Origin of the sequence: Bdellovibrio bacteriovorus, assembly GCF_041888015.1 — a bacterium.
Lineage (GTDB): Bacteria > Bdellovibrionota > Bdellovibrionia > Bdellovibrionales > Bdellovibrionaceae > Bdellovibrio.
Window position 1 is genome coordinate 2,575,152 of record NZ_CP168968.1, and the last position, 228,809, is coordinate 2,803,960.

At 48.6% G+C, this 228,809-nt stretch carries 226 protein-coding genes, 2 tRNA genes and 1 riboswitch (2 of these 229 cut by a window edge); of the genes, 104 read left to right on the plus strand and 124 right to left on the minus strand.

Translation table 11 applies throughout. From position 1 onward, the window contains the following. Positions 1 to 3, minus strand: partial view of a delta-60 repeat domain-containing protein gene (locus ACES2G_RS12295; RefSeq protein ID WP_374000332.1) — the start only. Its footprint begins 5,649 nt before the window's first position; the window shows 3 of its 5,652 coding nt (coding positions 1-3); its start codon is at positions 1 to 3; its stop codon lies beyond the left edge, outside the window. 191 nt (positions 4 to 194) lie between these two features. Further along, positions 195 to 1,394: a hypothetical protein gene (locus ACES2G_RS12300; protein ID WP_374000333.1), complete on the minus strand. Its 1,200-nt coding sequence runs from the start codon at positions 1,392 to 1,394 to the stop codon at positions 195 to 197. Positions 1,395 to 1,871: 477 nt separating this feature from the next. Between ACES2G_RS12300 and ACES2G_RS12305 the strand changes: the two genes are divergently transcribed. The 4 genes from ACES2G_RS12305 (at position 1,872) to rdgB (ending at position 4,792) form a co-directional block, all read left to right on the plus strand. Continuing rightward, on the plus strand, positions 1,872 to 2,396 hold the full coding sequence (locus tag ACES2G_RS12305; protein ID WP_374000334.1) for a hypothetical protein: 525 nt from the start codon (positions 1,872 to 1,874) through the stop codon (positions 2,394 to 2,396). A 148-nt stretch (positions 2,397 to 2,544) separates the two neighbouring features. Next, positions 2,545 to 3,297, plus strand: a complete 753-nt coding sequence (locus tag ACES2G_RS12310; protein WP_374000335.1) for an N-acetylmuramoyl-L-alanine amidase — start codon at positions 2,545 to 2,547, stop codon at positions 3,295 to 3,297. Positions 3,298 to 3,458: 161 nt separating this feature from the next. Then, entirely contained in the window at positions 3,459 to 4,190 is a 732-nt protein-coding gene (gene rph, locus ACES2G_RS12315; RefSeq protein WP_374000336.1) for a ribonuclease PH, read from the plus strand. A gap of 2 nt (positions 4,191 to 4,192) precedes the next feature. Continuing rightward, a complete protein-coding gene (gene rdgB, locus ACES2G_RS12320) occupies positions 4,193 to 4,792 on the plus strand; it encodes an RdgB/HAM1 family non-canonical purine NTP pyrophosphatase (RefSeq protein ID WP_374000337.1) in 600 nt (199 codons plus the stop codon). 70 nt (positions 4,793 to 4,862) lie between these two features. On the opposite strand, the gene ACES2G_RS12325 is transcribed toward rdgB, so the two are convergent. Then, complete coding sequence (locus tag ACES2G_RS12325; RefSeq protein ID WP_374000338.1) at positions 4,863 to 5,273, minus strand: hypothetical protein; 411 nt, start codon at positions 5,271 to 5,273, stop codon at positions 4,863 to 4,865. Positions 5,274 to 5,643: 370 nt separating this feature from the next. Between ACES2G_RS12325 and ACES2G_RS12330 the strand changes: the two genes are divergently transcribed. The 8 genes from ACES2G_RS12330 (at position 5,644) to ACES2G_RS12365 (ending at position 19,850) form a co-directional block, all read left to right on the plus strand. Further along, a complete protein-coding gene (locus tag ACES2G_RS12330; RefSeq protein WP_374000339.1) occupies positions 5,644 to 12,402 on the plus strand; it encodes a beta strand repeat-containing protein in 6,759 nt (2,252 codons plus the stop codon). A 193-nt stretch (positions 12,403 to 12,595) separates the two neighbouring features. Next, positions 12,596 to 13,705 (plus strand): ribosome small subunit-dependent GTPase A, encoded by a 1,110-nt coding sequence (rsgA, locus tag ACES2G_RS12335; protein WP_374000340.1) that lies wholly within the window; start codon positions 12,596 to 12,598, stop codon positions 13,703 to 13,705. Positions 13,706 to 13,803: 98 nt separating this feature from the next. Next, complete coding sequence (locus ACES2G_RS12340; protein ID WP_374000341.1) at positions 13,804 to 14,748, plus strand: ribose-phosphate diphosphokinase; 945 nt, start codon at positions 13,804 to 13,806, stop codon at positions 14,746 to 14,748. 118 nt (positions 14,749 to 14,866) lie between these two features. Next, positions 14,867 to 15,508 (plus strand): 50S ribosomal protein L25, encoded by a 642-nt coding sequence (locus ACES2G_RS12345; RefSeq protein ID WP_374000342.1) that lies wholly within the window; start codon positions 14,867 to 14,869, stop codon positions 15,506 to 15,508. A gap of 73 nt (positions 15,509 to 15,581) precedes the next feature. Next, entirely contained in the window at positions 15,582 to 16,145 is a 564-nt protein-coding gene (pth, locus tag ACES2G_RS12350) for an aminoacyl-tRNA hydrolase (protein ID WP_347359283.1), read from the plus strand. Positions 16,146 to 16,192: 47 nt separating this feature from the next. Beyond that, positions 16,193 to 17,293, plus strand: a complete 1,101-nt coding sequence (gene ychF / locus ACES2G_RS12355) for a redox-regulated ATPase YchF (protein WP_347359282.1) — start codon at positions 16,193 to 16,195, stop codon at positions 17,291 to 17,293. Positions 17,294 to 17,334: 41 nt separating this feature from the next. Next, positions 17,335 to 18,804: an amidase gene (locus tag ACES2G_RS12360; RefSeq protein WP_374001901.1), complete on the plus strand. Its 1,470-nt coding sequence runs from the start codon at positions 17,335 to 17,337 to the stop codon at positions 18,802 to 18,804. A 194-nt stretch (positions 18,805 to 18,998) separates the two neighbouring features. Beyond that, a complete protein-coding gene (locus ACES2G_RS12365) occupies positions 18,999 to 19,850 on the plus strand; it encodes a hypothetical protein (RefSeq protein ID WP_374000344.1) in 852 nt (283 codons plus the stop codon). Here ACES2G_RS12365 and ACES2G_RS12370 read toward each other — a convergent pair. From ACES2G_RS12370 to ACES2G_RS12380, 3 genes are all read right to left on the minus strand, one after another. After that, entirely contained in the window at positions 19,840 to 20,664 is an 825-nt protein-coding gene (locus ACES2G_RS12370; protein ID WP_347359280.1) for an ABC transporter permease, read from the minus strand. The genes ACES2G_RS12365 and ACES2G_RS12370 overlap by 11 nt on opposite strands. After that, positions 20,661 to 21,506, minus strand: coding sequence for an ABC transporter permease (locus ACES2G_RS12375; protein ID WP_374000345.1), 846 nt, complete (start codon positions 21,504 to 21,506; stop codon positions 20,661 to 20,663). The genes ACES2G_RS12370 and ACES2G_RS12375 overlap by 4 nt, the downstream gene beginning before the upstream one ends. An 82-nt stretch (positions 21,507 to 21,588) precedes the next feature. Continuing rightward, positions 21,589 to 23,970 (minus strand): transglycosylase SLT domain-containing protein, encoded by a 2,382-nt coding sequence (locus ACES2G_RS12380; protein ID WP_347359278.1) that lies wholly within the window; start codon positions 23,968 to 23,970, stop codon positions 21,589 to 21,591. A gap of 105 nt (positions 23,971 to 24,075) precedes the next feature. Between ACES2G_RS12380 and radA the strand changes: the two genes are divergently transcribed. The 3 genes from radA to ACES2G_RS12395 all read left to right on the plus strand — a co-directional run bounded on the left by radA (position 24,076) and on the right by ACES2G_RS12395 (position 27,048). Continuing rightward, positions 24,076 to 25,470, plus strand: a complete 1,395-nt coding sequence (gene radA / locus ACES2G_RS12385) for a DNA repair protein RadA (RefSeq protein ID WP_347359277.1) — start codon at positions 24,076 to 24,078, stop codon at positions 25,468 to 25,470. 18 nt (positions 25,471 to 25,488) lie between these two features. Further along, complete coding sequence (locus tag ACES2G_RS12390) at positions 25,489 to 25,881, plus strand: cyclic nucleotide-binding domain-containing protein (protein WP_347359276.1); 393 nt, start codon at positions 25,489 to 25,491, stop codon at positions 25,879 to 25,881. A 111-nt stretch (positions 25,882 to 25,992) separates the two neighbouring features. Continuing rightward, on the plus strand, positions 25,993 to 27,048 hold the full coding sequence (locus ACES2G_RS12395; protein ID WP_347359275.1) for a substrate-binding domain-containing protein: 1,056 nt from the start codon (positions 25,993 to 25,995) through the stop codon (positions 27,046 to 27,048). 24 nt (positions 27,049 to 27,072) lie between these two features. Here the strand turns inward: ACES2G_RS12395 and ACES2G_RS12400 are convergent, their stop codons facing one another. The 3 genes from ACES2G_RS12400 to glpK all read right to left on the minus strand — a co-directional run bounded on the left by ACES2G_RS12400 (position 27,073) and on the right by glpK (position 30,051). After that, entirely contained in the window at positions 27,073 to 27,765 is a 693-nt protein-coding gene (locus ACES2G_RS12400; protein ID WP_374000346.1) for a beta-sandwich domain-containing protein, read from the minus strand. Positions 27,766 to 27,846: 81 nt separating this feature from the next. Beyond that, positions 27,847 to 28,560: a PilZ domain-containing protein gene (locus ACES2G_RS12405; RefSeq protein ID WP_347358975.1), complete on the minus strand. Its 714-nt coding sequence runs from the start codon at positions 28,558 to 28,560 to the stop codon at positions 27,847 to 27,849. Between the two features lie 3 nt (positions 28,561 to 28,563). Next, positions 28,564 to 30,051: a glycerol kinase GlpK gene (gene glpK / locus ACES2G_RS12410; RefSeq protein ID WP_347358974.1), complete on the minus strand. Its 1,488-nt coding sequence runs from the start codon at positions 30,049 to 30,051 to the stop codon at positions 28,564 to 28,566. Between the two features lie 21 nt (positions 30,052 to 30,072). On the opposite strand from glpK, the gene ACES2G_RS12415 reads away from it, so the two are divergent. After that, on the plus strand, positions 30,073 to 30,843 hold the full coding sequence (locus tag ACES2G_RS12415; protein WP_347358973.1) for a lysophospholipid acyltransferase family protein: 771 nt from the start codon (positions 30,073 to 30,075) through the stop codon (positions 30,841 to 30,843). Positions 30,844 to 31,036: 193 nt separating this feature from the next. Here ACES2G_RS12415 and ACES2G_RS12420 read toward each other — a convergent pair whose 3' ends face one another. From ACES2G_RS12420 to gpmA, 8 genes are all read right to left on the minus strand, one after another. Then, on the minus strand, positions 31,037 to 31,468 hold the full coding sequence (locus tag ACES2G_RS12420) for a hypothetical protein (protein WP_347358972.1): 432 nt from the start codon (positions 31,466 to 31,468) through the stop codon (positions 31,037 to 31,039). Between the two features lie 100 nt (positions 31,469 to 31,568). Further along, positions 31,569 to 32,813 carry an imidazolonepropionase gene (gene hutI, locus ACES2G_RS12425; protein WP_374000347.1) on the minus strand — a complete coding sequence of 415 codons (1,245 nt, stop codon included), beginning with the start codon at positions 32,811 to 32,813 and terminating at the stop codon, positions 31,569 to 31,571. Positions 32,814 to 32,862: 49 nt separating this feature from the next. Continuing rightward, positions 32,863 to 33,309 carry an Hsp20/alpha crystallin family protein gene (locus ACES2G_RS12430; RefSeq protein WP_347358970.1) on the minus strand — a complete coding sequence of 149 codons (447 nt, stop codon included), beginning with the start codon at positions 33,307 to 33,309 and terminating at the stop codon, positions 32,863 to 32,865. Between the two features lie 142 nt (positions 33,310 to 33,451). Continuing rightward, complete coding sequence (locus tag ACES2G_RS12435; protein ID WP_374000348.1) at positions 33,452 to 34,597, minus strand: EF-hand domain-containing protein; 1,146 nt, start codon at positions 34,595 to 34,597, stop codon at positions 33,452 to 33,454. Positions 34,598 to 34,631: 34 nt separating this feature from the next. Further along, complete coding sequence (locus tag ACES2G_RS12440; RefSeq protein WP_374000349.1) at positions 34,632 to 35,594, minus strand: Tfp pilus assembly protein FimT/FimU; 963 nt, start codon at positions 35,592 to 35,594, stop codon at positions 34,632 to 34,634. After that, positions 35,591 to 36,088, minus strand: coding sequence for a hypothetical protein (locus ACES2G_RS12445; RefSeq protein ID WP_347358967.1), 498 nt, complete (start codon positions 36,086 to 36,088; stop codon positions 35,591 to 35,593). Before ACES2G_RS12445 ends, ACES2G_RS12440 begins: the two co-directional genes overlap by 4 nt. Next, the gene (locus tag ACES2G_RS12450; RefSeq protein ID WP_374000350.1) at positions 36,085 to 38,880 is read right to left on the minus strand and encodes a hypothetical protein; all 2,796 of its coding nucleotides are present in this window, start codon (positions 38,878 to 38,880) and stop codon (positions 36,085 to 36,087) included. The genes ACES2G_RS12445 and ACES2G_RS12450 overlap by 4 nt, the downstream gene beginning before the upstream one ends. A 165-nt stretch (positions 38,881 to 39,045) precedes the next feature. Beyond that, positions 39,046 to 39,792, minus strand: coding sequence for a 2,3-diphosphoglycerate-dependent phosphoglycerate mutase (gene gpmA, locus ACES2G_RS12455; protein ID WP_374000351.1), 747 nt, complete (start codon positions 39,790 to 39,792; stop codon positions 39,046 to 39,048). A gap of 260 nt (positions 39,793 to 40,052) precedes the next feature. Between gpmA and ACES2G_RS12460 the strand changes: the two genes are divergently transcribed. The 3 genes from ACES2G_RS12460 (at position 40,053) to lpdA (ending at position 45,524) form a co-directional block, all read left to right on the plus strand. Continuing rightward, positions 40,053 to 42,758, plus strand: coding sequence for a 2-oxoglutarate dehydrogenase E1 component (locus tag ACES2G_RS12460; RefSeq protein WP_374000352.1), 2,706 nt, complete (start codon positions 40,053 to 40,055; stop codon positions 42,756 to 42,758). Between the two features lie 94 nt (positions 42,759 to 42,852). Further along, positions 42,853 to 44,112, plus strand: coding sequence for a 2-oxoglutarate dehydrogenase complex dihydrolipoyllysine-residue succinyltransferase (gene odhB, locus ACES2G_RS12465; protein WP_374000353.1), 1,260 nt, complete (start codon positions 42,853 to 42,855; stop codon positions 44,110 to 44,112). 2 nt (positions 44,113 to 44,114) lie between these two features. Continuing rightward, entirely contained in the window at positions 44,115 to 45,524 is a 1,410-nt protein-coding gene (lpdA, locus tag ACES2G_RS12470; protein ID WP_347358962.1) for a dihydrolipoyl dehydrogenase, read from the plus strand. Between the two features lie 136 nt (positions 45,525 to 45,660). Here lpdA and ACES2G_RS12475 read toward each other — a convergent pair whose 3' ends face one another. The 6 genes from ACES2G_RS12475 to ACES2G_RS12500 form a co-directional block, all read right to left on the minus strand. Beyond that, complete coding sequence (locus ACES2G_RS12475; RefSeq protein WP_347358961.1) at positions 45,661 to 46,107, minus strand: hypothetical protein; 447 nt, start codon at positions 46,105 to 46,107, stop codon at positions 45,661 to 45,663. Positions 46,108 to 46,426: 319 nt separating this feature from the next. After that, entirely contained in the window at positions 46,427 to 46,894 is a 468-nt protein-coding gene (locus ACES2G_RS12480) for a hypothetical protein (RefSeq protein WP_347358960.1), read from the minus strand. Further along, positions 46,864 to 48,495, minus strand: coding sequence for a hypothetical protein (locus tag ACES2G_RS12485; RefSeq protein WP_374000354.1), 1,632 nt, complete (start codon positions 48,493 to 48,495; stop codon positions 46,864 to 46,866). Before ACES2G_RS12485 ends, ACES2G_RS12480 begins: the two co-directional genes overlap by 31 nt. Positions 48,496 to 48,577: 82 nt before the next feature. Further along, positions 48,578 to 49,117 carry a hypothetical protein gene (locus tag ACES2G_RS12490; protein ID WP_374000355.1) on the minus strand — a complete coding sequence of 180 codons (540 nt, stop codon included), beginning with the start codon at positions 49,115 to 49,117 and terminating at the stop codon, positions 48,578 to 48,580. A gap of 14 nt (positions 49,118 to 49,131) precedes the next feature. Further along, positions 49,132 to 50,151, minus strand: coding sequence for a hypothetical protein (locus ACES2G_RS12495; RefSeq protein ID WP_374000356.1), 1,020 nt, complete (start codon positions 50,149 to 50,151; stop codon positions 49,132 to 49,134). Then, positions 50,142 to 50,801, minus strand: a complete 660-nt coding sequence (locus ACES2G_RS12500) for a hypothetical protein (protein ID WP_347359716.1) — start codon at positions 50,799 to 50,801, stop codon at positions 50,142 to 50,144. Before ACES2G_RS12500 ends, ACES2G_RS12495 begins: the two co-directional genes overlap by 10 nt. Positions 50,802 to 51,006: 205 nt before the next feature. Between ACES2G_RS12500 and ACES2G_RS12505 the strand changes: the two genes are divergently transcribed. The 3 genes from ACES2G_RS12505 (at position 51,007) to ACES2G_RS12515 (ending at position 53,547) form a co-directional block, all read left to right on the plus strand. Then, positions 51,007 to 52,311 (plus strand): hypothetical protein, encoded by a 1,305-nt coding sequence (locus ACES2G_RS12505; RefSeq protein WP_347359715.1) that lies wholly within the window; start codon positions 51,007 to 51,009, stop codon positions 52,309 to 52,311. Between the two features lie 9 nt (positions 52,312 to 52,320). After that, complete coding sequence (locus ACES2G_RS12510; protein WP_347359714.1) at positions 52,321 to 53,019, plus strand: hypothetical protein; 699 nt, start codon at positions 52,321 to 52,323, stop codon at positions 53,017 to 53,019. Positions 53,020 to 53,112: 93 nt separating this feature from the next. Then, positions 53,113 to 53,547 (plus strand): hypothetical protein, encoded by a 435-nt coding sequence (locus tag ACES2G_RS12515; protein ID WP_347359713.1) that lies wholly within the window; start codon positions 53,113 to 53,115, stop codon positions 53,545 to 53,547. A 76-nt stretch (positions 53,548 to 53,623) separates the two neighbouring features. Here ACES2G_RS12515 and ACES2G_RS12520 read toward each other — a convergent pair whose 3' ends face one another. The 6 genes from ACES2G_RS12520 to ACES2G_RS12545 form a co-directional block, all read right to left on the minus strand. Next, positions 53,624 to 54,421, minus strand: coding sequence for an ABC transporter ATP-binding protein (locus tag ACES2G_RS12520; RefSeq protein ID WP_374000357.1), 798 nt, complete (start codon positions 54,419 to 54,421; stop codon positions 53,624 to 53,626). Then, entirely contained in the window at positions 54,421 to 55,242 is an 822-nt protein-coding gene (locus ACES2G_RS12525; RefSeq protein ID WP_374000358.1) for an ABC transporter permease, read from the minus strand. Before ACES2G_RS12525 ends, ACES2G_RS12520 begins: the two co-directional genes overlap by 1 nt. Further along, a complete protein-coding gene (locus ACES2G_RS12530) occupies positions 55,243 to 56,220 on the minus strand; it encodes an ABC transporter substrate-binding protein (RefSeq protein ID WP_374000359.1) in 978 nt (325 codons plus the stop codon). Positions 56,221 to 56,394: 174 nt separating this feature from the next. Continuing rightward, positions 56,395 to 58,041, minus strand: a complete 1,647-nt coding sequence (hutU, locus tag ACES2G_RS12535; protein ID WP_374000360.1) for a urocanate hydratase — start codon at positions 58,039 to 58,041, stop codon at positions 56,395 to 56,397. Positions 58,042 to 58,100: 59 nt separating this feature from the next. Then, positions 58,101 to 59,636, minus strand: coding sequence for a histidine ammonia-lyase (gene hutH, locus ACES2G_RS12540; protein ID WP_374000362.1), 1,536 nt, complete (start codon positions 59,634 to 59,636; stop codon positions 58,101 to 58,103). Between the two features lie 209 nt (positions 59,637 to 59,845). After that, positions 59,846 to 60,373, minus strand: a complete 528-nt coding sequence (locus tag ACES2G_RS12545) for a hypothetical protein (protein ID WP_374000363.1) — start codon at positions 60,371 to 60,373, stop codon at positions 59,846 to 59,848. A gap of 142 nt (positions 60,374 to 60,515) precedes the next feature. Here ACES2G_RS12545 and ACES2G_RS12550 point away from each other — a divergent pair, with 142 nt between their 5' ends. Beyond that, complete coding sequence (locus ACES2G_RS12550; RefSeq protein ID WP_374000364.1) at positions 60,516 to 61,007, plus strand: NUDIX domain-containing protein; 492 nt, start codon at positions 60,516 to 60,518, stop codon at positions 61,005 to 61,007. Positions 61,008 to 61,115: 108 nt separating this feature from the next. Here ACES2G_RS12550 and rpe read toward each other — a convergent pair whose 3' ends face one another. Genes rpe through lptG form a run of 4 tightly spaced genes read right to left on the minus strand, consistent with a single transcriptional unit; the run spans position 61,116 to position 64,406 of the window. Then, entirely contained in the window at positions 61,116 to 61,748 is a 633-nt protein-coding gene (gene rpe / locus ACES2G_RS12555; RefSeq protein WP_374001902.1) for a ribulose-phosphate 3-epimerase, read from the minus strand. A 1-nt stretch (position 61,749) separates the two neighbouring features. After that, positions 61,750 to 62,697: a methionyl-tRNA formyltransferase gene (gene fmt, locus ACES2G_RS12560; protein WP_347359658.1), complete on the minus strand. Its 948-nt coding sequence runs from the start codon at positions 62,695 to 62,697 to the stop codon at positions 61,750 to 61,752. Beyond that, positions 62,694 to 63,299 (minus strand): peptide deformylase, encoded by a 606-nt coding sequence (gene def, locus ACES2G_RS12565; protein ID WP_347359657.1) that lies wholly within the window; start codon positions 63,297 to 63,299, stop codon positions 62,694 to 62,696. Before def ends, fmt begins: the two co-directional genes overlap by 4 nt. A 27-nt stretch (positions 63,300 to 63,326) precedes the next feature. Further along, complete coding sequence (lptG, locus tag ACES2G_RS12570; protein ID WP_374000365.1) at positions 63,327 to 64,406, minus strand: LPS export ABC transporter permease LptG; 1,080 nt, start codon at positions 64,404 to 64,406, stop codon at positions 63,327 to 63,329. Positions 64,407 to 64,518: 112 nt separating this feature from the next. Between lptG and ACES2G_RS12575 the strand changes: the two genes are divergently transcribed. Genes ACES2G_RS12575 through ACES2G_RS12600 form a run of 6 tightly spaced genes read left to right on the plus strand, consistent with a single transcriptional unit; the run spans position 64,519 to position 69,082 of the window. Then, on the plus strand, positions 64,519 to 65,622 hold the full coding sequence (locus ACES2G_RS12575; RefSeq protein WP_374000366.1) for a PleD family two-component system response regulator: 1,104 nt from the start codon (positions 64,519 to 64,521) through the stop codon (positions 65,620 to 65,622). Positions 65,623 to 65,673: 51 nt separating this feature from the next. Further along, positions 65,674 to 66,498 carry a carboxylating nicotinate-nucleotide diphosphorylase gene (gene nadC / locus ACES2G_RS12580; protein ID WP_374000367.1) on the plus strand — a complete coding sequence of 275 codons (825 nt, stop codon included), beginning with the start codon at positions 65,674 to 65,676 and terminating at the stop codon, positions 66,496 to 66,498. Beyond that, on the plus strand, positions 66,498 to 67,250 hold the full coding sequence (locus ACES2G_RS12585) for a biotin--[acetyl-CoA-carboxylase] ligase (protein ID WP_374000368.1): 753 nt from the start codon (positions 66,498 to 66,500) through the stop codon (positions 67,248 to 67,250). The genes nadC and ACES2G_RS12585 overlap by 1 nt, the downstream gene beginning before the upstream one ends. Before the next feature lie 8 nt (positions 67,251 to 67,258). Continuing rightward, the gene (locus ACES2G_RS12590) at positions 67,259 to 67,807 is read left to right on the plus strand and encodes a thioredoxin family protein (protein ID WP_374000369.1); all 549 of its coding nucleotides are present in this window, start codon (positions 67,259 to 67,261) and stop codon (positions 67,805 to 67,807) included. A gap of 4 nt (positions 67,808 to 67,811) precedes the next feature. Continuing rightward, positions 67,812 to 68,348 carry a GyrI-like domain-containing protein gene (locus ACES2G_RS12595; protein WP_347357872.1) on the plus strand — a complete coding sequence of 179 codons (537 nt, stop codon included), beginning with the start codon at positions 67,812 to 67,814 and terminating at the stop codon, positions 68,346 to 68,348. A gap of 2 nt (positions 68,349 to 68,350) precedes the next feature. Beyond that, positions 68,351 to 69,082 (plus strand): hypothetical protein, encoded by a 732-nt coding sequence (locus ACES2G_RS12600; RefSeq protein ID WP_347357873.1) that lies wholly within the window; start codon positions 68,351 to 68,353, stop codon positions 69,080 to 69,082. Positions 69,083 to 69,103: 21 nt separating this feature from the next. Here the strand turns inward: ACES2G_RS12600 and ACES2G_RS12605 are convergent, their stop codons facing one another. Further along, positions 69,104 to 69,823 carry an SIMPL domain-containing protein gene (locus tag ACES2G_RS12605; protein ID WP_374000370.1) on the minus strand — a complete coding sequence of 240 codons (720 nt, stop codon included), beginning with the start codon at positions 69,821 to 69,823 and terminating at the stop codon, positions 69,104 to 69,106. A gap of 168 nt (positions 69,824 to 69,991) precedes the next feature. Between ACES2G_RS12605 and ACES2G_RS12610 the strand changes: the two genes are divergently transcribed. Further along, complete coding sequence (locus tag ACES2G_RS12610; protein ID WP_347357875.1) at positions 69,992 to 70,636, plus strand: OmpA family protein; 645 nt, start codon at positions 69,992 to 69,994, stop codon at positions 70,634 to 70,636. A gap of 82 nt (positions 70,637 to 70,718) precedes the next feature. On the opposite strand, the gene ACES2G_RS12615 is transcribed toward ACES2G_RS12610, so the two are convergent. Beyond that, complete coding sequence (locus tag ACES2G_RS12615; protein ID WP_374000371.1) at positions 70,719 to 71,123, minus strand: hypothetical protein; 405 nt, start codon at positions 71,121 to 71,123, stop codon at positions 70,719 to 70,721. A 255-nt stretch (positions 71,124 to 71,378) separates the two neighbouring features. Here ACES2G_RS12615 and ACES2G_RS12620 point away from each other — a divergent pair, with 255 nt between their 5' ends. The 3 genes from ACES2G_RS12620 (at position 71,379) to ACES2G_RS12630 (ending at position 73,355) form a co-directional block, all read left to right on the plus strand. Next, positions 71,379 to 72,131: a DUF4423 domain-containing protein gene (locus ACES2G_RS12620; RefSeq protein WP_374000372.1), complete on the plus strand. Its 753-nt coding sequence runs from the start codon at positions 71,379 to 71,381 to the stop codon at positions 72,129 to 72,131. Further along, on the plus strand, positions 72,128 to 72,886 hold the full coding sequence (locus ACES2G_RS12625; protein WP_374000373.1) for a hypothetical protein: 759 nt from the start codon (positions 72,128 to 72,130) through the stop codon (positions 72,884 to 72,886). The genes ACES2G_RS12620 and ACES2G_RS12625 overlap by 4 nt, the downstream gene beginning before the upstream one ends. Before the next feature lie 151 nt (positions 72,887 to 73,037). Further along, positions 73,038 to 73,355, plus strand: coding sequence for a hypothetical protein (locus ACES2G_RS12630; RefSeq protein ID WP_347357879.1), 318 nt, complete (start codon positions 73,038 to 73,040; stop codon positions 73,353 to 73,355). Positions 73,356 to 73,361: 6 nt separating this feature from the next. On the opposite strand, the gene ACES2G_RS12635 is transcribed toward ACES2G_RS12630, so the two are convergent. Continuing rightward, entirely contained in the window at positions 73,362 to 73,940 is a 579-nt protein-coding gene (locus ACES2G_RS12635; protein WP_347357880.1) for an HD family phosphohydrolase, read from the minus strand. Positions 73,941 to 74,147: 207 nt separating this feature from the next. Here ACES2G_RS12635 and ACES2G_RS12640 point away from each other — a divergent pair, with 207 nt between their 5' ends. The 5 genes from ACES2G_RS12640 (at position 74,148) to ACES2G_RS12660 (ending at position 80,312) form a co-directional block, all read left to right on the plus strand. Beyond that, positions 74,148 to 74,627, plus strand: coding sequence for a hypothetical protein (locus tag ACES2G_RS12640; protein ID WP_347357881.1), 480 nt, complete (start codon positions 74,148 to 74,150; stop codon positions 74,625 to 74,627). Between the two features lie 82 nt (positions 74,628 to 74,709). Next, the gene (locus ACES2G_RS12645) at positions 74,710 to 76,332 is read left to right on the plus strand and encodes an FAD-dependent oxidoreductase (protein WP_374000375.1); all 1,623 of its coding nucleotides are present in this window, start codon (positions 74,710 to 74,712) and stop codon (positions 76,330 to 76,332) included. A 78-nt stretch (positions 76,333 to 76,410) separates the two neighbouring features. After that, positions 76,411 to 76,902: a hypothetical protein gene (locus ACES2G_RS12650; RefSeq protein ID WP_347357883.1), complete on the plus strand. Its 492-nt coding sequence runs from the start codon at positions 76,411 to 76,413 to the stop codon at positions 76,900 to 76,902. A 75-nt stretch (positions 76,903 to 76,977) separates the two neighbouring features. Then, positions 76,978 to 77,745 (plus strand): substrate-binding periplasmic protein, encoded by a 768-nt coding sequence (locus tag ACES2G_RS12655; protein WP_374000376.1) that lies wholly within the window; start codon positions 76,978 to 76,980, stop codon positions 77,743 to 77,745. A 320-nt stretch (positions 77,746 to 78,065) separates the two neighbouring features. After that, a complete protein-coding gene (locus ACES2G_RS12660; protein ID WP_347357885.1) occupies positions 78,066 to 80,312 on the plus strand; it encodes a hypothetical protein in 2,247 nt (748 codons plus the stop codon). A gap of 76 nt (positions 80,313 to 80,388) precedes the next feature. Here the strand turns inward: ACES2G_RS12660 and ACES2G_RS12665 are convergent, their stop codons facing one another. Then, a complete protein-coding gene (locus ACES2G_RS12665; RefSeq protein WP_374000377.1) occupies positions 80,389 to 82,647 on the minus strand; it encodes an aconitate hydratase in 2,259 nt (752 codons plus the stop codon). A gap of 86 nt (positions 82,648 to 82,733) precedes the next feature. On the opposite strand from ACES2G_RS12665, the gene ACES2G_RS12670 reads away from it, so the two are divergent. Further along, positions 82,734 to 83,453, plus strand: a complete 720-nt coding sequence (locus ACES2G_RS12670; RefSeq protein ID WP_347357887.1) for an NAD-dependent deacylase — start codon at positions 82,734 to 82,736, stop codon at positions 83,451 to 83,453. Between the two features lie 35 nt (positions 83,454 to 83,488). On the opposite strand, the gene ACES2G_RS12675 is transcribed toward ACES2G_RS12670, so the two are convergent. Then, positions 83,489 to 83,752, minus strand: a complete 264-nt coding sequence (locus ACES2G_RS12675; protein ID WP_374000378.1) for a peptide methionine sulfoxide reductase — start codon at positions 83,750 to 83,752, stop codon at positions 83,489 to 83,491. 121 nt (positions 83,753 to 83,873) lie between these two features. Here ACES2G_RS12675 and ACES2G_RS12680 point away from each other — a divergent pair, with 121 nt between their 5' ends. Beyond that, complete coding sequence (locus ACES2G_RS12680) at positions 83,874 to 84,410, plus strand: hypothetical protein (protein WP_347357889.1); 537 nt, start codon at positions 83,874 to 83,876, stop codon at positions 84,408 to 84,410. A 59-nt stretch (positions 84,411 to 84,469) separates the two neighbouring features. Here the strand turns inward: ACES2G_RS12680 and ACES2G_RS12685 are convergent, their stop codons facing one another. From ACES2G_RS12685 to ACES2G_RS12725, 9 genes are all read right to left on the minus strand, one after another. Further along, complete coding sequence (locus tag ACES2G_RS12685; protein WP_347357890.1) at positions 84,470 to 84,913, minus strand: pseudoazurin; 444 nt, start codon at positions 84,911 to 84,913, stop codon at positions 84,470 to 84,472. A 143-nt stretch (positions 84,914 to 85,056) separates the two neighbouring features. Beyond that, the gene (locus tag ACES2G_RS12690) at positions 85,057 to 85,542 is read right to left on the minus strand and encodes a hypothetical protein (RefSeq protein WP_347357891.1); all 486 of its coding nucleotides are present in this window, start codon (positions 85,540 to 85,542) and stop codon (positions 85,057 to 85,059) included. 2 nt (positions 85,543 to 85,544) lie between these two features. Beyond that, on the minus strand, positions 85,545 to 87,524 hold the full coding sequence (locus ACES2G_RS12695; RefSeq protein ID WP_347357892.1) for a BatD family protein: 1,980 nt from the start codon (positions 87,522 to 87,524) through the stop codon (positions 85,545 to 85,547). Then, positions 87,508 to 88,257: a tetratricopeptide repeat protein gene (locus ACES2G_RS12700; RefSeq protein ID WP_347357893.1), complete on the minus strand. Its 750-nt coding sequence runs from the start codon at positions 88,255 to 88,257 to the stop codon at positions 87,508 to 87,510. The genes ACES2G_RS12695 and ACES2G_RS12700 overlap by 17 nt, the downstream gene beginning before the upstream one ends. Then, positions 88,254 to 89,318 carry a VWA domain-containing protein gene (locus tag ACES2G_RS12705; protein WP_347357894.1) on the minus strand — a complete coding sequence of 355 codons (1,065 nt, stop codon included), beginning with the start codon at positions 89,316 to 89,318 and terminating at the stop codon, positions 88,254 to 88,256. Before ACES2G_RS12705 ends, ACES2G_RS12700 begins: the two co-directional genes overlap by 4 nt. Further along, positions 89,318 to 90,328, minus strand: coding sequence for a VWA domain-containing protein (locus ACES2G_RS12710; protein ID WP_347357895.1), 1,011 nt, complete (start codon positions 90,326 to 90,328; stop codon positions 89,318 to 89,320). Before ACES2G_RS12710 ends, ACES2G_RS12705 begins: the two co-directional genes overlap by 1 nt. Continuing rightward, positions 90,325 to 91,218, minus strand: coding sequence for a hypothetical protein (locus ACES2G_RS12715; protein ID WP_374000379.1), 894 nt, complete (start codon positions 91,216 to 91,218; stop codon positions 90,325 to 90,327). The genes ACES2G_RS12710 and ACES2G_RS12715 overlap by 4 nt, the downstream gene beginning before the upstream one ends. Next, on the minus strand, positions 91,218 to 92,087 hold the full coding sequence (locus tag ACES2G_RS12720) for a DUF58 domain-containing protein (protein WP_347357897.1): 870 nt from the start codon (positions 92,085 to 92,087) through the stop codon (positions 91,218 to 91,220). The genes ACES2G_RS12715 and ACES2G_RS12720 overlap by 1 nt, the downstream gene beginning before the upstream one ends. Beyond that, complete coding sequence (locus ACES2G_RS12725; protein WP_374001903.1) at positions 92,087 to 93,061, minus strand: AAA family ATPase; 975 nt, start codon at positions 93,059 to 93,061, stop codon at positions 92,087 to 92,089. Before ACES2G_RS12725 ends, ACES2G_RS12720 begins: the two co-directional genes overlap by 1 nt. Before the next feature lie 204 nt (positions 93,062 to 93,265). Here ACES2G_RS12725 and ACES2G_RS12730 point away from each other — a divergent pair, with 204 nt between their 5' ends. From ACES2G_RS12730 to ACES2G_RS12750, 5 genes are all read left to right on the plus strand, one after another. Continuing rightward, the gene (locus ACES2G_RS12730; RefSeq protein ID WP_374000380.1) at positions 93,266 to 94,078 is read left to right on the plus strand and encodes a M48 family metalloprotease; all 813 of its coding nucleotides are present in this window, start codon (positions 93,266 to 93,268) and stop codon (positions 94,076 to 94,078) included. Positions 94,079 to 94,125: 47 nt separating this feature from the next. Beyond that, positions 94,126 to 94,374 (plus strand): DUF1844 domain-containing protein, encoded by a 249-nt coding sequence (locus ACES2G_RS12735; protein ID WP_262555633.1) that lies wholly within the window; start codon positions 94,126 to 94,128, stop codon positions 94,372 to 94,374. 13 nt (positions 94,375 to 94,387) lie between these two features. Further along, entirely contained in the window at positions 94,388 to 95,812 is a 1,425-nt protein-coding gene (locus ACES2G_RS12740; RefSeq protein ID WP_347357900.1) for a trypsin-like peptidase domain-containing protein, read from the plus strand. Positions 95,813 to 96,104: 292 nt separating this feature from the next. Next, positions 96,105 to 96,431 carry a septation regulator SpoVG gene (gene spoVG / locus ACES2G_RS12745; protein WP_011165187.1) on the plus strand — a complete coding sequence of 109 codons (327 nt, stop codon included), beginning with the start codon at positions 96,105 to 96,107 and terminating at the stop codon, positions 96,429 to 96,431. Between the two features lie 211 nt (positions 96,432 to 96,642). Further along, positions 96,643 to 96,718, plus strand: a tRNA-Gln gene (locus ACES2G_RS12750). Here the strand turns inward: ACES2G_RS12750 and ACES2G_RS12755 are convergent. Next, complete coding sequence (locus ACES2G_RS12755; protein ID WP_374000381.1) at positions 96,685 to 97,326, minus strand: hypothetical protein; 642 nt, start codon at positions 97,324 to 97,326, stop codon at positions 96,685 to 96,687. The two genes, ACES2G_RS12750 and ACES2G_RS12755, sit on opposite strands and share 34 nt — an antisense overlap. Between ACES2G_RS12755 and ACES2G_RS12760 the strand changes: the two genes are divergently transcribed. Continuing rightward, complete coding sequence (locus ACES2G_RS12760) at positions 97,318 to 97,860, plus strand: hypothetical protein (RefSeq protein ID WP_374000382.1); 543 nt, start codon at positions 97,318 to 97,320, stop codon at positions 97,858 to 97,860. The genes ACES2G_RS12755 and ACES2G_RS12760 overlap by 9 nt on opposite strands. A 158-nt stretch (positions 97,861 to 98,018) precedes the next feature. Continuing rightward, positions 98,019 to 98,552 (plus strand): hypothetical protein, encoded by a 534-nt coding sequence (locus ACES2G_RS12765; protein ID WP_374000383.1) that lies wholly within the window; start codon positions 98,019 to 98,021, stop codon positions 98,550 to 98,552. 110 nt (positions 98,553 to 98,662) lie between these two features. Here ACES2G_RS12765 and ACES2G_RS12770 read toward each other — a convergent pair whose 3' ends face one another. The 8 genes from ACES2G_RS12770 to ACES2G_RS12805 all read right to left on the minus strand — a co-directional run bounded on the left by ACES2G_RS12770 (position 98,663) and on the right by ACES2G_RS12805 (position 108,225). Continuing rightward, the gene (locus tag ACES2G_RS12770) at positions 98,663 to 99,148 is read right to left on the minus strand and encodes a hypothetical protein (RefSeq protein ID WP_374000384.1); all 486 of its coding nucleotides are present in this window, start codon (positions 99,146 to 99,148) and stop codon (positions 98,663 to 98,665) included. Further along, a riboswitch (purine riboswitch) is annotated at positions 99,141 to 99,238 on the minus strand. It overlaps the preceding gene by 8 nt. A gap of 151 nt (positions 99,239 to 99,389) precedes the next feature. Then, entirely contained in the window at positions 99,390 to 99,770 is a 381-nt protein-coding gene (locus ACES2G_RS12775; RefSeq protein WP_374000385.1) for a hypothetical protein, read from the minus strand. A gap of 104 nt (positions 99,771 to 99,874) precedes the next feature. Continuing rightward, positions 99,875 to 100,735 carry an alkaline phosphatase family protein gene (locus ACES2G_RS12780; RefSeq protein WP_374000386.1) on the minus strand — a complete coding sequence of 287 codons (861 nt, stop codon included), beginning with the start codon at positions 100,733 to 100,735 and terminating at the stop codon, positions 99,875 to 99,877. Between the two features lie 79 nt (positions 100,736 to 100,814). Then, a complete protein-coding gene (locus ACES2G_RS12785; protein ID WP_374000388.1) occupies positions 100,815 to 101,090 on the minus strand; it encodes a hypothetical protein in 276 nt (91 codons plus the stop codon). Positions 101,091 to 101,126: 36 nt separating this feature from the next. Beyond that, entirely contained in the window at positions 101,127 to 103,319 is a 2,193-nt protein-coding gene (locus tag ACES2G_RS12790; protein ID WP_374000389.1) for a heavy metal translocating P-type ATPase, read from the minus strand. Positions 103,320 to 103,328: 9 nt separating this feature from the next. Next, a complete protein-coding gene (locus ACES2G_RS12795; RefSeq protein ID WP_374000390.1) occupies positions 103,329 to 106,469 on the minus strand; it encodes an efflux RND transporter permease subunit in 3,141 nt (1,046 codons plus the stop codon). 11 nt (positions 106,470 to 106,480) lie between these two features. Then, a complete protein-coding gene (locus ACES2G_RS12800; RefSeq protein ID WP_374000391.1) occupies positions 106,481 to 107,071 on the minus strand; it encodes a hypothetical protein in 591 nt (196 codons plus the stop codon). After that, complete coding sequence (locus ACES2G_RS12805; RefSeq protein WP_374000392.1) at positions 107,068 to 108,225, minus strand: TolC family protein; 1,158 nt, start codon at positions 108,223 to 108,225, stop codon at positions 107,068 to 107,070. Before ACES2G_RS12805 ends, ACES2G_RS12800 begins: the two co-directional genes overlap by 4 nt. Positions 108,226 to 109,079: 854 nt before the next feature. On the opposite strand from ACES2G_RS12805, the gene ACES2G_RS12810 reads away from it, so the two are divergent. Continuing rightward, entirely contained in the window at positions 109,080 to 110,624 is a 1,545-nt protein-coding gene (locus tag ACES2G_RS12810) for a L,D-transpeptidase family protein (RefSeq protein WP_374000393.1), read from the plus strand. Positions 110,625 to 110,703: 79 nt separating this feature from the next. Here the strand turns inward: ACES2G_RS12810 and ACES2G_RS12815 are convergent, their stop codons facing one another. Together ACES2G_RS12815 and ACES2G_RS12820 are read right to left on the minus strand one after the other, a co-directional pair. After that, positions 110,704 to 111,051: a P-II family nitrogen regulator gene (locus tag ACES2G_RS12815; RefSeq protein WP_374000394.1), complete on the minus strand. Its 348-nt coding sequence runs from the start codon at positions 111,049 to 111,051 to the stop codon at positions 110,704 to 110,706. Between the two features lie 190 nt (positions 111,052 to 111,241). Next, entirely contained in the window at positions 111,242 to 111,418 is a 177-nt protein-coding gene (locus ACES2G_RS12820) for a hypothetical protein (RefSeq protein WP_374000395.1), read from the minus strand. An 848-nt stretch (positions 111,419 to 112,266) separates the two neighbouring features. On the opposite strand from ACES2G_RS12820, the gene ACES2G_RS12825 reads away from it, so the two are divergent. Together ACES2G_RS12825 and ACES2G_RS12830 are read left to right on the plus strand one after the other, a co-directional pair. After that, a complete protein-coding gene (locus tag ACES2G_RS12825) occupies positions 112,267 to 112,533 on the plus strand; it encodes a hypothetical protein (RefSeq protein ID WP_347357917.1) in 267 nt (88 codons plus the stop codon). Positions 112,534 to 112,552: 19 nt separating this feature from the next. Then, positions 112,553 to 112,699: a hypothetical protein gene (locus ACES2G_RS12830; protein WP_347357918.1), complete on the plus strand. Its 147-nt coding sequence runs from the start codon at positions 112,553 to 112,555 to the stop codon at positions 112,697 to 112,699. A gap of 125 nt (positions 112,700 to 112,824) precedes the next feature. Here the strand turns inward: ACES2G_RS12830 and ACES2G_RS12835 are convergent, their stop codons facing one another. After that, positions 112,825 to 114,135, minus strand: a complete 1,311-nt coding sequence (locus tag ACES2G_RS12835) for a hypothetical protein (protein WP_347357919.1) — start codon at positions 114,133 to 114,135, stop codon at positions 112,825 to 112,827. Beyond that, positions 114,135 to 115,016 (minus strand): ATP-binding cassette domain-containing protein, encoded by an 882-nt coding sequence (locus ACES2G_RS12840; protein WP_347357920.1) that lies wholly within the window; start codon positions 115,014 to 115,016, stop codon positions 114,135 to 114,137. The genes ACES2G_RS12835 and ACES2G_RS12840 overlap by 1 nt, the downstream gene beginning before the upstream one ends. 158 nt (positions 115,017 to 115,174) lie before the next feature. Between ACES2G_RS12840 and ACES2G_RS12845 the strand changes: the two genes are divergently transcribed. Beyond that, positions 115,175 to 115,747 (plus strand): pyridoxamine 5'-phosphate oxidase family protein, encoded by a 573-nt coding sequence (locus ACES2G_RS12845; protein ID WP_374000397.1) that lies wholly within the window; start codon positions 115,175 to 115,177, stop codon positions 115,745 to 115,747. Between the two features lies 1 nt (position 115,748). On the opposite strand, the gene ACES2G_RS12850 is transcribed toward ACES2G_RS12845, so the two are convergent. Beyond that, positions 115,749 to 116,555, minus strand: a complete 807-nt coding sequence (locus tag ACES2G_RS12850; protein WP_374000399.1) for a hypothetical protein — start codon at positions 116,553 to 116,555, stop codon at positions 115,749 to 115,751. 145 nt (positions 116,556 to 116,700) lie between these two features. Between ACES2G_RS12850 and ACES2G_RS12855 the strand changes: the two genes are divergently transcribed. After that, positions 116,701 to 121,494 (plus strand): hypothetical protein, encoded by a 4,794-nt coding sequence (locus tag ACES2G_RS12855; RefSeq protein ID WP_374000400.1) that lies wholly within the window; start codon positions 116,701 to 116,703, stop codon positions 121,492 to 121,494. A gap of 70 nt (positions 121,495 to 121,564) precedes the next feature. On the opposite strand, the gene ACES2G_RS12860 is transcribed toward ACES2G_RS12855, so the two are convergent. Beyond that, a complete protein-coding gene (locus ACES2G_RS12860) occupies positions 121,565 to 122,731 on the minus strand; it encodes an alanine--glyoxylate aminotransferase family protein (RefSeq protein ID WP_374000401.1) in 1,167 nt (388 codons plus the stop codon). 273 nt (positions 122,732 to 123,004) lie between these two features. Here ACES2G_RS12860 and ACES2G_RS12865 point away from each other — a divergent pair, with 273 nt between their 5' ends. Further along, positions 123,005 to 123,376 (plus strand): hypothetical protein, encoded by a 372-nt coding sequence (locus ACES2G_RS12865; protein WP_374000402.1) that lies wholly within the window; start codon positions 123,005 to 123,007, stop codon positions 123,374 to 123,376. A gap of 68 nt (positions 123,377 to 123,444) precedes the next feature. On the opposite strand, the gene ACES2G_RS12870 is transcribed toward ACES2G_RS12865, so the two are convergent. Further along, the gene (locus tag ACES2G_RS12870) at positions 123,445 to 123,789 is read right to left on the minus strand and encodes a hypothetical protein (protein ID WP_374000403.1); all 345 of its coding nucleotides are present in this window, start codon (positions 123,787 to 123,789) and stop codon (positions 123,445 to 123,447) included. A 111-nt stretch (positions 123,790 to 123,900) separates the two neighbouring features. On the opposite strand from ACES2G_RS12870, the gene ACES2G_RS12875 reads away from it, so the two are divergent. Continuing rightward, on the plus strand, positions 123,901 to 124,677 hold the full coding sequence (locus ACES2G_RS12875; protein ID WP_347358625.1) for a helix-turn-helix transcriptional regulator: 777 nt from the start codon (positions 123,901 to 123,903) through the stop codon (positions 124,675 to 124,677). Between the two features lie 5 nt (positions 124,678 to 124,682). Here the strand turns inward: ACES2G_RS12875 and ACES2G_RS12880 are convergent, their stop codons facing one another. Genes ACES2G_RS12880 through ACES2G_RS12910 form a run of 7 tightly spaced genes read right to left on the minus strand, consistent with a single transcriptional unit; the run spans position 124,683 to position 130,191 of the window. Further along, positions 124,683 to 125,186, minus strand: a complete 504-nt coding sequence (locus ACES2G_RS12880) for a hypothetical protein (protein ID WP_347358624.1) — start codon at positions 125,184 to 125,186, stop codon at positions 124,683 to 124,685. 15 nt (positions 125,187 to 125,201) lie between these two features. Continuing rightward, a complete protein-coding gene (locus tag ACES2G_RS12885; RefSeq protein ID WP_374000404.1) occupies positions 125,202 to 126,242 on the minus strand; it encodes a PIG-L family deacetylase in 1,041 nt (346 codons plus the stop codon). After that, positions 126,239 to 127,420 (minus strand): MFS transporter, encoded by a 1,182-nt coding sequence (locus ACES2G_RS12890; RefSeq protein ID WP_374000405.1) that lies wholly within the window; start codon positions 127,418 to 127,420, stop codon positions 126,239 to 126,241. The genes ACES2G_RS12885 and ACES2G_RS12890 overlap by 4 nt, the downstream gene beginning before the upstream one ends. Next, a complete protein-coding gene (locus ACES2G_RS12895) occupies positions 127,410 to 128,516 on the minus strand; it encodes an alpha/beta fold hydrolase (RefSeq protein ID WP_374000406.1) in 1,107 nt (368 codons plus the stop codon). Before ACES2G_RS12895 ends, ACES2G_RS12890 begins: the two co-directional genes overlap by 11 nt. After that, positions 128,503 to 129,141 carry a CPBP family intramembrane glutamic endopeptidase gene (locus ACES2G_RS12900; RefSeq protein WP_374000407.1) on the minus strand — a complete coding sequence of 213 codons (639 nt, stop codon included), beginning with the start codon at positions 129,139 to 129,141 and terminating at the stop codon, positions 128,503 to 128,505. Before ACES2G_RS12900 ends, ACES2G_RS12895 begins: the two co-directional genes overlap by 14 nt. A gap of 2 nt (positions 129,142 to 129,143) precedes the next feature. Next, complete coding sequence (locus ACES2G_RS12905; RefSeq protein WP_347358619.1) at positions 129,144 to 129,398, minus strand: PqqD family protein; 255 nt, start codon at positions 129,396 to 129,398, stop codon at positions 129,144 to 129,146. Positions 129,399 to 129,411: 13 nt separating this feature from the next. Then, positions 129,412 to 130,191: a hypothetical protein gene (locus tag ACES2G_RS12910; protein ID WP_347358618.1), complete on the minus strand. Its 780-nt coding sequence runs from the start codon at positions 130,189 to 130,191 to the stop codon at positions 129,412 to 129,414. A 346-nt stretch (positions 130,192 to 130,537) separates the two neighbouring features. On the opposite strand from ACES2G_RS12910, the gene ACES2G_RS12915 reads away from it, so the two are divergent. The 6 genes from ACES2G_RS12915 (at position 130,538) to ACES2G_RS12940 (ending at position 136,595) form a co-directional block, all read left to right on the plus strand. Beyond that, positions 130,538 to 131,680 (plus strand): glycosyltransferase family 4 protein, encoded by a 1,143-nt coding sequence (locus ACES2G_RS12915; RefSeq protein ID WP_374000408.1) that lies wholly within the window; start codon positions 130,538 to 130,540, stop codon positions 131,678 to 131,680. After that, on the plus strand, positions 131,673 to 132,467 hold the full coding sequence (locus ACES2G_RS12920; RefSeq protein ID WP_374000409.1) for an AAA family ATPase: 795 nt from the start codon (positions 131,673 to 131,675) through the stop codon (positions 132,465 to 132,467). Before ACES2G_RS12915 ends, ACES2G_RS12920 begins: the two co-directional genes overlap by 8 nt. Before the next feature lie 77 nt (positions 132,468 to 132,544). Continuing rightward, entirely contained in the window at positions 132,545 to 133,276 is a 732-nt protein-coding gene (locus tag ACES2G_RS12925) for a 5'-methylthioadenosine nucleosidase (RefSeq protein WP_374000410.1), read from the plus strand. Then, positions 133,277 to 134,065 carry an alpha/beta fold hydrolase gene (locus ACES2G_RS12930; protein ID WP_374000411.1) on the plus strand — a complete coding sequence of 263 codons (789 nt, stop codon included), beginning with the start codon at positions 133,277 to 133,279 and terminating at the stop codon, positions 134,063 to 134,065. A gap of 79 nt (positions 134,066 to 134,144) precedes the next feature. After that, a complete protein-coding gene (locus ACES2G_RS12935; protein WP_374000412.1) occupies positions 134,145 to 135,851 on the plus strand; it encodes an amidohydrolase in 1,707 nt (568 codons plus the stop codon). A 30-nt stretch (positions 135,852 to 135,881) separates the two neighbouring features. Beyond that, on the plus strand, positions 135,882 to 136,595 hold the full coding sequence (locus tag ACES2G_RS12940; protein WP_347358612.1) for an alpha/beta hydrolase: 714 nt from the start codon (positions 135,882 to 135,884) through the stop codon (positions 136,593 to 136,595). Here ACES2G_RS12940 and ACES2G_RS12945 read toward each other — a convergent pair. Together ACES2G_RS12945 and ACES2G_RS12950 are read right to left on the minus strand one after the other, a co-directional pair. Beyond that, positions 136,574 to 137,296: a YggS family pyridoxal phosphate-dependent enzyme gene (locus ACES2G_RS12945; RefSeq protein ID WP_374000413.1), complete on the minus strand. Its 723-nt coding sequence runs from the start codon at positions 137,294 to 137,296 to the stop codon at positions 136,574 to 136,576. The genes ACES2G_RS12940 and ACES2G_RS12945 overlap by 22 nt on opposite strands. Before the next feature lie 10 nt (positions 137,297 to 137,306). Beyond that, positions 137,307 to 137,540 (minus strand): thioredoxin family protein, encoded by a 234-nt coding sequence (locus ACES2G_RS12950; RefSeq protein WP_347358610.1) that lies wholly within the window; start codon positions 137,538 to 137,540, stop codon positions 137,307 to 137,309. Positions 137,541 to 137,684: 144 nt separating this feature from the next. Here ACES2G_RS12950 and ACES2G_RS12955 point away from each other — a divergent pair, with 144 nt between their 5' ends. From ACES2G_RS12955 to ACES2G_RS12965, 3 genes are all read left to right on the plus strand, one after another. After that, positions 137,685 to 138,281 (plus strand): MarR family winged helix-turn-helix transcriptional regulator, encoded by a 597-nt coding sequence (locus ACES2G_RS12955; RefSeq protein WP_347358609.1) that lies wholly within the window; start codon positions 137,685 to 137,687, stop codon positions 138,279 to 138,281. A 100-nt stretch (positions 138,282 to 138,381) separates the two neighbouring features. Next, positions 138,382 to 139,647 carry a histidine kinase N-terminal 7TM domain-containing protein gene (locus ACES2G_RS12960; RefSeq protein ID WP_374000414.1) on the plus strand — a complete coding sequence of 422 codons (1,266 nt, stop codon included), beginning with the start codon at positions 138,382 to 138,384 and terminating at the stop codon, positions 139,645 to 139,647. A gap of 57 nt (positions 139,648 to 139,704) precedes the next feature. Beyond that, positions 139,705 to 140,283 (plus strand): LuxR C-terminal-related transcriptional regulator, encoded by a 579-nt coding sequence (locus tag ACES2G_RS12965; protein WP_374000415.1) that lies wholly within the window; start codon positions 139,705 to 139,707, stop codon positions 140,281 to 140,283. Positions 140,284 to 140,291: 8 nt separating this feature from the next. On the opposite strand, the gene ACES2G_RS12970 is transcribed toward ACES2G_RS12965, so the two are convergent. Then, a complete protein-coding gene (locus ACES2G_RS12970) occupies positions 140,292 to 140,804 on the minus strand; it encodes a hypothetical protein (protein WP_374000416.1) in 513 nt (170 codons plus the stop codon). Between the two features lie 230 nt (positions 140,805 to 141,034). Between ACES2G_RS12970 and ACES2G_RS12975 the strand changes: the two genes are divergently transcribed. Continuing rightward, entirely contained in the window at positions 141,035 to 141,886 is an 852-nt protein-coding gene (locus ACES2G_RS12975; protein WP_374000417.1) for a radical SAM/SPASM domain-containing protein, read from the plus strand. A gap of 9 nt (positions 141,887 to 141,895) precedes the next feature. Here ACES2G_RS12975 and ACES2G_RS12980 read toward each other — a convergent pair whose 3' ends face one another. After that, positions 141,896 to 142,345: a hypothetical protein gene (locus tag ACES2G_RS12980; RefSeq protein ID WP_374000418.1), complete on the minus strand. Its 450-nt coding sequence runs from the start codon at positions 142,343 to 142,345 to the stop codon at positions 141,896 to 141,898. A gap of 161 nt (positions 142,346 to 142,506) precedes the next feature. Here ACES2G_RS12980 and nrfH point away from each other — a divergent pair, with 161 nt between their 5' ends. From nrfH to ACES2G_RS13020, 8 genes are all read left to right on the plus strand, one after another. Beyond that, a complete protein-coding gene (gene nrfH, locus ACES2G_RS12985; RefSeq protein ID WP_374000419.1) occupies positions 142,507 to 142,962 on the plus strand; it encodes a cytochrome c nitrite reductase small subunit in 456 nt (151 codons plus the stop codon). Positions 142,963 to 142,973: 11 nt separating this feature from the next. Continuing rightward, positions 142,974 to 144,362: an ammonia-forming cytochrome c nitrite reductase subunit c552 gene (locus ACES2G_RS12990; RefSeq protein WP_374000420.1), complete on the plus strand. Its 1,389-nt coding sequence runs from the start codon at positions 142,974 to 142,976 to the stop codon at positions 144,360 to 144,362. A gap of 6 nt (positions 144,363 to 144,368) precedes the next feature. After that, positions 144,369 to 145,724, plus strand: coding sequence for a cytochrome c biogenesis protein ResB (locus ACES2G_RS12995; protein WP_374000421.1), 1,356 nt, complete (start codon positions 144,369 to 144,371; stop codon positions 145,722 to 145,724). A gap of 72 nt (positions 145,725 to 145,796) precedes the next feature. After that, complete coding sequence (locus ACES2G_RS13000; RefSeq protein ID WP_374000422.1) at positions 145,797 to 147,023, plus strand: MFS transporter; 1,227 nt, start codon at positions 145,797 to 145,799, stop codon at positions 147,021 to 147,023. Next, complete coding sequence (locus ACES2G_RS13005) at positions 147,020 to 147,589, plus strand: DUF2239 family protein (RefSeq protein WP_347358600.1); 570 nt, start codon at positions 147,020 to 147,022, stop codon at positions 147,587 to 147,589. The genes ACES2G_RS13000 and ACES2G_RS13005 overlap by 4 nt, the downstream gene beginning before the upstream one ends. Positions 147,590 to 147,816: 227 nt before the next feature. After that, positions 147,817 to 148,530 carry a hypothetical protein gene (locus ACES2G_RS13010; RefSeq protein ID WP_374000423.1) on the plus strand — a complete coding sequence of 238 codons (714 nt, stop codon included), beginning with the start codon at positions 147,817 to 147,819 and terminating at the stop codon, positions 148,528 to 148,530. Beyond that, a complete protein-coding gene (locus ACES2G_RS13015) occupies positions 148,527 to 149,342 on the plus strand; it encodes a metallophosphoesterase (RefSeq protein WP_374000424.1) in 816 nt (271 codons plus the stop codon). The genes ACES2G_RS13010 and ACES2G_RS13015 overlap by 4 nt, the downstream gene beginning before the upstream one ends. Continuing rightward, positions 149,321 to 149,857: a hypothetical protein gene (locus ACES2G_RS13020; RefSeq protein WP_374000425.1), complete on the plus strand. Its 537-nt coding sequence runs from the start codon at positions 149,321 to 149,323 to the stop codon at positions 149,855 to 149,857. Before ACES2G_RS13015 ends, ACES2G_RS13020 begins: the two co-directional genes overlap by 22 nt. 8 nt (positions 149,858 to 149,865) lie before the next feature. On the opposite strand, the gene infA is transcribed toward ACES2G_RS13020, so the two are convergent. From infA to ACES2G_RS13045, 5 genes are all read right to left on the minus strand, one after another. Beyond that, positions 149,866 to 150,087 (minus strand): translation initiation factor IF-1, encoded by a 222-nt coding sequence (gene infA / locus ACES2G_RS13025; protein WP_347358596.1) that lies wholly within the window; start codon positions 150,085 to 150,087, stop codon positions 149,866 to 149,868. 69 nt (positions 150,088 to 150,156) lie between these two features. Continuing rightward, positions 150,157 to 150,465, minus strand: a complete 309-nt coding sequence (locus ACES2G_RS13030; protein ID WP_374000426.1) for an RNA recognition motif domain-containing protein — start codon at positions 150,463 to 150,465, stop codon at positions 150,157 to 150,159. A 212-nt stretch (positions 150,466 to 150,677) separates the two neighbouring features. Then, entirely contained in the window at positions 150,678 to 151,832 is a 1,155-nt protein-coding gene (locus tag ACES2G_RS13035) for a CapA family protein (protein WP_374000427.1), read from the minus strand. A gap of 143 nt (positions 151,833 to 151,975) precedes the next feature. Beyond that, positions 151,976 to 152,776 carry a serine protease gene (locus ACES2G_RS13040; RefSeq protein ID WP_374000428.1) on the minus strand — a complete coding sequence of 267 codons (801 nt, stop codon included), beginning with the start codon at positions 152,774 to 152,776 and terminating at the stop codon, positions 151,976 to 151,978. A gap of 120 nt (positions 152,777 to 152,896) precedes the next feature. Continuing rightward, positions 152,897 to 153,502 carry an HdeD family acid-resistance protein gene (locus ACES2G_RS13045; RefSeq protein ID WP_374000429.1) on the minus strand — a complete coding sequence of 202 codons (606 nt, stop codon included), beginning with the start codon at positions 153,500 to 153,502 and terminating at the stop codon, positions 152,897 to 152,899. A gap of 229 nt (positions 153,503 to 153,731) precedes the next feature. Between ACES2G_RS13045 and ACES2G_RS13050 the strand changes: the two genes are divergently transcribed. Both ACES2G_RS13050 and ACES2G_RS13055 read left to right on the plus strand, forming a co-directional pair. Continuing rightward, complete coding sequence (locus ACES2G_RS13050; RefSeq protein ID WP_374000430.1) at positions 153,732 to 155,204, plus strand: Ada metal-binding domain-containing protein; 1,473 nt, start codon at positions 153,732 to 153,734, stop codon at positions 155,202 to 155,204. Continuing rightward, positions 155,185 to 155,661: a methylated-DNA--[protein]-cysteine S-methyltransferase gene (locus tag ACES2G_RS13055; protein WP_374000431.1), complete on the plus strand. Its 477-nt coding sequence runs from the start codon at positions 155,185 to 155,187 to the stop codon at positions 155,659 to 155,661. The genes ACES2G_RS13050 and ACES2G_RS13055 overlap by 20 nt, the downstream gene beginning before the upstream one ends. Here ACES2G_RS13055 and ACES2G_RS13060 read toward each other — a convergent pair. The 8 genes from ACES2G_RS13060 to ACES2G_RS13095 form a co-directional block, all read right to left on the minus strand. Continuing rightward, a complete protein-coding gene (locus ACES2G_RS13060; RefSeq protein WP_374000432.1) occupies positions 155,658 to 156,566 on the minus strand; it encodes a hypothetical protein in 909 nt (302 codons plus the stop codon). The genes ACES2G_RS13055 and ACES2G_RS13060 overlap by 4 nt on opposite strands. Positions 156,567 to 156,631: 65 nt before the next feature. Continuing rightward, positions 156,632 to 158,119, minus strand: coding sequence for a chemotaxis protein CheW (locus ACES2G_RS13065; protein WP_374000433.1), 1,488 nt, complete (start codon positions 158,117 to 158,119; stop codon positions 156,632 to 156,634). A gap of 18 nt (positions 158,120 to 158,137) precedes the next feature. Beyond that, positions 158,138 to 158,611: a chemotaxis protein CheD gene (locus tag ACES2G_RS13070; RefSeq protein WP_374000434.1), complete on the minus strand. Its 474-nt coding sequence runs from the start codon at positions 158,609 to 158,611 to the stop codon at positions 158,138 to 158,140. Position 158,612: 1 nt separating this feature from the next. Beyond that, positions 158,613 to 159,434 carry a protein-glutamate O-methyltransferase CheR gene (locus ACES2G_RS13075; RefSeq protein ID WP_374000435.1) on the minus strand — a complete coding sequence of 274 codons (822 nt, stop codon included), beginning with the start codon at positions 159,432 to 159,434 and terminating at the stop codon, positions 158,613 to 158,615. Between the two features lie 4 nt (positions 159,435 to 159,438). Continuing rightward, positions 159,439 to 161,145 carry a methyl-accepting chemotaxis protein gene (locus ACES2G_RS13080; RefSeq protein ID WP_374000436.1) on the minus strand — a complete coding sequence of 569 codons (1,707 nt, stop codon included), beginning with the start codon at positions 161,143 to 161,145 and terminating at the stop codon, positions 159,439 to 159,441. A gap of 157 nt (positions 161,146 to 161,302) precedes the next feature. Beyond that, positions 161,303 to 162,085: an SDR family oxidoreductase gene (locus ACES2G_RS13085; protein ID WP_374000437.1), complete on the minus strand. Its 783-nt coding sequence runs from the start codon at positions 162,083 to 162,085 to the stop codon at positions 161,303 to 161,305. 3 nt (positions 162,086 to 162,088) lie between these two features. Beyond that, positions 162,089 to 163,981 (minus strand): 7TM diverse intracellular signaling domain-containing protein, encoded by a 1,893-nt coding sequence (locus ACES2G_RS13090; protein ID WP_374000438.1) that lies wholly within the window; start codon positions 163,979 to 163,981, stop codon positions 162,089 to 162,091. Between the two features lie 75 nt (positions 163,982 to 164,056). Beyond that, positions 164,057 to 165,754 carry an NAD-dependent malic enzyme gene (locus ACES2G_RS13095; protein ID WP_374000439.1) on the minus strand — a complete coding sequence of 566 codons (1,698 nt, stop codon included), beginning with the start codon at positions 165,752 to 165,754 and terminating at the stop codon, positions 164,057 to 164,059. A gap of 118 nt (positions 165,755 to 165,872) precedes the next feature. On the opposite strand from ACES2G_RS13095, the gene ACES2G_RS13100 reads away from it, so the two are divergent. Next, complete coding sequence (locus ACES2G_RS13100; RefSeq protein ID WP_347359610.1) at positions 165,873 to 166,364, plus strand: hypothetical protein; 492 nt, start codon at positions 165,873 to 165,875, stop codon at positions 166,362 to 166,364. Between the two features lie 4 nt (positions 166,365 to 166,368). Here the strand turns inward: ACES2G_RS13100 and ACES2G_RS13105 are convergent, their stop codons facing one another. Together ACES2G_RS13105 and ACES2G_RS13110 are read right to left on the minus strand one after the other, a co-directional pair. Beyond that, on the minus strand, positions 166,369 to 167,469 hold the full coding sequence (locus tag ACES2G_RS13105; RefSeq protein WP_347359609.1) for a PrpF domain-containing protein: 1,101 nt from the start codon (positions 167,467 to 167,469) through the stop codon (positions 166,369 to 166,371). Continuing rightward, positions 167,459 to 167,764, minus strand: coding sequence for a GNAT family N-acetyltransferase (locus ACES2G_RS13110; protein ID WP_374000440.1), 306 nt, complete (start codon positions 167,762 to 167,764; stop codon positions 167,459 to 167,461). Before ACES2G_RS13110 ends, ACES2G_RS13105 begins: the two co-directional genes overlap by 11 nt. A gap of 149 nt (positions 167,765 to 167,913) precedes the next feature. On the opposite strand from ACES2G_RS13110, the gene ACES2G_RS13115 reads away from it, so the two are divergent. Further along, a complete protein-coding gene (locus ACES2G_RS13115) occupies positions 167,914 to 168,447 on the plus strand; it encodes a YceI family protein (protein WP_374000441.1) in 534 nt (177 codons plus the stop codon). Positions 168,448 to 168,509: 62 nt separating this feature from the next. On the opposite strand, the gene ACES2G_RS13120 is transcribed toward ACES2G_RS13115, so the two are convergent. Further along, positions 168,510 to 169,136 carry a response regulator transcription factor gene (locus ACES2G_RS13120; RefSeq protein WP_347359606.1) on the minus strand — a complete coding sequence of 209 codons (627 nt, stop codon included), beginning with the start codon at positions 169,134 to 169,136 and terminating at the stop codon, positions 168,510 to 168,512. A gap of 46 nt (positions 169,137 to 169,182) precedes the next feature. Beyond that, positions 169,183 to 170,898, minus strand: a complete 1,716-nt coding sequence (locus ACES2G_RS13125; RefSeq protein ID WP_374000442.1) for an ATP-binding protein — start codon at positions 170,896 to 170,898, stop codon at positions 169,183 to 169,185. 147 nt (positions 170,899 to 171,045) lie between these two features. On the opposite strand from ACES2G_RS13125, the gene ACES2G_RS13130 reads away from it, so the two are divergent. Then, on the plus strand, positions 171,046 to 171,819 hold the full coding sequence (locus ACES2G_RS13130; protein ID WP_374000443.1) for a protein-glutamine glutaminase family protein: 774 nt from the start codon (positions 171,046 to 171,048) through the stop codon (positions 171,817 to 171,819). 15 nt (positions 171,820 to 171,834) lie between these two features. On the opposite strand, the gene mdtD is transcribed toward ACES2G_RS13130, so the two are convergent. The 4 genes from mdtD to ACES2G_RS13150 all read right to left on the minus strand — a co-directional run bounded on the left by mdtD (position 171,835) and on the right by ACES2G_RS13150 (position 175,723). Further along, positions 171,835 to 173,274 carry a multidrug transporter subunit MdtD gene (mdtD, locus tag ACES2G_RS13135; protein WP_374000445.1) on the minus strand — a complete coding sequence of 480 codons (1,440 nt, stop codon included), beginning with the start codon at positions 173,272 to 173,274 and terminating at the stop codon, positions 171,835 to 171,837. A gap of 33 nt (positions 173,275 to 173,307) precedes the next feature. Then, positions 173,308 to 173,955, minus strand: a complete 648-nt coding sequence (locus ACES2G_RS13140) for a zinc-binding dehydrogenase (RefSeq protein ID WP_347358957.1) — start codon at positions 173,953 to 173,955, stop codon at positions 173,308 to 173,310. 93 nt (positions 173,956 to 174,048) lie between these two features. Then, the gene (gene ybaK / locus ACES2G_RS13145; protein ID WP_347358956.1) at positions 174,049 to 174,543 is read right to left on the minus strand and encodes a Cys-tRNA(Pro) deacylase; all 495 of its coding nucleotides are present in this window, start codon (positions 174,541 to 174,543) and stop codon (positions 174,049 to 174,051) included. Between the two features lie 34 nt (positions 174,544 to 174,577). Beyond that, on the minus strand, positions 174,578 to 175,723 hold the full coding sequence (locus ACES2G_RS13150; protein WP_374000446.1) for a CapA family protein: 1,146 nt from the start codon (positions 175,721 to 175,723) through the stop codon (positions 174,578 to 174,580). A 132-nt stretch (positions 175,724 to 175,855) separates the two neighbouring features. Between ACES2G_RS13150 and ACES2G_RS13155 the strand changes: the two genes are divergently transcribed. Further along, a complete protein-coding gene (locus ACES2G_RS13155; protein WP_347358954.1) occupies positions 175,856 to 176,620 on the plus strand; it encodes a hypothetical protein in 765 nt (254 codons plus the stop codon). On the opposite strand, the gene ACES2G_RS13160 is transcribed toward ACES2G_RS13155, so the two are convergent. From ACES2G_RS13160 to gloA, 3 genes are read right to left on the minus strand one after another with little or no spacing between them, the layout of a single operon-like run. Next, the gene (locus tag ACES2G_RS13160; RefSeq protein WP_374000447.1) at positions 176,617 to 177,273 is read right to left on the minus strand and encodes a hypothetical protein; all 657 of its coding nucleotides are present in this window, start codon (positions 177,271 to 177,273) and stop codon (positions 176,617 to 176,619) included. The genes ACES2G_RS13155 and ACES2G_RS13160 overlap by 4 nt on opposite strands. Further along, entirely contained in the window at positions 177,270 to 178,019 is a 750-nt protein-coding gene (gene mtgA / locus ACES2G_RS13165) for a monofunctional biosynthetic peptidoglycan transglycosylase (RefSeq protein ID WP_347358952.1), read from the minus strand. Before mtgA ends, ACES2G_RS13160 begins: the two co-directional genes overlap by 4 nt. Beyond that, on the minus strand, positions 178,019 to 178,528 hold the full coding sequence (gloA, locus tag ACES2G_RS13170) for a lactoylglutathione lyase (protein ID WP_347358951.1): 510 nt from the start codon (positions 178,526 to 178,528) through the stop codon (positions 178,019 to 178,021). The genes mtgA and gloA overlap by 1 nt, the downstream gene beginning before the upstream one ends. Positions 178,529 to 178,645: 117 nt before the next feature. On the opposite strand from gloA, the gene ACES2G_RS13175 reads away from it, so the two are divergent. From ACES2G_RS13175 to ACES2G_RS13195, 5 genes are all read left to right on the plus strand, one after another. After that, positions 178,646 to 181,279: an ATP-binding protein gene (locus ACES2G_RS13175; protein WP_374000448.1), complete on the plus strand. Its 2,634-nt coding sequence runs from the start codon at positions 178,646 to 178,648 to the stop codon at positions 181,277 to 181,279. Between the two features lie 128 nt (positions 181,280 to 181,407). Beyond that, entirely contained in the window at positions 181,408 to 182,097 is a 690-nt protein-coding gene (locus ACES2G_RS13180; protein ID WP_347358949.1) for a DUF4360 domain-containing protein, read from the plus strand. A gap of 61 nt (positions 182,098 to 182,158) precedes the next feature. Next, entirely contained in the window at positions 182,159 to 182,755 is a 597-nt protein-coding gene (locus ACES2G_RS13185) for a DUF4360 domain-containing protein (RefSeq protein ID WP_347358948.1), read from the plus strand. A 99-nt stretch (positions 182,756 to 182,854) separates the two neighbouring features. After that, positions 182,855 to 183,340, plus strand: a complete 486-nt coding sequence (locus tag ACES2G_RS13190; RefSeq protein WP_347358947.1) for a hypothetical protein — start codon at positions 182,855 to 182,857, stop codon at positions 183,338 to 183,340. Between the two features lie 119 nt (positions 183,341 to 183,459). Beyond that, on the plus strand, positions 183,460 to 184,329 hold the full coding sequence (locus ACES2G_RS13195) for a substrate-binding periplasmic protein (protein ID WP_374000449.1): 870 nt from the start codon (positions 183,460 to 183,462) through the stop codon (positions 184,327 to 184,329). Here ACES2G_RS13195 and ACES2G_RS13200 read toward each other — a convergent pair. Further along, a complete protein-coding gene (locus ACES2G_RS13200) occupies positions 184,253 to 184,885 on the minus strand; it encodes a DsbA family oxidoreductase (protein ID WP_374000450.1) in 633 nt (210 codons plus the stop codon). The two genes, ACES2G_RS13195 and ACES2G_RS13200, sit on opposite strands and share 77 nt — an antisense overlap. A 98-nt stretch (positions 184,886 to 184,983) precedes the next feature. Here ACES2G_RS13200 and ACES2G_RS13205 point away from each other — a divergent pair, with 98 nt between their 5' ends. Continuing rightward, positions 184,984 to 185,955, plus strand: coding sequence for an FUSC family protein (locus tag ACES2G_RS13205; RefSeq protein ID WP_374000451.1), 972 nt, complete (start codon positions 184,984 to 184,986; stop codon positions 185,953 to 185,955). Here ACES2G_RS13205 and ACES2G_RS13210 read toward each other — a convergent pair. From ACES2G_RS13210 to ACES2G_RS13230, 5 genes are all read right to left on the minus strand, one after another. Next, complete coding sequence (locus ACES2G_RS13210; RefSeq protein WP_347358943.1) at positions 185,952 to 186,872, minus strand: LysR family transcriptional regulator; 921 nt, start codon at positions 186,870 to 186,872, stop codon at positions 185,952 to 185,954. The two genes, ACES2G_RS13205 and ACES2G_RS13210, sit on opposite strands and share 4 nt — an antisense overlap. A 38-nt stretch (positions 186,873 to 186,910) precedes the next feature. Then, a complete protein-coding gene (locus ACES2G_RS13215) occupies positions 186,911 to 187,468 on the minus strand; it encodes a hypothetical protein (protein ID WP_347358942.1) in 558 nt (185 codons plus the stop codon). Then, a complete protein-coding gene (locus ACES2G_RS13220; protein ID WP_347358941.1) occupies positions 187,422 to 188,225 on the minus strand; it encodes a metallophosphoesterase in 804 nt (267 codons plus the stop codon). Before ACES2G_RS13220 ends, ACES2G_RS13215 begins: the two co-directional genes overlap by 47 nt. A 102-nt stretch (positions 188,226 to 188,327) precedes the next feature. After that, positions 188,328 to 189,749 (minus strand): aspartate ammonia-lyase, encoded by a 1,422-nt coding sequence (gene aspA, locus ACES2G_RS13225; RefSeq protein WP_374000452.1) that lies wholly within the window; start codon positions 189,747 to 189,749, stop codon positions 188,328 to 188,330. Positions 189,750 to 189,767: 18 nt separating this feature from the next. Continuing rightward, on the minus strand, positions 189,768 to 190,805 hold the full coding sequence (locus ACES2G_RS13230; RefSeq protein ID WP_374000453.1) for an MBL fold metallo-hydrolase: 1,038 nt from the start codon (positions 190,803 to 190,805) through the stop codon (positions 189,768 to 189,770). Positions 190,806 to 190,915: 110 nt separating this feature from the next. Here ACES2G_RS13230 and ACES2G_RS13235 point away from each other — a divergent pair, with 110 nt between their 5' ends. Beyond that, a complete protein-coding gene (locus tag ACES2G_RS13235; RefSeq protein ID WP_374000454.1) occupies positions 190,916 to 192,502 on the plus strand; it encodes an ArnT family glycosyltransferase in 1,587 nt (528 codons plus the stop codon). An 81-nt stretch (positions 192,503 to 192,583) separates the two neighbouring features. Here ACES2G_RS13235 and ACES2G_RS13240 read toward each other — a convergent pair whose 3' ends face one another. Continuing rightward, the gene (locus ACES2G_RS13240) at positions 192,584 to 193,246 is read right to left on the minus strand and encodes an energy transducer TonB (RefSeq protein WP_374000455.1); all 663 of its coding nucleotides are present in this window, start codon (positions 193,244 to 193,246) and stop codon (positions 192,584 to 192,586) included. Between the two features lie 162 nt (positions 193,247 to 193,408). On the opposite strand from ACES2G_RS13240, the gene ACES2G_RS13245 reads away from it, so the two are divergent. Then, positions 193,409 to 194,050, plus strand: coding sequence for a methyltransferase (locus tag ACES2G_RS13245; protein WP_374000456.1), 642 nt, complete (start codon positions 193,409 to 193,411; stop codon positions 194,048 to 194,050). Here the strand turns inward: ACES2G_RS13245 and ACES2G_RS13250 are convergent. From ACES2G_RS13250 to ACES2G_RS13275, 6 genes are all read right to left on the minus strand, one after another. Beyond that, positions 194,047 to 194,439: a hypothetical protein gene (locus tag ACES2G_RS13250; RefSeq protein WP_374000457.1), complete on the minus strand. Its 393-nt coding sequence runs from the start codon at positions 194,437 to 194,439 to the stop codon at positions 194,047 to 194,049. The two genes, ACES2G_RS13245 and ACES2G_RS13250, sit on opposite strands and share 4 nt — an antisense overlap. A gap of 107 nt (positions 194,440 to 194,546) precedes the next feature. Continuing rightward, on the minus strand, positions 194,547 to 195,587 hold the full coding sequence (locus ACES2G_RS13255; protein ID WP_374000458.1) for a hypothetical protein: 1,041 nt from the start codon (positions 195,585 to 195,587) through the stop codon (positions 194,547 to 194,549). A gap of 240 nt (positions 195,588 to 195,827) precedes the next feature. Next, positions 195,828 to 196,991, minus strand: a complete 1,164-nt coding sequence (locus ACES2G_RS13260) for a DNA topoisomerase VI (protein WP_374000459.1) — start codon at positions 196,989 to 196,991, stop codon at positions 195,828 to 195,830. Then, positions 196,991 to 197,647 carry a hypothetical protein gene (locus tag ACES2G_RS13265; protein ID WP_374000460.1) on the minus strand — a complete coding sequence of 219 codons (657 nt, stop codon included), beginning with the start codon at positions 197,645 to 197,647 and terminating at the stop codon, positions 196,991 to 196,993. The genes ACES2G_RS13260 and ACES2G_RS13265 overlap by 1 nt, the downstream gene beginning before the upstream one ends. Further along, the gene (locus ACES2G_RS13270) at positions 197,644 to 198,756 is read right to left on the minus strand and encodes a DNA topoisomerase VI subunit B (RefSeq protein WP_374000461.1); all 1,113 of its coding nucleotides are present in this window, start codon (positions 198,754 to 198,756) and stop codon (positions 197,644 to 197,646) included. Before ACES2G_RS13270 ends, ACES2G_RS13265 begins: the two co-directional genes overlap by 4 nt. A gap of 183 nt (positions 198,757 to 198,939) precedes the next feature. Next, positions 198,940 to 200,424: a hypothetical protein gene (locus tag ACES2G_RS13275; RefSeq protein ID WP_374000462.1), complete on the minus strand. Its 1,485-nt coding sequence runs from the start codon at positions 200,422 to 200,424 to the stop codon at positions 198,940 to 198,942. A gap of 15 nt (positions 200,425 to 200,439) precedes the next feature. Here ACES2G_RS13275 and ACES2G_RS13280 point away from each other — a divergent pair, with 15 nt between their 5' ends. Beyond that, complete coding sequence (locus ACES2G_RS13280) at positions 200,440 to 200,898, plus strand: hypothetical protein (protein WP_374000463.1); 459 nt, start codon at positions 200,440 to 200,442, stop codon at positions 200,896 to 200,898. A gap of 119 nt (positions 200,899 to 201,017) precedes the next feature. Continuing rightward, positions 201,018 to 201,671, plus strand: coding sequence for a hypothetical protein (locus ACES2G_RS13285; protein WP_347359686.1), 654 nt, complete (start codon positions 201,018 to 201,020; stop codon positions 201,669 to 201,671). A 10-nt stretch (positions 201,672 to 201,681) separates the two neighbouring features. On the opposite strand, the gene ACES2G_RS13290 is transcribed toward ACES2G_RS13285, so the two are convergent. Then, positions 201,682 to 202,005 carry an HNH endonuclease gene (locus ACES2G_RS13290; RefSeq protein WP_347359685.1) on the minus strand — a complete coding sequence of 108 codons (324 nt, stop codon included), beginning with the start codon at positions 202,003 to 202,005 and terminating at the stop codon, positions 201,682 to 201,684. A gap of 133 nt (positions 202,006 to 202,138) precedes the next feature. Between ACES2G_RS13290 and ACES2G_RS13295 the strand changes: the two genes are divergently transcribed. Next, positions 202,139 to 203,281, plus strand: a complete 1,143-nt coding sequence (locus ACES2G_RS13295; RefSeq protein WP_374000464.1) for a cyclic nucleotide-binding domain-containing protein — start codon at positions 202,139 to 202,141, stop codon at positions 203,279 to 203,281. Positions 203,282 to 203,283: 2 nt separating this feature from the next. Further along, positions 203,284 to 203,970 (plus strand): PilZ domain-containing protein, encoded by a 687-nt coding sequence (locus ACES2G_RS13300; protein WP_374000465.1) that lies wholly within the window; start codon positions 203,284 to 203,286, stop codon positions 203,968 to 203,970. Here ACES2G_RS13300 and ACES2G_RS13305 read toward each other — a convergent pair. Continuing rightward, positions 203,967 to 204,602, minus strand: coding sequence for a DUF4337 domain-containing protein (locus tag ACES2G_RS13305; RefSeq protein WP_374000466.1), 636 nt, complete (start codon positions 204,600 to 204,602; stop codon positions 203,967 to 203,969). The two genes, ACES2G_RS13300 and ACES2G_RS13305, sit on opposite strands and share 4 nt — an antisense overlap. A 98-nt stretch (positions 204,603 to 204,700) precedes the next feature. On the opposite strand from ACES2G_RS13305, the gene ACES2G_RS13310 reads away from it, so the two are divergent. Further along, a complete protein-coding gene (locus ACES2G_RS13310; RefSeq protein ID WP_374000467.1) occupies positions 204,701 to 205,114 on the plus strand; it encodes a CBS domain-containing protein in 414 nt (137 codons plus the stop codon). A 34-nt stretch (positions 205,115 to 205,148) separates the two neighbouring features. Here the strand turns inward: ACES2G_RS13310 and ACES2G_RS13315 are convergent, their stop codons facing one another. Beyond that, on the minus strand, positions 205,149 to 207,083 hold the full coding sequence (locus ACES2G_RS13315) for an LTA synthase family protein (RefSeq protein WP_374000468.1): 1,935 nt from the start codon (positions 207,081 to 207,083) through the stop codon (positions 205,149 to 205,151). A 105-nt stretch (positions 207,084 to 207,188) separates the two neighbouring features. Here ACES2G_RS13315 and ACES2G_RS13320 point away from each other — a divergent pair, with 105 nt between their 5' ends. From ACES2G_RS13320 to ACES2G_RS13340, 5 genes are read left to right on the plus strand one after another with little or no spacing between them, the layout of a single operon-like run. Next, the gene (locus ACES2G_RS13320) at positions 207,189 to 207,401 is read left to right on the plus strand and encodes a BolA/IbaG family iron-sulfur metabolism protein (protein ID WP_374000469.1); all 213 of its coding nucleotides are present in this window, start codon (positions 207,189 to 207,191) and stop codon (positions 207,399 to 207,401) included. A gap of 18 nt (positions 207,402 to 207,419) precedes the next feature. Then, a complete protein-coding gene (gene grxD / locus ACES2G_RS13325) occupies positions 207,420 to 207,725 on the plus strand; it encodes a Grx4 family monothiol glutaredoxin (RefSeq protein WP_374000470.1) in 306 nt (101 codons plus the stop codon). A 1-nt stretch (position 207,726) separates the two neighbouring features. Next, complete coding sequence (locus ACES2G_RS13330) at positions 207,727 to 207,933, plus strand: DUF2892 domain-containing protein (RefSeq protein ID WP_011165270.1); 207 nt, start codon at positions 207,727 to 207,729, stop codon at positions 207,931 to 207,933. Between the two features lie 12 nt (positions 207,934 to 207,945). Beyond that, the gene (locus ACES2G_RS13335; protein WP_347357677.1) at positions 207,946 to 209,331 is read left to right on the plus strand and encodes an FAD-binding oxidoreductase; all 1,386 of its coding nucleotides are present in this window, start codon (positions 207,946 to 207,948) and stop codon (positions 209,329 to 209,331) included. A gap of 60 nt (positions 209,332 to 209,391) precedes the next feature. Further along, positions 209,392 to 212,187 (plus strand): fibronectin type III domain-containing protein, encoded by a 2,796-nt coding sequence (locus ACES2G_RS13340; protein ID WP_374000471.1) that lies wholly within the window; start codon positions 209,392 to 209,394, stop codon positions 212,185 to 212,187. 12 nt (positions 212,188 to 212,199) lie between these two features. Here ACES2G_RS13340 and serA read toward each other — a convergent pair whose 3' ends face one another. Beyond that, complete coding sequence (gene serA, locus ACES2G_RS13345) at positions 212,200 to 213,405, minus strand: phosphoglycerate dehydrogenase (RefSeq protein ID WP_347357679.1); 1,206 nt, start codon at positions 213,403 to 213,405, stop codon at positions 212,200 to 212,202. A gap of 110 nt (positions 213,406 to 213,515) precedes the next feature. On the opposite strand from serA, the gene ACES2G_RS13350 reads away from it, so the two are divergent. Genes ACES2G_RS13350 through ACES2G_RS13370 form a run of 5 tightly spaced genes read left to right on the plus strand, consistent with a single transcriptional unit; the run spans position 213,516 to position 218,261 of the window. Next, positions 213,516 to 214,874 carry a sigma-54 dependent transcriptional regulator gene (locus ACES2G_RS13350; RefSeq protein ID WP_347357680.1) on the plus strand — a complete coding sequence of 453 codons (1,359 nt, stop codon included), beginning with the start codon at positions 213,516 to 213,518 and terminating at the stop codon, positions 214,872 to 214,874. Then, entirely contained in the window at positions 214,874 to 215,818 is a 945-nt protein-coding gene (locus tag ACES2G_RS13355; protein WP_347357681.1) for a phosphatidate cytidylyltransferase, read from the plus strand. The genes ACES2G_RS13350 and ACES2G_RS13355 overlap by 1 nt, the downstream gene beginning before the upstream one ends. Then, on the plus strand, positions 215,815 to 216,567 hold the full coding sequence (locus ACES2G_RS13360) for a lysophospholipid acyltransferase family protein (RefSeq protein WP_347357682.1): 753 nt from the start codon (positions 215,815 to 215,817) through the stop codon (positions 216,565 to 216,567). Before ACES2G_RS13355 ends, ACES2G_RS13360 begins: the two co-directional genes overlap by 4 nt. Further along, the gene (locus tag ACES2G_RS13365) at positions 216,560 to 217,462 is read left to right on the plus strand and encodes an MBL fold metallo-hydrolase (RefSeq protein ID WP_347357683.1); all 903 of its coding nucleotides are present in this window, start codon (positions 216,560 to 216,562) and stop codon (positions 217,460 to 217,462) included. Before ACES2G_RS13360 ends, ACES2G_RS13365 begins: the two co-directional genes overlap by 8 nt. Positions 217,463 to 217,469: 7 nt before the next feature. Then, positions 217,470 to 218,261, plus strand: coding sequence for a YihY/virulence factor BrkB family protein (locus tag ACES2G_RS13370; RefSeq protein ID WP_347357684.1), 792 nt, complete (start codon positions 217,470 to 217,472; stop codon positions 218,259 to 218,261). 51 nt (positions 218,262 to 218,312) lie between these two features. Here ACES2G_RS13370 and ACES2G_RS13375 read toward each other — a convergent pair. After that, positions 218,313 to 218,389: transfer RNA gene (locus ACES2G_RS13375), tRNA-Arg, on the minus strand. 259 nt (positions 218,390 to 218,648) lie between these two features. On the opposite strand from ACES2G_RS13375, the gene ACES2G_RS13380 reads away from it, so the two are divergent. Genes ACES2G_RS13380 through ACES2G_RS13390 form a run of 3 tightly spaced genes read left to right on the plus strand, consistent with a single transcriptional unit; the run spans position 218,649 to position 221,258 of the window. Further along, the gene (locus ACES2G_RS13380; RefSeq protein ID WP_347357685.1) at positions 218,649 to 219,731 is read left to right on the plus strand and encodes a hypothetical protein; all 1,083 of its coding nucleotides are present in this window, start codon (positions 218,649 to 218,651) and stop codon (positions 219,729 to 219,731) included. A gap of 47 nt (positions 219,732 to 219,778) precedes the next feature. Beyond that, the gene (locus ACES2G_RS13385) at positions 219,779 to 220,564 is read left to right on the plus strand and encodes a hypothetical protein (RefSeq protein WP_374000472.1); all 786 of its coding nucleotides are present in this window, start codon (positions 219,779 to 219,781) and stop codon (positions 220,562 to 220,564) included. 19 nt (positions 220,565 to 220,583) lie between these two features. Next, positions 220,584 to 221,258 (plus strand): ankyrin repeat domain-containing protein, encoded by a 675-nt coding sequence (locus ACES2G_RS13390; RefSeq protein ID WP_347357687.1) that lies wholly within the window; start codon positions 220,584 to 220,586, stop codon positions 221,256 to 221,258. A 2-nt stretch (positions 221,259 to 221,260) separates the two neighbouring features. Here the strand turns inward: ACES2G_RS13390 and ACES2G_RS13395 are convergent, their stop codons facing one another. From ACES2G_RS13395 to ACES2G_RS13430, 8 genes are all read right to left on the minus strand, one after another. Beyond that, positions 221,261 to 222,253 carry a pectin acetylesterase-family hydrolase gene (locus ACES2G_RS13395; RefSeq protein WP_347357688.1) on the minus strand — a complete coding sequence of 331 codons (993 nt, stop codon included), beginning with the start codon at positions 222,251 to 222,253 and terminating at the stop codon, positions 221,261 to 221,263. Between the two features lie 111 nt (positions 222,254 to 222,364). Beyond that, positions 222,365 to 222,652 (minus strand): hypothetical protein, encoded by a 288-nt coding sequence (locus tag ACES2G_RS13400; protein ID WP_347357689.1) that lies wholly within the window; start codon positions 222,650 to 222,652, stop codon positions 222,365 to 222,367. Between the two features lie 253 nt (positions 222,653 to 222,905). Then, positions 222,906 to 225,398: a hypothetical protein gene (locus ACES2G_RS13405; protein WP_347357690.1), complete on the minus strand. Its 2,493-nt coding sequence runs from the start codon at positions 225,396 to 225,398 to the stop codon at positions 222,906 to 222,908. Between the two features lie 97 nt (positions 225,399 to 225,495). Continuing rightward, positions 225,496 to 226,245 carry a transporter substrate-binding domain-containing protein gene (locus tag ACES2G_RS13410; RefSeq protein ID WP_347357691.1) on the minus strand — a complete coding sequence of 250 codons (750 nt, stop codon included), beginning with the start codon at positions 226,243 to 226,245 and terminating at the stop codon, positions 225,496 to 225,498. 76 nt (positions 226,246 to 226,321) lie between these two features. After that, on the minus strand, positions 226,322 to 226,957 hold the full coding sequence (locus ACES2G_RS13415) for a dienelactone hydrolase family protein (RefSeq protein ID WP_347357692.1): 636 nt from the start codon (positions 226,955 to 226,957) through the stop codon (positions 226,322 to 226,324). A 3-nt stretch (positions 226,958 to 226,960) separates the two neighbouring features. Next, positions 226,961 to 227,740, minus strand: coding sequence for a 4,5-DOPA dioxygenase extradiol (gene ygiD, locus ACES2G_RS13420; protein ID WP_347357725.1), 780 nt, complete (start codon positions 227,738 to 227,740; stop codon positions 226,961 to 226,963). Between the two features lie 210 nt (positions 227,741 to 227,950). Further along, positions 227,951 to 228,472 carry a DUF2231 domain-containing protein gene (locus ACES2G_RS13425; protein WP_374000474.1) on the minus strand — a complete coding sequence of 174 codons (522 nt, stop codon included), beginning with the start codon at positions 228,470 to 228,472 and terminating at the stop codon, positions 227,951 to 227,953. Positions 228,473 to 228,588: 116 nt separating this feature from the next. Further along, positions 228,589 to 228,809: the 3' portion of a hypothetical protein gene (locus ACES2G_RS13430; protein ID WP_347357694.1), read on the minus strand. The gene runs 145 nt beyond the window's last position; only the last 221 of its 366 coding nucleotides appear in the window; its start codon lies off the right edge, out of view; the stop codon is at positions 228,589 to 228,591.

The following is a 228,809-nucleotide window of genomic DNA, read 5'->3' on the forward strand; positions in this document are numbered from 1 at the left end:
CATCCCGACCGCTCCCAACATGCGATACCATAACGTCCAAGTCATACATACATATCGGGATCTTAAACAAAATTTGTGATACTAGACCGTATCAAGATGAGCCCAAATCTGAACCAACAAAGAAATTTATCAATGTAAAATCACGGGCTTGTGCCCGTGATTACAACTTCGTAAGAGATGGCTCTGTTATGGTATTACTTCTTTTTCTTGGTTTTCAATCCCGCATCTAGGCGGATCTTAACAGCTTCCAAGCGGGACTCTTCAGCTTCGAAGTTCGCCTTGGCGGTCGCAACTTTGATGCGAGCTTCTTCGACTTCATTTTTTGCAGAGTCCAAACGACTCTCTAGCTTCTCTCGTTCTTTTTTTGCTTTTTCGGTTTCGTCAGTCAAGCGTTTCAGCTCACCTTCAGAACGTGCGATTTCAGCTTCGTACTCGGCAATGGCCTTCTTTGAACGGGCAATTTCCAGATTCGCTGTCGCCTGCTCTTTACGAAGATTGTTGCGGTTGCCTTCCAGCTCCTGACGGGCTTTCGCCGCCGTTTGCTTCAACTTCTCTTCCTGAGATTTTGTTTCAGCAACTTTCTTGCGCTCAACTTCCGCATCGTCTTTGGCTTTCTTGGAAGCCTCCAGGGCCGCCTTTAGTTCCGCGTCCACCTTTTCAGTCATCGCCTTGGACTGCTCGTCTTGAGCCTTCAAGCGAGCCATCTCGGCTTCTGCACGGGCGCGATCCGCCTCAGCTCGAGCAATCTCCTGCTTGGCTTTGGCTTCGCGAGCCTTGGCTTCAGCCACCGCTTTTTGAGTTAACAGCTTGGCCTTGGAAAGATTTTGCTCCGCCTTCATTGTCTCGGCTTTCGCGACTTCCGCTTCCTGAGAAGCCTTCATGCCCTCTTCAGTGGCTTTAGCAGCCTGCTTTTCCTGATCCTTGGCTTCATCGCCCAGTTCTTTGGCTTTGGCTTCAGCTTGCTTACGTTTGCCGTTGGCCTCATCGCGAGCTTGTTGGGACTTTTGAGTTTTTTCCTGAGCTGCTTTGATGCGAGCTTGCGCTGAAGCTTGCTCTTTCTCTGCCGCTTTCTGAGAGCGTTCGTGCTCGGCCGATTCAGCTTTTAGTTTGGCTGATTCACGCTCGGACTCGGCCTGTTCTTTTTTGGCGTCATTTTCCAATGAACGAGCTTTATTAATCGCCGACTGAGATTCCGCACGCACCTTATCGCGGCGCTTGCGATCCTCTTCGGCCCGTTTCTTTGCTTCGTTTGCTTCGGCCTTTGCCGCCTCGGCATCCGCAGTCGCTTCTTCAGCTTCAATCTGCGAGCTGTCCACCTGTGCTTTTGCTGTCAGTGGCATAGTAGAGGTCATCAGAGCTGCCAAGAGAAGAATCCCAAGGGGTTTTACCTGCATTGAATGTCTCCTTCGATGTTTCATCGATGTTCAATAGCACTTAGGATAAAGGGATTTTGGGCAAAAAAAAAGCGACCAGGATTTGGGGGGGAGGGGTCCTGGCCGCCATGGGGGGTTGACTTGTACTAAAGCAACGGCGGTGCCACGCCTACTAGTTCGTCAAATCCGATTAAACTCGCAGCGGACCCAAATCCAATGTCGAGGTTTTTGACAGAAAACGACAATTGTCGGACGGAAGTTTCGCATAAACGTGTCTTTGTGGGAGGTTGAAGCTCGACGTTGGGCCTCTCCGCATCACCCATTTTTTTTAGTCCATATGTCTCAAAGTGAGCGCACTCCTTCCGACGGAGGTCCGGAACTGAGACAAAACCCCACTGGATCGCTTATCTGAGCGATCCCCAAGCTCAGCACTTTGCCCCACAGTAAGGCAACAACCCCAGTTTTGAAAGGATATCAAAACAAGTGAAGAACTTAAGAATGAGTTTAAACATCGTGCTTGCCGCATCTCTTATGACCGCGATTTCATGCTCTGACAGCAAGAAATCAACTCCAGGATCCGCCGAACCAGATCTGGCTGGATACTGGAAAACAGAATGCCAGGCAGCACCTACACTAGCACCTATCGGCAGCAGCTATGACTATTTCCAAATCACAGCGGATGGCTCTCAGAACCTTCATCGTGCCAACTACATCAGCACCGATTGCAGCGGCAGTGCATCTAGTATCGACAGTTTTGGAACAAACACCGTCGCAGTTGGAAATATCGTCTCGCAATCTCCATGGACCGTGGAATTCGACTCTACAAGATGCAATACAACAACGTACTTAACAGCGAAGTTTGATTCAGAAAAGCTCTACATCGCAGAAGGTGAATGTGGGAGCAGCACTGCAGACAGATGCACAGACTTCACGTCCTCTCCGGCGTACTCTCGCATGGCGGCTGAAGATGTCCCGACTCTGCCAGAACCTGTTAGCGCTTCCCCGTCCTTCTGCATCCAGTAAAACCTCTCGGAGCCTGCATCTTCGCAGGCTCCTTCCTTGACCCACGGCTAGGTTCCGGCCATTGCGGGGTCTGGACTCGACACACCCTCGACTTCTTTCTTATTCTGACTTTATGAATTGTCCGTTTCTAAAACAAAGCCTCGGGGCTTTGCTTATTCTTGCTGCCTCACCTGCTGCCAGTGCTTTGCATATCATGCTTGATCCCGGGCATGGTGGTGTGGATACAGGAGCCGTCTATAGCGGCGCCAAAGAAGCGGATCTGGTTTTGAAGGTCGCACAGAAGCTGCAAGGTCTTTTAGAAAAAGACAGCCAGTTCACCGTCACTATGACCCGTACCAGTGATCGCAATCTGGGCCTTCCCGAACGTGTCAAAATGGCTGAAAGCTCTAAAGTGGATCTATTCGTCAGCCTGCACGCCAATGCCGCTGCAGATCAGCGTGCCAAGGGGGTTGAGTTCTTCTTCCAAAATAATCTGCCACCGGATGAAGACGCTCTGTTTCTGGCCAGTCAGGAAAATCAGATGGTTCTGAACCGCCGCGAACTGCAAGAGATCTCTGGCGGTGATGAGCTTTCCAAAAAAGGCGACGTGGCTGCCATCGTGGAAGACTTGCAACGTCAAAGTCGTATGAATAGCAGCTTGCGTCTGACGCAAACGCTGAGCCAAGTGTGGGAGCGTGACTCCAATGCGGCACAGGCCACAATCAAGCAAGCACCTTTTTATGTAATCTCAAAAACATCCATGCCCTCGGTTCTGATTGAGATAGGATTCCTCACAAATCCCAAAGAGGTTAAAAAACTCGTCAGCACAAATTACCAGAGCGATCTTGCTCAAAAAATCTACAACGCCCTTTTGTCCTACAAAGAAAAGATGGACAATCACACAGCAAAAACACTAAATTAACCAAGTATTAATCATCCCAAAACTAAGACTGTTCAAAATAGTTCAGCCGCAAGGCGGAGTAGGTCCTCGCAGCGCAGGCGTGCTCCATGCACGTCGGAGCGAGAAGACCGCCCGACAACGTAGTCGGATGGGCTATTTTCAACAGTCGCCAGGAGAACTCTATGCGTGCAGATGGTCGCCTTTTTGATCAACTTAGAAATGTAAAAATCACACCGAATGTTTCTGAATACGCGGAAGGTTCTGCCTTGGTTGAATTCGGTCGCACCAAAGTTCTTTGCACGGCCACCTACGAAGCCAAGGCTCCATCTTGGTTGTTGGGCACAGGGGCTGGCTGGGTGACTGCGGAATACGGTATGCTTCCCCGTTCCACGCACACACGTATCAAACGTGAAAAATCCATGACTGGCGGACGCACTCAGGAAATCTCTCGCCTGATTGGTCGCTCTTTGCGTGCGGCTGTTGATTTGAAGCAACTGGGTGAAAAGCAAATCATCGTGGACTGTGACGTTTTGAATGCCGATGGTGGCACTCGCACAGCGTCTGTCACTGGTGGCTTTGTCGCTTTGGCATTAGCACTAAAAAAACTGCACGCTGTAAGCGAGATCAAAGCGATGCCGCTGATCAACTATGTCTCGGCCATCAGTGTGGGCCTGCATGAAGGCAATATTCTTCTGGATCTGAACTATGATGAGGACTCTGCGATCGGCACGGACATGAACTTCGTTATGACGGACAAAGGTCAATTCGTCGAAGTGCAAGGCACGGCCGAACATCTGCCCTTCACACGTGATCAGTTGTTTAAGATGATGGACGTGGCTGAAAAAGGCTGCCGTGAGCTTTTCATTCATCAAGCCTCTGTTATGGGCGAAATCTATAAAATTGCAGGGGTCTAAAAATGGAATTGTGGATTGCTACCGGAAACAAAGGGAAACTGGCCGAATACAAACAACTGCTGCGTGAACTTCCAGACTTAAAAGTCTTTTCACAAGGCGACATTCCATCCTTCACTCCCCGTCCAGAAGACGGAAAAACTTTCGAAGACAACGCCCGCATCAAAGCCAAAACTTTGCGTGCGGTGAAAAACAATGTTTGGGTGCTGGGGGAAGATGCCGGACTTGTGGTTGAGGGGCTCAATGGTCTGCCCGGAATTCATTCCGCTCGCTATGCCGGACCGAAGGCTTCTGACAGCGAGAACGTGGCCAAACTTTTGAAGATGATCACTTTAAAACCGATGCCCAACAAAAACGCGAAGTTCGTCTGCACTACAGTGGTTTACACACCAACCGGGGAAGAATGGGTCTTCACCGGCGAAATGAAGGGCACGATAGCCTCTAAACCAGCCGGCCTGCACGGTTTTGGTTATGATCCGGTGTTTATCCCGGAAGGCCAGACACAGACGCTGGCAGAGCTGGGTACAGGCTACAAGAGCCTGCTTTCCCACCGGGCGATGGCACTCAAAGCTTTCCTTGAAAAACTACAGACTGTGAATCCGTAAATGAAAAACCCCCATAATCTGACTGACTATGGGGGCTTTTTTTTGCGAACTTCTATTTAATTTTTAAAAACTACTCGCCACCCATCGAAAGAGTGCATGAAAGTGGGCTATTAGCCAAAATAACTCGTCCACCTTTGATGATGGTGATGGTGCCTTTTTTCAGATCCAACTGAAAGGTGCGTTCTGCGATGTCACTGTACGCTTCAACGTAAATCCAATTTTGCATGCGCTTGTCACTCCCGGAAACGCTGAATTGAATCTCGTCGGTTCCAAATTTCAAATCAGAATCTCCTGATCTGTCTTCAAAGTGACGCATAAAAGGATGAAGCTTGCCGTCGCGACCTATTCTGTTATCGATTTTAAGACGCTGGCCAACGTTTTTATACTCGTAACTGCAGCTGAGCTCTGTCACAGCCTGGGCTACTGTGGAAAAAGTGGAAATAGCAAGAATTGCCGTCGCAATAGCTGACTTGATTTTCATAAGATTCTCCTTTGTTCATTTGGCTTAAGCCTATTTTTTTAATGGTCTTGTGACAAAGTGAGTTCTTGCAGCATTCGCGCCCCCATGCCACCGCCCGGCCCAGCTGCACTTAAAATGCAGAACAAGGACATTTGTGTATGCAATGACTCATTCTGAGCTGTGGCTTAAGTGTATGCCACAGCTCAACTTTTCTTCACGTGTGACATTCTAGGGCAGCCACTGAGCTGGGTACGGGGTGTGACAGACTTTCAAGACCATTGTCTTTGTCATGGAATAATACAGAACACATCCGCGAGTCTTTCTTTGGAGATATCTTCATTTTAACGCAAAAAATCTTCAGCTGTCCTCGTTGGCGGCCGATAGATTCTTCATGGGAATCTTGGAGCGTTCTTTACTCATCATTTGTCTCATTTTGAGTCAAACCGCGTGTAATATTCAGGCGACGCTCACTGATATTTCCCCTACTATAATCTCAGGAAAAATCATTCTTCCCGAAAGTCAGTTTTCCACGGGCATCCTAAAGACCCTAGGTTCATACATTGGTCTTGGATGCCCCGCAAACGTCACGCTCTATCGCGGCGACAATCCCGCAGCTCTACAGACAGTTTCTGTTTCAAGCGATGGAACTTATGCATTCACCATCAGCGAGGCGGACCGGGACAGTTTGAAAAACGGAAGTCTTCAATACAAAGCCGTAATGAGCAATTGCGACTCCAGCTTCAGCCGCCCATTGACGGGAATGACCAACCAAAACATCTCCCTCGGTAGCGAACTCACCGACCAAGCTCTGGCTGTAGCGGCCTTCCACGGTATCTCCAAAAGCAGCATTAAAAAGGCTGCACTTGAAAACTTCGTCGCACGCCTGCAAATGATTGAAAGTGAATACGGCCTGCCATCTCTGGAGGGCACCTACCTCGAGATTAAAAACTCCCCAGCCCTTTCTTCCGAGTTTTTGACGGTCTTTGGCTTTAACGTTGAAAAAGTCGAAGATATCACGCCTGAAATCAAAAAAATGACAGTGCCCTCGAGCTTCGACGAAGGACAAACGCTTGCTCCGACAGTGGAAACTCAACACTGGTCTTCAAACTACCTGACAATCTACAAGTGGGAACTGGATGGTCAAGTGCTCTCCCATACCAGCGCTCCGTCCTTTAGCAAGGTCCTTTCGGCCAACTTCCAAGGTTCTCACAATGTGAAGATCACACTGGGTCGTGATGATGGCGCAGGGAATGTGGATACGACAAAGCCTACTTGGACTCGCACTTTTACTGTCCAAGTTGCCAACACAATTCCGCCAGCTTCCCCCACCTTCACCAAAGTCACGCCAACCGGAGCATTTATTAACTCTGCAAATGTGGCCATGAATCTCAATACGGGCGCATCTTTGGTCAACTGCGAGTCGTTTTCTTCACTGGCCCTGACTGAAAATGCGGCCATTGCGCCGACCAACGAATCTGCTTACAGCATCACCTGCAACACCACGGGGACTCAAACTCTTAACCATACTCTGGTTTCTGAAGATGGTCCGATCACCCTGAAGCTATGGGCTCTGGATGCCAGCAAAACGATCTCCACCGCTCCGACTCAAGTGACATTCACTCTAGATCGACAAGCCCCGGCGGTCTCTCTGACAGCATTAAGCTCGGCCAACCTGCAGGGAAATTCCTTGGTGGATCTCACCTATTCCGCCACCGATACTTATGGAATTGCCTCGCTCACTTTGCAGATTGCCGAAGATGGCAACACCTTCACGGATGTCGCAACACTTGCTGCTTCAGCAACATCTTATCAATGGCGGGTTCCAACTCTGGATGCCAGTGGAGTCAAAATTCGTTTGGTCGCCATCGACAATGCTGGCAATACCAACACTTCCACAAGTGCCACCTTTAATGTCTCTAGCACAGCTCCAAATCCTCCCGTACTGTCCTTAAACACTGCAACTCCATCTCAGTCCACTACCGTTTCGTTGAACAATCAAAACTGCAACAAGGCAGCATCTCAGATCATCTTCACGGAATCCATGGTGGCACCAAGCCTTAGTGATAATCGCTGGCAGACTTGCACGGCGGGAGGCAACTACAACTACACTATTCCGGCAACCCAAGGCATTCATAACATCTATGGCTGGCTGCGGGACTTAGCCGGAAATATCTCGTCCTATTCACTAGTGGAGTTCACCCATGACACTGTTGTACCCTCAGTGACACTCACCTCATTGAACAGTGGCCTGTATAAAGGTGGCACCACCCAAACAATCTCTTGGACAGCCAGCGATGCCGGAGGATTAAGCAGTTCTCCTATTTCATTAGAGTACTCCACCAATAATGGCGGTTCCTGGATCTCCATTTCTTCGGGGCTCAGCAACTCAGGCGCATATCTCTGGACAGTTCCAAGCATCGACTCCAATACGGTCAAAGTTCGCGTCACAGCAACAGACAAAGTCGGCCTGACGTCTTCATCTGTCTCATCTGGAAGTCTGACCATTGACTCCACGATCCCGACATTGTCCCTGACCAATCTACCGACCACGATCAAGGGTGCCACTCCTTTCAACCTGCAGTTTTCAGCCAGTGATACCAACAATATTTCTTCATTAACATTGCAGTTTGCCCAAGATGGAATAACTTTTACGGACATCGCCACACCGGCTGCTGGCAGCAACAGCTATCTTTGGACTCCGCCTGCGGTGAATACCGCTGGATCAAAAGTAAGACTCATTGCCGTCGATATGGCGGGGAACTCTTCCACGATCACCTCGGCGGCATTTGGTATCGACAGCAATGCGCCAACTCTTTCACTGACCTCGTTGAACAGCGGCAGCTACAAGGGAAGCTCGATTCAAACCATCATCTGGAATGCCGCAGATGACGTCGGTCTAAATAACGGCGCCATCAGCCTTGATTATTCCGCCGACAACGGTTTGACCTGGAATGCAATTTCAAACGCTCTTAACAATGCAACTAACGACGCTTGTGTGGTTCCAGGCGGCAGCAGCGGATGCTATTCATGGACTTTACCGCTGATAAATTCAAATCAGGTCCGGGTTCGCGCTAAGGCCACCGACAGTTCTGGCAACGTCAGCACCGTAGCCTCCTCTGCCGCACTGGTCATCGACTCTGCGGCTCCGACAATTTCACTGAATAACTTTAATTTTGGAATCTTCAAAGCTGGCAGCAGCGAGTCTATCGCCTGGAGTTCCTCGGACAACTTTGCTCTTGCGGGAAGCCCTGTGGCTATCGAGTACAGCTCCAACAACGGCAGCACCTGGACAACGCTCTCATCAGGTACGATCAACGGTTCCAGCGGTGGCTGCAGCATTCCAGGCGGCAGCAGTGGCTGCTATGCTTGGACCTTGCCCGCCCTTGATTCCTCCACCATGCTGGTTCGCCTGACTGCGTACGATGCCGTCGGTAACTTCAGTCAAGCCCTCTCCACTTTAGCTTTCACCGTGGACAACACAGCTCCTGCTGTCAACCTGACCTCGATGAATTCAGGAGCCTACCTTGGAGGCTCCATTCAAAGTATCAACTGGAACTCTTCCGACAACATTTCTTTGCCGGGCTCTCCTGTCAGTATTGATTACACGACTGATGGCGGCACCACTTGGACCAGTATTGCCACCGCTCAGTCTGCATCCGGAACTTATGCCTGGACGATCCCCAGCTCTATCAACTCTGTCCAAGTCAAAGTTCGCATCTCAGCAACCGACTCAGCCGGCTGGAGCAACTCTGCCGCTTCCAGTTCCAACCTAACTGTGGATTCGACCGCTCCTGGATCGCTCGTGCTCACTCGCACCAGCAATGCCTATAGCAATACAAACTCAATCTCCATGAATATTGCCGGATGCACTGGCGATGCCGTGAAAATGCTTTTCTCTGAAAGCACCTCTGTGCCCTTGGCCAGCGATCCTAACTGGACCACCTGCGCTGCCAGCAAGGTATTTACAACCAGCACCGGGGATGGCCTGAAATCTATCTATGCTTTTGCAATGGATGCCGTCGGAAATATCAGCTCCGTGAGCACGGCGGCCACCTTCACACTGGACACAGTAGCACCGGCAATAACCTTCAGTTCTGGAGCCATTTTCCCAGGCAACAGTTCCGCCTCTTTCACTTGGCTTCTAACCGATCAAAACACATCAAGCTCTCAAAACTTTACTGTTGAGCTGGCCTCTGATGGCAGCAACTATGTTACACAGCCTGCGGTCGCAGCAGCCAATGGCCCTCTCAGCAACAGACCTTTTAATACCAGCCTGAACCTGCCCAATGTATCCCAGGCTGGAGCCAAAGTCCGAGTCTCTTTCACTGATCTTGCCGGGAACTCTGCCAGCGCAGTTTGGACATTCAAAATTGACAACTCCAAGCCAACCATCAGCAGTTTTAACCTGAACAATGGCACAGCCAACACATCGAACAACAACGTTCAAATCAGCCTCAATGCCGCAGACTCTTTCAGCAAAGTGAATCGAGTGTGTTTCCTAAGCTCCAGCATTGGAACTCCGGCTACACCTGCAAACAACGCTTCCTGTTGGACAACGTTGGCAACCGGGCTACAATCACAAACAGTCTCAATCACTCCGGCAGATGGTATCTATTATCTTTTGGGTTTCACAAAACAGTCATACACTGTCTACGTTTGGGTAATGGATGAAGCCGGCAACATCTCGGTGAACGGCGGCAGTGATGGCGTCGATAAAAAATCAATCTACTTCGATCCTGGCACTCCGCCTGTGGTTAAAGATGTCATTGCAGCGAATGTCGATGTCCCGTCGTCTCCGCCGCTGAAATCCCAACTAAAAACCAATGTCAGCCAGAAAACCATCTATGTCCGTTGGAACGCTTCGGACCTTGAAGGATTGGCCGCCAATCCTATTTCACTGTCATATACGACTGACGAAGTGAATTTCATCGATATTACCGGCGCCCAAAATCTTCCGAATGCCATCAATGGCGGATGCACCAATCAGGACTCCTCCACTGGATGTTACACATGGACGAATGCACCAACTTCGGGATACTTTTCTATTCGCGTGACAGTAAAGGACATGTTGGGGCTGAAGACCTTTGCGCGCTCTTCTGGCTTCAATGACGATAGTCTGCAAATCATCGCGGGAAATATTGGTTCCGGGCTCAAAGGCAGCGCCATGGGTTACACCTTTAGAACCGGCAATCAAACTTCGGGCTACACTTTGGATTCCGGCGGTTTGATCTTTGCCGATGACGGACGTGTCTTTGTTCGGGATCAAATCGATGGACTACTGTGGATCAATCCGGCCACGGGAGTCATTGACAAATTCATTCCAACGACCGGAACCTCCACTGGCGATGGGGGCCAAGCCACTTCTGCAACACTGAAATACCCTGAAGCCATGAGGCTTGACTACAACAATGGACTGTTGATCTGGGACTCTGATCGCATTCGTCGCGTGGATCTCAATACCAATATCATCACAACCATTCTTGGTGGCGGCGCAAGTACTGATCCGGCGGGAACTCAAGTCGACTGGAATCAGATTAAGCTAGCTGCATATGACGATTCCACCGTTGGCTGGACCGTACTTCCCAACGGAGACATGTACTTCCGTGCTTCTGGAAGTGGCAACGGCATCTTCCAGCACTATGTTGCAGCCACTCAAAAAGTGGAGCGTATCCAGACTCAAGGACCGGGCTTCGACACCAATGCCAGTGCGCCGTGGACCCCTCAGGATGGCCTCACTCGCTATCCCCGGGCCATTCATGTGAAGTTCAATCCAACAACTTCAGCCGTCGAGCACATGCTGGCCATGATCTACTATCAGGTCATCGGGAACGACCAGCAAAGTTACGCACGTCTGGATTTCCTGAACGGCAGCCATAACCAAAATTACTCCACCATGGCCCCCTATGACATTGCCTTCCCTTACCACCCCTGGTTGCTGACCGGCATGGATGGAAAGTTCTATGTAGTAGCGCACGACCGCAGTGGCCTTTATTCGTGGGATGCGGACACTAACTCGCTGACATTGCTATTAGGCACTACCAGTGGATCAAGGGCCATCTGCCCCGATGGAACGCCCAAGACAAGTTGTGCAATTATGCTCAACGATGTCTTTATTTCCAAAACCGGACAGATCTTCTTTATGGAAAAAGGTTTGATCCGTACCGTGGATAGCGACGACAAAATCCTGACCGTGTTTGGCCAGGGCATCACCTCTGGTGATGGTGATCGCTCCACCAATGCCCGCATCAGTTCGCTTATGGACCTTGAGTTTGGTAAAAACAATGGAGGTGCCCGCGATCGGTTCTATATCATCGACTGGGGCAACTACTCGATTCGAGAATTCCAACTGGGTGGAAGCATCCGATATATTGGCTATGGCGGGCTCTATAATTTCGCCTCAGATACTGGCAGCGGTGACATCTTCTGGGGGAATCAGGGAGGCCTTTATCGCCTGGATTACAACACTCTGGCATCGACTCTGGTTGCCGGTGGCGGAGGCACCGCCTTCACCACTGCAGCGGATGGAACTAACGGCGCCAGCATCAGTTTCACCGCCGGTGCCAGCATTGCTTACAACGGGCAGGTCCTAGCTTGGGATGGTAAAGATGTTTTGCAGCATAAATCCCGCTGGAACTCGGGGACCGTTGATGCCATGTTGAAGATCTATGACAGCAGCAGCTCTTACAAGCAGTATCATGTTGCCGGAGTGACCGGAGCCAATGGAGCCTTCCCAGCAACGACAACCCCTGCAGCGACAGCGTATCTTCCCGCCTATGGAGGGCTGTCGGGTGCCTACCCCTCCACAGCAAACAGTTGGCTGCTGACTCCGTTTAGCTCCACTATTTATACTGTCACCCGAGGCGGAGACATTTCTCCCTATAAGAACTTCCCTAGAAGTATGACAGGTTTTGCTTGGGACAATAAGGTCCACGATGCCACTCGCGAACGATTCTTCTATTGCAACAGCAACAAACTTTACCAATACGACATGAAAACCGACTCCGAATCGCAGTTAAGCTGGTCCCAGCCGGGCCTGTCTTGTGTCGGCTCAACTCGTCGGCTTCTCTATCATCCAGAGCGCAACTCGGTCATATTCGCTGTGTACTCTTCCGGATTCTATGGCGTGGCAGAATACTTCCTGCCGGACTGATATCTTTTCAGCCAAGGCACTTGCATAATTTCCAGATATAGAGAATACTTGAAAAACACCCATACCAAGGAGGGCTGATGATTGTTCTAACTTCTATCAAATTTGCTGGCTCTCCTGCGGCACTTTAATTCAATTTAAATTTTAAATCCGCCCTGCGAGAGCTCCTTTTATTTTTAACAAAATGGAGTTATCCGTGAATTTTAATCAAAACATCCTCGAATGGGGATGGAATGTATTTTTCCAGACACAACTGGATTTGCGCCCGCTTATTGAAGGCGAAGTGGTCGCACGAATTATCAACCAAGAACGCGAACTGTATCGAGTGATTTATTTTACCGCTAAGGGCGAAGAAAAAGCCCAGGCCCAACTGACCGGGAAGTTTCGCTATGAACACGAAGACATCAACCTGGAATACCCCGGCGTGGGCGACTGGGTGATCTGCAAACTGCACTCGGACGGTGCGCAGGCCCTGATTCATGAAGTGTTGGAACGAAAATCCTGCTTTTATCGCAAAGAACCCGGCAGTGGTGCCCGAGCCCAAGTTGTGGCCGCCAACGTGGATACGATCTTTGTGACCATGTCGGCGAATCAGGACTTCAATTTAAATCGCCTGGATCGCTACATGAGTCTTGCCTGGGAAAGCAATGCCTCCCCCGTGATCGTCCTGACCAAGGCCGACCTGTGTGAGGACATCCACAGCCTGACCCAAGAGGTGGAATCCCATCACGTGGGGGTTCCCGTTCATGCGGTCAGTTCGCTGCAACCAGAAACGGTGCAAACGCTGATGCCCTATCTGGCTCAGGGACGAAGTTTGGTGCTGCTGGGGTCTTCAGGGGTTGGCAAGTCCACGTTGGGAAATGTGCTGCTGGAAAAAGAGCAGCTGAAAACCCAGGGTATCCGCGAAGGTGATGACAAGGGCAAACACACCACCACATCACGGTCCCTGTATCAGCTGCCCTCCGGAGCCCTCTTGATGGACACCCCCGGCATGCGGGAACTGGGGCTTTTGGACCACCGTGAGGGGTTTGAAAATCAGTTTGAAGACGTCATCACCCTGACGACCCAATGCCGCTTTTCTGACTGCCAGCATGCCAGCGAACCGGGCTGCGCCATCTTACAGGCCCTTGAATCCGGGGACCTTACAGAAGAACGCTGGGAAAGTTTTCAAAACCTGGACCGGGAACTGCGCTATTTTCAACGCAAATCCGACCCCGAAATCGCCCGGGCGGAGCGGCAAAAGTGGAAAAAAATTTCCCAGAATATGCGGGTGCGCCTTAAGCACAAATCCAGAGGAGAAATATAGAGAAAGGGGCCCCTAAAAAGGCCCCTTTTGGGTGGACAAAATCAGGCCCCCTTGCTAGCTTCCTTTAAACGCGCTTTTAACTCAGGAGACTACGAGTGATGAAGGGCCTAAAAATCTTTACCGCCAATGCCAATCCCCAATTAGCCAAAAAAGTAGCCGAAGCCGCTGGAGTTGAGCTCGGATACTGCGAAGTCAGTACTTTTGCTGACGGAGAAATCCAGGTCGAAATCCATGAAAGTGTTCGCGGACAGCATGTCTTTGTCGTACAAAGCACCTGCCCTCCTGTGAATCAGAACTACATGGAGCTTTTCGTGATGCTCGATGCTCTTCGCCGAGCCTCTGCGGCCTCCATTACGGCCGTGATTCCGTATTATGGGTACGCCCGTCAGGATCGTAAAGTGGCTCCCCGAGCCCCTATTTCTGCCAAACTGATGGCGGACCTGATCACGACCGCCGGAGCCGACCGCGTGGTTTCCGTGGACCTGCATGCCGCTCAAATCCAAGGATTCTTCAATGTTCCCGTGGATCACTTGTTTGCAATTCCGACTTTGGCTCGCGCTTGGCGCGAAGCTTATGGCCAGGGCTCCGAGTTTGTCGCGGTGAGTCCAGATGCCGGTGGGGTTGAAAGAACCCGCGCCTTTGCCAAACGCATTGAATCCTCCATGGCGATCATCGATAAACGCCGTTCCGGGCCTAATGAGGCCAAAGCGTTGCATTTAATCGGGGATGTGACTGGCAAAACGGCCGTGATTGTGGACGATATGATCGATACGGCAGGAACTCTTACACAAGCAGTTGACAGTCTCTACAAGAATGGGGCAAAACGTGTGTTCGCCGTTGCAACGCACCCCGTTTTATCGGGTCCCGCGATCAATCGTTTGAAAGAAAGCCCAATTGAAAAAGTCTGGGTGACTGACACGGTTCCGCTGACTGAAGCGGCGAAAAACTGCGGAAAAATTGAAGTGGTTTCTGTAGCTCCGGTTTTAGCCGAAGCTATCAAGCGTATCCACGGCAACGACTCCGTCAGTTCGCTGTTTGATTAAGCGGCCTCGGCCGACAGAGCTGAAGCGCTGGCAAGCGCGTAAGCTGAAGTAACTTAGAACTTAAACCACCATTTGGTGGATATTATTAACTTCCTCTATTGGACTAGAAGGATAAAAAATGAAAACAAGAATCGACCTTACAGTTGAACCTCGTGAAACTGGTAAACACAACAGCCGTGGCTTGCGCGTTAGCCGTAACGTTCCTGCTGTTATCTACGGAGCTGTAACTCCAACTAACGTTTCCGTTGGTGAAAAAGAAATCGTTAAGTACAACACTCGTGCTTACGAGAATGCTCTTTTCACTTTGAAATCCACTGACAAAAAAGCCAACGGTATCGTTGTTTTGATCAAATCCGTAGACGTTCACCCACTTTCTCGCCGTCCTCAACACGTTGACTTCTTCGCTTTGGATCTTAAGAAAGCAGTTCGCGTTAACGTTGAAGTTCGTCTTGAAGGTAAACCAATCGGTCTTTCTGAAGGCGGTTTGTTGAACGTTGTTCTTCGTTCTGTTGAGGTTGAGTGCTTGCCAACTGAAATCCCTGAATTCTTCACTGCTGATATCTCTAACTTGGCAGTTGGTGATGCTCTTCACGTTTCCGACATCAAAGTTTCCGGTTCTGTGAAAATGATCACTGGTCTTGAGCAAACTGTTGCAGTTGTTAACGCTCAAGAAGAAGAAGTTGCTGCTGCTCCAGTTGCGGCTGCTCCGGCTGCTGCCGCTGCACCTGCTGCTGCAAAAGCTCCTGCTGCGAAAAAATAGTTCGCACGCACGAATTGATACTTCAAAAAGGCAGCTCACCCGAGCTGCCTTTTGCTTTTGAAAGGCTTGTCAAATGTGGCTCATCGTCGGTTTAGGAAATCCTGGTGGGGAATACAAACTCACTCGTCATAACATTGGATTCATGGCCATCGACTATCTGATGGAAGGATTGGGAAATCCCGCTATCAAAAATCAATTCAAGGCCGAAATTGCGCAAACCAAAATCAAAGATCACCCTGTCATTTTCTGCAAGCCACAAACTTATATGAATCTATCGGGCGAATCCGTACAGCCTTTGATGGGATTTTATAAAATTCCTCAAGACCGCCTGATCGTCATTCATGATGACATTGATCAGCCTTTCAATCAGATGAAAATTCACAAGAATCGCGGCCATGGCGGCCACAACGGCATTAAAAGTATCTCAGGCCTGCTGGGGTCCATGGACTATGCCCGTCTGAAGTTAGGTGTCGGTCGACCTGACAATCCTCACATCCCGGTCGCAGACTATGTGCTGGGCAAGTTTACCAAAGAGGAATTCACGCAAATGCCTGATTTCCTGAATAAAGCCGGTGATGCGATTGAAAGTATCATTCTGGACGGAATTCAAAAAGCTTCGACAAAATTCAACACTTAGGCTAGATTAACTGCGTTTGTTTAATACTGTTTTCCAAGGGGTTTTTAATGGCACTTCAGGTTGGTATCGTTGGATTACCGAATGTTGGCAAAAGTACTTTGTTCAACGCTCTTACTTCCGCAAAGGCTGAGGCCGCTAACTATCCGTTCTGTACAATTGATCCTAACGTGGGCGTTGTGACAGTTCCAGATCCTCGCATGGATAAAATCACGGCGTTCATCAAGCCTCAAAAAGTTGTTCCAACAACCATGGAATTCGTGGACATTGCGGGTATCGTCAAAGGTGCTTCTCAGGGTGAAGGTTTGGGAAATCAGTTCCTGTCCCACATCCGTCAAACAGACGCCATTGTTCACGTGGTTCGTTGTTTTGACGACCCAAATATCATTCACGTGGCCGGTTCCGTAGATCCGATCCGTGACATTGAAATTATCAACACCGAACTTCTGCTGGCTGATTTGGATTCCGTTGAAAAACGCCTGCAGCGCACAGAAAAGCAAGCCAAGAACTCCACTGATAAGAAACTTAAACTTGAAGTGGAAGTGGCAAAGAAAATCAAAGAAGCTTTGGGCAAAGGCCTTCCAGCCCGTTCCGTTGTTTTGGACGATATGGAAGTCGGCGCTATGCGCGAAATGCATCTTCTGACTGCGAAGCCCGTTCTTTACGCGATGAACGTGAATGACTCTGACTTCGCAGCTGGCGGCAATGACTGGACTAAATCCGTCGAAGCGCGCGCAGCTGAAGAAAATAACAAAACCATTTTGATCTGCTCTGCGATGGAAGCTGAAATCGCCTTGTTGCCACCAGAAGAACGCAAGGACTTCCTGGATGCTCTGGGCGCGGAAGAGCCAGGCTTGAACCGCCTGATCCGTGAAGCTTATACACTTTTAGGTTTGCAAACTTACTTCACAGCCGGTGTGACTGAAGTGCGTGCATGGACAATCCGTGCCAACACGAAAGCTCCACAAGCGGCAGGCGTGATTCACTCTGACTTCGAACGTGGCTTTATTAAAGCTGAAACTTACCACTGTGAAGACTTGTTCAACTACAAGTCGGAACAAGCCATCAAAGATGCCGGTAAATACCGCATCGAAGGCAAAGAGTACGTGGTTAAAGACGGCGACGTCTTGTTCTTCAAATTCAACGTTTAATTCCGAGAGGAAAGGGAGCTCACAGCTCCCTTTTGTTTTTTATGAATGAACTTCTGAAGCTTTCTGCTGTTGAACTCAATAAAAAGATCATCTCCAAACAAGTCTCCCCTACAGAGGTGCTTGAAGCCCATATCGCACGCATTGAGCAGGTAAATCCCGCCTTAAATGCGATGGTGGAAGACGATTTTGTTCGCGCCAGAAAATTGGCGCATGAACAAACTGAACAACTGGCGAAAGACAATACCAACTTGCCGGTGTTCTTTGGCGTGCCTTTCACCGTCAAAGAAATGTTCGCCTATGCTGGAATGAAACGCACTGGTGGCAGCATCCATCGCAAAAATGAAGTGATGGACTGGGATGCGACCGTCGTTGCGCGCATGAAAAAAGCTGGCGCCATTCCGATGGGAACAACCAATGTTCCAGAGCTGGGATTCTGGTTTGAGTGCTACAATCCGGTTTATGGCCGCACGAACAACCCGTATGACCTGGGTCGCACCTGTGGCGGCAGCAGCGGTGGCGAAGGCGCCTTGCTGGGTGCTGGGGCTACGCCATTGGGTCTTGGCAGTGATATCGGCGGCAGCATTCGTATGCCCGCATCCTTCTGTGGAGTCTTCGGACACAAGCCATCCCGCTATCTTCTGCCGCTGACAGGTCACTTCCCGTTTGCACAGGATGATTTCCACACCACTTTGCTGGGTGAGAAGTATCCGTACACCTCCATGGGACCGATGACCCGCAAAGCGGCGGATCTTTATCCGATGCTGAAAGTGCTTATGGGTTCTGATGACGTCGATCAACTGACCATCAAATCCCCATCACTGCCGGAGCGGACTGAAGAATGGGCGGGACGAAAGATCCTGATCTGCCCAACTCCGAACTTCCACCGGGCGCGCGGGACGGATGACGACATGGCTCAGGCTGTGCGCAACTGCGGAAAGTTATTTAAAGAACTGGGCGCTGAGGTTGAGGAACTGGATCCGCGCTTCTTTGTTCGCGCGGTCGAACTGTGGTTTGCGGCACTGAAAAACTCCAAGACTCGCAACTTATATGAAACCCTGATGGGGCCAACGCAACACTTGTCAGTCGGGAAAGAGATTCTGAAACTGACATTTGGTAAAGGTGACTACACCCTGCCAAATCTTTTGGTGTCACTGGCCGAGATCTTTGATACTGGCAAAAAAGATTTCTCTGAAGAGATGCAGGCCTTAGCGGCAATGCGGGCCGAACTGGATGCGAAGCTGGGTGACGAAGGTCTTCTGATTTTGCCACCGCATCCTCGTGTGGCGCCGAAACATCGCGCGCCCTTGTGGTCGCCGTTTGATTTTATCTATACCGCGATCTTTGTGACCTTGGGGCATCCGGCAACTTCGGTTCCGATGGGACTTAATGACGATGGCATACCACTGGGTGTGCAGGTGGTAGCTCCGTACATGAAGGATCACCTAGCGTTGTCTTGCGCAGAGTTCCTGGAAACAACTTTCGGCGGCTGGCAGCCACCGAAGAATATCTAACTTCAAGTTTTAATTCTTTCCTTTTTAAACAGCTCCTACATCTCGACTCCCCTCTTTTTCTGAAAAGAGGGGGCACCTTGCTAATTAGGAAAGGTGTCTAATTCCTTTACAGTTTTTCCGAAACTCAGGCTCGAGCCTACTTTGACCGAAAGTATGGTGGTCACTCACCAACCATCGCTCAAAGGACATCACCCTTGATAAAACTCATCCTGACTTCAGCTCTGGTTATCTTTTCCGTTCAGGCCAACGCCGAAACCGTGTCCGGAGTAACCATCGACTCCGTTGCCGGAGCTGCGGCAACGGCCGATGCTCTTGCCTATCACAGCGTGAAGCCGACAGCGCGAATCGTCTTTGATGAATTTGTTCCCGCGTCTCAATACACGACACTGCTGTCTAAAATCGGCCACCATAGTTTTGTCATGGGTGAACTCTTGGACTCCTACTATATGAACCAATACACCCAACAACAGTTCGCAAACCGAGTGGATGAATACCTCAATACTCTGGGAGCAAAGGTAAATATCTGGGAAATTGGGAATGAGATTAATGGGGAATGGCTTGGAAAAACCGCCGACACAGTCGCAAAAATGTATACCGCTTATTCCAAGGTTAAGGCCCGCAATGGCAAGACCGCTCTGACCCTCTACTATAATCCGAATTGCTGGGCTAAAAAGGAACATGAGATGTTCACTTGGGCCGCAGCCAACGTCCCCACCGAGATGAAGCAAAATCTGGATTACGTATGGATCAGTTACTATGAAGATGACTGCGAGGGATATCGCCCCACTCAGGCGCAATGGCAGCAGGTATTCAACAAGCTGGGGCAAATGTTTCCAAACTCAAAAATAGGATTCGGTGAAATTGGAACAACAAAAGTGGCCCAAAAAAGTGATATGATAAATCGCTACTATCGAATGAAAATCAATCATCCCCGATTCGTCGGCGGCTATTTTTGGTGGTACTACAAAAAAGATGCCGTACCACGCACTCAAAAGTCTTTATGGAAAGTGCTGGATGACGCTTTCGTCGCGCAGCCTAAATCTTAAATTTCACACGAAGATAGTCCAAGACAATGTGGAAGCTCCACACCGTCAGGAACAACACCAGACTGGGGAATAAAATCAGGTGCGGGAAACTGGAAAGAGTCTTCCACCCTTCTCGCACCAGAATTCCCCAGCTTGTATAAGGTGGATGGATTCCCAGTCCGATAAAGCTCATAAAGCTTTCGTATAAGATATTGGTCGGAATCTGCATCGCCACCAGAATCAGCAAAGTCCCCAACATATTCGGCAGCACATGCTTTACAAAGATATGACTGCGGCTGCCACCCAAAGCAATAGCCGCTTCCACAAAAGGCTTGCGCTTGATTTCCAAAACCATTCCACGGGTTACTCGCGCCAGACTCATCCAATGGGTTGCTGCGATACTGACGCACAGACTGATTAAGGATCTTGTCAGGGGATCTTCAAAAGGCAGCAGCAACTGCAGACTTAGGCACAACACAGACACCAGAATGAAGCTGGGGATCGCCATCAGAATGTCGCAAAAGCGCATCAGCATCCGATCTACAACCCCTTCAGACCATCCTGCGATACCGCCATAACAAAGCCCCACAATAAAGGCCATCAGCGATCCCACAAGCCCGACCACCAAAGAGATCCGGCCGCCCAGCAACACTCGGGCAAAAAGATCGCGCCCCAAGCTGTCAGTTCCGAACAAGTGCTCATTCCCCGCAGGCAGCAGAATGCTTTCGACATTTTGTTCAAGGCCCGAGGTTGCCATCAACCACGGACCGAAAACCGTGGCGAACAAAAGAATTCCCAAAAATACCAATGCCAGAGCAAACAAGAACTTTCTCATGCCTGCTCCTTCAAACGGGGATCTGCCACACGCAAAAGCACATCAATCACCGAATTCACAACGATCAAAAGACTGCCGTAAAACAGTGTTAATCCCACGATCAAAGTGTAATCGCGATCATTCAAGGCGCTGATAAACTCTGTTCCCAACCCCGGCACCGCAAACAGCACTTCAACCAGGAACGAACCCGACAGCAAGGAAACAATAAGCGGCCCCACATAACTGAGGAAAGGCACCAGGGAGTTTTTTAAAACGTGCTGAATCAAAATCCCCCACACCCCTATACCCTTGGCCTTTGCCGTGCGCACATAGTCCTGCTGGAAATTTTCATTCAGAGAGTTTTTCAAAAGACGAATCAACGAGGCCAAGGGACGCAAGCTGAGTGTCAGAACTGGCAACACATAGTGAGCCGGTGAAGAGAGAAAGGCCACAGGCAAAAGATTCCAGTAGAAACCAAAAAAGTAAATTAACAACGGCCCCCAGAACAAACTGGGTAAAGAAAGAAAGGCAATCACCATCTGATCGACGAAGGCTTCAATCCAAGTGCCTCGAAAACGGACCGCTGCGATGGCGACAATAAAAGCTCCGGACAAAATACAGAGCAGCGCAATGCCGTTTAAAACAAGCGTATTACGCACCCCTTGAGCAATGATCTCCGCCACCGTGCGATCGGGCTTGGCCATGGAAATCCCCAGATCCCCTTGCGCCACCGCAAACAGATAGGACCCGACCTGCCCCAAAGCAGACTTCTGAACACCCCAGTGTTCAGACAGCTTTTCTTTGACCAAAGGATTCAGTGCGGTGTCCTCATCAAAGGGCCCACCCGGAAGTGCTTTAAGCAAAAAAACGTTAGCGCCGCCAGGACCACCAGCGACGCTAACATTTCAAATAACTTTTTTAAGACAAAACGAAAGCCAGTATCGCTCAAATGTCATCCCAGTTTTCTTTTCCTGCCAGCTCTGCTGTGAACTTCACAGGCACCGCACCCGCCAGATAAGGGAAAAGATCTTTTTTGTTGCCGTACAGTTGCGAGTAAATATGCGCATTGGATACAACACGCTTCACATAGTTGCGCGTCTCCAGGAACGGAATGTGTTCAATGAATTCATCTGTTTCCAGATTACCGAAGCTGGAAAGCCAGTTCTTCACACGGTGAGGACCCGCATTATAACCTGCCGCCACCAGTGGAATCGTATTTTCAAACCGATCCATCAGACGCTTCAAGTAACGGGAACCAATCTTCACAGATGTTTCCGGCTGCAACAACATCGGTGCCTTGAAATCTTTTTCATTCAAAATTGTTGCGACCTTATGACCTGTAAACGGCATGACCTGCATCAGGCCCAAAGCGCCCACCGGGGAAATCGCATCACGACGGTAATGAGTTTCCGCACGCATGATCCCCCATACCAATTCTTCCGGGACCGAGAACTTCTTGGTATACTTTTCCACTTGCTCAGAATAAGCGCGCGGATAAGCGAACTCCCAAAGATAGCGGATACCATCCACACCGTGAGCCGCACGCTGACCACCGAAGTTGATCTGAGCGATATAAGAAGAACGGTTGTAGTGACCGGCGGTGTTGTATTCGCTCATCAAAGTGCGCAGGTATTCCCGATTGGAAGTTTTGCGTTCAATATCGTAAAGATCCCAACGTGCCCACTCGTTTTCACCCATGATCATCATGTCGCGAGCCCGCTCAAAACGCTTCATCAGAACCGGATTGGAGAAGGTCGCTACTTTTTCACCGCTAGCATCGGGAACTTCGTCGGAAGACTCCACAGAGTCAGCCACTTCCACGGACTTTAAATCCGGATTGTCGGCGGCTTCCGCTTCTTCTTCTTCCCCTTTTTCATCGTCCGCAGAATACTGCGTCAGGATCAGATTTTCTTCCGATTCACTTTCATCCCCACGATAGCTTTCCTGAGAGAATGGCATCAGGAACTCACCCGCCGAGAAGCGCGAGATCACACGCGGCTGAGTTGGCAAACTGGATTCAGCCAAACGAGGCATTTTAACTTCTTCCATCTTTTTCAGGCGCGCCTGTGCCGCGATGGAGTAATAACCCAGCAAAGAGTCCTTCGCCAAGGCCGACATCATCACACGGGCTTGATCCACTTTCCCCTGACGATATAGACTCATCGCCATCCAGTACGTCACGCGGTCTTCCGGGAAGGACTTCCAGGCTTTTTTGTTTCTCTTTTTTGCGGCATTCAATTCACCCAGGGCTTTGTAAGACCCCTGGTAATCGCCCTTCAAATATTTCAACCAAGCCAAATGCCATTGAGCATCGCGGTTCAAACCAGAATTGGGATAAGCCTTCATGAACTCTTGGAAACGACGAGCTGCCCCATCGTAATCCTGGAACTGATAGCTGAGGAATGCCGACTGATACAACGCCTGACGACCCGTTTTGGATTTAGGGCTCATTTTGTAAGCTGAATAGTAAGAACCCACAGCCAACTGCACTTCACCTGCCCGCGCCGCTGCGGAGGCAAACAAGATCAAGAAATCAAAATTTCTTTTATTGGCTTCATAATATGGCTTCAACAATTCAACCGCTTTAACCACTTCCCCTTCTTGCAGGAAGAACTGAGCCTGCAGTTTGTCGGAAAGGTATTTGTCCGACTTAGGAAGTTTGTTTTTCATGATATTGATTTCAGCCTGAGCTTTCTGATCCTGTCCGGCCCACAACAAGTAACGAACGCGAGTGCGGAAGTCTTCTGGCGTGGCTTTACAGTCTGTGGGTTTGCCTTGGAATTCATTGCCAGCAAGATCCACACTCCAATCGGCTACTTTTGGATACGCCGGATGACGTTCATAAAGCTTCACCAGCCATTTGCACATGTTGCCATGACGGTTTAGACCCTTTTCCGCAATCGCCAGATTGTAAATAACATCTGGATAGTCTTCGGTGTTACGTGTGCGTTTTTCCAGCTTCATGAACTGCACGCTGGCTTGCTTAAAGTTCTTCTTTTCAAGAGCGATTTGCCCCATCAGATTGGAGGTCTCAATAGACATCTTTACATTCGGAGAAAGCTCCAGAACTTTTTTAAGCTCCCCTTCAGCCTCATCCCACTTGGATGTCTTCATGTAAGACTGGCCCAGATAGAAGCGCACGTATTCTTCCAGTGAAGTTTTATCTTTTAAAATTGTTTGAAATGCCGGAATGGCTTCTTCGTATTTAGAAGCACGAAATTGCTCCAGCGCCTTTTTGAAGGGTTCAAGATCATTCTTAGTTGTCTGGGCACCAGCCAAGGGCCCCATCAGAAGAGAAAAAACAATGCATTTCAGGGAGACTTTCATGTCCGCCACTCCGATACGAAAAGTTGTACAGTCCTTGTAAAAAGAAGCCCCTTCCCAAATCGTTTTTCAGGTGCTTCTGTCATTTAATAATGATACCGAATATCTATGGCAAAATCGAAAACTAAAACGATCTATACCTGTCAAAATTGTGGGGCCCAAAGACCAAGGTGGGAAGGAAAATGCTCTGACTGCGGCGCGTGGAACTCCTACGTCGAAGAGCTTCAGATGCCCGAGGTCAAGACTCGAGGATGGTCCACTGGTTCTCCGGAGAGGGACGTTTCCGCCTCCAAGCCAGTCACCCTAGACCAAAGACTTGAAGAGGTTAAATTAGACCGTTTCGATACAAGCTATGAAGAGCTCAATCGAGTGCTGGGTGGTGGTTTGGCTAAAGGCAGCTTCGTTCTGCTGGGGGGATCTCCGGGGATTGGCAAGTCCACCCTTTTGCTGCAAATGGCTGGCGGTTTAGCCAAGAACAAACACAAAGTTCTCTATATTTCCGGCGAGGAAAGTGTTTCTCAAACCGGGTCTCGCGCTCACCGTTTGGATATCCGTTCACCTCTGATTGAAATTGGCTGTGAAAGCAACCTACAGACTGTGATGGAACTGGCACGCTTCAAAAAACCGGATGTTCTGGTTGTCGATTCCATTCAAACCATGTTCCTGCCTGATTTGCAGGCAGCTCCGGGCTCGGTTTCCCAAGTTCGAGAGTGCGCAGGTCACCTGATGGGCCTTGCCAAACAAGAAGGTATTACGGTGATCCTGATTGGTCACGTCACCAAAGATGGCAGCATCGCCGGTCCGAAGGTGCTTGAGCACATGGTGGACTGCGTGCTGTCTTTCGATGGCGATGTCTCTTACAACTTCCGCTTGTTGCGTGCTTTGAAGAACCGCTTTGGTGCCGCTCACGAACTGGGCGTTTTCCAAATGAACTCGCGCGGCCTTGAAGAAGTCTCCAATCCTTCAGAGTTGTTCTTGGAAGAACGCGGAGACCAATTGATCGGTTCGGCCGTGTTCGCGTCAATGGAAGGAACAAGACCGCTCCTGTGTGAAGTACAGGCCCTGACTTTGTCGAGCCCGATGGCCATGCCTCGCCGAACAGCGCTGGGGATTGATATCAATCGCTTGCATTTGTTAACGGCTGTTTTGGATCGCCACTTGGATATTCGCCTGGCTCACAGTGATATCTTCATCAATGTGGTCGGCGGATTAAAGCTGGTGGAGCCAGCTTCAGATCTTGCGGTGGCTGCCGCGGTTCTATCTACAGAAGGACGTCGGGATTTGGATGCAAAAACCTGCTTCTTTGGCGAGATCGGTTTAACGGGGGAAGTTCGTGGGGTTTCATTTGTCGAACAAAGAATCCGCGAAGCCGATAAGCTGGGCTTTATGCACTTTGTGATTCCGTTCTCAAACAAAAGGCATCTGGAAGAAGTGAAGCTTTCTAAGGACAAGAAAATTTCATTTGTCAAAAATGTCCATGATCTGAATAAAATAATTAAGTAGGACTGCGAGGATTCTGACATGGAAGATCAGGGCGCTATTGTAAAAGAAAGCTACCAGCCTGGAGACTATATATTCTTTGAGGGTGATATCGAAAATCACTTTTATATCGTCGAATCCGGCGTGGTGAATATCTTTACCAAAGATCAAATGGGAAAGCGCATCCACATCTGTGATATCACCGACGGAGAATCCTTTGGCGAGTTCGCTTTGATCTCTAAAATGCCACGGTCGGCTTCAGCCCAGGCGACAACCGACGTCGTTCTTGTGAAGGTGTCAGAGGAAGGTTATCAACAACTTCTGTCTGAACTTCCGACTTGGGCTGAATGCATGCTAAAGTCCTTCACCGACCGCCTGCAAAATATGACAGAAAAAATGCGTGAAATGGAGCAGTTCAAACGTCGAGACCCTTAAGTCATCCCCCCTATTCAGGGTGGCAATTTAAGTAATAACCTCACTTTCCTGAGCGCATTGTAATCTTCAATGAAATGGTTATTTGCATAATGACCATGTATGCTGGGGACAATGATTAGCCATATTATTTGCCTGTCCTCCATCGCAGCTTTTTTGCTTTTTACACCATCAGCCTCACAGGCACATCATCCGGACAAAGCCAAATGGGCTGGCCCGACAACGGGCCCCCAAGCACAGGATTTTCGCACAATTCACTTCATTGCCTCAGACCTAAAAAATGGTGGTACCAGTGCAGTTAGCGAAAGCTTTCTTTCGGCTGTACGAGTCCTTAAGTGGCGGGCCCATATTTTTGATGGAAAAGGAAACCCGGCCCTCATTCGCCAGCAGTTGGTTCATTCCGCATCACAAAAAGTGGACGGCCTGATCCTTGGAGGCTTTGATGCCGAAGACTATCCTGAGGAAATTAAACGTGCTCAAGCTGCCGGAATCCGAGTGCTTGGATGGCATGCCTCTGCCAAACCCGGTCCGTCCAAACTGCTCTTTACGAATATTACCACGGACCCACTGGCCGTCGCGGAAAGATCTGCCCTCTTAGTGAAAAAGCTCGGCCCACGTAAAGCCGGGGTCGTCCTAATTACTGACAGCCACTTTTCCATTGCTCTGGCCAAAACCGACCGCATGAAAAAGATTTTGGAGGAATCCAAAGAGGCTACAGTTCTGGCAACTCTGGATTTACCTATATCTAATGCCGATCAGGAAGCCCCAAAAGCTGTCGAAACTCTTCATAAAAAATTTGGCAAAAAGTGGACTCATACGCTGGCAATCAACGATATTTACTTCGATCACATGAACTTTCCACTGAAGAAAATTGGCAGAAAAGAGATTGTGAATATTTCTGCCGGAGACGGATCCGTCACAGCTTTGACTCGAATCAAGTCCGGCCTTTCCCAGCAAGTCGCAACGATTGCAGAGCCTTTACGTGCTCAAGGCTGGCAAATCGCTGATGAGCTTAATCGGGCCTTTGCCGGGCTTTCCGCCAGCGGTTATGTCAGTGACCCTATCGAAGTGACAAAGAAATCTTTGGACGAACATACTTTAAAAGAGATGGAAGGCCGGATTCCTTTTGAAGAATCCTATACGAAGATTTGGTATCCTGGAGGCCACTAAAGGGCCTCCAGTTTTTTTCTTAAACTAGTAACGAACAGGGTAAATAGAAGGCGCACCATAGCTGGATGACACACGCACATCCAGGTCCGCATTGCCACCCATGGATTCAGCACGAATATCAATCGCTACAATTCTTTCTCCGGCTGTCAGATATTCAGACGTCAAACCAGAGTAGAAAGTGCCTGTGTAGCTTAAACGATGCAATTGAATGCGGCGTCCACTTTGAGTGATCGCATAAGTCTCATGCAACTGAACACCAGCACGGTAAACACTCACACGAACATAGTCCACGTAAGCCGCATAGTTGAACTGCACACGCAACCACTCACCACCACTGCGACGACTGATTCCATAAAACTGTACACTGGATTCCCCATAGTGATTGCCTGGAGGTGGATATGGATTGTGCGGAGGATACGGATTTGGATATGGCTCTGGACGAGGATTTGGATGTGGATACGGATCAGGACGTGGATTCGGTCTTACCGGCGGACGTGGTTCTGGACGAGGGCGAATGCCCCCATGGCGGTCATCGCGGCGGTCATCATCGTAGCGGCCTGGGCCACGGTGATCATCACGGTGATCATCACGGTTGTCTCCACGGCGATCTTCGCGACGATCATCATTGCCACGATCAGGGCGGATTTGCGCAGAAACAAACGGGCTTTGCAGCACAACAGCTGCGGCCAAAAGAGCGGACATCAATGGTAGTTTCATAAAGACTCCTTTTTAATCAGACATAGGAGTCTTTCCAAAATTCATGCCGGACAAAATGGCACCATTTTTGACTCGTCGGATCTATCTTCCATCTTTTTTCGGGTACTTCAGGAACAACTCCCGCTGAAGATCCATCATCAAACTCAATAAGCGCGTTTCTAACATCTGATTGACGTTTAAGAACTGCAAGCCCGCTGTTTGGAAGGTCTCCCCAGCCTGTTCCCGTTTCTGGGCAAAACGCACCTCCACCTCAAACTCCATAGCGCGGCGAGACCCAAGACGCAGAGCGCCTTTAATGCGATCACCGATTTTAAGTTCAGGCACAGCCCCTTTAAAGTCGATCTTTAGCCCTCCGGCACTGACATCTTTCACGCGGGATTCAATGAAATAAACCCGGCTGCTATGGTTCAAAATACTAAAGATGGCCTCGTACTTGGGCGGCAAATCAATACGCGCGTTGGCCCGGCGTTGCAGTTGAAACAAATCCACATCCGTCTTTAAAACGGCCCAACCAACGCTGAAAGACAGTTCTGTTTGAAAAAAATAGCGCTCGTTTTTAAACGGAAAATTCACCACCACTTTTTGAGCTGCAGTGACATCCTTGGAATCCGCCGTATGATGACAAAGCAAGGCTTCATCTTTATCAACCTGCACAGCAATCAAATGAAAGACCTCTTCATGAACAGAGCCTTTCATCGAAAGCTGAAGCTTGTCATCGGCGATCTCCCGAAACAGAAGCTTCTTTTCAGACACAGCCACTTTTTTAAAGATTGCCTGAGCACCCGGACCGTTCATGCGTTACACTCTCTCCAAAGCTTCAGCCCACTTTTGCAACCGGGCTTTGCGCTCTTTCGGAGCCATCTTCACCTTGAACTCCTGATCCACCTTCCAGACACGTTTGATTTCTTTTAAGTCTTTCCACACCCCAGCGCCCAGGCCCGCCATGAAGGCTGCTCCCAAAGCTGTGGTTTCCAGATTTTTGGGACGAACCACATTCGCACCACAATAATCCGCCTGCAATTGCATCAAAAGATCATTGGCTGCGGCACCGCCATCAACTCGGACCCCACGCAGTTTTTTGCCAAGATCTTTTTGCATGGTATTTAGAATATCCACGTTCTGCAAAGCCATCGCTTCCAAGGTTGCACGTGCAATGTGGGCCTTGGTGCTTCCACGAGTTAAACCACAAATCACACCGCGAGCCTCAGGCCGCCAGTGAGGCGCACCCAAGCCCGTCAACGCCGGGACGAACTCCACCCCTTCGGTGGTTTGTACGGTCTTCGCCAACGCCTCAACATCTGACGACTGCTGAATCAAACCCAATCCATCACGCAACCACTGAACTGCGGCACCGCAGACGAAAGCTCCGCCTTCAAGCGCATAAGTCATTTCTTGGTTCTTCAGTTTCCAGGCAATGGTCGTTAAAAGTTTGTTCTTGGATTTCACCGCTTTTTTTCCGGTATTCAAAAGCAGGAAGCTTCCAGTCCCGAAAGTGCACTTGGAATCACCGACATCAAAGCAAGTTTGTCCAAACAACGCCGCCTGCTGATCCCCGACAATCCCGGTCACCGGAATACCATCGGGCATGAACCCCAATCCTTGCGTCACACCAAAGTCCGCGTTGGAAGGACAGATCTCTGGCAGAATTCCCTCTGGAATGCTGAAAAGCTTCAAAAGATCCTGATCCCACCACCCGGTATGGATATTCATCAGCATCGTGCGTGAGGCATTACTCACATCTGTCTTATGCGACTGCCCCGAGGTCAACTTCCACAAAAGGAAACTGTCCACTGTTCCCGCAAGAGCACGCCCTTCGCGAGCCTTTTTGGCCGCGTTGGGAACGTGCTTAAGCAACCATTGTATCTTGGTCGCAGAGAAGTACGGGTCCAAAACCAATCCGGTTTTGGCAGTAATCATTTTTTCTTTTTTGTTTTTCTTCAGTTTCTCGCAGATCTCCTGCGTGCGACGACACTGCCAAACAATCGCGTTGTGCAAAGCCTTGCCACTTTGTGAATCCCACAGCATAACTGTTTCACGCTGATTGGTGATACCAATAGTGCGGATTTGTGAGCCCTTGATACCCGCCTTTTCCAATGCCAACCGCATGGATCTTTGCGTGGAATACCAGATATCTTCAGGATCATGCTCCACCCAGCCGGGCTTGGGGAAAATCTGTTTGAAGGCCTCACGCGCCTCCGCGACAAGACCTCCGGCTTGATTGATGATGCAAGTTCTTGAGCTGGTTGTCCCTTGGTCAATGGCCATGATAAAAGAAGACATAAACATTCTCCAATCGATGTATTAATAATGAAGAATTTCCTGAAGAAACCCAACGAAAAAATTTTTGGTTTGCGCTCCTTGGATCGCGACACTTTGATTTTTCGTGTTCTGCCGCGCTTTCTTCTGGAAATCATGCGCAAATACTTCCGTCTGGAGATTGAGGGCGTCGAAAACATTCCTCGGCGAGGCGCCGTTGTACTAGCACCGAATCATTCCGGCTATTCCGGTTTTGATGCCATCTTGCTGGGGCATATTGTCCAACAGGAAGCCAAACGTGTTCCGCGGGTCCTGACTCACCACTTTTGGTTTTTGACCGAGACCACGGCCATTCCCGCCAACAAAATGGGTTTTACCGAAGCCACCTATGAAAATGGTGTGAATGCTCTGAAAAAAGGAAATGCCATCGTTCTTTTCCCCGAAGGTGAGCAAGGGAACTTCAAACCCACCTCTGAGCGCTATCAGCTGCAGGAATTCAAACGTGGTTTTGTCCGTATGGCCTTGGAAGCGCAATGCCCCATTGTTCCAGTGGTTGTCCTGGGCGCAGAGGAAACCCATATCAATCTGAAGAAATTAAAATTCACCAAGTTCCTGAAAGGCACCGTCATCCCTCTGCCTTTGAATGTGATTCCCCTGCCCGCAAAGTGGCGCATTCGCTTTCTAGAGCCCATTGCACTTCCCTATAAGCCGGAAGCCGTCAATGATTCTGATTTGATGAATGAAATCGCTCAGGATATTCAGGAAAAAATGCAGACTGCCATCGAAGAAGAGCTGCAAAAACGCGGCAACGCCTTCCTCTAGCTATTTCCCATCAGGGAGATCGTCGGCGATAACCTCTAAGATGTTATGCCATTTCGCGACCAGGATGCCGGGGTCATCGGCATTGCGGCTCACCAGTCGACTGACCAGCAAAGCAGCAAGACTCACGGCTAGGACGAGGAGGAGCACGTACTCCACCACGATTTGACCTCGTTTATTCATGTTTCAGATTGTATCACACTTCCGCAGGAGAGGTAGTGCGCACCACAGGGGCTGGACGCCAGTTTTCCATTGTGAGACGCAAAGTCTCAACCAAAAGGTCGAGGTTTTCATCTTCAATAGGACCGCGCAGGCCGATTACCACGTCATCGTGCCACTTTTCAACTTCCAAAGGCCCGATGTGCTTGGCCGCGTCTTCAAAGGACAACAAGAAGCTGTCTTCTGTTGGATAGACCATCACCAGAATGTTGGCTCCCGAAGCCTTGGAAATCTCCTTGGCCTTTGCCATCTCGGCCGTGAGCTTTTGTTGAATCAAGAAATAGATCTTGAGCGCCAGTGCCTCATGGAACTGGGCAAAGTAGATACGCACGGGACCATCAAAGATGGCACTATTAAAAGCAGGATTAAAATACTTCGACTGCATTAAAGTGGTGTATGACGATCTCATGTTGTAGCTCCCCCTCCACAGACACAACCCAAGACTAGGAAGAAAACCCTCCCTAATTCAAAGGAAATTTTAAGAATCTTAAATTTTCTGACGCATCAGATTAACTTAAGGAATCAAAAACCTTCTTTCCTCTCGAGAAAACGACCTTCTCGGCCGCCTCTCCTACGCTGTAGAACAGACACGACCACTCTTGATCAATGCCCATAATATCAGCAGATTTGCCAACTTCGATAGAGCCAATCTCTTTGTGAAGATTCAAGGCGTGAGCTGCACCGACGGTGTAGGCCGCGATGACCTCCGGCAAACTCATCTTCATTTCCAAGCGCGCCAGCAGCCCCACAAGATTCAAATCCTGCGTCGGCGATGTGCCGGGATTAAAATCTGTCGCCAGGGCCACTCGCACTCCGGCATCAATCATCGCACGTGCCGGAGGATATTTTGTTTTCGTGTAAAGATCCGCTGTCGGCAGCAGCACTCCCGTCACTTCGGATTTTGCCAGATTGCGGATTTCTTTTTCTTCCACCTGCAGCAGATGATCCCCAGAAAGCGCCCCAATACGCACAGCCACTTCACTGCCGCCACTTAAAGACATTTGGTCCGCATGAATCAAGACTTCAAACCCCAGCTCCTGAGCCCGGCGCAGATACCTTTCAGAAGCCTCCACTGGGAAGAAGCCTTTTTCAATAAACACATCCACTCGACGAGCCAATTTCTTTTTAGCAACGACGGGAAGAACCTTTTCCCCCAGGAAAGCTAAGTACTCTTCATAGGATTTGTATTCCGGTGGCAAGGCATGAGCCCCCAGGAACGTACTGACGGTGCGAGGACCTTTGAGTTCCTGCACTGCTTGCAGCACCTTGATTTCATCTTTGAGGTTTAAGGCATAGCCCGATTTGACTTCCAGGGTTGTAACACCTTGAGAAAGAAAATGATCCACCCGCTTCTGCCCGGTCGCCACAAGATCTTTCAATGAAGATGAGCGTGTTTTTTTCATGGTGGATAAGATCCCGCCGCCTTTCGCAGCGATCTCTTGATAGCTCACCCCTTGATTGCGCATTTCAAACTCAGCGGCGCGGTCCCCGGCAAAAATCAAGTGTGTATGACATTCCACGAAGCCCGGCAAAACGGTTTTGCCCTTCATGTCCAGTTCACGCATTCCTTTTTTCTTGGCCCATTCTTTAGGAAGCTTTTTATGCGGACCAACCCAGACAATTTTATCTTTATCCATAACCACGGAAGCCTGGTTCATGATCCCCAAATCTTCCTCTTTGATATGGCGGCCATTTTTGGCGGAAGCTCCCTGCAAGGTCAGTAGTGTCGAAATATTTTTAAGCAGAATACCCATGCACTTATTCAAGCACATGGGTCCCGAGGATCAAGCTAAAATCTTGGCCCTACATAATCTTGATACTATGACTGCGCGCACCTTCTGCCTTTGGCAGCGAAATATGCAGCACACCGTCCTCGAAATGAGCCTCAATCTTTTCAGAATTCACTTGCGTCGGCAACGTGAAGGATCTTAGGAACCGACCATAAGATCTTTCCGTATAGCGACCTTCGCCTTTACTTTGACGAGTGCGTTCCCCAGAGATCGTCAGCACATTGTCAGACAGATCCACCTTGATCTCATTCTTCTTCATCCCAGGCAAATCTGCCGTCACCAGATACACATTGTCCTTTTCTTCCACATCCACAGCAGGCGCAAAATCCATCCCTGATCGCGCCAGACTTGAACCCAATCCCCGATCAAAATCACTAATAAAGTCTTCGAACTGATTAAAGAGGTCCGAGGACCCCAAGCGGCGCTGGCTGTTCCAAGGCGCCAAAGAACGCATCGGCATAATTCCTCCCTTTTTTGCTTTTTTCTGAATTATGGCCCTATCAGACTGTGGGTCAACGACCGGGAATCTGATCTGTCAAAAATTAGAAAGCCGGAGTGCTTTTACACACTCCGGCTTTCTAATTTTGTTATTCAAAACTGGACTATTTCATTTTCGGAGAGAACCACATATCGATCACGCGGCCCTCCTTCTTCTTGCCTTTTTCCTTGAAGACGAAGGTGCTCTTCTCGCGAATTTCCGCGCGGTCGGCAACGGAACCTACAGCCGAGGCATCGTACTTCAATGATACTGATTCGATGCGTGACTTAAATGGTACCAACTCACCTTTTTGCACTTTGCCATCGCCGTTTTTATCAAACCACAGAAGTAATTTCGCAAAGTCTTTATCTTTCTTATCAATCACGTCGTCTTTGTTGGAATCGAACTCGCGCAAGGCCTCAAAACCGTTTTTGTATTTATCACCTTGATTACCAAACAGCTCATCTTCGGTTGTGATCAGACCATCGCCATTACGATCCACGGCGATAAAGGCACCCGGCGCACCGGCTTCTGGCCACATGGTCTTGCCTGTCGGATTCAATGGGAAATCTACAGAAGCAGAGAATTGAGGAAGCTTATCATCGAAGAAGACCATCAGCGGAGAGAAGTAACCGCCGCAATAGCCGTTTTCACCCGGGAAGAACGCCGAGATGCTGTACTGACGGCCGTCTTTGGAGCCGCTGGTGTAAACTGTCGCGGAGAGTGGGCCGTTATAACCCATATACTGCTGCAAGGCGCGGCCAGGAGCAAAAGTTTGGTTAAATTTAATGGCCTCAAGCTTGGCCTCAAAGTCGTCTGAGATATTTCCCTGTTCGTCGACCGTCGTATTAAAGTTGATCGGCAAAACGATCCTGACATTGTTTCCAGCATAGCTGGCCTTCACCGTATCACTCTTAATTACCACTACATTGGAATCACCCGCCCTCATCACAACGTCAGACGGATAGACCACCGTATAGGTTTTCATAGCGCCTTTAATGTTCATGGTGATTTGCATTTCAATGTCCGAAGCTGGGGAGATTGGATTCGAGACGTGACGAAGATTTGTACCAAAGCACGTATTCGCCACATTGATGGTAACCCCATCAGATGAAGCCCGCGTAGCCTGGCCAGAAAGAACGACCCCCTGAAATCCTGCCGAGCCCCCCGCGCCGGAATTCACCGCTGCTGGTTGCTGTTCGGTCTGAGCAGATACTGCGCCCGATGCCACTAATACTGCGGCGGCGCAAAGCCCTTTACGCATAAACATACAAGCCCCCTTTTATTCCCCTTAAATATCCAAGCTATTTCTTCTCTGGACGAACGATCTTGAAGTAAATCAAAGAATCCTTTGCGTCCTTACGAGAGAACTCAACTTTTTGCACGTCATATGCAAACAGCTGACCTTGACCAAACCCCTGCAATCCGTAAACCGATCTCCACAGGTTGATTTGCTTCCCGCTTTGATCCTTGGCTAAATAATACTTGATTATATTAACAACTTTCAAGCGCACAAGAGGAGCAGCACCTCCCATTGGCGGTATATCCCTTAAGAACTTATCTTCGTTGGTAATTGTCTCATGAGGATACATTGGGTTTGTCATGTCGATGAGGTTTCCCAGATTCGGGCGTACCAGAAGACTGGCCCCCGAGTTCGCCACCACCCCCAGGAAAATCGGCGAACGCGCGGGCTTGGAGTAATCAGGACCCGCTGAAGTCATTTCCCGCACCGTAGTTGGCGTATCCAGCATCACCACATTTCCAGTGATCCAGATTTTATCGTTGGCAAAAGTCACTTCGTTCTTTCTATTCAAGGACACGAAGTTCAAAGAAGCCGCTTGTCTTGGGTCCGCAGGAGGATTCCCCACTTCATAGGCTGACGCCGGAGTGTACAGAATCGTCCCACCCTTTCGTTCGGCCATTGAAACAAATATAAGCTCATTGCGACGCCCAGGCTCCAAAGTCAGCTTGCGTTCAGAGTTATCAACCGTAGTTTCAGAGGCATCCGAAACAAAGTCGAAGAAACGGCGCCCATAGTCGTCCAGGACCGTCAGATTATTGAATGAAGGTTCTGAGTTCTTTAAATCCCTCAAAATCATGCGCTCAGCCAAAATACTGTCAACTTTGTCTTCGATCTCATTGGTAATTTCGGTCTTCGTCTTTGCCGTAAAGACAAAGAACGACGCCGCCACCATGCCCATGATTCCCATCAGGGCCACACCAACGATCATTTCTGCTAAAGTAAAACCGCGTTGATTCTTCATCATTGTGCATTCACCACAAACTGATAATCCACCGAGCCATAGTTAGCCGGTGTGAGCTTGGCAGCTTTGCCATTTTTATCTGTACCGTCCGACCAATCCTTGTGTGTCAAACGGACCGTCACCAGATACAAGCCTTTCATGCCGGGATAGGCCTGAATCGTAAAACCATAGCGCCCCGGACAGCCGGGACAATCCTTGGCTGTGGCCATCATCCCATTCCCCCAGGCCATGGGCAGCTTGTCCTTAGCCAGCGCCGCTTCACGTTCTTTGTCTGTGGTGAAATAGTTGATCTGATACATGCGCACATTAGGTCGGATGTTCTCGATGACGTCATTGATTTGCTTATAGACGGAATTCTTCACGCCACTGTCCGTAGCCACTTTCTTCATGCTCAGAATTCCTGAAATAAAGAAGGACCCCACCAACGTCAGCATGGCAAGTCCTAACAAGACCTCGAGAATAGAAATACCTTGTTGGTTTCGGATGAGGGACTTCATATGCCGGACTCCCGTGAAATCTCTAAGACATAGAACCGCACCAGACGGTTTTTACAAACTGTCGAGTTGCTGTTTTTAATGAAGCCACAATCCGGATCCACAGCGGTCCAACGGAACGGATCTGCTTTTGCACGCAAAGAAATGGCATTACATCTGTACAGGTTAGAAACGTCAGTAATACTTGGGTATGGATGCCATACCGGATATCTGTTGATCACCGAACAGTCTGCACTGTTGTTGCCTTTTAGAACTCCGGCTTTACGCAGTTCATAAGTCGCCATGGAATGATAGATCGTACTCCAGCGAATGCCGCTGCGATAAGCCGAATCGTCTATGGACATGCCTTGCGCCAGAATAAAGCTGCCGACGATTCTGAGCGGTTTGTCTCTGGATTCAATGACTAATTTTTCGCAATTCATAAAACCAGATACAAAGTTTGCATCGGATTTAATGTAGCAGGTCTTGGCCAGAGACACGACATGGAACGCAGCCGTGCTAACGCCACCCGTTTCCCAATGAGCATTGTTTTTGTCGAAGATAAAGTCTTTAGCTTCTTCCGCCTTATTGGTAAACGACCACGACTGTCGAGCTGATGATGCAAACGACTGGGACCAGTCAGATCCACCAAAGGCCGATGAACTTTCACCCATCGCCTCACAGGCTCTGTCCAAATTAATATACGGATCGATATCCTCCGGATAGCCGTCTTTGGCTTTACCTGAGGAATCCTGTAAACGCTTTGCCACGTTGAAATCAGCACCATCCGGCTCAAAGACCAACCAGCCTTTATTGTTGGAAGCCCAACCATTCCCAATCCGTAGATTTCGACCACTGTAATACCCGACATCATAGGCTTCTAATTCAATAGAAACCGGCAGGCGCTCTCCCATGGTGTTGACCAGCATGGAAGCGTTATCGAAGCTGATATCCAAATCCTGGAAGGATGCATTGGAATTATTTTTCTTCGGATCGTCATCACCCGGCTTAATTGGTTTTTTCATCGTCAGATGAATCTTAGGCTGAACATCCATACTTGCACGCACCTTGCTAAGCTGCGTACGGGTGGCGCTAAGTTTTTTCTCGTTCGCGTCCAGCTCCGCTTCCATCCGATCTTTGTACTGACGGGCTTGAGCCAGATCATTGCGCGCGCCGGATAAGTTAGAACGCGCTCGTGCCAGACGATCTTTATCGACCGGACTGCGACGCTCCTCTCTTTCCACATCATTTTCGGCATCTTCCACATCGCGAGCCGCTCTTTCCACAGAGCGCGCCGCCTGATTCAGACGCGACTGGCTGCTACTCACATCAGACTCTGCCTGACTGACCTGACGCTCTAAACTTTTTTCCAGAGGACGCAGATCAATCTTTGGCTCCAAGGTCACAGAGCCTTCTGCCGGAATCTCGCCCTGGATATACATGTTGCCAAACTTGACCTTATACCGAGTTGCCGCCAACTGGTCCTGGCTCAACGAAAAGTCTTTCAACAAATCTCTGACACCCCACCAGTTATCGACGGAATTCGGTTTTTCAACGGCTTTATTCTGAACAGTAAAAAGATTTCCGTCGGTCAACGCCAAACGGTAATTATACTTGCTGCCTTTTTGCTGCAACAACTGCCCTGTCAATTGGCTGTTATTGGTATTCGCCAGTTCGTATTTGATTTTTTCATGGCGCAGACATTGCGCCATAAGATTGGCATTCACTGTTTCGCCAGTAGCAAAGCCTGAAAGATAATCCAATCCCAAATCCCGGGCTCCATCGACCTCGACGCCTTTTTGGAATCCACCAAACTGACGAATCTGCGCCCAGAACTGGTCATTCTGCTGACCAGCGTAGCGTGGTTTAAATTCTTGCCCGCTACGCATGACCGGCCCATCCCCCAAGACAACTTTGTCTTTAAAGGTAACAGGAGTATACACCGTATCACCGCCCTCCAGATCAATCCCTGAATCGGGCGCTATCGGAAGATGTACAGAACCGTTGACGAAAACCGGGCTTTCGAAGACCAATCCCGGATACTTGATATTTGCCAGACGTGAGCCGGTTTGTTTGATGATGGCATCACCCTTCTTAAGACCGGACGTCGCACTGGATGTTTTATCCAGATAAAGATCTCCGGCCACCATCACAGCAAAGCTTCCGACCTCGCGAGGATAAACCCCGACATAGGAAGTTGTCTTCAGCGTGCTGGACCCAACCTCAATGACCTTGCCGCCTCGATCCAGCAAACTCACATCGACACGAAGATACACTTCCCGCCCGTACTCCGGAATCGAAGCACGCAAGTCGCGCGAAATCTCCACATCAATGGCAGCTACTGTGTAGCCTTTCAGATCGGCTATGATTCTGTAAACCGGATGCAAGGCAGAGAATGACTCGATATTGATTCTTTGACGGATTTTTGAAACCGGAACCTTATCCGGATTAGCAATACCGATCACTCGCAAGAATGCGACGGTTTCTTTCTTCATCAGAAGACGCTCAACAGAGCGTGGGTGATTTAACAACTCAACAGCTGTTGCAGGGACACTTTTTCCACAGCTTTCCTGCATCCAGGACTCAGAAAAACACCAGCGCTGGCGGATACCAAACAGAGTGTAATCGACCATCGAGTGCAGCGCCAATCGCGCCGTGATGATCGATGCGGTTTTTGTGACTTGGGTTCTATGCTTAACGACCGTCGGAGAAAGGAAGTAGATCATAACGCCGACAACGCCCACAGCCACAAGAGCCTGGACGAAAGCGCTTCCCCTATTATTAAAGACAGAACGTGCCCTACGGACTGATTTCACAGTGGTTTCTCCTGTCTCTTGTATCGACATTAATCGTATCAAACTTAAGAAAAGACAGGGGAAAGATGACTCAGCAGAGTGAGTTTTGTCTCACTTCAAAACATTTTATGTATCAAACCCGCATGACAAAAAAGAAAGGCTCCTCTCGGAGCCTTCAGGGAACACTTATTTGGCCTTGCCTTGATTGGCGACGGCTTCGATGGCCGCCTTCACTTCTTCCGGATCGCCGATGAATTCCTTTTTCAGAACCTTCAGGTTGGCGTCCAGCTCATACATCATTGGGATCCCGGTCGGCATATTAACTCCCATGATCTCGTCAGGAGTCATCCCCTCCAAATGCTGCATCAAGGCACGCAAACTGTTGCCATGAGCCACGATCAGCACATTTTTGCCTGATTTTACAGCAGGTGCGATCGTGCCATCCCACAACGGCAGGAAGCGAGCAACGGTGTCCTTCAAAGACTCGTTGCTAGGCAAAAGTTTGGCATCAACACCCTTGTATCGGGGGTCGTGGCTTGGGTGACGAGGATCAGTCACCTCCATTGGGGGTGGCGGAGTGTCGTAACTACGACGCCAGATTTTCACTTGCTCCTCGCCATGACGAGCCGCAGTCTCGGCCTTATTCAAACCTTGGAGTGCTCCGTAGTGCCTTTCGTTCAAACGCCAATCTTTGTGGACAGGAAGCCACACCTGATCAACCTCATCGAGCACGAAATTCAGAGTTTTAATCGCTCTTTTGAGCACGCTTGTGTATGCAACGTCAAAATTGAAGCCTTTTTCACGAAGAGCTTTACCGCCCTTTAGAGCTTCCGCTCGACCTTTCTCGGAAAGATCTACGTCCTGCCAGCCAGTGAAGCGATTCTCCTGGTTCCACACACTTTCGCCGTGTCGAATTAGCACCAACTTATACACGTTTAAACTCCTTCATTTTGGATAGAAAAAGAGCTATCATGACAGCGTTTTAAATAACATCAAAAGCTGGGCGTTTTGCTGCGCATTAAGACGTGTCAAATCCCCAACTTTTTGAAAAATTAGCGAGCGCTAGCGGACGGTTAAACAAACTATATCAAGGCATCAGGAGGAAGGCGTACTCTCTGTACGTCGACGACGAGAAATGCAGAGATAGTTTGTTTAACCGCCCGCTCAACCAATGTGAAGTTTGAGGTTATATCGTGAGCAACAGTGGCATCAACAGTGCAAATCTAGAATACATCGAACAACTCTACTCTGATTTCAAAGCGAATCCGGATTCACTGGCAGTTGAATGGAAAAGTTTTTTTGAAGGTGTTGAGTTTGCCCAAGGTGGCAAGTTCGGCATGTCCGACAAAGAACTGGCTGTCTTCCAACTGATCCAAGCCTATCGCGCTGATGGACACACTGAAGCGAACCTGAATCCTCTGTACACTCCTCAAGCTGGCGAGCTTCTTTCCTTGAAACGTTTCGGTCTGACAGAAAAAGATCTGACAGCGAAATTCCAAATCGGTTCCGTGATCGGAAAAGCCAACGCCACTTTGAGCGACATCATCAACCACCTGAAAGCCACATACTGCGGAACTCTTTCTTTGCAAGCCGCTGATGCGTCCCCGAAAGAAGTTCAATGGCTGACTCAGCAGTTTGAAGGCAATCCAGCGAAGCTTTCCTTGGATGATAAGAAAAATGCGCTGGCCTCTTTGACTAAAGCAGAAACTTTGGAAAAGTTCGTCCACACCCGTTACGTAGGAACAAAACGTTTCTCTGTGGAAGGTGCTGATTCCATCCTGCCAATGATGGACACGCTGGTGAACAAAGGATCAACTCAACAGGTTCAGGAAGTTTACGTTGGCATGGCTCACCGTGGTCGTGTGAACATTCTGGTGAACTTCTTCGGCAAGCCAGAAGAATACGTTTTCGGCGACTTCAACGGTCCGTTGGAGCTGGCCGAGCCGATCGAAGATTTCGACAACGACGTGAAGTACCACTTGGGTTATGTCACTGAAAAGAAAACAGCGACAGGTTCTTGCAAAGTCACTTTGGCCTACAACCCTTCTCACTTGGAAACTGTAAATGCGGTTGCCTTGGGTATGGCTCGCGCGGCTCAGGATCAAATCGGCGCTTCCGGCAAAAAGAATGTTGTTCCAGTTCTGATCCACGGGGATGCGGCGTTTGCCGGTCAGGGGATCGTTCAGGAAACTTTGCAGATGGCGGGAGTTCACTCTCACTCTACCGGTGGTACGATTCACATCATCATCGACAATCAGGTTGGCTTCACAACCAGCGGCAAAGACACCCGCTCCACCCGCTATGCTTCTGATACCGCAAAAATGACTTTCGTGCCGGTTCTGCATGTGAACGGTGATGACGTTGAAAGCGCGGTGCGCTCGATGGATATCGCTCTTCGTTATCGCCAGGAATTCGGCAAAGACGTTGTTATCAACCTTCTGTGCTACCGCAAGTTCGGTCACAACGAAGGGGACGAACCGGCCTTCACCCAGCCGCAGATGTATGAGCTGATCAAAACTCATGCGACTGTTCGCGAGCTGTTTGCAAAAAAACTTGCTGCCGAAGGCTCCGTGGATGCGAAAGCGTCCGAGGACCTGTACAACCAGGCGATGGATCGTTTGCAAAAGATCTTTGAAGAAACAAAAAAGAATCCGCCTAAACTTAAGAACTTCAAGTTCGAGGGCAACTGGAAGGGTTTGCGCAAGGCCAAAGATGCTGATTTCGAAAAGTCCGCAGACACCACTTTCGATCTGGGTAAACTAAAGCAAATCGGCGAGAAAATTGGCAGCTACCCTGCTGACTTCACTCCGCACCCAAAACTGATCAAACTTCTGGAAGCTCGTAAAGCCATGGGCGCTGGAAAAGAAAACATCGACTGGGGTATGGGCGAACTTTTGGCATATGGCTCTTTGCTTTCCGAAGGCACCAACGTTCGCTTGACTGGTGAAGACTGCGTGCGTGGCACGTTCACTCACCGCCATGCCGGTATGTACGACTTCAAAAATGGCAAAGCTTACTTCCCATTGGCAGACCTGAACCCTAAAGCAAAATTGCTGGTGGCTGAAAGCATCCTGTCTGAATACGGCGTCATGGGTTACGAGTACGGCTACACCGTTCTTGATCCACAATCCTTGGTGATGTGGGAAGCTCAGTTCGGTGACTTCGTCAACGGCGCGCAAATCGTGATCGACCAGTACTTGGCTGCGGGCGAATCCAAATGGCAGCAAATGAGCGGCCTGGTTCTGCTTCTGCCACACGGTTATGAAGGTCAGGGCCCAGAGCACTCCTCTGCCCGCCTTGAGCGCTTCCTGCAACTTTGTGCTCAAAACAACATGCAGGTTGTGAATCTGACGACACCAGCTCAGATCTATCATGCTCTTCGTCGTCAGGTTCGCAGAGACTTCCGCAAACCATTGGTTGTGATGTCTCCGAAATCTTTGCTTCGCCATCCACGTGCCGTTTCCACAATTGACGAATTGGCAAAAGGCCGCTTCCAGGAAGTGATTGCTGACACTATCGATAAATCCAAAGTGGACACTGTCGTTTTCGTGTCTGGTAAGCTTTACTACGAACTTTTGGAAGAAAGAGAAAAATCCAAAAAAGAAAACGTGGCTTTGGTTCGCCTGGAACAGATCTATCCGTTCCCTGCAACACAGGTAACAGAAGTTCTGAAGTCCTATCCGAAAGCGAAGACTTTGGTTTGGGCTCAGGAAGAACCAAAAAACATGGGTGCCTTCCAAAACGTGTACTTCAAGTTTGTTGATGTCGTATCCAAAGCCGGCCTGAAGCTGGGCTTTGAATATGTGGGCCGTCCGGAGAGATCTTCTCCAGCGACAGGTTCAAACTACAGACACAAAATCGAACAAGCTGAAATCGTAAAAGCTGTGTTCAGTAAGTAGTCGGCCGTGCCGACAGAGCTGGCGCGGCGGCAGCCGCAGAAGCTGAAGTAGTGAGTAATTTGATTTTTAGAAAGATTTAAAAAAGGACGTTGCCATGAAACAAGAGATTAAAGTTCCCGCGGTTGGGGAATCCATCACAGAAGCAACCATCGGCAGTTGGACTAAAAAATCCGGCGACTTTGTAAAACGCAATGAAGTTTTGATGCTTCTTGAGACCGACAAAGCCAGCGTGGAAGTTGTCGCGGAAAACGACGGTGTTTTGACTATCAACCCAGGCTGCGAAGCGGGTGCGGTTGTTCAAATCGGCGCGACAGTAGCAACTCTTGATACAGACGCAAAACCGGCAGCGGGCGCAGCAGCTCCTGCCGCTGAAGCTCCTAAAGCAGCTGCTCCAGCTTCCGCACCTGCCGGTGCTGCAGCTCTGCCGGCTGCCGCCGGGAAGGACGCTTCTGCTCACTTGTCCCCTGCTGTTAACAGAATCGTAAATGAAAAAGGTTTGGACCCTGCTGCGATCCAAGGCACTGGAAAAGACGGCCGCCTGACGAAAGGCGACGTTCTTGAAGCTCAGCCTGCAGCGAAAGCGGCGGCTCCGAAAGCTGCTCCAGCTTCCGCGCCGGCCGGCGCTCCAGCACTGCCCGCTGCCGCGTCCAAGCAAGGCGACAAAAAGCTTGTTCCGATGACGACCATCCGCAAGCGTATTTCCGAAAAGCTGAAAGAGGCGCAAAACACGGCAGCTCTACTAACCACTTTCAACGAAGTGGACATGGGCAAGGTGATGGAGCTTCGTTCTAAATACAAAGACAAGTTCAAAGAAAAATATGGCGTGAACCTGGGCTTTAACGGCTTCTTCGTAAAAGCTGTTGTTGAGGCGCTGAAAGACTTCCCTGCTGTGAATGCATGGATCAACGGCACCGATATTGAGTACCATAACTACTACAACATCGGTATCGCGGTTTCCACCGAGAAGGGCTTGATGGTTCCGAACGTGAAAGACGCGGATACACTGTCCTTGGCTGGTATTGAACTGGCGATCCGCGATCTGGCGGCAAAAGGCCGTGATGGTAAAATCACTCCGAATGATCTGGGTGGCGGTACGTTCTCTATCACCAATGGTGGTGTGTTCGGTTCTTTGCTTTCCACGCCGATTCTGAACTTCCCGCAGTCAGCTATCTTGGGCCTTCACAAAATCCTGGATCGTCCAATGGCGATCAACGGCAAAGTGGAAATCCGTCCAATGATGTACCTGGCTTTGACTTACGATCACCGTATCATCGATGGCAAAGAGGCTGTGAGCTTCCTTGTTAAAATCAAAGAACTTGTCGAAGATCCTGAAAGATTGCTTCTAGAGGTATAATCATGGCAGACACTCAATTTGACCTTATTATTATTGGTTCCGGTCCCGGCGGTTACGTAGGGGCCATTCGTGCAGCTCAATTGGGTCTTAAAACGGCCGTGATTGAAAAAGATAAAACTTACGGAGGCACGTGCCTGAATGTGGGTTGCATCCCTTCCAAGGCCCTGCTTGAAAGTTCTGAGCACTATCAAGCGGCTCAGCACGACCTGGCTGCTCACGGTGTGAAAGTGTCCAAAGTTGATTTGGATCTTCCAACCATGCAGGCTCGCAAGGACAAGGTTGTAAAAACAAATACCGAAGGCATCGCCTTCTTGTTCAAAAAGAACAAGATCACTCCATTCAACGGCATGGGTAAAATCGTCGCCGCTGGCAAAGTGGAAGTCAAAGGTGCTGACGGCAACACTCAAATCCTGACGACCAAGAATATCGTAATCGCAACCGGCTCTGTTCCTGTGGAACTGCCGTTCTTGAAGTACGATGAAAAACGTATCGTTTCCAACACCGGCGCACTGGCATTGGATCAGGTTCCAAAGTCCATGATCGTTGTGGGTGGTGGCGTGATCGGCCTGGAGCTGGGTTCGGTATGGCAGCGCCTGGGCGCCAAAGTCACTGTGATCGAATATGCCAACCGTCTGGGCGGCACCATGGATCAGGACTGCATGAACGTGCTTAAAAAATCCATGGAAAAAGAAGGCATGAGCTTCCTTCTTTCCACGAAAGTGACTGGTTCTAAAGTTGGCAACGACGGTGTTGAAGTGACTTATGAATCTTTGACTGATGGTAAAGCATCCTCCATGAAAGCGGATGTTGTGCTTGTTTCCACGGGTCGCAAACCATTCTCTGCGGGCGTTGGCTGCGAAGAAATGGGCATCCAAAAAGACCCTCAAGGTCGCATCATCGTGGATAAACACTATCAAACCAACGTGCCGGGCATCTATGCCATCGGTGACGTTATTGCCGGCCCAATGCTTGCGCACAAAGCGGAAGAAGAAGGCGTGGCATTGGCAGAAATCCTGGCTGGTGGTGCAGGTCACGTGAACTACGACACGGTTCCAGGTGTGATCTATACTCACCCGGAAATTGCGTCTGTCGGTATCACTGAAGAATTCGCGAAAGAAAAAGGCATGGAAATCAACGTGGGTAAATTCCCGTTCATGGCCAACGGCCGTGCGCGCGCGAAAGGCTACACTGAAGGTTTCGTAAAAATCATCGCGGATAAGAAAACAGACAAAATCCTAGGCGCCCACATGGTCGGCCCAAGCGTGTCTGAACTGATCCACGAAGTGATCGTCTGCATGGAGTTCGGTGGCAGCAGCGAAGATCTGGCAAGATCCTTCCACGCCCACCCTACTTTGTCTGAAGTTGTACGTGAAGCAGCCCTTGCGGTTGAAAAACGCCAACGCCAGATGTAGCCGCGACAGCGGGCAGTGCTTCGGGCCCTGCCCGGCAGAGCTGAATCGCCGGCCGGCGACTCAGATGAAGCAGCAAAAACAAAACCCACAGTCACCGACTGTGGGTTTTTCAATTAAATTCCCCAAATATTTTTATCTACTGACACAAAGAATTGAGAATCTTCCAGGCTGGCTGAACTGCGGGCTCTTGAGGAACGTCTTCTGCTGTTGGCTCATATTGATTTAGTAAATCACTTTCATACTTAGGACAATCCTTCTTCTTGAAGCTCTTTTCAGAAGGCAGGGATTCCAGAATAGAGACCATCAAATCCATGTGCGCTTCGTCCTGCGCCCCTTGAGGCACACTATTGTCTCGCAGACTTTTGATCTGACCCACCACACGATTCGTGGCTCTAAAACGATCCCGGTTATTCTTGGCTTTACTCACTTCTTTTTCCAGAAGCTCCGCCAATGTGTCGACTTGCTGACGGACACTGCGGTTGCTATAGATAGCGATCTCTTTCCCTCCAGCCCCGTAAGAAACTGAAGTGGCCCCCAAGCAAAGACTGCCCAAGACTGCCATATTTAAGACGACCGTTTTCATAACTACCTCCAGCATCTTTATCTTATGTTATGCCAAGTTTTTCAATCTCGACGGCAGTGGCAATCCAAATACTGGTGATTTTTTAATTATGAATAGTGAAGAAAAACAAATAAAGGCGCCCTCTTTTTTAGCACACCGTCTATTTTAGCTTGTATGGTAAGGTGACCGAGAAGGCCCAGTAAGACAAAAATAAAGGCTGGTCAAAAAGGTTCAGCCGCAAGGCGGAGTAGGCCCTCGCAGCGCAGGCGTGCTCAATGCACGTCGGAGCGAGAAGGCCGCCCGACAACGAAGTCGGATGGGCCTTTTTCAGCAGCCTGCCTTAAGAACAGATGCCTTCTATGATTTCATAGGATCTTTTTAAAGCCGGGTGCGTCGGACGATGCTCCGCATAGGGTTCAAAGTCGATCATAACACGGGCTTTATATTCGGGACATTTTGCGACAGAAAAATCACTGTCAGTTGCAACATGCTCCAAGGACGCCGTTGAATAATCCAAATAAACCTCTTTATCCACCGACTGCAAAGAGTTTTGTTTACGAACCTCTTCAATCGTGGACAGAGTTTGTTTCAGAATCTCCACTTTGGCACTTGCTGGCATGCGGGAATGAACTTGTCGATTAAGCACATTCAAACTTCCATCAACACTGCGAACCACATCGGCCACTTTCATGGCAGGACCAGCCTCACCACCACCTGTGAATGGTGTTCGTGCATGGAATGAAAAAGCCGATGTCAGCAAAACTACTGAAACTGAACCTAGAACTGCAAGTATTGGTCTGCTGTACATACTTTAACTCCCATCTCTTTTTCCAATTGCTTATGTTTCGAGGCAACAAAGCTCAGATACCCAGGGGCACCACCCGCATTCGGGTTGGTGATGATCGCGTAGGCATGCGCAATTCTCATATACTCTGGCAAAGTCAATTCATCAGACTTGGCAAATACGGCACTCAATAGAGGATGGCGATATTTGTCGTATTTCACCTTCAGCTCATTGATTTTTTTCTGTTTAGAATCCTCATCCAGTTTTGCATTGCCGTTGATGGCTTTGACTTCTCTTTGCACGTGAGGGCGAAGATCCTTGTACATCTTTTGAGCCTTCACCACATCCACACCCAGCTCACGCAGAACCTCCAGGGAGGTCATCGCCTTGTCGAACTCAACGGATTCCTCAGAACCCAGACCACGCCAGAACGTCGGCAGATTAGTCACGATCGCCCATTTGCCCGTGCTAACATTTTGGAAGTCGATATCTTCGTTTTTGATATATTTCTTTTTTTCTTCTCTCTGCTTGATGTAGTTATCCAGATAGATCTTTCCGCTCTGAATACCGGCATTAAAGCCCAATGACACCAGGATCTGCTTAATAACATTCAAATTGGCATGAGTGGCACCCAAAGCGCGCAGGCGTTCTACATAGTTGCCTTTACCCATATAGCCATTCAAATCTTCGCCTTCTCTGTAGATGCGACCGTTCAGGATATCACTGCCTGCGCCGTAACTTAGACCCGTCGCATTTTTAAGCATCGTACGATAAAAAATCCCCGTGAAGAGCACATTCCGAAGTGGGTTGGACGGCACCGTCATAACCACACAACGGTTGGACGAAGACCAGGGAGTATAGCAGTCCGCCCCCTCAGATTCGCCAACTAGACACAACTTTTTCCCGGCAGGAACTTCCAGAGTGTAAGCGCTTTTTTCAGCTACGATTCTTTTGCAGGATTCTTTGTTGGATTTGGCAATTTCCTTCATATACCAGTCCAAGGTGGAAGGTTGCTTTACATCCATATTATAACGAACGAACACTTCTTTCAGTGCACTGACCGTCAACTGCCCAACGCCAGCGTCAAAGCCACCGCCCAACGTGTTCACATGCAGACCACTTTCATTATAAAGCTTTGGCAAAAGCTCTTTGACAGGAATATTCAAACAATCACCCACGTCCACCAGCGCATTGTAAACACTGTTCACGTAAGGCTCTGTGGTACACGGAGGCTGGAAGCCCAAGCTATCGGCACCTTTGGTTGGCGACGACAACAGCTCCCCTTTGGCACCCCGGCACTGGGCAATAGCGCCCGACTTGACATTCAAAGGAATGAAGTTTTGCATAATGAATGACACGCATTCTTTAGGAGGATTGTTGGTCCCAAGCTGCGCTCGTGAGCGATTGCCTGCATACACAGCAGACATCTTCTTAAGATCGTTAGCAAAATAATTTCGAGCTGGCCCGCACTGCTCTGCTGTTTCCAAAGCACCTTTTGATGCAAAATCAGCCGTCCCTGCCGTTTCCGGAGATTCATTCAACGAAATCTGATACCAGCCAAAGCCGACAAAGGCCACACAGCAACAGAATGTGGAAAACCAGAAAGAAGTACTTGAATGTCGCACTAGCTTCTCCTATCAAGTGGAATATCAACTTCTTATCTGTTTAATTGGCTGAAAACTGAATGAACGAAAGTCCAGTAAAAACCTAAAAGGTGTAGGTCACGGCCAGTAGAGCGTTGGCTCCACCGAGGAAATAGAAAACTGAGCTGATCTCTTTATTCTCTTCTTGAGTCGCTCCATAAATATTGGCGGCGGCCAGCAGCGCGTGGGTGGCCACGCGAATCCATTTGGCCTTGCGCTTTTCTTCCTGCTGCTTGAACAGGAATCTTTGCAGGACCTCATTGCGTTCAGCTAGACTTAAGGATGAGCCTTCGATGGCATAATAAAAGGAATCCAGTTCATTCCCCGTCCAATAATAAGTCGCCCCAAGTCCTATCGCTGCCAACCCCAAGTTGGAAGTGATGGCAAAGATTGTGCGGCTGAAGATTTCTTCCGACTGCTGATAAGCGATCGTCCCGCCTATCGCGGCAGCGGCCCCTGAAATCATATAGGCGACTCCGGCCCTTTCATCTTCCTGCTGCTGATGCAGAACATGCTGACGAAACTCCGTCCAACTGGCGGTCCCCTGATAAGCCACCTCTCGCTTAAGCGCCCATGACGGATTGGAAAGCAGAAGTATCATCATTAACAAGAAAAACTTCACAAGCTCACCCCGAACTGAATAAAGACGCTTTTATTCTGTTTTTCACTCCAATAAGAAAGTCCGGTGGAAAAGTTTTTGTAGGTGGCCAGGAAACCCGCAGACTGATCGTACTGAGAACCACTTAATACTGCTTGCAAAAGACCCAATTGATAAGTGATCGCCGCTCTCACCGCGTCTTGAAAATTCTCAGTTTCATTGTGAATTTGAAATTGCACACCGACCTCCAGCAAACCCAAAGGAACCACCGGTTTCACTGACGCCCCCAAAAGCCCCTGGGGTCGGATGGGATATTGCTCGGATTTCTTAGAACTTACTCCCCACTGCGACAACATGGCAGAAATCTGTGGTTCCCACACGGCGTCCTCCCAGGCGTAAAGCAGACCTGGTTCAACATACAAAATATCCTGATTGTGAATTTCAAAAAGTTTTTCGTTATCCCCCGCCATGGCTTCAGCGACAGAAAATGAATTTCCGATGTACTTGATGTGGGTATAGCGCAATTGCAGACCCGCGTAGAAGTTTCCAGATGTGAAACTTGCCAACTGAGCCTTGATACTTTGTTCTTCCGAAGCAATCATATCCACCATCGGAAGAGCCGCATTTTCAAATTGATAAACATACACCAAACGATAAGGCTCTACCGAGATGCCCCAGGTAGGTCGTTGAAAGGACGCTTCGACAGAGATCTCGCCATCCACCATCTCGCGACGGGAAAAAAGTTTCGCAACGGCCTGCTCATCACTTTTGCCGTCTAAAAGCTCTTCGGCTTCCCGCAGATATTCCATGTTACTTCCCAACATCAGGTCGGCATCAAAGCGCGGGGCCTTTTCTTTGGCGACAAACGCAGGATTGCACGGAAGTCCCCGACGAAAGCTGTCCATCGAATAACAGACACTTCCCAAAGATCTGACCAGAAAGCGGCTGCCACCGTCACGCAAGGCCGGGGAATAAGTCGCGGCCCCCGCAGACAACGCCATCATAAATAAAGATATGCTTAAAAAAGCTCTTAGAAGCATATTTTCTCCTGCGGCCAGGGAACGGTTTCAGCTTCTGCTTTGAAAGCAATAAGATCGGCTTCGTATTTGGCATATTCTTTCTTCTGATCTGGAAAGGCCTGTTGAAGATCTCGCGAGATAAAGATCAATGTGTCCGTCAGATCAATCATCCACTGAAAGTAAGGTTGCAGCTGATCAGAGCACAGACCGTGTTTTTGAAGCCGCCCCCAGGACTGCAGCCCCTGCTCAACGACGGATCTTAACAGAACCAAACGAAGGACCGCCGAATAAAGCCGGGCTCCCGAATTGGACTCTTGTTCCAGTACCGCCACAGCAGCCGAAACATCATCCCGTCCCCGTTCTGAAAGCAAGGGCACCTTCTTCCAGTGTCGAGCATATTGCGACAACGACTTCACAAGATGTTGCGTTTGTTGATCCAGGGGAAGCCCCACCAATGGCACAATCTCGGTTTGAAAGTCCCGTAGAACCACAAACGTATAGATCTTCTCGATGCGAATCCCCGCCCGCCCCGCATAGGCTGACGCCAGAGCCATCTTCACATGAGGATGAGGGTCTTCCTGTACAAACTGTTTGAAGTAGCTGACAGCCTCATTGTAGCGCCCCTGATCGATCAGTTCATGCCCCTCAGAAAGACGGCTTTCTCGAGTCACAAGCTGCTCTTTTGCCTGACACGACAAAAGAGCGAAAACGGACGCAAAAAGTATGAGTTTAATGATTGTTCGCATAGATAACGCGGCATACTAATGTCGCTCAGCGCAAAATTCGAGATGACACACGACGCAGTATAATAATTCCATTGATCCTTACCTCTCAGCAATATACCCCTGCCCCGGTGTAACACTTCAAGGAGGCTATATGCGTAATTTCGCTTTTGCTGTAATGATGTTCTTCGGAATGTCAGCTCAGGCTGCGGTTTGGACCGAAGTCAATGAATGGTCCCCGGCCTACGAAGACCGCTTTGCGGAATGGGTTCGCACGGAATGGCGTACAGACTTCTTCTCTCGCAAGTCTTTGAAAAACGGCCAAAGCAATCCGTACTATGGCCTTCGCGTGGACTGTGCTGACACTGTTTATTCCATGCGTATCGTGTTTGCTTACGAAAACCGCCTGCCGTTCGTATCACAAGATCCAACAGCATCTGGTAAAACGATCTCTAACAAAATGAGCCGTTGGGACGGTCAGAGCGAAATCAACCGCGTTCGTAACTTCCTTCTGTTCATCTATAATACGATGAGCACTCGTTCTTTACCGAATGACACTTATCCTGTGGCAATCAGCCGTAACACCATCCGTTCCGGCGGATTGATGGCGACTACAAAGAAGAATCACCACTCTTGGACTATCAAAGAGATCCTGCCAATTGGTGTGCCTTATCTGGTTTACAATTCTGTCGTGGGCGCGAACTCCGGTTATGGTCTGCAAGAACGCCAGTCCTGGCCGAATCCAGACTGGGTTTTTGAAGGTGACTACACAGCTTCCAGTGGTGCAGGCTTCCGCGACTGGAGACCGGCATCTGCGTTGAATAAACCTGTATGGCAAACTCCGGGCTACAGCGATGAGCAGTTCAAAATTCCATTGAACAAATGGGTTCGTTACGTGCAAAACCGTCTGGCTTTGCGCCAAGAAACTGACGATCAATTGATTGCTCGTTTGATGAAGACCACCTGCGAAGGCTTCACAGGTCGTGTGACTTCTATCAACGAAGGCATTGATTACCTGAAGCGCAATTCCAAGTGCATGGACTATGCAACTTACGACACTTACTCCACACCGAATCGTGACCGTCGTATTTTTGACGACTTCATGTCCTTGCGTCGCGCTTATCGCGAAATCCTGCAAATCAATGGTGGCAATCAATTGAGTGCGGGAACAAAAGCCCAATTGGATAAAATCTTCCCAGCCATCAATTTGTCTGTGGCACAGGAAGCCTCTAAGATGGGAACTCAATCCATCACCGCCGCCTCTGTTTGTTCGACAGCTTACCTTCCAGGCCGCACTATGGATCTGGCGGAATTCAAACGTCGTCTGTTCCTGGGTCTGATTTCCAACAATCCTCACGAAGGTGGAGAATACCGTTGGGGTGAAGTTCGTGGACCTTCGCAGCGTGCAAGAAGCTGTCAGTCATGGGACCATTGGGCTCCAGACTTAAATCAGGAATAGTAAGGAACTATGAGATCGACTAAACTGAGCACTTGGCTTCTGTGGGCATTGGCACTTTTCCTGTTAGGGATTGCAACGGACTATTATTTCCTGCACATCCTTTTCCATCAAAAGCAGCAGGAAGCCTTGCAAGTGATGCAGGGTCAATCGGCCGCAGATCCAACTCCGGAACCGTCGAAAACCACGGGGGCTGACGAAAGCTTCCTGGGGGAAAAGGGTGACACGGCCGTTTCTGCTGACTCTGGCAAGGACAACTTTCTGACGTCCTTACAAAGCTGTGCTCCGGAAGTTGCCGCACAAGCAGTGGCGACACCGGAAGCTTTGATGGAATACCTGCAAAAAAGCGTGGGCGTTGCCAAAGAAGAAATCTCTTTGGAAAACTATCATCTGACCCTGCCCGACGGTTCTTTCCGTCGCGTGCATTTGATCACGGCCGACAACACCAATGCCAAGAACCGCGTTGAAATGCGTTTCTTCAAACTGGACGCCGAAGGATATCCCGAGCGTCTGGCTTTGAAGGGTGACGAGACTCTGGAATCGTTGTTGGCTCTGGGTAAAGTCACTCGCCATGAAGTGAAGTCCGAACTTTTGTTGCGCGACAAAACTTCGGTCTCTTTGGAAAAGCACGACAACAAAGTCTTTGAATTCCAATACAACAACCACGGCAAGATTCTGTCCTGCCGATTCAAAGAATGTCTGTGCCAGTAAGACCCTTCAAAGGTCCAGGACCTTATTAAGAATCCGTCACAATATTTCAATCCACAAGCCCTCTGTTAAGATTAAACCCAGAGGGCTTTTTTCATGACAAAAAGTGGTTCCTTCTTACACAGCCGAAGCTTGTGGGTCTATTACACCCTCTTCTTTTCAGGGTCGTTGGTCCTTATTTATCAAGCCGTCGATTGGGAAGTGATCGGCGATTCCGTCAATTTTCTGTGTCTGCTATTTATCATGAATGGTTTGCTGGCTCGTCGTTTTATCCACGTCATTGAAAATTCATTGCTGCTGACTTTAGGGTACATCTTGCCTTTGCTGATCCGCAATTGCTTGAAGCTCTCTTACAGCGAAGCCCCTTCCGTAAAGGACTTTCTGCAGTTGGCTCTGGTTGCAACTTCAACCACCTTTGCACTGGGGTTGGTCTTTTCATTTTTAGGAATGATCTTTTTTCACTTCTCTCGCAAAATCAAAAAAGCCAGCCGCAGCCGGGTCACGACCAATACGCTTTCGTCTGACGATTAATGCTGCTTGAGCTTACGAGCCTCCGGCTCTGCAGCTCTGCCGGCAGCAGCCGATCTCTGCCGGCAGTAGCCGACGACTAATCCCCGGTGCTTCCCATGACTGCTTTTTCAAAACGATTTTGTTCTTCCATTACCAGCTGTGACAGTTCCCTTTTCAAGTTGTTGAAATCCGGATCTGCGGGATTGCGGGGACGCGGAACTTCGACCTTCACGTCTTTCTTCACCGTTCCGGGTCGATAGCTCATCACCACAATCCGGTCTGCCAAATAGATTGCTTCCTCAATGCTGTGAGTGACAAAGACCACTGTCTTTTTCAAATCACTCCAAATTTTTAAAAGCTCATCCTGAAGACTTCGGCGGGTCAAGGCGTCCAAGGCACCAAAAGGCTCGTCCATCAACATGATCGGAGGATCCAATGCCAGCACTCGGGCGATCGCTACACGCTGTCGCATCCCGCCCGACAGATCCTTGGGAAAGCGACGACGAAAATCAGTCAGCTTCAAGGTTTTTAAAAGTTTCTGCAATTTTGCTTCAATCTGTTCTGGGTCTGCTTTTTTTATTTTAAGACCAAAGACGATGTTTTCTTCCACCGTCATCCACGGGAACAATGCGTATTCCTGAAAGACCATTCCCCGATCGGGTCCCGGCTCCAAAATCTCCTGCCCCCCGACCATCACGCTGCCTTCAGACGGCAGAGAAAATCCGGCAATCGCATTCAGCAGCGTGCTTTTGCCACAGCCCGACGGCCCCAGCAAGCAGACAAACTGTCCCGCTGGAATATTGAAATCAATGTCCTTAAGGGCCACCACATCCTGCTCGGACCCCTTAAAAACCTTGGAAACATGTTTGATCTGAATCTGTTCCTGATCTGCCATTACTCCAAACCTCGATGCCACCGCAGCAGATAGTTGTTCAAACGACTGACCACCGTATCAATGGCAAGCCCCAAAAGTCCGATAGAAAACATTCCGGCGATGATCTTGTCCGACCAAAAGTATTCCCGTGCCTCTAAAATGCGATAGCCCAGGCCATTGTTCACCGCGATCATTTCCGCCACGATCATACAGATGAAACCCGTACCAATACCAATACGCACTCCGCTTAGGATGTAAGGCATCGCGGCTGGCACGATGATCTTTCGGAACATCAAAAAAGACCCTGCGCCCAGGTTTTTGCCCGCTCGAATATAAATGCTGTCCACTGCGCGAACCCCGACAATCGTATTCATTAACACCGGGAAGAACGCTCCCAGCGCAATCAGAAAAACGGCAGGGGGATTACCCAATCCAAACCATAAAATCGCCAAGGGAATATAGGCAATCGGCGGGATCGGACGCAGAACCTGAACCAGAGGATTCATATAGTCATAGATTTTTTGACTGGCTCCCATCAGAAGTCCCAATGGCAGAGCCAACCCCGCCCCGATCACAAACCCCAGAAGCACCCGATAAAAGCTCTCCCAAAGATCTCGCACAAGCTCTCCGGAAAAGTACCACGCAAACTTCGAGCCTTGAGAAGGATCATAGGCCTCCAGCGGCATCAGGTACTGGTACCACTTAATAAGTACAGCCGACGGTGCTGGCAGAACCTGCGGATTCACCCAGCCTGCACGCACCACGGCCTCCCAAACGATCACGACAATGGCCGGCACCCAAAGACCTTTAAGCTGGGAAAGCAGGCTCTTCTTGGCCGCCATCTATTTGACTCCCAAAGCAGTCTTGGCCTCGGCCAAAAGATCCAGCTTCACCCAATCCGTGGCCTTCGGAGGTTTTTGCATGCGACCCACACCATACTTTTGCATGAAGTCCGTGGTGATTTGAATATGCTCTGCCGTCAAATCATAGGTGTAAGGCGAATTGCCGATGGCATCTTTAAAATCCTGCGAAGTGATCTGATTTTTAAACATCTTGGAGATCACGTACTTTTCTGCAACCTCTGGCTTTTCAATGAATAGCTTGGTGACTTCCACAAAGCACTTCATAAAACGCTCGGCCACAGGGCGCTTGGTGTTGTACATTTTTTCTGTCATCACCAAAGTACGAATAGGTTCACCCATCGGGGTGTCGTAGGGCTTTAACAGTTCAACCCCAAAGCCCTTGTTGATGGCCTGAGAGGCCTGCGGCTCACTTTGCGCCATAGCATCAATACTTTTTGCCTGTAACGCCTGGTTCAAATCTGCAAACGCCATATAGACTATTTGCACATCTTTCCCCTTCTGATCCGACCAAGTCAGGTTGTGTTTGGCAAGCTCCGCCAACAACAACAACTCCTGCGCACCACCTCGAGCCACACCGACTTTTTTCCCTTTAAAATCTTTGACGGACTTCATGGGCATATCCGGACGAATCACGATGCGTGCGCCGCCTTCGGCAAAACCTGCCACCGCATAAATAGGAACGCCGCCGGCCCGCCCTGCAATGGCGGCATCAGCGGCACTGGCAGCCACGTCAATCTCTCCGGCGATGATGGCGGGCATGATGTCGATGCCCTTGGGGAAAACCCGCTCCGTGACTTTCAGATTGTACTTTCCGCAGAACTCACTCATGTAGCTGATGGCTCCATAGTGAGCAAACTTGAGATTCCCAACCCGCACAACATCCGGTGCTTGGGCTTGAGCATGAAGATGGAAGAATGAGGCAAGAAGAATCAGTCCCGTGAGCTTGGCTGCTTTCATAAAAGGTCCTCCTCGAGCGAAAAGAAATCTCTATGAAAATATCGTCAAACTATTGGCAGATGATGGCAAGACGAAGACAGGTCTTTGTGTTGTTACACAGGCTCCGTTGAAAAATGGGCAAAAAAAAGGCCTCCCGACATAACACCGAGAGGCCTTTTAAAATCACTTAAAAAATCAGATCCAAAGACTGCGAACACCGCGCTCTTTGGCCACTTGTTCTGCCAGCTCGTAGCCCGCATCCAAGTGTCTGAAGACACCCATTGCCGGATCGGCTGTCAAAACACGCTCCAGACGGCGGGCGGCTTTTTCAGTTCCATCCGCCACGATCACCTGACCCGCGTGCTGGCTGTAACCCATACCCACGCCACCACCGTGGTGCAAGCTGACCCAAGTCGCTCCGCATGCGGTGTTCACCAGAGCATTGAGCAATGCCCAGTCGCTGACAGCGTCAGAGCCGTCCTTCATCGCTTCGGTTTCACGATTTGGTGAGGCCACAGAGCCGCAGTCCAAATGGTCTCGACCAATCACGATCGGCGCTTTCACTTTGCCTTCAGCGACAAGCTTGTTGAATAGCAAGCCCGCTTTAGCACGCTCGCCGTATTCCAACCAGCAAATGCGCGCTGGCAGACCTTGGAAGGCAATGCGCTCTTCAGCCATATCCAACCAACGCAGAAGATCTTTCTTGTGCGGGAACAATTCGCGAAGAGCATCGTCGGTCACTTTGATGTCATTTGGATCCCCCGACAACGCCACCCAACGGAAAGGACCTGAGCCTTTGCAGAACAACGGACGGATGAACGCCGGAACAAACCCTGGATAGTCGAAGGCATTTTCAACACCGGCTTCCTGAGCGCGCGCGCGCAGGTTGTTACCATAGTCAAATGTCACTGCCCCGCGATCTTTCATGATCAACATGCCACGAACGTGCTTTGCCATGGAATCGTAAGCGGCTTTCAAGTAAGCCTTTTGATCTTTCTCACGGAAAGTCTTCGCTGTTTCAACAGTGTAACCTTCTGGGATGTAGCCCACCAAGGGATCGTGCGCGGATGTTTGATCCGTCAATAGATCCGGAGTGAAGTTCTTCTCGATCAACTGATGAATGACTGTCGCCATGTTGCCTTGCAAAGCGATGGATTTTGCTTCGCCTGCGGCCGTGTATTTCTTGATGCGCGCCAAAGCGTCGTCAAGATCTGTGGCCACTTCGTCGATGTATTTGGTTTCAAGACGTTTTTGAATACGGGTTGGATCGATCTCTACCGCCAGAACGCACGCTCCAGCAAAAACACCTGCCAGAGGTTGCGCTCCACCCATGCCACCCAAGCCCGCTGTCAAAATCACTCGGCCTGTCAGGTTGCCATTGAAGTACTGACGACCGGCTTCCACGAAAGATTCATAAGTACCTTGGATGATCCCTTGAGTTCCGATGTAAATCCAAGAACCCGCTGTCATCTGACCGTACATCATCAGACCTTTTTTATCGAGTTCGTTGAAATGCTCCCACGTTGCCCACTTAGGCACCAAGTTGGAGTTCGCCAAAAGAACGCGAGGCGCGTCTTCGTGAGTTTTCAAAATACCGATCGGCTTACCGGATTGAACCAAAAGTGTTTCATCATTTTCCAGCTCTTTCAGAGCTTCCAAAATCTTGTCGAAAGATTCCCAGTTACGGGCCGCTTTACCAATACCACCATAAACAACCAGATTTTCCGGGTGCTCTGCAATCACCGGATCCAGATTGTTTTGAATCATACGGTAAGCCGCTTCCTGCAACCATCCCTTACAAACCATCTTGTTCCCTGTAGGGGCTTTCACAACACGAGACATAAATCCTCCAAAAGGTACCTGCTTACTTTTACAGAAGCAGTGCGCTAGATTTTAAAAAACTACCATTCCAGTTCGCCGACTGTTTGTTCGACGACTTTCATCAATTCTCCAGACACCATCATGGCTTTGATCGCCTCGACGTCTTTAGAGAAAATGCGGTCTTCTTTTGCAAACGGAACTGTTTTGCGGATGTGCTCATGCACAGCCTTCACCGCCGCTGCAGGCTTTAATGGAGCCAGCAAATCCAGAGCCTGCGTCGCTGACAGCAACTCCATCGCGATCACGTTTTCTGCGTTACGCAGAATCTGCGCAAACTTTCTGGCTGCGATCGTGCCCATGGACACGTGGTCTTCTTTCTCCGCCGATGTCGGGATGGAGTCCACACTCGCTGGGTGCGCCAAGACCTTGTTTTCGCTCACCAAGGAAGCAGCTGCCACTTGCACAATCATGTGACCGGAGTTCAATCCTCCATTCGGAGTCAGGAACGGCGGAAGTTCACTCATTTGAGTGGAGATCATTTTTGAAATACGGCACTCACTGATGCTCGCCTGGGAAGACAACGCAATCCCCGCAAAATCCATCGCGTGCGCCACGGGCATCCCGTGGAAGTTACCGCAGGAAAGAACTTTGTTCGCATCCGCAAACACCAGCGGATTGTCCGTGGAAGAGTTCGCTTCTGTTTCCAGAACCTTCACCGCGTATCTTAAAGCATCTTTGGCTGCGCCGTGAACAGCAGGCATACAGCGCAAAGAATACGCATCCTGAACGCGCGGATCATTGACCGCATGGCTTTCTGCGATCGGGCTGGTTTCGCCCATAAGTTTAATCAAATTGCGACCGGTCTTGCCTTCACCGGCATGAGGACGGCTGGCTTGAATCAATGGATCAAATGGTTTTCTGGAGCCACGCAAGCCCTCCAAGGACATCGCGCCGGCAAGATCCGCCAACCACAACAGGCGACGGTTTTCCCACAAGGACAAAAGACCGATGGATGTCATCACCTGACAGCCGTTGATCATGGAAAGACCTTCTTTGGCTTTCAGCTCCAGTGGAGTGATGCCTTTGGCTTTTAACAATTCGGTGACGTGAACGGGTTTGCCGTCAGCGCCCCACGCTTCGCCCTCACCGATGATGGTCAACGCCAGGTGAGAAAGCGGAGCCAAGTCACCGCTGGCGCCCACGGAACCTTGAGAAGGTACCACCGGGATGATGTCGTTATTCAGGAACTCAAGAATTTTTTCTACCACCAGAGGACGGATACCGCTGTGGCCTTTCGCCAAAGCATTGGCACGAAGAACCATCATGGCGCGTGTTTCGGTTTTCGTGAAAGGAGCCCCGACGCCCATGCAGTGAGAGCGGATCAGATTTCTTTGCAGCTGTTCAATTTCTGCATCGGAGATACGCACAGAAGAAAACGCACCAAAACCTGTGTTCACTCCATACATCACCTCACCACTAGCAATGCGACCTTCAATGTAGTCACGAGACTTTTGCATGTTGGCTTTGCCGGAAGCGGAAAGCTCTGCCTTGATCGAAGGGTTGTGGGCAATCTGATATAGGTTTTCAAGTGTGATATTCTCACCAGTAATCTGCATAGTAGGCCTCTCTTAAAGAAGCCCGCATCCTAGCCCAAAACCCCCACCCCAATCAAAGAAAGGTGCCTGGTTGTTTTTTCTGGCTATGGCGCATCAAACGCCCTAATAACGCGCTATTGCCAGAAAAAACAACCAGGCACCTTTTAACGGAAAAAGCCATTCTGGGGTTAGCAGAATGGCTTTTTGATGTTTCTAGATTTATTTGAGAATTAGAATTCTAGAGGCAAAGATACGGAGAATACGTAGCTTTCGTTTTGAGCGTCCGTAAGCAAGCTATTGCTGTCCATCTTGTCCCAAGTATCTTTGACGTACTCAAGATTCAAGGACACGAACGGCAGGCCTGTGAAGCCGACACCAAGCTTAACATTTTTTCCTTTGAATGTGCCTGCATTATCCACCTTCAGCTCGTTGGTCAAACCAACGCCCACCCATGCGCGCAACAGGATTGGGAAATCAATTCCCACAACACCTGAAAGCGTCGATCTTTTCGCCGTTTCCTTGCTGCCACTATCAGGATCTACTTCTCCACTAACTCCCGCTGTGTAGTCCGCGCCTACCCACAACATCACCGGAGTTTTATAGGCCAGACGCAAGCCCAATTGAGAACCTGTCAGTTTCCCATCTGGATCTGTGGTTTTACCCATCTCATAACCAAGGTATGGCTCAATCAAAATGTCTGCTTTGGAAACGCTCCCAAATCCAAGAACTGCAACCAACACTACTAAGAGCTTTTTCATAAAGTCTTCTCCTTTTGTAACCCAAAAATATTTTGGACTCCCCTAAAATTCTGAGAGGAGTCCGCTCAAGGGTCAACGACGCAAAGACCGAACCAGCCCCCTCTGGCCCTTAAGCTGGCAGGACTTTCACACAGGAGTTCTTATGTATAAGGACGACAAAGAATATTATGAATCCCTGCCTCGCAAGCGTATTGGCGTTGCTGCTCTGATCTTCTATAAAAAAATGCTGTTGATCATACAGCCTGGATATAGTTCCAGCTGGATTCTGCCTGGGGGCACAGTTGAATATGAGGAGTCCCCACTAGAAGCTCTGATTCGTGAAGTGCAAGACGAGCTCAGTCTCAAGATCGTGCCAAAAGATCTGATCGCCGTGGACTATGTCGCCAACACCGACGTCAAAGGAGAGTATCTTCAACTGCTCTTTTCAACCGAAGACTTAACTGAAGAACAAGCCCAATCCATCGAGGCCAAATTCTATGAAGTTAAAAGCTATCGCTTCATGGATTTCGACGAGGCCCTGCCTATGCTGGCTCCCAATATCGCTAGACGCTTGCAAAGCCTGCAAGATCACCCCGGCGAAATCCTATACCTAGAAAACGGAAAACAAAACCCCATCGCCCTGCTGAATCTTTAAAAGGTGCCTGGTTGTTTCCAAAGCCAGACAAACGCGCACCCCAAAACAAACTAAATGCCCAGCACGACGACTGATGCGTTGTAGCCAGAAAAAACAACCAGGCACCTTTTAAGCGTTTTTAAGAGTAGTGATGGCGGAACGGTAGTCTTTGCCGAAGACGTAGCTGCCGGCGACGAAGACGTCGGCTTCACGGCAGATCTTGGCGGTTTCGGCGTTGATGCCGCCGTCGACTTCGATCAGACAATTCAACTTCTTGGACGAAATTTCTTCACGCAAGCGCGTGATCTTGGCCACTTGATCGTGCATGAAGGACTGACCTCCAAAGCCCGGCTCAACCGTCATAACTAAAACCAAATCACACAATGGAAGCAGTGGTAAAACCTGCTCCACGGGAGTGCGCGGTCTTAAGGTGATGCCCGCTTTGGCACCCAACTCGCGGATCTTGCGCAAAGTGCCTGCGGCGTCTTTGGTGGATTCCACATGAATGGTCAGGTAATCACTGCCCGCTTTGATGAAGTCTTCCACATAGCGCTCAGGCTCTTCGATCATCAGATGCACATCCAAGGGCAAAGAAGAAACCTTCTTCAAAGACTTCACAACCGGAATACCGATGGTGATATTCGGAACAAAACGTCCGTCCATCACATCGACATGCACCCAGTCCGCCCCGGCTTCTGTAATGGCTTTGATCTCTTTTTCAAGATTGGCAAAGTCCGCTGACAAAATAGAGGGCGCAACCAGTTTAGACACCGAGTTTGTCTCCTACTTTTAGAGGATTCCCTTTAAGGAAGTCCTGCACCTGCATACGGTTGCGGGACTCGGGCTGAAGTTCATAGATTTTCAAAATTCCATCACCCGTCGCTATAGAGAAGTGATCTTCATGCACAGACGTAACCGTTCCCGGCGCCACTGTTGTGATGCCAGAAACCGGCGTCACTTTATGAAGCTTCAACTTCTTTCCTTGCAATAAAGTATAAGTGCCCGGCCCATAGACAAAGCCACGCACCTTACCATCGATTGCCTTGGCAGAGGTTGCCCAGTCAATCTGGGACTCCTGCTTTTCAATTTTCTTCGCCAAAGTGACTTGTGATTCATCCTGCGGAGTCGGCGCCAGATTTCCGCGCACATAATCCATCAGTTCCACTTGCAAAAGTTCAGCGCCCAGGCGAGCCAGCTCATCATGCAGCTCCAGCGCATTCATTTCAGGAGTGATTTTCACACGGCGAATACCAATGATGTCGCCCGCATCGAGCTTGCGCACCATCTTCTGCAAAGTCACACCGGATTCGACATCACCGGCTTCAATCGCCCGCTGAATCGGAGCAGCCCCACGCCAACGTGGCAAAACAGATCCGTGCACATTCACGCAACCAAAACGGAAAGAGTCCAAAAACTCTTGCGTCAGGATCTGACCGAAAGCCACGACAACGGCGACTTCCGCACCCCAGGTTTTGATTTCTTGAAGCATCAATGGATTGGCTTTCAAAGACTCCGGCGCCAGAACTTTCAATCCGTGGGCTTGCGCCAGGGCTTTCACCGGGCTCGGGGTCAGTTGCAACTTACGACCGGCGGGACGATCCGGCTGGGTCACAACACCGACGACCTCAAAGTGCTCATCCGACAGAAGAGCTTTCAACGAAGTCACCGCAAATTCAGGCGTCCCTAGAAAACAGACACGGACCTTGCTCACACTTCACACTTTTCTTCGTCAGCAGTTGTGGCTTCACCCTCTTTGTCTTTTTTAACCGGGTAGCCGTACTTCTTGATTTGATTTTTGATTTTGTTGCCTTTGACGAAACTCAAATGGTCGATGAACAGAGTTCCCTCCAGGTGATCCATTTCGTGCTGCATGCAGATCGCAAGCAAACCGTCTGTCTTGACGATAAATTCTTTCCCCGTCACATCGAAAGCTTTCATTTCGATGTAGTCAAAACGCTGAACCGTTTCGTAGTAACCAGGGATGGACAGACAGCCTTCGTCAAACGTGGTTTTACCTTCGCCTTTAACGATCTCAGGATTGATCAAAACCAGCGGCTGCTTCACGGCAGCTTCTAGTTCTGTCATTTCTTCATATTTATAGCGACGACCCTTTTCATCTTTAGGGCGCGTATCGATCACCACCATGCGAACCAGCTCACCCACTTGCGGGGCTGCCAGGCCGATACCATTAGCGTGATACATGGTTTCAATCATATCCTCTGCCAATTTGGCGATTTCTGGGCCAAAGGTGTCCACCGGCTGCGAAACTTCACGCAACTTTGGGTCAGGGAATGTGAGGATTTTCATGATCATAGGAACCTCCGGGAGGCCCCCATTATATCAGCGTTTCAGCTTTTTGAGAAGAAGGAAGGCCACGGCCAACATAACTATGTTGGGAGCCCAAGCCGCTGCAACCGGCGGCAGTGTCCCGTGCTGCCCCAGGGTGATCCCGGACGAATAAAACACGTAATAGGCAAAGACCAGGGCCAGACAGATCCCGACGTTCAACATAGTTCCACCCGAACGAGCCCGGCCCACACTGAAAGGCAGCCCCAAAAGGCACATGACCAACCCCGCAAAAGCAAAGCTGATTTTAGAGTGGTAATCGACCTCATAGGCCACCGTATCCAACCCGGCATCCCGGTTTCTATCAATAAAACGTTCAAGTTCCTTCTGGGACATCATATCGGCCGTCTGACCGGCGCTTTGCAGGTCTTTGGAGTCTTCCGCCATCACGATATTTTTAGTTTTAAACGGGCTGGTCAGTGGGAAGCTTGAGTCCTTGCTAAAGATGGTGACTGTCCCCTGCTCCAACAACCACTGCGCCCCTTGGATTTTTACCTCGGCCGCCGTGATCATCTGCACCAAATCCCACTCATCGCTAAAGAAGTACATGGTCAACCCTTGCGCCCCATCCCCCTTGGCATTCAAAGTTTTGATATTGAAGATAGAGTTCTTGGAGCGGTACCAGATACGATCCGTCTTGATCGTGGAAAAACGATGTGGCTCTTTTTTCAGGTCGTAGTACAAAATGTAGTTCTTTTGCTTGGTCGCGCGCGGAAGCACCCGATCCGACACCGCATACCCCAACGCCGAAATCACCACCACCAACGCCAGCATCGGCATAGTAATACGGATCAAGCTCATCCCGCTGGCAAATAACGCAACGAGTTCATTAGCCTTATTCAAGCTGCTCAATGTCAGAATAACGCCCAACAAACAGGCAACCGGAAGCAGCTGGTGTACAATTCCGGGAAAGGAATACATGTAATAATTAACCAGCGCAGAGGGGGCGACATCCTTGTAGTTCACCATCGTGCCCATCGCATCCACAGCCGTAAAAAGCGTCAGAAACACCAAGAGGCCACCGACGAAGTAACCTAAAAAAAGCCCTGCTGTGTATCTATCGATTCTGTTCACGTCTGATCCTTTAAACCTGTCTGCTTCAGCTTACGCGTTTGTCTACACTCCGACTTCGCCGGAGTAGCCGATAACCCTTGACTGGTGGCGGAAATCCAATTTAACTTTGATTATGGCTTTACGCGTCTTGCTTGCAGATGAGAGTTCCACAATCAAAAAAGTAATGCAACTGGCATTGTCTGACTTCGGGGTTGAAGTTAAATCGGTCCCTGTGGGTCTTGACGTATTGCAAGTGACCAAGACCTTCAAGCCTGACATTGTCTTTGCCGATGTTCTTTTAACCAAAAGATCCGGTTATGAAGTTTGCGCTGACCTTAAAAATGATTCCGAAACAACTCACATTCCCGTCGTTTTGATGTGGAGTGGTTTTATGGAAATCGACGAAGCCAAAGCGGTGGAATGCCGGGCGGACCGTCGTTTGGAAAAACCGTTTGATGCGGATCATTTGCGTTCGATTGTTTCTGACCTGGTTCAAAAAACCAAGTCCAACCCGGTCAGCAGTTTCCTGACGTTCCCGGAAATGCCGGAGTTTGAAGAAACTTCTGCCGAAGCAGAGACACCTGCACAAGAGCAAGCAGCCTACACCCTGCCTGAAGAAAAGTCCGAAAGCTTCTTGAATATTCCTGAAATTGAGGCTGATGAGGCCAATATTCTGGAGGTTTCCGGTGAAGAGTTCTCTGCGGTGCCCTTGACATCCCCTAAAGGCGAAGATGAACACGACGAAGGCGGCTGGGCCCATCAGGATCTGACCAAGTTCAAAATTCAAATCCCGGAAGTTGAAAGTGCTGACTTTGCCTCTAAATTCGTGATTCCTCAGGATGACGAACTTTCGGGCGCACACATTGAAATGGACGGCGACTTTGAAGAAATCAGCTTTGTGAAGCCTTCTCCAGAAGTGACAAAAACCAAAGCCCCTACAGCAGAGTCCTTCATCTCCAATGTGGAAAAATCCGTCAAAGATCAAATGATGGAAACCCTCAAAAAGGGTGCAACAAAAGTCACATCTCCTGGTGCGACTCCACAGCCTGCTTCTAATGCTAAGCCCAATACACAATCCAAGGTGGACTTAGACCCTAATATGATGGAAAAGATTATCCGTGAGGAAGCTCGCGAAGTGATCGAATCCATTTGCTGGAAAGTCCTTCCTGAGATCGCTGAGCGCATCGTGCGCGAAGAAATCAAAAAGATCCTCCGCGAAACTGAAAAGTCTATCTAAAGCGGTCAGCACCAGTTCATACAGTTGACCGCCACTTGTGAGGTCACGCTTATGACATTGCTGGAGCTCATCCGCGCAGCTATCAAAGAAGACATGCCTAATGGCGATGTCACCACTGAATCCCTTGCTTTAAAACCACGTATGGGACGAGCTCGCTTGAAAGCCAAGGAAGATATCGTTCTTTCTGGTGCCATGGCGTTTGAACAATCCATGCAATCTTTGGAGCCTACCTGCCGTATCAAATGGCACTTTGAAGAAGGCGACGAGATTTTGAAAAATCAAATCATCTGCACAATCGAAGGCGATCTGGTGCAAGTCCTGAAGGCCGAGCGCGTGGCGCTGAACTTCCTGGGACACCTTTCCGGGATCGCGACTCACACTCGTCGTTTTGTAAAGAAGATCGAAGGCACCAAAACCAAGATCCTGGATACCCGCAAAACCACTCCTGCATTCCGTGACCTGGAAAAACGCGCCGTTGTCCATGGCGGTGGTGTGAATCATCGTATGAACCTAAGCACCGCGATCCTGATCAAGGACAACCATATTTCTGTCATGGGTGGCATCACCAATGCCGTCAACCGCGTGCGCGAACACAGCAACCTGACGGTGGAAGTTGAAGCCTCTAACCTTGAAGGCGTTAAAGAAGCCGTATCCATGAAGGTGCAACGAATTCTTTTGGACAACATGGACAACGAAACTTTGAAAAAGGCCCTGGAAGTTATTCCGGCTGAAATCGAAACCGAAGCCAGCGGTAATATGAACTTGGATCGCGTGGCTTCTGTGGCGGCCTTGGGTGTGAACTACATTTCTGTGGGCGCACTGACTCACTCTGCACCGTGTGCTGATGTCAGCCTTGTCTTCCAGTGGGAGGACTAATGGCTGATACTCCTGTTTCTGACATCCGCATTGGTTATGTGACTTCACAGTGGGCTGAAAGCAACCATCTGTACGTTTCCTATCAAAAGGAAATGCCCAGCACGAATGCCTTAGCAAAAGAAGAAGCCTTCGCAGAAAACCTGATGGAAGAATCTTTGTGCCTTTATGTGACCGACCACCAAACAGCAGGTCGCGGTCGTGGCAAAAACACTTGGACAGATTCACGTCCGGGCAGTGCTTTGCTCAGCTCATGGACTTACCTTCTCGGTACGAAACCTCAGCCGACAACTTCCTGCCTGATTGGGCTTGCGGTTTATCGTGCGTGCTCGACCACCTGGCCCTTCCTGCCGTGGAACTTGAAAGCTCCGAATGACATCTACATTGGTGACAAGAAAGTGGCGGGCATTCTTTTAGAAAACGTCGCTCAAGGCGACGAAGTTCGTTTGGTCATCGGGCTGGGTCTGAATGTCACGGCTTCTCCTGAAGAGGTGGAAACATCCACAAGTATTATTGAATCCCTGCCAATGGGCGCACCTCTGTTGGGGCAGGACTATATGGGCTTCTTGGATCGTTTGTTGTTTGAACTGACGGATGCTGTTTCACATTCTGACGAAGAGCTGAGCCCGACAGATCAATTGTCGTTGCTGACAGCCCTGAACCAACATCCATTGCTAAAAGAAAAATACACTGGAATGAAAGCCGATGGCAGTTTGCTTATTGGTGACAAAGAAATCAACTGGTCCACATTGTAGGTGCTGATATGGCTTTGACGTTCACTCCATTTCCAGATTTAGGCAACAACTGTCCGGACTTCACGCTTCCAGCGGTGGATGGGAAGACCTATTCTCTGGCAGACTTTGCCAAAGATTCTCCGCTGGTGGTGATGTTTATCTGCAATCACTGTCCGTATGTGCAGGCGATTGAAGACCGCCTGATCCAACTGGGCACAGACCTAAAAAAGCAGGGCGTTTCTGTTATTGCCATCTGTGCGAATGACGAAATCAGCCACCCGGAAGATTCTTTTGCCAACCTGAAAAAACGTGCTGAAGAAAAAGGTTATCCTTTCGTGTATCTGCACGACAAAACTCAGGACGTCGCCAAGAAATTCGGCGCAGTCTGCACTCCAGACTACTTTGTGTACGATAAGAATCATAAACTGGCGTATCGCGGCCGCTTGGACGACTCCTGGAAAGATGCCGGCAAAGTCACCAAACGTGAACTTTATGATGCAGTCCAAGTATTACTAAAAGACGAAAAAGTTTCTGAAGATCAAACAGCCTCCATGGGCTGCTCTATCAAGTGGGTTTAAGACGATGAAATATGTATTGGTATTTATTGCAGTAGCGATGATTTCCTTCGGTTTGTTCCTGGCGAACTATCTGGGCGCTTTCCGTGGCGTTGAAATCTCTGAAGTGACTCAAGGACCGTTCAAGATTGTCTATGTTGAACATGTGGGTCCGTACCACAAAGTAAACAAGCAACTGGAACGTATTGAAAAATACATGCAGTCCCAAGGCATCACTTGCGGTCGCACTTTCGGTGAGTATCTGGACAATCCCCGTGACGTGGAAGAAGCTCGTCTGCGCTCCAAAGTGGGCTGCATCTTGGAAGGCGAACCACCTCAACTGACAGAAGGCCTGCAACTGGGTGAAATCCCACAACGCAAATATGTGATGGCTATTTTCACAGGATCTCCAGGAATCGGGCCTTTGAAAGTGTATCCGAAAGTGAATGATTATATGCTGAAGGCCAACCTGAAGCAGACGGATGCTGTGATTGAAATCTACGAGATTCATTCCATCACAGAAAAAAATGCCATGACCACCACTTACCTGTTCCCGGTTCAATAGCCATGAACAAGGGACTTTTGCTTTCTTTGATTCTTTGGGCAGGAACATCCGCGTCTGCCCAGCCCTGCCCCACCACGTGCGGCAACGATGCTTTGAAGAAGGACAAGATCTCGCTTGCGAAAATCATTTCGGAACCGGCTTGTTTGAAGCGCACCGGGAATGAAAGCAATGAAGACCTGATCAAAAAGAATGAGCTGACTGACTTTGAGATTTTGGCGCGCCTGGTTTTCGCCGAAGGTATTTCCACCAATCTTGAAAAATGTGGCAAATATGGTTCTTCCCTTTTTGAAAGCCTGGCGTGGGGCGTGGAAAACCGTGTGGCCCTCGCAAAGGCCAACCCTGCGTATGCCAAGATGTTTGGATCAGGCATTCACGGTGTGATCTTCAAAAAAGCCCAATTCAACCCGGCGGTGTCCAAAAAGTCTTCTTATTCCAAATTGTTCCTGTGCCCGACCGAACATCCCGAATGGAAAAAGTTCTGGGCGTATTCCACAGACGCGGCCGACAAGGTCCTGCAAACCCCCAAGAAGAATCCCTTCCTGAAGGCAGGTCCCCAAAAACATGGCGTTTCTGCGGTGACACATTTCTATTATCCTCACAGCTCGCAAGCAACACAGCCTCCAGTGGCTTGGGCGGATCTTTCCAAAGATGCTGCAAAGAAAGCCTTCGTCAAAGGCGTGTCTATTGAAGGACACAGTTACAGCAACGAGTGCGTGCAGTTCTTTTCTTACTAACCCACGCACTCGATTTTCAAACTAGTTGATCTCGTATTCAGCTGTGACTTCCACACGAACTTTGATCTGACCGGAAGAAAGTTCGGTCGGAGCTGCTTCCGCAGCCATAGCTTTCAGACCAAAATTTCTAAATACCGGCTGTGGCGGGTTCGGTCCCGAAGTCCCATGACTGATCTTGGAAACACCCTTGATTTTCACCCCAGCGGCCTTGGCAATTTCATCGGCCTTGGTGCGTGTCATACGAACCGCATCACCCAAAGCGGCTGTTTCAGCCTGAGGACGCTTGTCAGAATCCCAAGCCAAAGAGTTCACGTTCACACCAGAATCCGTGGCCTTTTTCTCAGCCACCAAGGCATCCAGGAAGTTCCCGGCATCCTCGACCTTGCGCAAGGTTACTGACAGGCTTTGCACCACGCGGAAACCGACCAACTTATTCTGACGAAGCTTTTGATCGTATTCGTACTCCGGATTCAAAGAATAATTGTCTGTCTGAATGTCTTCCTTCTTAACTTTGAAATCATCCAACGCCTTTTTAACCTGCTTAAACTGGTTGGCCGCCAACTGCTGAGCCTGCTTTGCCGTATTCGCCTTGCTCCAAACCTCGACGTTCATATGAACCAAGTTCGGGTCCAAGCCCTTTTCGGCCGCGCCACTGGCTACGATAAAACGATCTTCAGCCTGTGCATTTGCTCCGGCCATTAATGCCACTGCCAAAAGGCTGGCTCCTAAAACCTTCTTCATTCAATACCCCTTTCCATGGGTGCTATCCCTAAGAGCATAAATCAGACTTTGTAGAAGGCAAAGGGCAAGAATCTTAGTGCGGTATCCCAACCAGACGCAGTGATTCTTGTATTGCACTCTGACAGAAATTATCCAGATAATAAGGCCTCATAATTAAGGAGTTCCCCCATGAAAAAGATGATTCTGATCGGTGCTGCAGTAGCAATGATGCTTTCTGGTTGCGCTACAACTAAAGAAAACCCTAACACAGCTAAAGGTGCTGGTATCGGTGCCGCGATTGGTGCTGTTGCTGGTGCGGTGATTGGTCACCAAACTGGTAAACGCAACGAAGGTGCCTTGATCGGTGCGGCTTTGGGCGCGGGTGTCGGTGGTGTTGTTGGTAACCGTTTGGACAAACAACAAAAAGAACTGGCAAAAATCGCTGAAACAAAAAGAACAGAACAAGGTCTGATCACTAAACTGAAAAGCGACATCTTGTTCGATACTGGCAAAGCCGATTTGAAACCAGCTGCAAAAGAAAACATCAATCAGCTGGCAAGCATCATGAAGAAATATCCAGAGAATGTGCTGACTGTAAAAGGTTACACTGATGACACTGGCAATGCGATGGTAAACAACCCACTTTCTGAAATGCGTGCTAAATCCGTCAGCGCTCAATTGATCGCAGCGGGTGTGCCAGCTCCGACAGTGACTTCTGTTGGTATGGGTGCTGTAAATCCAGTAGACCCGGCAAAAACTAAAGAAGCTCGCTCTAAAAATCGTCGTGTTGAAATCGAAATCACAGTCGACGAATCCAAAGTTCCTAAGTCCTAGTCATTAAGACTCATCGACCCGACATCTATCGGGTCGATGAATCTGGCGTCCGCCTTTGTCTGCAAAACACCACTTCTGCTAACTATTTTCCACGATCGTCATTGTCACCACCGTGATGGCCGCCGTGGTGCCCACCATGATGGCCGCCGTGCCCACCGCCTCGTTTGCCACCACGATCACCGCCTCGGCCTTCATGATCTCGATACGGCCTGCACACATTGCCACAACGATAGAATCCACGTCCCCAACCACCCCAGCAATATTTCGCCTGCTCTTCGTAATTAGCTGGGCATTCTGAATTCGTTCCCGGATCACAGGCTCCCATCGCCGTCATGTCCTCAGCCGTAGGCTGGGGCGGACAATACCCCGTCAGCGGTTGAAGCACGATGACCCCATCATCCCGAAGGACCGCCGTTCCTTCTTGTGCCTGCGCCAAAGATCCCAACATCATCAGACCCGCTACCAAAGACGAAATTAACACTTTCATTTTATCTCCCTTTATTTTTGTCAGGCGAAATTGCCTTTGGTCGGTAGCCTATTTTTCGAAAATTATCTTTTCCACAAAAGAAGAACCACTTTGCGCTTATGCAGGCAGCACACTGTTTTTCGAGCAACACTAAATCAAGATGATCTGCAATGACTGTTGCTGTGAATTCAAGAGCAACACTATTAAAAACATGTAGTAAACCCTGAAAACTACTTAATTTGACATTCTTTTTAAGCTCAATAGAAGATGCACCCCATGGAACTATCGACTCTTTTACAACTTGAGCTTAAAAGAAGACAAAACAAAAACCCTCGGTACAGCCTAAGGGCCTTTGCCCAAAGTCTGAATCAGGATGCTGGCACCCTGACACGGGTGATGAAAGGCCAAAGAATTGTCAAACACGCCACAGCCCTGTCGGTCATGAGCGCCCTGGATCTCAACTCCGAGACTCAAACTCAAATCCTGGAAACGCTAGCAGCCAAACGAATGCAAAGAACTTCCAAAAGAATTCCGATGCAGAACATGGGTACAGAAGTTTTCGAGAACATCTTTGAAAAAACCAATATCCACCTTCTTGCCAGCCTGCGACTGAGAAAATTCAAAAGTAAACGCAACTGGGGTCTGTTGGCACACTCCCTTCATATCACGGAAGAAGACCTTCTGGCCCGAATGAGCAGCCTTGAAAGAATCGGTGCTATTGCCATCAAGGGCGCCAGCGTTGAAGTCATCGCAAAAAACATCAGCACCCTACCCATTCCCTTTACCACGGAAAAGCGCAGGGCCATTCAACAAGAGTTTCTGGACGATGCCAAAAAGGCCATCGACGAAGTGCCCTTCGAACTTCGCGACAACTGCACGCTAACGATCCCTATCAACTCCAAGGATCTTTTGAAGATCAAAGCCATCCTTCAGAAGGCTCGCAATCGCATCAACGTGATCTCAGAGAAAAAATCCTGTCACGAGCATATTTACAATGTCAGCATGGCTGTTTATCCGGTGATCCTATGAAAATCTTTTTCTCTATTTTGATGACCTTGGTCTTTTCTTCGATGGTTTCAGCCCAGCCTTTACGGCCCGGAGGGATTGAAACCAATGGCGGCAACGCCTACGCTGCAGAATTCTTCAGCCTTCTTGACAGCACGATCGTGGCCCTTGAAAGCAAGATTCTTCCTGAATACGAGTCTCTCGTCGTCAACAAGATCCGCGCCAAAAGATATCAGGTCACGGTGCTCTCTCAGGCTCAGGTTTTTCTGAACGAGCACGAAGTCAGTGCCATCAATCAACCACAGCGGAATCTGATTATCCTGTCTGAATCCAGTTGGGTTGCCCTGAGTCAAGAGCAGAAGGTCCTGCTGATCATCCACGAGATGCTACCTATCGCGGGCCATCTGGATCAGAACTACTCTTTGTCATCCTCTTTACTGGGGCTGCTCAATACCTACGACTCAGAAGCTGATCAAATCAAAGATCTAATCAGTATGTGCCAGAAACACCGGATCGAGAACTTTGGTCTGTTACTAAGAAAAAGGACCGATCTCAGCCACTTCATTCATCTTGCCGCATTAAGGGGCTGTCACGACTTCATCGACAAGGCCGTGAAATCCAACTGGAATATTGACGCCTGCTGGGACAACGTCACTGCCTATCAGCGCCTGGTAAAATCCGTGGATGTCTTGCGATCCGCAGAAATGGAAGATCGTCTTAAGACCGCTGAGATCTTACGCGACCTAGGCGCAAACGAGACCGCGTCCTGCAAAAAATAGATGAAGACACAGGCTTGATTGTGTCTTTACCCACATGAACACCCATGACACCTTTCGGTTTCGCTGTATATTACCAGTTCAATTTTCAGTATTTCTCTATTGATTTTGATCTGCCCTACACTGCTCTAAAATTCTTTAGAGGAGATCCAAAATGGCCTATGGCATAGTACATTTCTTTCCGAACGGCACAAAACAGCAATACGATGCAACTCTGGCGGCAGTACATCCCGACCGAAACACTTTACCAGCGGGACAAGTTTATCATGCGGCTGGCGCATCCGAAGGTGGATGGAGCATCATCGCTATTCATGACTCTCAAAAAACTTGGGAGCGCTTCCGTGATGATATTCTGATGCCTCGTCTTACCAAGGGTATCAAGGGCGGCTTCACGACGCCTCCGCAGGAAACAACCTTCGAGGTTTACCATCAGCAAACCCGAAGAAGTGCGGACCGCGAAGCCAGCTTATAGACAGACTTATTTCTTTAGCAGGCTTTTTGCCAGATCCAGGAAGCGTGCTTCCGTCACTTCCGGCGGCCAAGGGATGATCGGGAAATCAAATGGCTCGTCTTCAGAGATGTTCCAGGATTTCAGATCTTTGGTGATCAGATCGCGAACTTCCGTTGCCAATAAACGACGGTCGATCTGCTTCACCACCTTTGGCAGTGGGTATTCCAGATTAAAGCGTTTGGAAATCGCCCAGTGAATGCGGGATTCGATGATCTCAAAATCAGGAAGCAACGCTTTTACCGGGGAAACCAGGTCGCCGATGTAAGCTTCGGTCGCATCATGGAAAAGCATGTGCAGAGCGATCTCTTTTGTCGGAGAAACTTCCGCACCGACACAGGAGTGCTGACCCACGCTATAGAAGAATCTGGTGTGACCGTTGAAGCGGGCCTGACGAGCCAAGGCACAGGCAATATCTTCGATCATGACGGCATCTGGTTCTGGCTTCAGGATGCTGAAGCGGTTTCCAGACAGGGTCACAACCCAGGATTTCTCGATAATCTCTTCACGATTCAACTTTTCTGGCAGCGTGGGCATTTCAAAATTCATGGATGGTGCTTACCTTATGGCCCCAGCAGTTGCATGACTTTTTTCGTGACCAAAAGCGTTAGATGTAGAATTTGCCGGAACAATAAAAGGGTCGAACACCCCCTCTTACAAGCCCTTAACTTGAGCAAATCCAGCCCCTCCCACAAAGTGGCGCCATCTCTTTGCGCAAAGAAGAAAACATACAAAACCCATTAAGGAGTACTTGAAATGAAACAGATCCTATCTCTTGTTATTGGCCTTCTTACCGCAGCCCCGGCCCTGGCGGGCGTGACCGCATCCTCTTCCTGGGAAGAGATCATGCGCGACAAATATGCCATCGTAAAAGCCCCTACGGTCTATATGGGCCGCTCTATTGACTATACCTTCGTTTGCCAAGACGGCGACCGCTTGCGCACACTGAAGCCCGTGGACACCACTGTCAGCAGAACTCGCGGCGACCGCGAAGAAATCATCGTGATTGACCGGGACTATCTCTCCACACCCATCGACTATCGCCACGAGGTGGAAAACTGCGACTGGCGCGGAGAGCGTCGTATCTGCAAAACTGAAATTGTGACGGGTTCTTACCCTCTGACTGTCAATATTCCGGTGTACCGCCGCATTTCCAACAGCAACGTTGAACGCTACGAACTGTTGTTTAGAAAATCTTACACAGTTCCCACGTGTGAACACGTAACGGCAGACTAAGGTTACTCTCATTTCCTTTTCAACAAGAGGAGTTCTATGAACTCCTCTTGTGTCTTTCCGAGGCCGATTTTATTAAAACGCCATGCAAAGACGTGACTTCCTTAAAACAGGTATTTCTCTAGCAGCGATCTCTTCTCTTCCCGCTTCCGGCCTTGCCAAGGGTTCGGAGTGGATGAACGCCAATATGCCCGATGACTGGCCGATTGCGCGCCTTAAAGACTCGGAAAACAACAGCATCGACTTCAACGGGGACGACATCAATCGCCCGCACGATGCCTTCTGGAATATCGATGGCTATATCGCCAAAAAAGGCGGCGAGCCCTCCAGCATCTCTGAAGATCTGGATGTCGTTGTCGTGGGCGGCGGAGTTGCCGGTCTTTCCACGGCTTATTATCTTCGCGACAAAAAAATCGCGGTCCTTGAAATGGATTTCCGCCTGGGTGGCAACTCCAAGGGCGAGGCTTACAAGAATGCGATGTACTCCACAGGAGCGGCTTACTTCGTTGAGCCTGATCAGCAGGCTCCCCTGGGCCACTTGCTGACAGAACTTGGAGTTTGGAATGATGCTCGTCGCGAGTCCTCAGACCACACCACGGTTCTTTACGATAATAAATTCACTTCTCCGTTCTGGAAAGGGGCTACCGACAAAGCCGCAACCGAACAGTTTAAAAAAGTCTTCACTCGCCTGGCTGAAATCGGCGCAGAGGCTGACTTTGACTACAACGGTGAGCTGGCTCGCACGGTGGATCACCTGACCTTTGAACAATGGCTGAAGAAAGAATTCGGCGATGTTCACCCTCACCTGCTGGAATACTTCCAACTGTATGGCTGGAGTTCTTTCTGCGGTTCCACGGACGAACTGTCGGCCTATCAGTACCTGGGCTTTATCTGTGCTGAAACCGGAAACCTGATGGCTTACCCGGGCGGCAATGCCTATGTGGTTCACAAGATGGCCCAAGCCATCCGTAAATCTGCAGGCACGAAGTCTTTGCGTGCTGGTGCGATTGTTTTGCGGGTAACAACAGAAGGTGATTCTGCGGTTGTGCTTTACGAAGATGCGATGGGAAATCTGAAAAAGATCCGCGCTAAAAAGGTTGTGATGGCCTGCCAGAAATTCGTCGCAAGACGTATTATCCCGGAAATGCCAAAAGAGCAGTTCGATGCCATCGGCCAGCTAATGTACCGTGCGTACCTGGTTGGAAATATCATCACGAAAAAACCATTCCAAAGCCCCAGCTACGAACTGTACTGCCTGCGAGGACAAGTTCCACCGTCTCCAACACCGATGAGACGTGGGGACCGCAGCTTCACAGACATCTGCAATGGCACTTGGGCCCAGCAGGAAAAGGTCGATCACAGCGTTCTGACTTTGTATCATGGTATTCCGTACGATGGGGCTCGTCAGTTCCTGTTCAATCCGGCGTCTCATGACAAATACAAAACACGCTATTTGACCGATGTAGAACCTGTTTTGAAAACAATGAACCTGACTTTGGATGATGTGCATGGCATTCGTTTGACTCGCTGGGGGCATTCTTTGCCACTGGCGCAAGCGGGCTTGATCCAAAAAGGAATTCCTCAGAAAGCGTCCACGTCTATCAATAACCTGATTCACTTCGCCAATCAGGACAACTGGGCGAATCCATGCTTTGAAACGGCCCACCACTGTGCGCTGGAAGCCGTTCACGCCATTCTTAACAACTAATTTGCCGCAAGGATCTGATCGCAGTTCCGCAATCAGATCCTTGTGTACAGTTCAATACAAAGCGCGTAAGCTGATTTCATGAGTAATCAAAAAAATTATGTCTTTTTGATGGATTGCGCGGACTTCTCGGAAGCGCAAGTGATTCGCTCCTTTCTGATGGCTCAAGGCCTGCATCCTCGCGTGAAAGATGAACAAACTCGTGGTGTCGCACCTCACTTTGGACAACTTCTGGGTAAGCTGACACTGGAAATCCCTGAACATGAATACATGGAAGCTTCTCAGCTTTTGGAAAGCCGCGAACAACCTCGTATCCAAATCGTCACAGTCCAGCAGGACGTCGATACAGAGGCCTTGGCCAAGAAAGCTTTGTGGAATGCCATCTTGGGATGCGTTTTTGTGCCCCTGCTCTGTAATTTCTATTCCATGGCTTTAGGATATCGCGTTCTTAGACAAGAGCGCCCTCTAGGCCGTGTCAGCCGTAACAGGCTTCTTCTGGCCATCTTGTTCAACTCGATTGCATTTTATGGCTGGCTCTATTTTGGTCCGAAACTATTTCCGATTCATTTCTAGTTTCTGATTCTGTTTTTGCACACCAGACTCCTGTGTCATGGTTGGGAATACCCCGGCTGGGGTTACCCTTAAGGTATGAGCAAAGCAGTCACTTTTCTATTTGCGGCCGTGCTTTTGGGTTCCGGGTCTTTCGCAGCTCCCTCTATGACTGTTGTCGGTCAGGACTATGAACCCTTCTACTTCAAATCCGGTACCTCGGGAGTTCAGGGGGCCTGCTACGAAATCATTCAGCGGCTGTGCCAGATGGAGCAGGTTCATTGCAAATTCAAGGTCGCTCCTTTACGAAAGTTTTTGTCCATGCTTCGGGACGGCAAGGCCGACATAGGTTGCCCGATTTCAGCCTCACCCCAGCGTGAAACTGTCTTCTTTATGACACCTGTTTTTTCGACCAGGTATTCCTTCTTCGGCCCCGAAAACTACGTCAAAAAAATCAAAGGCTACCCAGATCTGAAAGGCATGAAGGTGGGAGTTTTTAGTCCCTCCATGACAGAGGTCAGTCTGCAGAAGATCCATGAGTTCTCGGACAAAGGATTCGCCATCCAACCTGAGACCACCGTCTTTGTGTCATTGCGAAAGCTGCAAAACAAAGCCTATCCCCTGGCCTATCTGAACCGGGATGTGGCCGTGACTTGGATTCAACGCACGCGCAGTCAACTGCTGGAAGTTCCGGACCTTGGAGAAGCGGTCAGCTACTATATGGCTTTTTCAAAAAAACGCTTCGACCAAACGCAGTTCTCCCGTCTGGAAGGGCACCTGCTGGAAATGCGTAAGAATCGATTCATGGACGGCATTGCCGAAAAATACAAGGTGCACCTGTTTGAAGGAACCGCACTCAATCCCTGACGTCTTATTCTGAAACAAATGCCATGTTGAATTTCTTTGCATGTCAGAATTCACGACTCTGCCCCGAAGAGCAGAGTTTTTTGCACCCAAAACACCTTCAGATCTTGCTTGTTGGCGCTGAAGGCACTCTCTGCTTCTTTGTAATGAATCTCATGCCTAGAAGATCGACTGTTCTCATTCCAAAACAGAAACACATAGAACATTCTAAGCTCTCGAATCCACTGATTTTGTTTACGTTCCCACGGCAGATTCCGAAAAGAAAACAGATTGGTTTGAGCCTTGCAATAGCAGCTTGTTAGTTCAATGGGTGGGGAAACAACATGAAATCAAAAATGATCAGATCAGGCCTTACGCTGACTTTTCTCTTTACCACGGTCACTGTTTATCAAAACTGCGCTCCGCAGAATGTGAATTTCGACGTCTCTTCCGAAGAACTGGCCAGCCAGGTCCGCGGGCTTGGAGAGACTTCCATCACCCTGAATGACGGAAATCCTTTTACTTCCAACAGCACGGTGCAAGTCAAAATCAATGCACCGGAAGCCACTCATGTCTATCTGACAGATGACTCCAGTTGTAAATCTGGCGGCACTTGGCAGGATATTTCTGCGACAAAATCCTGGGACCTTAAAAGCTTGAATGCCTTGAACTTTGTCTATGCGAAGTTCGTGAAGAAGACCCGCCTGTCAGAGGTGGAGTCGGAGTGCTACTCGGCCTCCATCACTCACGATGATATCGCCCCGGTTGTGGTTTTGAATCAAAAACCTGACAGTCTGAGCGACACCTCCGAAGCCCGTTTTTCTATGCGGATAGATGATGACTTGAGCGGCTTGGACTATTATGAATGCCAGATTGTTGGCGCAGGTAAGTTCACCTCCTGTGAAAGTGTCAAAGACTTGACCTCTTTGACTGAAGGACAAAAACGCTTCCAGGTGCGCGCCTTCGATCGCGCAGGAAATCGTTCAGACATCGTTGAGCACGCTTGGGTTGTGGACACCACAGCACCTTCTATCAGCATCACCTCTAAACCTGCTGCCAACGCGGCCTCCAGCCACGCGGTCTTTGAATTTGCAGCTGATGATGGTCAAGGTACTGGCATCGCCCAGACCCGCTGTTCTTTAGATGGTGCGGCCTTGAAGTCTTGTACCTCCCCAGCATCTTACGCTGGCTTGTTGGAAGGAACTCACACCTTCACAGCGCAAGCGATCGACCAGGTTGGCAATATGTCGGCCCCTTTGACTTATACTTGGAAAAGCCAAGCTTCTGGTACAAATGACTTTTCAATTCTGGGTCTGACTGGTGGTCAGGACACTGTAAAAGACAAATATCTTGGATCTGTTTTGCAACCCACGGTTCACTGGTCGGCGTCTCCAGGGGCAAGTGGTTATCGCGTAGCAATCCTCAATGCTGCGGGTTCTGCAGTTGTTTGCCCTGAAACAGCCAGCTCCGGCACTTCTTTCGCCTTCACCGCAGCTCACTGCACACTTGTGAATGGCACGGCCTACAAGGCACGCGTGGCTGCGTATACCACGGCAGGGGCTATCAAAGTGGCTCCCCTTTATGATTTCTCAGTCGATATCACGCCCCCAGTTATCACTGCGTCTGCGCCAGCCATGTCCGAAGATCAGAAGCAGGCCACCTTCTCTCCGTTCTCTATTAAGGACACACTGTCCGGAATCAAGTCTTCCAGCTGTGTACGCAAAATGGGTACAGCTTCAGAGACCATCAACAACTGTCATTCTCAAACCTCTTTGATTTTTAAAAATCTTCTGCCAGGCGATCATACGCTGACCGTGACGGCAAGCGATGCTGCCGGGAACATTGCGACGAAGTCCATCGCCTTTGTTGCCAAGAAAATTGTCTGTGATCCGTTCACAACCAGTGCCACCTCATGCCGTCAGGGTTGGAAGGGCAGCATCTACTACTACGCGGGTGAAGGTGGTGGCTGGACTCAATTGAAAGACTATTTTGAAAAAGGCACAGATGCGAATGTGATCCTTTACATGTCCCAGATCTTTGTTCCGACACGCACTTTCTCGAACGGTTTCCCGACAACAGATGGTGACCTGGTGAAAAAGAAGGTCTCTGATGGGGGCAGCAAACTGGTGGAATGGTTTGCCTTGCGCATGAACACCATCATGAAACTGAAGTCCACAGACACCGCTGGGTACTATCAGTTTGCCCTGTTGTCTGATGACGGCTCAAAACTTTATATCGCCGACAGCAAGACCGCTTCATTTAAGGAAGTCATCGACAACGACCTGAATCACTCCACCAAGATGACTTGCTCAACGACGGCGATCTATATGGATGCAAACTCAAAAAAACCGGCCCGACTGGAATACTATCAGGGTCCGCGCACTGCCATCGCGCTCAGCCTGGTGTACCGCAAGGTTTCCAGCGCGACACCACCAACGGCTGCTCCGTGTGGAGAAGTTACTCAGAACTTCTATGGCTACATGGACAATAACACTGGCGATTATACCGGCAGTAAGTACGAAGAAGCGATGAAACAAGGATGGAAGCCGATGACGGCAGACAACTTCCTGCTGGACGAGACTATTCCTTAATTACTTAAGACTTAAAAAAGAAAAAGCCCTGGTGTTTGCACCAGGGCTTTTTTATCTTGAACTATTCAGGATCTGATTAAAAACCACGGATCAAGTTCAACGCACTTCCCGCGCGGAACCATTTCAATTGTTCTGCGTTGTAAGTGTGTTTCAACTCGATGGATTCAGAAGAACCATCTTTGTGTTTGATGTTCATTTTCACTGGTTTGCCCGGAGCAAGATCTTTCAGATCCACCAAGGAAACATGATCTTCTTCCTGGATTTTGTCGTAATCTTTTGGATTTACGAACGTCAAAGCCAGAACACCTTGTTTTTTCAAGTTCGTCTCGTGGATACGAGCGAAAGACTTCGTCACAACCGCAGTTGCACCCAAGAATCTTGGAGACATTGCCGCGTGCTCACGAGAAGAACCTTCACCGTAGTTTTCGTCCCCGATGATAACCCAGCCTTTGTTCGCTTTCTGGTAAGCACGAGCCACCTGAGCGAATTCCGCTGTTTCACCAGTCAGAAGGTTTTTACCTTTACCGATTTCACCTGTGAATGCGTTATCCGCACCCAACAACATGTTGTTAGAGATGTTGTCCAAGTGACCACGGTAGTTCAACCATTTACCGCCCGGAGAGATATGGTCTGTCGTACATTTGCCTTTTGCTTTTGCAAGCACGAGATTATCGACGAAGTCCTTACCATCCCATTTAGTGAACGGAGAAAGAAGTTGCAAACGCTCGGAAGTTGGGCTGACAGCCACTTGTGCCTGAGCACCTGCTGGTTTTTGATAACCTTCTGTATCAGGGATGAAACCTTTTGCAGGAAGTTCTGGAGCTACGGGAGCTTGCAACTTCACTTTGCCTTTTGGTCCTTCAAGTTCGTCTGTTGCCGGGTTGAAGTCCAAACGACCTGCAAGACCCAACGCCATTACGATTTCCGGAGAACCGATGAACGCCAAAGTTTCTGGGTTCGCATCGTTACGTGCACGGAAGTTACGGTTGAAGGAAGTCACGATCGTGTTCTTCTCGCCCGTTTTGATATCATCACGCTTCCACTGACCGATACAAGGACCGCAAGCGTTCGCAAGAACTGTCGCGCCGACTTCGTTGAATGTCGTCATTTGACCGTCGCGTTCGATGGTCTTTTGGATCTGAGTGGACCCCGGGGAAACCAGGAACGGCTGGTTCATTTTCACACCGATATCCATCGCTTGTTTCGCGACGAAGGCCGCACGGCCGATATCTTCGTAAGAAGAGTTCGTGCAAGAACCGATCAACGCAGAAGAAATCTTGATTGTGTAACCTTTTTCAGCCGCTTCTTTTTTCAAAGCAGAGATCGGACGAGCGATGTCTGGAGAGTGAGGACCCACCAGGTGCGGTTCCAAAACAGACAAATCGATTTCGTAAACTTCGTCGAAGTATTTGCCTGGGTTGGCAACAACGTCAGCATCCGCAGACAAAAGCTCTTTGTGGCCGTCTGCCACTTTGGAAAGCTCGTCACGGCCTGTGGATTTCAAGTAAGCCGCCATACGGTCGTCGTATGGGAATACAGAGCAAGTTGCGCCCAGCTCAGCACCCATGTTTGTGATAGTTGCTTTACCTGTGCAAGAAATGGACGTTGTGCCTTCACCGAAGTACTCAACGATCTTGTCAGTTCCACCTTTAACAGTCAGCATTCCGCAAAGTTTCAGGATCACGTCTTTTGCAGACGCCCAGCCCGTCAACTTGCCCTTCAAGTGAACACCAATCAACTTAGGATTTTTAACTTCCCAAGGCAGGCCCACCATCACGTCAGAAGCGTCAGAACCACCAACACCCACAGCACACATACCCAAACCACCCGCATTCGGAGTGTGAGAGTCTGTACCGATCATCAAACCACCTGGGAACGCGTAGTTTTCAAGGATTACTTGGTGAATGATACCAGCGCCTGGTTTCCAGAAGCCGATGTTGTAACGAGAAGACGTTGTCGCCAAGAAGTCGAAAACTTCTTTGTTAGCTGTGTTAGACACAGTCATGTCCACGTCTTTACCTTTGTAGGCTTGGATCAAGTGGTCACAGTGAACTGTTGAAGGAACCGCAGCTTCATCTTTTCCTGCAAGCATGAATTGCAACAAAGCCATTTGTGCTGTTGCATCTTGCATCGCTACACGGTCTGGTCTCAAAAGGAGGAAGCTTTCGCCACGAACTAATTCTTGATTTTGTGGATCATCCAAGTGACCAAACAAGATTTTTTCCGCCAATGTCAAAGGGCGGTTCAAACGATTGCGAACGACAGCCAATCTTTCAGCTGTTTTCTTGTATACGTTCTGCACCATTTCAGGTGAAGTTTCGATTTTAGAAGCCATTGTAAATTGCCTTTCTTTGAAGAACGCCCCATCCTAATGAAAATCAGTTGAAATCTCAATGTTAACAGCACGTTGCGCGAGGCATAATGGACTTAAGGCTTTTTAAGAACATAGTCATCCTCACAGGCGCTGGAATCTCGGCCGAGAGCGGTATTCGCACGTTCCGGGACCAGAACGGCCTGTGGGAGGATCACCGCATCGAGGATGTCGCAACTCCTGAAGCTTTTGCTCGAAATCCAGCCTTGGTCCAGCGCTTTTACAACATGAGACGGGCTCAACTGAAAGACCCGGCCTTGCTCCCAAATCCCGCCCATTTGGCCTTGGTGGATCTGGAGAATACTTGGGAAGGAAACTTCCTTTTGGTCACCCAGAACGTCGACAACCTCCACCGTCGGGCGGGCTCTAAAAACCTGCTGCACATGCACGGACGCCTGGACCGAGTCTTTTGCCTTCATTGTGACGAACATTTTGAATGGCTCTTGGATCTGGCTGTCGATCAACCCTGCCCGCACTGTGGGCGCCGCGGCGGAGTTCGTCCCGACATCGTCTGGTTCGGGGAAATGCCTTACCACATGGAAGAAATCTATGAGGCCCTGGACAAGGCTGACTATTTTGTTTCGATAGGAACAAGTGGAAACGTCTATCCGGCAGCGGGCTTTGTCCGACTGGCCTGGAAGGCCAAGAAAATAGAAATCAATCTCAAAGACACCGAGGTGTCCCCCGCGTTTGACCAGCACTATATCGGCCCGGCTTCCACGGAGGTTCCGCGGTTTATTGCGGAGTTCCTTGGAGAAGGAACTCCTTAGAGCTTACCAACCCGAATAGCAGCGGCTGGAGATGCTCAATATCCCGGCGCTCCGGCTTCGTTTTCAGTGTTCTTCAAATTCTGCTGCTCACGATGGAATAGCTCCAGATAGTCCTGATAGCCTTCGTGTTTCAGATCTTTGACGGGAACAAATCGCAAAGCAAAAGGATTCATCCAGTAATCACCTTGAGCACGAATAAGTATGGGCTCCCCGGTTTTACCATCGACGAAAAGACCTTCGTTCTCTTCTCCTCCACCAATGTCGTTGAGATGTCGAAAGGGGGAATAATCCGGTGTCATAGGAGCCTCCTTGGTGCGAGCTTCCATTTTCTGCCCGCTTCACCAAGCTGTCCATTTGCCACTAAGCAAAATAGATTTAATTTGTTCTTGGCAATCAGCTTCTGTTCGATAGTCTAGAAGCATGATTCAACTTTTATTTGCTCTGACACAATTCGTTTTCGCAGCCCCTCAACAAGCCGTGACTTATTATGACCGCCCTTGCTACAGCGACGATGGCGATGTCCTGACAACCCATCTGCAAACTCAAGATGGTAAATGGGTGCTGACTCATGTGGCCTATGAAGAAGATGCCTGCAAGCAGTCATATCTGGCGTTTGAAATTCAGTACGGAGTCCGCACGGAAGGCGGTCAGGTTGATATGACGGTGACAGAGTCCTCTTACACTCCCCTAACTGAAGAAGTGGCCGAGGCTTTGAACATGGTCAGATACTGCGACTACACCGACTGGAAACGCAATGAAAAGAAAGTGGTTTCAGGCTATCTGTGTGACGAGTATAAAGCCCCTAATGTTGGAGACAAAACATACTCAATCTTTAAATCTGAACAGAAAGATGGCATGGAACTTTTCTATATCGGGACTTCGTCCCAGGAAGGCAGTGGAAAATCGCCCTTCCAACGCCACAAAAAATACGAACGCTTGCCCTTCTATAAGCGCTAAAACAAAAAGGGTCAGACATCTGACCCTTTTTTATTTTACAGAGCTAGCTCTGCAGTTCCTTATTTTACCTGCGCCAGATATTTATCCAGACGATCTTTGTGCATCAGGAATTGTTTTGCCAACTCCTGAGAACCTGTCTTGGCTTCAGCCATATTAACCGGCTTACCCACTTGAATCACACCAACCATGGCCATGGCAATATGGGCTTTGCATTCATAGACATACACGCCCTCTTCAGTCACAGTCATCGTAACCGCTTTGCCGATAGCACCTTTAAAGGCCTTTGCCCCCTTAGGGATTGCTACAGAAGACACATCGTGCGCCGGATCTGTCGGCAAAAACTTGATGGTGTCACCTTTATTGACCTTCAGGAATCCCGGCTCAAAAACCATGATCCCGTCTTTGCCATTGTTCAACATTTTTACTTCGTGAGTGGCCGCTTCAGCCAGGCCTGCGAATGCCAAACTTAGGACAGTTGCAGAAAGAACAAAATATTTTCTCATACGAGCCTCTTTTCTTTTGTGGCCCGATTTCACTCCTGCAAAAGCAAATAGTCAAAAGGCACAAAAAAAGCGCTCTAAGTGAGAGCGCTTTTTTCAATTCCGTTTCATTCGGTTTTCAATTAGACCACAAGGGGTGCAACAAACTATTGCTTCACGCTTTTTTTGTTCTCAAAGATATAAGGGTAAAATACATTTACTACTTTGCCTTTTCTCTGGCTCTGAAGTTTTTCAAATTTTGCCTGACGAATCGACGTTTCGATGCAGGAATTCAAAGCTTCAGACGTCGGGCGCACGCGGTTTTCCTTGAACTGGAATTTCGTCACTGCGCCTTCAGAGTCAAAACTAAAGTCCACCACCACTTTGCCCACCGGTACCGGCTGATTGGCAGCTTTGGCTTCAGCCATGATCTGATCATGACACTTTTTTAGTTCGCCAATCACAACGTCTTTATTGGTGTGGTGAGCTGACTTCAGGTCCACGTTGACTCCGCCCTGAGGTGCCGTCAGCGTGATGTTTTCAGAAGGCATTTGCTCTTGGATTTCAGATCCAGGAACCGGTTCAACCGCCGGCGTCTGAGCACCCGCTTGCAAAGCCATCAAAGTCATTGAGGTTATAAGCAAAGATTTCATTTCTATTTCTCCTCGACCGCGGACACCACCGCGTTCAAAACTTTTTTTGCATGATCCACTTGGGACTTCATGGTTTCTTTTTCCTTCATTTTGCCAAGCATTTCTTCTGGCGCAAAACTCAGGGTTTGGAAGAACTCAAAGCTCTTGGCAACAGCATCTCCGTGGTCACGGCGAATACTTGGAGGAATCATTTCCAGCAGACGCTCAATTTCCAATGCGGCCCCACCTGTTCCCGAGATTTCCCCCAGAACCGTGTAGAATGTGTTGGTCATCTCAACACCCACTTTGCGATAATCATTTTTTGCCAAAGCGGCATCCACAACCTTAAAGCGTTTCTGTACAAGCTCTTTCAAACTGCGACGACGGCGCCCCCATCCGAACTCACGTTGGGCTTTGACCAGCAATACCAGTGAAGCCATCGAATATAAAACGGCCCAGAACCAGGGACGATACAGAACGCTGGCTTCCGCTGCCGGTTGCCATTGCATCAAAGGATCCGGCAGACGATTTTCAACAACTTTGGGCTGTTGAGGTTTGCCAGTGTCCGCCATGCGTGAAGAGGACCCCACCGGAGCATTCGGGTTATTGGACACTTGCAAGGTGATCGGCTCTGTGGCACGCGTGTAGTACTTCTTGGTCTGAGGATCAAACATGCTGACACTCAAGCCCGGGATGATCATCTGACCTTCCTGACGAGGAATCACCAGCACTTCAAACTCTTTATAGCTTCGACCGTTTTTAAAGAACTTGGATTCGGACTTACTGTCATATTGCTCAAGCCCCGTCGGCAGATTCAACGCAGGCAGATCAATCATCTTGGCATTGCCCGCACCTTCAAAGCGGACCTTCAAACCAAAGGGCTGATTGACCAGAACATTGTTATTTTCAACAGAGGCATGGAATTCAAACTGCCCGACCGCCCCGGTAAAATCCGCTGGACGCCCTTCTACAGGCAACGGCTTCACCTTGATCGGCACCCGTGCGGAACTCTTGGTGTATTCATAGGGCTTGCCATAGAAACCAAACCCTTGAGCTGGCAATCTGACGCGGGATTTGATTTTATATTCATCAATCGTCGCCGTTCCCGGCTTAATTGGGAACAGAGCGTGAGACGCCAAAAGCGCCTTCTTCCAGGGAACACCATTAACAATTTCTTCCATAAACTGAATGGAAGGAACTTCCTCGATGATCTCTTTCCAGAAGCCCTTCAGGCTTGGGAATTTCAAGCGATCCAAAGTCTCCATCTGGCCACGAGTGTAGATATACCAGTTGACCGTGACCTGCTCACCTTCAAAGACTTCCGTCTTATCAACTTCCACAGAGATAAAGAACGCATCATTCGGATTTGTCGGCAAACTGCGGAACGCCGCTTCTGGCAAATTGGATGCTGCCGGATAGCCATTGTACTGATCTTCTTGCGCTTGCCCCTGGCCTCCGCCTTGGAAGCCTCTCATACGGTTGCGCAACAGCTGATCAAAAATCTCTTGCTCGGCACGATCCATTTCTTCAAAGGGATCTTCATACCCTGGCATCGCGGGACGCTTCGGAGGCTTGGGTGCATTGCCTTGAGCATCACTACCCACCTTGATAACAACAGGCTGCGTGCGGTGAACCTTGCCATCAACGACCACTTCAAAGGAGCCGACACTTAGTGTCCCGGTCTTCTTCGGGGCTAATTGATAGTGAAATTCTCTGCGACGTTGGGTCTGAAACTGCATTCCGGATCCGGTATTGACCAGCTTTTGGGCCACAGCATTGGACTGCCAGCTATTTAAAAGATCAAACCCATCCAGATCCGGCAAACGCGGATCCTGAATATTCACGTCGTCAGTTGTTACTACCACCACACCCAGCGTGAAGGTATCCCCCAACCCCATTTCATTGCGATCTACGGTCGAAGTTACTGTCGTGCCCGCCCCTAGAGCAAAAAGCCCGAAGAAAATAAAACTAAGAAAGAACAGGAAATTACCAGTCTTTATCACGAGGCTGCTCCTTCACATCTTTACGATTGTACTCGGCACGGATCTTTTCTTCCTGCTGCTTCAGTTCGCCCAGGATTTTCTTTACGTCACCTTCAGAAAGCTCTTTACCATTAAACGGACGGGGCTTGTACTTCTGTGACTGTTGCTTCTGCTTGCCTTCTTTTTGATCCTGCTCTTGATCTTTCTGATCCTTTTGATCTTTACCTTCTTGATTCTTCTGATCCTGATTTTGCTGCTGATCCCCTTGCTGAGGCTGGTTCTGCTGACCTTCGCCCCCGCTTTGACCTTGTTGCTGCTGAATCAAAAGCTCAATGTTGGTTTTGACTTCATTCGAAGAAGGAATGATCTCCAGCGCCTTTTGATAGACCGCCAAGGCTTCATCCACCTGTTTGGCCTTACCTAAAAGCTGCGCCTGATTAAAGCGCGACATAAACACCAGCGGGAAGTTCTTATCCAACAAAGCCAGCTTTTCAGCTTCTTTATAGGACTGCAAAGCCTTCTCGGCCTGCTGCTGTCCCTCAAAACTCAAACCCAAATTCAAATGCAACTGCCCAATAAACGGATCATATCGCAAAGCCTGCAGATACTTCTCCATCGCCGCCGGATAAGTCTGCGCCGTGATCGCCTTATTAGCCTCACGATTTAACTCAAGCGTCTTAAGATGAGGCCGCCCCGGCCCACAACCGGACAGTGCTGCGACTGTAAAAATAGAAACCAACGACAAGCGCTTCATGCTGGGGGTACCTCGTAGCGGCCTTTCCAGAAGAGGAAAGAGGTGCGGCGTTCGCCCAAGAACAACTCAAGCAGCGCAATGATAATTCCGATCATCAGGATTGTCTGGAAACGTTCCTCATACTGAACGGCCATCGTGGTATCGAACTGAGCTTTTTCCAGCTTGCTGATATCTTCCACCAAAAGCTTGGTCTGATCTCCACCAAATGTCGCAAAATAGAAACTGCCCTGACCGGCTTCCGCCAAGGCTCGCAAAGCATCACCCTTTACTGTCGTCAGAATCGTCTGCCCCTGGCGGTCTTTCTTGTAACCCTTCAGGAAGCCCATGCCATCACGAACCGGGATAGCCCCGCCTTTTTCCGTCCCATAAGCCAGCGAGAAAATACGAACGCCTTCCTGGGCCATTTTTTTGGCTTCATCCAAAGCGCCTTGTTCGTGATCTTCACCATCAGACGCAATCAGAATCACTCTTGTCACTTTGACGGTGTCGTCCGTCGTCACACCGCCACGCTCGAAAGCCTCTTTGGAAATCTTCAAGGCTTCGGTGAAGTTCGTCCCTTGCGATGAAACTGAGCTGGGTTCCAATGATTCCAGATACATTTTAATAGCACCCGGGTCGTTGGTCAGCGGCGACAACAAGGCGGCCGATCCAGCAAAAGCCACGATGCCCACTTTATTTCCAGGCATCAGATCCACCAAACGACTGAGTTCGGCTTTGGCTTGCGCCAAGCGTGAAGGCTTCACGTCTTCGGCCATCATACTTTCGGACACATCCACGGCGAAGATGATCTCAACACCTTCACTTTTGACTTCCTGCTGGGACTCGCCCATTTGTGGACGAGCCAATGCAATCACAAAACAAAGAACAGCCAAGACCTGCAAGCCAGTCTTAATAGAGCGCTTTTTACGGGACACAGAACTAGAAAGGAAGGGATACAATCTAGAGCCAATCGCCGTCTCCATTTTCTTTCTGGCACGTCGATCAAAGAAGATTCCAATAAGGATAATCACCGGAATCAGCCACAAATAGTTAAAGGCAGCTACGTTTTCAAAGCGGAACATTACGGCACCCTCCTTAACCAGGAACGGCCTAACAACAGACCCGCCAGATAAAGAATCAATCCAGCAATCAGGAATGGCGGGAATTTTTCTGTGTAGTTGGTGTATTTATTGACGTCGATCTTGGTTTTTTCCAAGCGGTCGATATCGTTAAAGACATTGCGAAGGGCCCCTTCGTTCGTGGCGCGATAGTACTTTCCGCCCGTGTCCGCAGCCATGCGGCCCAAAAGATCTTCGTTCACAGTACTTTCAAACGGCTGGTAAGTTTTTACTTTTTGACCGAAAATATCACGGCCATAAACCGGGATGCGTGTCGGACCGTCTTTACCGATACCGATGGAATAAACCTTGATACCATAACCTTTGGCGATCTCAAGACCCGTTTCCGGATCAATCGTTCCAGAGTTATTTTCCCCGTCCGTCATAAAGATCATCACACGGCTGCGCGCCTGAGAATCTTTCAAACGACCTGCGGCATTGGCCATGGCAACCCCCAAAGCCGTCCCGTCCTTAATTTTTGCACTGGAGGCACTGGAGATATCGCCCACACGCTGCAGGATCATTTGATAATCCAACGTCGGTGGAACCATGGTGAAGGATTCACCGGCAAAAACCACCAGACCGATGCGATCTGAAGTTCGACCTTCGATAAATTTACCGATGGTTTCTTTGGCTGCCTCCAAACGATTCAAAGGCTTCATGTCTTCAATCAACATACTGTCGGATACGTCCAGACAGATGACGATATCAATACCTTCCACATTCTTACGAACTTTGGTGTTCATGGTCTGCGGGCGAGCCAAAGCCAAAATAGCCAGAATCAAACCCAGGGCTTTTAGCATATTCGGAAGATGCATCAAGCGTGTGCGCAAGGTGGGCGCAACGGTTTTAAGCAGCTCGATCGAACCAAACTGCAAGGTCGGTGTCTTCTTCTTGCGTTGCCAGAAGATCCACACCAACACCAAAACCAGAGGAATCACAAACCACAAGGCCCATAAGGAATGGTAGGTCATGACGACAACCTTTCCATCTTTTCAGCCAGAACACGGGCCTGAGTTGCCAGGTTCAGTACGTCATTGCTGGAAAGATTTTTCCGGTCCTTAAAGGCATGTTGGTATTCGCGCAGAACTTTTTTAAGGTCTTCAGAAAGCTCGGCATAGGTTTTAGCATGATACTTCTTAAGATCCTTGATCACCAGACGCTCACTCCACTCCAACGCAGGAACACGGAACTGACGAGTCAGGAATAATTTAAAGATCTTATTGGTTTCAACCAGCACTTCATCAATCTGGCCTTTATCGGCATCTTTACCGAAGAACACCGGATTGGTTCTTTGCAGACGACGGAACTGCTGATGGAATTCCGCCAGAGGACTTAACGCTGAATCATGCTCACGCAAACGTTCGAGCATATTGCGTCTTTGTACCACTCGGTACACTTTGGAAATGGCAATCAAAACCAGCAGACCAATGAATCCAGCAAGCAAAGCCCAATACAGCATCGGCACACCGATGCTGGCAGGCCCAATCGGACCAAAAGGCTCCTGCTTGACGGGAGCTTCCCCCGGCTGTTGCTGGGGCAAGACGGTTTGAACTGCGTAATGAATCGGCCCCAAGCTCAGAGTTTGGGTGCCATCGGAAAGCTGCAGGTCTTCAAATTGAATATTGCCCGCCGTATAAGCTGTGGCCTTCACATCCGCTTGAGTCTGCGATCTGAACTCAAACCCCAGAAAATGGATCTGATATTTTTGCTCTGGCTTCAGAACAAAGTGAAGTTTTTCCTGTTGCAGATCTTTCGGAAAATCCCCGTCGCAGACCAACAAAAACTCGCGGCCCACAGTGAGCTCGTTGTCTTTTAGTCCCTCAATACTGGGAATTTCTGCCTTACACTGAATCGCTGCCATTATTTTCTCTTCTTAAAGAAGGCCACCAACGGATTCACATAATCCTCGCTGGACTTCACATCCACCCGCTCCACCTGTGCCAGGCGAAGCATCTTGTCGCGTTGATCTTTGCGTTTACCCACCGCTTCTTCGTACTGAGTACGGAAGCCCTGGGAAGAGGTATCGACTGTGACAATTTCACCCGTCTCAGCATCCTGCACTTCGATGACACCCATCGCAGGCAGCGAGTATTCCGCAGCGTCGTTCACCACACAGGCCACGACGTCGTGCTTTCTTCCCAATAAACGCAGGGACTGTTCAAAGCCCTGATCCATAAAATCGCTAAAGACAAAGACCGTCGCGCGTTTTTTCAAAACTCCTTGCAGATAACTGAAACCGGCAGAAAGTTTGGTGCGATGGCTTTTGGGTTTATAATAAAACAAATCACGCAACAGACGATGCACATGGCCCCGTCCTTTTTTCGGTGGAACGTAGTGTTCCACCTGATCGCTGAACAACAACAAACCAATCTGGTCGTTGTTCTTCACCGCCGAAAACGCCAAGAGGGCTGCCATATGAGTCATCACTTCGCCCTTAAAATAAGGACCCGTTCCGAAATCACTGGAACCACTGACGTCCACGGCCAGAATCAAAGTCAGCTCGCGCTCTTCTTCGAAGGTTTTGATATACGGTTTTCCCGTGCGCGCCGTCAGCGGCCAGGAAATCGAACGCACATCATCGCCCGGAACGTATTCCCGGAAATCCGCAAAGGTCATACCCTGGCCTTTGAACGCCGTATGGTATTCACCAGCAAAGAGATTGTTCACAAGTTTTCTTGTGCTGATCTCAAGCAGTTTGACCTTTTTTAAGACCTCAGGAGGAAGGCTCACTACGGCACCTCAACCTGACTTAGGATTTCTTTGATGATGTCGTCAGTTTTGATGTTCTCGGCTTCTGCTTCGTAAGTCAGAATCAGACGGTGGCGCAGAACGTGGTAAGCAATCGCCTTCACGTCTTCGGCAGTCACGTAGCCACGCCCACGCAAGAACGCATGAGCTTTCGCGGCACGATACAAACTGATCGTCGCACGCGGTGAACCACCGACATTAACCAGATTGGCAATACGGCTTAAGCCATACTCACCCGGCTTACGGGAAGCCATGATCAATTCCACAATGTAATTTTTGATTTTGTTATCAACGTAAATCTGATCTGCCCGCTCAGAAGCCCGCAGCAGATCCTCTTTGGAGATCACAGAGTTCACCACAGGTTTTTCGTTCGTGCCCATGCGGTTTAGGATCTCAAGCTCTTCGCCCTTACCCGGATACACCACGTTGATCTTGAACATGAAACGGTCCATCTGCGCTTCTGGCAGCGGATAAGTTCCTTCTTGCTCTAACGGATTCTGAGTCGCTAGAACCAGGAACGGAGCTGCCAGTTTGTAGGATTCATCCCCGATGGTGACTTGCTTTTCGGCCATGGCCTCCAGCAACGCGGACTGAACCTTTGCCGGAGCACGGTTGATCTCGTCGGCCAGAACGATATTGGTGAAGATAGGTCCTTTACGAGGAGCGAACTCACCTGATTTCGGATTGAAAATCATCGTCCCGATCAAGTCTGTCGGCAGAAGATCCGGCGTGAACTGAATGCGCTGGAAATCCAGAGAAATGGATTTGGAAACAGTGGCGATGGTCAGCGTCTTCGCCAAGCCCGGCACGCCTTCCAGCAGAATGTGTCCGCCGGTCAGAAGGCCCATCATGATGCCCTCCACCATTTCTTTTTGCCCTACGACAACCTTGTTGATTTCTGCCATCATTTTATCAATGAATTGGCTTTCTTGCTTGATCGCGGCATTTAGGGCCATGATATCGACTTCACTCACGTTCTTGCCTCCAAGAGAATAGGACTTGTTCGATCTCATAAAGATCGACGCCCAATATATTTCACAATTATCCCAAAGACTTCGCAAGTTTAGAGTTGCCATGTCAGGAAAAACTATTTTGAGGGCTGGCATAACGCCGTGTCCTCCCCGCTTGCCAACCCAAGGATTAAGTGGGACAAATTTTATATGATTAACAACAATACAAAAGTCTGGATTTTCATTCTTTCAAGCTCCCTGGCGCTGCTTATTTTGGGCTACCAAATGGGAGAACGACTGGGCCTGCTGATCGGCTTCTTGTTGGCGGTTCTTTTGAACCTTTTCGTCTTCATTTACGGCGAAAGTCGTGTGCTGGCAAAACTGAACGCCCAAAGAATCAAAGGTCAAGACTCTTGGGGTTTGATCGACAAGGTCGAGCGGCTTTCGGCGCAACTGTCCATGCCAGCTCCAGCTGTTTATGTGACTCCTCATTCTTCCGTAAATGCTTTTTGCGTCGGTCATTCCTGGAAACGCGGATCTTTGGGTTTCACCGCAGGTCTTCTGAACAAGCTGACCGATGAAGAGCTCGAAGCCGTTGTGGCCCATCAGATCTGTCACATCCGTCGCTTGGACACATTTGCTTTCAGTGTCAGCAGCACCTTGGCCAACTCGGTCGTGGGCTTAGGACAATTCCTGGACAATCTTTTGCCCTACAATCTTCAATTCTTTATGCCTCTGCTGTCCCCGATTGGGTGGCTGATTATCAAGATGGTGGTGGTGGAAAAATCATTCTTTGAAAATGATTTGATGGCCTCCGAACTTTTGGAAAGCCGTAATAAGCTGGGCGAAGTCTTGTGGCGCATGGAAGGGCTGGCGCAAACCCAGCCTTTGGAAATCCCCGCCTGCACCAGTCACCTTTTTATGGTGAACCCGGAAGGCTTTAAACAGAAGAATTTGTTCCTAAAATCCCATCCGGCCATCGAGGTCAGATTGCAAAAGCTGATGGGCTATTATCCTATCTAACTTGACAGGATAAATAGAAAACTCAGATTAGAAAAAGGACCTGAACTATGACTGAAAAATTAGAAGCTTCTTTCTCGGTTTTGATTATGTCTGTGGCATCTTCCGCCGTGATGGCGATGGGCCTGGCCCCGAACCCTGCCAATGGCGAAGTGAGCAAAGATAAAAATATGGCTCGCTTTAATATCGACCTTTTGGTGGTCTTGCAGCAAAAGACCAAGGGCAATTTAACTGGCGACGAAGCCAAATTTTTGGAAAACTTAATCAGTGATTTGCAAATGAAATTCGTGTCTATGTAAGGAGAATTTTTCTATGAAGACACTGCTCGTTCTTTTCCTGTCTTTCGCGATGACCGCTCAAGCTCAAACTGGCGCCAAAGAGCTTCCTAAAGATCCGCCAAAAATGAAGCTCAGCGATCCACTTCCCGGCAATCTGTTCGTGGAACTGGCTAAAGCCATTAATCCAGCGGTTGTGAATATCTCGACAACGGCATTGCCGAAAAACTCTCCGCGCATGCGTGACCCAATGCTGGATATGTTGGAACAGCTTTATGGCTTCCGTATGCAGCAGCCTCAGCAACAACAACGCCCGCAACAGATGGGTCTGGGAACGGGTTTCATCATTCGTGAAGACGGTTTGATTATCACGAACAACCACGTGATCGCAGGGGCTGACGTGATCAACGTTCAGCTGAGCGAAAAGTCCACGGATGTTTTCGAGGCCACTTTAGTTGGCAGCGATGAAAGAACGGATATCGCCCTGATCAAGATCACTCCGAAAGGCAAACTGCCGGTGGCGGTTTTGGGGTCTTCCAACAGTGTTGAAGTTGGTGAATGGGTGGCGGCATTCGGGAATCCATTTGGTCACGGTCACTCGATGACAAAAGGGATTATTTCCTCTAAAGGCCGCGACATCACAGAGATTAACAAAATCCCCTTGCTGCAAACAGATGCCAGCATCAACCCGGGGAACTCTGGCGGTCCATTGGTAAATACCAAAGGACAAGTTATCGGCGTGAACTCGGCGATTGATGCCCGCGCTCAAGGAATTGGTTTTGCGATTCCGATTGATGAAGTCAAAGCGATCTTGCCTGTTCTGGAAAGTAAGGGGCGCATTGCTCGCGGATTCCTGGGTACAAACCTGGGTGATCTTGATCCGGAAGCTGCAGAATACCTGGGCCTTGGCGAAGTTCGTGGGGCCGTAATCACAGGGATTGCTCCAGGCAGCCCGGCGATGACATCAGGATTGAAAATGTACGACATCGTGACCGAGTTTAACGGCAAAACCATTCGTTCTACTTTGGACTTGATGGATGCGGTGGCGGATGCTCCGATTGGCAAGCCAGTTAAAACCAAGGTGATCCGCAACAACAAAGAAATGACCCTGAACGTGACGACTGCTGAACGTGTGGAAGAAAAACGCGCCACTCGCACGGCGGGAGCCAAAACTTACACTGGCCAGAAGGCTCCGTTTAATCTGGGCTTCTCGGTGATTGATCCTACCCCAGAACTGCGTCAGGAGTGGGGCTTACCGGATGATATGAAGCAGCCTGTGGTGATTGAGACGGAAAGATTCTCCATCGCCAGCAAAGGCGGCCTTCGTGTCGGGGATGTGATCTTGGATGTTAATAAACAGCCCGTGGACACCTCTAAAGATGTTCTAAAGTCCCTGAAAAAGGGCAAGAACACCCTACGCATTGCCCGCAACGCACGTATTCAGATCATCAGTATCGAATAGCTTTCAGCTCATAAAATTTAATCAAGAGCACTGCTTCAAAGCCCATCTTCGGATGGGCTTTTTTATTATGCTGCTATATAAGTAAGCACTTGCCTCATTTTGAGGCAAACGACAGACCTGGCCGGGAAAATTAAAAAATTCCTCGACCTAGGTCTTTAGTTTTTCTGAGTCTCACCGAGAAGAAATACGGGACCATAGTTTGGCTCCAAGATTGCGACAAAAAGACCGTGAAAGCGGTCTCGAGTATGAGCAACGGATATTGCAACAAGAACGGCAACAAGAAAGGGACTGTATGAAAGTCACCGAGGTGAAAGTTTTCCCCGTCAATGAGGACCGGCTGAAGGCCTATGTCTCGATCACCCTCGATAATTGCTTCGTGGTGAGAGATCTAAAGGTTATTCAGGGAACCAGCGGCTTGTTCGTGGCGATGCCCAGCAAGAAGCGCAAAGACGGTCAGTTCCGCGATATCGCCCATCCCCTGAATCAGGAGACCCGGGCGATGATTGAAGACCTCATTTTTGAGGCTTATGAAAAAGAACTCAAATCCATGGGTGAGACCCTTGTCAGTCTAAAACGCCAGAAAGCTCCTGGGAGCGATTACGGCAACGACGACTATTAGGTCTGAAGTTCCCTGCTCACACGCCAACGGGCCATTTTATGTGGAAATGGTCCGAGACGGCGGCTTCAAACACCAATGGAAACGTTAAGCCCGTCAGATCCCTGACGGGCTTTTTTACTGCCAGTCCCCCACCAATCTTACGACGCAAGAAGTCTTTTCTTGATTTTAGGCCGCAATATCCGTAGTTTGGGTTTTCGCAAATGCATCTTGTTGGGGTATCGACAAGTTGGTAAGTCAACAGATTTTGATTCTGTCATTCGCAGGTTCGAGTCCTGCTACCCCATCCATCTAACCCATCTCGCAAATTTACAAACGGCAAAGTCAAATCCGATCCGGCAGCCCTCGAGGGCAACGCTGGAGGCCCATTTACGTCTAAAATCTGCCCATTTGCTTTATTTTTACTCTTATTTATTGAAATCACATTTTCCGCGCGCTGTTCTGAAAGATTAAATTCAATCCCAATTTTACCAGGAGTATAAAACAAATTCCCCAGCACCTTTCTAATGAGTCTTCTCTTAACCGCAGGAGTGGATTTGGAAAAACCTTTTTTAAACTCCAAGATACGGTCTTGAATTCCCGAAACGACATCTCGGACTTCCATAGCTCCCTCTGCCCGAGCCTTTACCTCCAGCAACTGGAGATGCAGTTCTTTTCGTTTCTGAGCTAACTCTTCCAACCGATCAGCCGCTAACTGAACGGCCTCCGTCCCATCTTTTAATCGCGATTGAATTCGGAACGTGGATGAGATTTCCGAATCAAGTTCAGTAATGGCCTTTTGAATCTTTGAAGCACGTTCTTTCAATTCCTTGGGCTCGGCCTTAATTGACTCGGCCAAACCCGCTTCAATCTTTTCGAGATATCCCGCTTGCAGGATAGTTGTGGTCAGATGCTTCACTACAATTTCCTCGATCTTATCAGCTCGGACCCTTTTAAAAGAGCAGCGCATGTCTTCAACTTTTCCAGCATGGGTACACTCCGTGAAGACCTTTACTATCGGCTATTCAATATTACTTTAAATACAGACCCACTTAGAAACCGAACCGAGGATATTGAACCCCTGGTCGCAAAATTCACAGACGAGGTTTGTGAGAACAACCGATTCAAACGCTCTTTCCATCGAGAATGTCTTGATAAATTTCGGGACTACCACTGGCCAGGAAATGTCCGTGAGCTTCGGTCAATGGTTGAACGACAGCTCTTGTGCGCAGATTCTAGCGTAGTTCGAAACGAGAATCTTGATCCGATATTCTTCAACCCGGCGAAAAGCAAGCCCATTACTCTTGAGGAAATAGACGCACATGTTGATGCAATAAAAAAGCTTCATATTGTCGAAGTTCTAAAGGGTTCCTCAACACGAGCCGAGGCTGCCCGACGCTTAAACATCGCTCAAAATGGACTTCAATATTTTATTAAAAAATGGAAACTCTAAAGCGACTTTTTAAAGCTTAATCATAGTAAGCATACTTCTGACTAAAAATTCGACAAAACAACCAAGAGTTGTTAATTGACAAAAGACTACTGCAGTAATTTTTTAGTCTTGCTGTCACAATTTGCTCATGCTGTTCCTATATAGCCAAAGAGGTCGCTATGAGCAAAAAGAACGAGAACCTAAATATGGACTTTCAAATCTTCGTTTACTCAAAGCCGGTGTCGTTTTCCTTGAATAGATCTGATGCAATTTTAAAAAAAATTAAAGGCCGAATAAATCCCAAGCCACACATGGTTTTTATAAAGGTAATGATTGCCAACATGGTGATCGGTTTTTTATCTTTATCCGTTTGTCATCAATTTGGTTTAAACCCATTCAACACAGATAAATCGCTTGAAGAATGGTTCATGGGAGTCGGGGGACACAACCTCTGCATGACTTTCTGTGGGATTTTATTCTTAAGCCTGGGAGTTTTCTTAGCAGGATTCTTCTTAACTGAGGAGGAAGTTCGAGTTCTCAAAAAAAATCAATTTGTACATATCCCTGCGCTTGGTCTAATTTCCTTGATCTTATTGGGAGTGTTCGGAGCCGAACTAGTATTCCATTTTGCAGCCCTATGGCTTTTAGGAGCATTTTTTGGAGGCTGGCTCGCTACTCGATCCATCTATTTTGTGAAAGTGATCCATCAATGATCACTTTAAAACTTAGTAATTTCTTTTGTAAAAGGACTTGTCACAAATGTTCATCCACATTCCTATTGCTAAGTATGAGACTAAAAACAGATCTTCACTCGCACAATTTCTTATAAACTATTTACTTCAGCAAGGATGCGGCGAACTTCATCCAAATGATTCTTGCCATAAGTGATGTACTCCACAGCTTTCTTTTGGTTCAGTCTTCCGTCCGCCATCTTTTGACATAAAACTGGTTCTAATGGATCGGTAATTGCATAGATACTCTTATGCTGTGGCCAAATATTTTTCTCATCATTAGATCCTCCCATGCAGAGTGGGATGTAGTGATCAATTTTAAAATCCAGACGCTTCATTTGACCAGTACGAAAACCTAACTGATCATACTTCACGAAAAGAGACTTTTTTAGATCAGATGATACGTTCCTCTCGCAATATGGAACTTTCTCCGGGTAACGATAACTATCCGGATGTTCACAAAGAGCCCCGGGAGTTAAAGTTGCATCAGGCCCCTTTGGAAAGTTGCCTACTGATGAGTATGCAAAAGTAACAACAGAAAAAACCGAAAGTGCAATAGAGACAAATAACTTAACCAAACTTCCTCCAAATAGTCCGCCATTCTTGGTGGCAGGTAGAAACACCGAACCTTATTTCCGGCATATATTTGCGTACCCAAAACTTCTAACAATGCCTCAAGGCCATAGCAATCCAAATCAAAAAAATCTGCCTTAATTCAGCGACAAATATCCTGAATGGAAATATGCTAGGTCTTTCCTCGCACATAAAGAACTGAACTTGGATCAATCTTCAGATAAGAAAACCGATCCTTCAGAAATTTTATCTGCCGCTTTTTTGGAACTTAGTTTCCTCAGCTCTGCACTTTTCCGCATTATCTTCACAATGCATTGCGAATTTAAAGTAATAGCCTTCCTTAAAAATAAGATCTTTGTCTGGCTCCACTACAGAATAGTTTTCTTGAACCTCTTTAACGGTAAGTGTTCCAATGGGATCAAACCCGCAAATAGGTGCCTTGGCGGACTCGCGGCATTTGCGTTCAAGGAGGTAAACCTTATCATTCACATGCACATTCTCTTTCGAGCCCAAGGCCACCTTAATAACTCCACTTTTGGCAGACTCAGAATCATATTTCACGACAGATCCGGCACAACCTGCCAGCATTGTCGAAATAGCCAACAAAAATCCAACTCTATTTTTCATACAATCTCTCCAATTTTCTAATAGTCCCGTATTTTTAAAAGCCTTAACGCCCCTGTATCGCTGCAATGACCATCCATAGAACTCTAGTACTTTCGCTGGAATATCTAAAAGGCCTCCACCACCGGAATTCCTGTAAAATCCGAAGGGACCGGAACGCCCATCAACCAAAGAGCAGTCGCCGCAGTGTCCATCGTACTAACAGGCGAAATCAACACGGTGTTAACCTTAGCTGTAGTTCCCCAAGCAATCCATGGTATTGTGGAGTCCATCGGTGATGGACTCCCATGATTTTGTCCGGTACCACCGTGATCACCTGTCAATATCAAGGCATAACTTTTTCCTGCGAGCGACTTTGAAATACCTTGCATCAGAATCCCTATCGCAATATCAACTTGCTCTAAAGCCTTTAGCTGACTTGGACTATCCCAGCCACCCGCGTGACCACTTACATCTGCATCTGGCAAGTGTACAAACATTAAGTTAGGCAAATTCGAATCCAAGTACCGTGAAGCATTTTCGGCGATCTCAACAGCCAAGCGGCCATCAATTGAAAACATATCTAAGGTACCCTTAACCTCAAGATGCTTGAATTTCTCCTTTGCCGCAAAAATTGCCGTCGAATACCCTTGCGCCTTGGCTAAACCAAAAATGGTAGGAACCTTCACCTCCCCTTTAGATGGGATCCAGTCGTTCCACGTCACCTTATGCATTGATGGAGGCACTCCAGTTAACATTGAAACATGGGAGGGCAAGGTTTTACTGGGGAAAATTGTCTTCGCGTTAAAGGTGGAAGCTCCACTGGCGACTAATTTTCTTAAATTTGGCATTCTACTTTTATTCATTGTCGTTGGCTTACCACCATCAATGCTTACAATTACAACGTGTTCAACATTGGCAGCATTGGCTTCAAACCGAACCAACACCGTAAAAAGAAAAACAACCGACATAAAGAATATTTTTATCAAAGTTCCCTCGTTTCCAAATCAGATCTAAAATAAATTGGCATTTTTAGAGTCGACCTCAAAGAAAAATCGACGATCTGAATTAGTGAGAGTGATCGTGCTCAGAACTCTTTTTTTCGATAGGCTCGCCATGCTGATGATTCTTGTGTTCTTTCTTATCATGATCACATGTGCATTCAGACTCAGACTTCCCACACTCTGAGCACATTGCAACTTTCTTTTTCGCAGTAACTTTTTTGTCCTGCTTAGAAACCGTACCCACAACATCATTTCGAGAATTCGCCGCTTCACCAAAAGATTCAGCGCCAACTCCCCCAAATACAACTAGTACACAAAGTGACAGTAATTGTTTTTTCATTTTATCTCCCTTTAGACCCATCGGATCGTTGTTAAACTAGTTTTGAATTTTTAAAAGTCTAAGCGCATTCAGAATTACTATCAGTGTGGCCCCCGTATCGGCCGCGATTGCCATCCACATGCTCGAATAGCCCAACAACGCTAAAATCAAAAACAAGGCTTTGAGCGCAAGCGCAAATCCAATGTTAAATCTAATAATGCCCAATGTACGTCTTCCCTGAACAATAGCAACTGAGAGCTGTCTAAGATCGTCCTTCATCAAAGCAACATCAGCAGTCTCTATCGCAGCGTCCGTTCCAATTGCTCCCATTGCGATACCAATCGAAGCCTGCGCAAGAGCCGGCGCATCGTTAACTCCATCACCGACCATTCCCACGTACTTGTATTCTGAAACCAATTCCTTAATTTTGGTCACTTTGCCTTCAGGCAAAAGCTCTCCAAATACCTTATCAATGCCTACTTGTTTTGAAATAGCTGATACCGTTCTATTATTGTCTCCGCTAAGCATAACAACCGTTTCACAACCAGCCTTGTGAATATCTTGAATAGCTGCCTTGGCCTCTTCTCGAATTTTATCGCCGATTCCAAATACACCGAGAACTTCGCCGACACAGTCGTCGTGAGGCTTATGCCCCACAACGACCACCGACATTGCCTGCTCCTCGAGAGACTGAAGATATTTTTCTAGATCAGACGAACAAACTCCCAACTCATGCGTGAAACGGTGGTTTCCAAGAAAATACTCGTGCCCCTCAACAGTAGCAAAGATGCCTCGTCCCTGCTCAGTCTGACTTTGCTCCACGCCTACGACTGAAACTCCACTTTTCTCCGCATAACGGACCACCGCTTGAGCCAATGGATGATTTGAAAGCTTCTCAATCGATGCAGCAATTTTGACAATTTCTCTTTCTGGAAGGTCATTCCATTTTTTCATGACTAGAACCTGCGGAACTCCCTCAGTAATTGTCCCAGTCTTATCGACGGCAAGTGCTTTCAATCGGCCCAAGGTTTCTAAAAAAATGCCACCTTTTACAAGGACACCTCTACGAGCCATTGCTGTGAGCCCCGAAACAATAGAAACAGGGGTAGAAATCACTAGCGCACACGGACATGCTATCACCAGAAGAACTAAGGCCTTATATATCCAGTCTTCCCAACGTCCGCCAAAGAATAGGGGAGGAACAAAGCAAATCAAAAGACCAAGAACGAAAACCGCAGGCGTATAAATCTTGGCGAACTGATCAACGAATCTCTGGGAGGGAGCTTTCGATTTTTGCGCCTCTTCTACCATTCTAATTATCTGTGAAACTTTAGAGTCGCTTAAAATTTTCGTTACTTGAACTTCCACAGAGCCAGAAAGATTAACAGTTCCTGCGTAAACGCCGTCACCTTCCTTCTTTTTAACAGGAGTCGATTCTCCCGTTAAGGGGGCTTGGTTAACCTCTGTCTTTCCAGAGATAACGTTCCCATCAGTTGGAAAAAGATCTCCAGCACGCACTACAACCGTATCACCCACCTTAACAGCATCGACTGCAACGTTAATCAGCTCTCCATTTACAGTTTTCAGCAATGCTACTTTGGGACTTACGTTAATTACGTCTTGAATAGCTTTGCGAGCTCGCACCACACTAAAGGCTTCTAAAAGCTCAGAAAATGCAAATAAGAACACAACCATTGCAGCTTCCGTGTAGTCCCCAAGGTAAACTGCACCAGCCACAGCCACCGTCATCAAGACATTCATATCTAAATGTCCATGCCGAATTGCCCGAAGGCCTTTTGGAAAAACCAAAAAGCCACCACAAATGATGGAAATCGAACAAAGAGCCATACTCACTAGACTCTGCTCTTTCGTCAGAAAACCAATCACTATTGCCGAACAAACTAAAATCCCAGAGGCTGCGACTAAGGCAACACGTTGCCGAGAAATCGCCTTACTACTTTTATTTGGATCTACTACCTTAACACCTGATTTATTAATAAGTCTGCGAATCTCATTTTCATCAAGGTCCGGTGAGTACCAAACCTGAACCGTGGAAGACATCAGCTTGGCCTCGACCCTAAAAACTTGCTCTATCTTCAATGAACTTTGAATAGCTGCAATTTCATCAGCACAATCCATTCCACTTACTTTAAATGTAGATTCGACTGCCTCGGTCGGCAAAGCTAAGTCTGATTTCCCCGAAGTTAAATCAGTCTTCAAATCATCAGTACTACAACAGGCCTTACCCATATAAATCTCCTAGTGAGCCACTCGGCCAATAAACTTTTTCTCAAAGATGGAATAGAGTGTCGGCAAAACAATTAAAGTTAAGATTGTCGAGGAGACAATTCCCCCGATCACGACAGAAGCAAGAGGTCGTTGAACTTCAGCGCCAATTCCCGTTGAGAGCATCATTGGTAAGAAACCAAAGATTGCAACTAATGCAGTCATTAAAACAGGTCTCAATCGGATTAGCGTACCTGTCATGACTAGATCTTTTCCAGTCTTGCCTTGATTCTTAAGCTGGTTAAAATAATTTACTAATACCACCCCATTTAGCACAGCAATCCCAGATAAAGCGATAAATCCAACTCCAGCAGAAATACTGAAAGGCAGTCCATTAGCAATTAACCCCACTACTCCCCCAACAAGCGCAAAAGGAATACATGAGAAAATTAACATTGTCTGACCGACACTCCTAAAAGCAGCGTAGATCATTAACAATACCAAGATAAGTGCAATTGGTGTCAGAACTAACAATCTACTTCTAGCCTCTTGAAGATTCTTAAAGTTACCGCCCCATTGCAGATAATACCCTTGAGGTAATTTGACTTTCTGTTCAACGACTTGCTTTGCTTCATTGACGAAACTTTCTGTATCTCGACCGCGTAAATTAATAAGAACAGCAGATCGACGATTTGAATCTTCTCGATTGATAGACCCAAATGTTTCAGAAAATTTAGATGTCGCTAAATTCGAAAGAGGAGTCGTCGTATTTGTTCCCAACCCTACAGGCAAGTTTCTTATAGTATTTAGATTAGAACGCTCATCGTCGCTCAAGCGAACGACGATTGGATACTTTCTTTCATTTTCATAAAGAAATCCACTCTCCTGCCCGCCCAATGCGATGGACACAGTATTTAGAACGTCAGATGTATTGGCGCCATATCGCTTTATTGCCTCTTCCTTCGGTTCTATTCTAAGAACAGGACTTGTCCCTGCTAGATCAACTTCAACGTCACCAGCTCCAGGTACCTTCGAGACAATTCCCTGAACTTCTTTTGCTAAATTCATATTGGTCTGTAAATCAGGGCCGAAGATTTTCACGGAAACATCCGCTCTTGTGCCTTCAAGCAATTCGTTGAAACGCATCTGAATAGGCTGTGACGCCAGATAGTTTTGACCTGGAAGCTCCTTTTCAAGTCGTGCGACTAAAGCATTTACCAATGTCTCATATGTGTGGCGTTTGCCATTATTGGATTTCGGCCAGTCAGACTTCTCTTTCAGCATAATATAGGTATCTGAAATGTTAACTCCCATCGGATCAGTTGCCACTTCACTAGTTCCGATACGAGAGAAAACATTATCAACTTCCGGAAATTCTTTAATAATCTGATCGGCTTTCTGCTGAAAGGCAATCGACTGATCAAGACTCAAATTAACCGGACGAATCATATGGAATGCAAAGGAGCCTTCACTAAGTTGGGGAAGGAATTCTGCCCCTCGAGTTGCAAACAATACGCCACCAACAATCACAGCCATTACTGCTGTCGTCAGGGTTGCCACCCGATGTTTGAATGATAACTCGAACAATGGCTGATAAGCTTTGCGAATCCATTCCATGAACTTAGGTTCTTTGTCTTCGGAGTTTCCTTTGAGAATCAGCGATGCTAACGCTGGAGCAGTCGTAAAAGACAACACTAACGCGGAAGCTACTGCAATTGCGAATGTCGCGGCCATAGGCCCAAACATTTTACCTTCGACACCCGTTAAAGCAAAAATAGGAAGGAATACAACAACGACAATCAACTCACCAAATCCAGCTGCAACACGAACTTCAACGGCAGCCTCATAGACAGCAGCCTGTACTTCATCTCTAGTCAGCTTCCGTCCATACTCCTTACTTCTTTCATGAACATAACGAACACAGTTATCAATAAGAATGACGGTTCCATCAACGATAATCCCGAAATCCAATGCGCCAAGACTCATCAAATTTCCAGATATCCCTAGAGGCTTCATTATAAGAAATGTTGCCAACAGTGATAATGGGATCGTAACTGCCGTAATAACAGCTGCACGGATATTTCCAATCAACAAAAACAACACCACAATTACAAGAGTAGCACCCATCATCAAATTGTGTTCAACCGTTCCCAGAGTAGCGTTTACTAAATCCGATCTATTGTAAACGGTCACCATATCAATGTCGGAGGGAAGGGTTTTTCTGATCTCATCGACCTTATCCTTAACCCTCGTAGCAACAGTTCTGCTGTTCTCTCCAAGAAGCATCATAACTGTGCCTAAAACAGTCTCGCGACCATTGTGAGTCGCAGCCCCTGTTCGTAGTTCTTTTCCAAGTTTAACCTCGGCAATGTCTCCGATGCGAATCATGCGGAAAGAATCCAGTTGCTTAACTGGCACTTTCTCAATGTCCTTGGCCGACTTAAATAGACCAACTCCTTGAACTAAGAATTGTTCAGCGGTTTGAGCAATGTAACCACCGCCCACATTTTTATTTACTTTCTCAAGAGACTCCACGATGTCTTCAAAGTGAATTCCATAAGAAGCCATCTTTTTGATATTCGGTTGTACATGAAATTGTTTCTCGTACCCGCCGGTCGTATTAATTTCTGCGACACCTTCAACAGTCAAGAGCCTGGGCTTAACAAACCAGTCTTGAAGTGCCTTAATTTCCATCAATTGCTTTAGGCGTTCTTCCGGATTTTTTGCAGGCTTTTTAAAATCCAACGTATACTGGAATATTTCTCCGAGCCCCGTCGAAATAGGGCCAAGTCGCGCTTCAGCGCCTTTGGGAAGTTCTGGCAAAACACCTTGCAATCTTTCCGTAACCATTTGACGTGCACGATAGACATCGACTGTGTCTTTAAAAACTACAGTTACTTGAGACAAACCAAATCTTGTGATTGATCGAACCTCAAGAACTCCGGCAATTCCTCTCATAGAAGACTCGACCGGAAAAGTAATAGCCCTCTCAATTTCCTCGGGCGCTAACCCTTCAATAGTTGTGTTAATCTGCACCTGGTTGTTAGTAATATCAGGAACGGCATCAATGGGAAGATGCTGAAATGAATAGAAACCTGCAAACGCCAGTATTCCTGTAAATAGTAAAACTAGCGTGCGATTGTAAACTGAAAAATGAATTATTTTATTAATCATAACTTTAAACCTTAATGGCTATGCCCCTCAGGAGCTCCGCCAGTTGCAACAATTTCAGCTGTTCTAAGAAATGCGACACCTTGTGTAACTACTTCATCACCTGGTTTTAGCTCAGGAGTTCTGATCTTCATCTCCTTGTCGCTCTTCGATACGATTGAAAAATCAATCCTTTTATAGAATCCATTGCGCATTCGATAAATGTTAATCTCTTCCCCTGAATAAAGAACGGCCGAATCAGGAATACTCCAAGGCTCAACATTTTTTAATTTTATTGTCTGTAGCTCAAAATTCTTTATAGCTTCTGGAGACAACTTAAATCCTTCCGCTTCACTAAATGTCGTGATCCCTTTATCGGGTCCTATGCTTGAGTTTTCTTCCTCATGCTCGCCATCTTCATGCCCATGTTCATCATGGTGATCACCATCTATTTCCTCATGATCCTTTTCTTCATTCGTATGATCATCACTTTCTTCACTCTTTTCATCATGATGATCTCCGACCTCTTTATGAACTTCTTGGTGCTGATGCTTTTCCTTAGTCTCTTTAGCTAGAGATAAAATACCACCTATTAAAAATAAGATAATTAGAGCAAAACTTTTCATATATCTAACCCCGCGGTATCACCATCGATCACTTGAATTTCCAAATAAGACTCAACAGCTCTCATCTCACGCTCATTACGAGTTTTTTCAAAATCCACCAAGGATCGATGAGCTTCAATCACAAGAGAGCTTGGAACCAGTCCTCTTAAAAATAATCCTTCTACTTTTTTGTGCTTAGTCTCAAGCGTATGCCCATTCGGCGTTTCCTCTAAAGCAACCACTGATTTTCTATATGATTTCTTTAAAGACTCACGTTCAGATTCCAATTTCTGCAGAGCCAAGTCGCGTCTTTGCTCTGCCGCTTGTACTGATATGCTCGCAGCGGCTCGTCCTGCGCCATTTACGTTAAGCAAAGGTAACGGCAAACTAAGGTTCACGCCCCATTGCTGAAAGTCTCGGCCGCTCTCACGTGAAAATTTCGCAGAGGGGCCTAAATTCATTGTTGGCCAAGATTCACTTTGGGCCTTACTCAATTCACCCTTCGCAACCTGAATGTCTGCCTCATATAATGACACCAACGGAGAACTCTTTATATCGGGATTGGTAGCTCTGGCAGTCGGCCATTTTTCAATCCGAGGAGGAAGAGCTTTTTTAACGTTTTCCAATTCAAGTCCAATAGTAACCTTGAAAAAAGCCTCTAAAGATGAAAGCTCTTCGTCAAACTCCATTCGCTTAAAGTTGTACTCACCTTTTGCAATCTTAAAAACTGTCAAAGTTACTTCTTGTTCCGGTGAAAGAGTTGGACGAGATTCATACTGCTTCACTAGCTTTGTGAAGGTCTGAAGAGACTCATCGACGAGGTCTAGCTCACCTTCGATTTGTCGCAAACGAACTAATTTAAGAAAGACTGCTTTTCTAATTTCTGCTTTAGCTCGAAATAGCTCGAGCTCTGATTTGGAAGCTTCAGCGCCTGCAATTGCTTTACGGGCAGATCTTTTACCACCCAATTCAATAGGAAAAGCTAGCGAGACATCAGTCTCATTTCGCTTCTCTGAATCAACCTCACCCGTCAATGAAACTACTGAAAGCTCAGGGTTTTGAAATTGTGCCGCAGCATCGGTCAGCGCGTTTTTTTCCTTCACTGAAAGTTCAGCTCTTACTACGTCTGGAGATCTACTTTCCGCGCACGCAATAATTTGTTTGTAATTTACCATAGGGCTACATACGTCACCCGATTTGCTCCATGCTGCCGCAGGAATCAAAACAAGCACGATGGCCAGTCTCGAACATATAGACATAAACACACCTTAAATTTTAATTTGGATTTTATTAAGTAAAGAAACCTATTTAGATAGTTCGAGGAGGCTGAAATGGCCCCTCGAGAACGCGCTCAAGAGCTGTTTGAATCTCTGAGTCTATTGGATCGTGCACTTTTATCTCATACGAGAAAAGTACAGTCGCTGGAAATACCAGCTTTGCACAGTGACCCAAATGACAAAATCCATTTGCGCAAGGATCGCTGCCATCCTGAGAATTGCATGGCGCTCTATCATTATGGATCTGACTGATTGAGACACTGACCTGATCACTGTTTCTTAAGTCCTCAGCATGAAAAAATACAGAACTTCCAACTAGCACAGCTAGAAGGCAAAACACCAAAGCTCCTAAAAAGAATCTCCCATACTTTCGTTTCACAAAACCGACCTTAAATCTCATCAAAAACACTATCAAGTGCTTTTTTAGTAATTTAACACCCTTTTCGTAAAATTGTCGACTAGACTAGCTCGATTTAAGCAATGAATGCATATAACTTGCATTCATCTGACTCATAAAGGCTTCTCAGCCGCAGGCCAGTATAAAAAGCGTCCCACTTGTCCCAACAATTCATCTGTTGGCAAACTAAATAGCGGAATGGCGAACAAAGACCCATTAAAAGAAATTGTAAAATACCAGCCTTTCTTTTTCTTATTCAAATCACTAATTCATAGAACATAAGATCATCTTAACAATCCCTACTTTAGCAAAATTCTGGATTATGTTCGAGCCACCTCAAACAAGGGAGCCTACAATGATCATTTTACGTTTAATACTTTTTTCGATCCTGTTTACTTTTCTTTCTCGCATCGGAACCGCCAAAACATCAGCAGCCTCTTCAACTCCAGCACAAAATTCCTATATAGATATTATTGACGTATATTCTACTAAGGATATCAGGAATGCACTACTTCAATTGTGGAATCACGGACTCAAGCCGACCTACTATTGGACTCCCTCAATGGAAGAGATTTACAAAAGTAACTCGAATAGTCCGACCTTACGTGAACTAGCGAAGGAAAAACTTTTTCAGGCGATAAACAATGTTGCCAATGGAAGTGTCAATCCAGAAGAGCTCACACCAGATATAAAGTTTAAGAAGAAGCAGTTCGTTTCTGTCGGCATCTTCGAATCATTAGTTGCATCCACAAATCAGCGCCCCGAGCTTCTAATTGAACAAATGGCTCCGCAAAATATCCTCTATAAATCAGTTCAATCAGGAGTAAAGACACTTTATAACTCGTGCAAAACTGGTTCATTTAAACCGATCAAACCGAGCAACAAAATATTGAAACTTGGAAGTCGAGATAGTTCTGTGTCTGCCATTAAAATGCGGCTTAAAGTTCTCAAATATAACATTTCATCCGATAACAACATCATCGACAGTGACTTTGTCACGGCCATCAACAATATAAAGTGGACTTTGCGAGAACCACCAGATGGAACGATTAAACCCAAGGACACTTTATGGAAGTACTTTGCAATCTCCTGCACCGATAGGCTTCGACAACTTCAGGCAGATTTGGAAAAAGTCCGCTGGCTACCACAACGCCTTGAAGATCGATTCATTTTTCTCAATCTAGCTCTGAACTATCTTGCATTATACGACAGTCCGAATAACTACATGATGAGCTTCCGGACGATCAATGGGCGTAGCGAACGCCGAACCCCTTCAATGCATGATCATCTTTATCAAGTAGTTTTAAATCCTGCTTGGATAGTCCCTCCCACAATATTTATTGAAGACAAAGTCGAAGAAATAAAAAAGCTGCGAAAAGACCAAATAAAAGCGTATTTTGAATCAAAATATTTCGAAGTGTGGAACCTCGACCTTACCGAGACTATACCGCCAGAAAGTATAGACTGGAAAAGCATTACTCCTGACTCAGACAGAACCTTTTATATTAGACAGAAGCCCCATTACATGAACACTTTGGGGGTAACAAAATTCGAGCTCTCAAACCCTGAGTTCATCTATCTACATGATACAAATCAAAGGGAACTTTTTGTCGAACCAAACAGACTATTAAGTTCAGGCTGCATTCGAGTTGAACGCCCCATAGAACTCGCAGAATATCTTTTAAAAGGAACTGAATGGAATTTGTCTTCCATACAAAATACCGTAGCCAAGCCTCTAGATCCACCAGGAAAACCCACTAAAATTATGCTAAAAAATCCGATGCCGATTTATATGATATTCTTAACGTCGCAGACCTCAGGAAACGGTACCGTGTATTTTACCCACGACGATTACAGTCAAAACAGTCTTATACTCAGCAAAATTGCTGCGGCATTTTAATGCATGGGCTGGGCTAGGTTGCATAATTTGTCGGGATAAACTCTCTTGCACCGACATATTTTCTAAAGGGGAGCTTTCTCTAAATTTGTATTGTATTTTCTCCGCGTTCATTTGTGCCAATCCGAATTGAATCGCTAATTTCCGAGACAAAAATTTTTCCATCTCCTCGGAGACCAGTGTGGGCATTTTTTTGAATAGTCGAAACAACGGTATTAACTAAATTGTCCGAGCATACTATCTCTAGTTTTATTCTTGGAACTGCTTCAACCGATGCAAAAGTAACCTTATCTTCGCTATTTTTTGCTTTGCTTCTGCCGTATCCAAAAACCTCTGTCATTGTGACGCCTGTCAGACCTTCAACTTGGTGCAGTGCCCAGATCACATCTGACAACATGTTCTCTTTAACAATCGCCTTAATCTCTTTCATAAATTTCTCCCTTCAGTATTGTTCGAATTGTATTGCAGAGCTCTACATGAGCACAACCAGAGCAACAAACTTGCAGAACTCGCGCGCCCTCTTTGACAATCAACAACCTGGGCTCTATTTTTTTAGAGTTTCTTTTCCATTTGAACTCAATTCTCTATCTCAGAGGATTCTGTAATCACACAATATCGTTTTAAAAGCGCGACGAAGGAGTCCCCTGAACAACACTATGAAGTTCAATTTGACGGCGCATTGAAGATTTCTGATCAATGTTAATAAACTCAAAATTTAATTTCTGAACTTCCAACACAAAGGTTGGACCATACATTTCATCTTTGTATTCTTTTTTTACCGTGGATTCTCTGTCCACCTTCATTTTCTAAGAATTTCGGCGAACCCCATGTTTCTGTCCGTGACTCATAGACGAGTTTGGCCTGCGCTTTCAAAACTCCTCGCTGAATGGAATCGATGTTATAGGCACCAGATAAGGCCGTAATGATACTCGCGCTCCAAAGGACAAGATTTGTGAAGTTCATAATTACCTCTTTTTCTTTTTGGTTGAAGTATTCGATTGCGAAGACATCCCCTCAAGAAATGCCTCTGAAAGAACTAATTTGCCTGCTCGAAGAACAATTGCGCCTGAATCAATTCTCTTAACTATGGCTTTGATGACTCCATAGCTCCACTCTCTACCCGTGCGAGATTTAAGACTTTTGTCACTCAAGGCCGCCAAAATGGACATAATTTTACCGCCTCGCGTCCATAGATTGTGAATCAAAAGAAGTGTTGGATACTCCTTGGGGTCTCGAACAACTTCACCTTGGAGAAAGCAAAATCCATACGGCGGCCTCGCTCCGGTGCGCTTATGACCTTTGCGCCAACGCTTATATGGAACTGACGGTTTGGGATGTAACTGGTCCTGGTGCGTCTTCAGGGCCTGCCAAATGGCGGTTCTCTTTAAGCCCGTCTGTTCGGCAATTTCTGTAATTGATAGACCGTCCCGGCATAAAGGGGCTGATATTTCGTAAATTCGATCTTGCGATAATTCAAAAAACTCAATAATATCATGAATATCTGATTTCTTGCGAGTCGGGCTCGTTGGACATCCATCTTTCTTCTAAAAAATAAAAACAATACACAGAATCGCTAAAAGACGTTGCCCCGTCCCAAGTCCTATGGGATTTTTCGCGGCGACCCTTTTCAGATCAGGAAACACATATGCAAGACTTTATCCCTCCACAACCCCCAAAATCCTTCCGCATTGTTCTGGAGCTGTTCAAGTCCGCAAAACGTCTTGATGGCGTGTTACTGACAGCAATCAAAAACCAAAACGAAGACCTGAACCTGCGCGAGATCTCTCGCACTCAGTACAAAGAGCTATTCAAATCCGGCAAGATTCTGATCAAAGGCCAAAGAGCCACACCGTCTTCCTCCGTTTCGAAGGGCATCACTTACGTGGATATCCTGGGATACAAAAACAAGTAATCCAGCCAAAGGAAGAGACATGTCGATCCAAGAAAACAATCAAAACGACGAATCTCAAGTGCGCAAAAAAACCATGATGGTTCTTGGACTGACCTTTATTCTGCCCGTCATGATCACGCTGATTACTGTTTATATTCTTTTGGCCAACTTTTCTTCTAACAAATAAAACAACTAATCCATTAAAATTTCTCTCCCAACACACCCGTGTCGGATGCGACCTAAGGAGCATTCGATTCAGGGCCGATGACCACGACAGCCGACCGAGCCCTGCTACCCCGTCCATCAAGTGCCTCAAAACAGCTCACTCAATCTCTTAGGCTTCTGACATCTATCTTTAGCTTGGTCACAAGATTCCTTAGCATAGAAAGCAAAGTGAAAATGTGCGGCCGATCGAACGCTGTTATCGGCCGATTGCTGCAATTCTTTGATCCGGTTGGTTTGGCCTTGATCTAAAGTGAAAGATTCCAAAGTACGAATGGCAATGAATTGAAGTAATGGATCTGCGCTTTGAAGCCAACTATCAATAGCTTTTGATTGCACCAAGTTCTGGAGCCACAGCTCCAAACGCTCATCGGAAAGCCTTACTCCTCTACAGCGAAGGTACCCACCATCTTTGATCCCAGGATTACATTGCCTCATAATCACAATAAAACGGTCAGTCTTCTGATCCTCTGTCAATGACGCAGGTATAAGGCTATCACTAATATCCAAACAGGCATTTGAGAGACACTTTTCCGTTCTCTCTTTCCATTGCGCCTCCGTCACTTCGACCTTCGTAGTTTCATTAATTTTCAATAGCGACGGCACTTCGACTCCATTTGGTATCATAGCTAGACTAAGCATTCTCTCCTGACTTAGGGGTATAGGAAGTCTTCCGAGCAGATATGCAGACCACCGTACTGGTCTACCACGAGGATTCCCAGCAAAAATCTCAGCGAGGCTTCCCAGAACAAGCAGTATACTCAGGACTGACCCAAGGCAGATACAAACAAAACGCCACTTCCTATGCGTATCCCAGGGCATTACCAAAAGCGACAGCGCCGAGGTTGGTGCCATTGATATCAAAAAAATTAAGCCGACAAACCAGAATATTGGTTCAACACCCCCAATACGCCGCCAGATGAAAAACAAAGGGATATAAATTCCAAGTAAAATTGTCAGACGCTTGATAGCCAACCATTTCAATCGAGTTTTTTCACTATCCTGCTGAGAAATGTGATTTTGATCGGTATTCACTGGAATCATACATCGCAAAAGCCCAAAGGAACCTGTAAAGACTATCAGAAGTTCCAAAGAAAGGTTTGACCCCATTTCAGGTCGCCCAATGACAATCAATAGATACAAAAGACAAACGATGGCCAGTGAAATGAGTGTGAAAAAAAAGGACTCCACTAAATGAAGAAACAGTAAGTACTTCCTTGAGAAGGGAAGCAATAAATACCAGCGGCTCTTTGGAAAGAGAATTGGCGCCATTCCAACAAAAATTAGAAGAATCGGAAGCTCTCTAAAGGGTAATACCATTCCGATGGCAGCTAGCAGCAAGCCCACCGCTCCCATATATTTGGCAAATGTCTGAATTCTCTTTTTTAGATAGATCTTCATTACTTACCTCGAAAGGAAAGATAGACAAAAATTTCCTCAATTGAAACAGGGCGAGCATCCACCTCAAAACCATCTGAAATGGTAAAATCTTGTTTTTGAGATATTATCCACTGTTCACCACGAGATGACGTCTGTAACGGAACCCAATTTTTATTATTCGCAGGCCTATCTCTCGGAACTTTGAATCTAACAAATTCTTTAGCCAGTTCCGACGATGCCCCTTGGAGGTAGATCTCACCACGCTTCAGAAGTATCAATTGAACGTCTGTATGAAATTCTGTTGCAATATTGGTAGCAAGAATCACCGTGGCTGAATGTTGCTTCTGATACACCAATAATTCTTCCGCAACACTTCCGCGTACATATGGATCCAGTGCCGCGGTCACTTCATCTATCAAGATAATTTTGCATCCTGTTGCAAGGCCTAATGCAAATTGGACTAGAATTTTTTGCCCCCTAGAAAGCTGCGAACTTCTTTTATTCATCGAAATATCGCCTATTGAAATGATTCTCTGAAAGACTGCGGTATCAAACTTGATCCAAATCGACGAGTAAATCTCTACCAACTCATTTAAAGGAAATTGTGGCAATGTGATATCTTCTGAAATAAAAATTTGATCGGAGTTAAAATTCTCCAAGTCAGTTTTCCTAGATCGGCCATGGCGGAAAATATCACCTTCATTCCATTTCTGAACGCCAGCCAAACATTTCAACAGCGATGATTTGCCAGAACCATTTTGCCCAAGGATGACATTAATTTGTGAATCGAAAATTTTTAAGTTGATTCCATCCAGTGCTTTTATCTCTTTGGAAAAATACCAAAGCTTGAGGTTTTGGATATCAAAAGTAGGAACTTCTGGATAGTTTTCTCTGTGGTTCATTCTTATAGTATCGGCGGATTTGAATAAATATATACACAAATATATTTACTGGCCTTTGGACTACCCTCTTGCCAGAGCTGCTGTGGTCTCCGGATTTTAAACAATGGCTATTTCAAATACTTACACTTCAATACGGAGGCCCTAACGACCGGAAGTCCATGCCAAAGCACAACTTGCAAGCCTTCCAGAGTGGCGCGAACCTTATGGATATCAGGGAGGCTGCGGTGGAAGAAAAAGAACCTTATGTCGATTTTACTGCTGAAATGGAAAAGGTCGATCATCTAATCAAAGGCATTCCCGTCGCCATGCTGACCTTCCTCAACGACACAAATAAGTTGTGTAGCTTTCCGCTACTGACTCAAGACTTGGAATTTGATGGAAGTCTGTGGTTTTTGATCTCGAAAAATTCTGCTAAACTTCAAGATTTGCGAAAGCACGGCGACGTCAACCTGTCTTACTCTAACAAACACAAATGTGTCTCCATCAACGGCACCATCGAGCTCACTGAAGATCGGGATCTGACTCGGGAACTATGGCAAAAACCCCACGAGGCTTGGTTCCCTGAAGGACCTCAGGACCCGGCAATTCAGCTTCTGAAGGTCCATGTTCATACAGTGGAATACTGGGAAAGTCATACCTCCCCCATTTACAAAATGATTCAATTGGTGAGAACCGCCCTTGGACAACCCACCAGCAAAGAAAGCCATAGCTCCTTCGATTTGAAGCACTGACCTATTTCAATCGACGAATGGATACGGTGACGGAAACCTGATCGCCACCCACCTGACCACTCAGATGCGTCAGCTGCCCCTCTTTAAGACGCAGGACCGAGGACTGCTGAAACAAGTTTTCCCCGGTCATTTTGCTTGCAGCCGTAAAGTGGAAAAGCGCACTAAAAGACGACAACTCCGACATTCTATTTTCAAAGCGATAAGCCACTGAAGCCAACGAAAGAACGATCGCGTGTTTTTCTTGAAGTCCTTCCGGGGCCGCGAAGTATCCCCCCTTGGCGCGCAGGTCTGTATTCATGTTGATAATCTGCTCGCCAACAATCGGAAGATAAACCTCTTCCTGACAGTCCTCGTTCACACACCACAGGGCCGACACCTCGACGGCAGGATGATGGGCGACAGGTTCTTCGGTCTGAGGATTGTCACCAGAGCGGCTATAGGCACTGCAATGATTTTGTCTGCAGACTTCAAGCTGTTGTTCCTTGAGGGAATAATTTAAAGTAATTGCAGGCGCATCTGCTTCAGACGAGTCCCGAACGGACAGATGACCTTCGCCGGTCTCAAGAATGTTATACTTAATTTTAGTGTAATGAGCTCCCAGAGTCAGAATCTCATCAACAGCTTCCGACCCGATGAAAAGCCAGCTCTGATAATACTCTCCATACCCGCCATCGGCTGGCAGATAGTTTTGGGCCACCCAGGTCCCTTGAACGTTCTCAGGAACCTCCGAGGCAAAGGCGAAAGATGTAAATAGAAGCGCCAAACAAAGAACGAACTCTCTCATCAGGACCTGCTTAGTATTCATCATGAAAGACACTATCTCTTTAGGCTCTTTCAGCAGTCAACAGCCATATATTGTTGGTAGCGGCCTCCATGACGCACAGATCTGTCCTCCCCGTTTCATTTCGAAACTGAAATGTAAAGAAATTCTCGTAAAAGCCGATAAGCTACTTATGTTTAGCCGCATGTACGTTCTTTTAACGGCTGTCATAACTGTGATGTTGCTTGCCTCTGCTTGCAGCATCAATACCTCATTCTTCAATCAGAAGGACCTTCTTCCAAGAACGATCACTCTTTACGATCATGGTGTTCCTAAAAACTACAATGCCGGAGATTTACAACTTCTTACCAATGACACGGCTTTAAGACTTGAAGGCGTCACCAAACCCAATGCCACAATTAAAATCTACATTTCCCCCGGCGATCCTCTTTGCGAAAAGCCCCCATCCCCGGAAAATGTGTTAGGCATACACTCTCCTCAATCCATTGATTTCCGGGTGGATCTAGCCGCTTTACCCGAGGGCACGCACACCCTGTGTATTTACGGTGAATACGGCACTGACACGAAAGCTTCAAGCAAGCTGGGTGAGGTGGTGATCAAACGCACCGTTCAGACTTTTGCAAATCAAACCGTCCTTCCCGACATCCGCGGCAATGAAAGACGGCCTTCTTTTACTGGAAACAGCGAAGCTTTAGCTAATTTAGAACTTTATGCAGGATCAGGATGTTCGGGTCCTGTTCTGGATTCCTCTCAAGCTGCTGCCGACGGGGCTTTCGCTTTGCGCCTTCCTGCAACAAATCCATTATTGATCGATGGCACCGTCAGCTATTCGGTCTTGGCTACAGACGTGCTTGGAAACACAAGGTGTTCTCCGGCTTATACCTATCTCTTGGACACCGTCGTTGAGCCCACGGCAATTCTGGCGCTGACTCCGAACAGCCCTTCCAATATAAGTACTCCTCTTCTCGCTGGAACCACCGAGCGTGACTCGCAGATTGCCCTCTATGATTCAGAAATCTGCACAGGCCCTGTCCTGGGAACGTCCACTTCTGACAGTGGTGGAGCCTTCTCGATCGGACTGGATAATCCGTTGAGTGTAGAAAAAGAGCACCACTTCACTGTTCGGGTTACTGATGACCTGGGAAATACCGAGTGCTTCACAAGTCTTAAAGAAAACTATGTCTATGATATCACGCCTCCGGCGTTGAGCATCCTTGCGCCTCCTGCTGGGACCGATTATCAGAATAAGTTTAACCTGCAGCTGTCCTGCGAAGTGGGCGCAAACATCGAAGTGTCCGGCGACGTCATCGCCACTCTTGCAGAGACATGTTCTTTGGGAACACTTGATCTGCTTCCTTCTTTAAATGGCATTGATGGTCTCAAGACAATTCAAGTTGAAGCCACAGATGCCGCCGGAAACTCAAGCACGGCAAGTTTAAATCTGAACAAAGACAATATTCCGCCACCTCTTCCCACGGTCACACGAATCTCCGCAAGTCCCACCATGATCGCGCAAGTGAATATGACGGTCTCCAGCTGTGTGGATATTAAAGACATTCTGATCAAAGAAAGCTCCACCCTTCCTACCGGGAATGAATCTGAATGGACAACTTGCACTTCCACGGCGGGAGCCACCCACTACGACCTCAGCCTTTCAGGAGCCCAAGGCACACGCAATCTGCGAGTCTTTGTGCGAGATGCAGCTGGCAATATCCAACCTTCTTTTGCCACGGTTCTTGTCGACTACGACACCCTGCCACCGGAAATTCATCTAGATCCGATCCCGCCGTTCTTAGGCACAAATAGCTATTACGAATTCCGCTGGTCTTTGACAGAAGGAAATGTACCCGCTGGGGCTAACTTTGTTATTCAGTACAGCCAAACCGGCGGTTCCACATGGAGCCCCCTGACCACCACGCCTGTCGGCAGAACCGGCGCGGTGAACGGAAAGATTTATAAGCACAATCAATTCCTGCCAGCAACGGCAGGACCCACGATCTTTAGAATCAGTCTGACAGATATGACCAATCAGACAGGCAGCGACAGCCAGTCGGCGATCTTGCTCTATGATATCACCCCTCCGGTGATCACAGCTGCCTCGTTTACAATTCTGGATTCGTCAGGACCCGTGACAACTTACAATCCGTTTGTACGCGTCAGTTTTGAAGCCTCCGACAATCAAACTCCGGTGACCCAGTTCTGCTTAAAAAACTCTTCTGCCGCACCCGCCTTGTCCGATCCTTGCTGGGTGGCCTTGAATGCTCCGGGAATTGATGTCCCGATTGACGTCAATGTGAAATTGACCAACTATGACCATCTTGTCGATTGGATCACGGGCACCTACACCGTGCATCTGTGGGTGCGCGACCAGGCCGGAAATGTCTCCGTCAATACCGGGCCTGTGAACAACGGAACTGATCGAATCTCTGTCAGCTACACTCCGATTCCACAACCCACATTGACAGATCTGCTGGTGGCAAAAACTCCGAACCCAACATATCAACCCTCGCCGTGGGAACTGGTCACAACTCCAGGTACAACGTTATATTTGAAATGGAAACAGCGGGTATTTACTGGTATCGCCAATGTCAGCCTGTGGTACACGATTGATGGAACACTTTACACTCTCATCGCCAAGGATCTTTCCCCTAGCGCGGGGTTGAGCTGCGCCCCCAGCGGCGCCGAGGATGTTTGCCAGTACACTTGGAATTCCCCGGTGCCCGTCAATACGCCTTATAAAATTCAAGTTCGTCTGGCCGATGGTATCGACCAGACCGTCATCAAAAACACCGTCTACATCAGCAATCCCAACTTCCGCGCGATTGCCGGAAATACCGATCCGGGAACCCACGGTTCTGCCAAAAATGCCGCCTTCCGGGGGCTTTTCCCAGACAGTGGGTCCTTTGTGGTTTCTCGCAGCGGGGTGCTTTTCTTCCGTGATATCGCACGGGGACTTTTGATGGTGGAGCCCGGCAACGGAGTGCAAAAGCTGGTGCTGCGTAAAACCGATACGACCACCGGCGACGGGGGGCTTTTAAGTGATGCCACCACTCAAGGTATTTTAAAAATCGCCATCGACTTCCAGGATCGCATCTTGCTGTTCGAGCCAGACCGTATCCGTCGCATTGACACCAGAACAACACCCATGACCATTGAATCCATTGTCGGAGCTTTTGATGACGGACGTATCGGAACCAATGCCGCCGATTTCGTGGCGGATCCTCACGATGTGAAGATTCAGCTCAGTACTACTTATCGTATGGCAGGCTTGGGAAGTCCCTATCTGACATTCCTGGTTTTACCTAACGGAGACATTTACTTCCAAACCGAAAAAACTTTTGAAACGCGAGCCAATGGTGCGCGCGTCCGGGTCTATCGTGGCAGCGCCATCGAACCTTACGTGGACACTCTTCGCATCGGCGGCATCGGAGATTATGGTGACGCCGGGACAGATATCGGAGCTTGGCAATTTGCCAATATGAATTTTGTCTTTGACCCGTTCTCAAATATCGTTTCAAAGGCTCTGGTTCGCGTGAATCATCCGAACCCCAGTTGCAGCAATTTCCTTTACGCCAACGTCAACCCAGCGACTTTGCAGTCTCTGGGCGGCGGTCATCCCCCTGTGCCCTATGAGTCCTGCACACCTGGCTATATGATTCAGGGAATGAATGGTCAGATCTACGCGTTAAATCGCAACAACCCTTGGAGCTTCCATATTTCAAAGTTCAACGGCGCGGGATGGACACAAATTATCGGCACCGGCGCTCGCAGCAGTTGCGGAGATGGAACCCCGGCCCTGTCCTGCCCGGTGATCGCCAATGACATGTTTGTCTCACAAACTGGGCAAATCTATTTTATGGATGATGGTCGGATCCGCATTCTTGGTTCGGATGGAAGAATCTATACACTCTATGGATACAACCTGAGTTCTGGTGATGGTGGCGATGCCATGGAATCCCGACTCAACGATGTTATCTCCTTGGACCACGGCACAGCGGACAAGGTCATTGTGTTGGATGCCCAGGGCGGCCGATTCCGGGAAATCGACTTCAAAGGCACTCCGGGAATCAAAACCATCGCGGGGAACGGATCGGATGCTCCAGGCTCAGCAACACCTCTTGGAGTCGCGGCCCATGTCAGCCCTATTGGGATGTACTGGTCGACACCGGGGCGTTTTGCAACGGATCCCACAAACGGAAATGTTTACTGGACGTGCGATCTCTATAACTTGTGCCGACTCAACCGAGCTTCCAATATCTGGGAAAGTGTGTTGTCCCCGATGGCAGGAGGCTGGTCCTGGGAAGCCACTTTAGCGCTGCACTACACTGATATTAATGGCATGACCGGCTATCCTCCGACCCCTATCGCAGTGACTGGCACCGGCTTGCTGGTTGGATTCGTGTCCTGGAATGGAACCGATACTTACCGTTCTGCACTTCGAGAGTTTTCTCTCAGTACGGGAAATTCAAAGCACATTGCGGGGAATGGTTCTGCAACCACCGGCGCCACGTGCCCGAATGGGGCTGCATCGGGCTGTACGCTGAATACTTACTTCTTTGGTTTTAATACCGGAGCTTACAGTCCTGCCTTCCATTCCAATGTCGCAGGCACCAACTACTGGATTTACGTAGCCAATAAACTTAAAACCGCTCACAAGGTCGGCGGTGGTCTGGCCACTAAACTTTTTGATCTCGATGAAAATGCTCTTTCGATTTTTTATAAAGGCTCGTACTTCTACTATTGCTCGGCCCCTGACAACGGCCCCTCCGTACTTTACAGAAAAAAGTCGACATCCCCATTCAGCGAGGTGGAACTGCCGCTGCCCCATGGATCCACATGTTACGGAAACAAGATCATCTTCAAGACCGGAGCTGCTGGAGAGCCCGACCGTCTGGTTTTCCCGATAAAACAAAACGGCATATCCGGTGTGGCTGAATTCCTGGATCCTGAGAACTTTACTCCCTAATAGAAGTTCTTAAATAAAAAAGCCCAAGGATTTCTCACTTGGGCTTTTTTATTTTTTGAATTCAAAGAACTTACAGCGTTTCCAGCACACTCAAATCCAGTGGCACTCCGAAGTGAACATAGGATTTACCAAGAGCTTCCAGCACGCGCTTCACATTCTGTGGGCGGCACTGTTCCCCCATCTGTCCGATACGCACGACATTCAGACCGAAGGCACCAGAGATTTCCACGTTGAATTGTTTTTTCAAGTGAGCAATCAGTTCTTTGGAATTCACGGTTTCGGGATTGTTAATCGCAATCACTGAATTCAAGCGGAATTCTTCTGGGGCATAAAGAGTCAGGCCCATTTTCTCAAGACTTCTCTGAAGAAGTTTGGAAGAGCTGGCGTGACGTTCCTGACGTTTTTCAAGAGTCTCTTCACAGATCAAACGCAAGGCCTCATAAAGCGCATTGATGCCATTCACCGGTGCTGTGTAGTGGTATTCATTCTTGCACCAGAATTTAAAGGCACGGCGAGGATCCAAACACCAGTGCGGCATTCTTGCTTCACGGCGTTCTACGAACTCATAGGCCTCTTCGGAAAAGGCAATCAACGAAACACCAGCCACAGAAGAAAGACCTTTTTGTCCCCCTGTCACAGCAATATCAATTCCCCAGTCGTCCATGAAGAACGGCATGGTGGAAAGAGTGCAGACGGTATCAACAATTGTGCGCACACCCATGGATTTTGCGAGCTTCACGATCTGCTCAAGCTCAACGTTTTTAATTCCGCAGGAGGTTTCACCTTGAACAACTGTGAGGACATCAAAATGCTCTTTTTCCAGCGCCACCTTCACATCGGCAGCTCTGAAGGGAGAGTTTGGCTGCGGGAAAAGTTCCACAACATCCGCCCCGACCCCTCTGGAAAGCTCAGCAAAACGGTTTGAGAAAGTTCCAAGATTCAACACCAGAACCTTGCGCCCCGGATACAACATGGAGGTCACAGCCATTTCCATACATGCCGAAGATGGACCAGAAACCCCGAAGATTTTTGTTGTCGATGTTTGGAAAAGATACTGGGACATCTTCTGCAGACCTGCCACGATAGTATTCATGGGCTCGCCCAGGTGAGAAATAACGAGTCTGTTCGCGTCCGCGACCTCTTTAGGAATCGGAACCGGGCCTGCGCCCATAAGTAAGGTTGCCTCAGACGGAAGGATGCTGCTTAATTCTTGAACATTTGGTGCTTGGATTTTCATGCCGCCAATCTAACCGGAAATATAATAAAACACTAGGCTTAGGAAGGCGCTCCCCCCATGACTTCGGCGAATTTCGGCTAAAAATCGCCTTTTTTTCAGATATTGGGGTCGAATTTACACGCCCCCTTGGCGACGAAGGCATGGCCGCTGGGCTTGCGCCGGTTTTTCCTTTTTTACAAAGTTGGGACGAATCAGAATGATTTTCTGGTTCTTAATTTGCTTTCGGCCCCAATAAACAATAAATCATGTTCAACCTCAAACCCGGAAAAATTCATGAAAAATCTAAAGTTCGTAGTGACGTCGATTGTTCTATCCGTAGCACCTTTCATCAACGCGCAAGCGGCTCCCCTCGCCTGCATGGTGACTACAAATGACAACGTTCCTTTTAAAGCCTCCAAAGAGCAGCCAGACCGCGAATACGCGACGCTTGAAAAAGCCAGCTCCAACGGAATTGATTTCTATCTGCGCGCCGGTCATGGCGTTATCCGTTTGGAAGCCTGGAAATCCGGGAAGCTGATGGTAAGCACATTTGTACAAGAAGGAAATCAAGCACCTTATGGCGACTCACTCAACTTGGCCATTCAAACTTCCATGGGCCAAGCCGAAGCACAATGCGAAGGCATGAATGCCTTGCTTGGGTATTAGAACTATCTTTAGACTGCGGGTGTGGGCCTTAACGGCCCACATCGCGCATAGACCTACGGCCCTTCTCTCTATCTGGCCGGAACAGCCAAATAGGGAGTCATATACTCCGCACCATCTGTTGTTTTAAGCTGGAAGCTGACTGCATCCCCCGACTCAAAGCACTGCACAGACTCAAGCCCCCCTGAACCAAGCACCTGTTGCTCAACTGATTTATCAGAAAGTACACTTTCCAACAGGCTCTGAGCATGCACTGGAACCGTGCTGCGTTTTTTCCAGCCGCCCCCGCCCGGGCACTCTGGTGGTGGTGGCAGACCACCTCCCAACCCACAAATACAAGGATTGCAGGCGGCACTGGCTACAGAACCCGACGCCATAGCGATAGCCATCGACATGGCCAAAATCATTTTATTCATAAAAACCTCCGTCTATCTAAGGATAGGAGTATTTTATTTTGACCTTTCCTTTAATTCCTTTTAACAAAAGGTCAATATTTGACCCTTTTAAGAGAAAAAGATGGGCTGGCTATGAAAATCGAAGAGGCAAAAATCAAAAACAGCTTGAAAGCTCTGATGAAAGAACAGGGCGTTCAGTACACCGACCTTGCCAAAAAACTCCGCGTCTCTACGGCCACTGTAAAACGACGGCTGAATAAAGGTGAACTTAGTATTGCGGACCTTAGCGAGATCGCCACTTGCCTGGGCACCTCGTTTTACGATCTCATCGAGCTAAGCAAACAGAACACGCAAAAGGCGTATCTTTTCAGCGAAGAACAAGAAGAACTCTTTGCTAAAGACCTCAGCTACCTGCTTTTGTTCCGCTCTATTGTCATGGGACTGAATTTCTCCCAGCTAAAGACCCAGTTAAATTTAAAGGAAAATGAACTGCGCAAAAGACTGCGCCATTTGGAAGACGTCGAGCTTATCAAGCTGATGCCGCGCGACCGGGTCTATCAACTGGCCCGCTTCCCCTTTCAGTGGCGCGAGGATGGCCTGTTACAAAAGGCCTACTATCAAAAGAATCTTCAGTCGATTTTCAACTTTATCATCTCCCACCACAAGGCTTCGACGTACCAGGAAGAAACCGGCTCTATCTGCAAGCCGTTTGAGCTTCTACTGTCAGCCGAACACAAGAGGGCCTTTGGCAAGGACCTGATGGAGGTTCTTAAAAAGTATCAGGCCCTGTCCAAGATGGAATTGAGTACAGCAAACCATAAAGGTCTTACCGTATCAGGAATTATTCATTCCGACGAGTTCTCAATTTGGAATGTAAAGGATGTACTGACCTTGAACTTTGAAAAATAGAATCGCTATTTTTTATTCTTATTCAACAGATTCAGCATAAAGGTATTGTCACGCTTCTTATCGGCCTTGACTGCCTTGGCCTCTTTCTTTCGAGCAGCCTCCGCAGCGGGCACCTTCGTCTTGGGCATCCCTGTGAATTTTACGGGCGTCCCCAATAAAGGATTTCGTTTTGTGATTTCTCGAACAAACTGTCTGACTTCGTCTTCGAAATTTTCCGAATCTGCGGGAATGTAAAGCCAGTCCTTATTGGCCGGATGATTTTCCAAAAATGAAAATTTAAGAAAAAAGGCGCTCTGCTTTTTATACTCAACCGGCAGGATGCACCCATTCCAGATTTGAAAGGGATAGGTGACACCTTTATGCTCATAGGTGCTATCCGCATCTTCCACCAGAATCATGATCAGCTTCATATCCAGATAATAAGCCATGCCCCCATGCTTTGGGGTCGACTCCACCTCAGTCGGCAATAGTTCTTCAATCCAGAGGAGATCACTTAATATCTGCTTCATAAAACACTTTTTATACTAAAGATTTGAAGCGGCGTAAATCCCCAATCCAAAAGGATTCGAGCTTGCAGAAACTGCCACCTGCCAACCCTGCTCGATCATGAAAGATTCCACCTGCTTGTGAATTTTTGAAACATTCTGCACAACAACAAAGCGGGACTGACCGCTTAAGGCCGCCAATACTTTTTTATAGTCGTTAAAATAGTAAAGCACCTCTGAAAAAAGCACCAACTCTGGCTGCACCTTTAAGGCCTGATCAAGTTTACTTTCAAAGTCCCCCAGGCACCAGGTCGCTTGAGGAGCCCGCTGACGTCCTCTTTCCAAAGCCACTTCGGAACGCTCATAAGCGACAACCTCGGTAAATGCTGCCAGTCTTTCCGTCAAAGCCCCTTCATGAGCCCCTACCTCCAAAACATTCGATACCAGTAGCTTTTGAATTTCACCGGCAATACGATCCAAACGAGCCGTTTCATACGCCGAGCTTTCATAAGACCACAGATCATTTCGTCCAAAGAATGAGGCTTCGATCGAAGCCTCTACATAGCTTGGTGAAATCAGTCTTTCCATCGCGATATCAAACAGCTTCATAAAGGGTTTTGAACTCTGGCTGGAATAGCACTCATGCAGAATCTTTCTTTTCTTCTCTAGCTCCCAGGCATTCAGCTTGATGTCCATATCAGAAAATGAATTATAGCCAAAAAAATAAGGTTTCTTGAAAACCTGCTTTACGGCGTTGTGAACACAGATATGGTGAGGATGGCCATATTCACCCACCTGATTATGAGTAAAGACCATGTCGTATCCCTGCTGACTGATCTGGTGCAAGAACTGCACAATCAAATCCTGATCCAGTTCTTTTTCAAAGACATCTTCCTGACCTAACATGATCGGCTGGGCCCCCAGACGCTGACAGGCCCGCTGAAACTCGCCCCCCCGGACAGAGTCCAAAGAATGAGTCACAGAAACCACAGTCCAATTCCATTCGGGATTTTTAAGCATATAGCCACCCAAAAAGATCGTTTCGTCATCAGGATGCGCGACAACAACTAAAGCTTTCATTTTGACTCCACGACCGAAGGTCTAAAGAAATAGGATACACTGGCAGCAACCAAAGCAATCACCGCGAACAAAACAAACTGCTGCGATGGCTGAAGGAAAGAAAACCCCAGGCCGATAATCAGAACCCCACCCGACCGAGCCGTGGCATTGAAGATCTTAAACAAGCCCGCTCCCCGTGCCAAATGATCATCTGGCGTGATGGTAAAAAAGATATGAGACCGGAAGTAGTAATAACAAGCCTCAATCAACCCCAGCATGAAGATCACCGGGAACAACAACAGAGCGGACTTACTGAAGGCAATTCCAGCGTACAGAATCGCGATTGCAAAAAACACGATCACCAACCCCGCATAGGCCTTCCTCAACGAAATACGATTGGCAAAAAGGTTCCCCAGAATACCGCCAGCTCCGCCCACCGCGACGGCAATAGCGTAGATTCCTTTTTGCATCCCCAGTTCGTTGACCATAAGTTGAATCAAAGTGGTATCTCTCAAACCAAAGCAAATCGCTGCAAACGTGGAAATCAAAAGCAACCAAGGCATCGTGCGAATAGACAAAATTTTAAACGGCTTTTCTTCTTGTACTTCCGCCGCCATTTTCACGTTTTTGACTTTGTAGAATCCAAACACAAACATAACGACCGCGGCGCTGGCTACAAAAGACAGGGCGTCCATCGCAAACCCCACCTTAAAGCTAAATTGGCTGCCCACGATCCCGGCCAAAGAGGTCCCGCCCAGCAGCGAAATTCCTTCCAACAAAGATTGCTTCAATATGGAAGCCTTGATTTTCCCTTTGGGAGTATAGGCCTTCAGCAATCGGTTAAATGCTGAAAAATGAATCGCCGTCACCGTGGACAGCGTTCCCGCCACAATTGCGGTGGTCATAACAGAATTGGAGTAAGGAATCGCCAAGGCAATACTCGCTGCCAAAAGATCACAAGCAACCAGCCACTTACCAGTGGGAAAACGATCCACAAATTTCGCCAGCATGGGAGTCAGCAACAACGGCATCAAAACTCTGAGCGCAAAAACCAATGAAATTCCCTGAGCTTTAATCACAGCCACTTCATTTGTATAAAGAAGGATCAGAACCACGCTAATCCATGTACCCGTGTCGCTGATAAATTTAGCGACCAACATGCCATTTAATCTATTGCGAACATATTTTTCATTTTCCATACAAAACCGACTCCAATAATTCAAATGTCATCTCTGGCTTTTCATAGATCGGAGAATGTCCGACCTGATCCATCACATAAGCCTTATAACCTTCATGCCGCTCTAAGAGGTTCTTATAGTTCCTGCCCGTGGCAAAGGGGTCCTGAGCTCCGGTCACCACGCTAACCTTGATTCCCTGATGAAGCACCTCTTCCACCCAAGGCCAGCAGTTGCGGGACTCCCAGTCAGTGGCGGTCTCCAGATCAGTCGCATATTGCTTGCAAGATCTATCCAAAGACTCGCCGGTGTAAGGAGACCCGGGAAACGCCAGCGCATCTTCCCGGCATTTTGTGACTTCGGCAAAAGTTTGGGACGAGACAAAGAACAGCTCATAGCGCTTGACCAAATTTTTCAGAGCCTCTGTGGATACCTGGTCTTGATCAGCATCCTCAGCCGTAAAGACTTTGAGGTCTGCCTCCACAACTTGCAGTAGGGACTCCCGCAAGAACTCTGATACCAACCCTGTTTCAAGGGCCTGCAAAAGCGCCTCTTCAAATCTTTGAGCCTTTTCTGGCGACCATACTTTCAAAGCCAAATCTTTTCCCAAAGGGCGCTTCTTGCTGGAAGACTCACGATACTGAATTTTCTCTTTCTTTCCACGCAGAAGCTGTGGCAGCAGCACATATTCTTCAGTTCTTAACTCTTCACGCAAACGCAGAACAACTTCGCCTGCTCGGGCATAAATATTCTGCTGAGCTTCTTGGCGGTCGAAATGAGGTCCGACCAAAGTCAGCGATGCCACCTTACTTGGAAAAACAAGGGCAAATCGCAACGCCAGTGTACACCCAAAGCTTTCAGCCAGCAGATGAACCTTCGCCTTGGAGCTTAAATCCCGCCCAAGATGCACGCATAGATTTTCAAAGTTATAAGTCGCCAGTCCCTCCGTATCGAAGCCACAGCCAGGCTGATCATGCAAAATCACCTGACTTTGAAAGGCTTCGGAACCGTGACGCAGTAAAGCCCCTAGAAAAAGACCTGAGTTGGCACCCGGTCCCCCGTGAATAAAAACGGTGGGCGTTTGCAAACCCTGCTGAGCCTTCAGACTAAAAAGAGCCATAAAGCACCTCTTCTTCTGATGATTTCATGCTAAAGCGGCGGAACAAATGAATGAACTCCGGCATATTTAATAGAGCATGACCCAATACACATACAATCAAATCACCTGTGGCCAAGAAGTAGGATCCAGCCACCAGAGCAAAGACAAACTGCCTTGCCAAATCCTTCAAAGCCAGTGACTTACCCCAGGGAGTCGCGTAGTGAGCCGCCACAAAAGCCACAGCTTGCCCGACTACGGCCCACTTATTTGGAAAGACGCTTAAGACAGCCAAACGAAAGAAAACTTCTTCAGCCAAAATAAAAACGGAAAGATTGTACAGGCTGGCAAAGAAGTTCTCTTTGTTCATTCTCCCCGCCAATCCGGCATAGACCGCAGAAGCTTTAAACAGATACTCTTTTCGTTCCCACCAGATCAGTAAAGCTACTGTGGCAATCAGTAAACTGACCCCTGCCAGATTCCACTGGATCTTTTTTAGATCCAGAAGACCCATCCATAAAAGATACGGCAGCACAATCAATGTTCTTCTGAAAAGGAATGACCGCAAGCCTGGCCCCTTCATGCGGTGAGGAGCCCAAAAAACCGCAAATGGAAGTAAGAATGAAAGAAGAAGCCAAATTTGCATCATAGCTATTCCTGAACTGCGCCAATTTCTTTTAGTGTCGCCAAAACCTCTTCAATGTCCCCACGAATTTCCTGATCCGGGCATTCTGTCTGAAACGAAGACTTGATTCCAGAGACCATCATGTCCATGTCATTTTTTCCGTCACACATCAAAAAAACCTTGGCCGCCGTTGAGTTCACCTCAAAAACCTTCAAAGAGTTGGTCAGAAAGATTCCAGTCCCAACAGTGCGCACTCTCCAATCAATATTTCTTGTCATCATTTCTTTCTCCCTACTAAAGAAGACCCAGCTGAAGGGCCTCAATTTGACGTTCACAAAATTGAATTGCTTTTAAAATTTCAGACTTATCACCACCAGCGACCGCCTTCTTATTTTCCAGAAAATCCCGGAAGAGGTCTTCAGACACAGCCTGCGACAGCTTTCTTAAAACCCATTTATCGCGATCAAAGGTTTGTCCTGCTGACAGAACCAGCAATTGAGCCAGCAAATGCAGCTGTTGCTGAATAAGTTCCCCTGCAGTTAAAAAATCCTGGGATTCCAAAGATCCTACGATGTCTTCGTAAAGACCGTCGTATTCATTCATACGCAGACGGATCAACCAATGCACATAAGATGAAAACGGGAACTGTTTCAAAAGCTGTTCAAATGCTTCGTGATTGTGGATGGCCATACCGATCTTCAGACGGTGAACCATTGTGCAGATTTCATAGTTTGAAACCTGGGGATGAAGCTGTCTGGGAACATAGATGTCCGGACTGGTGAAATCCAAACCCATTAAGACCGCTGCGGTTTCATCAACAAGAGAATGGGAAAAAATACTCAGGTCAAAACGTCTATTATTAATGATGACATTTTGATCAATAGTACGTTCGTTTTGCAGCAAAGGATGACGATCATCCGTAACAAGAAAGATATCCAAATCAGATCGTGCATTGCCCAGGCCATCAAACAAAGAGCCGGAAAGAAAGACGATCTCATGGCCTTGGGGTGCCACTCTTTTGCAAAGATCAGCTTCGGTTACGTTAAATCTATTTAGTATGTCTGCTTTTGTCATAGTCACTCCGTATGGCTGCTATAGCCAGAGACATGCCAGAAGCTTTGGACCATTTTCTGCCGTCAGCCCCCATTTATTGGAGATGGCGTGTCCTATTCCCAATCTCTGTGTCCGAATTCTGAGATTTAGGAAGAAATAAAAGCCTTTTAGAGGACGTACCCCCATTTATTTCGATCTGAGAACGGCCCTTTGCTTGCTTTGATGGGTCAGCACACAACATCGAAGGAGGATGTATGAAAAAGTATGCAAAACCCCAAATTAAGGAAGTTCGTATCCCAGCAAGTCTGGCTATGGAACGCGGAATGTAATTGGGTAGGCCCTGGTTCAAAACCAGGGCCTTTATTTTATGAAGATACTTATTCTATCCCCTCTTTATTATCCGGATCGTTTTGGCGGCATTGAAAAAGTCGTCTATGAATTCACCCGACGTCTGGGACTCAAAAAAATCAATACAACAGTCATCTGCGGAACCACGGGATGCGATGAAACTTTGACTCATGAAGGTGTGACCATCCACCGCCTATCCTCTAACGGCGCATTCAATGATGGCTCCTTTGAAAAATACTATGAAGTGAACAGCAGAGCTTTGGAGATTATCAATCAGGAACAGCCGGATCTTATCTGGGCTCACGATTGGTTTTTTGCTCTGGCTGCGCTTAATTATACAGAAGCACGTCCTGTGCCTTTAATCAGCCAGGCCCATTTCCTGAAACGTTTTGAAAGCAAAGGACGCATTTCTTCCTGGAGATCTTTTGTGGATCTCATGCAAACGCTGCTTTTTAGAAATTCCAAAACCGTTCTTGCCGTCAGCAGTTCACAGATTCAATCGCTGAATCAGCACTACAGAATTCCGAAAAATAGAATCTGTCATGTCAAATACGGCATGGACCCGCTTCCCGTTACCAGCCAAAGGCCCTTATCCAATGCACAGCCGATCTTTTTGTATCTGGGCCGACTGGAAACAGAAAAAAATATCGACACCTTTTTGGACAGCTTAAAAATATATGAAAACAACCTGCAGCAGTCTATCTGTGTCCGGCTCGTCGGCTCAGGATCTTTACAAAAAATCTTGGAAACGAAAGCACAACAGCTGTCAAAAGTTCAGGTCGAGTTCATTCCTTTTTCTTCGGACTTCGCCTTTATACAAAGTCTGCTCTTAAAGGCGGACATTGTGGTGCTTCCCAGTCTTTATGATTCCTACGGGCTGGCTGCCCTAGAGGCTCTTTCTCTGCAAGTGCCTGTCCTGGTCAGTCGTCAATGTGGCATTTCAGAAGACCTGGCGCTTTACCCCAAGAGCATGGTCTTTGATGCCCAAGACAAAGAGGAAATGTTTAAGGCTGTGCAGTTCTGCCTTACCAATTTGGCAGAACTGCCCTCTATCGGGATTGATACCCATAGAAATCTGCAAGCCACCCATAATTGGGATTTAAGTATCAATAAAATTCTTGAACATATTGGCCCTTCCCCAAAGAGAGTTCACCATGCCTAAAAAATTATTTCTAATGTCCGCTTCCAGTAACAGTGGCAAAACTGTTCTTGCCAATGGCCTGCTGAACATTGCAGCCAAACGATATTCTCGGGTTCAGTTTTATAAAGCTCTTTCGATTGATATTGCCCCACAGCCCACAAAGGATGGCTCAGTCGTCGCAGCCTATATGCAGGAATACTCCCTCAGTGCAAGAAGCTCACTGCGGGCGGCGAACAACACTGCTTACTTCAACCCTGAAAACCAAATTCTGTACTGCCACGGACTGGCGGTGACTCAAAGCAAACTTATCACTCGGGATAATATTGATTGCGACAACGTGAATCCTCAGGTCATTTCGCAGATCAAAGATCAAATCCGTCAGGATATCGAGGTTCTTTCAGATACAGCCGACATCCTTATCGCTGAAGGAGGAGGCAACTGCCTGTTGGGAGGTGACCATGAGTTTTCAAATCGTTGGCCCGCCACTGAATTTCAATTTCCGATTGTACTGGTTGCAGAAGGACGCGACGGCGGTGGTTTTTTGTCTCTTTTAGGGCTTAAAAATGCCATGCCTGAAAAACTGCAAAAGCAAGTGGCTGGCTTTGTTGTGAATGGGGTTTTAGAGCAGACCCCAACGATTGATAAGACGATTTCTGACCTTTCCCAAAAAACCGGATGGCCGTGCCTGGGAGTTCTGCCTTGGTTCCATTTTGATGAAAATAGTTCCTATGAAGAATGGCAAAACACTTTGGAAACCAAACTGTATGAACACGCCCGGCCGCTCTTAAGTCTGCTGTCAGACCTCTAGCCAGAAAATATCGGTTGCTTGCTGGCCTTGTCGCTTGCGTTTCAGCAGAATCGGCTCTACCGTCTGAGCTATCTGCTATGAAAACAGTGTTGATACTTGTGGCCATGAAAGAGGAGCTTCGGGATGTCCTTAAAGAGGACTCTGCGACCGTTCTGCATGTGAAACCTTTTGGAACCCCGGTCTGGGAAATTGCCAAAGGATCTCTTCGTATTCTTGCGACCCAAGTAGGAATTGGCCCCATCAATGCCAGCTCAATTCTGACAGGAATCCTCTCAGAGCTAAAAGTAGATTCCGTTTTGTTGCTCGGCCTCGGGGGCGCGATTGATGCCCGACTGCAGATCGGTGACACCTGTGTTGCTACTCACGTGGTTCAGCACGACGCTATTTGTTCAAAAGACCAGGGGCATGAATACATGGCCTGCGGTGAAGCCCACTTGTCTTTACAGCCTCATGAGCGTGCCGACATTCACACAGCGGCAGCCAAAGAAGCTTCATATCAACTGATTCAATATCTGCAAAGCCAGGGGCACCAAGTCCATGAAGGTGTGATTCTTTCCGGATCCGAGTTCGTTGGAAGTCTGCAGAAAAAGCTGCACCTGAAAACCGACTTCCCCAACGCCCTGATGGTGGATATGGAAGCCTGTTCCGTCGCTTATCTTTGCAACAAAGCAAAGATTCCTTTTATGGTTGTAAAAACCGTTGCCGACACGTTAAGTGCGTCTCCGACAGAGGAGTATCTGAACTTCCTGCAGTCTAGCCGTAAAAAAGCTTTGGATGTCGTGCATTTTCTATGTGAGAAAGAATTCTAAATGACTCTGGCCAATTCAAGCTCAGAACAGTTTATCACCGTCCACAATGCCTCTATTTATGTTAAAACATGGACACCTCAGAATGTTCTGGACTCAGTGCCGATCATTCTTCTGCATGATTCTTTGGGATGCACGGAGATGTGGCGAGACTTCCCCGCACTTTTGGCAGAAAAAACCGGGCGCGTGGTCAGCTCCTATGACCGCTGGGGTTTTGGCAAATCTTCTGAACGAAATGGTCTGCCATCTGTTCAGTTCATTTCTGAAGAAGGCGAAACTCATCTTCCGGCCATCTTGAATTCTTTGGGCATTAACAAGTTCTTCCTGTTCGGCCACAGCGTGGGTGGGGCCATGGCAGTCGTCACCGCCGGTGTCTTAAAAGATCGCTGTCTGGGCATCATCACTGAATCAGCCCAGGCCTTTGTTGAAGATCGGACCCGCGAAGGCATCAGCAAGGCCCAGATTGATTTTGCCGATGTCACAATGTTTTCCCGCCTGAAGAAATATCATGGAGAGAAAACCCAGTGGGTGCTGGATGCTTGGATCAAGGTGTGGCTGTCTTCTGAGTTCTCGCAATGGAGTTTGAGATCAGATCTTCCCAAAGTTCATTGCCCCGTCATGGCAATCCACGGCGACAGCGATGAATACGGCTCTGTGAAATTCCCGGAAATGATTTCAAGCCTTGCCGCAGGACATACGGAAATGCAGATCATTCCATCTTGTGGACATGTACCTCACCGGGAAAAGCCCGAGGTCATTTTGAATCTGTGTGCCCGCTTTTACGTAAGCTGACAGCGGATAAACATTTAGCATTTACATCCCCCTAGAGCTGCGCTGCAATCTCATCATAGTCTCATACCAAGGAGATCCAATGACATGGCTGGCAGCTTTCGCACTTTGGAGCAGTCTTAGTTACGCAAAAAACGCTGAACAAATATGGTACAACGGCTCTATCCTTACGATGAACGACGCCCAACCAAGTGCTCAAGCCATCGCTGTTACCCAGGGAAAAATTATTGCCGTGGGCAATCAGCAAGAAGTTATGAAGCTCAAAAATAAAAAAACTCGCCTGACAGACCTGAAGGGGGCAACTCTGCTGCCTGGCTTCGTGGACCCACACAGTCATGTTTCTGGAGTGGGTCTGCAAGCCGCCAGTGCCAATCTGCTTCCGCCCCCCGATGGGGCTAACAGCTCGATTGCAGATATCCAAAAAACACTGACGGATTATATAAAGAGCTCCGAGAACTCCAAAAAATATGGCGGTCTTGTGATGGGCTTTGGCTACGATGACTCGCAACTCGCAGAAAAAAGGCATCCTCGGCGGGACGAGCTGGACAGTGTTTCGTCAACGCTACCCATTGTGATCATGCACCAATCTGGCCATATTGGCGTCATGAACTCCAAAGCTTTGGAGCTTGCAGGTATCACTTCCAGCAGCCCTAATCCCTCTGGCGGAATTATCGTACGCAAGGCCAACAGCCAAGAACCCAGTGGGGTGCTACAGGAAAATGCCTATTTTCTGGCTCTGCTTAAAGTGATGCCGACGCTTACTGAAGAACAATCCCTGGCCATGCTGGAAGAGGGTCAAAAGCTTTATTTAAAGTACGGTTACACGACCATACAAGATGGCCGTTCATCGCCGGACCAACTTAAAACTTTCATTGCTGCCAGCAAGAAAAAAAGACTTCTTGCTGATATTGTTTCTTATCCAGATATTCTGATGACGGGTACTGATAAACTGCTCAAGCCCCCCTATTACCACAACATCAGTCGGACACCACAGTACCAAAACCATTTCCGTCTTGGGGGAGTCAAAGTCACCTTGGATGGTTCCCCGCAAGGAAAAACCGCTTGGCTGACAAAACCCTATTATATCCCACCCGAAGGCGAGAAAAAAGACTACGCGGGATACGGCGTTGTAGATGATGCCAAGCTGATTCAGGTGTACGAACAAGCTCTCTCCAACCGCTGGCAAATTCTCACGCACTCTAATGGGGATCGTGCGACAGATCAGATGATTACTGCTATGGAAGCGGCCCAGAAAAAGTTCCCTCACGTGGAGGTCCGGCCTGTTCTGATTCATGGACAAGTCTTACGCAAAGATCAGGTGGCAAAAATCAAAGCCTTGGGCATCATCCCATCTCTTTTCCCCATGCATACATTCTATTGGGGCGACTGGCATCGAACTTCGGTTCTGGGACCTGAGCGAGCCGAGAATATTTCCCCTACCGGTTGGGTTCTGGAACAAAAGATGATCTTCACCACACACCACGATGCACCGGTAGTCCTGCCTGATTCCATGCGTATTCTTTCAGCCACAGTCACCCGTAAAACCCGCAGTGGATACACTCTGGGGAAAGAGCATAAAGTCGATGTCCTGACCGCCCTGAAAGCGATGACTCTGTGGTCCGCCTATCAACATTGGGAGGAAAAGTCGAAAGGCTCCTTGGAAAACGGAAAGCTGGCTGACTTTGTGATTCTTGCCAAAAACCCGCTGCAAGTCCCGGAAAGTGAGCTGGAAAAAATCCAGGTCCTTGAAACAATCAAAGAAGGTAAAACCATTTACAAAGTGCCTTGAATTTTCCCCCGAGAGAGGCACAATAGGCCCATGAACAGCTCTCAGGACTTAATTCCAACAGTTTTTCTTCCCGGCTTCTTATGTGATGAGCGTGTTTGGAGTGACACCATCGCCAGACTGACAGTGCCGGGGCCTTTGGTTTCTTTGCACTTTAAAGACTGCAAAAATCTTCAGGATATGCTGAATCTGATCGTCCATCTGCCCTATCCACGTTTTCACCTGGTTGGTTTTTCCATGGGTGGATATGTTGCCAAGCTTTTTGCGACCCAACACCCGGACCGGTTACAGCGCCTAAGTCTGGTCGCCGTCAACGTGGGTGCCCTCAGCGAGCGCGAACGGCAATGGCGCTTGAGTATGAAAGAGTTTCTGGGCAAATACAAATATCGCGGTATGAATGAAAAGGAACTGTCGCGCTTTCTGCACCCGAATTCTTTAGGCAATCCTCATGTCACACAGACAATTGTGGATATGAGTGCGGGATATACATCCGAAATGTATTTAAATCAGATGATGGCAACCTTGGACAGAAAAGATCTGACAGCGGAGCTTCGCCAACTTTCCTGCCCCATTTTGATCGTCGGTGGCCGTGAGGATCGGGTCGTCCCCCTGAAACAACTGGAGTCCCTGCATCAGCAAATTCCCCAGGCAAAGTTTCAAATTATAGAGGAATGCGGGCACTACATTCCTCTTGAAAAGCCTGACGAAATGGCACAAGTGCTGTCTCACTTTTCTTCGGGCCAATAGTAAGAATCCGGATAAGGTCTTTGCCCAAATATTTTTGTGCCCACACGCAGAAGCGTCGCCCCTTCTGCAATGGCCCACTTATAGTCCGAAGACATTCCCATCGAAAGCTCTTTCATCTCCACATGGGTAAATCGATCCCCTTTGAGTTCTTCAAAAAGTCTTTTCATTTTCTGGAAACATTCCCGCACCCGGTATTCATCTGAAGAAAACAGAGCCAGCGTCATCAAGCCTTTTACTTTCAAGGTCGGATATCCCTTGAGAGTCTCGACAAAATCTGCCACCGCTTCCGGAGGCAGACCAAACTTGCTGGCTTCATTGGAAGAGTTCACTTGCACCAAAACATCCAAGGTTCGGCCCTGATCCTGAAGACGTCGGTTGAGTTCCTTCACCAGAGACATTCGATCCAAGGAATGCAACATCTGAATATGCGGCAGAATATCTTTCACCTTATTGGACTGAAGATGCCCGATAAAGTGCCACTCTGGCTGCAGGGGTTCCAGCTCTGTAAACTTTCGTTTAAGCTCCTGCACCTTATTTTCCCCCAGCAGACGGTGTCCTGCTTTCAAAGCTTCGGCTATTCGCGCAGGTTCGACCGTCTTCGTTGCCAAAAGCAGACGAACCGATTCCGGGTCCCGGCCTGCGGCTAGGCATTCGTTCCGGATCTCTAGTTGAAGGTCTGAAAGACTGCGCGAAATAGACATGTCGGCCTCTTTACTTCAAATCCGAAAGAGCCGCACCGAAGTTGATATGCAAGGCATCCCCGCCCACCAATAAAGCTGGAACGGATTTCACACCGGCTTTTTCCGCCTCAGTAATACGGGACTTCTGCTCGCCCAAATGAACAATCTCGACTTTGTATTTTTGAGTATCAACCAGATTCAGAATCTTCTGTTCAGCATCCAAACACACCGGGCACCCTGCGTGATAGAAAATCGCTTTATTCATGTATTTCTCCTTTTTTTGCCCGACCTTATTTGGTAGGACTCCTACTTAAATAGAACCTACCAGAAGAAATGTCAATAGGACTCCTACCCAGTTGTTTTTTGACCGGGGATATGGTTCTATAAGATCTGACTGACAGGACGGAAAATGAAGAAAAACCAAGGACTCACAGAGGAACTGCAGAATAAAATTATCACAGGGCTGTCCCGCGTCAGCGTGGCTCTTCGCAGTGATTCCTGGGAGATTTCCAAAAAAGAAAAACTCAGTCCTACGCAAATGCAGGTCCTGACCCTTCTGGAAGTCAAAAAAGCCCTGACCGTCTCTGCCCTTTCCGAGCTACTTGGAATCTCCAAAGCGTCTTTAAGCGATTCCGTCATTGCCCTTGAAAACAAAGATCTGGTCAAAAAAGTTCCTTCCGCCAAAGATCAAAGGTCCACGGATATTCTTTTGACGTCAAAAGGAAGCAAGCTGGCCTTGCGCCTGAAGGACAGCAGTCACGAGTTGGTGCAGGGGTTGCGCTATCTGAATCCTTCGGAACAAAGTGAACTTCTGTTTTTGGTGTCAAAAGTGATCAAAGGACTTCAGGAGGAAGGCAAGATCACTCCGTCAAAAATGTGCGTCAGCTGCAAGTTCTTTGCGGCCAATGCCCACAATTCAAAAGAAAAACCGCACCACTGCAACCTGATTGATGCGGCTTTCGGTGCCGGCGATCTGCGTATGGACTGCCCGGAACATGAAATCTAGCGTGCTTTTTTAGAAACAGGCGAATAATCTTTTGCTTCCTATGATCTTAATTGGCTCAGTCTCTTTATTGTTCACGTTTGCATTGTGCGCAGGCTTTTCTGTGTATTTATGGCCCTATCGTCGCTCACCTTTGCATCGCATTCTGCTGTTAACTCAGGCGTGTTATGCGCTGTGGGCCCTGTGGGCCATCCTCATCTTCATGACTGACGACTTTGAAACCCGCATGCTTTTGACAAGGCTTCGTCAAGTCACCAATCCGTTGCTGGCTCCGACCTGGATCGCGATGTCCCTGATGGTCTTTCATCGTGCCCTTTGGGAGCGGATCAAAAAATGGGCGCTGGCCTTGTATATCATTCCGGGGCTGGCAATGGCCGTCACGGTCGCAAGTATTTTGAAAGTTCCCTGGTCAGATACTTTGGCCTTTCATGATTTTAAAGAGCTTCCCCAAGGACATGGACTTCTTTCGTACAAAGTCGGTCCGATCCTCGCCGTCAACTTTGCCTATGCGCAGATCTGCATTTTGGTCCTTTACGGCACCTATCTTTATAACTTCATTATGGCTCGGGGTTTGCGTCGCCACTATGCGCTTTGGTTTGCCCTTGCCGGAATCCTTCACATTGGGATGGATTTCGCGGGGAAAATTTTCCTGAAAGATCCGGTAATTACACAAACAAGTTCGTCTCATATCGGAAAGCCGTTGCGGGATCTAACATCTTTGGCTCCCGCCTTAAAAGCCGAGGATAACGTCACTATTGATGATCGGGTGTATCAGGTCTTCCATCATGAAATCGAAATCAAGGGTGGCGAGGAAAAGGCTGGTGTCTGTATGCTTACGGACGTCAGTGAAATCACCGCCCTGAACGAAGAGCTGAATGAAAGCAATCAGATCCTGAAAACCCTGAACAATGAAATTCTGCGCATGACGGATTTTAACCGCAAGGTGCAATCGGTGCTTTCACATGATCTGACAGGCTCTCTGTCTGGTGTAAATAACTTGCTTATCGGAACCAAAAAGATCATCGAAATGAATCAGACTGAAGATCTAAAAAAACATCTGGATCAAATGATTCAAGCAAGCTCCTCATCCCTAGCCCTTTTGGGCGATGTTCTTGCCTGGAGTGCGGAAGAGGATCTTTCTTCCTCTCAAGACCTGCAGCTCTGCCTGCAAAGTGCGCTCAGTCAGCTTTCCGTACAGATTCTGAACAAAGAGATTCAACTTCGTCAGAATCTGAATGCCAGTCCTCTGCGTTTTACACTGGAATTTATCGAGAAGCTTCAAGGGAAGATTCGAATTTCTTCAGAGCCCGGATTGGGAACCGAGGTACAGGTTCGCCTTCCCTGCTTGACAGTGCTTGATCCCGTATAGAACCATAAATATATGGAGCTCCATACTAAAACGTTTTTTATTGTAGATGATCATTCCGTGGTCCGAGATGGTTTACGCCTGGCCGTGTCCGAACTTGCTCCGAACTATGAGCAAGTTGGTGAAGCCAGCTCTGTTGCCACAGCTTTGGAGCCCATCATCAATCTGCGCCCGCAGGTGGTTTTTCTGGATCACTTCCTACAAGAGCAAACCGGTTTGGAACTGGTCCAAGCCGTTAAAAAGATCCGCCCGGAAATTGAGTTTGTGATTGTCACACAAGCCGAGGATCGCTTCGCCTTACAGCAGTATATTGGCCTGGGGGTCAAAGCACTGATCTCAAAGACCAACAGCCGTGAGGAGCTTCGCACCATCCTCAACTCTCCGAAAACCAGAGAACCCTACATAGCCCCTTCATTGAAGAAAGTTCTGTCAGACTTTAACTCCACAGAAAAAATCACTCCCCGCGAAATCGAAATTCTTAAGTACATCGCCAAGGGCCACTCTAACAAAGAAATCGCCCAAATCCTGAACTGCTCCGAACACACCGTAAAAACTCACAAGGTCAGCATCATGCGCAAGCTTCACTGTAAAACCTCCGTCGAGATCAGCGTTTGGGCCATCAAGCACAAGCTTATTTAAAGCCGTTCTTAGTCTGACAGAGAGTTGCAGATAACTCGGAATTTTTCCCAGTTCTTAATCTGAGTCGCATCCGTGTGAATGGTGTCTGTGATACGTCCACCACCTCCAACAGCAGTGATATAATGACCACTGATTGTCTGAATGGCATAAACACCATTGCCCAATGAAATCATTTTGAATTTTTCCCAGGCTTGCAGTTGCGTTGCATCCGAATGAATGACATCAGTGATGCGCCCACCGCCGCCCACAGCGGTCAGATAATTGCCTTTGACGGTCTTGATTCCATAGTTAATGACAGAGTTGCCGTCGCAGGAATCCACCAGCGTAAAGCGTTCCCAGGAACCCACTCGAGTGGCATTCGTGTGAATAACATCCGTTACCCGCCCACCTCCACCAACTGCGGTGACGTAGTTTCCGGTATAGGTCTTGATCACACAAGATACCGGGGCGTTGCAGGCCTGCGTCGACGGGGTTGCCATTCCCACTATCAAAAGAACAGAAGAAATAAATGTGGATTTCATTGGGCTCTCCTTAGAGTCTTTTAAAGACCGCTACAGCCCTAGCTGATACCACGCGAGAAGGGGATTCAATCTTTGCCCGGTGAAAATGTCGAGATAATGTGTGGAGGAGTCCAGTCTGGTGTCAGACCACTTGTCCCGAAGAAACTCTGCCTTGCCTATCCCTTCGTTCCGGTGTTATCTAAGGCCAAAACGCGAGGTAAATCATCAGACAAAAGCGCCGCTTCAATAAGGTGAACATCGAGATCAGCAATATCTGCAACCTGCAGTGCAGCTTCTGTCCTCCGGTAGAGCGCGAGAAAAAAATGATGAGCCTGGAGATCTTTCGTTCCGTGATTGAACAAGTAGCCCCACTAACAGATCAGGTGACACTGCATCTGATGGGGGATCCATTGGTACACCCGCGACTGGCCGAGTTTATCAATATCTGCAAAGAACATGAGGTTCCGGTCTTCTTTGTGACCAATGGGGTTTTGCTGAACGAGCAAAAGGAAGAGCTGCTGCTTGATAAAACTATCCGCCAGATCAACTTTTCTTTGCACAGCTTTCACGATAACTATGGTGACAAAGATCCTACGATTTATCTAAACAAGATTTTCAGGTTCACCGAAAGAGCTTTTATTGAAAGACCTGATCTCTACATCAATTATCGCCTTTGGAATTTGGACGAACCCTTAGGGGTTGGCTTGCAAAATCGTTCAATGTTGGATCGAGTTTGCACGCATTTCGAATTCTCATTTAATGAAAATATCGACGTTCGCCGACAAAAGAGCGTGCGCATCAAAAATCGCCTGCACCTGCACTTTGATACCGAGTTCACATGGCCCGCATTGGATCTGCCTCTTCTGGGAGAGCGGGGCACCTGCTATGGACTGACCAGTCATTTTGGCGTTTTGGCTGACGGCACCGTGGTGCCGTGCTGCCTGGACAAAGAAGGTAAAATTCCTCTGGGCCGGGTGCAGGACGAATCTATCGAATCAATCCTAAGCAACGAGCGGTCTCAAAAAATTCTCAACGGTTTTAAAAACAACAAGCTGACCGAAAATCTTTGTCAGCGCTGCAACTATATCACCCGTTTTAAGTAAGCAGGCTGCCTACAGCGCCCAACCTTCATGTTCAAAGCTTGCTGAATAGCTTTGCAGAGCTTTATGAATAATTCCTTGTCCCTTTTTTAGATCACCAGCTCGAAGCTTTGCCGCTCCCTTTAAAAGATCTGCCAAGATCGGATGAATTGCCGCATCAGCCTTCGGCTCTAGTTTGCAGGTCTTAAAAATATCATTCACAGTGCTTTCAATCGTTTCACCCGCTTTCACAACTGAAGCTTTGCTGATTCCTTTTTCGTGCAAACTCTTTGCCGTCTTTAAAAGGGCATCCATTCTTGGCTTCAGTGTTTCGTCAGCTTTGAATTTTTCTCCTGCATTCTTGGCAGCCCCAGAAGAATGCTTGGGATCCAATGCATGATGATCGTGTGATTGTGCAGTGACCTGCAGACTGGTAGCCAAGACCAAAGTGAACAGAACAAAAATCCCGCAAAGTGTTTTCATTTTTACTCCTTGTTTCCAGAGTATTCTTCCTTAGTATCTTGTCATTCTCAAGCACACCGCGATCATTTCCTCCGTAACTCCGGGGTGGATTCATGACATATTCTGCAGTTTCAACTGGTTTTCACTAGAACTCATTCGTAAAATTTTGTAACTATATGCACATGAGCAGGTCAAATAAAGTCAACATCCTGGTTCTTGTCCTCTTCGGTATTGTGATCGGCCTAGGCTGCTATTCATTCATCTATGCCAAGGGTTATTCCTATATGTCAGATGACCCAAAGGCCTGCGTCAATTGTCACATCATGCAAGACAATCTGAATTCCTGGCAAAAGTCTGCTCACCATCACGTTGCTAAATGCAATGACTGTCATCTGCCCCACAACATTGTCGGAAAGTACGCCGTTAAAGCCCTGAATGGCTGGGCTCACTCGTCCGCCTTCACACTGCAGAACTTCCATGAGCCGATCCTGATCAAGGAGCACAGCCTGCAAGTGGTGAAAAATTCCTGCCTCACCTGTCATCAACCCATGGTGCAAGCCATGGATCGATCCAATGCTAATCACAACGAAGATGCCAACTGTCTGCACTGCCATCGCGGCGTCGGCCACGCAAGATAAGGAGTTCTGCTATGAACAAAAATAAATGGATGTTTCTCGCCGTCGGTGGTGCTGCTATTGCCACCGTCTTGGTCACAGCGCTCCTGGTAAATATCTTCGAAAGAAAATCTGAAGGAAAAAATCCGTTCTATCGTGTTGTTGAAATCAACGACGAGATCGACGATCCGGCAGTTTGGGGCAAGAACTTCCCTCATCAGTATGATTCTTACATGAAAACCGCGGACATGACTCATACCAAGTACGGCGGTTCTGAGGCCTTCCCTCACATCCCGACTGACAAAGATCCCCGCGACAAAGTTTCCACGCAAAAGCTGGATGAAGATCCACGCCTGAAAATCATGTGGGCAGGATACGCCTTCGCCAAAGATTTCCGCGAAGAACGTGGACATGCTTACATGCTGGTCGATCAGATGTTTACTGAGCGCCAAAACGTTGTCCAACAACCGGGCACTTGCTTGAACTGCCACGCCTCCTTGTACACTCTTTACAAAAAGCTGGGTAATGGCGACATCACCAAGGGCTTTGAGGAAATGAACAAGATTCCATACAAGGACATTGTTCACTCTGTGAAACACCCCGTGTCCTGTATTGACTGTCATGACCCGTCCACAATGGCATTGCGAGTGACTCGCCCCGCCTTCATGGAAGGCATCAAGGCTGTCAAAGCCAAAGAAGGCATCAAAGAGTATGATGTGAACAAAATGGCTTCCCGTCAGGAAATGCGCAGCTTCGTGTGCGGCCAGTGTCACGTTGAATACTACTTTAAAGGTCCGGACAAACGCTTGGTGTACCCATGGGCCAAAGGTTTGAAAGCTGACGACATCATGGCTTACTACAAAGAAGATGGTCACAAGGACTGGGTGCACGCTATGACGGGCGCTGAAGTTCTTAAAGCCCAGCATCCTGAGTTTGAAATGTTCAACCAGGGAACTCACGCTCGCGCCGGTGTTGCCTGCGTGGATTGCCATATGCCTTACAAACGCGTCGGTGCCATGAAAATCACAGACCACCACGTACAAAGCCCGTTGCTGAATCTTAACAAGGCTTGCCAGACTTGCCACAATGTTCCGGAAAACGAGCTGAAGTCCCGCGTGGAAACCATTCAAGACCGTCACATCCAATTGCGTAATGTGGCCTTCGATGCTTTGGTGGACTACATCAACGACTTGAAAGAGTTCAAAGATGTGGATCTGAAGAAAACTCCAAACACCACTCTGGCCAACGCTCGTGCCCTGCAGAAGGAAGCTCAATTCCTGTTTGATTTCGTTGAAGCAGAAAACTCTTCCGGCTTCCATGCTCCTCAGGAATCAGCACGTATTCTGGGACTTTCCATTGAGAAAGTTCGCGAAGGTCAAAAGTTAGTGGCTGAGCTTCGCAGAAGCAAAGTCACTGGAAAATAGGTTCCGGTGTTCCGCTCTGTCCTGAAGTTCTTTGCTTCTCTTCAATTGGCAGTGGTGATCATTGCCACCCTTGCGGTCCTGATATCCGTGGGCACCTTTATGGAAGCCCGCTATGATGCCTGGACCGCCAAGAATCTGATTTACAGTTCCATCTGGATGTACCTGACCTTGGGGCTTCTGGTGATCAGCCTTGTGGCGGTCATCGTGGATCGCTGGCCCTGGAAGCCCCGCCATGCGGCTTTTATCTTCGCCCACATCGGTATCATTGTTATTCTTTATGGATCTTTGCTGACACAGCTTTTCGGCGTTGACGGAACTGTGCGCCTGCCTCGTTCGGGTGAACCCGTCAAGGAAGTCACCTTGCAAGACACGGAACTGATCGTGTATCGCTCTCGCAACGGCGACAACTATGAACAGGTCTTCCGCGAAGATGTTAATTTTTTGAAAAAACCCGTCACCGCCAAGCATCCCTATCTGATCAAAGCCAAGGGATTGGATTTTGAGCTGTTAGAGTCCATTGATTATGGCCAAGCTCAAGTCAAGGTGGAGGAATCTCCCAGCTCACAAAGTGGTGCTGCCATCCGCTATCAACTTTCCAATGCCAACGTCAGCGAAATCGATTGGCTGATTCAGCGAAATCTTTTTGAGCGCGCTGAAAAGCAAGTAGGCCCCGTCCTTATCACTATGGGTGGCCTGTGGGATCGAACCTCCGAGATCAATGAAATTCGTCTGTATCAGGATCAACGCCAAGCCCTTAACTATGCCCTGTACAGCAAGGAAAGCCCCACTCCCTTCAAAAAGGGACAATTGAAAGAAGGCGACACCATTCAAACCGGCTGGATGGGACTGGAGATGAAGGCACTTCGTTATTTTTCAAAAGCTCAGCAAAAATATGAAGTCAAAGCGCTGGACCGGCCCACACCCAACACCCGCCCGTCGGCGCGAGTTCGCTACAATGGCCAGGAAAGTTATTTGCTCCTGAACGACTACATCAAAGTCTTCACGGACGAATGGGTTTATTTGGTGGCATACACCAACAAACGGGTCCCCTTGGGTTTTGAAATATCTTTGGCTAACTTTAAAAAGTCCGACTATCCCGGCACCATGCGCGCCATGGCTTATCAAAGCGAAGTCCATTACGGCGATAATGAAAAAGCTGTGATCTCGATGAATGAACCCCTGAAGTACAAGTCCTTTTACCTGTATCAGGCCAGCTTTGAAGAGTCCCCGACCGGCCAGGCCCGGGCCTCGATCCTGTCGGTCAATCACGATCCAGGCAGAATCTGGAAGTACTCAGGATCATTGATGATGTGTCTCGGAGTGATCCTTTTATTCTATTTCCGCAAAAGACGCTCCTCCTAAATAATATTACCCGGGTGATATTGACTTTCTATTTTACCCTGGTAATATTCTTCATAGAAGGAAGGTCCCTCTATGAAGTTTTCAAGCTATCAAAAGTTTGTCATCGCCTTGCTGGCATTCTTGCAGTTCACTATTATTTTAGACTTTATGATTCTGTCCCCATTAGGGGCCTTGCTAATGCCCGCACTCAAGATCACGGCCTCGCAATTTGGGACCGTGGTTTCCGCCTATGCCATCAGTGCTGCGGTTTCCAGTATGCTCACGGCCGGCTTTGCCGATCGATTTGACCGTAAGAAGTTGCTGCTGTTTTTCTATTGCGGCTTCATCCTGGGCACCTTGTTCTGTGCGCTGGCCCCGAATTACACCCTGCTGCTGACAGCACGGATTGTCACAGGCATCTTTGGTGGCGTGATCGGCTCGATCTCTTTTGCCATTATGACCGACATCTTCCCCCTGGAGCAACGAGGGCGGGTCATGGGCTTTATGCAAACCGCGTTTGCCGCCAGTCAGGTTTTGGGATTGCCGATTGGCCTTTATCTTTCCAACCTGTGGGGCTGGCATGCTCCCTTCCTGATGATCGTGGCCGTCAGCGTGATCGCCGGCGTTTTTATCTGGCGCTATCTGCAACCACTCACAGGACACCTGGCTTTACAGGTCGATAAAAAGGCCTCTTTGCATCTGTGGCACACCTTGACCGATCGACAGTACACTTTGCCTTTTCTGGCAACGGCTTTACTGTCTATCGGAGGTTTTATGATTATGCCTTTTGCCAGTGCCTTCACGGTGAACAATCTGGGAATTAGCATGGAAAAGCTGCCCGCCATTTATATGATCACAGGCCTGGCTTCAATCCTGATTGGCCCCTTGATCGGCAAAGCCAGTGACTCCTATGGGGGTATGAAGGTTTTCTTCTTTGGAACCCTGGTCAGCTCAGTCATGGTGATGATTTACACTCACCTGGGGGCAACACCTCTGTGGCTGGTGATTGCAGTGAACGTAGCAATGTTCGTGGGCATTTTCTCTCGCATGATCCCGTCACAGACACTGATGTCAGCCATTCCGTCGCCAGCCAATCGCGGTTCATTCATGTCAGTCAGTTCATCTTTGCAACAATTGGCAGGAGGTTTGGGCGCCATCATCGCCGGAGCCATTGTTGTCCAGGAAAGCTCTGGGATGATCCGGCATTTTGAAGTGATCGGCTATATCATGGTGACCCTGGGTCTGCTGATCCTGGGTATGATGTTCTTTATCAATCGAGCTGTTGAAAATTTGAAATCTTCACGAAAGGAGTCTTTATGACGCCACAATCAAACCGCCCCTGTACGGCTTTTGCCAACAATAAAATAATTGCTACTGGTGACATTCAGGAGGTGGCTTTGAAAGTTAAAAGCTTCCTGAACGACAACAAAGGCAATGTCCTGATTTTTGATGACACTACCAGTGCCCAGATCGAACTGGATCTGCGTGGAACCACGGAAGCTGTCGCCCGTCGTTTGGAAAAAGCTCTGGAGCCCGAAGAAAAGAAGTCAGGTCCAGGCCGCCCCAAACTAGGTGTGATTTCCAAAGAGATCACATTGCTGCCTCAGCATTGGGAATGGCTGGCCCTGCAACCCGGTGGAGCTTCGGTGACTTTGCGCAAATTAATTGAAGAGGCCAAAAAGAAAAACGCCCACAAAGATCAACTCCGTCAAGCGCAAGAAGCCACATATAAATTTATGCATGCAATGGCTGGAGATCTGCCAGATTACGAAGAAGCCCTGCGGGCGCTCTATGCTGGAGATGAAAAGAAATTTGAAAAGATGATAGCGACCTGGCCCACTGACATTAAAAAACATACGGGAAAGCTTGCGCAAAACGCATTTTAATATTTTGAAAAGGAGCGCTGACTCTGCGAGCAGCGCCCCTGGGAACCATTCCCACAGTTGAGGATCGCAACCTTAGATTTATTTTCGATTTTCGCTCGGACCTCTGGTCATCACCGTATAGCTATAAATCTTCCCCAGTTCGTCTGCTTCAAGCTGAAGTTCGCGTTCCGCTCTATCGGGATCACGAATGGAGTATTTCTCTGGACGCCTCGGATGAAAGCCTTTCCTTGGGACGAGCCGAGTTTCAACTTGGCAAAGAATCCCTTTTTCTAAACAATGCCCTGCTGACTCAAAGTATTGGTTTGGGTGCGAAAAAAGATTTTGCAAATGGCAGCTCAATCAGTGTTTTCAGCTCTTATGCCACGGCCAGTGACGAACCCTACGGAGCCGATCGCGACACCTGGATTGACAGCACCGTCATCTACCAGTCTCATAAAATTGAAAATCATCGCTGGCTGATTGCCGCAGATCGCAGCAAAAATCGTGGCATTGCCAATGGTCGGGTCTTTCCTTATATCGGCGTGATCTATGAACCTGAATCCGACTTCCAAGCCGTCTTTGGCTTCCCGTTTTTACAGTTAAGTTGGGGGCATCCGGAAAACCGCAAGATCCTGTTTCATCTGACTCCGTTTGGAAGCCGTGTGGAGCTTGAGAAAAAACTGCCTGATGATTTCATCGCCAAGGTCCGATTGGGCATGACCCTTCATTCCTACCTGCACAAAGAACGCTTGGATGAAGATGACCGCCTGTATTTTCAGGAAGTGTCCATTTCCGGACAAATTCGCAAGAATGTGACCAGCACCACGGGCGTTCTTTTTGGACTGGGCTATGCCTTTGAAAGACATCTCTATGAAACGGAAGTGGTCTATTCTCCGAATTCCAAGATGATCCGCTTTGATAATGACTTCTTTGGACGCCTGGCGATGGAGTTTCGCCTATGAAAAAAATCCTGCTGGCTCTGGCAAGCTTTCAACTTCTTAGCTCTTGTGCCCCGTTTATGGATTCACCCTTTTCGGATCAGCTGCTGCGTCCTGAACGCAGCCTGAATGCTCACGCCACCTCACGCATCCCAAACGTCAGTGCTGATGGCGTTTTGCGTATCGCCGTCTTTTCGGACTCGCACCAGAACTACAAAGAACTGGATAAAGCCACCTACACCATCAATCAAACCAAAGACATTGATTTTGTCGCCAATCTGGGTGACTTCACCAACTCCGGATACAACCTGGAATACGATCAGTTTATTGACGCTGTTGAACATATCAAACATCCCACAATCATGGCCTTGGGAAACCACGATGCCATTGGTGCGGGCCTCCAGTTGTTCCGCAAGGCCTTTGGTCCCACCAATTTCCATTTTGAATCTGGCGGATATCGTTTTATTTTCTTCAACTCTAACAATCTGGAAAATCCAGATGATTTCAGCCCGGAATGGCTGAAGGACGCAGTTACTAGTTCAAGCCTTCCTGTCCTTATTTTTTCGCACGTACAGTTGCGCGATCAGGATCGCTTCTTTGGCAAAGATGCAATACTGCTCAACGATGTCATCAGCAACAATAAGGTGAAGGTCATCTTCAATGGCCACAACTATGTTTATAACCTGATCATGGATAGTGGCACGGTGATGATGCAGTGTGGACGCGTTGAAGCCCCAGGTGATGCGCACTGGCTTTTGGTGGAAATTACCGGCAATAACTTCTGCGTAAAACGCATGGACACAAAGGAGAGCGCTTGCGAAACCTTAAAGCTCTGATCTTCTTTGCCGTTCTGACGACAAGCCTTCAGGCTCCGGCTGCCGATTGGCGCGCCTTGTTTGAGCGTGCGGGATTTCTGGGTAAATATGCCATTGGTGCCAGCTATGAGTGGGCCCCGGAACATGCGGTCAGCTATCTGCTGGGCAATTATCAGATTGAGGGTGAAGACTTTTATCAGTCGAATTTGATTTACCGCTATTCCCGCTGGAACACGGACTTCTTTGGACACCATTGGCGTCCTTTGCAGTTCGGACTGTTCCTGGTCTATGCCATGAATAATCAAAAGTACTTCCTGAAATCGCCGGACAAGTATCCCTATGCCGACTACTATGATGAAACGGCGTTACGATATGGCGTGGAATTCGGGACAACCCTGACCTTTATGCCTTCACGTTTGGGACTGGGATATTACATCCGCGTTTTTGACAACGGCGTGATCGCAAATTTCAATAACTCAAAAAGAGACCTTCAGTACTATATTTCTTCGGGCCTGTCTTTGCAGTACTTGTTCTAAAAGCAAACTTAAGTCTTAAATCGGTGTGTGATAAGACCATGCGTTGGATCATAAGGAGAAACTCCGACCGTGACCCGATCGCCAACGACCACTTTAATCTTGAATCTTTTCATTTTCCCACACAAGCGAGCGCGAATAGCGACTCCGTTTTCCAGTGTGATAAAATAAACTCCACCACCGGAAAGATCAGACACCTTTCCATCAATCATAACCAGATCATCTTTAGCCATGGTCCCCCCTTTAGAAATGAAAAGGCCGGTATAACACCGGCCTTTTATCACGGTGTATAGAGCAAACTATTAACGACGGTTGGAACCCCAACTGCTGGTATTACGACGGAATCCACCACCGGAGCGTGGTTCTTGAGGCTTAGCTTCAGAAATATTCATCGCTCTGCCCTCGCAGTCCATTCCATTTAGTTTTTCAATAACAGCTTGAGCTTCGCTGTCTGAGGACATTTCAACAAAAGCAAAGCCTTTGCTGCGCCCAGTTTCGCGATCCGTGATAACGTTCACTGAGTCAACTGTGCCGATCTCAGAAAACATTTCAGTAAGACGATCTGAACTCACCGTGAATGATAAATTTCCGACGTATAATTTCTTTCCCATTTTTGCCTCCTTAAAAAGCTAGGGGCCATTCGCAGAAGACAAAAGGGCATCTAATGAACTGTGTGAACGACTATGTGATGGCAGTAGAACACATCGAGTCCTATATAGATATAGCTAATACTGATATTTGAAGTTTCTATTAAACAGCGCTCTCAAGTCCAACACCGCGTCTCTGGTGAATTTCATGTTCAAGTCTTAAGACTAATGACACATCAGAAACGCGAGGAGCACATAGTTTTTGCGCGCACAGAGTTCATCTCTGAGGAACAGAAGATCCCACGACCTGTCAATGAATCCACTTTCAATCTGAAGGCCTCTGCGCCCAACTGAATTTCAGACAGAGCATTGATTCCGGCAATACGCTGAGCTGCTTTCATGCCCGGCATCGGCGCCACACGCGCATGAGTATTCGTCAAAGGAATGACTTCCACAGCGTCAATTTTTACTTTCCCAGAGTAAGGATCACGCTCCAGATACAAACGGGAGAACATGCCCCAGTCCGTGTTGATATCAAGTTTTTTGGTGATATCCGCAGATCCCAGCATCAGGTAATTTCCCAAACTATAGAAAATCATTCCATCAGCCTTTTTTTGAATCGGACGAATCACATGGGGATGGTGACCAATGATCAAATTCACACCGCCGTGTTTCAGAGCATATTCAAAACGAGTGCGCTGCCCCACATCCAACTCGGTCTTTCCTTCCGTTCCAAAATGAATGGATAAAATTTTAAAGTCAGCTTTGCTTTTAGCGAAGTTCTGCACCAATTGCTGATAGTCCCGGTCATCACGAATGAACAACATTCCCGGACGGTCATTGCGAGCCTGGAACTGAGGATCACCAATGGAAGCCGTGGCAAAAGCAAAACGAATTCCGTTCAGGTCAAACTCCAAAGGTTTGATCAGATCCTGCCTGAAACCAACACCATGATAGGCAATGCGAGGATTTTGCTGGCGCAGTTCTGCCATTTCGAGGGCCGTCTGACGAATACCAGGATGGCCATAGTCATAGGTGTGATTGTTCGCGAGATTAAACAGATTAAATCCCAGGTCGATCAGATTCTGGATGGCATTGGGATGGCTTTTAAAGGCAAACTTTTTGTCTTCATCCGAAAGATCGTTACTGGAAGACACCACAGTTTCAATATTGGCGAAGTTCAGATCACCGTTGATGAGCGGTTTCAGATTCTGGGTGAAGGACTTCCATGAGATTCGCTCAGCTCCGTACTGCACGCCATCGGCATAGACGGCATTGCGATTCTTATTAAAATTGACGTCTCCTCCCATTGTCAGCACCACATCTGCGGAAACCGTCTGACAAAGACCTAACAACATAGAAGTAAGGAGATAGAAATATCTTTTTCCCATCCCAATCTAAGATTCAAGGGCCATGCCCCCTGAAGAGCGTTATAGAGGTTCTGACACCCTATTTAGAGCCTGACAAATGGACACTGCCCCAATTTGTCAGCTCTCTGCAAAGAGCAGCCTGAAAAAGGCTGCTCTTTAGGGATCTATTTTCCTGACAAGCAAGCCGTAATAGCACGCTTAAACTCGCTGGATCCAGTCACGGACGTTCCAGAGTTGGTATAGCGGGCTCCGAGCTTCACCATGTACTCAGCTCGGCAACCGCCATGCGTATTGATTCCCACAACTTCGTTGGTCTTTTCATTGATGACCGGCGATCCCCAGCTTCCGTAAGAAGTATCCGCATCGTGCTCGATGATTTCTGGAATCAGAAAGATACCGGCCTTAACCAGCTTCCCGTAAGAAACCTGCTGCGCAAAGTGCATTGTCTCAGGATATTTGCTGGCAGGGATATTGCCCTGACGGATGTCATAAGTGTCGTTCAACGCATACGCATACTGAACAACGCGAATTGGATCGCCGCTCTGGGATTTCTTATCCGCCAGGCGATAGAAGCCTTGAACATCACCCGCATTTTTTTGAGTGACTTTGTTTGGATGCAAACGCAGCACGGCCCACTGATTACCAATGCCACCACGCTTGAAGACTGTCGCACTTTTATCCACGTAATATACATCTTCAGAAGAAGATGCCTGGGAGATTCCCGCGACAGAAGCCGGAACATTGAATTCAACCAAATCACGATCCTGTGCACATTCACCGATCGTAATAACACAGCTTGGCCCAACCAACGTGGCACCACAGCCGGACTTCGCCCCTTCCTTCACCAGTCTTCCCACTTTAGAGTCAAAGGAAGGAACACGATCATCCGCTTTGCCGCAAATTTCTGCCTGCGCCATACTCGCAGACAGCAGCATACCAAGAGCCACATTAAGAACTTTCATCATCAAAACCTCCGTAAAAAAATTTGCTGCAACATCATTTTGCGCAAAGATTTTGTCTAGAAGAAAACAAGGAGTGCAACAATTAGACGCGGCTTTGATCGAATGAAAACTTCGAACACTTCTCTAGGGATGCAGTTGAGAATCCCGGTCATGCTCTTTTTCGTGAGGTGCCCGGTAGGTGGTTTGTCTCCAGTTCTTGTTGGCTGCATCCAAATCTTGTCGCACTTTTTTCAACGACACTCCCATTCCGATAAAGCTCAAACCAACCAGTATCAAATCCACTCCGACAAAAGTTCCGATGGTCCAAAAAGCCGAAGCCGGAAATGTCAAAAGCACAATACTGCCGAGCAGGAATGACATCACCCCACTGGTGGCCAACCAGCCCCACCCCAAAGAACGTTCACTCAATGCACCAATTAATTTGGTCAAACCAGAGGCCAACAAAAGAAAACTGACCAGCAAAGTCAGACCCAAAGTATTTTCAATCGGATTTCTTGCAATCAGAAAAGAACAGGCCAAGGCCAGAATGCCCAAGCCCAAATGAGGCCAAAGATCACCCTCTTTACGACCTTGAACGCCATAGACAATTTCAAAAATACCTGCAACACACAAGACCGCACCCAAGAACACGACCGATGCCAGCGTCGTCGCCGCGGCAAAGATCACGGCCACGATCCCCAGAAGAAGCATTACTGTTCCCAAGAAGATCATACGATTTGATGATTTCATGCGGACCTCCTATAGTAGATGGCCTACTATATCAACCTCGTCCCGATGGGTATGCGAGTAAATTGACAGTCACTGTTACTGTGCAAATGTCTACTCACACACTCGCTCCATATCTTGCAAGGCGCCCAAGCCCCCAGACCGTCAAATGAGGAATCCTTGAGTCTGAGCTAAAAAACGATCATGTCCGAAAATAGCCATTTTTTTGGCTAAAGCGATATATACTGACCCCATGAAAAAGAGCGACATCTATTATGAAGCCATGAAGGCCCGGGATCACCGTTTTGACGGCAAGTTCTTTGTCGGCGTCAAAACCACCGGGATCTATTGTCGCCCCATTTGTCCGGCAAAACCCAAAAAAGAAAATGTGGAGTTCTTTCATTCTCATCTTGAAGCGGAAAAAGCCGGATACCGCCCCTGCCTGCGCTGCCGTCCCGAAAGCGCCCCACAATCCCCGGCTTGGGTGGGAAAGTCTGCCATCGTGCAAAGAGCTGTCAAAGTTTTGAATTCTCAGGAAAGCCTCGAGTTCAATGAGGATGAGTTCGCGGCTTTGTTTGGAGTCAGCGCGCGACATCTGCGCCGTCTTTTTATTGAAGAGATTGGCAAAACCCCCAAGCAGCTTTCTTTTGAAAACCGCCTGAATCTGGCCCGAAAACTGATCGTGGAAACTTCGCTTCCCATCACCGAGGTCGCCTTTGCTGCGGGATTTGATTCCGTCCGCCGCTTCAATGATTCGTTTAAAGATCGCTTCAAGAAAGCTCCTCGAGAGGTGCGCCGTCAAAAAAATGTCATCGGCGATGCACTTCACATAACTCTGCCTTACCGCCCCCCCTTTGATTTCGAGGGCCTGATAAACTCGTATAAAAATCACCGGGTGGGAGCACTGGAGTGGTTCACCGACAATAAAATGCTGCGAGTGATTGCCCTCGGGGGAAAAGTCGGCACGGTCACGATTTCCGATGATCCGGACAGGTCCGCTTTGCTGGTGGAAATAGACTATCCCGACACTTCGATGATCCACGCCATTATTTCTCGCGTGCGCAATCTGTTTGATCTGGATTCCGATCCCGTGATTGTCGCCAACTGTCTGGAAGTGGACAAAGATATCAAAAAAATACTGAAATCCTATCCCGGGATTCGCCTGCCTTCGGGCTGGGACCCATTCGAGGTGGCGATCTCGGCCATCCTTGGACAGCTTGTCAGCGTTGAAAGAGGCCGCGCTCTGGTTGCAGATCTTATCGAACTTGCCGGAAAAGACTCTGGCCTTGTCCTGAATGAGACTCGGATCAAACTTTTCCCCACAGCGCAGGACATCTTGTCCTGCGATCTGCAATCCTTAAAAACCACCGGCGCGCGAAAACAAACTTTGTTGGAGTTTGCCAAAGCGTTGGCCGAGAAGAAAATTTCGCTAGAGCCCACGCAGGATGTGGAGCTGTTTTTAAAAAACATTCAGAACCTTCGGGGTATCGGTCCGTGGACGGCCCACTATATGGCCCTAAAAGTTTTGCGCCACACCGACACCTTTCCGGCCACTGATCTGATTCTGGCACGCGCTCTGGAAAAACATCGACAACTGAAGCTGGAACAGCTCAGCCCCTGGAAAGGTTATGTCGCCGCCCTTTTCTGGAGAAACTATACACACAAGCTGACAAAAAACCGTTCATCCAAAAAGAAAGGCCCGCGCTATGGCAAAAGCACAACTTAAAATAAAAACTCTTTTGGGTGATCTGTATCTGGTAGCCTCCGCACAAGGTTTGCAAAGCATCTTTTGGACAAAGTCAGAAATTCCTCTGCTGACAGACCCCAAGAGCGCGGAAGGCAAAGTGCTAAATCAGGCGAAAATACAACTTCAAGAATATCTGCAGGGTCGCCGCAAAAAGTTTGATCTTCCTTTGGATATGCAGGGCACAGAGTTTCAAAAGAAAGTCTGGAAAGAGCTGCTGCAAATCCCCTATGGGAAAACTCTGTCATACAAGCAACTGGCCACGGCTCTGGGAAGCCCTCAGGCCAGCCGTGCCGTCGGTACCGCCAATGGCAAAAATCCTTTGTGCATTGTCATCCCCTGCCATCGGGTGATTAACACAGACGGCGGTTTGGGAGGCTATTCCGGCGGGCTGAAAATCAAGAGTCAGCTTTTGCAGTTGGAACAAAAAGGTCTTTAAAGTAAGGAAGTCCAATCTTTCAAGACAGTCTCAGAATGGCTTTTTCTTTTGAGAACTTCCAGAAAAGGAAAATCCACCAGTTCTTCCAACGGAGTGTGAACTCCGGCCAGGCGCAGATGAAAACTTGTCGTCTGATAGCGGAAGCGCTCGCTTAAATTGAACACCACTTTCCCCAGGGCGCGCAAAGCTTTGATCTGCTTTGGCTCTAATTGACTGAGCCTCGCCAGCTCCAGCATCAGTACGACATCCTTATCTGTAAAACCTTCCCTCAAGAAATTGGAGTGCAAATACGCCAGCACCATAAATCGACTGACACCAGAGACACCTATTTCATCCAGGGCTTTTTTCAAATAAGTACGACTTTCAAACTCACAAACGTACGAATTCATTTCATACAATATACGATGAACAGCATCAGATGTTTCGGCAACACCCAAAAGTTCGCATGTGTTGGCGCAGGATTCCTCTAAAAGCATTCGCAAAACATAGTCACGCTGAGAATCCAAAGAAGCCCCCGGCTGAGCCACTGGCCCCCAGTGACGAGTCGTCACCGTGCGAATCACGGCATGACTGGCTTCATGAAAAACGTAGTTCTTTTTCAGATTTCCTTCCAGATCATCCCAAGTCAACGATTCCAGCTGTACTGGTGAAAGCTGGGTGAAAACCCCGACATTATCGACATAGGACAAAACCTTTTTTTCCAGCAGGTCTTCCAGCTGCAGCAAAGGAAATACTTCATAAAATTCATTGCGCTTATTGCTGAAGGAAAAACCAAAGTTTTCTGAGGCCTTGCGGATGGCTTGATAGAAACGATTATGTTGCATCAAGTAGCCGTCACCGAAGCTGGTTGGCAATCCCTGATTTGCGAATTTTTGATGCTGTTCCAGCAGGCGGCTGATTTTCATAATGGCATTCTGCCCTAGGACAGCGTTTCCGGTCAAACAGCCTTGCAGCGAGACCTGAAGCCCGGCTAGGAAGCCTGGGCCTCCAGCTTTCCTAGAAGCTCTGGCACGTTGAGGATCATAAAGGTCTTTTTCATTCCCGTAGCATCCGTCATCTCGACAATCTCTTTCATGTCTCCTTGCAGCGTCGCCGCGACATCAGAAGCCAGCATATTGGGCATCTTCACTTTATTAGCTTCATCCACGGTATCAATGGATTCCACAGAGTCCACCAACAAGCCATACTTTGCCTGCTGGCCTTTAATGATCAGAACACGCGAGCTGGAAGAGTCCTCAGATTGTTTCATGCCATAATAGCAGCGCAAATCAATCACAGTCACAATTTCCCCCCGCATCTTCATCATACCCACAACATAGTCCGGATAGCCCGGAGGTCTGAGAAGTTCTTCGTCAACCTTCGCGATCTCATCAATATCGCTTAGGCGCGTAGATAAAGCATAGTTCAATCTAAAGGACAGATACGGCCGTCGTTCGGTCGTTTTTGCCAAGGTCGTCTGACTTTTCTTTTCCACCTGACCATACAGCGAATCATGGCCCCGGGTAATTTCCAAAACTTCGTCGTTAGAAAGAATTTTTGATTCGTTCAAAAGAATGATGTTGGAACGATCTTTCAACGATAGTAAGCCTCGCATCATCTCGATCTTATCCTGACGGAACATCGGGATGGGCAGAATTTCCTCTTCAAAGAAGGTCACAATATTATCAACACTGTCCACCAAAAGGCCGACCTGAATTTCTTCCAGCCTCAGGACAACGATCCTTTTGGCCTCAACGTCATTGCTGATCTCCCCACCTATTTTCAAAAATTTCTGGAAATCCAGAATAGGTACGATCATTCCACGCAGATTCACCATGCCAATGCAATAGTCCACCGCCAGAACGCTTTTTTTGATTTCAGGGACACGGATAATCTCACGGATGGCCGAAATTTGCAGCCCGAACTCCAGTTCACCAGAACGAATCGTGATACACTGTCCACGCTTGGAATTACGTCGCAAATTCTCCTCATGAAGACTCGGGTTCTGGGCAAGAATCTGAGGGATATTTTCCACCTTCAGCAAAGCCTCAGGACTGATGACCTCGATAATACGATCGCCGCCATCCAGCTTAAGCACACTTTGCACGACAGACCGACGTCCCTCTGGAGGCAGATCAAAACTGGATATATCCTCAGGCTGGACATGCAGAATTTCCGATGTTGTATCGAATAATAATCCAATACGCACATCCCCCAGATGAGCAATAGCCACTTTTTTATGAGTACAGGATGGCTCGGTTTCTATCCCCAGCAAAGAGCCCATATCCACAATCGGAGTCACCCGGCCGCGCAAATTAAAAAGTCCCACCAAATAATCCGGCGCCAATGGAACTTTTGTTACTTTTTCAGGATAGTTTACAACTTCCTGCAACGAGAATATGGACAAGGCCAGTTCCGATCTTCCCAATTGGAATGACGCGAACATCTGACCATTGGAAGATTTTTTCGTTTTATTCATACTTTCCATGACTAACTCCTAGGCCGCACGCGGGATGCTTTCAATGTGGTATTCGCCACTTGATGCATCCACTCGCAGTTTGGTCCCCTGCTCACCACCAGGAACAAAGGCTACTATCCGAATACCGCGGCTTTCCAACATCTGTCGGGCCACGCGAAGATTCTCATCACCTACAACATATTTGGAATAGGCTTTTTCAACACTGATCATCTTACCGCCACCGGCCACCACGGCCTCCAGATCCGGAAAATCTGCAGAGGTGGCACCCAGACGCTCGATCATTCGCGGAATCGTCTGATCCACGTAGCGGGCGTCCGCATCTGCTTTGAACGAGTCCGCCAGAGGCAGCAGACAGTGCGCCAACGCGCACTTGCCCCTTTTCTTCCACAACAAAGCAATACCCACGCAGGAACCCAGCACTGTTTTCAAAACAGTTCCATCTTCTACAATCAGAAGCTGGCCTATGCGCACATGATGCTCTACCTTTTCCACCTTAGTCCTTTCTGTAGATCAAAGGCCGTTCAAACAAATAAGAGGTTTTAAAACGGACCAAAGACTCCGATTCCCCTAAGAATAGCTTTCCTTTCGATTGCAAGGAGCGATGGATGTTCTCCAACACCTGCAACTGTGTAGGCTCATCAAAGTAAATAAGGACATTACGCAGGAAAACCACATCAAAGAAGTTTTCCCGAAAAGGACGCTGATGCAGGTTGTGACGCTGATATTCGATATTCGCAGTTAGGACCGCGGAAGCGCGATAGCCATTTTCTGTCGCGCTGAAATACTTCCCAAAAAGATCGGGAAATTTGTTTTTAAACTCTTCGACAGATTTGCCCTTATAGATCGCAGCCTTGGCCACATCCAGAACATCGGTCGCGATATCGGAGGCATAAATGCGATACTTAAAGCTCAAATTTCTTGCCTTGAATTCCTCGCAGCTCATGGCCAAAGACAGGGCTTCCTCGCCTGTGGACGAGGCTGCCGACCAGATCTTCAAAGTCCCTCCGGGATTGCTGGCAAACCATTCCGGCAAAAATTCTTTCTGATAGTAATCCCAGATCGTGGCCGTGCGGAAAAAGAGTGTTTCATTGGTTGTGACCAAATTGACAAACTCTTGAATTCCCGTCGGTGCGGTTTCAACATGTTCGATGTATTGTTCAAAGGTTTCCAGCCCCAGAAGGCGTAAGCGCGGACGAATGCGCGCTGAAAGCAAATCTCTTTTGCGCTCTTCCATGTTAATCCCGGTATGTTCTTTGACCAAAGAAAGCAACCGTTTTAAGGTTGCTCCCTCCAGCTTTCTTGCAGATTCAGACATAACTTTACACCACAAATCTTGAGACAGTCTTATTCAGCTCCTCGGCCTCTTTCACCAAAGACCGGGTGGAGTTGGCTATGCTTTCCGAAGCTTGCGCCGACTTTTCTGATTCTGAAGCAATATGCTGAATCGAGGTGCTGACCCCGCGGGCCGCCTCAGATTGTTCTTCTGCCGCAACTGTGACCTCTGAAATGGACTGCGTGGTTTTCTCAATACCCGCCACAATCTTGCCAAAAGCCTCTCCGGCCTGTTTGGAGATGGTGCTGCCCTGTTCAACTCGTTTCACAGATTCATTGATCAGCTTGGAGATCTCTTTTGTCGCCAGTGAAGAGCGCTCGGCCAGCTTACGAACCTCGTCGGCGACAACTGAGAATCCCAGACCGTGTTCACCCGCACGAGCGGCCTCAATTGCCGCGTTGAAGGCCAGAAGATTTGTCTGACTGGCAATTTCACTGATAACTTTGATGATCTCACTGATATCTTCTGAAGACTTGTTAATCAAATCCATGGCTTCAATGGATTTGGCAATGGCCTGACTGCCCTGTTCCGCTTCTTTTTGCGTCACCTTGGCAAGTTCATTGGCCTGCTTGGTATTATCGGCAATGGAAGCGATAGACGCCGTGAACTCTTCAATAGAAGCGTTCATTTCCTCGACCGTAGCACCCAAACTTTGCGCCCCTGCCGCCACCGAGGTGGATTGTTCTGCAATGGACTTGGAAGAGGTGCCAAAGTTGTTGGCCGAAGAAACCACAATGGAAATCACCTTACGCAGATCCTCCATCATTTGCTGAATTCCCTTGGCAAGCTGGCCAATGGCATCTTCCCCGGATACTCCCACCGGAGACGTCAAGTCACCGGCCGCAGCCCTATTTACGGTGGCCAGCAAAGAATCCACCTTTGTCTGATCTTCGGTGGCTTTTCTTTTTACCGCCTGCTCCAGCTCAACCTGTTCTGTAATATCACTGGCAAATTTAACGACTTTATAAGGAACCCCGTTCATATCCATAATTGGATTGTAGGTCGCCTGAATCCAAATCTTGCGTCCGCCAGCACCAACACGCAAATAGCGACCAGAGTCGAATTCACCACGATTGAGCTTCTTCCAGAAGTCGGCATACTCCCCTGTGCGCGCAAAATCCCCATCACAGAACATACGATGGTGCTTGCCCTGAATTTCAGACAAAGCATAACCCAGAGTTTGCAGAAAGTTTTCATTGGCGGAAATAATGGTCCCGTCCAGATTAAACTCGATCACCGCCTGAGCTTTGCTGATCGCCTGGATTTTACCTTCATATTCAGAGTTCTTCATTTTTGCGGCCGTGATATCAGTCGCAAACTTGATGACTTTGCAGGGCTTCCCATCTGTATCAAAAATCGGATTATAAGAGGCGTTGATCCAAATTTCGCGCCCGCCTTTGCCAAAACGTTTGAATTCCCCAGCAACAAAATCCCCTTGCGCCAAAGTTTGCCAGAACTTTTTGTACTCTATTGTGTGGGTATAGTCCGGATCACAGAACATGGAATGATGTTGATTTTGAATTTCACCGATGGAATAACCCACAGCCTTCAAAAAATTTTCATTGGCCATCAGGATAGAGCCATCAAGATTGAACTCAATCACAGCTTGAACCCGGTGCAAAGCCTTGAGTTCCTCACGCAGAGTTTGCAGCTCTTCGGCGGAATTTGTTTCCAATTTACGTGCAGTAGTCATTGCGATTCTCCTCTATATAACAACTGTTCGGTATATTACAGGTATTAGAGGAGAGGGGGTTCTGAAGATCAAAAAATCTTAATCAACTCGACTTTTATGAACAAAAATTTATGCTTCGTAATCTAATCATGAGTCTCTGCTATATTTATCCATCTAATCACAGGGATGGTGTGCGGCCCCCATCCACCGGCAAATTGATTCCAGTGATGTAAGAAGCCGCAGGGCTTGCCAAAAAGGCAATGGTTTCAGCCATTTCCAATGGTTTACCAATGCGAGCCATAGGGACACTCTGTTGCCAAGATTCTTTGACTATACTCACATCTTGGCCTGTTGCGCTGGCCGAAGTTTGCATCAATGACTGCAACCTGCCGGTCTCAATATATCCCGGTAAAACATTATTGACCGTAATCCCAAAAGGAGCCAGCTCCATCGCCAAAGTTTTTGACCAGTTTGCCATAGCCGCGCGGACCGTATTTGAGACACCCAAGTTTGGAAGAGGTGTTTTTACCGAGGTGGAAATCACATTCACAATTCGCCCATAGGAAGCCTTCTGCATTGCCGGAAGCACTGCTTGCACCAGCAGGTGCGAAGCCAACAGATGAGCTTTCAACGGCTCTGTGAACTCATTGATATCCGCTTTGTACAAGAGCCCCCCTTTCGGGCCCCCAGAGTTGTTCACAAGAATTTGTACGGATTCATTTCTTACTAAAGGAACAATTTCATTTTGCAGTCTGTCCGTATCACTCAGATCCACGCTGAAGAAACGATGTCCTTCCCCGGGAAGAGCTTTTATCAGAGCCTGCAACTTTTCCTGATTTCTTGCCACGGCCAGCACCCGAGCTCCGCGAGCTGCCAGCAACCGTGCCGTGGCTTCGCCAATCCCTCCGGAAGCTCCACATACAAGAGCCGTCCGTCCCTGCAAACTCCAAGATTCTGTCATAACCTAACCCTTTCCGCGATACTCATACTTCGGGAAGACCAAATGCACTTTGGTCCCCGACTGAGGATTCTGAGTGCGATGCACTGACTGCACCTCGATGGACCCACCAAACAGCTTCATATATTCCATCACCAGTGCTGTTCCCATCCCTGAACCTTGCTCATTGGCAGTTCCGGTGCGGGAAAACAGATGTGTCCCTTTGAAGAGATGATTCAGTTCTTCCTCTTGAATTCCGACGCCTTCATCCTGAACTGTCAACACCAGAGCATCCATTCTTTCCGCAACCACCAAAGAAACACAACATCCGGCTTCGCTGAACTTGATGCAGTTTGAAAGCAGATTGGAAAGAACCTGGTTGATCAATGCCGCCCGATCTGCGCGAACATAAACACCAGTAGGAACCTCGACATGAATAGACAGTCCTTTTTCCTCCATCTGCCAGGAATAATGATTTAAGGCCTCCCAGCATGCCGGACTCAATTCCACGGCCTGCAGATCCAAATGAGCTCGATTGGTCTGAAAAATTTCTTCCTGACGAACTGAACGCAGAATGCCGTTCAACTGTTCAATGGACTTCGTGATGCGATTTAAATGCTGTTGCTCGGCTTCACCCTGACAGTATTCCTGCAGCATTTCCGAATGATACATTAAGCCCGAAACAGTATTAGCCACATCATGTGAAAGCACCCGGACCAGTCGGTGATAGCGTTCTTTGTCTTCCGCGGCTTGCTGGGCCCGCATTTTTTCATCATTCAGAATTTTGATTTTGTACGCCAGCCCCAAAGAAAGAATCAGCATCTCTCCTAAATTCGCCAACAACAGGGAATACTGAGTCCAGGCATTGTTGCCCACCAACCCGTGGAATGACGCCAGCCATACCATGGTTCCCAGCAGAACCACCAGCCAACTGAATAAAAAATATCGCGCCAAACGATTGCCCTGCCGATAGAGGCAGTAGAAACCACAAAAAACAAAGAAGACAATGGCAGCAGCAATAGACAGATCAATCCAATATCCAAAAAAGAACAACCCACGCTGAGCCGGAGCAAAGAAGCTGGCCCCCATGGTCACCAGCGCCAGTGCCTGGAACAGACGGACACCCCAGTAGCCAACAGCAAAGTCTTTTTTAATATTCAAAAAGCGTCCGACAAAAAAACTGGCTGAAAACAACGTCAACGACGAAAAGAACATCAGGTAGTTGGAAAACACAAAAGGTGCATTCGGCCAGATGTAAGTGTCCACCACCCCATGCAAGACCACCGCGGTCGCTCCAAAACTGGCGGCAAAAAGCGAGTAACTTAAATAATCCTTTTGATGCGTGAACAGACCCAGCAGAAGATTATAAATCACCAGCGAGAAGATTCCCCCCAGATAGAAGTAGAAAATCATCTTTGCCTGAGTTTCATCATGTGTGGCCTCTTCCGGCGCTTTCAAGAACACCCGGGTATTCAGGGCGTGATGAGCATCACGCTGCACATAAAGCCGCAGTTCCTGTCCCGGCTCCAGCTTCAGCAGATAAGCTCCCAAACGAAAAGGATACTGTCGCTGCTGCAAAATATACCCCGGCCCGGAAAGAAGAGGAGCCTCGTGCAACTGCCCCTCTTGGTACAAACGCAACTGCCCCACCAGTGGAGAATCAAAAAGCAGCAGCTTTTCCACCGCCTGCTTTTCGTCATTGCGTAAAGTGATCTGCATCCATTGGTTTAATGGAGTATAACCGCGATTGATCTCATCTTGTCCGGAGTGAAGATAGTTGATCTGTAAAGGATTCGTGCTTGAAGCGGGAGCCTCCCCCCACCGGACCTGCGAAGTGATATCCGCAGCTCTGGCTTCAGAGAAGGAAAACAGAAGACAGGCACTATACAGAACATACAAAAGGGCGCCAAGTTTTGTCATGACCTCAATTATCAGATGGCCTGCAAATAACAGTCAAGACTTGGTCCCACTGTGACTTGAGTCCACCTGACCTAACTAAGAAGACGCATGTCGATAGGTGCGATAGATGGGATACCAGTAGTTTTTATCGATTGCATTCAGCAGCTCATCATCAGTCATCTTCAAAGCCACATCATCAACCTGTGCGGCCTTAGCAACTTTGAAGGCAATCAGGCGGGACACCTTTTCAATGTCTCGCAGATCCGGTAACAAGGCCCCCACTCCATTTTGCGCCAGTGGTGAACAATCCGCCAATGCCGCACTGGCCGCCATCAACATGGAATCCGTCACACGACGGGCCTCTGACGCCAAAACCCCCAGACCAATTCCCGGGAAGATATAAGAGTTGTTACACTGAGCAATCGGGTACACTTTGTCACCATGATGAACCGGCACAAAAGGACTGCCCGTCGCCACCAATGCCGCACCGTCAGTCCAGCGGATGATATCCGCTGGAATGGCTTCCACTCGTGAAGTCGGATTGGAAAGTGGCATGACGATAGGATGCGGACAGTGCTCATGCATGGTGCGAATGATTTCTTCCGTAAACAATCCTGGTTGCGCAGACACCCCGATCAAAACTGTAGGACGGGCATTGCGAACCGTTTCCAGCAAAGAAATTTCATCCCCTTGCGTGTCCCAGTTGGCAAGATCCTGATGCTTCTGCACCAAAGCCGACTGGAAATCCAAAAGATTTGGCATTTTATCAGTCAACAAACCGTAACGATCCACCATATAAATACGTGCGCGGGCTTCGCTGTCGCTAAGACCTTCCAGCTTCATCTGTGCAACGATCTGTTCGGCGATGCCACATCCTGCAGAACCCGCCCCAAGGAAGACCACACGCTGATCACGCAACTTACCACCCGCTGCCCGGCTGGCCGCTATCAAGCTGCCCAGGGTGACCGTCGCAGTTCCCTGAATATCATCGTTGAAGCAGCAGATTTCATCACGATACTTGCGCAGAAGTGGTGAAGCATTCTTCTGGGCAAAATCCTCGAACTGCAAAAGCACGTTCGGCCAACGGCGTTTCACCGCATGCACAAAGGCTTCTACGAAGTCCTCGTATTCTTGCCCCGTGATACGCGGATGGCGCCAGCCCATATACAAAGGATCATTCAGCAGTTGCTGATTATTTGTCCCCACATCCAGCACCAAAGGCAATGTGTAAGCCGGACTGATCCCACCACAAGCTGTGTACAGGGAAAGTTTGCCGATAGGAATTCCCATCCCCCCGATCCCCTGATCGCCCAGACCCAAAATACGTTCACCATCGGTGACAACAATCACCTTCACCTTTTGCTTGGTCACGTTTCTAAGCATTTCATCAATGCGGTCTTTGTTAGGGTAAGAGATAAACAGCCCGCGTGAAGCACGATAGATTTCTGAGAAGTGTTCACAAGCTTCGCCTACCACCGGCGTGTAGATGATTGGCATCATCTCATTGAGATGATTCACCACCAGATGATAGAATAAAGTTTCGTTGGTATCCTGAAGGTTGCGCAGATAAACATGCTTGTCGATGTCCGCCTTCAAAAGACGGTATTGAGAATAAACTCGCTCGGCCTGTTCTTCGATGGTTTCAATTGTTTGCGGAACCAGCCCATGCAAGTTCAGATGACTGCGTTCTTCCTCAGAAAAAGCCGTTCCTTTATTCAAAAGAGACATCTCTAACAAGACCGTTCCGGAGTAAGGGATATAGACCGGGCGATTGTATTTATTATCAGTTTCCACAATGCTTTCCTTTTGGGATGATGGCCTGAACCTACTCCTAGCTTTCATCTTAAGCAAGACAGAGCCCGGGGCGTCTTAGTTCTTGCCAAAGTGCAGTCCCGGGTCTATTGGATTGGGCATGAAAAAGTGTCTTTTTATCCTCATTTCCACTCTGCTTGTCTCTGTTAACGGCTTTGCCGCCGTTCTGCACTTTTACAGCAACCCGAATGTTCCTCAGCCTCTGTTCCATGTGATCCTGGAATACAAAGGCTACGCCTACGAAGCCGACACTCGAGCTGGTGGACGTCGCCTGCCGATCGCACACTTGGGCGGCAACCTGGGCCACATCCAAATTGAAATTTCTGATTCTTTGATCAATGAAGATGCTTTGATGTCACAGATGGGCCTGCCATTTGATTATAAATTTGTCTGGAATAACAACAAAACCTACTGTTCAAAGCTTGTTGGCATTGCCCTGAACATGGAACCACAGCCCATGACTTTCGCAGGCACTCACTATGTGCAGTACTATCCGGATTGGATCTATCGCAATGACCCTGGCCTGTCTCCAGACCAGGTGTATGAATTCGGCATGCAACATGCTCTGCGCGTGACTCGTAAAAACCGCTAAATCTTTACGACTTGTAAAAAACGGCTCCTGCAAACAGGGGTCGTGCCGTGCGGAAGAAACTTCCACCCTCCGCTTCCCACTGCCCGTTTTTTTCCTTAACGCGCGCACTTAAAGTTAAAACTCCTGACGGCATTGAAATGCGAATCTCTTCAGAGTCGGTCTTGGCAAGACCAGCCACCACAGTGCCTGGAATCCGCGCTGCCACCGCCGCACATAAGGACACCGTCAAAGGCAATGCCTTATGAGGCTGCCCGCCCGCTATCACCCGCATGTTAAAGCTGGAGGTGCCGTCCAAAGAAGGACTGACCAGTCCGACATAGGGAACTGACACCAGGTCCTTTGCAGACTCTAGATCCGACGCCAAACCCATAGCCACAGCCGCCTGCCTGCGAAGCTCATCCAATCCGGCAAGAACGGATTTGTGCGAGGCCAGCTCTTCCGGAGATTCAAAACCGGACACACCGACATCCACCGCCCGGACAAAGACCACGGGGTTGGCCGCATCCACCAAAGAAGTGTCCACGTCCTGCCCCAGATAAGACAAGCGATCCATCTTCACTCCTGTCGGGAAAAGTCGCCCTGTGGTGGCCCCTCCTGGATGTTGGAACTCCAGACGAATGGGAGCACCACTGCCAGAAACTCCAGGGATCTGCAGCTCGCCTTCATAAACCGGCTGATTGTTATTCACCGGAAAATAAGAATGAATGATCTTTTCTGTGTTGGTGTTGAAGATGCGCACGCAGGCTTCATCACCCGAAGCCTGACACCAGCCTTGAGATAGTGCGAATGGGCCGACCACCGAGCTGATATTGCCACAGTTGCCTTTGTAATCGACTTTGCTTTCCTGCACGGACACTTGGGCAAAGGTGTAATCAACATCCGCATCCACACGCTGTGAAGGCGACAGAATGCAAACCTTGGACAGTGAGGATATGCCGCCCCCCATGCCATCCAGCTGTCGTCCATAAGCATCCGGACTTCCCAGCGCCGAAAGGAAAATTCCGTCCCACAAAGTTTGATCTGCAGGCAGGTCTTCTTTCTTAAAGACCAAGGCCCGACTGGTGCCGCCTCTCATATAAACGGCAGGCAGTGACTTAAGAGCCATGAGACGGTCTCGTTTCAGAAAGCGGCTTTAACAAACGCCACGCTTCTTCGGGATGTTTTTCAAACCAGCGATGTACATAAGGACAAGTCGGAATCACCTTCACGCCTTCATCCTTCGCAAACTGCAAAGCTTCAAGAACCAGCTTTTCAGCAATATTCTGGCCACGGGCCTCAACAGGCACCTGAGTAGAGTATAAATCCAAAGAGTTCTCAGGCCCACGGCGATACAACAGACGAGCTTCGCCCCCTGTCACTTGAACTGTGAATTTCTGATTGAGAATATTCTCGATTTTCATAAATCCTCCGATTTCCTGATCTTAACTTGAGTCAGAAGTTTTGATTAGTACCATTTTTGCAACAATATATTGCATTAATGTGCCCTTACGCAACAATCAAGACCGTGACATCATGGTTCCATAAACAACCCCTTCCTTAGGAGGAAATTATGGCTCAAACCACTTTCACTATCGACTCGGCTCACTCCAGCGCCAACTTCACTATCAAACACATGATGATCGCCAAAGTTCACGGTGGCTTCGAAAAACTTTCTGGCACCCTGCTGCTGGACACCGCCGACCTGACTAAATCATCCATTGAAGCTGTGATTGAAGCCGCCAGTATCAACACGCGTGAAGTCCAACGCGACACGCACTTAAAAAGTGCCGACTTCTTTGATGTTGAAAAATATCCGACCCTGAATTTCAAATCGACGAAGATTGAAAAAGATGGTGAAGACCTGAAGGTTACCGGAGACTTGACCATTCACGGCGTCACCAAAGAAGTTGTTCTGGCTGTCGAAGGGCCTTCCGCAGAAATGAAAGATCCCTATGGCAATATCAAAATCGGCTTTTCCGCGACGACAAAAATCAAACGCAAAGATTTTGGTTTAAGCTGGAATGCAGCACTGGAAGCTGGCGGAGTGCTGGTCGGAGACGACGTGGCAATTTTACTGGATTTGCAGTTCGCTAAAAAAGTTTAGTTCAAACAACTAAAACCTGAATTATCGGCGGAAAGATCCCTCGGGGGCTTCCGCCGATTCTTTTATGCTAGATTGCGTTTCAAAGCCCAGACACTGATTTCAACGGCATTGGAAAGATTCAGCTTTCTCATCACGTTGGTTTTGTGGGTCTTGATAGTGTGTTCAGAGCACCCCAAGGCCAGAGCGACTTCCTTGTTGGTTTTGCCTTGTGCGATCATACGGATGACTTCGATTTCTCTTGGTGTCAGCACTGAGGTCAGACGCGGTTCTTCCAAAAGTTTTCTTATCACCGGGCAAATGTAGCTGCGCTCTTTCAGCAGACTCTGAATTGCTTCCTTTAAAACATCACTGGCAGATGTCTTAGCCACCATCACGCGCACGCCCAGCTTCTGGTACTGAGCCAGCACCCCTGAGTCATCGCACTGAGTGAGCAGCGAAAATCGCACATGAGGAGCCTTCTGACGAAGCTCTGCCACCAAGTCCAAACCGGACTTCCCTGGCAAAGCATGATCCAGAACTACAAAGTCCACGGTGTTACCTTCAAAGAAGGTCAGAGCTTCTTCAGCACTGCCGGCTTCACCACGGTAAACCATTTCATCTGACAAAGATTCAAGGGAAACGCGCAACCCATGCCGAGTCACAGGATGATCATCTACGATGTAAAAGGAAACTTTCGCATTTTCTGGCATTTAAAACATATCTCCAATTTAACTATTTCGTTCTGCGTGGTTATGGTCAAACAAATAACGGAAACTTGACCGAAACCCGAGTCCCCATTGGGACACGGGTCTTTAGATTGATCGCGCCACCCATTTGGGCTACGAAATCTGTCGTAAATCTAAGGCCCAATCCAAATCCTTCTCCTTGAGCCGCTATCGAAGCCGTGGGGTCCGACAGCTGCCGAGACAGCTCTTCTGACACCCCAGGCCCCTGATCCTGAATGACCAGCTCCACATGATTGTCCAGCAACTGTCCCTGAATATCAATCTGCCCTCCGACCGGACTGAACTTCACAGCGTTGGACAAAATATTTCGAACAATGGCTTCGACAACCTTTCCAGAGCCCGTCAAAGCAATGTCCTGCTCCGGCAGTTCAACATTCAATTTGATATTCTTGTGGAGCACTTGAGGCGAAAGCTGTGTCACAGCTGTTTGAACTCGCTCTCTGAAGCCCACTTTATGAGTGCTTTCCTCCTCATAGCTCCAAGCCAGAAGATTCTGCAAAAGAGCCAAAGAAGATTTATTGGCATCACTAGCCCGGGTCAAAGACAAGTGCAGCGGCTGCTCCTCTTGACTCTGTAACTGCCGAAGCACTCCCCCCAAAAGTATTTGAACTCCCGAAAGAGCGCCACTGAGATCATGTGCCAACACCGTCTGCACCTTTTTGTTAAACCGGGTCATTTGCAAAATGGCCCCATTCAGATCCCTTAAGGTCTTGTTACTTTCCTCAAGTTCACTGACATCGTTCAATACAAAAATCTGCGCCTGGCTCTCGCCTCCATGAAAATCCAAAGTATGCCGAACTACCTGAAAGCTACGATCGGTAATCTGATATTTTCCTACGGCATTTGAAAGTTCTGCCAATACCGGAATCTTCGCTATCGTCTTGCCTCGCCAGCTGTCCTGCAACTGCAATGAACGCTTCGCAGCCAGATTGGCATCCCAATACTCGCCCCGTGTGTTCAGAATCACCACCGGACTGGGCAGATGTTCAAAGACTTTTTGCTGCGCCAGTGAAACGATCTCCAGCAAGTCCACTCGGCTGGCTGCAAAGTGCATTCCCCATACGCAGGGCCACAACCCCAACACCGTGAGCTGTGCCCAGGGAATACTGCCAGACGAAATCATCCTGGCCCAAGCTTCCAAAAAGACCGGCCAGACACCTGCGAGCATCAACACCAGCGCATACAGTCGACGGCGTCCGTGCAACGTCGCAAATGCATAAAGAGAAGTTCCAAAAGCCCCCGCCACACAGACAATATTGTAAGCAAATGAGGTCTTCAGTAATGATCCACGGGTGAAGTCCACCAAACCACTCAATCCCGGAATAAGCTGAAAATCATAGAATATCCATTTTTCTGCAAATGGGACCCCAAGCATCGCCATGACATTTCCTGCAATGACAATCACAGGAAGAAGAAAAATCAGAAGCAACTGGCGACGCATCCGCATCGTAAACTGTGGGAAGAATAAAGCTGCCGTCAACAGTGCCCAAGCCGGACAGATCAACGGCAAAAGCAATTGTCGGACATGAGTCATGAAGATCTTAAACTGCATGTCTTCAATAGCAAAAACACTGATGATCGAAAATGCCCATAGCGCATAGGTGGCTTCGATCAAAAAGATCAGGCCATGCGTATAGGACCGACGATAGGACCAGGAGCGAGTCGCATATACAGTGCAGATGATGAAACTCAATGCTGTGGACAAGTAGATCAAGACCAACGTCATAAGAAAATGATAGCTGTCCTCACGAAGAGTGCAATTTCTTTCTCGCATAAAAGAAAATCAATTCGCTTGAGTTATCCTTGAAGCCTCCCCTCGACGTTTTGCCCGAAACGATCATGTTTGTGATGAAAAACGCCGATACGTTTCATCATGATCAAAGTCCTTTTCGTCATCATCTTAGTTAGTTTATCCAGTGCCCAGGCGGCTGATGACCTCTCGTCCTTTGCTACCAGCTTGGATTCCACCTTGCGACATTTGAATTCCCACCAGACTGTACAATGTGACTCTTCAAAACTGACTCAAGTTTCGGCGGCCAATACCAAACTCGGTGACGACAAGGTTTCCGTCATGAGCGAAAAAGAAGCCCAAAAACTTTTTCTGGAACTGAAAACCAATGGAGAAATCCCCTTCGAGTTTTCCATCGCCGGCTGCGAAGAACGAGCCCATGAGATGTCTCGCCTGATGCTGCTAAAAGGTATCACCCCTATCAAAGTGTTCGCATCAGTGGATGAGAACGATTCACCGCGCCTGCGCCGCCCGAATCCGACAAAATCCGGAACCACCGTCGAGTGGAAGTACCATGTGGCCCCGGCCATTCTGGTCAAAAAGAACAACGAACTGGTTCCGTATATTTTGGACCCGTCACTGGAAAAGAATGCCGTTCCCGTCAGCGAATGGCAGGCCTCCATGACCCATCACAATCCGAAAATGAAGGTGCAGCTTAAGTTCACACCAGCAGCACAGTTTGATGATCGTGGGCGCATCCGCACAAATTTTAAAGACAATGACTTCAATAAATCGATCAAAGAGACTTTACGCGAACACAAAGCCCGCAGTAAAAGTGTCGATGGTGAAGACCAGTACTGGTTTGAACTTCAGCGCAATGAAGAGCGTATGATGATGTTCGACGAAGGCGGCTATTAAAGCCTCCAAGCGATCCTAGTGCATCGTTGGTTCACTTTGCGGCAATGGCTCCTTGCTACGATCTTGTGCCGGAATCTGCCAGAAGATCGCCGCAGAACTGCACGTCACAATACCCATACAGACAAAAGTGGCCCGGAACGTCTGCAAAACCCCTTCGGCACTGCCCGCCCCACCAAACTGGTCTGAAAAGGCATTCAAGATGGCTCCTGCAGCGGCCACCGCCAGACTCATCGCCAACATTTGCATCATTGAATACAAGCTGTTTCCGCTGCTGGCGTACCCGGCTCCTAAATCTTTCAAGGTTAAGGTGTTCATAGCTGTGAATTGCATGGAGTTCACCCAACCAAAGAAGAACAACTGCAAGATACGCAGCCACAGGGGTTCCCCCTCTGACACCAAAGCAAAACTGGCCATCGCCAATCCTACCAGCAGTGTGTTTCCAACCAGCATATTGCGGTAGCCTGTACGCAGAATCAGTGGAGTGGCAAAACGTTTGGCCATAATCCCCGCCACCGCCATTGGAATCATCATCATGCCAGCATACGAGGGCGAATATCCCAGCCCCACCTGCAAAAGCAAAGGAAGCAGGAACGGCATGCTGCTGCTGCCGATACGAGCAAAAAGATTTCCCAAAAGGCCAATATTGTAAGTTCCGATTTTAAACAGATTTAAAGAGAACAGCGGCTGAGGCGTGCGCGCCGCGTGGAACCAATACGCCGCCAGACTGGCCAGTCCGAATACCAACAGAATCATCACAACACTGCGAGGCAGACCCAATTCAGCCATTCCCTCCATCGCAAAAGAAATCGCCGCCATGCTGAAGGCCAAAAACAGATAACCGGACAGATCAAAGCGGGACACACGACTGGCACCAACATCAGGCATCAAGCGATATGTCGCCCAACAGCCAACCAAACCGACCGGAATATTGATCAGAAAAATCCAATGCCAGGAAGCGAACTCCACCAGCCAGCCCCCGACAGTGGGACCGATTAATGGACCGATCAATCCCGGAATCGTCACAAAACTGATAGCATGCAGGAACTTGTCTGCGGGGAATGCCCGCAACACTGCCAGCCGCCCCACCGGAAGCAACATCGCCCCGCCCGCCCCTTGCAGCACTCGTGAAATCACCAGTTGATCCAACGACTGCGATAAAGCACAGCACAACGAGCCCACCGTAAACACCAGAATCGCTGACAGATAAACCTTCTTGATGCCAAAGCGATCCGTGATCCATCCTGAAGCCGGAATCAACAAGGCAATGGTCAGCGAATAAGCAATCACCACCGACTGCATGTACAGAGGACTTTCACCCAGGCTTTTTGCCATTCCTGGCAAAGCCGTGTTTACGATTGTGGAATCCAGGGTCTCCATGAAAAAGCCTATGGCAACCAGCCATAGCAAGAGGCTCTGAGATCTTTCTTCTGATTTCGGCGAAACAGCAGAGGTCATAAAAATCTCGTCAGGTTGTTGACTGAGATCCTACTAAAGATTCAACTCTGGAACAATCACTGCGCGACCGCGTATTTTTCCTTCGTGGAGCTTATTATATACCTCCGGTGTTTCATCCAATTTGAAGTGCGTGACCTCGGCATGAATGCGACCCGCTTCGGCCAGGGCCAGAACTTCCAGAAGTTCTGCGCGTGATCCCCAATAAGGAGTGCTCACCATACAGCCAAACGGAACAGAGGCGCCGCCATCCATTGTGAGCTTTCCTCCGCCCAACCCCACGATTGTGAAATGACTGTTCATTCCAACAATCTTGCTTCCCAACGTCACTGTGGGCTGAACTCCCACACAATCCAAAACCAACGCCGCTTTGCGAGGCCCTGTGAATTTTAGAATCTTTTCCGCAGCATCCTCACTTTTGGTATTCACCACCAGATCGGCCCCCATTTTTTTTGCCATTTCCAGCTTGGCATCATCGACGTCCCCGGCCACAATGCGCGCCCCGGAAAGACACTTGATCAACTGCACGGCCATATGTCCCAGCCCTCCAACCCCTAACACCACGGCCGTGGCCTCCGGAGTTAAAAGTGGCAACGCTCGTTTGATCGCATGATAAGGGGTCAAGGCCGCATCACTGAGGGGGGCTGCATCTTGAGGCTTCAGTTTCCCCAATGGCACCAGCATCGGCTTTCATAGATTCCTCCTCTGAAGATATTCAGAAGAGATTTTAAAGACCACCCCCGACACGAACAAGATCAAGTGTCGGGATACAGAAACTCAAGAATTCTTAACACCCACCTGCACCAGTGTCGGTTCCAGCAGGCGAACAACTTCCTGTGGCTTCAGGGAAACCAGAAAGCCTCTTTTACCGCCGTTGATATAGATCAGCTCCAGATCCAAGATGGTTCTTTCCATGTAAACAGGCATTTTTCTTTTGGTGCCGAACGGAGAAGTGCCGCCCACCTGATATCCGGAATGACGATCCGCCACTTCAGGCTTACAGGGGGAAATGGTTTTAACCCCCAGCTCCCGCGCCAACTGTTTTGTTGAGACCTGCAGATCCCCGTGCATCAGCACGACCAAAGGTTCTTTGCTTTCATTTTCCATAATAAGGGTTTTGATCACCTGATGCTCGGAAACGCCCAGCTCTTTTGATGAATGTGACGTACCGCCCTTTTCCTCATACGGAAAAAGATGTCCTTCATAGCTGACTTGATATTTCAGCAGTTCACGAATCGCCAACGTGGTGGGGAATTTATCTTTGTCGCTCATGACAAAACTTTACACCTGCAGAGCTTGTCGGGCATCACATTTTCTTCTGACAAAGGAAATTCATCAATGGTGCCTCTGGAGTCAGACGCCGCTCAATCCCATATAACGAAGCCGCATGCTCCAAAGCTTCTTTGTTTTTGGTAACAGGCCAGATTTCCGTGCCTTCACGATAGGTCGGAGTATAAGCAGCTCCAAATATCTTGGCTTTCCCATCTTCTTTCACCAGGCCCAGATAAACCACAACGCCGGTTTTTCGGGGCACTCCCGCCTGTCCTGCCACAAAGTTTCCCAAAGAATAAGCGATCAAAGTCTCACGCCCGTCCTTGGTCACATACTTTTCCCAAGGCTGCAGAACATGCGGGTGCGAGCCAATAATAGCAGTGACACCGGCTTCAAGATATTTTCGTGCGTAACCTTTTTGTCGTGAATCCGGCACATGCTTGTACTCCTGCCCCCAATGAGGCAGCAGAATCAGGGCATCCACATCGGATCGCGATGTGATTTCCCGAATCAGCTCGATCATGCGGTTGGGGTCTTTATAACAAAAAAGAACCTGATCTTTATTGTCGCTATGACCGTTGCTCATCTCCGTGCAACCCAAGAAGGCCACACGCAGACCGCCGATCGAAGCCACGTCGTAAAACGGGGCATTTCGCTCTGAAGCTTTGCGAATCCCGACAGTGGGAAGTCCGATCGCCCGGGCGGCATCAATGGTTTTATCAATACCCAAAACCCCGCGATCCAGCGAATGATTGTTGGCTACCGTCAACAGATCATATCCCGATCTTTGCAGGTCCGTCAGAATACGTGGATGATAGTTGAAAGAAAAATTGGAACCAGAATACACCACTTCATCATAGATAAAACCCACATCCCCGCGATCCCGCCCGCGGCGGTCCACGCCCATAGCCGCCGGGCCCTCTAAATTACCCACGGAAAAATCAGCTTTGGTCATCAGGCTGTCGGTTCGCCGCCAGATCTGACTGAAGCGCTGAGTTCCCGTCACCACGGCCCGATAAAGAGCCTCATGCACCAGAATGTCCCCCACAAAGGACAGACTGATCCGATCCTGCCCCGCTTCGCATTCAGTCCGAAAACGAATGTCATTGCCAGCCCAAGCCCCTTGCGCCAGCAAAAAGCCCACCACCAGAACCCATGAAGATATTTTCATTCTTTTCATAAGCCCCCATTGTGAGCCTTTCCGCGACAGAGGCAAAAAAGCGCTTTGCACACTGAAGAAAAACATTAGACAGCTCTTGTAAAAAACGCCACCCCACTGGGCCTTCACGCCCCTTTCTGTTAAAAAGAGGACATGAAAATAACACTCTGGAAATTCCTGACTTTTTTGGTTTTTGGCACCGCTCTACAAGCTCAGGCGCAAATCAGTCCTGAACAGTTTCAAAACATCAGTCAGGCCTTTCAAGCGGAGTTTTCCGCAGAGCTGGCCCAACAAAAGGCCCACCTGAATATCAATCGTCCCCCCAGCCCACAGATGCCGAACTTCTGGTGGGATTTGAACGAGCGTCATGCTTCCTACAGCGCTTACACCGATGCAAATGGCTTCACGGAACATTTTCTGTTTTTGTTTGGTGGCTATGCCCGTATGCCGGGGATGACTCCGGATGGAGTGGTCATGACACTTTGTCATGAGTTGGGTCACGGTATTGGTGGTGCGCCCTACAAAAGAAAAACCGACAACACTCGGGCTTCCACCGAAGGCCAGTCCGATTATTTTGCGGCTCGTTCCTGCATCAAGCGAGTGCTTAAATACATCCCGGAATTCCAACCGGTGCAGGCTCCGAATGCCTACACCGAGAATCTCTGTCGTCAGAAGTTTGTATCTGCAGAGGACCTGTACAATTGCTTCCGTGGATTCCAAGCGTTGGAAGTCGAGCGCATTTTCTTCCGCCATCTTACCAACGGCGGTGGCGAGACCGACTATCACACTCCGGATCTGACTGTTGTGGACACAGTGGAACTGCAAGAAACCTTCTATCCCAGCGCTCAATGCCGCTTAGATACGATGATTGCAGGTCTGCTGGAGCAAGAACGCCCCCGCTGCTGGTATGCGCCTTAAGCCTTCACCAGCTTTTGCGCGTATTTGAAAAATAAATTGTCGGGACCCAGTTTTTTGCGCAGGAACTCTTCCGCCGCGGTGGCCGTGATCCCTTGAGACTCCAACCACAGATCTTCAAACAGGTTTTGCGTGGCCGCCATATTCAGGGACGGAAAGCTGGAATCCTGCACTTCCCCATAGCCCACTAAGAACAGATAATTCCACAGGGGCTTCATCGCACGATTGTAATGGCTTTCCATCATTTTTCCCTGCCAGCCCAGATTTTCTTTGATGATCTTGGTGCTTTGCGGGGAATCCAGCAGGAAGCTGTCCAAAGCCTCCTGACTGCTACGAGGCAGATCCACCTGTCCTTGAGAGCTTCCCAGCCAAGCCAGCAAATGAACAAAGACCTCTTTGGAAAAGAACGTCGCCCGGTTACGGAACCATTTGGCGTAAATAACCTCTTCACTGCGCGACAGTTCTTCGCGCATCACCCACATTTCCGCCACGCGGTTGTCGCCTTCCTGATCCCACTCCCAGCGCATTTTCGTACGCGGATAAAGCTCTGTCCAAAGACTGGCCGGCTCTTTGCGATTTTCCAAAGGATACACCAACAAACATCCACGTTCGTTGATAGCGGCAATCATCCTGGATTTTTTCTTTTGCGAGCTCACGGAGTTTCCTCGTCGTCAGAGTCAAACTTCAAATCCAGGAAGTCCAGCAAAGACGCCTCGGCTGTCTTGGGAATGGCAGGTGCCACACGATTTAAAATACGTCGTTGACGGCCAACAACATAATTCGACGGACGATCAATGCGGAAACGACGCGGGTTCGGCAAAACCGCCGCAATCAAAGACGCCTGGTAGGAATTCAAATTTTTAGCACTGCGTTTGAAGTACTTTTGCGAGGCCGCTTCCACACCGTACACACCAGGCCCCAGTTCTATCACATTCAGATAGACCTCCATAATGCGCTCTTTAGGCCAGGTGGTTTCAATCAGAACTGTAAAGTAAGCCTCAAGACCCTTACGAATCCAATCCCGCTGTGGCCACAGAAAAACATTCTTTGCTGTCTGCTGGGAAATGGTGCTGGCCCCTTTTTTTCTTTTGTGGGTCTTGTTGTACTTGATAGCCTTTTCAATGGCATCAAAATCAAATCCACTGTGTTCAAAGAAGCGATAATCTTCAGCTTTTAAAACTGCTTTCTGTACGGAAGGAGAGATTTCTTCCAAAGGCACCCAGTCCTTGTGGATGCCGACCAGCTCATCTCCCCACAAAGAACTGACGGAACGAATGACCATCAAAGGAGTCACCGGAACGGGAACAAAGCGGTAAAGCAAGACAAAGCCCAGACTGCTCACAAAAAAGAGCAGCACCGCTTTTAACATCCACTTTCTAAGAATCGGCCACCACTTGCGCATTAAAGAAGACCCGGTTGAACCACCTCAATCCAGTATTGATCCGGATCTTTGATGAAGGCGATGTTTTTCATACCGCCCTCACCCAGGCGTTTTTGGAAGCTCACACCGAGGGATTCAAAGCGCGCACAAGCCTCTTGAATATTTGGAACTGAGATACAGATATGTCCGAAGCCACGAGGTTCGGTGTTGCCATTGTGGTAAGGGGTGGTTGCGGCCTCTTCCGTGCCCCAGTTGTGAGTCAATTCCAACACAGCCTCACGTCCAAAAGCATATTTGGCATTGGCTTCATTATCTTCTGGGACCTGCGTTCCCTCTGGAACATAGGCCAGGAAGAATAAAGAAAATTTCCATTCCGCAAAATCCAGCTTACGAACCAACGTCATCCCCAACACGCGGGTATAAAAATCCAAAGACGCTTTAGGATCTTTGATTCTTAACATGGTATGGTTGAATGTATAAGCTTGAGTTTCTTTGTCAGGATTCTGACAAAGCCCGGGAATAGTCTGCATAAAGATCTCCTAACGAGGTCTATTCATAGCACAATTTTGACTACAGTACAAAAACGCATTTATCCTTCCGTCGAGAGATGTATTGTTTCCCCGCCTGAAGCTCGATAAACTTGCTCTATGTTTAGACCGCTGCTGCGCACCTGGCTTGTTCAGTCACTGCTTATTGCCTTTCTGTACTTTATAACCGGAAAAGCCGGCCTGCTATTAGCGCTTCCTCCGGGGTACGCCTCCCTTATTTGGCCGCCATTAGGTCTGAGCCTCGCGGCCCTGTTGCTTTTTGGAATCAATCGCTGGCCCGGGGTCTTTCTCGGCGCATTTCTGATTAATATTCGCAACCCGGAGTCCCTGACAGGTTTCTTGGTCCCGATGGGGGTTGCCACTGGAAGCACACTGGGAATTGTCACGGGCGCCCTGCTTATCCGTCACTGGCTGCAGTTCCCAAAACGCTTTTATCCGGAACGGGAAGTCCTGCTGTTTTTACTGGTGGCAGGCCCTGTTTCATCTTTTATCAGTGCCACCCTGGGGGTCAGCACCCTTTATCTGGCTGATGTCGTCGTCCCCAAAAGCCTTTTCCTGAACTGGCTGCATTGGTTTGTCGGGGATGCCACTGGCGGCCTGATCTTTGCCCCACTGGCCCTGATGTTTTCCACGCAGTCACGCAAGTACTGGCTGAAGTCAGTGACCAAAGTGTTGCTGCCGATATGTATTTCCTTCGTCTTGATCCTTTCAGTTGCGCACTATCTGAATAAGTCAGAACAAGGCAAATGGCTGGCCGAGTTTACAAAAAAATCAGAGTTCACCTACAATGTTCTGGAAAAGGATTTAAAATCCAATCTGGATATGTTGAGCTCTTTGCAAAGCTTCTATGAAAGCTCCTCGGAAGTCACTGCCGCTGAGTTTAAGAAATTTGCAGGGACTTTGCACTCGCGCCATCCGGAAGTGCAAGCTCTGGCCTGGGTTCCCGTGCGCGCTAAAAAGCCGGATGTCTTTGAAGTTGAATTCATCGAACCACAGGCAAACAATGCCCATATCAAAAATCTGAACTTCAGCACCCATCCTGCACACCAGGAACTCTTAAAAAAAGCCTTAAGTACAAAACGAATCATCGCCTCAAATCCTTTACAAATCAGCGATTCCAGCTCTGGTATCTTTATATTTCTGGCTCTGGGACATCCCCAAGGGATTCTGCTAGAAGTCCTGCGACTGGATAGCATCCTCAAAGATCTGACGGGCGTTCTGAATGATCCCAGCTATCGCATCACAATCAAAGATGTGACAAGCAATCCGGCCACAGTTGTGCTGCAGTCAGAACGACTGCCATTTGAAGACAATCCCTTCATGAAAGACTTCCGGTGGAGCAGTCACATTGAAGTGGGTGATCGCATGTGGGAAATCACCCTTGAACAGGACCCTTCCCAGCCCGTGGCCCCGACATCCAGTTCCAATCTTTTCCTGCTGGCCTCTTTGGTGTTTGTGTTTTTGCTCTGCGCTCTGCTGTTGACCATCGCCAATCGCATCATCACGGTGGAGGAAATCGTCGATGAAAAAACCCAGCACCTGCTGGATCTGAATCTGCAGCTAAAAAAAGCTTCAGAAACCAAGTCCGAATTTCTGGCCAATATGAGCCATGAAATCCGCACACCACTGAACGTAATCATCGGTATGTCTGATTTGCTGGAGGAGTCCCCTTTAAATGAGGATCAGGCCCACTATGTGGACATCTCCAAGAAGGCCGGGCAAAATCTATTAAATATTATCAATGACATTCTGGATATCTCAAAAATCGAATCCGGCCTGATAACTTTGGAAAAGACTCACGTCAATCTGCACGAAGTGGTCCGTGATGTCTGCGAAATGTTCGCTTTAAAAGCAAAAGAAAAGAATCTGGAGCTATCGCTGGTTCTGAGTCAGGACACCCAGCATATCTATCTGGGTGACCCCACCCGTATTCGCCAGATTCTGGCGAATCTGATCGGCAACTCTCTTAAGTTCACCATGCAAGGGGCCATTGAAGTCCGGGTTTCGCGCAACAACCTGTCCCATCTGAACGGCAATCTTCTGTTCCAAGTCAAAGATACCGGCATCGGTATCCCTCAGGAAAAAATCCCACACCTGTTCCAGCCTTTTACCCAAGCGGACTCAACTATCACCCGAAAATTTGGTGGCACCGGGCTGGGACTTTCTATTTCCAAACGCCTGGTTCATATGATGAATGGTGAAATCACCATTGAAAGCGAGCTGCATCGAGGCAGCATTTTTTCGTTCACCTTGGACCTGCCCTGGGTGCAGGATTTGGAAACTGCCCGAAGCGCCGAAAAAGACCGCTCCACCGCTGCCATGCAAGAAGCCTTTTCCAGCGAAGGTAAAACCCTGTCGATCCTGATTGTCGATGACACCGAAGACAACCGCATCCTGATCCGGGCTTATCTAAAAAATTCACCTCATAGCATTGATGAAGCCAGCAACGGTCAACAAGCTTTGGAGATGGCCCAACATAAAGACTATGATTTGATACTTATGGATATGCAGATGCCTGTGATGGATGGATTCACTGCCACTCAAAAGATAAGACAGTGGGAAAAAGAGTATCACAAAATACCGGCGACAATTTGGGCCCTCACCGCCTATGCTTTGAAAAACGAAATTGATCGCAGTCTGGAAGTTGGTTGCAATTTGCATCTGGTGAAGCCACTCCGCAAGGCCGACTTGCTGCGCAACATTGCTGATCTCAGAGCCAACATGCCACCATAAGGGATGGCCCAACCCTTGCTATATCTGTTTCCCAGGTGACGGTTGTCACCAGTTTCTGGGGGGAAACAGATATGTGGCGGGGAATCACTTCTATATTAGGTCTTACTCTTTTAGCTTCAGCTCCTGCGATGGCACAAATACCACCGGGCATTCGTATTCATAGTATTCAAGCCGTGGGCACAGGCTGTCCTGTTGGCAGCTACAATGCCACCATTTCTCCGGACGCCCAGACATTCTCTTTGCTTCTGGACAATTTTATTGCCGAATCTTCCATGCAAAAACCAATTGCACGTCTGAACTGCGAACTGCGGGTGAATTTCCAGGTTCCAGCAGGATGGACCTTTGCAGTCACATCCGCAGACTATCGCGGCTTTGCTTATGCCGAAGTCGGAACGCAGGTCACACACCAGGCTCTTTATTCATTTGATGGCAGCAAACCGCGCAATGAAAGACCCGGCTACGAAAATGGTGGCACCTACAACTTCCGCGCGCAAGAATTCCGCGGCCCTTATAATGACACCTATTACATCCGTCATCAGGTCGATCCTCGTGTTGCACCTTGGGCGGCCTGCAATGCTAACTCCATTCAGTCCCTGTACATCACAACTTACCTGATGGCCCGCAATCTGAATCTGTCATCATTGCTGACGGCGCAAATCACGCTCGACAGTATTGACGGTCAGGTGCAGTCACAGCGCTACCAGTTGGCATGGAAACAATGCCGTCCTTCCGGCGGCGGCTCTGTGACACCACCGGGTCGCGATCCAGGCCCAGGACGCCCGAATCCGGCACCAGGAAGACCACCGCGTTTTCCATAACTAAAAAATAAAAACCAAACTTTTAAGAAGAACAAAAACACACATAATCCAAGGGGGATTTATGAAAGGTACATTATTACTTGCGATCGTCGGTCTTATGTCAGCAGTGGGCATCACAGCTCAAGCTCAGCAAATTCGTTTGGGTCAACCTGCCTACGGTGGTACAGGCTGTCCTGCTGGAAGCGCCAGTGTCACTGTAAGCCCTGATGCTTCGTCTTTAAGTATCCTGTTTGACAACTATGTGGCTGAAGCCGGAAGTGGCCGTGCCATGGATCGTAAGTCCTGTAACATCTCTGTGCCAGTGTCTGTACCAAGTGGTTACAGTGTGGCGGTAATTCAAGTCGACTACCGCGGATTCAACTTTGTACCGCGTGGAGGCATGTCCCGCTTTGATGCTGAATACTTCTGGGCAGGTGCACGTGGACCTCGCATCAGCCGCACATTCATGGGCCCAGTGAATGACAGCTACACAATCTCTGACGGCCTCATTGCCAGCACTATGGTCTGGACGCCGTGCGGAGCTGACGTAAACCTTCGCGTCAACACCTCCATGATGGCCAAGTCAAATGCTCGTGGCGAACAAACTCTGGCGACGGTCGACAGTGCTGATATCAGCTCTGGTCTGATCTATCACCTTCAGTGGAGACGCTGCCGCTAAGCTCTAAAACCCCAAGGGCTCCTGTTTCTTAAAAGTAGATGTCAAGACTCCAAAAATGAGCTAGCATCGGTCTTTTAAGTCCAACAGGAGCCCAACCCCATGACTCATTCACATCATCACGCCAATACTCTGCGAGTTCGTCACGCCCTCTGGGGCCTGCAAAAAGAAGCTCTTACTGCACTCAAAGCAGAGTTCGATCGCGAAAATGGTTACGAAACAACCCCGACAGAATGGTTCCAGGCTTTGATGGGCGCAGAACGCTATGTGTGGTTGCGCGAATTCACCTCGTTGATGGCCGACATCGACACCCTGACCGAACTTGAATTCATCACCGATCAACATGCCGCTGTGGCCCGCGCCGAAATTGAACGCCTGCTATTTGAAGAGCCACCTCACCAAACTGAATTTGGAAAACAATTCCGCCAACTTTTAATGTCCGGGGTCAGCTTGCTGCCTTTGCATTCTCAATTGAAAGGGCACTTGCAATTGCTTCCAGAAGTGAGTGTTTCCAAAGATCAGGGCCAAGTTGAAAGACGCAACTGGCAGGAAGAACACCGCCATCAGGCTCGTAAAAAACGCAATTAATCCGAGACTCACTTTTCCCTCGAAAACCCGGCCCCGCTGGCAATTCGAGGGGATTTGATATTCAACAACTCCGCCCTCCAGTGCCTGATTACACGTTAAGTTTGTGTTAAAATCAGGGCATGTCGCAGCTAAGATATCTTTTTCTTTTCTTTCTGCTGCTTCTGTCGCAGCCGGGCTCCTCTCACGAATCTTCTCTGAGAATCGTGACCGAGCAATGGCCACCTATGAGCTTTGAAAAAGACGGCACCGCCCAAGGTATGGCGGTCGAACTGACCCGACTGATTCAGAAAAATCTGGCCATGCATGGTGAAATTGAAGTCCTGCCATGGCCGCGCGCTTACAACACAGCCCTGACACAATCGAATGTACTGCTGTTCGCCATGATCCGCACCCCCGAGAGAGAGAAAAACTTCACCCTGATCGGCCCGATTGCCTATGGTGAAATCGCTTTGTATATGCCCGCAAACGGCAGGGCCTTAAAGAATGTACCTGACCTTGCCAACATCAAAAAAAGCCTGACCGTCGCCACCTATCGGGGCACCGCCTTTCAATCACTGCTGAAACAGCAAGGATTTAAGAAAGTTGTTCCGGTGAACTCTCCGGAAAATGCTGTACGTATGCTGATGAGTGGACGCGTGGATGTACTGTGTGACGATGATCTGGCCATTGCAGAACTGTTTCGTCGTGCGGGCTATCTGCCGCAAGACTCTATCAAAGTGGCTTCTTTAAAATCGAGTTCTTTGTACTATGCCTTTTCCCGAGAGACCGAGCCCCTGGTGATCAGCAACTGGCAATCAGCTCTGGCCGAGATCAAACACACCGGAGATTTTGAGAGACTCTATAAAAAATGGTTTCCTCACCTGACAGCGCCCAAAGAGTTGCATCGCTTGACGCCTCCGTCTCGCGGAAGCTTTAGACTTCTTGAAATGCCTGTAAAAAGACCTCAAGTGGCTGAGCTCCTGATATTCCGACCTCCCGATTTAAAATAAAGAACGGAACACCGGAAATTCCATAGCTGTAAACTTCTCCGATCAAAGCTTCCACCTCACGAGTCCCCTGACTGCTTTCCAGAAAAGAGAGAATGTCCTGGGAATCATAACCTGTGCGTGCCATCACACCGGCTAGGTTGGATTTTTTAGATAAATCCAGACCCTCCTGGTAATAGGCTTGGTAAAGTTCGTTGGTCACGGCCAACTGCTTGCCATCCTGCCCAGCCAACCAGATCAGACGATGACAATCCATTGTGTTGATCTGCATTTGATTTTTTTCAAAATGCATTTCTGCACCAGCATTTTTTGCAGCCTGAACCACGCGACGTTCGGCTTCAGCAAAACGCTCACCATCACCGAACTTCTTTGTCAGATACTGAGCGCGAGAAACACCTTCCGTCGGAACATCCGGATCCAATTGAAAAGGAAGGATTCTCACATCAAAGTCGATTTGATCTTTTAAAGTGTCCATCGCTTTTAGAAGTGTTGTTTTTCCGACATAACACCACGGGCAGACGATATCGACGACAACTTCCAGTTCAATTTTCTTTTTCATAATGGCTCCTGCCAAGTAGTATAATGGACATCATGAGTATACGCCATCATATCGATGAACTTCTCAAAATAAACCCAGTCCCTTCACCATGGCCCCGCATGTTTGTGTGCGCTATTGCGACGACCCTTCCTCTGATTATTGGACTGCTGGCTCACCAAATGGGAGCAGCCATTTTTGGCTCATTGATGGGTTTTCTTTTGGTTCTCAATGATCACTTAGGCACACTGGGACATCGACTGTGGACGATCACCCTGACCTGCATGATGATGTTGGGAGGACTGACCTTAGGAATACTGACTCATGGTGAGCGCTGGCTCCTGATACCCTTGCTGTTTGCTCTGGTTTACTGGCTGGGATTGATGGGGGGCGGAAAAGGGGCCGAGCTGGAGCGGGCGTTGCTTTTTGCGATCTTTCAGGTTTTAGCTGGAGCTTATATTCAGGGACTGGAGCACTACATGGTCCCGGTGCTTTCTTACACATTGCTGGGCTATCTTTGTGTGATTGTTTCCTTAACCCTGTTGGTCTTCTTACGCCGCCACAACCCCAATCCCTTTGCCCGCTTGCGCGCCTCTTTCAAACAATCACTGACCACGGAACGATCCCATCATCTGTATGCCACGGGATATGCCAGCGCCATCGTTCTGAGTCTTGTGATCGTGGACTATTTCAAAATTGATCATGGCTATTGGGCCGTGGGCACCGTTCTGATTATTATGCGCCCCGAGCTGAAACAAAGCGTCTATCGCAGCATTCAACGCTTCGTGGGAACTTTACTGGGAGTCCTGATCGCGGACATCATCATTTACAGTGTGCATTCCCCTTGGGTCGCCATCGTTATTCTGGGATTGATCAGTTTTTGGGGGCCTTGGTCTATTGTGCGCAGCTATTGGCTGGGATCCGCCGTGCTGGTGGTCATGCTTCTGATCATTCTGGATATGCCGAACCTGCAACGAGGTGACTTGCACACTCCCATGGTGCGCCTGACTGCCACGGGCATAGGCTGCCTGCTGTCACTAGTGGCTATTACTCTGGTCAACCCGCAGGATATCTGGCGACGACGGCCTCGTTAACAAATCCCTTCATAGTTTTTAAAATCGGCCTTGATGAAATTCACAAAGGCCTTCACTTTGGGATTGCGCACCTTTTGTTTCAGATAAGTCAGGTACAGCCCCACGCCGGGATAATGCCACTCGGGCAAAACACGCAGCACCTGCCCGGAATCCAGTTCTTTCTTAAAGAACATCGCCGGCAAAAAACCAATCCCCTGTCCTTGCAAAACCGCCCCCCGCACCACTTGAGGTTGATTGGATAACATCACCGGATGAATGGGAACTTTACGAACCTCTCCACTGCTATAGGAAGTCAGCGGCAAAAGTTCAGAAACTTCATGCATGGATACACAGGCAAAGCGTGGCAGTTCATCCAGTTCTTGAGGCAGTCCACGTTCTTGAGCAAACTGGGCACTGGCATAAAGCTGAATATCAATTTCCATCAACTTCACCGCCACCACCTGTGGCGGCATATCCGTACCACCGGCAAATGCCACATCATAATCGTCTTGGGCCAAGTTCGGGCCTTTCGGCAACAAATCCAAATGCACGCGCAAAGCAGGATTGCGACGACGGAATTCGCCAATCATGGCGACGAAACTGTCCGAAGCCATCGCCACGGGCGCGGCGATACGGAACTCTCCGCTTAACATCGAATGCGGTGACACCAGATTATCCAGTTCCGTGACGATGAAATCAAAGTGTGATTCGGTACGATCAAAAAGCTTCTGACCTTCGGAGGTCAATTCCAACTGCCGGGTTTTTCTTTTAACCAGATTCACGGCCATCTTTTTTTCAAGACTGCTCAACTTGCGACTGAGTTTTGACTTGGGAATATTCAACAAGCGCGACGCCGACGAAATGCTTCCCGCCTGCATGATGCGAATAAAATAATACACTTCATTGATATCAAGATGATGAAGGTTCATGGCACCCATAATGAACCTCCCCCAAAAAAGCGCAAGAGCAAACAGGATCAAAAGTAATAACGTAAACCTACGGAAGCCGAAGTGATGTCCTGATATTTCAGTGCGGATTCCGTATTGTACTGGGCAATCAAATCTGTATCCAGCAGCACGTATTCAGCATAAACAGCCCAGGTCTCGTTTCTCCACGACATGCCCAGTGGAATGCCAAAACGAATGGCCGTAAAATCGTAGTACTCATCCTCTGGGAACTCGTTGCCACTTTTCACAAAGAAGGCCGTGTCGTCCGTGTACATCGCCTGCACCCCCACGTATGGCAAAATCAATTCTCCGTATTTACCCAAGCCCCAAATAAAAGGCTGAATACGGGTTTTCAAGTTGATCTGCCGGACTGACTTTCCATCGCTGTCCGAACTAAAACCCATGCCAATATCCATCCCGAACCAACGGGCTTGGTTTTCAAAACCTGCGGCCACCGAAGTTTCACCCATAAAACCTGCATGCTGCAAAGACATCTGCCATTCAACCGCCTGTACGGACAGGGGGCTCAAAACCAGAAGACTAAGGAGCCACAGTCTGACAATTTCCTTTTTGACAGTACCAAACATGGAGTTCCCCTTTCTCAAAATCCAAGATGTTATATTGACGATTTTCTATGCGCGGCACCTGCAAGGACAGATAGTCCGTCATCGCCCGCAACCAGAACGCATGCTGATGCCCGTTTAAAACCAGATTCACTTTGCTGTCTGAATACAACTTATCAAACTGCATCACTTGCGTTGTGGTGAAGTAATTGGTGGAATCCGGATCCACGTGATGAGCCACGATAACCCGGTCAAAATCCCGACTGCGGGACACTTCATGGAACATCCAATCGGCCGACCAGGAACTGATAAAATCCAGCCGATTGTTGTTGGTAACGATGACCTTGGTGCCATTGAAATCAAAAGCAAAGTCAGGATTTCCAAAAACACGGCGATACAGCTGCGGGCCTTTACCTATACTGTCGTGATTGCCGATCACAACCACCGAAGGTTTGTTCAGCTCTTTCATGATATCAACAAAGATGTCGTATTCGAAGTTGTACCCACGATCCGTAAAGTCCCCCAGATGAATCACAAAATCGATATCGCTGCGGGAGTTTATTTCCTGGATGACCGCACGCAGGTCATTGTAATTGGAGTGAGTATCGGAAATCGTGGCGATCTTGAATGTATCATTAAGATTCAGGGCCCGAATCTTTTCAACACTCTGAGCGTTCCAATTGCGAGTGTTTGTCTTAAGTTCGTCCGTGAAAGGTGAGTTCTTGAATTCTGCGCATCCTGCGAAGATCACCAAGGTGAGGAGTATCACAAGGGGTTTCATCTTCAACCTACTTTCAGGTCTTAGACTACTCCCACCGAATGGATTTGATTAGCCGGTGAATTCAGAAAGGATCGTTCCGTATATAGAACGATCCACTAAAATTTACTTCTGGATCTTACCTACATACTTCGGGTTCAGAAGATTTTCCAAAGAGAAAATCTCGTCCAGTTGTGCTTGTGTGACCACGCCACGTTCTAGCGCAACTTCGGCAACACTGCGGCCTGTCTGCGCGCAGATCTTGCCGATACGATCACCTTCATCGTGTCCAATGATAGGATCAAGGTAAGTCACAATGCCGATACTGTTCATCACATAGTCACGACAGCGTTCAACATTGGCGGTGATGCCGTGAACACATTTGTGTTCCAGAGTTTCACACGCATTCTTCAGCAGATCCAAAGATTCAAACAAACTGGAGGAAATCACAGGCTCCATCACATTCAACTGCAACTGTCCTGCTTCGGCCGCCAAGGTAATTGCCAAATCATTACCCATGATTTTAAAGCTCACTTGATTCACAACTTCAGGAATCACCGGATTTACTTTGGCTGGCATAATGCTGGAGCCCGCCTGCATTTCAGGAAGATTGATTTCTTTCAACCCCGTACGCGGACCCGAGCTGAGCAAGCGCAAGTCATTGCAGATCTTGGAAAGCTTCACGGCCGTTCTTTTCAATGCCCCAGAAACAATAATATAAGCCCCGCAGTCACTGGTGGCTTCGATATAGTCCTCTGACTGCACGTAAGAGTGACCTGTGACTTCGGCAAGCTTCTTCACCGCCAGCTCGGCATACCCCGGAGGCGTGTTGATACCCGTGCCGATCGCTGTCGCACCCAAATTCACTTCCAGCATAAACTTCTGAACAGTACGAATCAGACGACCGTCTTCCTTCATCAGAGTGGCAAAGGCATTGAACTCCTGCCCCAGAGACATCGGCACAGCATCTTGTAATTGGGTGCGCCCCATTTTCAAAACGTTCTGGAATTCCTTCCCCTTCTTTTCAAATGCCACTGCCAAAGAGTCCAGGGCCTGCAAAGTGCCATTCATGTGTTCGAACAACGCCACACGGAATGCTGTGGGATAAGCATCATTGGTCGATTGGCATTTGTTGACGTGATCGTTTGGATTGATCACAGAATACGTCCCTTTGGCCAAACCACGTTTTTCCAAAGCGATATTTGCAATCACTTCGTTGGCGTTCATGTTGATGGAAGTCCCCGCCCCCCCTTGATAAACGTCAGAGGGAAACTGCTGGCCCCATTTTTTCGGATCACGCAAAACTTCGTCACAGGCCTCAACAAGGAACTTGGAAACATCGGCAGGAATAGTGCCCAATTCCCCGTTCGCCAGAGCACAGGCTTTCTTCACCAGGGCCAAACCACGCACAAAGCTTTGATTGGCTCCGACAGTTTGGCCGGAAATTTGAAAGTTCTCCACCGCACGCACGGTGTGGATACCATAGTAAGCTTCAGCCGGAACCTGCTTTTCACCCAATAAATCTTTTTCTACACGGAACTTGTCCATACAACTCTCCAACAAAAACTATTTTTTGATTTCTATTTTAAGAATCTCGCCATGTTTCATGACGTGAAATGCGTGATCCTCTAGGCCTGCTTTCTTACGGGCCTTGGCCAACTCAACAGGAGGTTCAGCCATCGGTTCATCACTTAAACGGAAGGTTCCCCAGTGAACACCGATAGAATGCTTGGAATGCAAATCCTGATGGATCTTCACCGCACCATCCGGGTCCACATGCTGCAGCCCCATAAACCAGCGGGGCTCATAGGCCCCCACAGGAATCATCGCCAGATCTGCATCACCGCGGCGAGCTTGAATGTCTGTGAAGTCTTTGGAATATCCGGTATCACCCGTATAAACGAAGTGAAAACCGTCGGCCTTGATGGACCAACCACCCCACAGACTTTGATTGCGCTGGAACAACCAACGCTGAGTCCAGTGCTGCGCCGGAGTAAACATCAGTGACACATTCTGAACCTTCACTTCGTCCCACCAATCCAACTCCTGAACATGAGGGATTCCTTCTGACTGCAAAAGCTCTGCATCCCCCAACGGCACCAGAAAAAGAGCCTCGCTGTTTTTTTTCCCCAGTTCGCGCAATGATGGCAAATCCAGATGGTCATAGTGGCTGTGAGAAATCACGACCACGTCAATTTTGGGAAGATCCTTGATCGTAAGCGGCAACCCCACCAGACGCTTCGGCCCCATAAAACTGACCGGAGAAACACGATCAGAAAACACCGGATCAATCAGAATATTCAAACCCTGAAGCTGCAACAGCGCCGTGGAATGTCCCACCCAGGTCAGTGTCGTGTCTTTGTTGTTTTGCACAAGATAGCCCAGATCTGTTTTAACGATCTCAGGTGCAAAAAGAGGTTCTTCCGGTGTGGAGCTTGTCCAGCGCTCCCACTGCCATTTCCAGAAACTGGCTTTGGGGGAATTGTCATAGTTGTTGTAAAACTGAGTCTTTCCATGATGCGGCTTTTGCGGGTCATAATAGCGGAAGCTCTGACACCCCATCAGCACGAAAAAACCGATAAAAAGAACCCTAGACAATTTCATGCCCCGCAGAGTCTCACTGAGCGCCTTGGGAGGCAAGAAAGCTTCAATTTACACCGTTTGTCATGCGGGGATGTGTTGCCAGCAACGCCTCAAGATATTACGACAGAGCTTTGACCCAACAACCTGATTTCGACCGTGAGGACGTGGCCGTGATTCGTGAATTCTGGAAGCAGCAAAATCTCTCTCAAAAAGTAGTCATCCTGTTTATTTTGACGCTCTTTTTCCGAGCTTTTTTCTCGCTGCATATCGGCCTGATTGACGACGAGGCCTACCACTGGTCCTGGTCCAAATGGTTGCAGCTTTCTTACTTCGATCATCCGGGCATGATTGCGTGGCTGGAAGCCATCACCACAAGTCTTTTTGGTGACACTTATTTGGGCGTCCGATTGCCGGGATTCCTGTGTTTTATTGGAACAGTGGTTCTGCTTTATAAACTCACTCGCGATCTGTTCGATGACTGGGCTGCTATTTTTGTCGGCGTTGTTTTATTGTGGTCTCCGTTCTGGGGCTTTGGCGGCTATGTCGCGTCCCCGGAACCTCCGTTCATGTTCTGCTGGGTGGCGGCCTCTTACGTCTTCTGGCAAGGCGTGCGTGAAGACGACAAAGCGTGGAGCGTGAAGAAGACCTGGCTCTGGCTGGGAGTTCTGATGGGCTTGGGATTGAATTCCAAATTCATCATCGCTTTGCTGGCTCCAGGTTTTGGTCTCTATCTTCTGGCGACACCATCCCGCCGCAAGGATCTGCTGACTCCATGGCCGTGGGTGGGCTTCCTGATTGCAACAGCACTGGCGACACCCATCTTCTTGTGGAATCACATTCATGAATGGCCAGGCTTCAAATATCAATTCCACGATCGTCACTCGGGCGAATCGTTCAATCTGAATCGCTGGTTCGTGTTCTTCAGCGCACAACTGTTGTTCGCAACACCATTCCTGTACGTACTGATCGCGCTGGCCTTCATCACGTCCTTCCTGAAACGTCAGGAAGCCCGCTGGAGATTCCTGCTATGCCTGACCCTGCCATCCATTGCGATCTTCTACCCACAACCGTTTTTTGCGGATTACAAACCCCACTGGAGTGGAGCCGCTTACACCTTGTTGTTGATGGGTGCTGGGGCGATCTGGTCCCAAGGACTTGTCTGGGGCCGTCGTCAAATCGTCCAGGCACGCAGTAAAGTCTTTACCTGGGGTATTGCCGGGTTCTTTATCCTGCTGGGCTTGATCAGCTATACGCCGTTTGCTTATCCGTGGATTCCAAAGGCCTTCCACCTGTTCAACCCGAACGGCGAATGGAAAACCACCTATGACTTCAGCAACGAGTTCACCGGCTGGGAAGAACTTGGCAACTACGTGAACCGCCGTCAGCGTGAAATCCATGCTGAAAGCGGCAGCAAACCGTTCATCGCGGCTCACCGCTATGAAAATACGGCCCAGGTCACCTGGGGCACAAAACAAAAAGTGTACATGCTCAGTTCCACGGTCAGTAACTACACCGTGATGCAGTCCCCGGAAGAAATGAACAATCTGAAAGGTCAAAACGCGATCTTTGTAAGTTCAGAAAAATATCCGGCCAACCCGATTGAATGGGCGAAGTGGGATTCCTGTGAAAAGGAAGAGCTGAAAACCTTCCGCCACGGCATTCACGCCCGAACGTTCTTCATCTACTTCTGCAAGAACTTCCAAGGCATCACGAAGTAGGTAAGACATACCTACTTTAAATTGATCAAAATGCCACCAGCGCAAGGCTCGCCGACAACGCAGTCGATGGGGGTATTTTCATCAATTCAAGACGTATTCGATGGGGACTGTGATGACCCAAGACGTTTTTTGGATTTCCTGCGGGAACGGCTTCATTCCGTGGATGCCTTTGACCAGATCATGAGCGGCCTGATTCAAAGTATCGTAAGGTGTTTTTTCCAGAACTTCACTGGTCAGCAAAGATCCATCCTGAGCCAGAGTAAAGCGCATGGTGACTTTCCCCGTCTGACCCATTTTCTTAGCCAGCATTGGATAGCGCTTACGACGTTCTAACAGCTTTTTGATTTCATACAAATAGCGTTGCTCGGGGGACACTTCGATCCCGTTGGCAACACCTTCACGGCCTTCCAAAGCACCTTTATCGGAGGTTCCCGCCAAAGAGCCCGCTGTTTTGCCCGTAGGCATTTGTTCTTGAGAAGCTTCCGTCACCTTTTCAGTTTTGATCGCCGGGCCGTCAGAATTATCGACCACGACAGGGGCTTTCGCCTTCGGAGCTTTGACAACTTCTTCCTGTTTGGGAGCCTGAACCGTACCGCCATCGCCGTACATCAGCTCGACCCCCACAGGCAATGGCACCACACTAGGGGCCGCCATCCCCAAAGCCAACGCAAACAGCCCCCCGTGCAGTAGAACGGAAAGAATCAGGGAGACATTCGTGTTTGGAGCCAGCTTGGATATTTTCATAGGATTTGCTTGCCCCTTTTATAAGTTCTTAGCCCCAAAAACTCAACACGACGGCCCTAAATTGGCCTCAAATGTAATTAATTTAGATTTGAGGCTGATCCAATGAAAACGAAATGAAAAAATGGACAACTTAAACCCGAGCTTTTACAACTGCCGGACCCTATGAGCTCAGTGAACCCCTATTTTACCTTTAACTACACCCAGCCGGATGAGTACCGTTTTTCCCACGATTCGGTGTTTTTAGCCCGCAAGGCCTTTGAGCTGGCTACCGGGGATTTAAGCACTTGGCGCGGTTTGGATCTGTGTTCAGGGTGCGGAATTGTCGGCTTGGACTTCCTGTTTCACCGCAAACAGTCCAAACAAACCATGCCTGCGCAGTTTGATTTTCTGGAAGTGCAAGACATCTATCGCCCTTACTTTGAACAGAATCTGCAAAGTTTTGGTGACGACTTACCAGTCGTGACTTTCGTAAATCAAAACTACGAATCCCTGAAGTCCATTCCTGATTCAAAGAAGTATGATTTGATCCTGAGCAACCCACCTTACTTCCGGTTGAATCAGGGCAAGATGTCCCCGTCAGAATTCAAAAACCGCTGTCGTTTCTTTATTGATTCAGATTTTAAGACCTTGATAGAAGCGATCGACAGCGCCCTGGCGCCACAGGGGCAAGCGTATATTCTGCTGCGCGATCTGCAGGATCACGGCTGGAGCCCCTTGTCTGAGGCCCGCAAAATTCTGGCGGGCCGTCGGGAGATTCAACCAGTGGCCGACATTCGCGGCACTCCTCTGGTTTTAATTTCTTAGTTACAGAAAAGATGACCGATGGTCTGTGCTGGCAGCGGGAACATTTGTTCGCGCTGGATCTGGCCAATTACATGTCCGCTGAAACCGTGTTCAAGGCGAACAATCACTTTGCCATCCCCTGCGCGATTCTCCGTGCAGACATACAAAACCACACGATCTTTGGAAGACGATTCGGTCGATTTTCGGCAAATTAAACTCAGTGCCTGATACTCTTCAGATTGCAAAAGCCCCTGAACAAATCCGACCATGGCCGTTTCTTGCACTGTGAACGCCACGGAAGTTCCATCATCAAGCTTCCCCTGACAGGTCGCATAGACTTCGGGAATAGATCGAGCTTGCGCAGCCCAACCCATCAATAAAGAGACCAGAGCAAAAACAAAAGTTTTCATGAAAGTCCTTTCGGTTCCAGAGGTACAGCGAGCCCTGTCTAACAAAGTTCACCCTACCAAGCCAGAGCTTTCCCCAAACCCTTCGGAAATTTCATAAATAGTGATCCTTATTTTTCCGGCAAAAGCCCCACCAGCGGCACCCACAGACGGCAAAGCACGGATGCCCCAATCCATGCAAAAGTAGCCCCCACATAGGGAATCACGCCCGCAAGAAAGTCATAGGCATGCATGTTGTGAATGGAAAAACCTGTTCCAGAAAATTTCACGAAAACCACCGTCAAAGAAATTGCCCCGACGGTAAAACATGCTGAAGCAAAGCCCAGCTCTTTCCATTTCAAGGAATCAAACATGACAATACCCAACGGCAGCACCAGGAATGTGACCAAACTCAGATTAGGCAACAAAGTTGGCAATGTCCCCGAAGCGCCGGGAATTACCGCCAGCAATGCAAAGATCACCGACACCACCGGAATCAGGGTCATCCATGCCCAGCGACCCGTCTGCGGGTCCATCGTTCGCACCGAGGCCGCACATCCGCGCCAAACATCGGTCAAAAGCAGACTGACAAACGGAATTGAAAAGAACGCCACAAAAGGAGCCGGCAGCAAAGCCCCGAAAGCCTGCGACCCCGTAAAGAATAACAGGGTGACAAAGAACACCGGACTGCGTGGCATTCCCAGCCAATAACAGCGCACCAAGGTCAGTATCAGCGCGAACGACATCAGATAAGTGTGCGGCAGAAAGCGCTCCGGCTCGGGGGTCATTGTTCCAAACAAAACAGCCACACATCCCAGCACCAAAGACAACACCAGGGACCATACTTGCAAATGCGCAGAATGTTCTTTTTGCCAAAGCCCCAAAGAAATCAAAAAGGAAAAGCTCAGAACTAAAATGGACACTCCAGCCATGGCAGGTACAGGCAAAATCAATAACCCTAAGACCAGCAGTCCTCGCTGCAACTTAAGAACGCCTTGCGGAGCCTTGTCTGTCAATAACGAGAGCAAAAACTGCATCGTGACCAAGGACAAAATCCCCAGAAACGAACCGCCCAAGACAGCCTCTGTTAAGAATGGAAAAAGCTTCGGAGCAGCCAAGGACAACGCGAAAGCCCCTGACAAAACCACATAGGTCACAAAATAGAAAATCATAAGTCCCCCAGGTTGAAAGGGATCATTCAACAGCAGAACTTCATCCGGAGGAATGCAGCGAAAGGTTTCGCAACAAAATGCTGCTTCAGCTTGCGCACCTCCGGCGCTCCAGCACTGCCGGCTGGGGCCGTGTTTCAGCTCTGCCGGCCGGAGCCGAGCTCTACCGGCTGGCTGCCGCCAATAAAAAAAGCCCCCATCCATGAGGACAGGGGCTTGGTGGTTTTTTATTTTACTGAAATCTTAAACGTAAGATCCGCGTTTGATTTTCTCAAGGATCAGTTTTTCTGTCTTGATTGGATCATTCGGGTCAACAGAGAAGAAGGACTGTTGCTCGCAACGAATCTTTTCTTTGATCAACCAGCGCAGGATGTCCGCCAAGTTTTTGTTCTTTTTATCCAGGAAGAACGGATCGTTTTCCAAAGCATCTTTCGCTTTTTTCAAAGCGCGCGCTTCAGCTGGATCAGATTCTTTCACTTTGTAGTGAGGAAGATCGTATTTTTTCACGTCTTCAGGCAACACGCCCAAGAATTTCACATTCGGTGCAGAGAAGTCGGCGTTACGGATCAAAGAAGCCGCGGAACCGGCTTTCAAAGTACGATAGATGTTCTGCATGGTGTACGCATCGAGATCTCCGAAGAAGTACATCGGCACATCCAATTCGTCCTGGATCAGTTTAGACCAGCCACGAACACCGTTGGAAGGAACCCCTTGAGCACCCATCACGATACAGTTGTTACGTTTTGTGAATCCCATTGTGACCAGTGTATTCGCCGTACCTTCAGACTCTACGATCAAGCAGAAGTCGATTTTCTTTTTCGCTTTCAACTTCAAAGACTGCGGTTTGTTCTTTGGCTGGAACGGAGAAGTTCCTAGAGTGGAAAGATCCACGACAGCTTTATCACCATCGGCCAAAGTTTCAGTCACGATCAACTGCTGGGAGTATGTCTGCCCCCCACGGTCATTGGCAAAACAGTTCAATTCCTCACGGTAAACTTCCAACATATCACCGATGAAATCAATGATCGCGTCGGATTCCGGCTGATCGTCAAAGTCCAAAGGTTTCAATCTTGGATTGCCTTTGATCAGACCTTTACACATGTAATAAAGCTCACGCTTGGTATTAACTGCGCCTTTTTCCAGGTTGTTCAGAAGGATTTCCAAAACGAAAACCACACGCGCCAGCTTCTGTACGGAAGAAACGTTCAGTTCAGTACGAACAACCTTGTCCCCTGGAGTCAGATAACCCACTTTGGAGTTGTACAAGGAGTTATCCAAAGACGTTTTCACCGCCTCAAGAACCGGACGCTTGGAAGACTCAAGGTCTTTTAGCATCTTATCCGCAAGAATGCGGGCTTCTTTAGGAATATCAATTTTCAATTCGCGAATGCTGAGTAATTTTGCCATTACGCTTTTTTCCCAGTGGTTTTCTTAGTAGTTACAGTCTTTTTAGTGGTGGTTTTCTTGGTTCCTTGCGGTTCCTCAGAAGCCTCATCCACCAGGTCACTGGAAGAAATCACATCGAATTCTTCTTCGTCACCGTGAGCGATGCCTTTTTTCTTGTCGCGTTTTTTCTGCTCAAGAAGTTTGGATTCCGCCGCTTCCAGATCCGCCATCGCGTCTTCGGAATCACGGCCCAGAAGTTTCTTCAAACCTTCTTCAGCTTTTTTCTTACGGGACTCTGGCGCCTTGATGATTCTTGCCAAACCTTCAACCAGGATTGGGCCGAACTGCTCGATGTGCGCCAGTTTCCTTTCAAGATCCGCTTCCTTCACTTCTTTTTTGATGTGACGGGAAAGCTTTTGCCCCGCTTGGATCAAGGCCAGGCGGATTTCCGCAACCAGTTCCTCGGAAGCGTCGATCGTTTCCTTGGAGGCATTTTTAAACTTGATGAACGGAGACACAATGGAAACCGCAAAGATGTACGGACCCAGTGGCAAAGAGTCTTTTGGTTGACCCAGGCCATAGGCCTTCCAGTTCACAGATTCAATCGCCCACGTGATCGCACAACCGGATTTATCAAATTGCAGCGGAACACGGTTGGCAAAACGAAGCAAAGTCACTGGAGAATCTGTTGATTGCGGTCTTTGAAACGCGCCAAAGCCACTTCCACAACCACCGGTTTGAAGTCACAAATTGTCGGTTTACGAGTCACAACCGCGAAGAAGTCGATTTCACCCAAACGAGTGATGGATTTGGACAAAGCCTCTTCACCCACAGTCAAAACAGACTTCGTGGAAGGAGCCATCAAATCTGTATTTTGAACAGCTTGGAAAACCTTTTTGAAGTCTTCTTCATTCAAAGACGTCAAAGGCTTTTCAAGAAGACCTTTTGGCAGACCTTTTTTCACGAAATCAGAAATAGACTGATCAGAAATACGGGAAAAACCCGTTTTCAGGAACTTGGACAAAGTGGTTTTGCCGAACAAAGTGGAGTGCGTGATGAACTCACCCAGCTTGAACGTATGAGGATGCGGCAAAGATGCTTCCGGCACTCTTGGAACATCCGTGCTGACACGAGTAACAGTGATAAAATCACCATCTGTCAGTTTGTAAGTGATGGTCATGTGCGGATTCACCAGGATGGTGCCTTCGATGTAAGTCAAAAGACCACCGTCACCGTTCAGCTGAATACGTCCATCCAGCACGAACTCCACACGGGTGCCATGTTCACGGTCCCAATCCAGAGATTCTTTGTTTTTCAGAACACCGGTGTTGGATTTGATGTCGACATCCACTTGCGCGGAGATCGCTTTACGCATTTTTTTTGTTTTGGAAATAACACTGACACCACGGGCATTGGTCATCTGCGCCCAAGTGGTCGCAGCAGAGATACCGATACCTTGTTGACCACGAGAACACTGACCACGACCGAATTTGGAAGACGCCAGATACTCACCGTAAACCTTGGCAAGGTCTTCACCTTCGATACCAGGGCCGTTATCTTCGACAACGATGCGAATTAAATCAGTATTTTTAGTTGAGCCAGCTCCCACTTTGGAGATCTCAACCAGTAGATCAGGCAGAATGCCGGCAGACTCACACGCATCCAGAGAGTTATCCACGGATTCTTTCAAGGTCGTCAAAACGGCCTTCAAAGGAGATGAGAAACCCACCTGCTGGAGGTTCTTAGCAAAATATTCAGCTGTGCTACTTTTGGTAATTTTGCTCACAGTCGCTTGGTCCTTACACGATGTTAACGAATTTTAATGAATGACTTTCATAGGTTAAGCTGAACGCAGGGAGTCAAAGCAAGACTTAAGGCTCGGTGATGCTTGGCGTAAATTTAAATGCGAGGAACTGGCAGGCTTTAAAAAGGGGGCCTGGAAGGGTCTAAAACCCCCCTTTTTTAATAGCTATCGATAGGCTTTTCCGCGCCCATTGGACCATATTTTCAGACTGGAAGGAGCGTTGACGCTCTGACTGACCGTCGAAGAGTAGCTCAACACACGACTGTTGATGTCTGTGTCACTCACCACATTTGAAAGGTAAACTCCGGAAATATCATTCCAGACACAGCCCGCAATCTGACTGCTGCCTCCGGGAATGATCTCAATCGCAATATCCGCGGGCACGGCCACTGACGTTGGAACCTCAATCGCTGCTCCGCCATTTCCGCCATTGTATCCATTGGTGTCAGTGTTGACGTTGCCGCCATCGTTCAAATCGGCCAAGCCTCCAGAGCCACCGCCACCACCGAAGTGACCGCCGCCCCCACCCCCCCCAAACTTGGTAGAGCATGCTCCTGCACCACCACCGAAGCCTGCACCAAAACCGCCGCGTCCGAAGTAAGCTTCACCGGGGTTGTTACCCAAACCTGAACCAATCAAACAACTGCTGCCACCTTGTCCAGCCGATCCATGAGTCGCTGCGATTCCATTGGAAGGAGAGTAGTCTCCGGCAGGAGTTGTGCCGGCAACTAATGAAGTGGCAAAAGCACCACCGGCTCCCCCAGTGTTGGCGCCGACCGTTCCAGACAAAGCTGCACTGGATGGACCTTCACCGGCACCGCCATTGCCGCCAGCTCCAACATCGGTGTTGTCCGTGCCACCACGACCGCCACCGCCGCCGCCACCATAAATCATTCCATTATTCAAGACGGTGACTTGCGCATAGATATCATCAATTTTTAAAGCCGTGCCCCCGTGCTGTCCCATACGTTGGGCACCGGTTGCTCCCGCTGCTGGCAATCCGCCAGCACCGAAGGCCCCAACGATCCAGCCGTTGTTGATCAAGCGCACACGCGCACCTGATGAAAGTGATCCTGTGCGCATCGCGGGAACTGCCGGGTCCGCACTGGAAACTTTGATTCCGGAATTAACTGTTACCACAAAAGTGCGACTGGAGGATGCCACCGCGCCACTGTACTGGCTGACGGCTTGAGAATAAATATTGTAGTTGGTCGTGTCTGTTGCGATAGCCGCCAGCACAACCGCGTCGGTGACACTGACATTCACGGTGGCAACCGTCGATTCATCCGCACCGCCACCATTATCTTTCAACTTCACCGTCACCACGGACGAAGTATCCAATCCGGCAGTTGCCGAAAGCTGAATTGTCAACGTACCATCCCCAGTGCGAGTCTGTGAACAATCTACGCTCAATCGTGTGGGATTCGAGTTGGTGCAAATCAACTGCACCTGCTGACTGTTTTCATTGGCCGGGCCAATATCCACGGTCAAACTAAAAGAAGAAGCCGTCGAACCACTGGGATTTAGCAGAATTTCATGACTCGTTGGAATCGCTGTGATCGCGGGAGCATCATTAACCGGGTTGACGATAAGAGCGATCTCTTGATGTTGCTGCTCTTGGGGATCCTGCTGATCACCCGGCCGCTGCATAAAAATGAAGGCTTTATGCAAAGCTGGGGGCTATGCCTGAAACAACGGCGTGCCCAAGCTCTGCTGATTCTTTTCATACTTCTGCAGTTGCCACAGTACTATATTCCCGGCGAAGCCGCCGTCACGGGCGAAGGCCGCATGTATGCCTTGATCATGTATGATGGCAGGACCCAGTGCCAACCTCACCTGACAATCTGGAAAAAATCCCAAACCAAGGAAGAACTGCCACTGGTGCCGCCTTGGTTGCTGACCAGAACCTCCTGCGATCCTTTGATCTTCTTAAGACTGACTGAAAAAGTCTGCGCCTGGAGCAAAGACGACCCGGAAGTTCTGCAGGTCGATCTGAATATTCCCATTCGCTATCAACGTCAGGAAGAATGGCATTCCCTTGTCGCCGTGACTGATGTCTGCAAAAAGCCGCTGACGTATTCGAACTTCTTCCCCAACTTCTGGATCAACAAACTGGAGCTGTGAAGGACCCAGCGTTAGGTAAAGCAAACACACTCAAGAAGAAATCAATTTTAAACAACATAGCCCGCAGCAAAACTGCATGTGTAACTTGGCAAAGGCTCTCTCGTGGTGCATAAGAAAATATGGAATCAATAGTAAGCTTGAGTCGGCAGGCACGATTTAAAATTCTAAGTGAAAATATCAGTGAGGCCATCGAGGAAGAGGGCTTTCTGGTCCGCCCCTACACTCACCCTACAATGCCCTTTTTCAACCGTCTTTCCACCGAAGAACAGGAACAGGCTCTTAAAGATCTGCTGGTTTACTATCAAGTCTGTATGGATGTGAAGTTCCAAGGTGACTCCCTGAAAGACACCCGCAAGTTCACAGAAAGAGCTTTGGCCCGCCTGAACAAACGAGCCGATCCCGAAATCATGGACAAGCTGCAGCCCCATCATCTGGTGGAAATCTACAATACCGCGAACACGCAGATCTTCCGCAGCCTTCCTTATTTTGAAGTGTGCAGTTATTCTCTTGAGGATATTTATTGCCGCAAATGGTTCCACCTGTATGAACGAAGCCCTGACGATCAGGGGCTTTTGGACAAGACCTTGGGGAACTTTTACAGCCACAATCCACTACGCACGATCGAGGTCACCGATCCGGAGCACCTCATTCGTGAAAAGGATTCTTTGGAGCGCATGGAGATTCTGACAAAGGTGTGGTGGATCAGCCCTCTGTTTTCAAACATCAAGGAAGACACATATCTGATGGCCGTGGAAACCAGCCGCCTGCCTTAGGGATTTTGGACTACTCTTCGTCTTGAGGGTCTTCCGGGGATGTTTGGGATGTTTTCAGCTCTTCCATCGCCATCTCGGCGCGGGTTTTATAACCCTTCTTGCTGTTGCAGTCTTTGCAGGACGGAACACAGTTGTTCTTGTTGGACTTCCCGCCGCGGGCGATCGGAATCAAGTGATCCATTGTGAGATCCGCTGGTTTAAAGCGCTCTCCACAATGATAGCACAGACCTTTTCCCAGCTCCTGCTTCCACCACTGGCTTTGACGAAGCTCTCGGGCTTTGGCTTTTTCGCGTTTTTGATGCTCTGGCGGAGCAGCTGAAAAGAAGTAATCCATGGAACCTTTATAGCTTAAGTCCAGTCTGGCCGCAAGAGCCCGGAAAACTGGACGATTCCACCGCCCGGAACATCTCAAATTTATGGGACTTTTTACCGATAAAGCCCTGTGAATATTGAAGGAGTGGGGTTCTATGTCTGTAAAAACCTTTAAAAAAGGCGAAGTGATCTATAAAGACGGCGATAAAATCACGGCTGTTTATTTGATCCAATCTGGTGGCGCGAATCAGTGCCTGATCCGCGGGAAAAAAACCATCGACCTTTTTCAAATCGGTTCGTCTCATATTCTGGGCGAACAAGTTATTCTGGGGCAAAGCACACATCCCACTGCGGCTGTTGCCACCACCGAAACCAAAGTTCTGGAAATCCCAGTTGAAACTTTGAAACAGCACTATGAAAGTGCGCCGCAAATGCTGAAAGTGATCATCAAATCTCTGGCAGACCGCCTGCGTCTGGCTGTAAATGATGTTCGCTCCAGCAAACTGGAAAAAGACTCCTCCCCGTGTCCGGAAGATCAAGTAGCCAAAGTTTATGGTTCGGTCTTCCATACGGCCAACCACAAAGGTGACCGCTCTCAACCTGGTCGTGTGGTGGTGGATTGGAATATGATGAAGCAATATTCCCAGCGCGTGATGGGCGAATCCCCAAAACGGCTGGAACAGGCCATCAATATTTTAGTGAAATTGAAGCTGGCTTTATATGAAATGGGCAAAGACCCAACCAATCCGGACGGACCGGAAGAAATTCAAAAAGTCCACTACCTGGATCTGTCTTTGGTGGAAAGCTTCTTTGAATTCTATCAGTACTACTATTTCAAAGGTGGTCGCTCCGACCTTCTGAAGGTCGATGAACTGTGCATGCAGATGCTTGGAGCCATCCTGAAAATGTCAGAAAACGAACAGCCCGACCGCTTCGGGATTGTGGGCGTGGACTTTGCGAAGTTCAGCGAATACTGCAAGGAAGAAATCGGCATCAATCTGAACAACGACCACTTCAACCGTCTTGAAGGCAAAGGCGTCTTCATGAAACGTAAAAATGGCGGAACCGGAGTTCAGCTGCAGTTTGAATCCAAAGAATTCCGCTCGATCCTGCAAAGCTGGAAAATGCTACGCGAGATTGAAAAGTGGAATGAAAAAGGCTTCGTCGACATGGACGAAAAAGAAGAAAAACCAAAGAAAAAATCCAGCGGACCCTCCTGCCCTGCTTGCAGTGCGGATGTTCAGGCTGGCGCCAAGTTCTGCCAAGAATGCGGCCATAAAATGACTGCGGCGGCCTAAAGATGAGTGAAGCGCTGGTCATCTTCAAAGCCATTCACGATGAAGCGAAAAAGCACGAGCTTTTGCAACAGCTTTTGAATTCTCAAGAGTTGATCAGCTTACGGGACAAGTATGATCGCACGATCGTACTTAAACCCATGGGTACCAACGACAAGCTGCAAATCAAATGTCACCCTCCAGAAACAACGGCGATGAACACACAGGACTCGGCCACTTTTACAGCCCACTTTTCTTTAAAAGGAGAAAAGTATCTGTTTGAAACCCATCCTGTGGTGAACGAACACAATATCACCCTGACGGTCCTGAATCTGTTCCATTTGCAAAGACGTAAAAACTATCGCTATGTGATTCCGGCAGACTACTCTGCTGAATTCGTGGTGACCTATCTGAATCAGGTGGTGTGCTCGCACACTTGTCGCCTGCTGGATCTGTCCACCGAAGGCTGTGCCGTCGAAATTGCACAAACCGCCGCAAGTCTGCATCTGGAAGACATGGTGCAAGCCGAAATCTTCCTGGGCGACCGCGAACCGATTCTGGTTCAGGGACTAATTAAAAATATTCGCATCAAGGATGACGACTTCCTGACGCTGGGAGTGGAATTCAACCATCTGGCCAACGCCAGCGAAGACCGCATCGTCAGTTCTTTGACAGATATGCAGAGAGAACTATATCTGCGCAAAGCGGGTTAAGAAACCCCCAGATACGCCCACAGGGAAATCCCTGATCCTAAAAAACCAAGAACGCACATGCCTGTAAAGAACACTCTTTGCAGGCTTTCTTTTTTCAGTACCAGGCTCATCGCCCCCAAGACCAGACATAACTGGAAAAACAAACTGGACATGTCAAAACGATCCCCGGCCTGCGACAGTACCGTCAGATGCTGCTCCATTTCTTGAGCCCCGACAATCTGCCCCAGTTTCCCGTCCAGATCCTGCACCCAATTTTCAGGACCCACCGTCTGCGACCCCTTCAGGATTTCATTTTTTTCTTTTTTATAGCGCAGGATTCTTTTCTGCAAGTTGGCAATATGACCATTCACAGCCACTTCGGCTTTGGGCTGAATTGCCCTGGCCTGCTTCAGACTTTCCAATAAAGACTTTTCGCCCTCGACCAGAGTTTCCTTGATACTTTTGGATTGGTACCACATATAGGCTGCGGCTTTTTCATTGGTGCCGATGATCTCATCATCACCGTATTTACCTGCAACCAGATCACTTACGGCCATGAGAGCGGCAAAAACAGCAATCACGACACCACAACGAACTTCAAAGCTGGAATTTCTATCTTCTGACATGCGACAGATTTTATAAACATTCTTCATTTGCCAGTCAACTGTGTGCCTCCATCAGCTTCGGCAAAATACAAAGATCTTATTTTTTGAAAGTCTCTATCCTATTCACACCAACAAAGGAGTTTTCCATGAAAGTCAGAGAGGTCATGCATAAGCAAGCCGACGTCATCAATCTGAACCACACGGTTCGTGAAGCCGCACAGATGATGGCGCGTGGCGACTACGGATGTCTTCCCGTCGAGGACAATGACAAGATGATCGGGATGATCACCGATCGCGACATCGCCGTGCGGGTGGTTGCCAAAGGGCTTGATCCCAACAACACCAAGGTCAGTGATTGCATGAGCCAGGGAATCAACTTCTGTTTTGAAGATGATGACTTGGATTCCGTCGGCACCCAGATGAGTTCTAAAAAAATCCGCCGTATGCCAGTGATCAACCAACAGAAACGACTGGTTGGAATGCTGAGCCTGGGGGACATCGCCAACAAAGGACGGGATCAAAAGCTGTCCCACAATATTCTTTCACATGTATCCCACTAAAAGAAAAAGGCCCGGTCACGGGCCTTTTAAAAGACTATTTCGATGGATAATAAAGCTTATTGTCCCACATGCCTTCATTGAAATACTGAATCGTGGCCTTCAATCTTTGCACCAACTGATCCCGGCGAACAGCGTCTGCCGGGGATGCTGACAAATCTTTTTCATGGGCCCGGTCCGTCATGGCAAACATCTGCGGTTCACCATGCCCCGGGGACCACAGCACCGAATAGTCTTTGCCAAACAGGATGTAACGTCCATCAATAAAGTTCACTGCGACCTTGTCACCAGGAACGAAAACAGAACTTCCGAGATAGTTCTGATCCTTATCCGCAATCCCCAGGAAATCCAAAACCGTCGGCAGAATATCAATCTGCTGAACCACCATTTGGGTATCCACGGCCGGAAGCTTGAAAGACGGATGATACAGCAGCAAAGGAATACGATAGTTCCCCTGCTCGTTCTGATATTCCGGACGATAGTGCATGGAAGTGTGATCCGCCGTAATCACAAACAATGTATTTTTAAACCAAGACTTTTGGGCGGCTTCCTCAAAGAACTTCTGCAAAGCATAGTCCGTGTATTCCACAGCCTTCAAAATAGGCAACGGGCCTTCCTGAAAACGATCTGTGTATTGTGGTGGCACTTTGAAGGGCTGATGAGAACTTAAAGTGAAAACCGAGGTCATAAACGGCTGAGGCATGTCATCCACTTGGGTCAACATCCATTGCAGGAAGGGCTCGTCCCAGATCCCCCATACACCGTCATCATCGGCGGCGTTGCCGTACTCACGGGCACCATAGTATTTTTCCACCCCTGCACTTTGCATAAAGGAATCAAAATACATGGTTCCGTTATGACCACCATGGAAGAAGCTGGAGGAAAACTTGTGCGGAGCCAGCAACGTCCCCAACCCCAGGAAATAGTTGGCCGTAAAGTGCGAGGATATAAACGGCTCATTCATCAATGCCGGAATGCCACCCATGATCGCCCCCACCCCTTCGATCGAGCGGCGTCCGTTGGCATAAGCATTTTCAAAACTCAGAGATTTACTTTTCAAAGAATCCAAAAACGGAGTGTAGGACTTTCCACCATGGACCGGTCCCATGTACTCTTCGCCGAAGCTTTCCAGAATAATGACGACAATATTCTGCGGCTTCTTAGCACGTTTTCCATCCAGTAAAGAACCCCGCAAGGACCCATTCAGCAACGACAGCATTTCGCCTTTGTCGTTAAAGTACTTTGCCTTGCTTAAGCCCTCGGCACCGTAACTTTTGATGAACGTGAAAGTGGAGTTTAAAACTAAATTATTTAACAACGGCGCCGTGAAAACGTTGGCATTGACGAAGTTAATCGGTTTCGCCTGCAAGCCCCCACGAATACCGATCACGCTGACTACCAGGGCCACGAAGCTCAAAAAGATGTGAGCTCCCCAGAGCTTGAATTTTCCGGACTTTTTTTCTGCCGTCCATACGACCGGGGATTCTGACAGGGCCACTTTGCGCACCACCACAACAAACAAAACCACCAACAGGGTGTTCACCACGAAAAGCAGCCAGTAACTGCTGACGAAGTTCCACATCTTCCCGGAAAGCTCGTTCATCAAAAACAGACTGTCATAAGTGAAACGACGCCCGACGAAGTTGATAAACTCCGTGTCCACCAAATTCAAAATCAGCAATGGCGCCTGTAAAAGACTGAAGGAAATCCAGGTAAAATGCCGCCACAGACGGTTCCAACTTTGTGGCCATGGGATCAAGGACAGTAAAATAAGCGGTGCCGCCAAAGTCAGCGTGGCCACCACGTCAAAACGCAACCCTACAATGAAAGACCACAAAAGATCCTGGGCAGGTTTGTTCTTGAAAAGACTCCAGTTCCAAATCAGGAACTCCATGCGGGCCAGGAAATAGAACAGCACAGCCACTAAAACCAGAGAGAAGATCTTAATAATTCGATGGGAGGGTCCAAACATGGGGATATAGTACACTGACGGATTGCATCATTCAATCTATCAGCACCTCCCTCTTTACCGAGAGGGCTCGCTCTGCTAGTTTCCCCTTCTATGACAGCAGAACAAATGAAAGAACGTTTAGAGAAGCATTATCCGGGTAGCACGATCGAAGTTTTCGATCTGACTGGCACTCAGGATCACTGGGAAGTATTTGTAGAAAGCTCTGTATTTGCGGGCATGACTCGCATCCAGCAGCACCAAAACGTGATGGCTTGCTTTGGTCCAGAATTGAAGACCGGCGAGGTTCACGCCCTTTCAATTAAGACTAAGATTAAATAATTAAAGAGGACCCGTAAAATGGCTACAACTCACGAGAGAATTGATCAGATTGTTAAAGGTAATAAAATCGTTTTGTTCATGAAAGGAACTCAGCAGTTCCCTATGTGCGGTTTCTCCGCTCGCGCTTGCGCGATCCTTCAGGACATGGGCGTTCAGTTCCACGATGTGAACGTTCTTGATGACGATGAAATCCGTCAAGGCATCAAAGAGTACGGCAACTGGCCGACAATTCCACAGCTTTACATCAACAAACAGTTGGTGGGCGGAAGCGATATCATGATGGAAATGTACCAGTCCGGCGAACTTCAGGAACTTCTGAAGTAATATGAGATGCAATGTCGCCCTGTGGGACCGCATTCTTAGGTTTCTATTCGGCGTGGGTTTAACTGCCTACGCCGTGGCCGGCGGTCCTTTCTGGGCGTACATTGGGGTCTATGGTCTTATCACGGCCGCTTGGGGCTTGTGTCCCGTCTATGCTTTCTTTAGAATCAGAACTTTGAAAGACTACCACCGACCGATCAACGAAGAATAGGAATGTTACTGCATGTCCACCACAGCTCTCCGCGAACTTGAAAACATCTTTAAAAAAGACCAAATCAAAACCGACGAAGAGAGTCTGAAATACTGGGGCAAAGACTGGACAACCTATTTCGACATCAAAGCCAGTGCCATTGTTTTCCCTCATTCCACCGCTGAAGTGGTTGCGCTGGTCAAATGGGCTCGTCAAAACAAAATCGCGCTGATCCCTTCTGGCGGTCGCACCGGTCTTTCCGGCGCTGCTGTAGCCACACAAGGCGAAGTCATTGTGTCCTTTGATCAAATGAACAAGGTCAAGGAATTCAATCCCGTGGATCAAACCGTGGTGATTGAGCCCGGCGTTGTGACCGAGGCTTTGCAGGAATTTGCTCACTCTAAGAATCTATTCTATCCCGTGGACTTCGCAGCCCGTGGGTCTTCCCAGATGGGCGGCAATATTGCCACCAACGCCGGCGGCATCAAAGTGGTCCGTTACGGTCTGACTCGTGACTGGGTCGCGGGGCTTACCGTCGTCACCGGCACAGGAGATGTGCTGGAGCTGAACAATGCGCTGGTGAAAAATGCGACGGGCTATGACCTGCGCCATCTGTTCATTGGCTCCGAAGGAACTTTGGGCTTTATCACGGAAGCCACCATCAAACTGGCTGCGGCACCTCCACCAATGAAAGTTTTGGTGATGGGTGTCAGTGGTCTGGACGCTGTGATGAAGATCTTTGCGGAATTCAAAACTAAAACCTCCCTGGTGGCGTTTGAGATGTTCTCGGACAAAGCCCTGAGCAAAGTTTTGGAAGGCACAGGCCTCAGCGCGCCTTTGGCAACCGAATGCCCGTTCTATGTTTTGGCCGAAGTTGAAACTCGCAACGAAGCCGACGAAGAGCATGCCCTCAGCGTATTTGAAAAGTCCCTGGAAGAAGGCTGGGTTTTGGATGGCGTGATTTCCCAATCCGACGTTCAAGCCAAAACTTTCTGGAGATACCGCGAAGACATTTCCGAGTCTTTGGCCAAGTACTCCCCTTACAAAAACGACATTGCTGTGGCGATCTCTAAAGTTCCGCCCTTCATGGAAGACCTGGACCAGGTCCTGTCCCAAGCCTACCCGACCTGGGAAGTGGTCTGGTTCGGCCATATCGGCGACGGCAACTTGCATATCAATATTCTGCGCCCACCGGGAATGAGCAAAGAAGAGTTCGTGAAAGAATGCCGCAAAGTGGACGTCTTGGTCTTCGATGCAGTTAAAAAGTACAAGGGCTCAATATCTGCCGAACACGGTGTGGGCCTGACCAAAAGATCGTTCCTGAACTATACGCGCTCTGAAGCGGAAATTGAGCTTATGCGCGGGATTAAGAAAGTCTTTGATCCAGACAACATCATCAACCCGGGTAAAGTGATCTAGACCTCACCTAAGACCTGCGACCATTGCTGCTTTCCAGTCTTCTGGTAGACTGGAAGGACAGTGCGTATATTCATATTATTTCTATTTTTATTGTGTGCTTCCTGTACCAAACCTCTGGGTGATGAAAACCCACTAGAGCAGCCGTCTTCGGAAGCTCCCGGTGAATTTGCCATCGCCTCGATTCAACGTGTGGAGCTTCAGCTTCTCGTTGCTTGGACCAGCTCCAAAGGCGCCAAGTCCTACGAGCTGAACTACGGCACAACCGCAGGCACCTATACTGAAACCATCACTGCCGCCAAGTCGCCTTTGGTCATTCAAGGCCTGACTCCTGGAACCACTTACTACTTCCGCATGAAGGCGATCAACAGTCTTGGCACAACCCTGTCCACTGCGGAAAAAAGTTATCCGTTCTTAGGCGCGCCCGGGGAATTCACGATCCTGACTGCCATTCCCGGCAATGGCAAAGTCACCCTGGCGTGGGACCTGAGCCCAGAGGCTTCTTCCTATGCAGTGATGTCGGGCCCCAGTGCCGACAATATCACCACTACCGTTGCCGCCAAAGCTCTGCCACCATTTGAAGTGACCTCTTTGACGAACGGGACCACTTACCACTTCAAAGTGGTCGCCACAAATCCGATTGGCAGCAGAGACTCCAGTAACACGATGAGTGCCACGCCGACACCTCCGCCATCGGTGCCGCTGAATCTCACAACCGGTCCGACTTCCAACTCGTGCACCTTGACTTGGGAGCCCCCAACCACAGGTGTTGCCCCGATTCTGTACACGGTCCGCCGCTGGACAGGCCCCGCAAGCAATGTGGTGGTCTGTGATAAAACTCCAGCCCCAACCTGTGCAGACACAGGTCGCCCGCCGGGCATGGCCGAATACACTGTGGAGGCTGAAAACTTTGGAGGGACAGGTCCCCAAACCAGTCGTGCTTCTTGTGCGATTGGCTTACCAGGAGACTTCCAGCTTCTTTCTGCAACCCCTGCCGACACCAAGGTGACACTGACTTGGCAACCAAGCGCTAATGCGACCTCCTACACTGTCAAATACGGAACAAGTTCTGACAACATCTCGACCGTGGCTTCGACAACGGCCTCATCACCTTACATCGTAAATTCTTTGCTGAATATGGTGCCTTATTACTTCTCTGTGACTGCCGTCAATGCGGTAGCAAGCAAAAGCGCCACAAACACCTTAACGGCCACTCCGAATATTCCTCCAAGCGCGCCACAAAATCCCAAAGTCAGCATTCCCGAGCAAGGCAAATGCACTTTGACGTGGGACACCCCCGCAAGCGGCGCCCCTCCTCTGACCTACACGGTAAGACGGGTTGTTAACGCCAGCGTCAATGTCGTAATCTGCGAGAACATTTCCACACGCACGTGCTCCGAGCCCGGACTGTCCAGCTCCACCTACAACTACACGATCGAAGCCGTCAACACTACGGGGACAAGCCCTGTAGCAGGTCCGATCGCCTGTGCCCTGGGCGCTCCGGGCACTGTCACTCTGAACAACGCAACCGCCGGCAACACAACGGCTGCCTTCTCCTGGTCCGGAGGCTCCGGCGCCAATTCGTTCACAGTTAGATATGGCACCACGAACCCACCCAATCAGTTTACCATTCCCAATGCCACGTCACCTTACACTATCACGGGCCTGAGCAATGGAGTTCTGTATTACTATACAGTCGATGCCATCAATGCCTACACGACGACGACTCCGACGGCCAAATCGGTCACACCCGTCAGTAACAAGCCCACTCTAACTTGGCTTGGCGTGCTGTCCACGACCGCGGTAACCACCGAAAGCACTCTACAAAGAAAATTCAGAATTGCAGATCCTGACCCTGAAGACACTGTGGATTGCGCCAGCTCATTAAGCGCCTCGTCCTCAGACCCATCCATTATCCCAAATGAAAATATTACTTTCGGGGGCAGTGGCACCCAATGCTCTGTCTCAATAACACCGGCAGCGGGAACTTCAGGCAACGCTACCGTGACCATCTCTGTGACTGATGGGCATGCGCCGTTGACTGTTCCTCTCAAGGTGTATCGCCTGCCATCACCACAAAGAATCTATTCCTGGAAAAGGTATGGCTCCTACAACGGCCCTGCTATCCGTATCCGCCGTGCCAGTGATAATGCCGAGGCTGATATCTATTTTGACTCAAATGGTGTCATCAATAAGTTGGACTTTGATACTTTCCGCAACGGTACAAATCCATTCTTGGTGAAATGGTATGATCAAAGTGGCAACAATCAACATGCCACACAAACCACTCTATCGAAGCAGCCGTATCTTACGCTAACCGGGACTGGCGCCTATCTACTAATAGTTAATGCCGATGGAGTGGACGACACATTGACCGTTCCTAACTTCCCTATCGCTGCAAACACGACAACTTACCTGAACTTCAAACAGACACAGCGGACAAATGTAAGCGACATCTTCTCTTACGGTGACAGAACTTTGGGATCTTACTCAGGGTTCCATCTGACAAAATCTAGCGGCAACACTGGTGCCTGGGTCGCAAGCAGCGCAGCAAGCATCAATACGATGGAGAACACCAATGGCGTCAACAGTGATGCTACAGAACGCGGGCTCGCTCTGGTAATGGGATCTGCCCCACTAAAACGGGACTTCATATCTGCGACCACTTCCACGATCAACAGATACCCAGGATCTCCGACTCAATACCTTGCACCTGCCGCAGGCACCCCTCTTTATGTGTTCTCGGGGGGCACTACGGGAGGCACCTCACCAATCTTAGGAGCGGCTAAGGAAATTCTGATCTTTGATCAGGAACTCGTCAACGAACAGATCAGCGCCCTAGCCACTCAGAACAACTAGGGCTCAGGAACGCTAATACACCACACGTGTGCGGATGGAACGGGACAGCTTCTCGATATCTGCCGCCAGTGTGTGGGCGTGGGATGAATGAACATCCATCACCAGATAACCGATTTTTTCATCGGTCGACAGATACTGCCCTTCGATGTTGGCTCCGGCTTTGGAAATCAAACCGTTGATTTCACCCAAGACACCCGGCTCGTTCTTATGCACATTCAAAATGCGGGACGTCCCCTGCTTCACTGGCAAATCCACATTCGGGAAATTCACCGCCCCCGGGGATGAGCCGATTTTCAAATAACGACGGAAGCTTTCAGCCACCTCAAGACCGATGGCATACTGTGCTTCCTCGGTGCTTCCGGCAATATGCGGGGTCAGAATGACATTCGGCAGGCCCTGCAGTGGGGATTTGAACTTTTCTTTGTTCGAAGCAGGCTCTTCAGGGAACACGTCAATGGCACAACCGGCAATGTGCTTTTCTTTCAGAGCCCTGACCAGATCCTCTATCACCACCACCGTACCGCGGCTGGCGTTGATCAGGAAGCTGCCTTTTTTCATCAACGAAAGCTCACGGGTGCCAATCATATCTTTGGTTTCCGGAGTTTCAGGCACATGCAAAGTTACGAAATCCGAGGAACGCAAAAGCTCGTCCAAAGAGGGCGTCATCGTGGCGTTACCCAAAGGAAGCTTCTTCAACACGTCATAGAATAAAACTTTTAGACCCATGGATTCTGCCAGGATACTGACCTGACTGCCAATGTGACCGTACCCGACAATCCCCAATGTTTTGCCACGCACCTCATGTGAGCCCACTGCGGACTTCACCCACTCACCCATGTGTGCCTGTGTGTTACGGTCCCCCAGTTGACGGGACAGGGAAATCATTTCAGCAATCACCAGCTCGGCCACAGAACGGGTGTTCGAATGAGGAGCATTGAAGACAGGAACACCCTTTTCCCGCGCTTTCAGCAGATCCACCTGATTGGTGCCAATACAGAAGCAACCGATTGTCACCAGATGTTTGTTCGCTTCAAGCACCTTCGCTGTGATTTCCGTCTTGGAACGAATGCCCAGAACTTCGTAATTTGGCAGCAGTTGCAGCAGCTCTTCTTCCGAAGGAGAGTGCGTAATCAAATCGACCTTGTACCCTTCTTCCTCGAGTCTTTGCTTAGCCACTGCGTGAATATTTTCAACCAACAAAATTCTTTGAGCGCTCATCGGGCCTCCACTCTAAAAATGGTACTCCCGTTCACGGTCTTCGTCACTATTCGCAGTGACGAGGCGTGCTAATGATGGTCAAATAAGTCGTCTCGGGTATGCTGGAGTCTATGACATCAACTCGAGTATTTTCTCTACTTATCGTGGATGACGATCCATTGATTCATCAGTCCCTAAAGCTAGCTCTGCCAAATCATTGGAAGGTATTTTCCGCCCAAACTTTGGAAGCCATTCAATACGAGCGCTTCTATCATGCTGCCTTTGTGGATATGCATTTGGAACCGGGCTCTACCAAAGCCGTGGGACCTTCTGTGATTGAAAAGCTGGTAAAGCACAACAATCAACTGGAAGTTGTGGCCATGTCGGGCGACCTCAGTCGCACGTTGATGGAAAGCTGCCTTAAAGCTGGCGCGCAACGTTTTCTAGCCAAACCTCTGATGCCGGAAGAAATTCTTCTGGTGCTGGAAAAGATCGAGGCTCTTTGGGACCTGCGCAGCGTGGATCCGGCAGCCAACCGCAAGACCACTCGCTGGGTGGGTACTTCCGCCGCGTCCTTGAAAATTAAGAAGCGTATTGCAGACCTGCGTGGCGAAACCAGTCCGGTTCTGATTGAGGGCGAAACTGGTTGCGGTAAGGAAGTTGTTTCCAGACTTCTGCATGAACAAGAGGGCGATCGCCCGTTCATCGCCGTCAACGTCGCCAGCATTCCCGACAACTTGTTTGAGTCAGAAATGTTTGGTCATGTGAAAGGCGCCTTCACGGGGGCTGATCAAAACAAGGTCGGCTTGACCGAAGCCGCCCATGGTGGAGACCTGTTCCTGGATGAAATTGAAGCCCTGCCACTGACTCAACAAGCGAAACTTCTGCGTTTCCTGGAAACTGGCGAGGTTCGCAAGGTCGGCGCCAAAGAAAGCACACAGGTCAAAACACGTGTGATTGTTGCCAGCAATAAGTCGCTGGAAAAAATGGTCGCTGCCGGAGAGTTCCGCGAAGATCTTCTTTACCGTCTGGCATCCCAGCGTATCGAGCTGACTCCGCTGCGTGAACGCTTGGAGGACATCACCGAGCTTGCCAAACATTTCCTGGATGCTGAGCGCCCGCGCCGCAACAAGTCCTTCACGGACGATGGCATTGAGGCACTTAAAAAATACAACTGGCCCGGAAATGTGCGCGAACTAAAGCGTGTGTGTGAACAACTAAGCCTGACGTCCCCCCTGCCATTCATTCGTGGCGAGGACGTGACCGCTTGGCTGAAGCCAGCGGCGACTCCGACCGGAGCACCATCTTACACTGTAATTGATTTCAACAAGGGTCTGAACACCTTGGTTGAGGAATTTGAAGCGCATGTGATTCGCACTTGCATCAAGCAAGCCAGCGACATCGAAGACGCCGCGCGAGTTTTGAAAGTCTCTCGCTCAAATCTTTATAAAAAAATCAAAGACTACAAAATTGAAGAGGAACCTTCTTAATGGATTTTTTTGATTTCGATCTTCCCATTCGTATCGCCATGCCGACGGCCTGGGAAAGCCATATCTATCGCCAAACGGTACTGATTGTCCTGTCCATCATCTTTGCCTCTGCCTTTATCATTTTCTGGTTCCGTAAAAAGAATTACTACTTCGTTCAATCCTGGGCCAGTATCAAATCCTGGCTGGTGGCAGCGCCATTGATGTTCTTGGCAATGGGGATGCCCGAGCCGTGGCCGCTGGTGGCCTTGACCGCCTTGGCCATCTTAGGGGCCAAGATCTTTTTCCAGATCATGGGAATGTTCCATCGCAGTTACTTTGTTTTGATTTGTTATGCGGGGATCATCGGGCTGGGGATTTGCGCCTGGTATGACCGGCTGGATATCTACAATGCCATGCCGATGATGGTGTTGGGAGTGACCTGCTTGGTTCCGTTAGCGCGCAACTCTTACAAGCGCATGATTCAGTATATTTCTTTGACCTTGCTGGCTTTCATTTTCTTAGGTTGGTCGTTCATGCACCTGGGTCTGATCATGAAGTTCCCGAACGGGGTCTTCCAAGTGATGTATTTGATCATCCTGACCGAGTTCTGCGACAACACCAACTTGGCGGTCAGCCGTTACATCGGTGGATGGAAATTGTTCCCAGGCATCAATCCGCGCCGTACTGTGGGCAGTACCGTGGTGTCGATGCTTTTGACTTTGTTCCTGGCAGGCTCCATGCGCTTCTTGTTGCCGGATGGATCTGAAAAATACTGGCTGGCTTCCGGCCTTGTGGCTTCCATGGGTGGCTTTATCGGAGATCTGGTCATGACAGCCGTTCGTCGTGATGCCGGAATGAAAACAGTGGGTCCGTTCATCATCGGCCGCGGGGACTTCCTGCACCGCATGGATCGCCTGATCTTTGTTGCGCCTATTTATTACTACGTTATGACGGTCATTCTATGAAGGATTGGAACTACGAAAACGAACAGTGGACCAAGCTTCCCACTTACCTGAAGCACTTGCCGCTTTTCACACGCCACATTGACCTGTTCAGTGTGTGCATGCGCTTTTTGTGGTCGCTGATTCTTAAGAATATTCTTTATAAGTTCTATATCCGTCTTGAAGTCAAAGGAACTCCTTTTGCCGAGATCTACAGAACCCAGCCCAAACTGATCATCATCAGCAATCACGCCAGTCACTTGGATGCGGTTTCCATAGCGGCTTCCATTCCCCGCCGTTACTGGTTGAATCTTTATATCGCCGCTGCCAAGGATTACTTCTTTAGCAATCCCCTGTTCATGTTTTTTTCCCAGCACTGCTTGGGAGCCATCCCGATTGATCGCAAAGACCGCAAAGGCGAAGCCATCAATCTGATTCTGAAGCTTCTGACGGAACTGCCGCGCATGTGGCTGATCATCTTCCCCGAAGGCACTCGTTCCAAAGATGGTAAGATTCAAGAATTCAAACGAGGCGTTTCCATCTTTTCGGAGCGCACACAAACCCCTTTGTTATTCACCTACCTGGACGGAGTGATGGAACTTTGGCCCAAGGGACAAAGCATGCCCCGCCCGGGGAAACTGATCCTGCACGTTGGTCCAGTTCATCCCCCAGGCCCCATCCAAGAGGTGTATGCTGCTTACAAGAGCTGGGTGATGACCATCAACCCTGACGCCTTCCCAGCCGTCACTACGGAGGAAACACCTCATGAGTAACGAACTGCAAATCGAAAACAAGAATTTGAAAATCGGCCCTTACGAAGTCTGTCCTGTTCCTACGGGTCTTTTTGGCTTGGACGGCGGCGCAATGTTCGGCACAGTTCCCAAGGTTCTGTGGGAGCGCAGCAACCCGCCTGACGAAAAGAACCGCATCTCTATGGAGGCCCGCGGTTTGCTATTGAAATCTCCTGGTTGCAATATCCTGATTGATACGGGCAATGGTGGCGACTTCGTTGCAAAATACGGCGAAAAGCTGGGTGGAAAATTCGCAGAGCTGTTCAATATTCACAGCGACGGCCCATCCCTGTTAAAATCCCTGGATCATCATCACATCAAACCTGAAGACATCCACCATGTGATTTTGACTCACCTGCATTTCGATCACGCTGGCGGCGGCACCACGGAAAAAGATGGCAAGCTCGTTCCGACTTTCCCGAACGCCAAATACTGGATTCAAAAAGCCAACCTTGAGACCGCCTCCAAGCCCAACATGCGCGAAAGAGCCAGCTACTATCCCGCGAACTTCCAACCTTTGATGGACGCAGGGGTTCTGAATATCATGAACGGTGCTCAAGATAACTTCCTGCCAGGTGTTTCCTCCATCATCAGCGATGGTCATACCCAAGGTCAGCAAGTGATCAAAGTTACCGATGGCAGCACCACTTTGCTGTATTGTGGAGACATGGTTCCCACCAGCACTCACGTGAAACTGCCTTGGGTTATGGGTTACGACCTGCACCCGCTGACTCTGATCGAGGAAAAGACAAAGTATCTTAGTGAAGCTGCGGACCATTCATGGTATCTTTTCTTTGAGCACGATCCTTACTGTGATGCGGCTCTGATCGAACGCAGCGGGAATGATTTCGCCGTTCAAAAAAGATTCTGGCTGTAGGGCACTCATGTTAAAAAGACTGTGGAGCGTACTTAAAGACACCCTTCAACAAATGCGCGACGGCGAATTGCAACTGGTTGCCGCTTCGTTGTCTTTCTCCACAGCTTTAGCCCTAGTTCCCTTCATCGCCGTTGTTCTGGCAACCTTTCAGTCTATCGGGGGCCTGGAAGCCCTGTATCCCAAAGTCGAAGCCCTACTGCTTTCAAACATGAAGGAAGCCGCCGGAAGTGGCTTTACCAAAATGATGAAAGTGGTCTTGAAAAATGTGAACGCCGGAAAGCTGGGAACAGCCGGTGCGGTATTCCTGTTCATCACGTCGATCCGCCTGATGCATGATATGGAAGTCGGTATTCACCGTGTCTGGAACCAGCGAAACACCAGACCGTTTTACAAACGTCTGATCTATCACTGGTCTCTGGTTCTGGCGATCCCGGTTTTTCTGGCGATCTATGTGGGCTTTACTTCTCTGGAACAATTTGAATTCGTTCACCGCGTGATCCCGGCTTCAGTTTCCAACTCTTTGGTTTTGGTCGGCACGTTGTTCTTAGTTTACAAGATGGTTCCGGATGTCCAAGTTCGAACCCGAGCCGCTGTCATAAGTGCGATTCTGGCTTCCATCAGTTTGTTCCTGGTTCATAAAGGTTATGTTCTCTTGGCCAAAAAATTCTTTGCCTATAATAAGCTTTATGGCTCTTTTGCAGCGCTGCCGCTGTTACTGCTGTGGATTCTAACCCTGTGGTATGTGATTTTGGGTGGCGTTGCTTTGTGTGCAAGTCTGCAAAAACGACACATCGCATAACGCATCATGGCGATATATATCTATTTGAAATTATTGATTAATTTAAGAAAATGGTGATTCCGGTACGACTCGAACGTACGACCCTCTCCTTAGAAGGGAGATGCTCTATCCAGCTGAGCTACGGAACCACGGTATCACGCTGAGTGAATCTTTCTTATAGGGGCAGAAGTCCCCGATTTCAAGAATTTATTTGGTCCCTAGGCTCATTTAAGGGGGCCCTGCCCGTGCTGTCGGCAATCCGACAGGTGCCGGGGCACCGACAAAGTCGCTGCCGAGATCCCGGCAACTCGATAGCTCATCTTGAATCTATTCATTTTAAAAACGCTAGTGGGTTGGCATTACCAGTGCAATCTCTAAAGGCATCTAATGAACGAAAGGTGCCTTCAAATGAAAACAGCCACTAAACTTCTTATTGCTTCCTCGATGACAGCCCTGCTTAGCTCCACTGCGTCGGCCAATGTTCTGTATGTCAAAACAACAGCGGATGAAGTTCCCGGCTCTTTGCGCGACACCGTAGCCAAGGCTCAACCGGGTGATACCGTCGTCATTGGCAGCCACCTTCGCACCTTAAAGTTGAACTATGAAATTCTGATCGACAAAGATCTTACGATTCAGTCTACAAGCATGAACCCATCCAACCAGCGCCCCACTGTGGATGCTCAGGGAATGGATCGCATCTTCAAAATTTCCCATGAAAAGATTAAAGTGGAAATTGCGGGTCTTAATCTGATCAACGGCGTAAGGGCACGAAAAGATCCCAACGGAAACGGCTCTCCCAGCGAGAATAATGACTTTGGCGGTGCTATCTACATCTGGGGCCCCCAGGCTCAAGTCTATATTCACGACACCGACTTTATCGGTAATCATGCTCCGGCGGGTGGCGCTCTCGCAGCTCAAGGCCCCATGCTCCCCGCCCCTCAAAAAATTATTTTGCGTAACACCGTCTTTAAAAATAATGAGGCGGACGGAAACGGTGGAGCAATTTTCACGCTGTGGTCTTTCTTGAAAATCTATGACAGCCAACTATCCAATAACAATGCCGCGTTCGGAGGCGCCATTTCTCCTAGTTATGGATGCACCAATATCTACAACTCTCATTTCACGCTAAATCAAGCACGTTTCAGTGGGGGGGCTATCGAAAATCGCAGCGTGATTAAAATGGAAAACTCTTTGATCCAGCACAATCGCGCCGAACGATACAACGGCGGTTTAGGAGCTGCCTATCTTATGAAATTTAAAGGAAACACAGTGACCGACAATGAAGCTGCATCCAGCAATGACATCGGAGCCATTATCTGGATGAACAGCCAAGGGCAGAACTCTCTTGGCGAAGTCGAGCTAAACAATGACCCTAATGCGACCCTTCATTTCGAAAACAGCGATGTAATCAGATCTGTCGCCAACCCAACAGACCTGAATAGAGTTTCTGAAATCCCTTATGCTCTTCCTCCCTGCGCTCAAGAGGACTAAGTAAAAAAGAGCGTGACGGGGCTACCGCAAGATTTCACTATAAAGGAATGACACACCATCAGGATATTCAGGACATCAATGCCGAACGATCTGCCAAATCAGGAGCCTCGGGGCTCCTGGAAAGTTTCCTTCGCAAATTTCGCCAGGTAGCCTATCTGGTGGCCATCATCCCAGTGCTGTTGGCCTACGTCATCTGCCTGGGGATTTCGCTGGCTCCGGGAGTTTATCTTTTCCGCTGGGTTTCCATCCAAAGTGCCACATACTCGGATCTTTACCAGGCCCTGCTGCTGGGACTTGCCATCGCTGGCGGCTTTGTCGCCTTTATTCTGACTCTGATTGTGGTGGTGCCGATTCTGAATGCTCCGGCTTTGCCATTTATCAAACCTTATCGAGGTCCCTGGTTTTCGCTGGAGTCCATCCCTTGGTTCTATCACAATGCTTTGACCTACCTGGTCCGCTACACGGTTTTGGATTTTATCACTCCGACTCCATTGAATATCTTTTTCTTCCGCGCCATGGGCATGAAGGTTGGCAAAGGCAGCATGATCAACTCCTCTAACATCTCGGATCCGGCCCTGATTCAACTGGGCGACTATGTCACTATTGGTGGTTCTGCTTATTTGATGGCTCACTATGGAATGAAGGGTTACCTTATCATTGATCACCTTAAAATCGGCGCCGGAGCCACGGTCGGTCTGGCTGCGAAAGTCCTTGGAGGAGTCGAGATCGGACGTCGTGCGACCGTAGCACCCAACGCCACGGTCTTCCCTAAAACTGTGATCAAAGAAATGGAAAAGTTCGGTGTTCCTGAAAAAACTCAGGTCACTGACTGACCTGGATTTGGGAGGATCTGTGAAAAAGTCCATTCTGACAGCCCTCTTGGCGACGTTGATGGCATCTCCATCTCAAAGCAAGGAGAAGACTATGCAGACGTCCTCTGAAATGCAACTTCTGGAAGCCACTCAAAACCACAACGTCGAGAAAGTTCGCAGCCTGCTGAAACAGAAAATCAAAATCGACGAAAAGGATTCCCAGGGACGAACGGCCCTGCTGGTTGCCACGCGCAACAATGACATTGAAATCGCCAGACTTCTGATCGAGGCCGGAGCCGACGTGAATGTGCAAGATCAGATTCAGGACAGCCCCCTGCTGTATGCCGGAGCGGCAGGACGACTGGAGATTTTAAAACTGATTCTTAAAGCCAAGCCAAACTTCAAGATTTACAATCGCTTTGGCGGCACAGCTCTGATTCCGGCGGCAGAAAAAGGTCACGTCGAAGTCGTCAAAGAACTGCTCAAAACTTCTATCAACATCAATCACGTAAATAATCTGGGATGGACGGCGCTGATGGAAGCTGTCGTTTTAAGTGACGGCGGCCCTGTCCATCAGGAAATCATCCGCCTTCTGGTAGCGGCCGGAGCCGATGTGAACATTCCTGACAGGGATAAAGTCACAGCCCTGACACACGCCAGGAAAAAAGGATTCAAAGAAATCGTGACGATTCTGGAAAAAGCCGGCGCTCGATAGCTCTATCTGCGCTCTTTGTAAATCTGCTCGGCAAAACGAATTGCTGACATATTTTCTTCATTTTCAAGGCCTGCTGTCGGCGGCGCCAGCAAGAAAGTATGCATCAAACAACGAGGCGCCCAGACCTGAACGTGATTGTAGGGTTTGGCGACTTCGACAATTCCCCCTTGGGAAAGAACACGCTTTTCATGTTCCTGGGGAGTAAGCTCTCCGAACACCACGGCCATAACAACATCTTTCGTGGCTTGCAAGACGCCCACCTTCCAGTCCCGCAGACCTTCAAACACCGGCCCGAAGTACGGCGCCACAAAACCACTGTGTTCCGGATAGATCAAGCCAACCGCCGCAAAGCTCTGCTTAAAGTCAGAACGCATCTGAGGTGAAAACTTGGCAAAGAAAACATCTCCGAAGTGCAGTCCTGGACTGTCCGCCAAAAGAGTTTTCTGACTTGCCTGAGAAAAGGCGTCCGCGATGTTATGGGAATGCACCAAAGACCCAATCGCACCTGCAGAAGCTCCCCACAAAGTCACATCGTTGAATCCGTGAAAGTTCAAAATCTTTCGTTCTCGAAGATAGTTTAAAGATTTAAGAATATTGGTGTACCCCACATGCCATGTCTGGCGGGAGGAGTGCTCTGCATATCGCGCCACATGTCGGCCTGAAAAGACATCTCCGGTACAATAAGGGAAATAAAGAGCCGTATGATCAATCCACGGATGGGATGCTGATTCTGCCGTCAGATAACTGAAGGCCGGGACTGCGGGGATTTTGTAGATCCAGGTTTTTCTGTCCAGACCGTGACAGGTGGATTCGGACCAGCAAGCTCCGCCCCCCATAAATTCAATCAGGATTTTATCTTTACGACGCTGGTCCAGAAAAACCGAGTACGGACTGCCATCACCACAATAGGCTCCGGGAATCTGAATTCTTTCCCAGGAACGCGCAAAAGCTTGCACGGAAATCAACAAGGACAACAAGACAACAACGATCTTCATGAAAAACCCCTAGTACTAAAATGCTAAGAGTTTACCGACATTCGATAAATCAAAATCACAAGAAGATCCGCAATACACGCCCTTGGTTTCGTGTTCCCCTGAAACTTTCGATCACTCCAGCAGTTTCACCTGCTCTTTTACCAAGGATTTTTTTCTGTTGTCCAAAGTTCGCCGCACCGCTTGGCATAGCGCCCGAATAGCATAAGCCTTAAAATCATCCGCCGGATCACAGGCATCTTCAAAAACCACTTCAATACTTTCCAGATAATTGCAGATTTCCTCCAAAGAAGGATCTTCACCAGATCTGGATAAGATCGTGTCTGAGATCGAAAGCGCATGCCACCATCTTTCCCAATTTTCCACTTTGCTGGTTTCTTCTGCCTGCAATTCCTTTTTCATTCCCCTGTTTCTTTCTGGCTCACAGATCAAATAGCTAGGCCCAACAGCCCTAACTGCAGTCTGTTCAAATATATTTTTGTAAAGAATAGACACTGACGAGGAAAGACCAGCAAAAGTTTAGATCTTCCCGAGGAAACTACTCCGAGACGGACAAATTGAAACAAGAAAAATAATTGTGTTGGATGGTATTGAACGCGAACATAGAATCACCATAGCACAGTGATAAGAATATGTCCACCCGACAAGACCTCATCTATGGGCTTGTCGGAGACGGCACATTCACCAATCGCCCTGCTCCAAGCTGATTCAGACGATCTGAGCCCCAGCAATGCAAAATTCCGCTCACAGTGATACCACAACCATGATAGCGGCCTACAGAAATTGCACTGTATTTATCCACTGAAGACACGGCGACAGGCGAAGCTTGCGTCACCTGCTGACCATTTCCAAGCTGCCCATCAGCACCCGAGCCCCAACAACGAATATCCTGAGTACTGGTCAAAGCACATTTATGACCAAAGCCCACTCCCAGCGCCTGATGAGTAAACCCAGGGTCCGCGGGCAAAGCAGTGAAGGAGCTAGGATAAGAACCCGCCGACCAGCAGTTAAAGACACCCGCCTGGTTTTTTGCACAGAAGTTGTTGCCACTGCGACTTAGTGATTCGTAAACAGTTCCGGCATCAACATCCCCAGGAACAAAATGCGAAGCTCCGCCCCAACACTTCAAGGCACCAGCTTCCGTCAATGCACAAGCTGCCTTACCACCCGACACCACGACATCCCTAAACAAGTCCGTGGAATCCACAAACTGAGGAATGTTCCCAGTATCTGTTGTGCCATTCCCCAACTGCCCCACGTCGTTCAATCCCCAACACATAAGCTTCTTTTGATCAGTCAGTGCACAGGAGCTGTCATTGCCTGCAGAAACTTTGATAAACTTCTCTGCACTGTCCACGGCTTTCGGAGTCGAGCGATGCGTGGTACTGCCGTCCCCTAGACGATGGCTGGTCCCATTGGCACCCCAGCATTTCAAAACACCATCCACTGTGATTCCACAGGTGTGATAGTTCCCCGGAGAAACGGCCTTGTACTTGATGCCACGATCCACTTCCACCGGAAAAGATTTGGTAATAGTCGATTTATCCCCGACCTGCCCATTTCCGTTATTTCCCCAGCACTTCAAAACTCCTGTCGTCGTAATTCCACAGACATGATAAAGAATTCCGGCATCCATCAGTTGATATTTTTCTCCACCATCAACGACGATAGGAACGGAGCGCACCGACGCCATCCCGTCACCATTTTGGCCGCTGCCATTTTCACCCCAACAGAACATCACCCCGTGACTTTGAATACCACACGTGCCCACAGGCCCGGCGGAAACCGCCAGATAACTGACATCAGATACCTGGGCAGGTGCCAACATTTTGGAAGTTGAATTCAGTCCCAGCTCCCCATAATCGCCACCACCCCAGCACTTAAGACGGCTGTCCGTTTTGGTGATCGCACAAGTGTGGGAAGCCCCTGCACTGACTGAAGAATACGTGGCTTCCGTATCAATCAACGTCACAGCATTGTTGCCAACTCCAAGGCCATCCCCGACCTGGCCCGACGTGTTTAAGCCCCAGCACTTCAACTTATCACCCACGGTGATTGCACACGTGTGACTGTTCCCCGCTGAAACCTGACGATACTCAACCCCCGCATCAACGGTTGTTATTGCCACTGGTGAAGCACCCGTTCCCAAGGCCTGCAATGAACTGTTGGTTCCCCAGCATTTCAATTCATTATCTTCCGTAATGCCACAACTGTGGTAAGCCCCCGCCGTCACATCTTTATAAAGAACTCCCGCATCCAGTTCGGTGGGCGCAAAAGTGCTGGCACTGGTACTGCCCGTTCCCATTTGAGCATAGTCATTCTTACCCCAGCATTTCAGAACACCAGCCACAGTAATGCCACAGGCATGAGATGTGCCTCGCGTAATTTTCTTATATAAAACCGGAGCATCCACTTCTGCCAAAGCCGCACCCGCGCCCCAGCATTTAACAACTCCGCCCTGTGTGATCGCACAGGCCGCAGTGGTTCCCAACTCGACGTCTTTGTAAAGGACTCCGCTATCCACCACAGCAGGCTTTTTCCGTGCGGGCCCAGGTGCTCCCATTTGCAAAGCGGCATTATCTCCCCAGCACTTTAAAGCCCCGGCCGTGGAAATACCACAGGCGAAATCACCACCCCTACTGACTTTGACAAAAGTATCATCCTGTACCGGATCAAGAATAAATCGACGTGTCACCTGCTGCTTGAAAAAGGATGGATAGCCGATAACTTCCTTCAAGGCCACTTGCAGAGTTTTCGAGCCCACGGAAGAACCATAGTAGTCATAAGTGATTCTTCCTTCCGTACTGCCTGCAGGAATCATAACCACACCTTCTTGTAGACTGTGGTTCACTGCATATTGAGCCGTGCTAAGTTCCGGAATCAGTGTATAACGAACATAGATATTCGTCGGACTTGCAGAAGCCATTGTTACTACAAACTCCTGCTTGGAGGTCTGAGCGGTTTTCATCTGCATATCAGAAGATTTTAAAAACGATATTTCCGCAGGCGGATAGTCCGCATAGAAACTTTCGTCTTTGGAAAGTGATGGCAGTTGCTGACTCAGATCCTCAAATGAAGCTTCCAGGGAACACGCCCCCAAAGCCAGACCTGCGCTCAGATAAAGCAAAATACGAAAAAACGTTCTCATATTCAACTCATCGGACGGAGTATATTTTGACAGGAGTCAGACTCGCAAATAACTGTTCGCTGATTTTCGTAGTATCTCAGGATGAGACAGGAACTCTCTATTTCATGTAATGATCAAAAATTTTCTGGATCACGCCTTCTTTTTTCATCTGCTGCAGGGTCTTGCCAAAACGTTCTGACAATTCTTTACTGCCTGCCCCTTTCGCTTTGGAAAAGGCCACATAGGCCGGATTTTCCGAAACGACATAAATGGATTCAAAAATATCCCCATACCCCAGTCGCTTGCTCATAAACCGAAAAGCGTCTTCTGAAGCCACCACGACATCCACCCGTTTGACCCCCTCAGAACGCCCGAGTTTCTGAATCAGCATTTCCTGGGTGCTACTTAAATCCAAACGCAGGTTCTTTTTATAGCTATCAAAGGCCTCACCATACGAATATTGATCATTCACGCCAACCGTCAGTCCCTTAAGATCCGACAGACTTTGCACCTTCAATTTTCTTTTTTTAAGAGCAAAGACCATATTGCGAGTTTCGCTGACGGGTTCGGGGAAAAATAAATATTCTTTTCTTTCGGCAGTCACAAACGGCGGGAAAATGGCATCGACCTTTCCGGTTCGAGCCATCACCACGGCACGCGCCCAGGGAAAGGTCACAAACTCTGCTTGAACCTTCATCCTTTTACAGGCCTCACGAATGACTTCGATATAAGTGCCTTTAATCTGCCCGTTTTCACGATAGATTTTAGGCGGGATATCGTCATAAGAAGCAAAGACAACCTTTGTCGCCAAGGCGGGAACGGAAAGAACACTAAGGCCCACAAAGAGCAGAAAAGATTTATAAAGCATTTCGACTAGAATGAATTCTGATCTAAAAATGTTCAACTCTTTTTAGGATTACGACAATTGCAACCCCGCTGCAAAGTCAAAGGCGCTGCTTCACAAGACGACTTACGTCTGCACGCATAGCCGTGCTGATTTCATGTCCGGCAGGGTAAGACAGCAACTGCACGGGGAAACCCGCCTCTGCGAAAACTCTTTCTGACGCTTCTGCATGGAAGAACGGAAGCTTATTGTCATTCACACCATGAAGAATAAAAACATCAGGCGTCGTGGAATATTTTGTTTCCCGGGACAGCGCCGCCATTTCCTGCAATGTGCGTCCACCTATGCCAAACACCGAGGTCACCAGATGGGACTCTGTCAACGCGACGGAAAAACTCATAATGGCTCCCTGACTGAATCCTGCCAGAAAAATTCTCTCTGTATCGACATTCGATTTTTGACGAAGCTCATGAAGGAATTTGACAATATGCTGCCGTGCCGCTTCCGCCTGTTCCCTGTTGTGCAAAGGCCCCTGAGCCGTGAAATTCACATGAAACCATCCATAACTGTGCGGTCCCATCGCCAATGGCCCGCGCAAACTGTAAACATCCAATCGCGGGTCCAACGAAGCTCCAAAATCCGCCAGATCCTGCTCGTTGGAACCCACCCCATGCATCAGCACCAGAACCGGAGTCTTAGTGGACGATTTTTCCTGTGCGGGAATATACTTATACATAGCTCAAGCCTTTCTTCCCAGACTTAGACAGCGCATTGAGATCGAGCCCATGTCATAGCCCTCGAATTCAAACTTCAGCTCATCCTTCTGGACATCGGCGGCTCCTAAAACATACAGCAAAGGATAATAGTGATCCGGCGTCGGCACACTGTTGCGACCAGCGGTAGTTTTCATGAAGTCAGTTGCTAGTGATTGAAAATCACGTTTTTCAATCTGCCCTTTGACCCAGTGATCAAATTCCAAGGCCCAATCGAATCCTTGAGACTGCTTACTCCAATCAACCTGACGAAGGTTATGAACTATGTTGCCACTGCCCACGATCAAAACGCCCTGCTCACGCAAAGACTTCAGAATTTTTCCCAGCTCCAGATGAAACGCCGGTGGTTCAGACATATCAATACTTAACTGCACCACTGGAATATCCGCTTCGGGATAAACCCGACGCAGGACAGACCACGTCCCATGATCCAGACCCCAGACATTATCGTCGGCATGAATTTTAGGTTTTTCGGTCAGCTTTTGGATCTGCTCTGCCAATGCCGGGCTGCCCGGAGCTGGATATTGCACATCAAAAAGCGCCTGAGGAAATCCATAGAAATCGTGAATGGTGCGCGGCTGATCCATGCGAGTCACCCAAGTTCCCGCACTTAACCAATGCGCCGAAATACACAAAATTGCCTTGGGCCGAGGAAGCTCCTGCCCCAGCTCTGTCAAACGCTGGGTGAAGCGATTGTCTTCGATCGCATTCATCGGACTTCCATGACCTAAAAAAAGAACTGGCATTGTTGTCGATGTATCCACGGAGCCTCCCCACAGCTTCAACTGACGCAGCCCCAGCAGAGCCAGAAAACCTCCGGCTCCGAACATCAGGGATCTGCGTGTGATTCTTTGATAACGATCTTTCATGTGATCATTATCCGAGAGAACTCACTGTTACGGCAGGGTTCAAAAACGGATCACTTTGTTGCACCAAGGGAACAATGTTCCCTTCCCTCAATGGAAGCTGATGTGATCCTGCGGTCTTTCATCATGCTCATAGCGATCCTGTAAAAGAGCCTGCTCTGAACTCATAGGCACGCCCACCTTGTGAATCGCCACCAGTGTCCATCCATAGGCCCCAGCCCCAATCAGACTTAAACAACCCACACCCGTCAGAACCAGCGAGAATGCCAAGGAGCTAAGAGGCATGTCCCAGGTGCCGCTGATGATCACCGCATTGACGGCGAAAAGTCCCAAAGTGAGAACGTTTAACAGCATATGGATCAAGCCATCTCTTTTTGCTGTGGTGTCTTTGGGAATTCCCATGGCCCAGTCAATGAATCCAGGAATCGCCGCCACCACGGCAAACGCCACGGCCGCCATATTGGCGAAGTATCCCAGCTTGTACCAGAAGATCTCGACACTCCCGAGCTGATAGACAAGAAAGCTGACGAATGTAAGAAGATAGAAAGTAATCGGAAAGGCCACCAACATGGGATGAATTCCATGCCCTTTGATTGATACTTTGCTGTACATAAAACCTCCCTGTTTTATGTCTTCAAAGTATAGCGGCTTTCTACGAAGAGCCAGCCGTCCGAGAATGAACTGCCAACTCTCAACTGAAGGATCGGCCTAAAGTCATACGACTGGCCTTATTTGCTCTTGCTATAGCGCTCAAAGCTGGCCTTATTTGCAAAATAAATCACAGAACCATCTGCTCGCGCAGCGATCACAGCGGTGGCTTTATCCACGGCCTTGCCAGTCACAGGGTCCACAGCTTTGCGGGCACTGGCATCTTCAGCCAGAGTCTTTTTGCAATTTTCACAGCAGCCATAATATGTTTTCCCGGCATGAGCCACCGGAATCTGATCCC

What these genes read in the sequence shown, in the direction of transcription:
- ACES2G_RS12300 (WP_374000333.1), bottom strand. Translation starts at nt 1,394, where the DNA reads ATGCAGGTAAAACCCCTTGGGATTCTTCTCTTGGCAGCTCTGATGACC.
- ACES2G_RS12305 (WP_374000334.1), top strand. Translation starts at nt 1,872, where the DNA reads ATGAGTTTAAACATCGTGCTTGCCGCATCTCTTATGACCGCGATTTCA.
- rph (WP_374000336.1), top strand. Translation starts at nt 3,459, where the DNA reads ATGCGTGCAGATGGTCGCCTTTTTGATCAACTTAGAAATGTAAAAATC.
- rdgB (WP_374000337.1), top strand. Translation starts at nt 4,193, where the DNA reads ATGGAATTGTGGATTGCTACCGGAAACAAAGGGAAACTGGCCGAATAC.
- ACES2G_RS12325 (WP_374000338.1), bottom strand. Translation starts at nt 5,273, where the DNA reads ATGAAAATCAAGTCAGCTATTGCGACGGCAATTCTTGCTATTTCCACT.
- ACES2G_RS12330 (WP_374000339.1), top strand. Translation starts at nt 5,644, where the DNA reads ATGGGAATCTTGGAGCGTTCTTTACTCATCATTTGTCTCATTTTGAGT.
- ACES2G_RS12340 (WP_374000341.1), top strand. Translation starts at nt 13,804, where the DNA reads ATGAAGGGCCTAAAAATCTTTACCGCCAATGCCAATCCCCAATTAGCC.
- ACES2G_RS12345 (WP_374000342.1), top strand. Translation starts at nt 14,867, where the DNA reads ATGAAAACAAGAATCGACCTTACAGTTGAACCTCGTGAAACTGGTAAA.
- pth (WP_347359283.1), top strand. Translation starts at nt 15,582, where the DNA reads ATGTGGCTCATCGTCGGTTTAGGAAATCCTGGTGGGGAATACAAACTC.
- ychF (WP_347359282.1), top strand. Translation starts at nt 16,193, where the DNA reads ATGGCACTTCAGGTTGGTATCGTTGGATTACCGAATGTTGGCAAAAGT.
- ACES2G_RS12360 (WP_374001901.1), top strand. Translation starts at nt 17,335, where the DNA reads ATGAATGAACTTCTGAAGCTTTCTGCTGTTGAACTCAATAAAAAGATC.
- ACES2G_RS12370 (WP_347359280.1), bottom strand. Translation starts at nt 20,664, where the DNA reads ATGAGAAAGTTCTTGTTTGCTCTGGCATTGGTATTTTTGGGAATTCTT.
- ACES2G_RS12380 (WP_347359278.1), bottom strand. Translation starts at nt 23,970, where the DNA reads ATGAAAGTCTCCCTGAAATGCATTGTTTTTTCTCTTCTGATGGGGCCC.
- radA (WP_347359277.1), top strand. Translation starts at nt 24,076, where the DNA reads ATGGCAAAATCGAAAACTAAAACGATCTATACCTGTCAAAATTGTGGG.
- ACES2G_RS12390 (WP_347359276.1), top strand. Translation starts at nt 25,489, where the DNA reads ATGGAAGATCAGGGCGCTATTGTAAAAGAAAGCTACCAGCCTGGAGAC.
- ACES2G_RS12395 (WP_347359275.1), top strand. Translation starts at nt 25,993, where the DNA reads ATGATTAGCCATATTATTTGCCTGTCCTCCATCGCAGCTTTTTTGCTT.
- ACES2G_RS12400 (WP_374000346.1), bottom strand. Translation starts at nt 27,765, where the DNA reads ATGAAACTACCATTGATGTCCGCTCTTTTGGCCGCAGCTGTTGTGCTG.
- ACES2G_RS12405 (WP_347358975.1), bottom strand. Translation starts at nt 28,560, where the DNA reads ATGAACGGTCCGGGTGCTCAGGCAATCTTTAAAAAAGTGGCTGTGTCT.
- glpK (WP_347358974.1), bottom strand. Translation starts at nt 30,051, where the DNA reads ATGTTTATGTCTTCTTTTATCATGGCCATTGACCAAGGGACAACCAGC.
- ACES2G_RS12415 (WP_347358973.1), top strand. Translation starts at nt 30,073, where the DNA reads ATGAAGAATTTCCTGAAGAAACCCAACGAAAAAATTTTTGGTTTGCGC.
- ACES2G_RS12420 (WP_347358972.1), bottom strand. Translation starts at nt 31,468, where the DNA reads ATGAGATCGTCATACACCACTTTAATGCAGTCGAAGTATTTTAATCCT.
- hutI (WP_374000347.1), bottom strand. Translation starts at nt 32,813, where the DNA reads ATGGGTATTCTGCTTAAAAATATTTCGACACTACTGACCTTGCAGGGA.
- ACES2G_RS12430 (WP_347358970.1), bottom strand. Translation starts at nt 33,309, where the DNA reads ATGCCGATGCGTTCTTTGGCGCCTTGGAACAGCCAGCGCCGCTTGGGG.
- ACES2G_RS12435 (WP_374000348.1), bottom strand. Translation starts at nt 34,597, where the DNA reads ATGTTTATGCGTAAAGGGCTTTGCGCCGCCGCAGTATTAGTGGCATCG.
- ACES2G_RS12440 (WP_374000349.1), bottom strand. Translation starts at nt 35,594, where the DNA reads ATGATGAAGAATCAACGCGGTTTTACTTTAGCAGAAATGATCGTTGGT.
- ACES2G_RS12445 (WP_347358967.1), bottom strand. Translation starts at nt 36,088, where the DNA reads ATGAAGTCCCTCATCCGAAACCAACAAGGTATTTCTATTCTCGAGGTC.
- odhB (WP_374000353.1), top strand. Translation starts at nt 42,853, where the DNA reads ATGAAACAAGAGATTAAAGTTCCCGCGGTTGGGGAATCCATCACAGAA.
- lpdA (WP_347358962.1), top strand. Translation starts at nt 44,115, where the DNA reads ATGGCAGACACTCAATTTGACCTTATTATTATTGGTTCCGGTCCCGGC.
- ACES2G_RS12475 (WP_347358961.1), bottom strand. Translation starts at nt 46,107, where the DNA reads ATGAAAACGGTCGTCTTAAATATGGCAGTCTTGGGCAGTCTTTGCTTG.
- ACES2G_RS12480 (WP_347358960.1), bottom strand. Translation starts at nt 46,894, where the DNA reads ATGTACAGCAGACCAATACTTGCAGTTCTAGGTTCAGTTTCAGTAGTT.
- ACES2G_RS12490 (WP_374000355.1), bottom strand. Translation starts at nt 49,117, where the DNA reads ATGATGATACTTCTGCTTTCCAATCCGTCATGGGCGCTTAAGCGAGAG.
- ACES2G_RS12495 (WP_374000356.1), bottom strand. Translation starts at nt 50,151, where the DNA reads ATGCTTCTAAGAGCTTTTTTAAGCATATCTTTATTTATGATGGCGTTG.
- ACES2G_RS12505 (WP_347359715.1), top strand. Translation starts at nt 51,007, where the DNA reads ATGCGTAATTTCGCTTTTGCTGTAATGATGTTCTTCGGAATGTCAGCT.
- ACES2G_RS12510 (WP_347359714.1), top strand. Translation starts at nt 52,321, where the DNA reads ATGAGATCGACTAAACTGAGCACTTGGCTTCTGTGGGCATTGGCACTT.
- ACES2G_RS12515 (WP_347359713.1), top strand. Translation starts at nt 53,113, where the DNA reads ATGACAAAAAGTGGTTCCTTCTTACACAGCCGAAGCTTGTGGGTCTAT.
- ACES2G_RS12520 (WP_374000357.1), bottom strand. Translation starts at nt 54,421, where the DNA reads ATGGCAGATCAGGAACAGATTCAGATCAAACATGTTTCCAAGGTTTTT.
- ACES2G_RS12525 (WP_374000358.1), bottom strand. Translation starts at nt 55,242, where the DNA reads ATGGCGGCCAAGAAGAGCCTGCTTTCCCAGCTTAAAGGTCTTTGGGTG.
- ACES2G_RS12530 (WP_374000359.1), bottom strand. Translation starts at nt 56,220, where the DNA reads ATGAAAGCAGCCAAGCTCACGGGACTGATTCTTCTTGCCTCATTCTTC.
- hutU (WP_374000360.1), bottom strand. Translation starts at nt 58,041, where the DNA reads ATGTCTCGTGTTGTGAAAGCCCCTACAGGGAACAAGATGGTTTGTAAG.
- hutH (WP_374000362.1), bottom strand. Translation starts at nt 59,636, where the DNA reads ATGCAGATTACTGGTGAGAATATCACACTTGAAAACCTATATCAGATT.
- ACES2G_RS12545 (WP_374000363.1), bottom strand. Translation starts at nt 60,373, where the DNA reads ATGAAAAAGCTCTTAGTAGTGTTGGTTGCAGTTCTTGGATTTGGGAGC.
- ACES2G_RS12550 (WP_374000364.1), top strand. Translation starts at nt 60,516, where the DNA reads ATGTATAAGGACGACAAAGAATATTATGAATCCCTGCCTCGCAAGCGT.
- def (WP_347359657.1), bottom strand. Translation starts at nt 63,299, where the DNA reads ATGATCATGAAAATCCTCACATTCCCTGACCCAAAGTTGCGTGAAGTT.
- ACES2G_RS12575 (WP_374000366.1), top strand. Translation starts at nt 64,519, where the DNA reads ATGGCTTTACGCGTCTTGCTTGCAGATGAGAGTTCCACAATCAAAAAA.
- nadC (WP_374000367.1), top strand. Translation starts at nt 65,674, where the DNA reads ATGACATTGCTGGAGCTCATCCGCGCAGCTATCAAAGAAGACATGCCT.
- ACES2G_RS12585 (WP_374000368.1), top strand. Translation starts at nt 66,498, where the DNA reads ATGGCTGATACTCCTGTTTCTGACATCCGCATTGGTTATGTGACTTCA.
- ACES2G_RS12590 (WP_374000369.1), top strand. Translation starts at nt 67,259, where the DNA reads ATGGCTTTGACGTTCACTCCATTTCCAGATTTAGGCAACAACTGTCCG.
- ACES2G_RS12595 (WP_347357872.1), top strand. Translation starts at nt 67,812, where the DNA reads ATGAAATATGTATTGGTATTTATTGCAGTAGCGATGATTTCCTTCGGT.
- ACES2G_RS12600 (WP_347357873.1), top strand. Translation starts at nt 68,351, where the DNA reads ATGAACAAGGGACTTTTGCTTTCTTTGATTCTTTGGGCAGGAACATCC.
- ACES2G_RS12605 (WP_374000370.1), bottom strand. Translation starts at nt 69,823, where the DNA reads ATGAAGAAGGTTTTAGGAGCCAGCCTTTTGGCAGTGGCATTAATGGCC.
- ACES2G_RS12610 (WP_347357875.1), top strand. Translation starts at nt 69,992, where the DNA reads ATGAAAAAGATGATTCTGATCGGTGCTGCAGTAGCAATGATGCTTTCT.
- ACES2G_RS12615 (WP_374000371.1), bottom strand. Translation starts at nt 71,123, where the DNA reads ATGAAAGTGTTAATTTCGTCTTTGGTAGCGGGTCTGATGATGTTGGGA.
- ACES2G_RS12620 (WP_374000372.1), top strand. Translation starts at nt 71,379, where the DNA reads ATGGAACTATCGACTCTTTTACAACTTGAGCTTAAAAGAAGACAAAAC.
- ACES2G_RS12625 (WP_374000373.1), top strand. Translation starts at nt 72,128, where the DNA reads ATGAAAATCTTTTTCTCTATTTTGATGACCTTGGTCTTTTCTTCGATG.
- ACES2G_RS12630 (WP_347357879.1), top strand. Translation starts at nt 73,038, where the DNA reads ATGGCCTATGGCATAGTACATTTCTTTCCGAACGGCACAAAACAGCAA.
- ACES2G_RS12635 (WP_347357880.1), bottom strand. Translation starts at nt 73,940, where the DNA reads ATGAATTTTGAAATGCCCACGCTGCCAGAAAAGTTGAATCGTGAAGAG.
- ACES2G_RS12640 (WP_347357881.1), top strand. Translation starts at nt 74,148, where the DNA reads ATGAAACAGATCCTATCTCTTGTTATTGGCCTTCTTACCGCAGCCCCG.
- ACES2G_RS12645 (WP_374000375.1), top strand. Translation starts at nt 74,710, where the DNA reads ATGCAAAGACGTGACTTCCTTAAAACAGGTATTTCTCTAGCAGCGATC.
- ACES2G_RS12650 (WP_347357883.1), top strand. Translation starts at nt 76,411, where the DNA reads ATGAGTAATCAAAAAAATTATGTCTTTTTGATGGATTGCGCGGACTTC.
- ACES2G_RS12655 (WP_374000376.1), top strand. Translation starts at nt 76,978, where the DNA reads ATGAGCAAAGCAGTCACTTTTCTATTTGCGGCCGTGCTTTTGGGTTCC.
- ACES2G_RS12660 (WP_347357885.1), top strand. Translation starts at nt 78,066, where the DNA reads ATGAAATCAAAAATGATCAGATCAGGCCTTACGCTGACTTTTCTCTTT.
- ACES2G_RS12665 (WP_374000377.1), bottom strand. Translation starts at nt 82,647, where the DNA reads ATGGCTTCTAAAATCGAAACTTCACCTGAAATGGTGCAGAACGTATAC.
- ACES2G_RS12670 (WP_347357887.1), top strand. Translation starts at nt 82,734, where the DNA reads ATGGACTTAAGGCTTTTTAAGAACATAGTCATCCTCACAGGCGCTGGA.
- ACES2G_RS12675 (WP_374000378.1), bottom strand. Translation starts at nt 83,752, where the DNA reads ATGACACCGGATTATTCCCCCTTTCGACATCTCAACGACATTGGTGGA.
- ACES2G_RS12680 (WP_347357889.1), top strand. Translation starts at nt 83,874, where the DNA reads ATGATTCAACTTTTATTTGCTCTGACACAATTCGTTTTCGCAGCCCCT.
- ACES2G_RS12685 (WP_347357890.1), bottom strand. Translation starts at nt 84,913, where the DNA reads ATGAGAAAATATTTTGTTCTTTCTGCAACTGTCCTAAGTTTGGCATTC.
- ACES2G_RS12690 (WP_347357891.1), bottom strand. Translation starts at nt 85,542, where the DNA reads ATGAAATCTTTGCTTATAACCTCAATGACTTTGATGGCTTTGCAAGCG.
- ACES2G_RS12700 (WP_347357893.1), bottom strand. Translation starts at nt 88,257, where the DNA reads ATGAAGCGCTTGTCGTTGGTTTCTATTTTTACAGTCGCAGCACTGTCC.
- ACES2G_RS12705 (WP_347357894.1), bottom strand. Translation starts at nt 89,318, where the DNA reads ATGTTCCGCTTTGAAAACGTAGCTGCCTTTAACTATTTGTGGCTGATT.
- ACES2G_RS12710 (WP_347357895.1), bottom strand. Translation starts at nt 90,328, where the DNA reads ATGACCTACCATTCCTTATGGGCCTTGTGGTTTGTGATTCCTCTGGTT.
- ACES2G_RS12715 (WP_374000379.1), bottom strand. Translation starts at nt 91,218, where the DNA reads ATGGCAGCGATTCAGTGTAAGGCAGAAATTCCCAGTATTGAGGGACTA.
- ACES2G_RS12725 (WP_374001903.1), bottom strand. Translation starts at nt 93,061, where the DNA reads ATGGCCCTAAATGCCGCGATCAAGCAAGAAAGCCAATTCATTGATAAA.
- ACES2G_RS12730 (WP_374000380.1), top strand. Translation starts at nt 93,266, where the DNA reads ATGATTAACAACAATACAAAAGTCTGGATTTTCATTCTTTCAAGCTCC.
- ACES2G_RS12735 (WP_262555633.1), top strand. Translation starts at nt 94,126, where the DNA reads ATGACTGAAAAATTAGAAGCTTCTTTCTCGGTTTTGATTATGTCTGTG.
- ACES2G_RS12740 (WP_347357900.1), top strand. Translation starts at nt 94,388, where the DNA reads ATGAAGACACTGCTCGTTCTTTTCCTGTCTTTCGCGATGACCGCTCAA.
- spoVG (WP_011165187.1), top strand. Translation starts at nt 96,105, where the DNA reads ATGAAAGTCACCGAGGTGAAAGTTTTCCCCGTCAATGAGGACCGGCTG.
- ACES2G_RS12760 (WP_374000382.1), top strand. Translation starts at nt 97,318, where the DNA reads ATGCTTCACTACAATTTCCTCGATCTTATCAGCTCGGACCCTTTTAAA.
- ACES2G_RS12765 (WP_374000383.1), top strand. Translation starts at nt 98,019, where the DNA reads ATGAGCAAAAAGAACGAGAACCTAAATATGGACTTTCAAATCTTCGTT.
- ACES2G_RS12775 (WP_374000385.1), bottom strand. Translation starts at nt 99,770, where the DNA reads ATGAAAAATAGAGTTGGATTTTTGTTGGCTATTTCGACAATGCTGGCA.
- ACES2G_RS12785 (WP_374000388.1), bottom strand. Translation starts at nt 101,090, where the DNA reads ATGAAAAAACAATTACTGTCACTTTGTGTACTAGTTGTATTTGGGGGA.
- ACES2G_RS12790 (WP_374000389.1), bottom strand. Translation starts at nt 103,319, where the DNA reads ATGGGTAAGGCCTGTTGTAGTACTGATGATTTGAAGACTGATTTAACT.
- ACES2G_RS12795 (WP_374000390.1), bottom strand. Translation starts at nt 106,469, where the DNA reads ATGATTAATAAAATAATTCATTTTTCAGTTTACAATCGCACGCTAGTT.
- ACES2G_RS12800 (WP_374000391.1), bottom strand. Translation starts at nt 107,071, where the DNA reads ATGAAAAGTTTTGCTCTAATTATCTTATTTTTAATAGGTGGTATTTTA.
- ACES2G_RS12805 (WP_374000392.1), bottom strand. Translation starts at nt 108,225, where the DNA reads ATGGTAAATTACAAACAAATTATTGCGTGCGCGGAAAGTAGATCTCCA.
- ACES2G_RS12810 (WP_374000393.1), top strand. Translation starts at nt 109,080, where the DNA reads ATGATCATTTTACGTTTAATACTTTTTTCGATCCTGTTTACTTTTCTT.
- ACES2G_RS12815 (WP_374000394.1), bottom strand. Translation starts at nt 111,051, where the DNA reads ATGAAAGAGATTAAGGCGATTGTTAAAGAGAACATGTTGTCAGATGTG.
- ACES2G_RS12825 (WP_347357917.1), top strand. Translation starts at nt 112,267, where the DNA reads ATGCAAGACTTTATCCCTCCACAACCCCCAAAATCCTTCCGCATTGTT.
- ACES2G_RS12830 (WP_347357918.1), top strand. Translation starts at nt 112,553, where the DNA reads ATGTCGATCCAAGAAAACAATCAAAACGACGAATCTCAAGTGCGCAAA.
- ACES2G_RS12835 (WP_347357919.1), bottom strand. Translation starts at nt 114,135, where the DNA reads ATGAAGATCTATCTAAAAAAGAGAATTCAGACATTTGCCAAATATATG.
- ACES2G_RS12840 (WP_347357920.1), bottom strand. Translation starts at nt 115,016, where the DNA reads ATGAACCACAGAGAAAACTATCCAGAAGTTCCTACTTTTGATATCCAA.
- ACES2G_RS12845 (WP_374000397.1), top strand. Translation starts at nt 115,175, where the DNA reads ATGCCAAAGCACAACTTGCAAGCCTTCCAGAGTGGCGCGAACCTTATG.
- ACES2G_RS12850 (WP_374000399.1), bottom strand. Translation starts at nt 116,555, where the DNA reads ATGATGAATACTAAGCAGGTCCTGATGAGAGAGTTCGTTCTTTGTTTG.
- ACES2G_RS12855 (WP_374000400.1), top strand. Translation starts at nt 116,701, where the DNA reads ATGTTTAGCCGCATGTACGTTCTTTTAACGGCTGTCATAACTGTGATG.
- ACES2G_RS12860 (WP_374000401.1), bottom strand. Translation starts at nt 122,731, where the DNA reads ATGAAAATCCAAGCACCAAATGTTCAAGAATTAAGCAGCATCCTTCCG.
- ACES2G_RS12865 (WP_374000402.1), top strand. Translation starts at nt 123,005, where the DNA reads ATGAAAAATCTAAAGTTCGTAGTGACGTCGATTGTTCTATCCGTAGCA.
- ACES2G_RS12870 (WP_374000403.1), bottom strand. Translation starts at nt 123,789, where the DNA reads ATGAATAAAATGATTTTGGCCATGTCGATGGCTATCGCTATGGCGTCG.
- ACES2G_RS12875 (WP_347358625.1), top strand. Translation starts at nt 123,901, where the DNA reads ATGAAAATCGAAGAGGCAAAAATCAAAAACAGCTTGAAAGCTCTGATG.
- ACES2G_RS12880 (WP_347358624.1), bottom strand. Translation starts at nt 125,186, where the DNA reads ATGAAGCAGATATTAAGTGATCTCCTCTGGATTGAAGAACTATTGCCG.
- ACES2G_RS12885 (WP_374000404.1), bottom strand. Translation starts at nt 126,242, where the DNA reads ATGAAAGCTTTAGTTGTTGTCGCGCATCCTGATGACGAAACGATCTTT.
- ACES2G_RS12890 (WP_374000405.1), bottom strand. Translation starts at nt 127,420, where the DNA reads ATGGAAAATGAAAAATATGTTCGCAATAGATTAAATGGCATGTTGGTC.
- ACES2G_RS12895 (WP_374000406.1), bottom strand. Translation starts at nt 128,516, where the DNA reads ATGGCTCTTTTTAGTCTGAAGGCTCAGCAGGGTTTGCAAACGCCCACC.
- ACES2G_RS12900 (WP_374000407.1), bottom strand. Translation starts at nt 129,141, where the DNA reads ATGATGCAAATTTGGCTTCTTCTTTCATTCTTACTTCCATTTGCGGTT.
- ACES2G_RS12905 (WP_347358619.1), bottom strand. Translation starts at nt 129,398, where the DNA reads ATGATGACAAGAAATATTGATTGGAGAGTGCGCACTGTTGGGACTGGA.
- ACES2G_RS12910 (WP_347358618.1), bottom strand. Translation starts at nt 130,191, where the DNA reads ATGACAAAAGCAGACATACTAAATAGATTTAACGTAACCGAAGCTGAT.
- ACES2G_RS12915 (WP_374000408.1), top strand. Translation starts at nt 130,538, where the DNA reads ATGAAGATACTTATTCTATCCCCTCTTTATTATCCGGATCGTTTTGGC.
- ACES2G_RS12920 (WP_374000409.1), top strand. Translation starts at nt 131,673, where the DNA reads ATGCCTAAAAAATTATTTCTAATGTCCGCTTCCAGTAACAGTGGCAAA.
- ACES2G_RS12925 (WP_374000410.1), top strand. Translation starts at nt 132,545, where the DNA reads ATGAAAACAGTGTTGATACTTGTGGCCATGAAAGAGGAGCTTCGGGAT.
- ACES2G_RS12930 (WP_374000411.1), top strand. Translation starts at nt 133,277, where the DNA reads ATGACTCTGGCCAATTCAAGCTCAGAACAGTTTATCACCGTCCACAAT.
- ACES2G_RS12935 (WP_374000412.1), top strand. Translation starts at nt 134,145, where the DNA reads ATGACATGGCTGGCAGCTTTCGCACTTTGGAGCAGTCTTAGTTACGCA.
- ACES2G_RS12940 (WP_347358612.1), top strand. Translation starts at nt 135,882, where the DNA reads ATGAACAGCTCTCAGGACTTAATTCCAACAGTTTTTCTTCCCGGCTTC.
- ACES2G_RS12945 (WP_374000413.1), bottom strand. Translation starts at nt 137,296, where the DNA reads ATGTCTATTTCGCGCAGTCTTTCAGACCTTCAACTAGAGATCCGGAAC.
- ACES2G_RS12950 (WP_347358610.1), bottom strand. Translation starts at nt 137,540, where the DNA reads ATGAATAAAGCGATTTTCTATCACGCAGGGTGCCCGGTGTGTTTGGAT.
- ACES2G_RS12955 (WP_347358609.1), top strand. Translation starts at nt 137,685, where the DNA reads ATGAAGAAAAACCAAGGACTCACAGAGGAACTGCAGAATAAAATTATC.
- ACES2G_RS12970 (WP_374000416.1), bottom strand. Translation starts at nt 140,804, where the DNA reads ATGAAATCCACATTTATTTCTTCTGTTCTTTTGATAGTGGGAATGGCA.
- ACES2G_RS12980 (WP_374000418.1), bottom strand. Translation starts at nt 142,345, where the DNA reads ATGAAAACACTTTGCGGGATTTTTGTTCTGTTCACTTTGGTCTTGGCT.
- nrfH (WP_374000419.1), top strand. Translation starts at nt 142,507, where the DNA reads ATGAGCAGGTCAAATAAAGTCAACATCCTGGTTCTTGTCCTCTTCGGT.
- ACES2G_RS12990 (WP_374000420.1), top strand. Translation starts at nt 142,974, where the DNA reads ATGAACAAAAATAAATGGATGTTTCTCGCCGTCGGTGGTGCTGCTATT.
- ACES2G_RS13000 (WP_374000422.1), top strand. Translation starts at nt 145,797, where the DNA reads ATGAAGTTTTCAAGCTATCAAAAGTTTGTCATCGCCTTGCTGGCATTC.
- ACES2G_RS13005 (WP_347358600.1), top strand. Translation starts at nt 147,020, where the DNA reads ATGACGCCACAATCAAACCGCCCCTGTACGGCTTTTGCCAACAATAAA.
- ACES2G_RS13015 (WP_374000424.1), top strand. Translation starts at nt 148,527, where the DNA reads ATGAAAAAAATCCTGCTGGCTCTGGCAAGCTTTCAACTTCTTAGCTCT.
- infA (WP_347358596.1), bottom strand. Translation starts at nt 150,087, where the DNA reads ATGGCTAAAGATGATCTGGTTATGATTGATGGAAAGGTGTCTGATCTT.
- ACES2G_RS13030 (WP_374000426.1), bottom strand. Translation starts at nt 150,465, where the DNA reads ATGGGAAAGAAATTATACGTCGGAAATTTATCATTCACGGTGAGTTCA.
- ACES2G_RS13035 (WP_374000427.1), bottom strand. Translation starts at nt 151,832, where the DNA reads ATGGGAAAAAGATATTTCTATCTCCTTACTTCTATGTTGTTAGGTCTT.
- ACES2G_RS13040 (WP_374000428.1), bottom strand. Translation starts at nt 152,776, where the DNA reads ATGATGAAAGTTCTTAATGTGGCTCTTGGTATGCTGCTGTCTGCGAGT.
- ACES2G_RS13045 (WP_374000429.1), bottom strand. Translation starts at nt 153,502, where the DNA reads ATGAAATCATCAAATCGTATGATCTTCTTGGGAACAGTAATGCTTCTT.
- ACES2G_RS13050 (WP_374000430.1), top strand. Translation starts at nt 153,732, where the DNA reads ATGAAAAAGAGCGACATCTATTATGAAGCCATGAAGGCCCGGGATCAC.
- ACES2G_RS13055 (WP_374000431.1), top strand. Translation starts at nt 155,185, where the DNA reads ATGGCAAAAGCACAACTTAAAATAAAAACTCTTTTGGGTGATCTGTAT.
- ACES2G_RS13060 (WP_374000432.1), bottom strand. Translation starts at nt 156,566, where the DNA reads ATGAAAATCAGCCGCCTGCTGGAACAGCATCAAAAATTCGCAAATCAG.
- ACES2G_RS13065 (WP_374000433.1), bottom strand. Translation starts at nt 158,119, where the DNA reads ATGAATAAAACGAAAAAATCTTCCAATGGTCAGATGTTCGCGTCATTC.
- ACES2G_RS13075 (WP_374000435.1), bottom strand. Translation starts at nt 159,434, where the DNA reads ATGTCTGAATCTGCAAGAAAGCTGGAGGGAGCAACCTTAAAACGGTTG.
- ACES2G_RS13080 (WP_374000436.1), bottom strand. Translation starts at nt 161,145, where the DNA reads ATGACTACTGCACGTAAATTGGAAACAAATTCCGCCGAAGAGCTGCAA.
- ACES2G_RS13085 (WP_374000437.1), bottom strand. Translation starts at nt 162,085, where the DNA reads ATGACAGAATCTTGGAGTTTGCAGGGACGGACGGCTCTTGTATGTGGA.
- ACES2G_RS13090 (WP_374000438.1), bottom strand. Translation starts at nt 163,981, where the DNA reads ATGACAAAACTTGGCGCCCTTTTGTATGTTCTGTATAGTGCCTGTCTT.
- ACES2G_RS13100 (WP_347359610.1), top strand. Translation starts at nt 165,873, where the DNA reads ATGAAAAAGTGTCTTTTTATCCTCATTTCCACTCTGCTTGTCTCTGTT.
- ACES2G_RS13105 (WP_347359609.1), bottom strand. Translation starts at nt 167,469, where the DNA reads ATGGCTCTTAAGTCACTGCCTGCCGTTTATATGAGAGGCGGCACCAGT.
- ACES2G_RS13110 (WP_374000440.1), bottom strand. Translation starts at nt 167,764, where the DNA reads ATGAAAATCGAGAATATTCTCAATCAGAAATTCACAGTTCAAGTGACA.
- ACES2G_RS13115 (WP_374000441.1), top strand. Translation starts at nt 167,914, where the DNA reads ATGGCTCAAACCACTTTCACTATCGACTCGGCTCACTCCAGCGCCAAC.
- ACES2G_RS13120 (WP_347359606.1), bottom strand. Translation starts at nt 169,136, where the DNA reads ATGCCAGAAAATGCGAAAGTTTCCTTTTACATCGTAGATGATCATCCT.
- ACES2G_RS13125 (WP_374000442.1), bottom strand. Translation starts at nt 170,898, where the DNA reads ATGACGTTGGTCTTGATCTACTTGTCCACAGCATTGAGTTTCATCATC.
- ACES2G_RS13130 (WP_374000443.1), top strand. Translation starts at nt 171,046, where the DNA reads ATGATCAAAGTCCTTTTCGTCATCATCTTAGTTAGTTTATCCAGTGCC.
- mdtD (WP_374000445.1), bottom strand. Translation starts at nt 173,274, where the DNA reads ATGACCTCTGCTGTTTCGCCGAAATCAGAAGAAAGATCTCAGAGCCTC.
- ACES2G_RS13140 (WP_347358957.1), bottom strand. Translation starts at nt 173,955, where the DNA reads ATGCTGGTGCCATTGGGGAAACTGAAGCCTCAAGATGCAGCCCCCCTC.
- ybaK (WP_347358956.1), bottom strand. Translation starts at nt 174,543, where the DNA reads ATGAGCGACAAAGATAAATTCCCCACCACGTTGGCGATTCGTGAACTG.
- ACES2G_RS13150 (WP_374000446.1), bottom strand. Translation starts at nt 175,723, where the DNA reads ATGAAAAGAATGAAAATATCTTCATGGGTTCTGGTGGTGGGCTTTTTG.
- ACES2G_RS13155 (WP_347358954.1), top strand. Translation starts at nt 175,856, where the DNA reads ATGAAAATAACACTCTGGAAATTCCTGACTTTTTTGGTTTTTGGCACC.
- mtgA (WP_347358952.1), bottom strand. Translation starts at nt 178,019, where the DNA reads ATGCGCAAGTGGTGGCCGATTCTTAGAAAGTGGATGTTAAAAGCGGTG.
- gloA (WP_347358951.1), bottom strand. Translation starts at nt 178,528, where the DNA reads ATGCAGACTATTCCCGGGCTTTGTCAGAATCCTGACAAAGAAACTCAA.
- ACES2G_RS13175 (WP_374000448.1), top strand. Translation starts at nt 178,646, where the DNA reads ATGTTTAGACCGCTGCTGCGCACCTGGCTTGTTCAGTCACTGCTTATT.
- ACES2G_RS13180 (WP_347358949.1), top strand. Translation starts at nt 181,408, where the DNA reads ATGGCACAAATACCACCGGGCATTCGTATTCATAGTATTCAAGCCGTG.
- ACES2G_RS13185 (WP_347358948.1), top strand. Translation starts at nt 182,159, where the DNA reads ATGAAAGGTACATTATTACTTGCGATCGTCGGTCTTATGTCAGCAGTG.
- ACES2G_RS13190 (WP_347358947.1), top strand. Translation starts at nt 182,855, where the DNA reads ATGACTCATTCACATCATCACGCCAATACTCTGCGAGTTCGTCACGCC.
- ACES2G_RS13195 (WP_374000449.1), top strand. Translation starts at nt 183,460, where the DNA reads ATGTCGCAGCTAAGATATCTTTTTCTTTTCTTTCTGCTGCTTCTGTCG.
- ACES2G_RS13200 (WP_374000450.1), bottom strand. Translation starts at nt 184,885, where the DNA reads ATGAAAAAGAAAATTGAACTGGAAGTTGTCGTCGATATCGTCTGCCCG.
- ACES2G_RS13205 (WP_374000451.1), top strand. Translation starts at nt 184,984, where the DNA reads ATGTTTGTGTGCGCTATTGCGACGACCCTTCCTCTGATTATTGGACTG.
- ACES2G_RS13210 (WP_347358943.1), bottom strand. Translation starts at nt 186,872, where the DNA reads ATGGGTGCCATGAACCTTCATCATCTTGATATCAATGAAGTGTATTAT.
- ACES2G_RS13215 (WP_347358942.1), bottom strand. Translation starts at nt 187,468, where the DNA reads ATGTTTGGTACTGTCAAAAAGGAAATTGTCAGACTGTGGCTCCTTAGT.
- ACES2G_RS13220 (WP_347358941.1), bottom strand. Translation starts at nt 188,225, where the DNA reads ATGAAACCCCTTGTGATACTCCTCACCTTGGTGATCTTCGCAGGATGC.
- aspA (WP_374000452.1), bottom strand. Translation starts at nt 189,749, where the DNA reads ATGGACAAGTTCCGTGTAGAAAAAGATTTATTGGGTGAAAAGCAGGTT.
- ACES2G_RS13230 (WP_374000453.1), bottom strand. Translation starts at nt 190,805, where the DNA reads ATGAAATTGTCTAGGGTTCTTTTTATCGGTTTTTTCGTGCTGATGGGG.
- ACES2G_RS13240 (WP_374000455.1), bottom strand. Translation starts at nt 193,246, where the DNA reads ATGAAAATATCCAAGCTGGCTCCAAACACGAATGTCTCCCTGATTCTT.
- ACES2G_RS13245 (WP_374000456.1), top strand. Translation starts at nt 193,409, where the DNA reads ATGAGCTCAGTGAACCCCTATTTTACCTTTAACTACACCCAGCCGGAT.
- ACES2G_RS13250 (WP_374000457.1), bottom strand. Translation starts at nt 194,439, where the DNA reads ATGAAAACTTTTGTTTTTGCTCTGGTCTCTTTATTGATGGGTTGGGCT.
- ACES2G_RS13255 (WP_374000458.1), bottom strand. Translation starts at nt 195,587, where the DNA reads ATGATTTTCTATTTTGTGACCTATGTGGTTTTGTCAGGGGCTTTCGCG.
- ACES2G_RS13260 (WP_374000459.1), bottom strand. Translation starts at nt 196,991, where the DNA reads ATGGCAAAATTACTCAGCATTCGCGAATTGAAAATTGATATTCCTAAA.
- ACES2G_RS13275 (WP_374000462.1), bottom strand. Translation starts at nt 200,424, where the DNA reads ATGCAGCGGCCGGGTGATCAGCAGGATCCCCAAGAGCAGCAACATCAA.
- ACES2G_RS13280 (WP_374000463.1), top strand. Translation starts at nt 200,440, where the DNA reads ATGCAAAGCTGGGGGCTATGCCTGAAACAACGGCGTGCCCAAGCTCTG.
- ACES2G_RS13285 (WP_347359686.1), top strand. Translation starts at nt 201,018, where the DNA reads ATGGAATCAATAGTAAGCTTGAGTCGGCAGGCACGATTTAAAATTCTA.
- ACES2G_RS13290 (WP_347359685.1), bottom strand. Translation starts at nt 202,005, where the DNA reads ATGGATTACTTCTTTTCAGCTGCTCCGCCAGAGCATCAAAAACGCGAA.
- ACES2G_RS13295 (WP_374000464.1), top strand. Translation starts at nt 202,139, where the DNA reads ATGTCTGTAAAAACCTTTAAAAAAGGCGAAGTGATCTATAAAGACGGC.
- ACES2G_RS13300 (WP_374000465.1), top strand. Translation starts at nt 203,284, where the DNA reads ATGAGTGAAGCGCTGGTCATCTTCAAAGCCATTCACGATGAAGCGAAA.
- ACES2G_RS13305 (WP_374000466.1), bottom strand. Translation starts at nt 204,602, where the DNA reads ATGAAGAATGTTTATAAAATCTGTCGCATGTCAGAAGATAGAAATTCC.
- ACES2G_RS13310 (WP_374000467.1), top strand. Translation starts at nt 204,701, where the DNA reads ATGAAAGTCAGAGAGGTCATGCATAAGCAAGCCGACGTCATCAATCTG.
- ACES2G_RS13315 (WP_374000468.1), bottom strand. Translation starts at nt 207,083, where the DNA reads ATGTTTGGACCCTCCCATCGAATTATTAAGATCTTCTCTCTGGTTTTA.
- ACES2G_RS13320 (WP_374000469.1), top strand. Translation starts at nt 207,189, where the DNA reads ATGAAAGAACGTTTAGAGAAGCATTATCCGGGTAGCACGATCGAAGTT.
- grxD (WP_374000470.1), top strand. Translation starts at nt 207,420, where the DNA reads ATGGCTACAACTCACGAGAGAATTGATCAGATTGTTAAAGGTAATAAA.
- ACES2G_RS13330 (WP_011165270.1), top strand. Translation starts at nt 207,727, where the DNA reads ATGAGATGCAATGTCGCCCTGTGGGACCGCATTCTTAGGTTTCTATTC.
- ACES2G_RS13335 (WP_347357677.1), top strand. Translation starts at nt 207,946, where the DNA reads ATGTCCACCACAGCTCTCCGCGAACTTGAAAACATCTTTAAAAAAGAC.
- serA (WP_347357679.1), bottom strand. Translation starts at nt 213,405, where the DNA reads ATGAGCGCTCAAAGAATTTTGTTGGTTGAAAATATTCACGCAGTGGCT.
- ACES2G_RS13350 (WP_347357680.1), top strand. Translation starts at nt 213,516, where the DNA reads ATGACATCAACTCGAGTATTTTCTCTACTTATCGTGGATGACGATCCA.
- ACES2G_RS13355 (WP_347357681.1), top strand. Translation starts at nt 214,874, where the DNA reads ATGGATTTTTTTGATTTCGATCTTCCCATTCGTATCGCCATGCCGACG.
- ACES2G_RS13360 (WP_347357682.1), top strand. Translation starts at nt 215,815, where the DNA reads ATGAAGGATTGGAACTACGAAAACGAACAGTGGACCAAGCTTCCCACT.
- ACES2G_RS13365 (WP_347357683.1), top strand. Translation starts at nt 216,560, where the DNA reads ATGAGTAACGAACTGCAAATCGAAAACAAGAATTTGAAAATCGGCCCT.
- ACES2G_RS13370 (WP_347357684.1), top strand. Translation starts at nt 217,470, where the DNA reads ATGTTAAAAAGACTGTGGAGCGTACTTAAAGACACCCTTCAACAAATG.
- ACES2G_RS13380 (WP_347357685.1), top strand. Translation starts at nt 218,649, where the DNA reads ATGAAAACAGCCACTAAACTTCTTATTGCTTCCTCGATGACAGCCCTG.
- ACES2G_RS13385 (WP_374000472.1), top strand. Translation starts at nt 219,779, where the DNA reads ATGACACACCATCAGGATATTCAGGACATCAATGCCGAACGATCTGCC.
- ACES2G_RS13395 (WP_347357688.1), bottom strand. Translation starts at nt 222,253, where the DNA reads ATGAAGATCGTTGTTGTCTTGTTGTCCTTGTTGATTTCCGTGCAAGCT.
- ACES2G_RS13400 (WP_347357689.1), bottom strand. Translation starts at nt 222,652, where the DNA reads ATGAAAAAGGAATTGCAGGCAGAAGAAACCAGCAAAGTGGAAAATTGG.
- ACES2G_RS13405 (WP_347357690.1), bottom strand. Translation starts at nt 225,398, where the DNA reads ATGAGAACGTTTTTTCGTATTTTGCTTTATCTGAGCGCAGGTCTGGCT.
- ACES2G_RS13410 (WP_347357691.1), bottom strand. Translation starts at nt 226,245, where the DNA reads ATGCTTTATAAATCTTTTCTGCTCTTTGTGGGCCTTAGTGTTCTTTCC.
- ACES2G_RS13415 (WP_347357692.1), bottom strand. Translation starts at nt 226,957, where the DNA reads ATGTATAAGTATATTCCCGCACAGGAAAAATCGTCCACTAAGACTCCG.
- ygiD (WP_347357725.1), bottom strand. Translation starts at nt 227,740, where the DNA reads ATGCCAGTTCTTTTTTTAGGTCATGGAAGTCCGATGAATGCGATCGAA.
- ACES2G_RS13425 (WP_374000474.1), bottom strand. Translation starts at nt 228,472, where the DNA reads ATGTACAGCAAAGTATCAATCAAAGGGCATGGAATTCATCCCATGTTG.